Consider the following 230686-nt stretch of genomic DNA (forward strand, 5'->3'; position numbering starts at 1 on the left):
CGACCATGACTGACACCTTTCGCCGCACGGGATCCCGCGAAACGACCCCGGACCGACCGGGCGACCGGCGGGACGAAGTGTCCCGTCCGCAGAACCCTGCCGCAGCAATCTTCCCGATGCGGCAGGACGACAAGCACTCTCCTCCGATGGAATGCCACAGCGCGCCCTCGACCATGCGTGTCCCGACGGGTCGATCCGCCGACCGGCGCCGGGGCCGCCCCGGGCACGTGCCTAGCCCTCCCGCTCCGGCCCCGCCCACAGGTTGCGGACGTGGCCGATGTGCCGGGCCATCACCTGCTCGGCCGCGGCCGGGTCGCCGCTGTCGAGCGCGTCGAGCAGTTCGAGGTGTTCGGCGGCGGACGCGGCGAGTCGGCCACCGCGCGCGAGCCGGGACAGCCCGTACAGGCGCGAGCGTTTGCGCAGATCGCCGACCACCCGGACCAGGTGTTCGTTGCCCGCCAGCGCGAGCAGCGACAGATGGAAGCGGCGGTCCGCCTCCACGTACCTGATCAGGTCGCCCGCCTCCGCCGCCGCGACGATCTCCTCGGCGACCGGGCGCAGCGCGGCGGTCTGGGCCGGGGTGACCACGCCCGCGAGGCGGGCCACCACCGGAACCTCGATCAGCGCACGCACCTCGGTGAACTCGTCCAACTCGCGGTCGGACAGCTCGGTGACGCGAAACCCCTTGTTGCGGACGGCTTCGACCAGTCCCTCGTTGGCGAGGTCGAGCATCGCCTCGCGCACGGGCGTCGGCGATACGCCGAACTGAGCGGCCAACGCGGGCGCGGAATAGACCACACCCGGCCGCATCTCACCCGCGATCAACGCCGCGCGCAACTCTCGTGCCACCCGATCCCGCAGGATCGGTCGATCGTCGAAGGACGGCAGCGCAAGCGCTCCGTGTCCCGTGTCCATGGTGCCTCCTCCCGCCATGTTACTGACGGTCAGTCACCGCTGGGGCGGGATCGCGACTGCGCGTGTGGCAGATCACCGAGGGTGAGCGAGGAACCGGCCGGAACCGATCGGCCACCCGCCCCCTCAGAGCCGAAACCCCGCCGGGAACGGGTCCTCCGGGTCGAGCAGATACTGCGCGGTCGCGGTGATCCACGCCCGCCCGGTGATCTCCGGCACCACCGCCGGCCGCCCGGCGACCTCCGTCTCGGCCACGATCCGACCGCGGAAGCGGGTCCCGATGAACGACTCGTTGACGAACGTCTGCCCCGCCGTCAACTCGCCCCGTGCCGCCAACTGCGCGATCCGCGCGCTGGTTCCGGTGCCGCACGGCGAACGGTCGAACCAACCGGGGTGGATCGCCATCGCGTTGCGCGACAGCGCCGCGTCCGAGCCCGGGGCGAGGAACTGCACGTGGTGGCAGCCCGCGAACTCCGGCTGCTCCGGGTGCACCGGCCTGGCCTGCTCGTTGATCGCCGCCATGATCGCGAGACCGGTCTCCAGGATGCGGGGGCCCTCGGCCCGGTCGAACGGCAGGCCGACCTTCTCGATCGGCAGGATCGCGTAGAAGTTGCCGCCGTACGCCATGTCGTAGGTGACCGCGCCGAGCCCCGGCACGTCCACGGTCGCGTCCAACTCGTGGGCGTACGCGGGGACATTGCGCAAGGTCACCGAGCGGGCCGCGCCGTCGCGGACCTCGACGTGGGCGACCACGAGCCCAGCCGGGGTGTCCAGGCGGACCGTGGTCACCGGCTCGACCACCTCGACCATGCCGGTCTCGACCAGGACGGTGGCCACCCCGATGGTGCCGTGCCCACACATCGGCAGACAGCCCGATACCTCGATGAACAACACGCCGTAGTCGGCGTCCGGCCGGGTCGGCGGTTGCAGGATCGCCCCGCTCATCGCCCCGTGCCCCCGCGGCTCGTACATCAACAGCGTGCGGATGTGGTCCAGTTCGGCCATGAAGTGGCCGCGCCGCTCGGCCATCGTTGCACCGGGGATCACCCCGATGCCGCCGGTGATCACCCGGGTGGGCATGCCCTCCGTGTGCGAGTCGACCGCGTGGTAGACGTGTCGGGAACGCATCAGTTCAATCCCTCCGCGAGCGCCTTCTCGGTGGATTCCCGGACGAAGGCTTCCTGTTCGGGCGTCAGCGGCAGCCTCGGCGCGCGGCACGGGCCGCCGCGCAGGCCCGCCAGATCCATCGACAACTTGATCGACTGCACGAACTCGGTGCGCGCGTCCAGCCGCAGCAGCGGGTGCAACAGGCGGTACAGCGGCAACGCCGCACGCGGGTCGCCGTGCACGGCCGCGCGGTACAACTCCACGCTCGCCCGCGGAAAGACGTTGGCGTAGCCCGCGATCCAGCCCACCGCGCCGGCCAGCCCGAACTCCAGGGCGACATCGTCGCTGCCGATCAACACGTCGAGTCCCGGCGCCAGTTCGGCCACCTCGTAGGCCCGGCGCACGTCGCCGGTGAACTCCTTGACGCCGACCACGAGACCTTCCTCGTACAGGTCCGCGAGCAGCCGGGGGGTCAGGTCGACCTTCGTGTCGAACGGGTTGTTGTAGGCCACGATCGGCAGCCCGGCCCGGGCCACCGTGCGGTAGTGGTCCATCACCGCACGGGCGTCCGCGCGATAGGAGTTCGGCGGAAGCAGCATCACCGCACGGGCGCCTGCCTCGGCCGCCTGCTCGGTCCAGCGCAGCGACTCGGCCGCGCCGTACGCCGCCACGCCCGGGAGCACCCGGTCGCCGCCCACCGCGTCGACCGCGACCCGCACCACGCGGGCGCGCTCCTCCGGGGTGAGCGATTGGTACTCGCCCAGCGATCCGTTCGGACACACCCCGTCGCAGCCCGAGTCCACGAGCCACCGGACGTGTTCGGCGTACGCGTCGAAGTCCACCGACAGGTCCTCGCGCAGCGGCAGGGCGGTGGCCACCACGACGCCGTGCCACGGCTTGCGGTCGGCGCCGTCCCGCGGGGCGGAGGTCTCCGGGGCGGGAAGGTGCGGGCTTGTGCTCATGAGGCTCCTTGGGCGAGATCTCCGAGACGGATGGGGACAGCGATCGCACGGGTGGGTGCGGGCGCGGCGATCGGCCGGCCCAACACGTCGGAGAGCACGCACGCGGTGGCCTCGGCGCACATGCGGCCCTGACACCAGCCCATGCCCGCGCGGGTGAGCAGCTTGATCGAGCGTACGTCGTCCGCGCCGTGCCGCGCCGCGTCCGCGATCCGGCCGCGCGGCACCTCCTCGCAGCGGCAGATCGGGGTGTCCTCGTCGGACCAGGACGACCAGCCCGACCGGATCGGGTAGAGCGCGCGCAGCCCGGCGGCGAAGCGGGTGAGCCGGGCCCGCCGGCGCAGCAGCGCCTTCGGCGGCGTTCGGCCCGCGACGGCATACGCGGCCAACTCGCCCTCTACCTGCGAGAGTTGCGCGCCGCCGATGCCGGTGCTCTCGCCGGCGGCGTACAGCCCGGGCAAATCGGTGGCCTGGCGCGTGTCGACCGCGACGAAGCCGTCGGGGGTGCTCGCGCAGCCGAGTTGGCCGGCGAGTTCGAGCTGCGGGGTGAAGCCGTAGCCGACCGCGAGGGTGTCGCAGGCCAGTTCGCGCTCCGTCCCGGGCCGCACCCGCCAGTCGGCGTCGAGCCGGGCCACGGTGACCGAGCCCAGTGCGCCCCCGTCGCCGTGCGCGGCGATCACCGCCCGGCCGGTGCGGTACGGGATGCGCCGCCGCGCCAACGCGGCGGCATATCCCGCGGCCTCGACCACCCGCGCGGGGCTGTGCGGCGCGAGTGCGGCGGCCCGCGGCGTGGGGCGCGACGCCTCGACGACCGCGAGCACCCGCACACCCGCGTCGGCGAGCCCGACGGCGACCGGCAGCAGGAACGGACCGGTACCGGCCACCACCGCCCGCCGCCCGGGCGCGACGCCGTTGCCCTTGAGCAGGGCCTGCGCGCCGCCGGCGGTGAACACGCCGGGCAGATCCCAGCCGGGGAAGGGCAGTTGCCGGTCGTAGGCACCGGTGGCCAGGAGCAGCCGGCGGCCGCGCACGGTCACCGCGACGCCGTCGCGCTCGCCCGCCACGGCGTGCGCGGTGAAGTGGTCGTCGCCGCGTTCGACCGCCCAGACCCGGTGTTCGGCCAGGTGCTCGACGGTGTGCAGGCGCGCGAGCGGCGCCCAGGCGGGCGGTCGGCCCGCGCGGTGCCGGTGATACTGGCCGCCCGCCCGGGCGTTCGTGTCCAGGACGGCGACCCGCAGGCCGAAGCCGGCCGCGGTGACGGCGGCGGCGAGACCGGCCGGCCCGGCGCCGACGACGACGAGGTCGTGGAGGACGTCGCGGCCGCCCATCTCGTGGCTCATGACGTGGTCACCTCGTCGTCGGGGCGGGCGGTCACCAGGCAGGCGCGCAGCGACGGCGTGCCGTCCACCGTGACCAGGCAGTCGAAGCACACCCCGATGCCGCAGAACAGGCCGCGCGGCCTGCCCGCGAACCGGGTGGTGCGCCAGGACCGGATTCCGGCGGCGAGCATCGCGGCGCCGACCGTCTGGCCGGGCTCGACCGGGATGCGGCGGCCGTCCACGGTCAGGTGGAAGCCGGCGTCGCCGGTTCGGTCGAGGGGGGCGGGGCCGGTTTCGTCGGTCACGCGGCTACCTCCGCGAAGCGGGTCGGGGCGAACGGGGCGAGGTCGAGGTCGGGGCGCTCCCCGGTGAGCGTGCGGGCGATCAGCAGGCCGGTGGCGGGTGCCAGACCCACGCCGGCGCCCTCGTGGCCACACGCGTGCAGCAGGCCGGGCGCGCGCGGATCCGGGCCCACGACCGGCAGGTGGTCCGGACAGTACGGCCGAAAGCCCCGATAGGCGCGCAGCACCGAGGCATCGGCCAGGACCGGGAACAACTCGATCGCCTGGGCGGCCAGTCGGCGCAACACCGGCACCGGGAACGAGGGGTCGAAGCCCACCCGCTCCCGACTGGCGCCGATCAGGACCGTCCCGGACGGGGTCCCCTCCACCACCGCCGACGAGGCCAGGTCCGCCTCCCCGCTCGCCACGTCCCCGGCATAGGCCGCCGCGTACACCTTGTGCCGCACGATCGGCGGCAGCGGTTCGGTGACCAGCACGAAGCCCCGGCGCGGCAGGATCGGCAGGGTGATCCCGGCGAGCGCGGCCACCTCGCCGGACCAGGTGCCGGCCGCGTTGACCACCGCCCCGGCGGACAGATCGCCCCGCGAGGTCCGCACGCCCACCACCCGCCCGTCGGGCCCGCGCAGGAAGCCGGTGACGCCGACCCCGGTGTGCAGCCGGATGCCGTCGGCGCGCAACATCGAGGCGGCGGCCAGGGCCGGTTGTACCTGGGCGTCCTGCGGATAGTGGGTGCCGGCCACGACGGCGCGGGACAGGTGCGGCTCGTAGTCGGGCAGGCGCGCGGCGTCGACCGCGTGCGCGGTGACCTCGCAGGCGCGCTGGGCCGCCGCGGTCGCCGCCATCGCGGCGGCCTCGGCCTCGGTCCGGGCGACGATCAGGCCGCCCTTGGGCTCGTATTCGAAGTCGTCGCGGCGTTCCGCGAGTTCGGCCCACAGGCGGAGCGAGAGCAGGGCCAGCGCGAGTTCCGGGCCGGGCTCCTTGTCCGAGACGAGGAGGTTTCCCTCACCCGCGCCGGTGGTCCCGCCCGCGACCGGGCCCCGGTCGAGCACGGTGACCGACAGGCCCGCGCGGGCGGCGAAGTGGGCGCACGCGGCACCCACCACGCCCGCGCCGATGACGACGACATCACTGGGACGGAGTTGGCTCACGTCAGTAAAATGTCACATTGCCCTTACAAGGTAAAGGGTTTGTCGACGCGGTTCCGTGGACAGCACGGCCCGCGACCCGTCCGGAAGCGGGTTCCGGGTCGGTCGCGGGCCGTTCACGGGCCGTTGCGTCGGCTCGGCTCAGCTGCGGGCGCCCTTCCCCGGGGCGTGCTGCCGGTTCCACGCGACCAGGTCGGCGCTGCGGTTGGTGATGATCCCGTCCACCCCCGCCTCGTTCAGCTTCGACCATTCGTTCGGGTCGTCGGGGGTCCACGCGAACACCGCGACGCCGGCCGCGTGCAGTCGGCGGACCAGGTCGGGATGTTTGGCGACCAGATAGTAGGAGGGGTTGTACGAGGTCAGCCGCAACTCCCGGGCCACCGCCACCGGATCGCCCTCGTCCTCGTCGCCCAGCAGCCCGAGCGGCAGTTCGGGGGCGAGATCGCGGGTGATCCGCAACGACTCCCGATCGAAACTCTGTACGAACACCCGGTTCGACATGCCGCTTTGACGAACCTCCTCGACGATGCGGGCGATCTCCTCGCGGGTCTGCGGATTCTTGATCTCCAAAAGCAGCCGCCCGCCCCGGGAGCGCAGATCGGCGAGTTGCCCGCGCAGGGTCATCACCTTCGTGCCGGAGAACTCCGGCCGAAACCACTTCCCGGCATCCAGGGCGGCCAGCTGGGCCGAGGTCAGATCGCGAATGCGCCCGTGTCCGTCGGTGGTTCGATCCACCGTCTCGTCGTGCATGATGTGCGGCACGCCGTCCCGGCTCGGCTGCACGTCGTTCTCGATCCAGTCCGCACCCGAGCGACGGGCCGCCTCGTCGGAGGGCAGCGTGTTCTCCGGGGCCAGCGTGGGCGCGCCGCGGTGCGCGAACACGGTCATCCCGGCGCCGGGGGAGCGCACGTACCGGCGACCGTCGATCACCGAGGAGCCGTTCGGTTCGGCGGTGTTCGAGGGCGGGCGCATCGCGGCCGGCTGGGACGGTTCGGTGGTCGCCGACACGCCGCCGGCGGACGCCGTCCTGCCGCCCCTGTGCATCCAGGCGGGCTCGGCGCACCGGACGGTGCCGAAGGCGATGCCGACTATGGCGAGCGCGACGCCGATCCGCCGCATGGGGTATCCCCGGCGGCGGTGCCGGCGCTCGGGTGGATCGAGGAGCATCCAGGCATCGTAGAAGGTGATTCGAGCTGTCATTCGACTCCCCCGATGACCGCCTGTGATGCTCGACGTGCGTACCGTCACGAACGGTGTGAGAGTGGTCGATGACCGCCCAATGGCTCTCTTCAGGAGGAAACGGTCATGGCCAAGCAGAAGCAGAAACCGCATCTGAAGAACAAGAACCCGTTGCTCGCCGACACCGAGCGCACGGAGTCCGCCCCGGCGCAGCCGAGCGAGGCGATCGACACGCTCGAAGCCCCCAAGGCCGCCCGGCGCGGCAAGAGCGACCGACCCAAGGGCCGTCGTCGCTGACCGACCGGCCGCTCCGGGGCGACGATCCCGGGGCGTCGCCCCGAGAACTTCGTGGATACCCGGGGGAGGGGCGTGACGGACACACCGCCCCGCCCGGACGCACCCGAGGACCCCGCCGACCACCCGTCGGCGGGGTCTTCGGCGTCCTGCCCGAAGCGCGGGCGACGCGGCCCCGGGCAGGTGACTAACCGCGCGTGGGCCCGTACACCCGACCGGTTCGCGTGGACACGTTGCCGAACAGGGCGCGCGGGGTGAGCCGGGCCAGGGCGACCACCGCCTTGTAGCGCAGATCCGGCACGCTGACCGACTTGCCCACGGCCAGGTCGCGGATCGCCGCGGCGACCACCCGATCGGCGTCCAGCCACATCCAGTTGGGGATGTTGGACGTGCCCATCCCGGCCCGCAGATGGAACTCGGTCCGCACGAAGCCCGGGCACAGCGCCATCAACCGCACGCCGCTGCCCGCGAGTTCCCTGGCCGTGCCCTCGGTGAAATTGACCACCCACGCCTTGCTCGCACCGTACGTGCCGCGCGGCAGGAAGGCCGCGACGGAGGCCACGTTCACCACCCAGCCGCGCCCGCGCTCACGCATCGCCGCACACGCGGCGGCGGTCAGCCGCAGCACCGCCTCGCAGTGCACCTTGAGCATGCGCAACTCCTCCGCGGTGGAGACGGCGAGGAAGCCGCCCCTGCTGCCGAACCCGGCGTTGTTGACCAGTACGTCCACCGGCGCCTCGCGGTCGGCCAGGCGGGCCTCGACGGCGGCGATCCCCTCGTCGAGCGACAGGTCGGCGGCCAGCACCTGCACCGACACGCCGTGCTCCTCCCGCAGTTCGCGGGCGCATTCGGTCAACCGTTCCCGGTCGCGCGCGACCAGGACGAGGTCGTGCCCCTCGTGGGCGAGCCGCCGGGCGAACGCGGCACCGAGCCCTGAACTGGCACCGGTGATCAGTGAGGTCGTCATACCGACGCAGCCTAGGTGTACTTCCCCGTGGGATCGGTCATCGCGGACCGGCTGCCCGGGCCATTCCATCGGGACGGGGCCGGTTGGGCGCGTGGCCGCCGCGGGCGGCGGCCGGCTGGAACAATGGCGCGCGGGGGCGGATCCCGGAGGGAAGTACGCGATGGCGGCTGCGGTGCGCAAGGTCGGCGGACTCGTGCCGCCCGCCCGGGGGACCCGACCGCGCAATCGACGCGAACTGATCCTGGCCGCGGCGGCCGACCTGTTCTACCGCCGGGGCTACGCCGACGTGGCGATGAGCGACATCGCCGAGGCGGTGGGCATGGGCCCCTCCGCCCTGTACCGGCACTTCCGCAGCAAACAGCGCCTGCTCCTGCAGGTCGTGCTCGACGGGATCGCGCCGGTGCGCGACGCGCTGGCCCGCAGCGCCGTGGACGACCCGGACACCGTGCTGCGCGCGGTGGTCGCGGCCACGCTCGACCACCGCGAGGTGGGCGTGTTGTGGCAGCGCGAGGGCCGGTTGTTGCCGCCGGAGGAACGCGCCGAGGTACACCGCGAGGTGCGCGCGGTCACCGCCGTGGTCACCGCGCTGATTCGCAAGGCCCGCCCGCAACTGTCCGCCGGGCAGGGCGAGGTGCTGGCCCGCAGCGGCCTCGGGGTGCTGCTCAGTCCGTCCTTCCACCGGGTCGACCTGCCGCGTCCGGAGTACGTCCGGCTCCTGGTGGACCTGTGTCGGGCGGCGGTCACCGCGCATCCGGCGGCGCTGGGGCCGATCGCCGAGGCCCCGGCGCCGGCCGGGATCGCGCTGCGCTCGCGGCGCGAGGCGCTGCTCGGCGCGGCGGTGCGGATGTTCGCCGAGCAGGGCTACGCCGGAGTGGCCATCGAGGACATCGGCGCCGCCGCCGGGATCGCCGGCCCCAGTGTGTACAACCACTTCGAGAGCAAGGCCGACCTGCTGTGCGCCGCGGTGACCCGGGGCCTGGAGTGGCTGGCGATGGACATGACGCGCGCGCTCGCGGGCGCCGACGACGCCGAGACGGCGCTGCGCGTACTGCTGGGGTCGTATGTGCGCTTCTCCGTCGACCGCAGCGACCTGGTGCAGTTGTTGGTCGCGGAGGTTTCGCACCTGCCGACCCAGGCGCGGCATCGGGCCCGGCAGGCGAGGGCGGACTACCTCATGGAGTGGACCCGACTGCTGTGCGCGGTCCGGCCGGAGTACGGCGCCGCCGAGGCGCGGATCCGGGTGCACGCGGCGTTGAGCGCGATCAACGACGTGGCCCGGATGCGGCATCTGCGCGACACCGACGGCGTGGCGCCGACCCTGGCGGTGGTGGCCGGCGCCGTGCTCGGCCTGACGCCGGCCTGACTTCTCGGCGGCTGGGCTCAGTCGGCGGCCGGGGGCTCCGGGAGCGGGTCGGTGCCGCCGAGGCGTCGGCCCAGGCGCACGGCGATCTCCTGCATGCGGCCGGTCATCCAGCCCTCCTCCATCGCCCGGATGCGCGCCTCGGGGCCGGAGATGGACAGCGCGGTCGCGGTCGGCGCGCCCGGCACCACCACCGCCACGCAGCGCACGCCGAGTTCCTGCTCCTGGTCGTCGATCGCGTAGCCCCGGGCCCGGATCGTCGGGAACTGGGCCAGCAGTTCGGCGGGATCGGTGACCGTGTGCTCGGTGTGCGAGGCCAGCGGGCGACCGCCGAGCACCCGTGCCGCGTCGGCCTCGGGCAATTGGGCCAGCAGCGCCTTGCCCACCGCGGTGCAGTGCGGTTGCACCCGGCGGCCGACCTCGGTGAACATCCGCATCGAGTGCCGGCTGGGCACCTGGCCGACGTAGACCACCTCGCCCGCCTCCAGGACCGCGAGGTTGGCGGTCTCGCCGGTGGTCTCCATCAGCTCGGCCAGGTACGGACGGGCCCAGCTGCCGAGCAGGCGGCCCGCCGTCTCGCCCAGCCGGATCAGCCGCGGACCCAGGGTGTAGCGGCGCGACGCGTCCTGGCGCAGATAACCCAGCGACACGAGGGTGCGTACCAGGCGGTGGATCGTGGGCATGGGCAGTCCCGAACGCGCGGCGAGTTCGCTGAGCGTCAGCACCCCGCCGGCGTCGGCGAGCAGTTCGAGGAGGTCGAACGCGCGTTCCAGGGACTGGACGCCGCCGCCCGTGCCGTTGCTGCCTGCGTTGACCGCGACCACCGACGATCCTCCACACCACTCGGTTCGACACCACTCGGTTCGACGAGATTCGCCGACACTGATTTCAACATGTTGTTGAACTTCCGTTTCCCGGAAACTAATGTCCACTCTACAAAAGAACGTCGACGGCGAAGGAGAGCCACCCATGAGTGCACCGACCATCGTGGTCAAGCACGGCGGCGCGACCGGCGGCTTCGTGCCGCGGGCGGACGAAGTGCTCGACCCCGAGGCGCTGCGCTTCGTGGCAGCGCTGCAGCGCCGGTTCGGCGGTCGCCGCCTCGAACTGCTCGAGCGGCGACGGGCCCGGCGCGCGGAGATCGCCCGCACCGGGCGGCTCGACTTCCTCCCGGAGACCGCCGACGTGCGCGCCGCCGACTGGCGGGTCGCCGAGGCGCCACCCGCGCTGCGCGACCGCCGGGTCGAGATCACCGGACCGGCCGACCGCAAGATGACGATCAACGCGCTCAACTCCGGGGCCCGGATCTGGCTCGCCGACTTCGAGGACGCCTCCGCGCCCACCTGGCACAACGTGGTGGCGCACCAACTCAACCTGATCGACGCCTACGACCGGCGGATCGACTTCGCCACCGCCGAGGGCAAGAGCTACCGGCTGCGCCCGGACGACGAACTGGCCACCGTGGTGATGCGCCCGCGCGGATGGCACCTGGACGAGCGACACATCCTGGTCGACGGCGCGCCCGCGTCCGGCGCGCTGGTCGACTTCGGGCTGTACTTCTTCCACAACGCGGCCCGGCTGCTCGACCGGGGTCTGGGACCGTACTTCTACCTGCCCAAGATCGAGAGCCACCTCGAAGCCCGGTTGTGGAACGACGTGTTCCTGCACGCGCAGGACCTGCTCGACATCCCGCGCGGCACGATCCGGGCCACCGTGCTGATCGAGACGGTCACCGCCGCGTTCGAGATGGACGAGATCCTGTACGAACTGCGCGAGCACGCCTCGGGGTTGAACGCCGGCCGGTGGGACTACCTGTTCAGCATCGTGAAGAACTTCCGGGACGCGGGCGACGCGTTCGTGCTGCCCGACCGCAACGCGGTGACCATGACCGCGCCGTTCATGCGCGCGTACACCGAACTCCTGGTGCGCACCTGCCACCGGCGCGGCGCGCACGCCATCGGCGGGATGGCGGCGGTGATCCCCTCCCGTCGGGACGCGGCGGCCAACGCCGCGGCGTTGGCGAAGGTGCGCGACGACAAGGATCGTGAGGCCGGAGACGGCTTCGACGGGTCGTGGGTGGCCCACCCCGACCTGGTCCCGGTGTGCCGCGAGGCGTTCGACGCGGTGCTCGGCGATCGGCCGAACCAGCTCGAACGCACCCGCGACGAGGTCGAGGTGACGGCGGATCAACTGCTCGACGTGGCCTCCGCCCAGGGCTCGCCGACCGGTGCCGGGCTGCACGGCGCGGTCGGTGTGGGCCTGCGCTACCTGGAGGCGTGGCTGCGCGGCTACGGCGCGGTCGCCGTGTTCGGCCTGATGGAGGACGTCGCCACCGCGGAGATCTCCCGCTCCCAGGTGTGGCAGTGGATCAACAACGGCGTGGTGCTCTCGGACACCGGCGAGAAGGTGACCGCGGACCTGGTCCGGCGCCTGGTCGTCGAGGAACTGGGCGCGCTGCGCGAGGACTTGGGCGACCGGACCTTCGACGCGGGCCGCTGGACGGACGCGCGCGAGCTGTTCCTGCGGGTCGCCCTCGCCGAGGAGTTCGTCGACTTCCTCACCCTGCCGGGATGCGAACTCCTCGACTGAGTCGAGCCGTTCGTCCATCCCCCGGAAACGCGGAACGGCCGGGTCCATCCCGGCGGTCGTGGGGCGCGTCCGATCGGACGGGCCCGGCCGTTTCGCCCCCTCTCCCCGCACCCCAGCCGATTTCCGAACAGGAGACAGCCGATGGCACGCATGTTCCTCAACGGTCAGGCGATGGAGGGTGGACCGTTCCACCACCACCTGGAGGGCGCGCCGCTGGTCGCCCGGACCCGCACCGCTCCCGGATACCGCTTCTTCTCGATCGGCGACCGCTGTCCGGGACTGCTGCCCGACCCGACGAGCGAGGCGCGGATCGCGGGTGAGGTGTACGAGGTTCCCGACGCGGTGTTGCGGGACAACCTGCTGCCGACCGAACCGCCGGAGTTGGAGTTCGGGATCATCGAGCTGGAGGACGGCTCGGCCTGCTTCTCGATGATCCTGCGCCGCGGCGAGTCGCAGTCCGGCCGGCACAAGGAGATCACCGAGTTCGGCGGATGGCGGGCCTACCTGCGCACACTCGGGCGCGAGGCGTAGGGTCCGACCGGCGGTCCGGGCGCGGGCGCGACGCGTGGGCGAAACGCCTCGGCGGCGCCCATATGATCACGGTATGACTGCCGAGAACGCCGCCCTGGCCGCCGTCCTGGAGGACACCGACGGGGACATCGACCCCGCCGACCTGCTCGCCGCGATCGTGGCCGGCGGGGTGGTGGTGGCGATCGACGACACCGAGTCGGTGGTCTTCATCCATGGGCAGGACGGGAAGCCGTGGTTGCCCGCCTTCGTCGACGCGGCCACCTGCGCCCGGGACGTCCCGCACGCCCGGCCCCACGTGTGCGACGCGGCCCGCCTGGTGGACATCGCCGGGCGGACCGGGGTGCGGACCATGACGGTGGCCTCCGCGACGCAGTGCGCGACGGTACCGCTGGCGCTGGTGGCCAAGGCGTCAGTGGCCCGGGACTGACCTTCCGCCCGCCGAGGGGCGCTGCTTCGCGCGCAGTCGGGCCGCCGCCCGGCCCACGTTGCGGGCTATCTCCTCCTCGTCCACCCGGGACAGCCGGCCCTGCTCGACCACCTCGCGGCCGTTCACGAGCAGCAGGGTCAGCGGGGCGGCGGCGCCCAGAACCAGCGCGGCCACCGGGTCGGCGATGCCCGAGTGCAGCACGTCGTCCACCCGCCACATGGCCAGGTCGGCGAGCTTGCCCGCTTCCAGGGAGCCGATCTCGTGCTCGCGGCCGAGTACCTTCGCGCCGCCCGCGGTCCCCAGGCGCAACGCCTGACGGGCCGTCAACGCGCCCGGGCCGCCGCGCAGTCGGGCGATCAGCAGCGCGTTGCGCAGTTCGGTACCCAGTTCCCCCGACTCGTTGGAGGCGGCGCCGTCCACTCCGAGGCCCACCGGGACGCCGGCGGCCAGCATGTCCGGTATCCGGGCGACGCCCGCCGCGAGCCGGGCGTTGGAGGAGGGGCAGTGCGCCACACCGGTGCCGGTGGCGGCGAACTTGGCGATGTCCGAGTCGTCCATGTGGACGCAGTGCGCCATCCACACGTCCTCGCCCAACCAGCCCAGGCTCTCCAGGTAGTCGGTCGGCCCCATGCCGAATCGTTCCCGGCAGAACGCCTCCTCCTGCACCGTCTCGGCGCCGTGGGTGTGCAGCCGCACCCCCTTGGCGCGGGCCAACTCGGCTGCTCCACGCAGAAGTTCGGGGGTCACCGAGAACGGCGAGCAGGGGGCGGCGGTGACCCGGACCATCGCGTCGAAGGACGGGTCGTGCCAGCGGTCGATCGCCTCGGCGGTCGCGGCGAGCGCCGCGTCGGTGTCCTCGACGCACGCGTCCGGCGGCAGTCCCCCCTGCGAAGTGCCCAGGTCCATCGACCCCCGGGCGGGTTGAAACCGCATGCCCAACTCGGCCAGCGCGCGGATCTCCGCGCCCAGGATGTCGCCGCCGCCCTTGGGGAAGACGTAGGCGTGGTCGGTGGAGGTGGTGCAGCCCGAACGCAGCAGCGCGGCGGCCGAACCCTGCGCCGCGGCGTAGCACATCTCGTCGTCGATCCCCGCCCAGACGGGGTAGAGCGTGACGAGCCAGTCGAAGAGGTTGCACTCCTGTGCGAGGCCGCGCGTGATCCATTGGTAGAAGTGGTGGTGGGTGTTGACCAGGCCCGGGGTGACCAGGTGCCCGGTCCCGTCTATTCGGCGCACGACCCGTTCCGTGCCCGCGGGGGCGGGCCCGGCGCCGACCGCCTCGATGCGATTGCCGGCGACCACGACGTGGCCGCGGTCGTACTCGGTGTCCCGGGCGTCGACGGTGGCGATCGCGCAGTTCTCGATCACGATGCGCCCGGGCGCGGTGGTGTCGATGGCGCCGGCGGAGCGGGTGGAACTGTCGACAGACATGGGGCGGTTCCTTCGCGGCAGCGGTCCGGACGGCGACGTACCGCCGTCTGGTGCTGCGCGAGGGCCCCGGAGGCGGGACGGCGGACGAAGAATCCTCCGGGGAAGTGACGCGCCGCTCGTGCCGTGCGCGCTCGACCGGTCGGGAGTTCGATCGGTCGGCGGGTCGGCGGGTTCAGTCCACCGGGATCAGTGGAGTGACACCCTCGCGGTGCACCGTGCCCTCGATCAGACCGTAGGGCCGATCGGCGGCGTAGTACACCTCCTTGTCGTTGTTGATGCCCAACTGCTCCATGTCGACGAGGAAGTGGTGCTTGTTCGGCAGCGACAGGCGGACCTCGTCCACCTCGTGCCGGTGGGTCAACACCCGGTCGGCCATCGCGTACAGGCTCTGCTGGAGCGAGTGGGAGTAGGTCTCGGCGAACGCTTCCAGCAGGTGCCGGCGCGCCTGCGTGTACGAGCGTTCCCAGTCCGGTTCGCTCGCGCCGGCGCAGGCGTCGAAGGAGAACCGCCAGCGGGCGCTGACCCGGGTGGCCAGGATGCGGTCGTACGCCTCTTGCAGGGTGGTGTAACGATCCTTGAGGTAGCCCCGGAATTCGGAGGCGGTCGTGTTCATCACGACCAGGTCCTGCAGCCCGGAGATCACCCGCGCCCGTCCGTGTTCCCAGACGATCTCGGTGGTGCGGGTCTCGCTCCCGTCGCGCACGAACGAGTGGCGGATCTCGTCCGCGCCGACGAAGCGATCGCGCCCCGGGGCCGAGGTGATCCGGTTCCACGGGTATTCCTCGATCCGGATCCGGGCCCGGGTGATCGACGGCTGCGATTCGACGAAGTGCCGGGCCAGGCGTATCCCGTAGGCCTCGGCGGAGTCGATGCCGTGTTCGCGGGCGAAGGCGAACACGGTGTTCTTCATGGTGTCCGTCGGCAGCACCTTGTCGTTGCCGCCGGTGAGGTGGGTGTCGGACAGGTCGCCCGAGAGCGCGACTCCGACGTTGAGGTCCTTGACCTCGTGCCGTTCGGTGTCGCGGCGGACCCGGACGACGCGGGTCTCCGCCTTTCCGTACTGGTTCTGGCCGAGCACCATCGGCATGTTGTCAGCTCCCTCGATAGACGGAGTATCCGTACGGGTTGAGCAAGAGCGGTACGTGGTAGGGCGTTTCGGGGTCGGCGGTGAAGACGACCCGCACCTCGGGGAAGAACGGCGTCTCGCCGCGGGCGCGGCGGTAGGCGCCGACGTCGAAGACCAGGCGTACGTCGACGGGGCCGGCGGCCGGGTCGACGCCGAGCGCCGGCAGGTCCGGGCAGCGGCCGTCGGCGTTCGTCGCGGACGTGCCGAGCACGATCCAGGTGCCGTCGGCGGCGCGTCGGGACAACTCGACGGGGACGCCGGGGGCCGGGCGCCCCTCGCTGGTGTCGAGGATGTGGGTGGAGATCACGCGGAGATCAGCCCTTCCAGGCGCAGGCGGTTGATCTTCCGCAACTCCTCGCGGGTGACCTCCCACTCGGATGCCGGGTCGTTGTCGAGTCGGTGGCGCAGTTCGGCCAGGATCTCCGCGCCGCCGCGTCCGCTCGCGCAGGTCAGGAAGACCCGACCGAACCGGTCCCGGTACGCGCTGTTCCCGGCCCGCAGGTCGGCCGACAGTGTGTCGTCCGCCTGCCGTACGCCCGCCTGTTCGCGGGCGGACCGCGGATCGTCGTGCCGGGGGCGCCCGATCACGGCGTGTCCGTCGATCGCCTCCCGCAGATCGTCGGTGGTGAGCCCGGCGGTCGCCGCGTCGGAGCCGGCGAACAGCGCTTCCGGATCCGCGTAGGGGCGCCCGGCCAGCACCGCCGCGATCCAGGCCCGACTGGCGCATACCTCGCCGAGCAGTCGGATCCCCTCGTCGGTGGACGCGTCGTCGAGCCGTTTCAGGCCCGGGGTCGATGGCATGTCGAGACCTCCTCGCTTCGCGGGTACTCCCGTCCAGAGGTGAGCACCACGCCCGAGCGACTACCCGGCGTCGGCACTGGCCGGAACGCTAGGCGCTGCCAATCCCGATCGTCAACAGTTTGTTGAAGTGGATCACCGGGGAGGTCGTGAGGTCTCGGGTCAGGGGCGCGCGTCGCGGTTCAGGTAGTTGTAGACGGTGAAGCGGCTCACTCCCAGGGCCGCGGCCACCGTCTCGACGCCGTGGCGGATGGTGAACGCGCCGCGTTGTTCGAGGGTGCGGACCACGCGCTGCTTGTCCTTGCGGTCGAGGTCGGCCAGCGGGCCGTACTGGCGTTCGGCGTCGCCGAGGAGGCGGTCCAGGGCGCTGCCGAGGCCGGGCAGGCGTACGGCGACGGCGGGGCGGCCCTCCCAGTCGAGCACGACGTCCTCGGGGCCGGCGTCGCCGACCGGGACGAACTCGGCGCCGATCGCGGTCACCAGGGGCTTGATCGCGGCGGACAGGGGGTGTTCGGCGGTGCTCACGTCCGGCCTCCCGATGTCTGCGGCACGGTCGTCACCTGGACCGAGACGCGGGACGCGCCGACCCCGAACGCGCCTCGGCACACCCGGTCCAACGCGGCGAGCACCACCTCGGCCTCGCCCTCGGCGGTCGTGCCGAACGGGCCGACCTCCACGTCGAGACCCGCTTCGTCGAGGACGCGTCGGGCCTCCAGGGCATGGGCCGGCACGCCGTCCAGATCGAACGGCTCGGTCGAGAACTCCATCCGCAATCGCACGCCCGAACCCTAGCCGGCCGATCCCGGGCAGGCCAGACTGCCGCGCACCCACCCTTGACAAAGTGTTGAATCCGCATGGCATGCTTCCGGTGAGCAGAATATTACTTCCGCATGATGGAATCGACGTGGAAGAGGTGATCCCGTGAGCGCTCGCGAACCGCGCTTCGACATCAATCTCTCGATCCTCTTCACCGAACTCCCGCTCCTCGAAAGGCCCGCAGCCGCCGCCGAGGCCGGCTTCACCGAGATCGAGCTGTGGTGGCCCTTCGCCGGGCCGACTCCCGCCGACGCCGAGCTGGACGCGCTGGCCCGGGCCGTCCGCGACGCCGGCGTCGCCCTGGTCGGGCTGAACTTCGACGCCGGGGACATGCCCGCCGGGGATCGCGGCCTGCTGTCCCGGCCCGCCGAGGCGGCACGATTTCGGGCCAACATCGACGTGGCGACCGGCTTCGCCGGGAGTCTGGGGTGCCGTGCGCTGAACGCGCTGTACGGCAACCGGGAGGACGGCGTGGATCCGCGGGCCCAGGACGAACTCGCCCTGGAGAACCTGGTGTCGGCGGCCGCGGCCGCCGAGCGGGTCGGGGCGACCGTGCTGATCGAGGCACTGAACACCCCGGAGAACCCGCGCTACCCGCTCGTCACCGCGGCCGACGCGCTCGCCGTGGTGGACAAGGTGAACGCCGAGACCGGCCTGGGCAACACGGCCTTCCTGGCCGACTTCTACCACCTCGCCCGCAACGGCGAGGAGCCGGCGGAAGTGATCGACGCGCACGCCGACCGCTTCGGCCACGTGCAGATCGCCGACACCCCCGGACGGGGGCAACCCGGCACCGGCGAGCTGGACTTCGACGACCTGTTCCGCCGACTCGTCGCCGCCGGGTACACCGGGCGCGTCGGCCTCGAATACAAGCCGGTCGGCGCCACCGCGGACAGCTTCGGCTGGCTCACGCGCGAGGTGCGCGGCAGCGGAGGAGGGGCCGGATGACCGGCGCGGGGGACACCAAGCGGATCGGGTTCATCGGTCTGGGCATCATGGGCGGCCCGATGGCGGCCCATCTGGTCCGGGCCGGCCACCGGGTCACCGGATACGACCTGGAGCGGGCCGCGATCGACCGGCTGGTCGCGGCCGGCGGCGAGGGCGCGGCGGACATCGCCGACGCGGTGCGCCACGCGGACGTGGTGATCACCATGGTCCCGGCCGACCCGCAGGTCGAGCGGGTGATGTTCGGCGCGGGCGGCGTGCTGGAGACGGTCGCGCCCGGCACCCTCGTGATCGACATGAGCTCGATCAAGCCCGGCACCTCGATCGCGGTGGCCGAGGCCGGCGCCGAGCGCGAACTGCGCGTGTTGGACGCGCCGGTCAGCGGCGGCGAGGCGGGGGCGATCGAGGCGGTGCTCTCGATCATGGTCGGCGGCACCGAACAGGACTTCGCCGCCGCACTGCCGCTGTTCGAGGTGCTCGGCCGGACGATCGTGCACGTCGGTCCGCACGGCGCGGGTCAGACGGTCAAGGCCGCGAACCAACTGATCGTCGCGGGCAACATCCAACTCGTCGCCGAGGCACTGCTGTTCCTGGAGCGCGCGGGAGTGGACACCGAGGCCGGGCTGAAGGTGCTCGCCGGCGGGCTGGCCGGCAGTGCGGTCCTGGACCGCAAGGGGCGGGTGATGCGCGACCGCGACTTCACGCCGGGCTTCCGGATCGACCTGCACCACAAGGACATGGGCATCGTCACCGAGTCGGCCCGCGAGTTCGACCTCGTGCTGCCGCTCGCCGGACTCACCGCGCAACTCGTCGCGTCGCTGCGCGCCCAAGGCGGCGGCGGCCTGGACCACTGCGGTCTGCTGCTCGGCCTGGAACGGCTCAACGGCCATGCCCGCCAGGGCGGTTCGGCGGCCGTGGGCACCGAGGACAGCGTTTCGAAGCAGGGAGACAACTGATGGCACCCCGTCGTGTTCCGGTCATGAACGTCGTGGTGGAGGTGCTGAAGTCGGAGGGCGTGGGCACCGTGTTCGGCTGCCCCGGCGCGGCCATCCTGCCGCTCTACGCGGCCCTGGAGGCGGTCGGCGGGGTCGAGCACCTGATCGTCCGGCACGAAGAGGGCGCGACCCACATGGCCGACGGCTGGGCCCGGACCAACGGCGGTGTCGGCGTCGCGATCGGCACGTCCGGTCCGGCCGGCACCAATATGATCACCGGCCTGTACACCGCGCTCGCCGACTCCATCCCGATCGTGTGCGTCACCGGTCAGGCGGTCTCCGACAAGCTGCATCAGGAGGCCTTCCAGGCGGTCGACATCGTGGCGATCGCCAAACCGGTGACCAAGTGGTCGGTGCAGGTCAAGGAGGCCGCGCAGGCTCCGTGGATCTTCCGAGAGGCGTTTCGGCTGGCCCGCTCGGGCCGCCCGGGTCCGGTGCTGATCGACCTGCCGCTCGACGTGCAGCGGCAGGAGATCTGGTGGGACCCGGAGGTGGACGCGCCACTGCCGGTGAACGAGGTGCACCCGCACCCGCCGCGGGTGGAGGCCGCGTTGGACCTGCTGCTTGCCGCCGAACGCCCGCTGCTGCTCTCCGGCGGCGGGGTGATCATCGGCGAGGCGCACGAAGAACTGGTCGAACTCGCCGAACTGCTCCAGGTCCCGGTGCAGGTCACCCTGATGGGCAAGGGGTCGATCGACGAGAACCACGCGCTCTACAGCGGGATGACCGGCGTGCAGACCTCGCAGCGCTACGGCAACGCCTCGTTCCTGGAGTCGGACCTGGTGCTCGCGCTCGGCGCCCGCTTCGGCGACCGGCACACGGGCACGCTCGATGTGTACCGGGGCGAGCGGACGTTCATTCACGTCGACATCGAACCCACCCAGATCGGGAAGGTGTTCGAGCCGGACCTGGGCATCGTCTCGGACACCCGGCTGTTCCTTCAGGCGATCCTGGCCGCCGCCAAGGAGCGCGGCATCCGCCGCGAGGCGGGCACCTGGGTCGCGCGGATCCAGGAGCTGCGCGCGTCGTTGACCCGGCGCGAGGACTTCGACACCGTGCCGATCAAGGCGCCGCGCGTGTATAAGGAGATCAACGAGATCTTCGACGCGAACACCTACTTCGTCACCGCGATCGGGCTCTACCAGATCTGGGGCGGCCAGCACCAGAAGGCGTACAAGCCGCGCCACTACCAGGTCTGCGGCCAGGCCGGGCCGCTCGGCTGGGAGATCCCGGCGGCGATCGGGGTCAAGAAGGCGCTCGAGCACAGCGACCCGGACGCCGAAGTGGTCGGGATCGTCGGCGACTACGGCTTCCAATACCTGGTCGAGGAACTGGCCGTGGCGGCGCAGTACAACGTGCCGTTCGTGATCATCATGATCAACAACGAGTATCTGGGCCTGATCCGGCAGGCGTCGATCCCCTATGAGATGAACTACCAGGTCGACATCCACTACGACGAGGTCGGCACCGACAACGTCAAGTTGATGGAGGCCTACGGCTGTTCGGGCAAGCGGGTGATCGAGCCGGGCGACATCCGCCCGACCATCGAGTGGGCCCGCAAGGAGGCGCAGCGCACCTCGCGGCCGGTCCTGGTGGAGATCATGATCGAGCGTGAGGCGAACACGCCGCACGGGCCGGCGATCGACGCGGTCAGGGAGTTCGAGCCGGTGCCGTAGCGGGCCCTGGCTCCCCTCGATTCCGCCCGGTGACGTCGATCCCGTTCCAGGTGTCGTGCCCGCGTCACCGGGCGGCCCCGTCGGGCCTGCCCGAAACGGCGGCCGCGTAGTTGACTGTGCCCTCTGCACGGCCCACCTCCCGCACAGCCCGCCCTCCCGCACAGCCACCCTCCGCACAGCCCACCCGAAGGAGTAGCGCATGGGCCCGGTCGTCGTGCTGGCCCCCGACAAGTTCAAGGGGACCCTGACCGCGGTGGAGGCCGCGGCCCGGATCGGCGCCGGGATTCGCCGGGTACGGCCGGACGCGGAGATCCGCGTGTTGCCCGTCGCCGACGGGGGTGAGGGCACGGTCGACGCGGCGGTGGCGGCCGGCTTCGTCCGGATCCCGGCGCGGGTGAGCGGACCCACGGGGCGGCCCGTCGACGCGGCGTTCGCGGTGCTCGGCGCCACCGCCGTGGTCGAACTGGCCGAGGCCTCGGGGGCGGCCCGGCTCCCCGCCGGACCCGAGCCGCTGACCGCCGACACCACCGGCGTGGGCGAGTTGATCGCCCGCGCGCTCGAACTGGGCTGCACCCGGATCGTGCTCGGCCTGGGCGGCGCCGCCGGCACCGACGGTGGTTCGGGCCTGGTCCGGGCGCTGGGGGTGCGCCTCCTCGACGCGGCCGGCGCGGACCTGCCCCGGGGCGGGGCCGCGCTGCGCGAGTTGCACCGGATCGACGGCGCCCCGGCCCTGGCCGCGCGGCTGGCCGGCGTCGAGGTGGTGATCGCCTCGGACGTGGACAATCCGCTGCTCGGCCCCCTGGGCGCGGCGGCGGTGTACGGGCCGCAGAAGGGCGCCACACCCGACGACGTGGCCGTGCTCGACGCGGCCCTCGCGCGCTGGGCGGAGGTGGTCGCCCCGGCCTTGGCCGACGCCCCCGGCGCGGGGGCGGCCGGCGGCGCCGGATTCGGCGCGCTGGCGCTGCTCGGCGCGACCGTGCGTCCCGGCATCGGCCTGCTGCTCGACCTCCTGGGCTTCGCGGAACTGCTCGACGGGGCCCGACTCGTGGTCACCGGCGAGGGCAGCCTGGACGCACAGACCCTGCACGGCAAGGCCCCGGCCGGGGTGGCCGCCGCCGCTCGGGCCCGGGGGTGCCCGTGGCGGTGGTGTGCGGCCGCGTCGAGCTGAGCCGGGACCGACTCGACGCGGCCGGCATCGCCGCCGCCTACGCGCTGACCGAACTGGGCCCCGACAGCCTGACCCGCGCCGGCGCCCTCGCCGAGATCGCGGGCGAGCGGTTGGCCCGCGACCTGCTCACCGCATCGGAGGACGCGTCGTGACCCACACCTCCACCCTCGTGCTGCGCTCGCGCCGAGTGTTCACCCCGGACGGGGAGCGGCCCGCCGACGTGGTCGTGGCCGGCGACCGGATCGCCGAGGTGCTGCCCCACGGCACCGCCGCCGGCGGCGCGCCGATCGAGGACCTGGGCGATGTCGCCCTGCTGCCGGGCCTGGTGGACACCCACGTACACATCAACGAGCCCGGCCGCACCGCGTGGGAGGGCTTCACCAGCGCCACCCGGGCCGCGGCCGCCGGCGGGGTGACCACGCTGATCGACATGCCCCTCAACTCGATACCGGCCACCGTCACGGTCGACGCGCTGCGGGTCAAACGGGACGCGGCACGCGGGCGGGTGTACGTGGACGTGGGCTTCTGGGGTGGGGCGATACCGGGCAATACGGGTGAGTTGGCCGCGCTGCATCGGGCCGGCGTGTACGGCTTCAAGAGTTTTCTGGCGCCCTCCGGCGTGGACGAGTTCCCGCACCTGGACGCCGCCGAGCTGGCCGAGGCGCTGACCGAACAGGCCCGACTGGGCGCCCTCGCGATCATCCACGCCGAGGCGCCGCGGATCCTGGACGCCGCGCCGCAGGTACCCGGTCGGGCCTACGCCGACTTTCTCGCCTCCCGACCGGACGCGGCGGAGACGGTCGCCGTCGGGCACCTGTTGGACACCGCCGAGCGCACCGGCGCACGGGTGCACGTGCTGCACGTGTCCTCGGCGGACGTACTGCCGCTGCTCGCCGCCGCCCGCGCGGACGGGATCGCGGTCACCGCCGAGACCTGTCCGCACTATCTGACGCTGATCGCCGAGGGGGTGCCGGCCGGCGACACCACGTTCAAGTGTTGCCCGCCGATCCGCTCCGAGGACAACCGCGAGCGGCTGTGGCACGGGATCGAGGCGGGCGCGTTCGCCGCGGTGGTCTCCGACCACTCGCCGTGCACCAGCGATCTCAAGCGGCTCGACGTCGGCGACTTCGCCACCGCGTGGGGCGGCATCGCCTCCCTGCAACTGGGCCTGCCCGCGGTGTGGACCGAGGCCCGGGCGCGCGGCCTGGCGCTGGCGGAGGTGGTCGCGCTGATGTCGACCGGGCCGGCGCGCCTGGTCGGCCTCGCCCGCAAGGGCACGATCGCGCCCGGATACGACGCGGACCTGATCGCGTTCGACGCGGACGCGGTGTTCACGGTGGACCCGGGCAGACTGCACCACCGCAATCCGGCCACCCCCTACGCCGGTCGCACGCTCACCGGCGTGGTCCGCACCACGTGGCTCGCGGGCGCGCCCGTGAACGTACACGGCACCCCGCGCGGGCGCCTCCTGGACCGCGTGGGGACGGCCGCGTGATCACCCCCGCCATGCGCCGCCTGCGCGGCCACGGCCCGCCTCGTCCGAGTGGCCTCCACCAGCCGCGAGCGTTCGCCCGCGGTTGTCGACTCCGGTTACGACGAGGAGATTCGCCATGACCACCGACTTCACCGCCTACATCGATCTGGCCTCGCGCGCGCTCGGCGCCGGCGTGGTCGCCGCCAACGACGAGTGGTTCGCCGAGAAGGAGAACCTGCTCCGGGCCGAGCCGCCGGTTTTCGCGCCGCACACGTTCGGCCCCAGAGGGCAGATCATGGACGGCTGGGAGACCCGCCGCCGGCGCGGGCCCTCGGCCGCACACCCGCACCCCGAACCGGACGCGCACGACTGGGCGATCGTGCGCCTGGGCGTGCCCGGCATCGTGCGCGGGGTCGTGATCGACACGGCGTTCTTCACCGGGAACCATCCGCCGCGCGCCTCGGTCGAGGCCGCCTCCGTGCCCGGCACACCCTCGGTCGAGGAACTGCTCGACCCGGCGGTGGCATGGACCACGATCGTCGCCCGCACGGAACTGAAGGGCGACACCGCGCATCCCTTCGAGGTCGCCGTGGCACGGCGGTTCACCCATGTACGACTGAACATCTTCCCCGACGGCGGGGTGGCCCGACTGCGGGTGCACGGCGAGGCGATACCGGATCCGGCCTGGCTCGACGGGCTTACCGTGGACCTCGCGGCGCAGGAGTACGGCGGGGTCGCCGAGGCGGCCAGCGACCGCTACTTCTCCTCACCGCACAACCTCAACGCGCCCGGCCGCTCGCGCGTGATGGGCGAGGGCTGGGAGACCCGCAGGCGGCGCGACGACGGCCACGACTGGGTGCGGGTGCGCCTGGTCGGCCGGGCCGAACTCCTGGGCGCCGAAATCGATATCGACAACTACCTCGGAAACGCGCCGGGTTGGGTGGCGCTGGCCGGCAGCGACGCGGGAGTGGATCCCGACGCGTGGTTCGAACTGCTGCCGCGCACCCGGGTCCAGCCGGACACCCGGCACCGATTCCGCTTCACCGACGCGCCCCCGGTCACGCACGTGCGCATCGAGGTCTTCCCGGACGGCGGGGTGGCCCGACTGCGGCTGCCGGGCCGACTGACCCGAACGGCCCTGACCGCGCTGCGCGACCGCACGGCCCGATAACCCTCTGTCAGAGCTATTTAGCCAATTCCCGCCCCCACCAGTCTCACTCGTTCGGGTAATGGCCGGCCGCCGGCGCAGCGGCAACGATTGACCGCGCAAAGGGTTCATCCAGGGGAGGCGGAATCGTTGTCGATCGATGCTGGGGCGCACACCGAAGGTGACGCCCAGGACACGCAGGCCCGTTCGAGTCTCGCGACGGAGGCGGCGCGGAATCTCGCGACGACCACCAAGACCGTCCCGCAGATGCAGGACATCACGTCGCGATGGCTGCTGAAGATGCTGCCGTGGGTCCAGGTATCGGGTGGTACGTACCGGGTCAACCGACGGCTGAGCTACCGGGTGGGGGACGGCCGGGTCCAGTTCGTCCAGACCGGTTCCGATGTGCGGGTGATCCCGGCGGAGTTGGGCGAGTTGGCGCCGCTGCGCGGGTTCGAGGACGAGGAGGTGCTGCGCGCCCTGGCGGACCGGTTCGTGCGGCGGGAGTTTGCCGCTGGGGAGACGCTGGCGACCCTGGGGGAGCCGACCGACCGGGTCTTCCTGGTCGTGCACGGCAAGATCAACCGCTTCGGCGAGGGCCCCTACGGGGACCGCACCGTGCTCGGACTGCACGGCGACGGCGACCACTTCGGCGAGCGCATGCTCGTCGACCGGGACGCCACGTGGGGGTACACGGCGACCGCGGCCACCTCGGTCATCGTCCTCGAGATGACCCGGGAAGCGTTCGACGCGGTGCAGGCCGACGCGTTGCGCACACACCTGATCGAATACGCCGAGGACACCAGTCGGCCGCAGAACGCCAAGGGCGAGGCGGAGATTCCGATGTCCGCCGGCCACCACGGCGAGGCGCTGCTGCCGGGCAGCTTCGTGGACTACGAACTCAACCCGCGCGAATACGAGTTGAGCGCCGCCCAGACCGTGCTCAAGGTGCACAGCCGGGTCGCGGATCTGTACAACCACCCGATGGATCAGATCGAGCAGCAGTTGCGGCTGACCATCGAGGCGTTGCGCGAGCGCCAGGAACACGAGCTGATCAACAACCGGGAATTCGGGCTGCTGCACAACGCCGACTACGACCAGCGCATCCAGGCCCAGTCCGGCCCGCCCACCCCCGACGACATGGACGAACTGCTCAGCCGGCGACGCGGCTCCAGGTTCTTCCTGGCCCACCCGCGCACGATCGCCGCGTTCGGCCGCGAGTGCAGCCGGCTCGGCCTGTACCCGACCACGGTCGACGTGGGCGGCAACCAGATCCCGGCCTGGCGCGGCGTGCCGATCTTCCCGTGCAACAAGATCCCGATCTCGCCGGAGCGCACCAGTTCGATCCTGGTGATGCGTACCGGCGAGGACGACCAGGGTGTGGTGGGTCTGCACCAGACCGGTCTGCCCGACGAGTACCAGCCGGGCCTGTCGGTGCGCTTCATGGGCATCAACGAGCAGGCGCTGATCTCCTACCTGGTCACCGCCTACTACTCGGCGGCGGTACTGGTCCCTGACGCCCTGGGGGTCCTGGAGAACGTCGAGATCTCGCGGGCCCGATGAGCGGGAGAGCACCCGTGTGCGGCACGGGTGATCCGATGAGAAAGATCACGAAGGCCGTGTGTGGGTGTCAAACCGGTCGTTTCCGGTTATAGGTCGGGCCGGACGTCGCGCGATCAACGGACGCGCGCGGTCTACCGCGACAGGAGACCCGAGACATGGGCATCGACGACAACATCCGCAACAAGGCCCAGGACGCAGCCGGACAGGCCAAGGAGAAGGTCGGCGAGGCGACCGGCAACGAGGACCTGCGGGACGAGGGGCAGCAGGACCAGGGCTCGGCCAAGGCCAAGCAGGCCGTCGAGGGCGCCAAGGACAAGGCCAACGAGGCGATCAACAAGATCAAGGGCTCCCTCAAGCGGGACTGATCGCCGGGCTCGCCCGGTCGCCGCGTGCGACAGGTGTCGAGCCACCGCGAGGCCCCCGGCGCGCCGGGGGCCTCGCGGCGCGAGCAAGCGGGTCAGCCCGACCGGCCGAACGGGCGGTGGTCGGCCCGCAGCAGGACCAGTACGGCGATCGAGAGCGCGGCGGCCCAGGCGAGGTGGATGCCGGTCCAGTCGGTCGCACCCGCTTCCGGCCAGGGCGGGGTGGGCAGCGCAAGGGTCGCGGCGACCAGGGTCAGCACGGAGCCGATCGCGGTGGGCGCGGCGATCTTGCCGGGCACGCGGTGGACGGCGCACGCGGCGGCGGCCAGGGTCGCGGTGGCCAGTACGGCGGCCTCCAGGGTCAGGCCGACCCAGGGCAGCGCGGCGGGCGAGCGCCGGATGACCACGACGGCCGCCACGCTCCAGACGAGGGCGATCGGGAGCAGCGCGACGACGGCACGCAGACCCTGGCGCAGCGCGCGGGGGACCGGGAGGGCGGCGGTGCTCGACTCCATCGGGTCGACCGGCGCGACGGCCGAGGCGGCGCCGAGCAGGACGGCCGCGACCCGTAGACACGTCACCGCCTCGTCGGGCCTCGGCGCGCCCACCGCGGCCACCCAGACGGCGATCGGAGCGACGGCGAGGAACGGGACCCAGTCGATCGCTCGGATCACGGCGGGCAGCAGGGCGCGGGCGGTGCGCAGAGCGCGGGCGGTGCGCAGGGCGCGGCCGGCACGCGGGCCGCGGGAGGTGGTGCCCGGGGTGGGGTGTACCGCCCGGTTGGGGATCAGGCGCACGGTTGCTCCCCGGCGGCCGGGATCGGGATGTCGGCGGTGAGGCCGAGCAGCGGCAGAGCCTCGGCGAGCGGTGCCGTCATGAGGGCGTCCCAGTGCGCTCCGATCCGCTCCCGCGCGCCCGGATCGGCGAGCAGTCGCCGGGCGTAGGTCACCTCGGCCTGCCCGTAGCCGCGACCGAGCGGGTTCGAGCGGCCCACCGTCCAGCCGGGAATCAGGTCCATCCGCACCGGCCTGGGGTCGATGGGATATCCGGCCCGGCCGAGCAACCACAGCGCGATTACCGTGCGCGCCTGTCCCCGGGCGTCGCAGCCCTCGGTGCCGAGACCGGTCGCCTCGGCGGCGAATCCGCCCGCGAGCATCGTCCGGTAGGCGGGGGAGCGGACCCAGACCAGGCCGGTCCGTACCGAGTGCGGCGGCCAGTCGACGAACCACGACCACGTTCCGGTCACCTGGCGCACCACCGGCAGCCGATCGCGCGCAGCGGCGGGCAGGCCGGCGGCGACTGGGCCGACCGCGTGCGCCCACAGCGGGATCCACGCCGTGTAGTCGCGGAACGCGCAATAGGTGACCCCGTCGCGGACCTCGCAGCGTTGGGCGTCGGGGCCGAACCAGTGCGCCCTGACCCGATGGTCGACGGCCGTCACACCGGGTCGGGGGCCGCGGCCGGGCGGAATCGTGGACGGATCCTCGGCGCGCGCCGTGGCCACCGCGCCGGCGGTCACCGCGACCGCGAGGGCGACGCCGAACACCGCCGACCGCCCCGGCCGCCTTCCGTGCCGGAGCAGGGCCAACGCACCGCACGCCACCGCCGCCGCGACCAGGTACAACAGGTGCAGCGCACTGGGCCGACTCGGCCAGTCGGGTCGTTGGCGCAGTACGATCGGCAGGAACCAGGCGCCGAATCCGCCGAAGCCCAGCTCGGGCCGATTGCGGTTGAGCAGCGTCGCCAGGGCGATCACGACCACCACGATCGGCGCGGCGATCACCGACGGCAGCCATCGGGCCAACACCACGCCCAGGACGGCGGCCAACGCCGTCGCCGCGACCAGCGCGAGCGGTTCGAACGGGTCGAGCCGCCCGGCGACGTTGCCCTGCGCGTGGCGCACGACCAGGTACACCCCGCACGCCGCCGCCGCGAGCAGAGCCCCGACCACCATCCCCGCCAGCGCCACCGCGCGGCTACGGGCCTCGGGCCGGCAGGGCAGCGCGTCGAACGCCTCGGTGGTCCCGTGGCGTCGGTCGCGCGCGGCGGCCGTGTTGGTCGCGAACAACACGCAGGCCGCGATCAGCAGCCCGTACCCGGCCAGTTGCACCGACTCCACGGTCAGGTCCGGTGCCCGATCGTGCACGTCGTTCAGCTGGAGGGCCGGCGCCGCGATCGCCGACAACCACGGCAGCGGGTGGGCCGCGAGTCGGCGAACCTCCAGCCGAAACAGCGTCATCGGATGACCGCCGGGTCGACCGCGTCCAGGCACAGCAGGTAGCCGTCCTCCACCGTCGGCTCATCGGGCACCCCACCCGGCGGCGGATCGCCCAGCACCCGGTAACTCCCGTCCGCCGCTCGCCAGTAGCGCCCCTTTGCCGGCCGCCCCCCGGTGCGCCAGACCCGATCCGCCGCACTTGCCGCGAGTGTGGCCGGGGTGCCCGTGAACGCCACGCGGCCGGCGGCCAACACGATCACCCGCTCGCACAGCGCGGCGACGTCCTCGGTCTGATGCGTGGACAACACCACGGTCAGCCGCTCGCCGAGCCGGGAGACAAGCGAGCGAAACCGCATGCGCTGGTCCGGGTCGAGGCCGACCGTCGGCTCGTCGAGGACCACCAACTCGGGTGCGCCGAGCAATGCCTGGGCCAGGGCGAGGCGCTGCTTCATGCCACCGGAGAGCCTGCGCACCTTCGTGTCGGCCCGATCGCCCAGGTCCACTTCGTCGAGTACCCGACGGACCTCGCGGTGCCGTTCCCGACGATTGGTCAGGTCCTTGAGCACGGCGACGTAGTCGACCAGGTCGAACGCGGTGAAATGCGGGTAGAAGCCGGGTGATTGCGGCAAGTAGCCCAGTCGACGCCGGAGTTCGGTGCGCTCGTCGGCGACGGCCGGGTTCAGGCCGAGCGCCTCGATCCAGCCGTCGTCCGGGGCGAGCGTGGTGGCCAGGCAGCGGATCAGCGTGGTCTTGCCCGCGCCGTTGGGCCCGAGCAGTCCGGTCACCCCGACGCCCAGGCTCAGGTCGAGCCCGTCCAGCACCGCTCGGGATCCGTATCGTTTGCGCAGCGCGCTCACGCGCACGGTCGTGGCCGTAGTGGTCATCGCATGCTCCGAAAGCGCGGTGTGGCGGACGGGGAGCCGGGATCGAACCGGCGGCGGCGGGCGTACACGACGAGCGCCAACAGCGGCACCGCGCAGGCCCACCCGGCCTGGGCGCCGGGGGCGAACAGCAGGTATCGATCGACCCGTTGGGTGCCGAGCACCACCACGACCCAGCCGAGAGTCAGGCCGCCCGCCGCGAGCGGCAGCGGCAGGCGGGTGCCGATCGCGAGGCAGGCCAGGGTCAGGGCGAGTGCGGGCAGCAGCCATGCGGCGCCCAGGCCGGCGGGTCCCGGCAGGAAGGGCGCGGCGAGGCCGGTGAGCGCGGCGGCGGTGACCAGGACGGCACCCCCGCGCAGAAGCAGCAGGCGGGATCCGGCGAGCGGGGTGGCCGCCTGCACCTCGTATGCCCGGTCCACGCCCGGGCCGTAGGCCAGCGCCACCCCGGCGAGCGGCAACACCGGCGCACCGACCAGGAATGCGAGCAGGACCCCCGGGGTGTCGCCGGCCAGGTGCGCGGCGGCGGTGCCGAAGGCCAGTACCGCGATCACCGCGAGCAGCCAGGCCCGGCTGAGCGCGGGCGTCGCGGTCAACAGGCGTGCCACGTGCGGGCGTACGCCGAGGCGGGCCAACGCCCGTTCCGGCCACGGGGGTCGGTCGATCGCGGCGTCGATGCCGGCCCAGGAGTGGGCCAGCCAGTCCGGGTCGACCGGGACGTCTGCGCGACAACTCGGGCAGGCGGCCAGGTGTGCCTCGATCGACATCACGTGCGGAACGGGCAGCCCACCGGTCAGGTAGCGGGCGAGCAGCGGTTCGGGGATGTGCCAGGTGCTCATGTCAGCAACTCCCTCAGCCGGGCCCGGGCGCGCATCGCCCTGGTCTTGACGGTGCCCTGGGGGATCCCGAGGAGCCGGGCGGCCTCGCCGGTGCTGAGTCCGTCCAGCACGGTGGCCTCGATCACCGCGCGCAACTCGGGGGAGAGCCGGGCGATCGCGTCGCCGACGTCGGTGTGTTCGACGCCGAGCAGGACCAGGTCCTCGGCGGAGGCGGTGGTGGCGTGGTCGGCGTGGAGTTCGATCGCGGGTATGCGCCGGACCCGCAGCAGGGAGACGAGCCGACGGATGCCGATGGTCCAGATCCAGGCGGCCGGTTCGCCGCCTGCCGGATCGAAGCGCCCCGCTCCGCGCCACACCGCGACGAAGGTGTCCTGGATCGCGTCGTCGACGAGGTCGGCGTCGGCACAGCGCCGGGCCAGTCGGGCGCGCAGCCAGGGGGCGTGGCGGGTGTGCAGGATGCGCAGCGCCTCCTGGCGGCCGGCGGCGACGGCGGCAAGCAGGTCGGTGTCGGTGGAATCCTCGGTGATGGGCGGCGGGTCGGGGCGGTTTGCGAAAAACAGGCGCACACCCTGGACTATCGCCGTTGGCCGCGCCGCGGTTCACGCGTTGGGCGCGGCTCGGGACCGGGAGTCGTGCGAGGGGCAGGGTCACGCCGCGTGGTGGATGGGCCCCGTGGCGGTGCGTAGGGGGCGGGCCGTGGCGCCGGTGCGGGTGGCCACCACCTCGGCGAAGACGGACAGGGCCGTCTCGTCGGGGGTGCGGGCGCCGAGGTCCAGGCCGATGGGGGAGTGCAGCGCGGCCAACTCCTGCTCGGTGAGCCCGATGTCGCGCAGCCGGGTCAGGCGCGCCTCGTGGGTGCGGCGCGAGCCCATGGCGCCGACGTAGGCCAGGTCCAGGCGCAGCGCCAGGTCCAGGAGGGGGACGTCGAACTTCGGGTCGTGGGTCAGGACGGTGATCACCGTGCGGGCGTCGAGGGTGTCCGCGACCGAGGCCAAGTGGCGGTGCGGCCAGTCCACGATCACCTCGTCCGCGTCGGGGAACCGCCGCCGCGTGGCGAACACCTCCCTCGCGTCGCACACCGTCACCCGGTAGCCGAGCAGGTTGCCCATCCGGGTCACCGCCGCCGCGAAGTCGATCGCGCCGTAGACGAGCAGGCGCGGGGGCGGGGTGCGGGTCTCCACGAAGACGGTGATGTCGTCGGGGGCCGACTCCGGGCACGGGCGGCCGTCCGGGCGCAGCGTGACCAGGCCGGTGCGGCCCGGGCCGAGCATGGCCCGGGCCTGCGCCACCACGGATGCGTCCAGCGCGGGATCGGCGCCGAACGTGCCGGTCACCGCCGACTCCGGGGCGCCGGAGCCGCCGCCTGCTCCGCGCGCCGCGTCCACGACCGTGATCGCCCGCCCCACCAGCGCCGCCGGACCCGCCACGACGCGGGCCGCGGCCACGGGGATGTCCCGTTCGGCCGCGGCCAGGGCCGCCTCCACCGTCGCGTCGCCGGCGCGTTGCACGAAGACGTCGATTACTCCGCCGCAGGTCAGCCCTACCGCGAAGGCGTCCTCGTCGCTGTAGCCGAAGCGTTGGAGCACCGGGGTGCCGCTCGCCAGCGCCTCGCGGCACAACTCGTACACCGCAGCCTCCACACACCCGCCGGAGACGCTGCCGACGACCGTGCCGTCGGCGCCCACGGCGAGCGCCGCGCCCGGGGGCGGGGGGCGCTCCCGTCGACGCCGACGACGGTGGCCAGGGCGTATGGCGTTCCCGCCCGGCGCCATGCCGCGAGTTCGGTCCCGAGGTCGAGCATCGACGTCTCCTGGGGGTGTGGGTGGTGCGGTGTGCGGGCGTCAGCTGACGCCCAACCACTCCTTGATCGGATGCAGGGCGAAGAACACGAGGAAGGCCAGGGTGAGGATCCACATCAGCGGGCCGATGTCGCGGAACCTGCCCTGGGCGGCCCTGATCAGCGTGTAGGCGATCACGCCGGCGGCGACGCCCGCGGTGATCGAGTACGTGAACGGCATCAGCACGATGGTCAGGAACGCGGGGATCGCCGCGGCCTTGTCGTCCCAGTCGATGTGCTTGACCTGGGTGATCATCATCGAGCCGATCACCACGAGCGCGGCGGCGGCGACCTGGTCGGGGACCACGCCGGCGATCGGGGTGAAGAACAACATCAGGCCGAAGATCGCGCCGGTGACCACACTGGACAGCCCGGTGCGGGCGCCGTCGCCGACGCCGGTCGCCGATTCGATGAAGACGGTCTGACCGGACGAGCTGGTCACCCCACCGACGATGCCCCCCGCACCGTCGATGGCCAGGGCCTTGGACAGCCCGGGCATCCGGCCCTCGTCGTCCACGAGCTCGGCCTCGGTGCCGATGCCGATGATGGTGGCCATCGCGTCGAAGAAGCCCGCGAAGACGAGGGTGAACACCAGGACGGAAGCGGTGATGCCGCCGGCCTCGGCGAAGCCGCCGAACACGCTCACCTCGCCGAACAGCCCGAAGTCCGGCGCGTCGACCACCTTGTCCGGCAGGTTCGGCACGCCGCCGCCCCAGGTCTTGTCGGATATGTCGACGATGGCGTTGACCACCATCGCCAACACGGTGCCGAAGACCAGGCCGATCAGGATCGCGCCGCGGATGTCGCGGGCCATCAGCATGAAGATGACGAGCACCGTGACCGCGAAGACCAGCACCGGCCAGCCGGCCAGTTCACCGGCCGGGCCGAGCGTCACCGGCGGTCCCCCCGGCGCGGCGTTCTCGGTCACCACGCCCGCCTTGTTCAGTCCGATCATCGCGATGAACAGGCCGATACCGATGGTGATCGCGTGCTTGAGCGCCATCGGGATGGCGTTCATGATCCGCTCGCGCAGCCCCGAGACGACCATCAGCATGATGATCAGGCCGTAGATCACGCACAGGCCCATCGCCTGCGGCCAGGTCATCTCGGCCGCGACCTGGTTGCCCACCACGCCGGCCACCGACAGGCCCGCGGCCAGTGCCAGCGGCACGTTGCCGATCAGGCCCATGGCCACCGTGGTGATGAACGCGGCCAGTGCGGTCATCGTGGTGATCTGCGCGGGGTCGAGCTGATGCCCCTTGACGTCCTTGCCGCCCAGCAGGATCGGATTGAGCAGCAGGATGTACGCCATCGCCATGAACGTGGTGAGGCCGCCGCGCAGTTCGCGGCCCACCGAGCTGCCGCGCGCGCTGATCCGGAAGTACGTGTCCAACGCGCCCGAACCGGACGAGCCGGCCGGCGGCGGATCGCCGGCCCTGCTCGCCCCGGATCCGCGTGGCGGATTCGGGGGATTCTCGCCGGGCTCCGTCGGAACCGATGTCTGAGCCACTTTCCCACTCCCAAGTGTCTAGGTGTTGTTGGGGTGGAGCGAGTCGGCGCGGCGCGACCGCCCGGAGCCTGCTCCGGGCAGGCGGGCGCGACGACCTTCCTGCGTGGGGGCGCGTCCGCTCGACGGCACGGCGATCGGCCGTGCGGGGTCGGGCCGGTCCGGCCCCGGGGAGGCGTCTGCGCCGCCGCCGGGACCGTACTACGGTGGGGAAACCGGAACTGACGGTGTCTCAGGTCCCGGTGAGGTGTTCCGGCCGGATCGGCACCCGGTTCAGGGCCAGACCGGTCGCCGCGCGAATCGCCGCGACGATCGCGGGCGTCGCGGACAACGTGGGTGCCTCGCCGGCTCCGCGCAGCCCGTACGGGGCGTGCGGGTCGGCCAGTTCGAGTACGTCCACCGGCATCGGCGGGGTGTCGAGGATGGTGGGGATCAGGTAGTCCGTGAAGGACGGATTGCCCACCCGTCCCTCGGTGACCACGATCTCCTCCATCACCGCCAGACCCAGCCCCTGGGTGGTGCCGCCGTGGATCTGGCCGAGCACCGCGAGCGGGTTCATCGCCTTGCCGACGTCCTGCGCGGCGGCCAGTTCGACCACCTTGACCAGGCCCAGCTCCACGTCCACGTCCACCACCGCGCGATGTGCGCAGAAGGTGTACTGCACGTGCCCGAAGCCCTGTCCGGTGGTCCGGTCGAACGCCTGGGTGGGGCGGTGCCGGAACTCGACCGTCTCGTCCACGGGTTCGTCGCCGAGCAGGTCGACCAGGTCGGCGACGACCGCGTCGGCGCGATCGACCACCTTGCCGCCGACCAGGCGCAGGCCCGCCACGAGATCGGGCGGCCAGCCGCGGCGAAGCCGGCCGCGCTCGAACACCGCGCCGCGCACGGCCTCGGCGGCCGACTTGACCGCGCCGCCCGTCATGTACGTCTGCCGCGACGCGGAGGTCGACCCGGCCGAGCCCACCCGCGTATCGGCCGGCGCGATGGTCACCAGGTCCACGCCCAACTCGGTGCGCACGATCTGCGCGTGCACCGTGACGCCGCCCTGGCCCACCTCGGCCATCGCGGTGTGCACCAGCGCGACCGGCGCGCCGCCCACCACCTCGAGCCGGACCCGCGCGGTGGAGTAGTCGTCGAAACCCTCGGAGAAGCCGACGTTCTTGATCCCGACGCCGTAGCCGATCCCGCGTACGACGCCCTCGCCGTGCGTGCTGTTGGACACCCCGCCCGGCAACTCGCGGACGTCCACACCGTCGCCGGTGTGCCGGTGCTCCGCCGCCGGCAGCGGCATCGCCTCGACCCGGCGCAGCAGTTCGGCCACCGGCGCGGGGGCGTCCACGACCTGCCCGGTGGGCAGCACCGAGCCCTGCTCCATCGCGTTCAGCCGCCGCAACTCCACCGGATCCAGGCCGAGTTCGGCGGCCAGCCGGTCCATCTGGGACTCGTAGCCGAAGCACATCTGGACCGCGCCGAAGCCGCGCATCGCACCGCACGGCGGGTTGTTCGTGTACACGGCGGTCGCGTCGATCAAGGCATTCGGGACCACGTACGGACCGATCCCGAGCGAGGCCGCGTTGCCGACCACGGCGGGGGACGAGGACGCGTACGCGCCGCCGTCCAGCACGATCTCCGCCCGGACGAACACCAGTCGGCCGTCCCGCGTGGCGCCGTGCTCGAAGACCATCGTCGCCGGGTGGCGGTGCACGTGGCCGAAGAACGACTCCTCGCGGTTGTAGACGATCTTCACCGGCTTGCCGGTGTACTGCGCGAGCAGACACGCGTGCACCTGCATCGAGATGTCCTCGCGCCCGCCGAACGCGCCGCCGACGCCGGCCAGGGTCAGCCGTACCTTCTCCGGCGGCAGGCCGAGCACCGGGCACATCTGCTGCCGGTCCACGTGCAGCCACTGGGTGGCGATGTACAGATCGATCCCGCCGTCCTCGGCGGGCACCGCGAGCCCCGACTCCGGGCCCAGGAACGCCTGGTCCTGCATGCCGACCTCGTACTCGCCGCGCACGATCACCTCGGCCCGCGCGCGCACCTGCGCCGAGTCCCCGTCGCCGTGGCGGATGTGCTGGCTGTGCACGACGTTTCCCGAGGCGTGCGCCTTGTAGTCGGCCGGCGCGTGCACGTAGCCGTAGCGCTCCGGGTCCAGCGCCTGGGCCGGTCCGATCGCCGGCAGCACGTCGTAGTCGACCACGATCCGGTCCACCGCGCGCCGCGCCGTCTCGGGGTGGTCGGCGGCCACGATCGCGACCGGTTCGCCGTGGAAGCGCACCTCGTCGATGGCCAGCACCGGCTGATCGGCGATCTCCAGGCCGTAGAACTTGCTGCCGGGGATGTCCTCGTGGGTGAGCACCGCGTACACCCCCGGCAGGGCCAGCGCCGCGGACACGTCCACGGACCGGATCCGGGCCCGGGCGTGCGGGCTGCGCAGCGTGGTGCCCCACAACATGTCCTCGTGCCACAGGTCCGAGGCGTAGGCGAAGTCGCCCCTGACCTTGAGGATCCCGTCGGGACGCAGGGGCGACGCGCCGATGCCGTCCCGACCGGGCGCACAGACGTCCAGGAGGTTCTTCGGCATGGTGGGACCGGCCATGGCGTCAGCCCTCCGAACCGGCCGGGGCCGTACCGCGGGCGTCGGCCTTGCGCGCGGCCGCCAACCGGACCGCGTCCATGATCTTCTCGTAGCCCGTGCAGCGACACAGGTTGCCGGACAGCGCCTCGCGGATCTCCGCGTCGGAGGGGTGGTGCGCCCGGTTCAGCAGATCGTGCGTCTGGACCAGCAGGCCCGGCGTACAGAACCCGCACTGCACCGCGCCCGCGTCCACGAACGCCTGCTGGACCGGATCCAGCGTGTCCCCGTCGGCCAGCCCCTCGACCGTGCCGACCGCACGATCCTGCACCTGTCCGGCGGCGACCAGACACGCGCACACCGGGGCGCCGTCGAGATAGACCGTGCACGAGCCGCACTCGCCCTGCTCGCACGCGTTCTTGGAACCGGGCAGCCCGACCCGCTCGCGCAGGACGTAGAGCAGGCTCTCGCCCTCCCACACGTCGTCCGCCTCGGTCGGGCGGCCGTTCACGGTGAATGTGACCCTCATGCGGCGGCCCTCCCGGCGGTGCGGTGGTCGTTCCAGGTCCAGAGCAGGGTGCGGCGCGCCAGCACGGCCAGCGCGTGGCGCCGGTACGCGGCCGACCCGCGCACGTCGTCGATCGGCGCGGCGGCCGCCGCCACCAGTTCGCCGAAACGCCGCGCGGTGGCCTGCGGCAATTCGCCGCCAGAGGTCCACAGGCCGCTCTCGTCGAGCTCGGCCCGGATGAACTTCTCCGCCTCGTGCGCCCGCCGCGGGGTGGGCGCGGCGGAGCCGATCCCGGTGCGCACGTCCCGCGTGCGCGGGTGCAGCGCGATCGCGAACGAGCAGACGGCGATCACCATCGCGTTGCGGGTGCCGATCTTGGCGAACTGCTGCGGCCCGGTCGCCGACGGGATGTGGATCGCCCGGATCAGCTCGTCCGGCTCCAGCGCGTTGCGCTTGACGCCGAGATAGAAGTCGTCGATCGGGATCAGCCGGGTGCCGCGCACCGATGCCGCCTCCACCGTCGCGCCCGAGGCGAGCAGCGGCGGGTGCGCGTCGCCCGCCGGCGAGGCGCCGCCGAGGTTGCCGCCGACCGAACCCCGGTTGCGGATCTGCGGCGAGCCGACCGTGCGCGCGCCGAGGGACAACCCCGGCAGGCGGTCGTGCAGCGCCTCGATGATCCGCGCGTACGGTACGGAGGCGCCCAGGCGCACCGTGTCGTCGTCCTCGATCCGCCATTCGTGCAACTCGCGAATACGGTTGAGATCCACCAGGGCATCGGGGCGATGCCGGTCGAAGTTCAACTCGACCATCACGTCGGTGCCACCGGCGATCGGGACCGCGGACGGGTGCTGCGCCTTGACGGCGAGCGCCTCCTCCCACGTCGCGGGCCGCAGGAATTCCATGTCGGGTCTCTCCTTCTGCCTTGCGTATGGCCCTGCCGTCCCTGTACCCGTCGCGGGGGCGCGTCGCTCGGGGCGTGGTGACCGGTCGTTGTGTGGCCGGTCGTTTCGTGGACGGGAGGGTGCGCACCAGTACACCGAGACGCAGGTCACTGTGAGTACCCACCAAAGACATGACCCAGGCGTGTCACACGGGGGGTGTTCCCGTACTTTTCTCCAAGTGTTCGTCCGGTCGTCGAACCGGTATGACGGATCCGCCGCGCGGCCGACGCCGTGGCCGGCTCGATCGAGAGGGGGCCGTCGATGCGATTGCGCGCGCTTCTCGGCGATGGCACGACCGGCGTCGGCATAGCCGGCATCCGTCTGCTGGTGGGCGAGGGGGAGTTGGATCGCACGGTGCGGGCGGTGATGACCACCGACCTGCACGACCCCAGCCGCTACCTGACCGCCGGGGCCCTGGTGCTGACCGGGATGGGCTGGCGCTCGGGTTCGGCCGACTCGGACCGGTTCGTCCGGGTGCTGACCCGGGGCGGAGCCACCGCGCTGGCCGCGGGGGAGGCCGAGATCGGGGCCATCCCGGCCGATCTGGTGGACGCCTGCGAGCGGCACCACCTGCCGCTGTTCGCGGTCGAGGAGGAGTTGTCCTTCGCCCACCTGACCGAATTCGTGGTCCGGCGGATATCCGCCGAGCGGGCCGACGACCTGACCGCGGTGGTCGACCGGCACCGGCGCCTGGTCCAGGCGGCGGCCGGCGGGGCCGGGCTCGACGGGGTGCTCGGATTGGTCGCGGCCGACATCGACATCCACTGCTGGGTGCTTTCGCTGATCGGGCGGCAGGCCGCCGCCGGCGGGCCGGACCTGGCGCCGGGGTTGCGGGTCAAACTGGCCCGCGCGCACTTCGCCGCCCGCGAGCGCCGGGCCAGGGTGCCGTTCCGCCACCGGGTCGACGGGCGCTCGTTCTCGCTGCTGCCGGTGCCCGAGGCGGGCGGCGCGGCCGACCCGGACGCCTGGGGCGACTGGTTCCTGGCGGTCGAGGACGACGTGACCGACTGGCCCGACCGGCACCAGGCGCTGCTCGGCGAACTGGTCCGGCTGGTCTCGGTGGGCCGGGAACGGGTCGAGGACGGGCGCCGGCACACCCGCCGCCTGGCCGAGGACGTGCTGAACCTGCTCGCGACCGGCGCCGACGCGATGGAGGTGGCGACGCGCCTGCGGGTGGCCGACCCGGACGAGGGCGACACGTGGCGCCGGCAGTTCGTCACCCTCACGCTGCCCGACGTGCCCGTGCGCGACGCACCCCGACTGGCCCGGGTGCTTCTGGAGGAGGCGCTGGCGGATCGACCGACGCCCGCCCTGGTGTCGGCGGCCGGCACCGGCGCGGTGGCGCTGATCTCGTGCGAGAGCCGGGACGACCGGGACGGCGCCGAGCCGGATCCCACCACGGGTCTGGTGCGCGAGCGGCTGGCCGCGCTGGACGGGCCCGCGACGGACGACCTGCGGGCGCACATCGGCGTGAGCGCCCGGGTGGCCCGCGTCGACGCGCTGCGCGGCGCCCTGGAGGAGGCCTGGCACGCCGGCCGGATCGCCGGCACCAGGCCGGGCCGGATCGAGGTGGTCGGGCACGCGGAACTCGCCTCGCACGTGGCGCTGTTGGCCGCGGTGCCCGAGGATGTGCGCCGGGCCTTTCGGGGCCGGCTCCTGGACCCGTTGCGCGCGTACGACGCGAGCCATCAGGCGGACCTGATCGGCACGCTGGAGGTGTTCCTGGACTGCGACGGGTCGTGGACCAGGTGCGCCGCGCGGTTGCACGTACACGTGAACACGCTGCGCTACCGGATCGGCCGGATCGAGGAGCTGACCGGGCGTCAGTTGGCCCGCCTGGAGGACAAGGTGGACTTCTTCCTGGCGCTGCGGCTGCGCTGAGCGGGCGCGAACGGGCGCGTCGGCGGGCCGAGTTCCGCGCCGATGGGTCGAAATCGGGTCGGCGTGCGGATCCCGGGTCGGCCGATGGGTCGAAGTTCGTGCCGGCCGGATCAGCCGAAGGAGACCCCCGACGTGACCGGGACGACCGTGCCGGTGATCGCCCGGGCCCGGTCGGAGGCCAGGAAGGCGACCGCGTCGGCGATGTCCTCGGGCCGGGTGATCCGACGCAGCGCAGAGGACCGGGTCAGCTCGGCCCGCACCTCGCTCTCCGGTACCTCGCGGCGCGCGGCGATGTCGGCGATGTATCCGGCGAGTTTGGCGTTCTCGGTGTAGCCCGCGACGACCACGTTGACCCGGATGCCGTCCGGCCCGACCTCCTTGGCCAACACCCCGGAGGCCACCTCCATCGCGGCCTTGGTCGACGCGTACGCGCCCAGTCCGACCGGCTTCGCGCGCGGCGCCTCCGAGGAGATCTGCACGATCGAGCCGCCGCCGACCGCACGCAGATGGGGCAACGCCGCCCGGGAGACGGCCAGTACGCCGAGCACGTTGATCTCGAACGCGCGCCGGAACTCGTCGGGGTCCAACTCCTCCAGGCGTCCCGACGGGTTGTATGTCGCCACGTTCACCACCACGTCCACCCGGCCCAACTCCCGGGCCGAGGTGTCCACGAGTGCGCGGCAGGCGTCCTGGTCGGCCAGGTCGGTCGGCACCGCGAGGACCCGACGGCCCGTCAGGTCCCGAATGTCGTCCGCGAGTTCGCCCAGCGGTTCGGGGCGGCGGGCGGCCAGCACCAGATCCGCGCCGTCGCGGGCCAGCGCCAGCGCCGACGCGCGCCCGATGCCCGCGCCGGCTCCCGCGACGATTGCGACCCGTGCGTCCGGTTCCTCCGCCATCGACACCCCTTTCCCGCGCGGGAAATCCGCGACTCGCCCCCCGTCCTATCGCACGGTGCTTTGCATTGCCATGATCATCCGGTTGGGTTACTGTGCGCGGCCGTTCGCCGCCGAAGCGTCAACCCGGCAAGCCGTACCGACACCACCGGAGGCACCGATGCCCACCGTCGTACTGATCGGAACGCTGGACACCAAGGGGTCCGAATACGCGTGGCTGGCCTACCGGCTGCGGGCCAGAGGCGCCGAGGTCGTGCTGATGAACGTCGGCGTCCTCGGCGACTCGCTGGCCCAGGCCGATGTACAGGCGGGCGAGGTCGCCGCCGCGGCGGGCACCGATCTGGAGGACCTGCGCACCCGCGCCGACCGGGGCGCGGCGACCACCGCGATGGCCGAGGGCGCGGCCTCGATCCTGCGCGAACTCTACGAGCGGGGGCGGGTGGACGGGGTGCTCGCGATGGGCGGCTCGGGCGGCTCGGCGATCGCCTCCCACGCGATGCGCGCGCTGCCCGTGGGCGTGCCCAAGCTGCTGGTGTCCACGATGGCGGCGGGCGACGTGTCGCCGTACGTCGGCGCGGTGGACGTGACGATGATGTACAGCGTCGTGGACATCGCCGGCATCAACCGGCTCTCCGAACGCATCCTGGGCAACGCGGCGGACGCGATCGCGGGCATGGCCGGCGGCTACGCCGAGGACCGCGCGGCGGTCGCCGGGGTGACCGGCGAGGGCCGGCCGCTGGTGGCCGCGAGCCAGTTCGGGGTGACCACGCCGGCCGTGGACGCGGCGCGCGAGCGGCTCAACGAACTCGGCTACGAGGTACTGGTGTTCCACGCCACCGGGGCCGGCGGCCGGGCCATGGAGAACCTGGCCGCGGGGGGCTTCCTGGCCGGGGTGCTGGACCTGACCACCACCGAGTTGGCCGACGACCTGGTCGGCGGGGTGCTCAGCGCGGGCCCGGAGCGGCTGACCGCCGCCGGACGCGTGGGGTTGCCGCAGGTGGTCGGCGTGGGGGCGCTCGACATGGTCAACTTCGGCCCCCGCGACACCGTTCCGCCGCGTTTCGAGGACCGGCTGTTGTACGTGCACAACCCGACCGTGACGCTGATGCGCACCACACCGGCCGAAAACGCCGAACTCGGACGGCGGATCGCCGCCAAACTGAGGGACGCGACCGGGCCCACCGCGCTGTACCTGCCCCTGCGCGGGATTTCGGCGATCGACGTCGAGGGCGGACCCTTCTACGATTCCGACGCCGATACGGCGTTGTTCGACGCGCTGCGCGCCGGCCTCGACGGGACCGCCGTCGAGCTGTACGAGGCCGCGACGGACATCAACGATCCGGCGTTCGCCAAGGCGGCGGCGGATCGATTGCACGAATTGATCACGAAGGGACATGTGGACTGAGATGAACGGACGCGAGGCGCGGGGCCGACTGCGCACGACGATCGAGCAGGGCGGCGTCGTGATCGGCGCGGGCGCGGGCACCGGATTGTCCGCCAAGTGCGCCGAGGCCGGGGGTGTGGACCTGATCATCATCTACAACTCGGGCCGCTATCGCATGGCCGGCCGGGGTTCGTTGGCGGGACTGCTGCCGTACGGCGACGCCAACGCGATCGTGGTGGAGATGGCGGGCGAGGTGCTGCCGGTGGTGCGCAGTACTCCGGTCCTCGCGGGGGTGTGCGGCACCGATCCGTTCCGGGTCATGCCGCACTTCCTGGACCAACTCGCGGCCATGGGCTTCGCGGGAGTGCAGAACTTCCCGACGGTCGGCCTGTTCGACGGTGTCTTCCGGCAGAACCTGGAGGAGACCGGGATGGGCTACGACCTGGAGGTGGAGATGATCCGGCTGGCGGCGGAGCGCGGCCTGCTCACGGCGCCGTACGTCTTCGACCCCGAGCAGGCCCGCGCGATGGCGGCGGCCGGCGCCGACGTGCTGGTCCCGCACCTGGGCCTGACCACCAAGGGCAGCATCGGCGCGACCACCGCGGTCACCCTCGACCAGGCGGTGGAGCGCGTGCAGGAGATGCGCGACGCGGCGGCGGAGGTCAACCCCGACGTGCTGGTGCTGTGCCACGGCGGCCCGATCGCCGAACCCGGGGACGCGGCGTACGTCCTGGCCCACACCACCGGCGTGGTCGGCTTCTTCGGCGCCTCCAGCATGGAACGCCTGCCGACCGAGGTGGCCATCACCGAACAGGCGCGGGCGTTCAAGAGCATCACCCCGGGTGGGGGCGTCGCCACGGCGGGCGACACTCCGGCACACCCGTAGCCGACGCGCCCGGCACACGCGTGGCGCGAAACGTACGTCCGTCCGACCACTCCGAGCGTGAGGATTCGGCATGTACAAGTTGACCGTGCTCTACGGCCACCCCGAAGACCCGGCGGCGTTCGACTCCTATTACTGGGAGAAGCACGTCCCGCTGGCCCGCACCATGCCGGGACTCACCGGCTGGACCATCGGCAAGTGCGAGCCGGATCCCTCCGGCGCGAGGCCGCCCTATTACCTGGTGGTCGCGCTGTACGCGCCCTCACGCGCGGAGCTCCAGGCGGTGCTGGACTCGCCCGAGGGCCGCGCCACGGTGGCCGACGTGCCCCATTTCGCGACCGGCGGGGCGACGTTCCTCTGGGACGAGGAGCGGGTAGTGGTTCCGGTGGAGCTGCCCGCGACGGAATAGTCCGTCGTCGACGCACGCGTGACCGCGCGGCCGCGCACCGTGTACGCCGGAGCCGTGACCTGCAAGGACGGCGACAAATAGGGCAAATAGGTGTTATTCCCCCCTATGGGGGACCTCACAAACAGCCCGAAATGTTTGCCAACCCGGCGAACCGGTGCGTAGCTTCGTGGTTGTTCGCACAAGCGGACTCCCCGGGCGGTACGCCGAATCCTGCCGCCGCCCGAGGGAAGCAGTCGATATCGACTGGCGGCAGGAGCGGGGGAACCAAGTGAGCCGACATCGGCACTGCCGATGCCTGGGGTGAAGCCATGCCTGTGACAGGCGAGGCCGGGCCAATCGTCCGAACCCGACAGCTAACTTCGTAGGCGCCCGACGAGGTAATCAATGACCTTCCGTGCCATCACCGCTCCGGTTCGTTCGCTCTCTCGTGGCCGTCGCGCCGGCATCGCCGTCGCCGCCGGCGCGGGTCTCGTCCTTCCCCTCGTGGGCATGGCGGGCAGCGCGAACGCCGCGACTTCGTCCACCTGGGACGCGGTCGCCCAGTGCGAGAGCACCGGCAACTGGAGCATCAACACGGGCAACGGCTTCTCCGGCGGTCTGCAGTTCACCCCGAGCACCTGGAACGCGTTCGGCGGCAGCCAGTACGCGGCCAGTGCCGCGCAGGCCTCCGAGGCGCAGCAGATCGCCGTGGCGGAGCGGGTCCTGGCGAGCCAGGGCCCCGGCGCCTGGCCGGTCTGCTCCGTGAAGGCCGGTCTGGGCAAGGGCGGCAACGCCAACGCCACGGCCGAGTCCTCGGCCACCGGCAAGACCAAGTCCTCGGTCGAGCCGAAGGCCGCGCCCAAGTCCGAGGCCAAGCCCGCGACCGGCAACGCGCCGAAGCTCAACGTGCAGCCCAAGCAGGACGTCGCCAAGCAGGACGCGCCGAAGTCGGCCGCGACCGGGCGGGCGTCGGGCTCCGGCACCTACACCGTCAAGTCCGGTGACACGCTGTCCGCGATCGCGGCCAAGTTCGGTGTCAAGGGCGGCTACAAGGCCCTGCACGCGGCCAACGCCGGCGTCATCGGCGACAACCCGAACGTGATCGGCGTGGGCACCAAGCTCGCCGTCTGATCCACCCGCACCACCACGTGGGCCCCGTCGAATACCTCGGCGGGGCCCACGTGCGTTCGGTGGGGCCGAAGCGGGGCGGTCGGGCGCGTTCCCCGGCCGATGGTTCGGCTGCGGACTTCGCGGGAACGAGATGATCGCATTCCCAACTTATTCGGGCAAAACGTACTGGGGACGATAAGATTGCGTTTGAATCCGCCTTGCCACGTGAAATTCTTTTGACATAGGTTCATCTGGCCGTGGTTCCTGCGTTTCCCTTGAGGGGGTTTCATGTCCGACATGACCCGCGTAGCCGTCCGTACCGCCGTCGACCACCCGCAGTGGCCGGTGCTCAAGGAAGCCGTTGCCGACCTGCGTCCGCTTCAGGCCAAGGACGGTTCGATCGAGCCGTCCGGGCATGCCGCCGCCCGCGTCCTGGTCGCCGACATCACCGCCGCCATCGCGGCACTGGCCCCGCTGTTCCCGTACGACGAGGCCTACCTCGACGCCGTCGTGGCCGATTTCCACCGCTGGGCCGAGGCCGACTTCGCCCGCCCCGACTTCCTGGACTCGCTGGTCGCCTTCCGCCCCGAGCAGAACCGGCGGGACGGCCTGGAGCACCTGGTCGTCTTCCCGATGACCACCCAGAACGGCAACCCGAACCGCAACGTCGAGGCGGTGCTGCTGCGGGTGGTGTGGCCGCAGTGGCTGGCCGACCTGGAGGCGACGCGCTACGACAACGCGATGTTCGTGCCGCTCGCGTTCGTCGACTTCACCGACGGATACGACACCGACTCGGCGGTGCTCTTCCCCGAGACCGTGGCCGTCCGCGAAGTGCCCAGGTTCACCTGGGGCGGCATCTTCTGCGACCGCGAGGCGGCCCGCTTCCGTCGGGTCGGGACCGCCGCGGCGGACACCCTCGGGCTGGAACTGCCGCCGGAGGCACAGGCGTTGGTCGAGAGCCAGCAGCTCGCCCAGAACGCGTTCGTGTTGTGGGACCTGATCCACGACCGCAGCCACATGCGCGGGCACATGCCTTTCGACCCGTTCATGATCAAGCAGCGCATGCCGTTCTGGATGTACGCCCTGGAGGAGCTGCGCTGCGACCTGACCGCGTTCCGCGAGGCGGTCGCGCTGTCCGCGGAGGGCGAGCCGACCGCGCCGCTGGTGCGCTACGCGGTGATCTTCGACCGGCTGTTCCGCTTCCCGGTCACCGGTGGACGGGTGCGCAACTACGACGGGCTCGGCGGGCAGTTGCTGTTCGCCTACCTGCATCGCGCGGGTGTGCTCGACTGGTCGGACAACCGCCTCACCATCGACTGGGACCGGATCACCGACGCGGTCCTCGGACTGTTCGACGAGGTGGACCGGCTCTACCGCGAGGGTGTCGACCGTTCGAAGGTCGGCCACTGGCTGGCCGGCTACCGACTGGTCGCCGAATACGTGCCGTCGCACCCCGGTTCGGTGTGGGCCAAGGGGACCGCCGCGCTGCCGATGGACGGGCCGCCGAAGGCGCTCGTGGACGCGGTACTGCCCGACGAGTTCCCGCTGAGCATGTTCTACGAGGCGCTGAACCGGCGGCTGCGCGACGTGATCGCGTCCACGCGCGGGATCACCGCCGACGCCCCGCAGGCGGGCCCGGGCGAGGCGCGCGAGCGGGACGCCGCGGCGTCGTGACCGTGCGGGTGCGGGTGCGGCGTGCGAGGGGTGCGATGGGTGCGCCGGATGCCCGCCGGGGTACGGGCCAGGACGAACGGCACGTGAACGAGGAGTCGCAGTGATGAACGGTCTCGAAGGCGCGGTGATCGCGGTCGCGGGCGCGGGTGGCCCCACCGGCCGGGCGGTGCTCGAACGGCTGGTCGGCGCCGGCGCCCGGGTGTACGGCGCGGACGCGAACGCCGAACGATTGCGGGCGAGCGTGGACGCCGCGCCCGGAGCGCGCGGCGCGGTGGTGGACCTGCTCGACCCGGACGCCACCCGCCGCTGGGCGGAGGAGGTCGAGCGCGAGCACGGCCGGGTGGACGGGCTGGTGCACCTGGTCGGCGGCTGGCGCGGCGGCAAGAGGTTCGGCGACAACTCGCTCGACGACTGGGCCCTGCTGCACAACCTGCTCGTGCGTACCCTCCAGCACACCACGCTGGCCTTCCACGAAGCGCTCGCGCGCAGCCCGCGCGGCCGATTCGTACTGATCTCCGCCGCCGCGGCCGGACAACCGACCCAGGGCAACGCGGGCTACGCCGCCGCCAAGGCCGCCGCGGAGACCTGGACCCTGGCGCTGGCCGACGCGTTCACCGACACCGAGGCGGCGGCCACGATCCTGGTGGTCAAGGCACTCGTCAACGACGAGATGCGCGAGGCCCGACCCAACGCAAAGTTCGCCGGATTCACCGACGTCGCCGATCTCGCCGCCGAGATCGCGGGTCTGTGGAACACTCCGGCCATCGACCTGAACGGGAAACGACTGTGCCTGAACGTCCCCTGACCCCGCGTCACGACCCCGACGCGCGCGGTTTCGCCAGCGACAACTACGCGGGCATACATCCCGAGGTGTTGGCCGCGATCGGCACGGCCAACGGCGGACACCAGATCTCCTACGGCGAGGACGTCTACACCGAGCACCTGACCGAGGTCTTTCGCACCCACTTCGGCGAACGCGCCGAGGTGTTCCCGGTGTTCAACGGCACCGGGGCCAACGTGGTCGGCCTGCAGTCGATGACCGACCGCTGGGAATCGGTGATCTGCGCGGCCACCGCGCACATCAACGTGGACGAGTGCGGGGCCCCGGAGAAGGTGGCGGGCCTGAAGCTGCTCACCGTGGCCACCCCCGACGGCAAGCTCACCCCCGAACTCGTGGACACGCACGCGTGGGGCTGGGGCGACGAACACCGGGCCCAGCCGAGGGTGGTCTCGTTCGCGGAGAGCACCGAACTGGGCACGGTCTACACGGTGGACGAGATCGCCGCGTTGGTCGCGCACGCGCACGACCACGGCATGCTCGCCCACCTGGACGGCTCGCGCCTGGCCAACGCCGCCGCCGCGCTGGACGTGCCGCTGCGCGCGCTGAGCACGGACGTGGGCGTGGACGTATTGTCCTTCGGCGGCACCAAGAGCGGCCTGATGTTCGGCGAGGCCGTGGTCGTGCTCAACCCGGACGCGGCGCGCGGCATCAAGTATCTGCGCAAGGCGGCGATGCAACTCGCGTCCAAGATGCGGTTCGTGTCGGTGCAGTTCGAGGCGCTGCTCTCCGGCGACCTGTGGCTGCGCAACGCGCGGCACGCGAACGCGATGGCGGCGCTGCTCGCCGAGAAGGTCGCCGACCTGGACGGGGTGACGCTGTCCCGGATGCCGCAGGCCAACGCGGTGTTCGCGGTGCTGCCGGTGGATGTGACCGAGCGGATGCAGAAGCGGTTCCGGTTCTACACGTGGGACGAGTCGATCGGCGAGGTGCGCTGGATGACGGCGTTCGATACCACCGAGGCGGACATCGACGCCTTCGCGACCGCGCTCGCCGAGGAGTTGGGCGCGCGCTAGCCGAACGGGCGCGCGGCGGTGGGCGGGTCGGGGCGGACGCCCCGGCCCGCCTTCGCGTCGGGTGCCGGATCGGCGGGAACAGGTGTTACAGTCACCGACCCGGGTGATCGGAGCGCGCCGTCGTGGACCTGCGAAAGCCCTATCTCGCCGAGCACTTCGCGCCCGTCGCCGACGAGATCGACCGGCGCGACCTGAAGGTTTCGGGCAGGCTTCCGCCGGAGCTGAACGGTCGCTACATCCGCAACGGCCACAACCCGCGACCCGGTGACGTGCCGTCGCACTGGTTCCGGGGCAGCGGCATGCTGCACGGCATCCGGCTGCGGGCCGGCCGGGCCGAGTGGTATCGCAACCGGTGGGTGCGTACCCCGGCGTGGAACGGCGCGCCGTACGTGCGCGCGGACGGCAGTGTGGACCTGACCGCGAGCGTCGCCGGCACGCACATCGTCGAACACGCCGGTCGGCTGCTCGCGCTCCAGGAGGCCAACCTCCCGTTCGAGGTGACCCGCGAGTTGGACACGGTCGGCCCGTACGACTTCGCCGGCGGGCTGACCACCGCGATGACGGCGCACCCCAAAACCGATCCGGGCACCGGCGAACTGCACTTCTTCGGCTGCTCGCCGACTCCGCCGTATCTCACGTACCACGTGGCGTCGCCCCGGGGCCGGATCATCCGCAGCGAGGTGATCTGCGGCGCGGGGCCCTCGCTGATGCACGACTTCGGGCTGACGCGGCGTCATGTGGTCTGGCTCGACCTGCCCGTGGTGTTCAACCCGGCCGAGTCCTCCGGCGTGCCCTACCGCTGGAGCGAGTCCTACGCGCCCCGGATCGGCGTGATGCCGCGCACCGGCCCGGCCGTGCCGACCTGGTTCGAGGTGTCGCCGGGGATGGTGCTGCACGTGGCCAACGCGTACGAGGACGTGCGCGGGCGGATCGTGCTGGAGGCGCCGAGGTTCGATCGGGCCGCGTGGGAGACGAGTTGGCGGTGGTGGGTGGGCGCGCCCGGCTATCCCGAATTCCCCGTGGTGGGCGCGATCTCGCACCGATGGATCCTCGATCCGATCTCGGGTGTCGCGGGGGAGCAGGAACTGGACTCGCTGGTCGTGGAGTTCCCCACGATCGACGCCCGCGCGGTGGGCCGGCCACACCGGTTCGGCTACGCGTCGGCCTTTCCCGGGGCGGGGCTGCGCGAGTACGCGATCGTCAAGTACGACCGGGTGAGCGGGGAGCGATGGATCGCCGGGCAGGGGCGCGACCGCATGCCCGGCGAGGCGGTGTTCGTGCCGGCCGAGGGCGGCACCGCCGAGGACGACGGCTACCTGCTCACCGTGGTCGGCGATCCGGCCCGGAACGCCTCGGAGTTGCTGGTGCTGGACGCGCGGCGGATCACCGCACCGCCGATCGCGGCCGTGGAACTGCCGCGCCGGGTCCCGGCGGGGATGCACGGCTCGTGGATTCCCGACCCCGACGGATCGGTTGCCGACGACTGAACCCGATTCCGGTGATCCGCGTGCCCTACAGTCCGGGCAGGGTGCTCGGGTGGGCCGATCACCGGGGTGGGGAGTGGAGTTCGGGTGAGCGCGGCCAAAGGGCTGGGAGTTCTGCTGTTCGTCGGCACGACCGTGTTGGGCATCGTGCTGTATTTCGTCGAGGACACGTCGTTGGCGGACCTGCTCTCGCTGGGGGCGGGGGCGCTGTGTCTGTTCTGGCTGATCATGGTGCTGACCGTGCCGTGGAATTTGTACTTCCGGGCCCGACAGCTGATCACGGAGATCGCGATCAGTCGGGAGCGGGGCCTGGCGGTACCGGAGGGGCGTGACGTCGAGGCCCGGCGGATCGCCCGCCGGCTGCTCGTCGGCGCGATCGGCGCCCACATGCTCTCCGCCGGGGTGATCGCGCTGATCACCTGGATCTCCGGCGGCGTCGTGGGCTACTGGTTCGCCGGGTTCTACCTGCTCAGCACCCTGTTTCGACCCGGTGGGGCGTATGCGGAGCACCTGGCTCAGCGGCTGCGCACGATGTTGCGGGAGGTGACCCACCCCCGCGAGGACGTGCTCGCGCTGATCGAGCGGGTCAGGGTGCTGGAAACCAGGGTCGAGGCGCTGGAGACCCGGACCGAGGACCTGCGCGTGAGCGTCACGCAACTTCGGGAAACGGCGGTCTCCGAGACCGCCCACACCACGACCCGCTTCCACGAGGCGGACCGCAAGGTGGACGCCCTCGGCCGCCGCTTCGAGGACACCATCAGCCAATTGACGGACAACCAGGAGGTCATCTCCGGCATCAAGGCGTTCCTGCGTCTTCTGCGCACCGAGCAGAGCTGACCAGAGCTGATCTCGCCGTTCGGCCTACTCCCCTGCGGCGCCGGCGACCGCCCGCAACACGGCGGAGTCGATGGCGGCGGCCGGCCGGGCCGAGGGGGGCCCGGTGGCCGCTTTGTTTCGATGGTGGTCAGGGGAGGAGGAGGTCCAGGAACGGGTTGGTGAAGACGCGGGTCGGGTCGTACTTGTTCAAGGTGGCGCGGGCCGTGTCGAAGTTGGCCGTGGTGGGCAGGCCGGTGCGGAAGGCGTTGGGGATGCGGCCGGTCACGGCGGCCGTGTCGGTCCAGGCGCCGCCGAGGCCGTACGCCCAGCCCTTGGACCACTCCGGACGGACACAGGCGTAGTCGCCGGTGTAGTTGGCCCAGATCCAGGAGTCCATCTCCCGGTAGAAGTCGTGGTTGGCGGGGGTGCCGGGCAGGGTGGCGACGTCGAGCCAGACCACGGTGTCCCATTCGGGGTGATCGGGGCGCGGACGGGCGGCGGACAGGGTCGGCTCGACCGCGTTCGGGACCACGACCTCGCTCGCCCGGTCCACGCCGGTCACCCGCAACTCGATCGGACTGTTGCACGGGTACCGGCCGTTGGCCTTGTACGCGCTCAACAGGCCCGTGTAGCGCACGAAGAACTCGTTGAGGACCCGCTGTACGTTCGCCCGCGCGGTCGACACCGCCCAGCCGCCCTCGTGGATGCGCAGCGTGGTCGGTTCGACGAAGAGTTGGGTGTTCTTCGCCCAGCCCCAGATGTCCCACGTCCAGGTCGCGATCAGGCCCGAACCGACCACCGCCATCTCGGCGTTGGTGAACACCTCGGTGCCGCCGACGTTGCCGGTGGCGATGTCGGCGAGGAACTTCGCCTGGTCCTCCGTGACGAAGTTGGCGAACGTGTACGGGTACGGTGCGTTGACCTGGGTGGACACCCACGGCTTGCTCGGCGCGACGCTCCACACCTTGAGCCACGGCACCGTGGTGAACGGGAACCAGATCACCTCGACCCGGCCGGAGTCGCGCAGGTAGTCGGCGAGCTTCTTGCCGGATCCGCCGGGCGGGCCGAGCAGGGTGCCGATCCGGTCGTGGTAGAAGTTCTGGCAGCGCAGCCGTTGGTTCGCATTGGTCTGGAGGGTGACCTCGATGACGAACGCCCGGCCCAGGTGCACCAGGAAGGGGCCGATCTCGGGGTTGTCGCGCCGGAAGGTCTTCAGGACGTACGCGCCGGCCGCCGCATCCCACACCACCGCGGTCAGTGCCACCACCAGGTTGCTCAGCGTGCCGTAAGTGCCGCCCTGGGGCAGGGTTTCGCCGGGTGTCGGGATGCCGCTGCCGTGTGCTCCGATGGCCAGCACGCCACCTACGCTCAACTTGCCCGGCGCGGTGGTGGCGATCATTCCGCGACCGGCCTCCTCCAGTTTGGTCAGCAGGCGCTCGATGCTGCATCCGGTCTCGACGGTCACCGTGGTCGGCGAACCGGGATCGACCACCAGCGAGGTCAGGTTCCGTGTGGTGTCCACCATCAGGGTGCGCGAGGTGTCCGCGCCGGGCGGGATCAGGACGGGCGACCAGTTGTGGCTCATGCCGCGTGGGCGGAGCCGATAGCCCTTGGCACGCGCCCAGTTCGCCAGCGTCACCACGTCGGAGGGGTGTGCGGGTACCGCCGTCCAGACGTCGTCGGCGCGCATTTCGCCGGACCAGTTCCGGTATTGCTGCACGCCCAGCGGGATGCCGGCCGGGAAGTCGGGCGGGGCCGGCGGAGCGGCGGCCCCGGCGGCGGGGATCAGACCGGCGGGGGTCCACTGGGCCGCGACGAGCGCGGCGCCGGCGAGGCCGCCGAGCACCGTACGGCGGGAGGGACCCGAGACGGGAACGGGGTCGGGATTCGGGTTCGGGTTCGGGTGGTTCGGTCGGGGCATCAGGATGCCTTTCGGGGCGTCCCGAGGGCCGGCAGCCCGGGGGAGTTCGACATGCGGAACCGGTGGCTCCGGTTCCGGAAGATCGATCTGCTGCGTACCGAGGTGCGGGGCGGAGCGGGTGATGTCGAGGCCACGGCGCGAAGGCGGAGAAACGGAGCCGGGCGCCGTGCGGTGTCGTGCCGGTGCGGGCCGTGCCGGGCGTGCCGGGGCGGCGGGTCCGGGGCGGTTCCGGAACCCGGGGCCGGTCGGGCGAACGGTGCGGCGCGGCTGGCCCGAGGGTCCATCCGGGGGCTGCGCAAGTCAACACCGAAAGGTGGGTGACACGTGTCGAGGATCGAGAAGTCGGTGCGGCCGGATCCTCCGGGTATCAACCGGTTTCGGGGCGTGATCCCGTCAGTACTCCCGGTGTCGACACCACCGCGTCGTTCGGGCGCTCCGCGTGCTCCGGATCGGGGCGGCCCGCCGCCGACCGACCCCGGGCCGCCCGGTCCCGAGCCGGCCGTACCGGACGCGCTCGCAGCGGCCATCCGATCCCGCTGGGCGACTCGGCGGGCGCTGCTCCGGGGGCGATCTCGCCCTGCGGCGGCTCGATCGGCCCGTCCATCCCGGCCGCCGGAACCGCCACCTCCGACGCCACCGACAACCGCGCGTCCAGCTCGAAGCCCCCATCCGAGCAAGGCCCCGCCCGGAACGTGCCCCCCGTCAGCTCGATCCGTCGATGCAGCCCGACCAGACCCGTTCCACCCGCGCCCAGTTCGATCTCGGGCGGCCGGGTGGGCGCGGTGTTCGTCACGGTGATCCGCAACTCGCCGTCGGTGTGCCGCACCAGCACCTGGACGAAGGCGCCGGGCGCGTGCTTGTGCACATTCGTCAACGCCTCCTGGACCACCCGATACGCGGTGCGGACCACCACCGGCGAGGCCGGCCGGGGCGTGCCCTCCACGTCCAGGCGGACATCGACGCCCGCCGCCGCCGATTCCTCCACCAGTGCCGACGCGTCCAGCACCGCCGGCTCCACCGGGGCGCTTGCGTCGCGCTCCTGGGCGGTACGCAACACCGCGACGAGGTCCCGCAGTTCGGCCAGCGCCTGGCAGCCGGTCGAGCGCAGGTCCTCGGCCGCCGTCCGGCTCGCGTCGTCGACCGCCCGCGCCCGCATCGCGCCCGCCTGGAGGACCATCAGGCTGACCCGGTGCGTGACGATGTCGTGCATGTCCCCGGCGAGCCGGTTGCGTTCCTCCTCCCGCGCTTGTTCGGCGCGCAACTCCTGTTCGCGCTCCGCCCGTTCGGCGCGCTCTCCGAGCGCGGCGATGAGTCGGCGGCGGGAGGCGATGTACAGACCGAAGCACGCGGGGGTGAGAGTTCCGAACACGTTCGCGGTGTTGTTGCCGAAATCCCGCCAATCCCACGGTTGCCACGTGGCCAGGCACAGGACGCCGATCAACAGCCACATCCGCCGACGGTCGGCCACGTAGACCGCGACGGCGTAGGCCGCGAGCAGGGCGCCGATGCTTTGCGTCTGCACCATGGTCGGCGCGGCGATCACGACGCACACCTGCGGCCGCCGGCGCCGAACGACCAGGATCGCCCCGGCGATCGCCTGCGCCACGAACGTCAGCCACGCGTCCGCGACGTCGACACCCGGCTCGTTCAGGTGCAACACCAAGGCGAGCGCGGGGATCAGCGGCCCGGCCACGATCGCCACCGCGACGTCGAAGGCGAACGAGCGTCGGGCCTGCGGCCAGGACGGGAAGGGGCGGCGGATCGACTCGGCGGCGGAGCGAAAAGTCACGGATGCCACGGTAGCCGGCCGCCCCCGACGCGCCGTCAGCCCAGCGGAGGAGAGCGCGCGTGGTACCTGGGGCGCGATCCACCCGCCGCACGGGCCGCCGCACGGCGCGCCCCCCGCAGTGCGGGCGGCCCCGGCACCGTCCCCGCCGACTCTCGACCACGCGTGTGGCCCGGGTAGTCCCCGAGAGCTACCCGCAGGGTCCACTCCCTGGCGCGACGCAGGCTACGGACGCCGATTCCTAGCTTCGAGTCCGGAACCTCGAGGACGGGAGCGGGAGATGCGTGGTCGGCTGCGAATGGGCCTGGTCTCGGTGCTGGTGGCGGCCGGTCTGGCCGGGCCGGGCGTGGGCGTGGCGGAGGCCGCGGCGGCGGCCCCGCCGACACTGCCGGCGATGTCCGCGACCACCCTGGGCGAGCGCTACACCGCCAACCAACGGGCCATCGCCGACGCGGCCGGGTCGGCCCGGGAGACCGGACACACCGGTCGGGCGGACAAACTGGCGCGGATGGCCGACCCGGGCCGGACCTTCCTGTCCTTCGACGGCCGCGCGGGCCGGGTACGGGCGGTCGAGGTGGTCGGCGACCTGGCCGCCGCGGACCGGATCGCCGTCCTGGTCCCGGGCGCCGACACCGACCTGGACCACTTCGACACGCGCGGCGACAAGCCGTACTCGGCCCCCGGCGGCGGCGCGCGCGCCCTGTACGCGGAGATCCACACCCAGGACCCGACCGCGCGCGTCGCGGTGATCGCCTGGCTCGGCTACTCGCCGCCGCACACGATCAGCCTCGACGTGCTGACCACCGGCCGGGCCGACGACGGCGCGCGCGAACTGCGCCGCTTCGTGGCCGGGCTGTACGCCGTCGCGCCCGCCGCGCAGGTGTCGCTGCTGTGCCACTCCTACGGCTCGGTGGTGTGCGGGCGGGCGGTCGCCACGATCGACGTGGCCGACCTCGCCGTGTTCGGCAGCCCCGGCGTGGGCGTCGACGACCGGGACGACCTGGGCACCGGAGCCCGCGTGTGGGCCGGTCGCGGCGGCTCGGACCGGATCGACCTGGTGCCGCACGTGAGCATCCCGTTCTTCGACACCACCATCGGCTTCGGCGCGGACCCGACCTCGCGCGGCTTCGGCGCCCGCGACTTCGCGGCCGGCGGCGGTGGCCACTCGGACTACCTGCGACCCGGCGGGCGGGCCCTGTACAACCTCGCGCTGATCGTGCGAGGCCGCGCGACGGAGGTGACCCATGGCTGAACAAGGCGTGCTGGTGCGCCGGATCGAGCAGGCGACCCCCGCCGACCGGGAGCGGGAGGTGGACGGTCTGCGGGCGTTCGCCATCCTCGGCGTGGTCCTCGGCCACTGGATCGTCACGGGCGTGTCCGCCGGCGCCGACCACTGGCAGACCGACAGCCCGCTGCGCCGGCTGCCGGACTTCGCCCCGGTCACCTGGCTGCTCCAGCCGCTGGCGGTGTTCTTCCTGGTCGGCGGGTATGTGGGAGCACGCTCGTACGCCCACGCGACGCACTACCGCTCGTGGGCCCGGCGGCGGATGATCCGACTCGGCCGGCCGATCGCCGCGCTGCTCGCGGTGTGGACCGTACTCATGGCGCTGCTCGCCGACTTCGTACCCGGCGGCACCCTCCACACGCTCGGCAAGCTCGTGCTCTCCCCGCTGTGGTTCGTGCTCGTCTACGCGGGCCTGACCCTGCTCACCCCGCCGGTGGTCCGCCTCGGCCGGGCCGGGCCGCCGCTCGCGCTCGCCGTGGTCGCCGCGGTGGACCTGACCAGGTTCGCCGCCGACGGGCCGGCCGCGCTCGGCTGGGTCGACGTGCTCGCCGGCTGGCTGGTCCCGTACAGCCTCGGGGTGCTCTGGGCCGGTCCGCATCGGGCCCGGATCGAGCGCCTGGGCGGTCCGCTCCTGGTGGTGGGCGCGCTCGGCTGCGCCGCGCTGATCCGCTGGTGCGGCTATCCGGTCAGCATGGTCGGCGTCCCGGGCCAGGCGATCTCCAACCTCAACCCGCCCACCCTCGCGGCGGTCGCCTTCGGCCTCGCCCAGTGCGGCCTCGCGCTGCTGGTCCGGGCCCCGCTGCGCCGGGCGCTGAGCCGGCATCCGCGCACCTGGGCGGCGGTGGCACTGGTCAATCTGTCCGCGATGACGGTGTTCCTGTGGCATCAGAGCGCGATGCTCGCGACCACCTCGATCGGCATCGGCCTCGGCGGGCTGCCCGGCCTGGGTACCGCGCCCGACGGACTGCCGTGGGTGGCCGCGCGGATCGGCTGGATGCCGGTGTTCGCCGCCGTGCTGCTCGCGTTGTGGACGGTTTTCCATCGATGGGAGGCCGGCGGCGGGCGATCACGTGGCTCCTCGACCGCCGGGCGTAGCTCCCGAGAGTGACATCCCGGATCACCCGGGCCGGGGACGCCGTGCCCCGACCGGGGCCCTAGCCTGCTGTGGATGAGCACAAAGGCAGGCGGATCGGGCGGGCGGGACATCGACGTCGCGCATGCGGCGGGCCGCGCCGAGACCTCGACCGGCGGCCGAGCCGGTGCGGCCGGCCGGGTGCGGCAGGGGCTGACCACACTGCGCGGCGATTTGTTCGACGTCCGGGTCCGGACGCAGCGCCCGCCCGCCCCGTTCAGCAGCCGCGCGGTCGCCCTGGCCCTGCACTACCTCACCGTGGTGTTCGTCGTGGGCATCCAGGGGGCGGTGTTCGCCGGCTATCCCGGGGTGTCCGGCGGGACGGCCTTCGCCATGGGCCTCGCCACCGGTGTACCGATCCTGCTCGCGCCGCAACGACCGATCGTGGCCTGGTGGATGTCACTCGGCTCGACCGTGATCTGCGCGCTGGCCGCCACGCCGGGCGGGCCCGGGTCCGGCACGGCCGCCGGCATGCAGTGGCCGTGGAGCGCCGTCGGCGTGGTCGCCCAGGTGGTGGTGATGGCGCACGTCGCCTTCCACACCCCGGTGCGGACCGTAGTGGAGACGTGGGTGTGCACCACGCTGCTCGGCGTGGTGCTGGTGCGCAACGCGCAGGACGACCCGTCGCGCTGGGGCACGATGCCCGCCGTGGCGCTGCTGACCGCGACCGTGATGATCGTCGTGGTCGCCTTCCGGAGCCGCGGCGACGCGCGCCGCGAACTCGCCGTACAGTCCGACCTGACCGCCACCGAGCGGGAGCGCAGCGCGCTCCTGGAGGAACGCGCCCGGATCGCCCGCGAGTTGCACGACGTGGTCGCCCACCACATGTCGGTGATCGCGATCCAGGCCGAGGCGGCCCCGTACCGAGTCGCCGACCCACCACCGGAGTTGGTGCGGAGCTTCGTCACGATCCGGGCCAACGCGGTCGACGCGCTGGCCGAACTCCGCCGCGTGCTCGGCCTGTTGCGCACCGAGAGCGACGGCGGGAGTGACGGTGCGGCGGCTGCGGCAGTGGACCGGAACGGCCGCCCCGCCCCGCTGCCGACGCTGGACCGACTGCCCGAACTGATCGACAACGTGCGCGCGGCCGGGATGACGGTGGACTGCGTCACCGTCGGCGCCGCGCGCCCGCTGCCCCAGGGCGTCGACCTGTCCGCCTACCGGATCGCCCAGGAGGCACTGAGCAACGCGCTGCGCCACGCGTCCGGCGCGCGCGTGCGGGTCGAGGTCGCGTACGTGCCGACCGGACTCGGGCTGCGCGTGCACAACGAACCGCCCCCGCACCCGACGCCGCCCGCACGCGACGGCTCCGGACACGGCGTGATGGGCATGCGCGAGCGGGCCGCGATGATCGGCGGCACCCTGAAGGCCGGGCATACTCCCGAGGGCGGCTACCACGTCGAGGTCTTCCTGCCGACGGACGGGCAATGACGCTCTCCGGCGAACGCGGAGCCGGGACACCACCCGCCGACCGCGACCGAACCGACCGAGTACACCGAGCAGTAGGGACCTCCATGGCCATCCGCGTGCTGATCGCCGACGACCAGATGATGGTGCGCGAGGGCTTTTCGGTCCTGCTCGGCGCGCAGCCCGGGATCGAGGTCGCGGGCGAGGCGGTCGACGGGCGCGACGCGGTCGAACGGGTCGCGGCGCTGCGCCCGGACGTGGTGCTGATGGACGTACGGATGCCCGTCCTGGACGGCCTGGCCGCCACCCGCGAGATCACCGCCGACCCCGACTGCGCGACCCGGGTCCTGGTGCTGACCACGTTCGATCTGGACGAGTACGTCTACGAGGCGCTGCGCGCGGGGGCGAGCGGGTTCTTGCTCAAGGACGCCTCGGCGCGGCAACTCGCGGACGCGGTACGCGTGGTGGCGGCCGGTGAGGCGCTGCTCGCGCCGACCGTGACCCGGCGGTTGATCGCCGAGTTCGCCCGGCTCGGCGGTCCGAGCGCCGGCCCGCGGGCCCGGGTCGAACAGCTCACCGAACGGGAGACCGAGGTGTTGTCGCTGATCGCCCACGGGTTGTCCAACGCGGAGATCTCCGCGCGGTTGGTGGTCAGCGAGCAGACGGTCAAGACGCACGTCAGCCGGTTGCTGGCCAAGCTGAATCTGCGCGACCGCACGCAGGCGGCGGTGTTCGCGTACGAGAACGGCGTGGTGCGCGCGGGCGAGCGCCGCTGACGCGAGGGCTCAGCCCGCGTCGGCGCCGCGCGGGTAGGTGTCGATCAGCCGGGTCAGGTGGGCGCCGGCGAGCAGCAGCGGTTCCTCGCTGCGGGTCACCTGGGCGGCCAGTTCGGCGCCCTCCAGCGTGCTGATCACGGTGTGCGCGAGTTCGCGCGCGTCGGTCTCGGTCAGGCCCGCCTCGATCAGCTTGGCGCGGACCGCCTCCCGCCAGTGCGCGAACGCCTCGGCCGCGGCGGCCTGGATGTCCGGCAGGCCGGCGGCGGTGCCGAGCGCGGTCGCGGTGACCGGGCAGCCGTCGGCCCAGTCGGAGGCGCGCAGCCCCTCGGCCAGACTCCGGGTGAGCGCGCGGATGGCCGCGCCCGGGTCCGGCTCGGCGGCCAGTACGGCGCCCAGGATGTCGATGAACTCCGCGTCCCCGTGTCGGATCGCGGCGACCGCCAACTCCTGCTTGCCGCCCGGGAAGAAGTGGTACATCGAGCCCAGCGTGGCGCCGGCCTCGGTGGAGATCTGCTTGATCCCGGTGCCGTCGTAGCCCTGCCGCTGCATCAGCCGCGACGCCGTGCGCACGATGCGCTCGCGGGTACCGAGCGGAGACGCCTCGGCGGCGGGCTCGGACTGACCGGGTCGGCTCTGCTGCGTCTTCGTCTGCACGGGCCGAGTCTACCGAATAGAGCGTTCACTCCAGAGGCGTGCTACGTTTCTCTCGCTGGATAGAGCGTTCGTTCTAGTCAGGCATCCCCTCACTCATATCTCGAAACGGGAGTACTCATGGGCGACAAGCAGGCGGTCACGGTCATCGGACTCGGCCCGATGGGGCAGGCGATGACCCGCGCGTTCCTGGCCGCCGGCCACCCGGTGACGGTGTGGAACCGGACCGCGAGCCGGGCCGACGAAGTGGTGGCCGAAGGGGCGGTACGGGCCGACACGATCGAGGCGGCGCTGGCCGCGAACGAGCTGGTGGTGCTGAGCCTGACCGACTACGCGGCGATGTACGCGCTGCTCGAACCGGTTGCCGCGGCGCTGGCCGGGCGGGTGGTGGTCAATCTGAGCTCGGACACCCCGGAGCGGGCCCGCAAGGCGGCCGAGTGGGTGGGTCGGCACGGCGGCCGGCAGCTGACCGGCGGGGTGCAGTCGCCGCCCTCGGGCATCGGGTCGCCGCAGATGTCGACCTTCTACAGCGGCCCCGCCGACGTCTTCGAGGCGCATCGGGACACGCTGGCCGTACTGACCGGCACCGACTACCGGGGCGCCGACCCGGGTTTGGCCGCGCTGCTCTACCAGCTCCAGATGGACATCTTCTGGACCTCGATGCTCAGCGCCCTGCACTCCCTTGCGGTGGCCCGGGCGAACGGCATCTCGGCCCGGGAGTTCCTGCCGTACGCGTCCTCGACGGCCGCGTCCGTGCCGGACTTCCTCGCCTTCTACGCACCCCGCCTGGACGCGGACGACCACAGCGGGGACGTGGACAACCTGGCGATGGGCGTGGCGAGCGTCGAGCACGTGCTGCATACGACGCGCGACTCGGGCGTGGACACGGCACTGCCGGCGGCGGTCCTGGAGATCTTCCGTCGGGGGATCGCGGCCGGGCACGGCAGGGACAGCTTCACCGGTCTGAGCGAGGTCTTCCGGTCGAGCCGGGGGTGATCCGGGATGCCGGCAGGCCCCGGCGCAGCGGCAGGACGCAGCGCGGATCCGGGATGCGCAGCGCCGCGCCGAGGGGGCGCAGCGTGCCGGTGCCCGGGGTCCAGGCGAACGCGGTGACCGCGTCGGCGTCGGGGACGGCCGCGTACAGGACCCGGCCGACGAAGGCCAGGTCCTGCGGGGCGGCGCCGCCGGCGGGGAGGTCGGACATCGGATGCGGGGCGCCGGCGGCCAGGGTGGTGATGGTGCCGGGGCCGCGGTTGGCCGCGTACACGTGGGCCCCGTCGGGCGCGGTGACGATCGCGGACGGCAGGCCCGGTGCGGCCAGCGGATGGCGGGTGAGGGCGGGCAACGCCAGGATGACCGGGTCGAGTTCGCCCAGCAGCCAGCGACCGGCCAGGTGCCGGGGGCCGGTTCCGGGCGGAACGGGGCGGGTGGCGAGCAACCGCGGCCGGCCCTCGGCCAGTCGGTAGGTCAGCAGCGCGTCGCCGCCGAGGTCGACCACGGTGAACGTGTCGGTGTCCGCGAACACGATCTGATGGGGGTGTGGGGCGGATTGCCGGTCCGCGACCGCGCCGGAGCCCGGCCCGGGCAGCGGGACGCGGGCGGTCACACCCGCGAGCGCGCCGTCCGGGGCGAGCCGGTGCACGATCAGGTCGCCGCTGCCGTAGTTGGCGGTGATCAGCCGGTGGCCGTCGGGGGAGACCGCGAGATGGCAGGGGATCGCGCCGTGCGAGGGGGCCTGTTGTCGGATCCGGGCGCCGCCGGTCGTCTCGATCACGGTGATCGTGCCGACCGGCGCCTCGTCCACGCCGTAGGCCAGGCCGAGGCGCGGATGGGCGGCGGCATACGCGGTGCGGACCGGAGCCGGCGGGCCGACCGGGGTCAGGACACCCGTGTCCTGGTCGGCGGCGCAGATCAGCGTGCGGGCACCGCCGACCAGGACCGGCACCCGACTCGGCGGCACGGGGTGATTCCACACCGAGCCGGGTGGTATCGCGGCGTCCTGTCGGTCCATCAGAACGCGTCCGCCGGCCAGTGGATCGCGCCGGGGGCGGTGATGGTGGCGCGCACCCGGGCCCGGTCGCTCTGGATCGGGCGGGCCAGACCGAACGTGGTGTGCCCGGTGCTCAGGTCGGCGAGTACCGCGCCGACCGCCCGGGTCAGCGCCGCGTCGATCGGCACGTGCGATGTGACCACCGTGCCGGGGCCGCCCAGTTCGCGCGTCGCCGCCCGCAACAGCGCGGGCAGCGCGTACGGGCGGCCCGGGCCGAGCGCGAGTTCGAGCACCTCGCCGGTGTCCGGCCGGACCACCGCGTAGTCGCCCTCCTCCGTGACCAGCACCCGGGTCGGCGGCGCGTACCAGTGCGGGAAGCGGTGCGCCCAGTCGGCGGCGGAACGCACCGTGGTCAGCGGTCGGTTCGCATTCCACGCGGCGTGCGTGGCGACCATGCGGGGCAGGTCGGCGGGGGCGGCCGGGCGCACCCGCCGATCGCCCCACGCGGCCTCGGGGCCGGCCACGCCGCGCAGATACGGGGCCGCGAAGGTCTCCCAGCCGGATCCGGTGTAGACCCCCGGCGTACCGCTGAACATCAACGACCACGCACAACCGTGGCGCGTCATGTCGTCGACGGCCAGGGCGAGCAGCCGCCGGATCAACCCCCGGCCGCGGGCCCTTGGCGCACTGGCCACGCTGCCGACGCAGCCGACCGTGTCCGCCCCGCCCGCCGCGTTGCGGATCGGGCGGGGCTGCCAGTGCACGACGGCGTCGATCGTGCCGTCGTCGTCGGCCACCAGGGTGCGCGGATGCCGGCCCGCGTCGCGCGCGTACAGCGCGGGCAGGTCGGGCGCGTCCGGGAAGGCCACCGCCCACAGGGCGCGCAGCGCGGGTTCGTCGGCCGTGGTGGTCGGGCGCAGCCGCATCTCAGATCGCCAGGTTCCCGCTCGTGACCACCCGCGGGCCGTCCGCCGGCATCGCGCTGCGGGTCACCCCGTCCTCGACACAACCGGTGTGCAGCGCCGAGGACGCGCCGCCGAACGCCTCCGGGCGCAGCTCCAACCGGCCGCCGGTGAACCGGGTCTGGCCGGCCATCCAGTGGTTGACCCCGCCCGCCAGGCGCACATGCGCACCGTCGGTGGCCAGCGCGGCGCCGGCCAGGTGCCAGCGCAGCACACCCGCCCCGGCGCCTCGGGACAGCAGCGCGCCCGCGCCGTTGCCGCCGGTCAGCCGGGTGCCGGCGCTCGCGTGCAGGCTCTGGTCGCGGACGGCCGACAGCAGGATGCCGGTGTCGGTCAGGGTGCTCGCGGTCAGGCGCAGTACGGCCGAGCCGGCCTCCAGCGGCGCGGCGGCCGGTCCCGCGCCGACGAGGGTGCAGGAGTCGAAGTCGACCTCGCCCGAGCCGCGCAGGATCGCGCCGTCGACACCGGTGAACAGGCAGTCCCGGAAGTGCACGGTGTTGCTCACCGGGGTCTGGACCAGCACCTGCTTCGCGGGCAGGTCGAACGTGCAACCCTCGACGATGTTCGGCCGGGTCGAGCGGTTCGAGCGCTGGCCGATCGCGAACGTACGGGCCGCACAGCCGCGCATCTGCACGCCGTCGGCGTTGACCTGTAGCGTGCCGCCCGGGTCGAAGGTCGGACGCGGGATCACCCGGACATTCTCCAGGGTCAGATCGGTGATCTTGGTGCCCGCCACGAACCACGAGCAGGTGTGGTCGCGCACGGTGATGCGCTTGGCCGAAGTGCCCCAGAGCACACCGGAGTTGGCGATGTCCATCAGTCCGGAGTTGCCCTCGAAGAGCAGGTCGTGCTCGTACTGGCCGTGCGTGGTGAAGGGGTTTCCGCCCTGGTCGTCGCCGTCGCCGTGACAGTTGACGACGTGACAGTAGGCGGACGCGGTCAGGTCGTTCAGGTGTCGGGCGTTGCTGGAGACGCAGTCCTCGACCCGGCCGTAGAGGCAGTAGATCTGCTGGGTCAGATACCCCGCGCCGCCGTACATCACCGTCGGCGGGTTCTTCAACGACGAGCGCGCGGTGACGAAGTGGGTGCACCAACGGCGCATGACCACCGGCCAGAACGAGCCGGTCGCCTCGATCCCGGTGACATCGCAGCGCACCGCGTACTCGTACGCGATCGGATGCGAGCCGGTGTACTCGTCGTCGGCGGCACCCGCCCCGAAGAACACCATGTTCCGGACGTCGGCGCGCTGTACGGGTTCCACCCGGGTCCAGGTGATGCCGCGCCCGGCGGCGAGTTCCCACCCGTTGAGGTAGTCGACCCGGATGTGCCTGCCGTCGACGACCTGGGTGATCTCGACCAGCTTCTGCAGTTCTCGCTCGTAGGTGCCGCCCCCGGCGATCGGATCGATCTCGACCGTCCACCACTCGCCGACCTTGAACGCGCCGGCGTCGGGAACCGGGAAGACGTCGGTGAGTTCGATGACGGTCTCGGGGAGGGCATATGTCACGACCGCGCCGGTGACCTTGCCCCGGAAGTACAGGACGGCGCCGAACGGGTTGTCGTGGGTGTTCTTCTCGATGCCGGTGGTGCGCACGGTGTGGCCGCCGAAGTCGAGCACGATGCGGGAGCGGGCGAAGGTGTGGCGTTTGACGAAGAGCAGGTCGCTGTGGGCTTCGACGCGGTGGATGTACGGGTCGTTCACCATCGCGTCGAGCGCGGCGTCGGCGGGGACCTTGTCGTCGAGGATGCCGAACCGGCGGAAGTCCATCACCCCGTCGTGCACCTGGATCCACCGCCCGTCCCGACGCGGTGACGGATCGGCCAACACGGTGCCGCCGTTGACCGGAAGCCGCGAGCGCGGGTCCCAGCGCACCACCATCGCGCCGCCGTCGCCCGCCGCGTGGTAGCCGGCCACCAGGACCACACCGTCCGTCGGGGTGCGGCGCGGGTCCAGGCGCAGCAGTGCGGCGACGTTCGGCACGCTCGTGGACACCTCGCGCGCTCCGCCGACGCGGTCGTCGTCGGGGGCGGCCGAGGCGGTCCCCGCGGCGGCCGAGCCGGCGAGCAACAACCCGCCCAGTCCGCCCGCGGCCAGCAGTCGGCGGCGGGACGACGAAGGGGAAGAACCGAGTGAGGACATGGGGGTCCCGCTCACTTTCTCGATCCGTGCACGAAGTGGGGTCGGGTGTGTGCCCGTCGACCCTTTCGGGCCGACGGGCACACACCGGTGATCAGAGCGAGGTGCGGTACGGCGGCATGTGGCGCATGCGCGGCATCTGGTCCGCGAGCACGCCGCCGTCGACGACGATGCGGGTGCCGGTCACGTAGGACGCGGCGGGCGCGGCCAGGAAGACCACCGCGCCGGCGCACTCGTCGGGGGCGGCGTAGCGGCCGAGCGGGATGCGTTCGCGGTAGGCGGCCTCGAACGGCTCGCGGTCCAGCGGGAATTCGCCGTCGATGGGGGTCTCGACCATGCCGGGCGCCACGGCGTTGACGGTGATCCCGTGCGGGGCGAGTTCGACCGCCAGGCTCTGCACGAGCAGGTCCACACCCGCCTTGGACGCGTTGTAGTGGGCCAACCCCGCCTCGGCGACGTGGGCGTTCTTCGAGGTCACCGCGATGATCCGGCCGGCGACCCGGTCCGCGATCTGGTGCTCGGCGACCCGCTGGGACAGGAAGAACACCGCGTCCAGGTTCACCGTGAGCACCCGCCGCCAACTCGCCACGGAGATCTCGTTGAACCGTTCCAGGGCGGCCGTGCCCGCGTTGTTGACCAGGATGTGCAGCGGCCCGGCCGCGGCCCGCACCTCGTCCACGAAGCCGGCCAGACCGGCGGTGTCGGCCAGGTCGAACGGCATCGCCCGGGCGGTGCGGCCGGTCGCCTCGACGGCCGTGCGGGTCGGCTCCAGGTCGACGCCCGGCAGGTCGGTGAGCACGATGTCGGCGCCCGCCCCGGCCAGCGCGACCGCGAACGCCCGACCCAGGCCGCCGGCCGCACCGGTGACCAGCGCGGTGCGGCCGGTCAACGCGAAGTCGACCGCGCGCCCCGCCTCGCCGCCGGTCACGACAACCCCAGCAGGGGCAGTGCGTTCCGGAAGATGATCGCCTCCACCGCGTCCCGGTCCAGCGGCGGCAGACCCGGGATCCCGGGCACGGCGGCCACCTCGCGCAGCCCGGTCACCGACGCGTCCACCGTGGTGAACGGGTAGTCGCTGCCGAACAGCAGCTTGTGCAGCACCCCGTAGTCCTGAGCGAGCCGCAGGCTGTGCCACAGCTGGAACGGCCGGTAGTGCAGCGCGCTGAGGTCGGCGTACAGGTGCGGGTGCTTGCGGATCACCGCGATGCACTCGCCCTCGAACGGATGGCCCAGATGCGCGAGCACCATGCGCAGTTCCGGATGCCGGATCGCCACCGGGTCCAGCAACCTCGGCTGCGCGTAGGCGATCGGCGCCGCCGAGACGAACGTGGTCCCGGTGTGCACCAGGATCGGCAGGCCGTTGTCCTCGGCGTACGCGAACAGCGGGTCGTATTGGGGATCACCCGGATCGAAACCCGCGTACATCGGCATCAGCTTGATCCCGCGCAACCCCAACTCCTGGTGTCCGAACCGCAGTTCGTCCTGCCAGCCGGGTTGGGTCGGGTCGATGGACAGGTAGCCGATCAGCCGCTCCGGCCGCGCGCCGACATATTCGGCGACGGCCTTGTCCTCGACCCAGAGACCGCTGCGCCGGGCCTTGCCGCCGACCACGATGGTGCGGGTGTCCGCCGGGCTGCTCGCCGCGTAGTCGGCCCAGCGCACGGTCAGGTCCACCTCGCCCGCGTGCGCGCGGGCCGACTCGGCCTTGAACGCGTCGTCGAAGTCGCAACACTGCCGGAACAGATGGGAGTGCACGTCGACGATGCCGGGGTTTGCCGGCGCGGAGGTCATGTGCGGTTCCTCTTCTCCCAGCCGGCCGAGAACATGTTCCAGAACCGGTGCGTCGGCGGATGTTCGGCGAACACGTCGTCGTCGAGTTCGACACCGAAGCCGGGCGCGGTGGGGATCTCCACATGGCCGTCGGCGGTCACCGGCAGCGCGCCGCGCACCGCGTCGAAGACGTACGGCTCCAGCAGACCGTCGAAGGTCTCCAGGATCTTGAAGTTGGGAATCCCGAGCGCGGCGTGCACCGAAACCGTGGTGCACAGCGGGGAGTTGGAGTTGTGCGGGGCGACCATCACGCCGTGCGTGTCGGCGATCGCGGCCAGCTTGCGCACCTCGGTCAGGCCGCCGGCCATGGACAGGTCAGGCTGGATGATGTCCACGGCGTTGGTCGCGAACAACTGCTTGTACTCGTAGCGGTTGTGGAAGTGTTCGCCGCCGGAGATGGGGAACGGCGCACGGGCGCGCAGTTCCGCGTAGCGCTCGATGTGCGTCCAGGGCATCGGCTCCTCCAACCAGCCGATGTCGAACGGCTCCAACGCCCGCAGCAGTGCGGAGGCGGTGGTCATCGCGAAGCGGGCGTGCCCCTCGACGAACAGGTCCACGTCCGGCCCGATCGCCTCGCGGACCGCGCCGACCAGTTCGACCGACTGGCGCAGTTCGGCCCGGGACAACTCGTGCAGCCCGGCCCCGAACGGGTCGAACTTGAGCGCCGAATACCCCTTGGCCACGGTCTCCCGGGCCTTGGCCGCGAATACCGCCGGGTCGCGCTCGCCGTTGTACCAGCCGTTGGCGTACACCCGGACCCGGTTCCGGCAGGCGCCGCCGGTGAGCCGGTACACCGGCACGCCCAACGCCTTGCCCATCAGGTCGTGCATGGCCTGGTCGAAGCCGGAGAGCACGATGCCGCCGACGTCGCCGCCGCGCAGGAAGTCGCCCTGGTACAGGCGCAGCCAGATCTCCTCGGTGTCGAACGGGTCGGCGCCGATCAGGTGCCGCCGCGCCATCGCCTCGGCCAGTGCCGCGGTCTCGGCGACCCGGTAGGGGTGGGTGATCTCGCCGACGCCGGACAGGCCCTGGTCGGTGTGCACGCGGACATAGCCGAAGTCGCGCCACGCGGTGCCCAGGAGCAGGGTCTCGACGTGGGTGATCCGGCCGGCGGGTCCGGTGGGTCGGGTGCGGTCGACGACGAGCATCAGCGGGCCGTCCCCTCGGTCGCGCCGCCCATGGTGGAGGTGCCGGCGAGTTCGTCGATGCCGCCGTCCTTGATCGCGTCCTGCACGGCCAGTTCGGTGGCGGCGATCAGGTGGTCCACGTCGGCGTCGGTGTGCGCGTACGAGATGTGGCTGCGCTTGAGGTTCAACGGCAGTTCGAACACGCCGTGTTCGAGTAGTCGTCGGCGGTAGCCGATGAACAGGTTCGCGTCGTTGGCGAGCAGGTCGTCGTAGCCGCGCGGCATCCCGCCGGCCATGAAGTAGGTGACGAACACCGAGCCGTAGCCGGTGACCACGGCCGGGACGCCGAGCCGGGTGTACATCTCGGCCAGGCCGGTGCGCACCCGCTCGCCGAGGCGGAACACGTGCTCGTGGACCGGCTCCTCGCGCAGCTTGCGCAGCGTCTCCAGGGCGGCGGCGACCACCCACGGGTGGCCGTTGTAGGTGCCTGCGAAGAACGCGGGCGCGCCGGGGCGGGTGCTGAACTGCTCCATCAGGTCGGCCCGGCCGCCGAGCGCGCCGACCGGGGCGCCGTTGGCGATGGCCTTGCCGAAGGTGGTCAGGTCGGGGGTGATCCCGGCGATCTTCTGGTAGCCGCCGAGGTCGTGCCGAAAGCCGGTGATCACCTCGTCGAAGACCAGCACCGAGCCGTGCGCGGTGCACTGTTCGCGCAGCGTGGTGAGGAACTCGGCGTCGGGCAGCAGGCAGCCGACGTTGTGCGGGATCGGCTCCAGGATCACCGCGGCGATGTCCGCGCCGTGCTCGGCGAACGCGGCGCGCACCGCGGCCGGGTCGTTGAACGGCAGGACCAGGGTGGCGGCCAGCACCTCGGGCAGGATCCCGGTGGAGATCGGGTCGGGCGCGCCGACCGCCTCGGGGGAGGAGATCACGTTCAGGCTGACCGCGTCGTGCCAACCGTGGTAGCAGCCCTGGAACTTGACGATCAGTCGCCGACCGGTCACCGCGCGGGCGACCCGCAGCGCGTGGAACGTGGCCTCGCTGCCGGTGCTGGTGAGCAGCACCTTCTCGACCGAGGGGACCAATTCGACCAGGGTCTCGGCGAGGATGACCTCGCCCTCGGTGACGGCGACGCCGGTCAGGTCCAACCGGGTCGCGGCCTCGGCCACCGCGCGCTGGACGTCGGGGTCGTTGTGGCCGAGCAGCGGCGGGCCGAACGCGGAGTGGTAGTCGGTGTAGACGCGACCCTCGGCGTCGGTGAAGTTCGCCCCGCTCGTGCCGGTGACGATCAGGTCGGTCAGGCCCGGGATCCGGCGCTGACCGCTGTTCACCCCGCCCGGAATGACCCGAAGGGCTCGGGCGGGAAGGGAGTCGGTGGCGGCTGTGCCGACACTCATCGGTGGGCTCCTTGCGTCGTTCGTGACCGTTCGGATCCGCGGCCCTGCCAGGCCGTGGACCTCCGGCGCCATCCGCCTTCGGCACGCGTCGCAGGTGATGCATTTTGGTTTTCTGAACACTGTTCGACAGGACCGAACAGTGCAGGACTCTACATTTGGATGTACAAAGCAGTCAAGGGGTCTGGACCGGTAAAGTGTTCTGCTATGTCGAACAGCGTTAACGAGAATGTCGAGGAGTCGAAGTACTGGGTGAAGTCCGTCGCCCGGGCCGCGGACATCCTCGAGGTGCTCTCCGCACGTGGTCCGGGGGACGGCATGAGCGTCACGGAGGTCGGTCAGGCCTGCGGGATCTCGAAGAGCGCGACCTTCGGACTGCTCCAGACCCTGCGCGGCTACGGCCTCGTATCCGACGACGGCGAGGGGATGAATCGGCGCTACCGGCTCGGCATGGGCCTGGCCCGACTCGGCGACCGGGCCCAGGCCCAGGTGTCGCTGCGCGACGTGGCCCGCCCGGTGCTGGCCGAGCTGACCCGGCAGACCGGCATGGCGGCCCGCTTCGCGGTGCCCGAGGGCGGGCTCGCGGTGGTGGTCGACCAGGTCGGCGTGGAGCAGCGGGTCCGCCTGGATCTGCGCATGGGGGTGCGGGAGCTGCCGCACTGCACCGGCCTGGGCAAGGCGATCCTGTCCGCGTTGCCCGAGAACGAGGCGCGCGAGGTGATCCACCGCTCCGGCCTGCCCCGGCGCACCTCGCACACGATCACCGACACCGAGACCCTGATCGCCCACCTGCGCGACGTCCGGGTGACCGGCTACGCGCTCGACGACGAGGAGGACGCGGACGGGATCTTCTGCATCGGCAGCCCGGTCCGCGACCACCGCGACCAGTGCGTGGGCGCGATCAGCATCACCGGCCTCAAGCTCGACCTGCCCGGCTGGCGATTCCAGGAACTGGGCCGCCAGGTACGGGCCGGCGCGCTGCGGGTCAGCCGCGAACTGGGCAGCACGGAGAGTGGCGAAGGCGACATCGACGCCGGCTGAAACCGGTGGGTGAACAACCGGGCGAAGGGGTCGTGGTGGAACAATCCGTCGCGACCCCTTCGTGTTCCCGCGATTACGGACGATGAAAGTCGGCCAGGGGGGCTTGACCAGGGTCGATGTCCGGGCCTACGTTCCTGGACTCATCAGGGCCCGCACGTTCGCTGCCACGAATCGTGCCCGATCACCGGCCCTGGGTTGACGGTCCGTCACCACGGCCGCGCAGCCCACCCCATGCCATCCGCCGCGCGTTTCCCTCCCCGGTCGGGAAACGACGTCATCGGCACGTGCCACGGGAAGCATCCTCCGTCGAAGGCCGAGGTTCCCCGATGAGCACGTCCCCCACTCCTTCCACCTCCGCCGCCACGCCGTCGGCCCCCGCTCCCGGGTCCTCGCGCCGACGGCTGCTCGCCGCCGGCGGTCTCGGCGGATTGTTGCTCGCCGGCACGGCCGCGGCGGGTACGGCCTCGGCCTCGCCCGACGACGACCGGCACGGCGCCGGCTCGCGCGACGTGTCGATGAGCGTGCCGAACGTGGCCGCGTTGTTGCGGATGAACGTCAGGCCCCTCGAGGCCGACGCGGTGGTGTTGGTCGCCGGCTACCACGCGGCGGGCGACGGCGGCGCGATGGTGGTGCGCTGGGACCCCCGCTCGAAGCTGGCGATCAACGGCGGCACCGTGCTCGCCGACCCCGCCGCCCGTCGAGACGGGCGGTGGATCCAGGTGCACGACGGGGTGATGGACTTCCGCCGGTTCGGCATCCTCGACGACAAGGTCCCCGCCGACGCCGCGCTCGACGCGATGGTCAACGACCCGTACATCCACCGCGTCGAAGCCCACAGCGACCTGCTCTTCGTCAAACGCCACACCTTCGCCCGCTCCCGCATCGTGCTCGACTTCGGCGGCCACACCGTGCGCACCACCGGCATCGAGAAGAACACCCACGACAACCCGTTCGGCGCCGTCCTGTACTTCCGGGGCAAGGTCACCGACACCGTGGTCAAGGCCAAGCTGTCCCAGCCGATGCCGGACCTCGCGGACGTGTTCGAGGTGCCGGACAGCGCGGCGTTCAAGGTCGGCGACTGGTGGGCGGTCACCATCGATCCCGAGCCCGGCAAGGGCAAGTACGAGCAGGAGGTGCAGCGCCTGGTCGAGATCACCGGGCGCGTCGACGCCACGCACATCCGGGTCGGCTACAAGATCGGATGGGACCTCGCCGCCGGCCGTACCTTCACCTGGACCCGGATCGAACCGGTGGACCGGGCGCACGTGCGCAACATGGTCTTCCAGGGCATCGCCGACGGCGACCAGTACACCGGATCGCACCCGATCGCCTACGAGTACACGACCAACTGCGATGTCGAACACGTCGACGCGGTGGGCACGTTCTGGCCGGTGATCATGCGGCGCTGGTGCACCCACTACCGCACCCGTGCCTGCTCGCTGCGCAACCCGGCGAGCGTGACCTGGGGCGGCGCCGGCTATCTCACCCAGCAGATCTACTGCCTGTACGGCCACGTCGAGGACTGCCACGTGGCGAACAGTCGGCACCTCAACGACCTGACCGCCTCCGCCTACTGCCACGTGACGAACTGTCACGGCGACGGCGACGACCAGGGCCCGTTCGTGACACACGGTCAGTTCGAGCACGACCTCGTCTACACCGGCAACTCCGGCCTGATGACGTTCGCCAACTCCGGCGCCGCGTGGGGGTCGGTGGCCAAGCGCATCACCGTCCGCAAGCATGTGTGCTCGTGGTTCGTGGCCCGGGTGAAGATCACCGATCTGACCCTGGAGGACATGCAGGTGATCGGCAGACCCGCGCTGTCCGGCTCCGGGATGCTCTGGGTCAACGCGGACGGCGTACAGATCCGCGGCTGCACCGCGTCGGGCCCGCTGGTCGTGTCGCAGGCCTCCAACCGGTCGCAACGCGCCAACGTGATCGCCGACTCGACGTTCACCCTGGCCAAGGACGCCGAGATCACCCAGGCGAGCGTGACCGGCGACCTGCACCTGGAACGGGTCACCCTCAAGGGACTGGACAACGCGGCGCTGCGCAACACCGGTCGACTCGTACTCACCGAGTGCACCCTGATCGGCGCGCCGAACGCCGCACCGGTCGCCGTCACCGGCGCCGCGCTGGCCGTGTCCGGCGGCGAACTGCGGGACACCGGGCTGCGGTTGGCGGGCACCGGTGAGCAGGGCGTGGCCCTGTCGCGCACCCGGCTCGGCGGTACCAACGCCGCCCGGGCACTGCTCTCGCGCACCGGCGGCGCCCGCACGGTCCGCTGGCAGTTGGACGGCTGCGTGTCCACCGCCGCCGACGCGGCCACCGCACACGTGCTGATCGGCGAGGGCACCAACCGCTACCGCGCGGCGGGCAACACCTTCGCCGGCGGCCGACTCGAACTGGCCGGGGCGGCCTTCGGCGGGACCGGCGCGCTGTTGCACAGCGGCTGCGTCGAGGACGGCGTCACCCGTACCGCGATGCCCGACGAGGGCCCGCGCGTCGCGCACACCGCCGGCAACCAACTGATCTGACCCGCCCGCACCCGGGCCCGCCGCCCCCTCGAATCCGCACCGCCCTCGCACCACGGGAAGTCCCATGACCGCCACCGGTTCGACCACGAACACCGCCATGCCGGCCCGCACCGACCGACCGGCCATCACCGACCGACCCGTACGGTTCGCGCTGGTCGGCGCGGGCAACCGGGGCCTGACCTACACCGATTGGATCCGCCGGCACCCCGACCGCGCCGAACTGGTCGCGGTGGCCGACCCGCGAGCTTCGGCCCGGACCGCGTCCGGGGCGAGCGTGCAGTTCGAGGACTGGCGACCGCTGCTCGACGAGCGCATCGCGGACGCGGTGATCGTGGCCACCCAGGACCGCGAACACGTCGAGCCGATCCTGGCGTTGGCCGAGGCCGGCTACGCGATCCTCACCGAGAAGCCGATGGCCGCCACCGAGGCCGACTGCCGGCGCATCCTCGACGGCGTGACCTCGGCCGGCGTGCCGTTCGCGGTGTGTCACGTGCTCCGGTACACCCCCTACACCGACCTGGTGAAGGGCGTCCTGGACTCCGGCGTGCTCGGTTCGATCGTCAGCCTGGACCTGCTGGAGCCGGTCGGCTGGTGGCACTACGCGCACAGCTACGTGCGCGGCCCCTGGAGCCGCGAGGCCGACTCGTCGCCGATGATCCTGGCCAAGTCCTCGCACGACCTGGACTGGATCGGCTACGTCACCGGTGCCCGGATCGAGACGGTGGCAAGCTTCGGCGGGCTCGCCCACTTCAAGCCGGAGAACGCGCCGGCGGGCTCGGCCCGCAACTGCCTGGACTGCGCGGTGGAGCCGGACTGCCCCTACTCGGGACCGAAGTTGTACTTCCCGGCGCTGCGCGAGACCGGCGACGCGTGGCCGATCAACCACGTCACCGACGCCGCACACGGCCCGGACGATCGGGCCGAGTTGGTCCGGGCGCTGCGCGAAGGGCCGTACGGGCGCTGCGTCTACCACTGCGACAACGACGTGGTGGACCACCAGGTGGTGGCGATGCGGCTGTCCGGCGGGATCACCGCGACCTTCACGATGACCGCGTTCACCGAGCAGACGCACCGTCAGGTACGGATCTTCGGCAGCCACGGCTGGTTGCGCGGCGACGGCGAGAAGGTCACCGTGCACACCTTCGCGGACGACCGGGTGGTCACGCACGACGCGGGCGCGTCCGGATCGAACGCGGCGGACGGACACGGCGGCGGGGACACCGCGCTGATCGACGCGTTCGTCACCGCGCTCGCCACCGGCGATGCCGCGCACATCCGCTCCAACGGCACCGACTCGCTCGGCAGCCACCTCGCCGCCTTCGCCGTCGAACGCTCCCGACTCGGCGGCAACACCGTGACCGTGCCGCGACGTTGAGCGCCCGCGCGGGGCGAAGGGCCTCCGCTGCCCCGACCTCGCCGCCTCGGTCCCCAGAACTGACACCCCGTCAAATCTCGCTGTCAGGAGACGCGATCCCCATGAGCAGAACCATCCGCCCGCGCACCGCCCGCATGATCGCCCTCCCGGTGCTGGCCACCGCCCTCATCGCAAGCCTGGCCGCCTGCGGCGGCTCGTCCGGTCCGGGCTCGGGCGGCAAGACCGTCACCACCTGGATGTACCCGGTGATCGCCGACGAGGCGAAGAACAAGGAGTACTGGGCCGGCCTGAGCGACGCGTTCGGCAAGGCCAACCCGGGCTACAAGGTCAAGGTCGAGACCTACCCGTGGGCCAACCGCGACACCGCGCTCGCCACCGCCATCGCGGCGAACAAGGGCCCGGACGTGGTCTACCTGGTGCCGGACCAGCTGCCCAAGTACGCGCGCAGCCTGGTGCCCGCCGACGACTACATGCCGCCCGCCGACAAGGCCGACTTCCGCAAGGCCGCGCTGGACTCGGTGAGTGTGGACGGCAAGCCGATGGCCACCCCGCTGCTGATGAGCGCCAATCCGCTGATCTGCGACAAGCGGGTGTTCGCCGCGATCGGCGAGACGAACTACCCGAGCACGTGGGACGACCTGCTCAACCTGGCGCCGAGGTTGAAGGAGAAGGGCTACCAGGCGACCAGCTACAGCGGCGACACCCAGCAGACGCTGAACCTGACCTGGTACCCGATGCTCTGGCAGGCGGGCGGGGACGTGTTCGCCGCCGACGGCAAGTCGGTCGCGTTCAACTCCGAGGCCGGGGTCAAGGCGCTGACCTACCTCAAAACCCTGGTGGAGAAGGGCTATACGGACAAGGACCAGGTCACCACCACGCCCAAGCTGGAGCAGACCCCGGTGGCCAAGGGCAAGGTCGCCTGCACCTGGCAGAACACCCCGGCCGACGTGGAGAAGTTCTGGGGCAAGGACAACATCGTGGTCAAGCCCCCGCTCAAGGACGCCAGGTCGGCGGGCTACGGCACGGTCGGCTCGTTCGCGATGCTCAAGGGCGCCAACAAGGACGCCGCGGGCAAGTGGATCTCGTTCGTGTCCAAGCCGGAGAACAGCCTGGCCCTGGTCAAGTCCAACGGCTACTTCCCGGCCCGCACCTCGGCCGCCGACCCGTACCCGGGCGACGCGCTCCAGGCGGACGTGGCCAAGACGCTCGACGTGATGAGCTCCGGCCCGCTCAAGGAGAAGTCGCGGGACGTGATGGGCGTGCTCGCGCCGGAGATCCAGGCCGCGCTGATCGGCAACAAGAGCCCCAAGGACGCGCTGAACGACGCGGCCAAGGCGGCGAACGCGCTGCTCGCGCGCTGACCCCGACCGGGCGGCCCGACCCCCGTGCGGGCCGCCCCCCTCCCGTTCCGTTCCATCCGCCTTCCCAGCCCCAGGAGGTCCCCGTGGCCGCAGTCGCGGAACAACCCCGCAGGCTCCGCCGACGCGGGCCGCACGCACGCCGCGAGGCCCGGATCGGGCTGCTGTTCGTCCTGCCCGCCTTCGTGCTGTTCGTGCTGTTCCGCTTCGGCCCGAGCATCGCCGGCGTGCTGCTCGGCTTCACCGACTACTCGCTGATGGACTCGCCGACGTTCACCGGCCTCGACAACTTCACCCGGCTGTGGGACGACCCGGTCTTCTGGTCCTCGCTCAAGGTCACCGTGCTCTACACGGTGATCACCGTGCCCGGCACGATCGTCGCCGCGATGGGTCTGGCCCTGCTGACCCGGCGCGCGTTTCGCGGATCCAAGCTGTTCCGCTCGATCTTCTTCCTGCCGGTGGTCACCAGCCTGGTGCTCGCCTCCACGGTGTTCATCTGGATCTTCTCCACCGACGGCCCGTGGTCGACGGTGATGGGATGGGTCGGCGGACACACCGGATCCTGGCTGGCCGACGATGTGTTCGTGGTGCCGGCGCTGGCCATCGTGGGCATCTGGTCGCGGTTCGGCTACGGCATGCTGATCCTGCTGGCCAGTCTGCAGAACGTGCCGCGCGAGTTGGAGGAGGCCGCGCTCACCGACGGCGCCGGCCCCTGGCAGCGCTTCCGCCACATCATCCTGCCGAGCCTGAAGCCCGCGCTGTTCTTCCTGGCCGTGATCGAGACCACGGCCAGCTTCCAGGTGTTCGACGCGGTGTACGTGATGACCGGCGGCGGCCCGGCGAACGCCAGTTACACGCTGGTCTTCCAGCTCTACGACGCCGGCTTCAAGTACTTCGATCTCGGCTACGCCAGCGCGATCGGCCTGGCCCTGTTCGTGCTGACGCTCATCGTCGCGGTCATCCAACGCCTGGTGATCGGGAAGGAGAAGTGACCATGTCCCTGGATACACACGGCACCCACGGCACCGACGAGGCCCGCGAGGTCGCGGTGATGGAGTCGCCGTCGGTGGTGGCGGCGAAGGGCGAACCCCGGCGCTTCCGGCCAGGGTCGCGCCGGCGCGACGGCTCCGGCGCGGGACGCGAACAGGACACCGTTCCGTACGCGCTGCGCGGCACCCGGCGGGGCAAGGTGCTGCGCGGCGTGCTGCTCGGCGTGGTGGCGCTGGCCACGATCTTCCCGTTCTACGCGATGGTCGTGTTGTCCCTGAAGCCGTCCGGCGCGGTCGAGTTCCCGGGCAGCCTGCTGCCGTGGAACCTGACCACGAGCGCGTACAGCGACGTGCTCGGCTCGCAGGACGTGCCCCAGTGGTTGATCAACACGCTCATCTACTCGATCGTCGGCGTGCTCGGCACGCTGCTGCTGTCCGCGCTGGCCGGCTACGCGTTCGCCAAGAAGCGTTTTCCCGGCCGCGAGGCGATGTTCTGGTCGTTCCTGTCGATGGTCATGGTTCCGTACCACGTGACGATGATCCCGACGTTCGTCCTGATCGCGAAGATGAACGGCGTCGACACCTACTGGGGCCTGATCCTGCCGTCGCTGGCCAACGCGCAGGCGGTGTTCCTGATGCGGCAGTTCATCCAGGGCCTGCCGGACGAGCTGTTCGAGGCGGCGAAGATCGACGGCGCCTCCGAGTTCCAGATCTTCGTCCGGATCGTGCTGCCGCTGATCAAGCCGATCATGGCCACGCTCGGCACGTTCGTCTTCCTGTGGCACTGGAACGACTTCCTGTGGCCGCTGATCGTCGGGCAGAGCACGGACATGCGCACGCTGACCGTCGGCATCGCCTCGCTGCAACAACAGAACGTGCCGCTCAACGTGGTCCTCGCGGGCTCGGTGGTCGCGTTCGTCCCCATCTTCATGGCCTACCTGGTGGGCCAGCGCTACGTCACCGAGGGCGTGGCGGCAACCGGAATCAAGGGCTGAGAGCTGATCACGCGTCATGAATGTTGCAGGAATAGCGGAATCGGTGCCGGTCCGGCCGACCGGATCGGTGTTTCCGGACGGTGAGGCCGCGCTGGAGGAACTGCTCGCGACACCGTCGGCCGGGCTGATCGCGGACCTGGCCGGGATCGAGGGCGACCTGGTCGTGCTCGGCGCCGGCGGCAAGATGGGCCCGAGCCTGTGCCGGCTGGCCCGGCGGGCGCTGGACGCGGGCGGTCGCGGTGACGTGAGCGTGTACGCGGTCTCGCGCTGGTCGGACCCGGCGGCGGCCCGCTCGTTGGCGGCGGACGGCGTACGCACCGTCGCGTTCGACCTGATGGACGGCGACCCGGCCGAACTGCCGGACGCGGGCAACGTGGTGTTCATGGTCGGCGCCAAGTTCGGCTCGGCCGGCGCGCCGGAGCACGCGTGGGCGGTGAACGCGGCGCTGCCGGACCGGATCGCGCGCCGCTACCCGGACGCGCGGATCGCCGCGTTCTCGACCGGCAATGTGTATCCGCTGGTCGCGGCCGGCTCCGGGGGCAGCGTGGAGACCGACCCGGTGGGGCCGGTCGGTGAGTACGCGATGTCGTGCCTGGGCCGGGAGCGGGTGTTCGCACACGCGGCGAGCACGCGGGGCACCCGGGTGGCGCTGATCCGACTGAACTACGCGGTGGATCTGCGGTACGGGGTACTCGCCGACATCGCGGCGGCGGTGTACGCGGGCGAGGCGGTGGATGTGACGACGGGTCAGGCCAACGTCGTGTGGCAGGGATACGCGAACGAGGTCGCGCTGCGCAGCCTCGGGCACGCGGCGGCGGTACCGTTCACGATCAACCTCACCGGCCCGGAGACCGCGTCGGTGCGACGCCTCGCGGCCCGGTTCGGTGCGGAGTTCGGGCGGGAGGCGGCGGTGGCGGGCGTCGAGTCGGGCAGCGCGCTGCTGTCGGACGCGAGCCGCTGTCACGAGCTGTTCGGCTATCCCGACGTTCCCCTGCGCACACTCGTGGCCTGGCAGGCGGAGTGGATCCGGCGCGGTCATCCGCTGTCCGGGAAGGCCACCAAGTTCCAGGTCCGCGACGGAAAGTTCTGAGGCACAACGTGATCAACTCCGATACGGCCGCGTCGAGTACTCCCGACTCGCCGATCGAACTGCTGCTTTCGGGCACGGTGATTCCCGCGCATCCACTCGCGTTGGACGCCGAGGGACGATTCGACGAGCGGCGGCAGCGGGCGCTGACCCGCTACTACCTCGCGTCCGGCGCGGGCGGCGTCGCGGTCGGCGTGCACACCACGCAGTTCGAGATCCGCAAACCCGAGGTCGGGCTGTTGCGGCCGGTGCTCGAACTGGCCGCCGAGACCGTGGCGCGCGAGGCGGGGCGGCCGGTGGTGCGGGTGGCCGGCGCATGCGGCTACACCGCGCAGGTGGTGGCCGAGGCCGAACTCGCCGCCTCGCTCGGTTATGACGCGGTGTTGCTGAGCCCGGCGGTGCCGGGCGCGGACGAGCAGGGGCTGCTGGATCGGGCCCGCGCGGTCGGCGAGGTGTTGCCGGTGATCGGCTTCTACCTCCAGGACGCGGTGGGCGGGCGGTTCCTGACCCCGGGGTTCTGGCGCGCGTTCGCCGACATCCCGTCGGTGGCGGCGATCAAGATAGCGCCGTTCGACCGCTACCGGACCGCCGACGTGCTCGGCGCGATCGCTTCGGCGGACCGGGCGGGCGAGGTCGCGCTGTACACCGGCAACGACGACGCGATCATCACCGACCTGTTGACCCCGTATCGGGCCGGCGACCGGCCCCGCTGGTTCGCGGGCGGGCTGCTCGGTCAGTGGGCGGTGTGGACGTCGACGGCGGTCACCCTGCTGGAGCGGGTCCGCCGGGCGCGGGCGGGCGATCACCCGACGATGATCGAACTGCTGCGGCAGGCGCCGGAGTTGACCGACGCGAACTCGGCCGTCTTCGACGTGCGCGGCGGGTTCCGCGGCTGCATCGCCGGTGTGCACGAAGTGCTGCGGCGACAGGGGTTGTTGGCGGGGACCCGGTGCCTGGACCCGGCCGAGACGATGTCGCCGGGGCAGGCCGAGGAGATCGACCGGGTGACCTCGGCGTACCCGTGGCTGACCGACGACACCTTTGTCCGGGAGCACCTCGATGCCTGGCTCGGGTGAGGCGCGATTCGACCGGCCCGGGGCGGACGGGGGACCGGCCGTGGTGGCGGTCGCCGTACCGCCGGGACTGCGGACGGAGTTCTTCGGCGAGACGGCGGACGCGGCTGCGGGTGAGCCCGAGGTCGGCGTACTGACGGAGCGGCTGCGGGGTCTCGGGCGAATCGTGGTCGTGGACGATCCCCGGGATCTCCCGGCCCTGCGCGCGGCGTTCGCGCGGGCGGACGTGGTGGTGTCCTCCTGGGGCATGCCGCGGTTGACCGGCGAACTGCTCGCGGCGGCACCCCGGGTGGGGCTGCTCGCGCACACCGGCGCCGCGATCGCCCCGTACGTCGGCGCCGACGCCTTCGCGCGCGGCGTGCGGGTGACCCAGGCCGGCCAGGGGATGGCGCGGTCGGTGGCCGAGGTCGCACTGGCCTTCACGCTCGCGCTGCTGCACCGGACCCATCGCTACGACCACGCGCTGCGCGGCGGACGGGAATGGGCCGCGGCCTCGGTGGCACCGCCCCGGCACGAGGTGTTCGGCGCCCGGATCGGTGTGGTCGGCGCGTCCCGCACCGGTCGGGCGTACATCGAGGTGGTGCGCGCTCTCGGTGCTCGGGTGCAGGTCGCCGACCCCACCCTGACCGCGCCGGAAGCGGCCCGGATCGGCGCCGAACTCGTGCCGCTTGACCGTTTGTTGTCCACGAGTCGGATCGTCGCGCTGCACGCGCCGTCGTTGCCGGAGACACGACACCTGATCGGCGCCCGGGAGTTGGCCCTGCTGGCGGACGGCGCCGGCCTGGTGAATACGGCACGGTCGTGGCTGGTCGACGAGGACGCACTGCTGGCCGCGTTGCGTACCGGGCGAATCGATGCCGCGCTGGACGTGTACGACGCCGAGCCGTTGCCCCTCGGGCATGGGTTTCGGGCATTGCCCAACGTGCTGCTGACTCCGCATCAGGCCGCCGGTACGGTCGAGTGTCGCCGCCGACAAGGCGACATCGTCGTCGACGAGGTGGAGCGCTATCTGACGGGTCGTTCACTCGACCACGAGGTCGGCCCGGAGGCGCTGATCCGCGTCGGCTGAAGCAGGCCGTTCGGTGCTGTGTGCTGTGTGCTGTGTGCTGTGCGCTGAGTGCCGTGTGCTGTGCGCTGTGCGCCATCACGCCGCGTGCGGCGTGCGGTCCGCCTTTGGTCGGCATCCCCATATCCCTACCCATACCTACCTGGAGAGTTCACCGTGCGCCTGATGCGCGTAGGCGAGCCCGGCAACGAACGCCCCGTGCTGTTCGCCGCCGACGGCAGCCACTTCGACCTGAGCCGGCTCACCGCCGACATCGACGGCGCGTTCTTCGCCTCCGACGGCGTCGAGCGGGTCCGCGAGGCCGCGACGGCGGGTACGCTGCCGGAGCTGGACGTCGCGGGCCTGCGCGTCGGCGCCCCGGTGGCCCGGCCCGGCGCGGTCCTGTGCATCGGTCAGAACTACGCGGCGCACGCGGCCGAATCCGGCGCCGAGCCGCCGACCACGCCGATCCTGTTCTACAAGACGCCGCACACCGTGGTCGGCCCGTACGACGACGTGTTGATCCCGCGCGGCGCGGTCAAGACCGACTGGGAGGTCGAACTCGCCGTCGTGATCGGCCGCCGGGCCCGCTACCTCGACTCGCCGAAGGAGGCCCTGGCACACGTCGCGGGGTACACGATCAGCAACGACGTCTCCGAACGCGCCTTCCAGCTGGAGCAGTCGGGTGGGCAGTGGTCCAAGGGCAAGAACTGCGAGACGTTCAACCCGCTCGGCCCGTGGCTGGTGACCGCCGACGAGGTTCCCGATCCGCAGACGCTCGGGCTGCGTTCGTGGGTCGGCGGGGATGTCCGGCAGGACTCCTCCACGGCCGACATGATCTTCGGCGTGGGGTACCTGATCCACCACCTGTCGCACTATCTGGTGCTGGAGCCGGGCGACATCGTCAACACCGGTACGCCGCAGGGCGTCGCGCTGTCCGGCCGATTCCCCTACCTGGTCGAGGGCGACGTGATGGAACTGGAGATCGACCGACTGGGTCGGCAGCGGTCGCATCTGGTCCAGGCCTGACGAACGTCGTTCGCCGCGCGGGCGCCGGTCGGGGGAGAACCCGACCGGCGCCTCGTGCGTGCGTGGGGTAGTCGTAGGATCGGCCGGCGTGTCGGGCCGGTTTGTGGGGGGATTCGGGTGACTGAGGCGGTGGGGGAGCGGCGGGCCACCTGGTTCGAGCTGTTCTGTGACCTGGTGTTCGTGGCCGCCGTCGGGCAGGTCGTGCACCGGGTGGGGGAGCAGCCCACGGGCGGGTCGGTGGCGGGAGCCGCGGCACTGTTCGTGCCGGTGTGGTGGACCTGGGTGCTGTACACGGTGCGGGCCAATCGATTCGATCCGGACGACTCCGCGCATCGGTTGATCACCGTGGTGGGGATGGCGGCCGTGGCCGCGATGGCGGTGTTCGTCGGCGGGGTCGGACACGGAACCGGGGCGAATGTCGGCTTCGTGGCGGGCTACCTCGGCGCGCGCGGGGTGATCGTGTTCTCGTACGCCTGGGGTGCTCGATCCGACCCGAGCTTCCGGCCGATCCTGCGCTCGTTCGGCACGATGTCGACGCTGACCGGTTCGGTGTGGGTCCTCGGTCTGCTGGTGCCCGGGGACTCGGTCCGCTACGGGCTCTGGGCGGTCGCGATGGCCGGCGAGTTGTCGCTGCCGTTCCTGGCCCGCCGCCGGATCGCCGCCGCCTCGCACGACGCGGAGCATCTGCGCGAGCGTTTCGGGCTGTTCACGATCATCGTGATCGGCGAGGCGGTGCTGGGCTGCACCGGCGGTCTCGCCGACGGCGGGCGCGACGCGGTGTCGACGGGGCTGATCGGGCTCAGCGCGTTCGCGCTGTGCGCGTGTGTCTGGTGGATGTACTTCAACGCGAGCGCGACCCGGGTGGGCGGTCACGAGGAGATCGCCACCAGCGCGGTCCTGCGCGACGTGTACGTCTTCGGCCATCTGCCCACCCAGTTGGGCATCGCGGTGACCGGGGCGGCGATCGGTACGGTCGTCGGCGGCGACGACCGGCACGTGTCCAGGGCGACCGCCGCGTGCCTGCTCGGCGGGATCGTGCTGTTCCTGGTCGCCGGGGCGGGGGTACGCGCGGCGTTCGCGGGCTCGCGCGATGCGACGGTGTGGATCAGGGTCGGCGCCGCGGCGATGGTGTCGGCGCTGCTGCCCGCCGCCGGGGTGCTGCCGGTGGCGGGTCTGATCGGCGCGACCGCCACGATCCTCGTCGTGACGGCGGCGGCCGAGGGACCGGCGACCCGCCGACGACTGGCGGAGTCGGCCGCGCGGGGGTGACGCGGGATCGGGTCGCGCCGCTCAGGGACCAACGGATCCCGCCCCGGCCTGGGCGGTGAGGGCCGCGCCGAGGGCCGCGGCGGCCTCGTCCGACAGGGGGCGATGGGCCAGCAGGAAGCGGTACCAGAACAGTCCGTAGAACTGGTCCACGATCAGATCGAGGTCGGCATCGGGCGCGAGTTCGTCGGGGTGCCCGGCCAGCAGCGCGCGCAGCGCGTCCCGGCGGGACTCGGTGAACGTGCGGACCAGGTCGGCGGCATGCGGATCGCGCGCCGCCTCGCGGACCAGCGAGCGCAGGACGGCGGCCGTCGACTCGGCCCGGGCGCCGCGGAATGTGGCGGTGACGAAGGACGTCAGATCGGCGCGCAGCGTCTCGCCCCGAGGCGGTGACACGACGTCACCGGCCAGGTCGGTCAGAGCCTCCAGCAGGACCGCGCCCTTCGACGGCCACCAGCGGTAGATGGTCTGTTTCCCGACGCCGGCCGCGCGCGCGATGGTGTCGATCGTCACGGGCGCGCCGCCCGACTCGGCGAGCAGGACGAGTACGGCGTCCAGGATCGCGCGGCGGGCGTCCTCGTTGCGGCGTCGACCGGTGTGCGCGCGGCGGGGGGTGTCGTCGTCGGGGTTCGTCATGGAATCAGCATAGCCGCTTGACGAGACTGCCGGTCTCGGTAATGCTTTGTCGAGACGGAAGGTCTCGGTAAAACTCCCGAGCCCTTCCGGCACCTGCATCGGGTCGTACGAAGAGAAGGCAAGGCACCGTCATGGCTCTGTCCCGTTCCCTGCAAGGTCAGCACGTCGTCGTCATGGGCGGCACCTCCGGAATCGGCGAGGCGACCGCCGGCCTGCTGGCCGCCGACGGCGCGGAGGTCGTGGTCACCGGCCGCGACCGGGCACGGCTCGACGCCGCCGTCGAGCGCATCGGCGGCAAGACCACCGGATACCGGCTCGACGGCGCGAATCAGGCCGAGGTGGCCGAGTTCTTCGCGGCGTCGGTCGAGCCGATCGACCACCTGGTCCTGGCGCTGAGCGGCGCCGCCGGCAGCGGCCCGATCGCGGGCCTGGACCTGGAGCAACTGGCGGCCGGCTTCGCGGGCAAGTTCTGGCCGTTCGTGCGGATCGTCCAGGCGGCGCTGCCCAGGCTGGCCGCGCACGCCTCGGTGACGTTCGTGACCGCGGCCTCCGCTCGGGCGGCCTTCCCCGGTACCGCCGGACTGGCCGCGATCAACGGCGCGTTGGAGGCGATGGTGCCGCCGCTGGCGGTCGAACTCGCGCCGATCCGGGTCAACGCGGTCTCCCCGGGCGTGATCGACACCCCGTGGTGGGACACGATCCCGAGCGAGGCCCGCGCCGAACTCTTCACCGGGATCAGCGCCGCGACCCCGGTCGGCCGGGTCGGCCACGCCGACGAAGTGGCCGATGTGATCCGGATGTTCGTGGGCAACGGCTTCGTGACGGGGACGGTGATCGACTGCACCGGGGGTGCGAACCTGGCCACCGGCCGCTGAGTGTCGGTGCGTCGGTGGCCGGTGGCCGGTGGCGGGTGGCCGGGTGGGCGCACCGTCACACGGCCCGGTGCCGGACCCGCGGCCCGGGTCCGGCGCCGAGCGGACGGCGTGTCTACGATCTCGACCGTGACTACCGCGCTGATTCTCATCGATCTCATGCCCCGCATCGTCGCGTTGCCGGTGGCACCGCACTCGGGCGAGGACGTGCTCGCCCGCTGCCGCCGGTTGGCCGACGTCTTCCGGGCCGACGGAAACCCGGTGGTCCTGGTACGGGCGGACCGCCCCGGCGTCGCGGAGCAGCCGCCCGGGAGCGACTTCGCGGAGGGGCTGGTCCGGCCCGGCGACGTGACGATCGTGAAGCACACCGTCGGCGCGTTCCACGGGACCGACCTGGACGCGCAGTTGCGGGCGAGGGGCGTGGAACGGCTGGTGCTGGCGGGCCTGGTCACCACCATGGGTGTGGAGTCCACGGCCCGGGCCGCCGACGACCACGGCTACGAGGTCGAGTTCGTGGCCGACGCGATGTCCGGGTTCGCGGCGGACGAGCACGACTTCACCGTGGAGCGCATCTTTCCGCGCTTCGGAACGGTGCGAACCGCGGCTTCCTACGGCTGATTCCGAATGCCGCGCGCGCGGCATGACCGAGGCACTGCGCAACGGTGGCCGAAATCTTCCGGGTTCCTGCCCGATCGGGTGTGCGGAAGGTGATCGGGACGTCGCTCGGGTTCGCGGAAGTCGCAAGGCGCGCGCATGCCGACCGTGTGCGGCCCGCGTACCACCCACGAACCCTCCGGACCCGATCGATCCTCGACCGATCCGGACCGGATGGCCGGTCGGTCCCGCTCGCCGTCGGTGCCGATCCGCCCCGGCACCCGGACGTCGGCTCAAAGTCGCGGTCCGGACTTTCTATGCTTGCCGCGTGACCGACCCCAATGACCTCGATGTCCCACCGGCTTTCTCGCCGTCCGCAGCCGCCTCCGCACGGGGGGTGATGGCGCTAACCTGCGAGCGTGTGGCCGCGACATTGGCTTCGTACGAGCTGCGGGTGATGCCGTCGACCGTGGCCCAGTGGGAAGCCGGTACGGAACGCCCGAACGAAGCCGAACTGCTCGCCCTCGCCAAATCCTTGGTCGTGCCCGTGAGCCGACTGATGGGCGGCCGGCCGACCAACCTCCAGGACCACCGGATCGCGGCCGGCCTCACCCGTGCCGAACTGGCCAAGCGGGTGCGGATGCGGGAGGTGGGCTACACCCGGCTCGAACGGGCGAACAAGTGGCGGGCCGACGAGGAGCGGACCGGATTCCTGGTCCGCGCGCTCGGCCTTTCCATGCAGGACCTGGCCGAAGTGTCGGGTGTCGGCCCGGAGTTGGAGAATCTGCTGGCCGAGGCCGTGGTGGGCCGCTGGAAGACGCAACTGCCCGACATCACCCGGCTGATCGGGATGCGCCGCAAGCGCATCGGCGAGGTGCTCGAGGTGCTCAGTTCGGTCTTCCCCGAGGGCATGGACGTGGCCGACGTGCCGCGGGCCGCCGTGGTCGAGCGATTCTGGGGCCTGCTCGGCGACCCGGTCGCCGACCCGGGCGCGCCCGGGGTCTGGTTGCTCCAGGGCCGCTTCGCCTAGAACCCGTTCGGTGTGCCGGTGCCTCGGAACACCCGTTCCGAGGCACCGGCACCGGTACCGGCACCGCCCGCGGTTACACCGGCACGCTGACCAGCGTGCCCCCGTCGGACGTGCGTACGTCGAAGCGGGCCAGATCGCCCTTCGGGGTCCAGGTCCCGGTCTGCAGCACCAGCGGGGCCTCCGAGCCCGGGACGCCGTAGCCCTTCGGCGGCACCATCCAGGAGGAGATCTGCTGCTCCTTCCCCGCCCTGTCGACCGCGACCAGTGAACACTTCAACGGGCCGCGGACGTTGCGCAGTTCGAGCGCCAGGTTGGTACCCCACGCCTTGTTCTCCAGGGCGATCCGCGCGACGGCGCCGCCGTTCGGCCCGGTCGCGGCCACCACCTGCCCGTTCGCGGCGATCACGGCCATCGGGTCGCCCGGCACCACCCGGGTCGCGGTGGACGACTCGTCCTTGAACCAGGTCCGCCCGGTCAGTACGCCGGCACCCAGGCCGATCACCAGAAGTGCCACGCACGCGGCGATCAGCAACGAGCGCCGCGGCACGCGGCGGGCCACCCGGCGCGCGGCGAGTTCGTCCACGGGAGCAGCCGCCGCCGGCGGAGCTACGGCCGGCCCGGTCGGCGCGGGTTCACCCCTGGTCTCCGGCAGCTCGTACACCCCCTCGTCGCGCAGCTCGGTCAGCAGCGTGGCCATGCCGGAGAAGTCCGCCAGCTCGTCCAGGCAGCGCTCGCACGTGGCCAAATGCTCCTCGAACGCCTCCCGGTCGGCCGGTTCCAGCAGTCCGAGGGCATACGCGCCGACATCCGCGTGTTCGGGTTGGACGCTCATGACGACACCCCCCTCTCCTCCAGGACGACCCGCAGGGCGCGCAGCGCGTAGTACACGCGCGACTTCGCCGTACCGGCCGGGATGCCGAGTACGTCGGCCGCCTGATTGACAGTACGGTCACGGAAGAAGGTTTCGATCAAAATTTCCCGGTGCGATGCGGAAAGCGCGTCCAGCGCGTCGCCGACCACGACCGAGCGCAGCAGGCGGTCGACCTCGTCGCCGGTGGGCAGCGTGGCCAGCCGCTCGTCGCCGATCTCCGGCGGGCGGGCCGAGCGGGCCCGTTGTTCGTCGATGACCAGGCGGCGGGCCACGGTGACCAGCCACGGCAGCAGCGGGGCGGCGGGATCCAGCTTCTCCCGGTTGCGCCAGGCGCGGACCAGCACCTCCTGCACGCTGTCCTCGGCCCGCTGGCGGTCGCCGCCGTTCAACCGCGAGACGACCGCGAGCAGCGGTCGGGAATACTCGCGGTAGAGCATCGCGACGAACCTGGTCTCATCGTCGCCACCCGGCGGGTCGTCGGTACCCGGCGGGCCCGACCCCGGCGTGTCCACATCGGACATCCGCGACGGCCTCCTCACCCCGTAGTCGGGATCCGAGTCCCCGGAACCGCACACACCGTCCCCGGAACTGGCAATACCCTAGGGGAACCGGAATCGCGCCTCGGCCGGGCCGGCCCGCCGCCGTCGATGGGGCCGGGGCGGCGTCGCGGTGTCGGCGGTGGCCGCGACGGTGCCGGCGCGAGGCCGGGGGCCGTCCCGTCGACGGGATCCGGGCATTTCGGGCGACCCGGCCGGCACCGTTTCGGCGACCGGTCGGTCAGCGCCGCAGCTCCAGCGTGCAGCACTTGGTGTTGCCGCCGGCCTTCAGCAGCTCGGTCAGGTCGATGCCCTGGGGGACGTAGCCGCGCTCGCGCAACTGCGGGCCGAGGAGCGGAACGGCGCGCTCCGGGAGCAGTACGTGCCGGCCGTCGGAGAGCGCGTTGAGCCCGAACGTGGCGGCGGCGGCCTCGTCGGCCAGGATCGCGTCCGGGAAGCGCTCGGCCAGGACGCGGCGGCCGGCCTCGTCGAACGCCTCCGGGTAGTACATGATCTCGTCGGGACCGAGCACGGACAGCGCGGTGTCCAGGTGGTAGAACCGCGGGTCGACCAGGGTCAGGCCGAGTACGGGCAGGCCGAAGAACTCGCGGGCCTCGTCGTGCGCCCGCGGATCGCTGCGGAAGCCGCTGCCGGCCAGCAGTTGGCCGCCGACCAGGAGGAAGTCCCCCTCGCCCTCGTTGACGTACTCGGCCTGGTGGACCTCGGCCCAGCCGTCGGCGCGGAACCAGTCGAGGTAGGCGGCGGACTCGTCGACGCGCTGTCGGTGGCGGAAACGGGCCACCAGCACCCGGCCGTCCACGACGGTGGCGCCGTTCGCCGAGAACACCATGTCGGGCAGTCCGGGCACCGGTTCGATCAGCGCCACGTCGTGCCCGAGCGCGACGTAGGCGTCGTGCAGGCGTTTCCACTGGGCCAGACCGGTGTCCGCCGACGTGGGCACGCTCGGGTCCATCCACGGATTGATCGAATAGGTGACGTCGAAGTAGGTCGGCCGGCACATCAGATAGCGGCGCGGTCGAACCGTTCGGTTGTCGTGCGGAGTTCGTTCGGTACCTGTCTGGGGCACGTTGATTCCCTTGTTCTCCGTGATTGTGTCCGGGGGATGAAATCAATGCCGAATTCGGCGGTGTGCGACACCGGAGGAAAACACGGTGTGCGCCCGATGGCGCGGGCATACCGGAAAAGAGCGGGATTGCCGCCGATCGAAACTAGCACGAGGTTCGACCGGATATCCGTCCCGTTGACAGGACAGCCGTCGATTCGGTCGACGCGGTGCCGTGAAAGCGGTTCGCGACGGGTCGCGGCGGAGATCGCCAATCGCGCTTTCCGGCGGACCTGCGGCCGTATTTCCCACCGACGCGGGCGTCGCCGCCCGAGCCGGCGAGGTCGGGGTCCGACCCGGCGGAGCGAACCCGGGACGACCGAGGCGAACGCCCACGCGACCGAGCGGGCGCTCACGCCCGCACTCGGGTCCGCATCCACATCGACGCTCGCATCGGCACCCACATCGCACCCGTATCGACGCCCGCATCGACACCCGGATCGGCCTCCCCGATCACCCCCACGACCCCCGTGTCCGATCGCGCGCGCGACACGCCGCGCACCCCGACAGCTCCCCCGAGACCGTTCCGGCACTTCTTCCCGTCCGGTCGCACCCCGCCGTGGCGCCGACACACGGCGTGTTCGCCGGCCGGATCGCGTCGCCGACGCGACGTCCATCGAGACGTCGACCCGGTATTCGAAACAACCATCCGGATGGTGATCGGAGGTTCCCCGTCACGCCTTGCCGTGAATATCCGAGGGCGGTGCGTTAGGAAGGCGTCAATACGCATGAGTAGCCGAGTGGGGAGCGGTCCGCTTCGTCTATAGTGACCGCCCCGCAAGAGCGGTCGAAGTGTAACGCCGAGTGTGCCGGGTCCGGGCCTGCGGCCAACCGATTGCCTTTCCTGCGGGTTGGCTTGTGGGACGATCCGGTTGGTCGATTCATTCCCGCCGTCGGCGAAATGCCGATGAACACCAACCCAACAGTTGCGTAGGCAATCGGTCGCGAACTGTCAGTGGTTGGTTCCTTGATTTCCGGGAGTTGCTGAGATCTACTCGGGTAGGCCCGAAGAGCACCACTTCGAATGTGGATCTTCGGGAGTCGGCGGGGGTGTGCCGCCGACAGCCGCAACGCCAACGGGGATCTGTAAAGAGGCGAACGGGGCAAACCGCTGATGCACGCATTCGTACACATATCGACCATGTTCGGCCCTGGCACCATGCCCTGGGCATGGTGTAGCCACATGCCTCCGGAAGCCGTGTCGCCGATCACCCGGGTGGGGGTGATCCGTAGGCGACCGGTGACACCGGAGCCCGCGGCGGGGCCGTTGGTCCACTGAATGCGGATCGGTTTATCGGGCACACCCCATAGCAGAACTCCCTGGGGCAGCGCACTGCGCAAACAGCGGTTATGACCTGCGCACTATTTGCTTGTTCGAGCATGCACGCACATGGAGGCATGGTGGCGAACCAGACGAGAGTTCACGATCGTGAGAGAGAGGCGCAGCTGCACTCGGGACCGGGAGTGGTCGCCCGCCCGCGAAGAGCTGTCAGGGAAAGTCCGCATTGCGGGCGATTGCTCACCACAAAGGTGGGTCTGCAAATCCCGGCCGACATGACCTTCGAGGATTGGGAGCAAGCCGGGCGTAAACTCTCGGGAATCTTGGATTCCTCGTCGTGGTGGCTCGGCGACTGGTTGGTATACGGAAAAGATCACTATACCGACCTGTATCAGCGAGGGATACGCGCAGCGGGGTTAAGCTACCAGACGCTCCGGAATTATGCGTGGGTCTCCAGGAGGTTCGACTTCGATCGTCGGCGGTCCGCGCTCAGTTTCCAGCATCATGCCGAGCTGGCCTCGTTGCCGATCGGTGAACAGGAACTGTGGCTCGACCGCGCGGAACAGATGAAGTGGACCACCAAGCAGCTGCGCAACGCTATCCGCGATGCGCGAGCGGACGAAGGGCGCGACGGCCGGCAGATCGAGGCGACCCGTCGTCTCGCCGTGCCCGGTGATCGAATCCAGTGGTGGCACAAGGCCGCCGAACATTCCGGAATCGACTTCGAGCAATGGGTGCTCGCGACCCTCGACAACGCCGCCGAGCGGGTGCTCGAGGACGCCATCGAGGTCGCGCTGGAGGAGGTACAGGAGGGCGTGCCGCAGGAGGCCGGCGTCGGCGTCTGACCGATCCGGCCGCGGAGTGGCGCGCGGGAACGGACCGGCACGGGCGCTGACGGCCCGGAAGTCCGGTACGCCCCGCCCGACTTCCCGCACCGGTGGGCCGAGGGGCCCGCGCTCCGGGTCGAGCGCGGGTCCTTCGGCAGGCCGGGCCGCGGTCAGGGCAGGCGGCTCATCAACTCGGCCGTGGCGCGATGCCGCGTGCACCCGCGCTCGTCGAACGAGCGCCGCACCCGGTCCCGCACCTCGCCGGGTTGTTCCTGGCTGAGCTTGAACATGCCGTCGGCCCTGGTCACTCGGATCCGGAAGGCGCCCACGCCGCCCACGATGCTGCGGAAGTACTCGACCGATTCGGTCATGTCCCATCCCGTCCCGTGCTCGCTTTCGAAGGCTCGGACGGTGGACCTCACCACGCCCAGCGTCTCGTCCGCCGAATCGATCTTCTCCACCGTGCCGCGCAGGTGTACCGAGGTGAAGTTCCAGGTCGGCGCGGCCGGCGTGATCTCGTACACGGTCGGCGAGACGTACGCGTGCGGTCCGGTGAAGGTGAGCAGCACGGTGCAGCCGTCGGTCAGTGCCCGCCAATGCGGATTCGCCCGGTTCATGTGTCCGAGCAACGTGACACCGACCAGGTCGTCGCTCCATTCGGTGTGCCGCTCGGGGTCGAGGATCACCGGCAGGTGTGTGGCGAAGGGCCCGTCCTCGGGGCTGCCGTTCAGTGCCACGAGCGCCAACGGATTTCTACGGATCAACTCGACCATCCACGAACCGTCCGGTTCGCGGTACTCCCGGGGAACGAACATCCGGAACTCACCCTTTCGGTGACCTGGTGCAGGGCGCGGCTCCACGACGACGGAGCCGGAGTCCTTGGTATGGATACGAGCGGGGTGCCGCCGCGGCGGGTGTGTTGTCCCGTCGGCAGGACGGCGTACTCCGCTGCATTGCGACCGAGCCCTTGAAAGGTGTGCCCGGCCCCTCTAAGTTGAAGCTGCGGTGCTTCCCGGCGCAATACCGAATGCGTTTCTCCCGGATCTCCGGTCGAGAGATGCGAGAACCGCCGACAAGGCTCGACGATGATTTCCGCTGAATTCCAGGACGCCCGACCAGGGCCCCTTCCCGGTTTCCGTGACCGACCCGTCGAGATACCGAAGTCCCTGTCGCCGCCACGCTAGCGAGAGAGTATTCTATGGGTACTTTTGCACATGAAATCTACGACGTGGCGGGCATCGGATTCGGGCCCTCCAATCTGTCCCTGGCCATCGCCCTGGAGGAGTACGGGGACGCCGGTCGCAACGGATCCCCGGACGGACCCGGGGCGATATTCTTCGAGCGGCAGCCCGCGTTCGGCTGGCATCGCAATATGTTGCTGCCGACCGCGACCATGCAGATCTCGTTCATGAAGGACCTGGCCACGTTCCGGAACCCGGTGTCGCGGTTCAGCTTCGTGTCGTATCTGCACGAGGCGGGCCGGCTCGCGCAGTTCGTCAACAACCAGGACTTCTTCCCGACCCGCCAGGAGTTCCACCAGTACCTGGAGTGGGCCCAGGCGAGCTTCACCGACCGGGTGCACTACGGCTCGGAGGTGGCCGCGATCCGGCTGCCGGCGGGCGTCGACCCGGCCTCGGCAGAGCATCTGCGCCTGGAGATCCGCGACGGCTCCGGCACCCGCACGGTCGACGCGCGCAACGTGGCCATCTCCACCGGCCTGGTGCCGCGCCTGCCCGACGGCATCCAGGCCGACGAACGGGTCTGGCACAGCTCGGAGTTCCTGGACAAGTACAGCCGGACCGACCCGACCGGGCTGCGCACCGTGGCGGTGGTCGGCGCGGGCCAGAGCGCGGCCGAGATCACCCGGTTCCTCTACGACGAACTCCCGCACGCCCGGGTCTACTCGATCATCCCGTCGTACGGATACTGCGTGGCCGACGACACCCCGTTCGCGAACCAGGTGTTCGACCCGAGCGCGGTGGACGCGTACTACTTCGGGACCGACCGCACGCGCGAGGCGTTCTGGCAGTACCACCGGAACACCAATTATTCGGTGGTCGACGACGAGGTGATCCGCGACCTCTACCGGCGCTCGTACGACGAGGAGGTGCGCGGGGTCGAGCGGTTGCACTTCCTCAACCTGACCCGGGTCGACGAGGTCAAGCGGGCGGGTGACGAGACGCGCGTGTCACTGCTGTCGCTGCTCGACGACGAATCGCCCGAACTGGACGTGGACGCGATCGTGTTCGCCACCGGCTACGAGGCGATGGAACCCAGCCGCCTGCTGGGCGAGTTGGACCGGTACTGCCTGCGCGACGAGGCCGGCCGGCATCGGGTGGACCGGGACTACCGACTGGTCACCTCTCCCGAACTGCGCTGCGGCATCTATCTCCAGGGCGGTACGGAGCACACCCACGGGCTGACCTCCTCGCTCCTGTCCAATCTCGCCATCCGCAGCGGTGAGATCGCCGAGTCGATCCTCGGCCGCCGGCCGGCGGAGGCCCTGCACGGCTGACGTCACCGATACGAGCCGCTACTTCCCCGCGGGCAGGCGATCCACCACCTCGCCCGCGGGGGGTGCGACGGGCACGCACGAGCGTTCGCTGCGGGTGATCCTCGCGTTCTGCGGACGGGTGCCCTCGGAGCGGATGACGACGGGATACGGCTTGCCGTACGCCCGCACGTAGACCGTGCGCGACCGCCGCCGACCCTGCGCGTCCCCCTCCCCGTCGACCCGGGTGAGGGGGATCAGCGTACGGCCGTCGATGGTGACCGGTTCGCCCTTGGTGTAGCCGTCGGCACCGGGTCCGAAGACCACGCCGACCGTGTCCAGGGGATCGGCCGGGTCGTACGCGAGCATCGCGTAACGATCGGCGTACGTCCGCCTGTTCGCGGCGGTGTCGGGCAGGCTCGGACCGGCCCACTCCCAGAACTCGGCGCCGGCTTTGAGATAGGACTTCCCGCCGACCACGATCGCCTCGCCCGGGTGCCCGTTCATCTCGAACGTGCCCCGGTAGTCCCGGCCCTCGCGCACGCACAGATCGAAGTCGACGCGCCTGGTGGAGGTGAGCACCTGGTCGCCGACGATGCGGATGTCGTCGGCGCCGCGGAGCAGGCTCGCCGACTCGCGGACCAGGTCCCGTGCGTCCCGGTCGACGTTGGACTCCAGCGCGTCACCGACACCGGCGCAGCCGGCGAGCGCGGCGCAGCAGAGGACGACCGCCGTGGCGGTCACGGCCATTCGGGATGTGTACACGACGTTCCTCGCCTGCGAGCCCGGGAAACCGACGGGGGTACGGCCGGTCAGGGTTTGATGCCGACGGCGCCGTAGCCCCAGACGTTCTCGACCTCGTCCAACGGGTGTTCGGGTTCGCCGTCCGGGTTCCAGTGGGTGCGCAAGCCGGGTTCGACCAGGTCGAACCCGGTGAACATGGTGCGGATCTCGTCGTAGGGGCGCATGGTCATCTCGGCCGAGGCGTTCTTCCAGCCCTCGGCGCCCTTGCGGCCCTGGTGCGGGTTGGCGTCGAAGGACGCGTGCGAGAGCAGCAGCATGCTTTTGGCGGGCAGCGCGTCGCGGAGCCGGGCGACGATGTCGTGCGGTTTCTCGTCGTCGCGGATGAAGTGCAGGATCGCGACCAGCATCAGCGCCACAGGCTGATCGAAGTCGATGACCTCCAGCACCTCCGGCGCGGACAGGATGTCCTCGGGCGCGCGCAGATCGGCCTGGGTGAACGTGGTCCGGCCCGGACCCGCGTCGGTCATCAGCGCCCGCCCGTGCACGAGCACGATCGGGTCGTTGTCCACGTAGGCCACCCGGGCGTCGGGGGCGATCTCGTGGGCCACTTCGTGGGTGTTGCCCGAGGTGGGGATCCCGGTGCCGATGTCCAGGAACTGGCGGATGCCCCGGCGGGCCGCGTAGCGCACGGCGCGGCGCAGGAAGAGCCGATTGAGCCGGAGGGAGACCGCAAGGTCCGGGATCGTCGCGACGATGGCGTCGGCGGCGGCCCGATCGACCGCGAAATTGTTCTTGCCGCCGAGAAGGTAGTCGTAGATCCGGGCGGTATGCGGAACGGTCGTCACGATCCGGGTGGGCAGCTTGGTCTCGACCTCGTCGAGTCGCGGCAACCGCCAAGCGTTCTCGGTGCCTTCGCCCGCGTCCCCCGCCGGTATGGATGTCACGCCGCCTGCCTCCGCACCACGGATTCCGTACGTGCGCCGAGCGTACCGGGGACGTTCGCGGTTCGGGGCGGCGGGCAACCGCTGTCGAGGAATCGGGACATGCCCGAGGCCGGTCGGCAACCGACCGGCGTGCCCGTGGGCACGACCGGTGCCGGCGGTCGGCCCCCGTGGCGCGGACCGCCGGCACCGGCGCGGGCTACGCCGGGGCGCCCTCGTCGACCCAGCGGGCGAAGACGTCCACCCGGTCGGCGGGCCAGGCGCCGTCGCAGGGCATGCTGCCCTGGCGCAGCCGGGCCAGGATCGCCCGCGCGTGCGCGCTGACGTCGTCGTGCGACCACAGGTCGAACATGAAGCTCATCGACTTGCGGTCCATCTCCCGGAACAGCGGCCTGATGTGCTCGGCGAAGCCGATCGGTTGGTCCTCGGTCGGCAGCGGCGTCTCGCGCGTCTCCTCGGTCGCGGCGGGGGCCAGTGCGGAGACCCGGGCGCCGGGGGTGGCGCCGCAGACCCACCACCAGCGGGGTACGGGCATGTGGGCCGGCGGCCGGGCACCGGGCTGGGAGTTCTCCACCGCGATGCGCGAGCCCCACTCGACATAGGCGACGAACGCGGCGCGGAACTCGGCGTCGGTGGGCAGGCCCGCGTCGTCGGCGGCCCGGCCGATCAACTGCGTCCAGCGGGTACGCCATTCCTCGGTCAGGGCCTTGCCGGCGTGCTCGCTCACCATGTGGTCGTAGCCGCCGTACTGCTCGGTGTACAGCTTGGGGCCGCCGAAGGTCTCGACCAGCCAGGCCGCCACCCGCTCGGGGTGGTCGGGGGCCATCCGGGCGAACAGCGGGCCGAGCAGCGGGTCTTGCGGGACGTACTTGTCGTAGAAGATGTGCGTCATGCGGGTCAGCGCGGGCAGTCCGCCGGCCCATTCGTAGAGCGTGGGCTCCTCGGAGCGCGGCGGGTCGGCGAAGTTCACGTACCAGTGCATGCCGCTGCAGAACGGCTTGTTCTGCGAATGGCCGCACCGGCACAGGCTGTAGTGCTCGGTCGGGGCGCCGGGACCGCGCGGCTCGGGCTCGCCGTCGGCGCCGACCAGGGGGATCGAGCCGGTCACCCGGTACGGGCCGTCCTGGGAGACCTCGATCGCGGGGTCGCGCGGCTGCGGCGGCGGGGACCGGCCGTCGATCAGGTAGTCGAGCGCGCCGGACGGGCAGGCCCGCACGGTGCGCACGATCTCGTCCATGCGGTCGCCGGAGGGCGCCACGAACGGCTCCTCCTTCTGCCGGAAGACCGTGGAGAGTCGATCGGTACACAGGCCCGAGTGCGCGCAGATGCCGCGGTTGTCGGTGACCGCGACGGGAGCGCCGGGGTACGTGCGCCGCTCGTCGGGCACCCGGCCGGGGTCCTTGGCGCCGGTGAACCCGTTTTGGGCGTGGCTGCCGTCGCACAGCGGTTTGGTGGTCGACTCGCCGCACCGGCACAGCGCGGTCTGCGGCAGCACCGGGATCGGCTCACCGAGCCGGTCGGTGACGCGCGGGGCGTTGGTGACCAGGTACGGCCCGTTCGGCGCGATGCGGATCCGGGTCGGCAGACCGGCCTGGAGCGCGGCGAACTCCGCGACCAGCGCGGCCCGGTCGTCCTCGTCGGTGAAGAGCCAGGCCAGGTGTTGCAGCGCGGCGGCGGCCTCCTGGACGCCGAGCGGCGGCGCGGGGTCGACCTCGGCGCGCAGCCGGGTGACGTCCGCGGCGAGGGTGCGCACGAGGCCGGCCGGATCCGCGTCGGCGGCCGTCGGCTCGACCGGCTCCGGCTCGACGGCGCTCCCGCCGACCTCGGCCAGTGCCTCGGCGAGCGGTCGGATCACCGTGTCCCGCAGCGGCTCGCCCGCGTCGGCGTCGGTCATCCGACGGGTGAGCCCGTGGTCGAGGGCGTGCGCCCGGGTCAGCAGCGACCGCAGGCGGCTCGGGATCGACGCGCCGGTCACGGGGTTCCGCCGGTGCATCGGCCCGACGGGATGATGGGACGGTTGAACACGATGATCACGCTCGCTACCCCTGTTTCTCGGTGCGTTGGCGATCAATACAATACAGGAGTGTATTGAAATGGAAAGTGCCAGCCGCGGTGCCGGTCGGGCGCGGGACGGCGCGATCGACGCCCGCATCCTGGCCGTCGCGGGACAACATCTGGCCCGGGACGGATACGCCGCGATGTCGCTCGCGGCGGTCGCCCAGGAGGCCGGCACGACCCGTCAGGCGCTGTATCGACGCTGGCCCGGCAAGGCCGAGTTGGCCGCGGCGGTGGTGACCGCGCTCGCCGAGGAGGAGCACGACGTCCGCGCCGCCGACCCGTTCGGCACGCTGGTGGCCGAACTCGCCGACTTCCAGCGCGGCGTCGGCAAACCCGGCCGGATGTCCCTGGTCGGCACGATGCTCCAGGACACGACCGACCCCGAGCTGCGGGCGCGCTACCGCTCCCGGGTGATCGCCCCCCGTCGTGCGCGCCTGCTGGACGCGCTGGAATCGGCCCGCCGCCAGGGCCAACTCGCGCCCGACGCCGACTTGGAGGTCGCCCTCACGATGTGCACCGGCTCCTGGTACGGCCGCGAACTGGCCGGTGCGCCGGTTCCGACGAACTGGCCGTATCGCACCGCGGCGTTGGTCTGGCGCTCCCTCGGCGGCACGGTCCCGACGGCGGACCCCGACGCCACGTAGCGGTGGGCCCCGCTCATGTCGATCTCGGGAGTCGCGGTCACCGACCGAGCGTGCCGGGCGCGCGCACCTTCGGGCAAGCCGATTCGCGCGGCCCGGACCGGGCCCGCCGCCGGCGCGGTCAGGCGTGCGGGGCCTCCATCGCCGGGCGCAGTCGGCCCAGCAGCCCGTACAGCGCGGCGCGCTCGTCGGGGGTGAGTGCGTCGAGCGCGGCGCGCGTGGTGTGCATCTCGGCCCGGATCCGGTGGATCGTGTCGTGCCCCTCCTCGGTGGCCACCACGTTCTTGACCCGCCGGTCGGCGGGGTCGGCCTCGCGGCGGACCAGGCCGCGCGATTCGAGCCGATCCACGATGCCGGTGACGTTGGAGGCGTCGCACACCAGCCGATCGGCCAGTCCGCGCATCGGCAGCGGGCGGCGCAACAGGGACAGCGTCTTGGCCTGCACGGAGGTCAGCCCGTGCCGGCTGACCACGGCGGCGAAGTCGTGGAAGTACGCGGTACCCACGGCGGCCATGGCGTCCATGATCTCGGCGGTGCTCGGCTCGGGACTGCTCATGACCCCAAGGTAGTGCAAAAAGGTTGAGGACTTCAACCATTGAACTTGACGGAGCAATTTCCCGGTGTCTACGGTCGATCCCGTCCCATTGCTTGAAGACTTCAACCATCGAGGCCGACAAGCTTCTCGCTCGTAGAAAGAACACCCGTGACCCCCACCCCGCCCGACACGCGACGATCCGGTGGACCGCTGATCCTCGCCCTCGGCCTGGCCGCCATGGTCGTCGCGATGGCGCAGACCCAGGTCATCCCGATCCTGGGGCTGCTCCAGCGGGAACTGGACACCACGCCCGCCGGAGTCGGCTGGGTGACCACCGCGACGCTGCTGTCGGCGGCGGTGTTCACGCCGCTGCTCGGCCGGTTCGGCGACCAGCACGGCAAGCGGCCGACCCTGATCGGCGTACTGGTCGTGATGATCGCGGGCTCGGTGCTCGCGGCCGTGACGTCCTCGCTGCCGCTGCTGATCGTCGGCCGGGTGCTCCAGGGCGCGGCGACCGCGATCTTCCCGCTCGCGTTGTCGATCATCCGCGAGGAGGTGCCCGTCGAGAAGCTGCCCGGCGCGATGGCGCTGATCAGCGGCACCCTCGCGTTCGGCAGCGGCCTGTCCCTGGTGGCCACCGGGCTGCTCACGCGCGGCGACGACCCGAACTACCACCTGGTGTTCTGGTTCTCCGGGATCCTGTCCGTCGTGGCCCTGGTCGCGGTGCTGATCCGGGTGCCGGCGAGCCGGGTCAAGGCCGGCGGCCGGATCGACCTGCTCGGCGCGGCCACCCTCGGCCTGTTCCTGGTCCTGCTGCTCCTGGGCATCTCGCAGGGCCACGAGTGGGGCTGGGCGTCCGGCCGGACCATCGGCTCCTTCGTCGGCGCGGTGGTGATGGCCTTCGTCTGGGTCCGGGTGGAGCGCCGGGTCGCCGATCCGCTGGTGGACCTGCGAATGTTCGTGCACCGCCCCGTCCTGCTGACCAACGTGGCCGGTCTGTTCGTCGGCTTCGCCGCGTTCAGCCAGTTCATCGGCATCTCCTACCTGGTCCAGATGCCCGAGCGGGTGGCCGGATACGGCTTCGGCGCCTCGGTGTTGCGGGCCTCGGTGGAGTATCTGCTCCCGGGCGCGCTGATCTCGCTGCTCGCGGCGCCGCTGGGCGGTCTGCTCGTGGGCCGGATCGGTGCCCGGGCCACGCTCGCGATCGGCGCGGGCGTCGGGGTGGCCGGCTTCGCCTGGCTCGCCTTCGGACACGGCGCGTCGGCGTCGGTGATCCTCGCGGGCATGCTCACCGGTATCGCCATCTCGTTCGGCTACGCGGCGATGCCCGCACTGATCGTGGCCGGCGTACCGCACCATCAGACCGGCATCGCGAACGGGATCAACTCCATCTCGCGCAGCGTCGGCAGCTCGATCGCCAGCGCGGTGATCACCTCGCTGCTCGCGTCCAAGTCGGTCGAGGGCCTGCCCCCCGGTCTCCCGCCGATCCCGGCGGAGGGCCGATTCACGCTCAGCTTCGTGATCGCCGGCGCGATGTTGGTCCTGGTCGTCGCGGTGGCGTTGCTCGGCCTGCAGCGGGTACCCGCCAGGGCCGAACCCGTCGCCGTGTCCCAGCCGCGGGTCCAGGAGTCCGCGGACGTCTGATCGACCGCGCCCGTCCCCTCCGTCCAGTCCGTTCCGCACGTCAGAGAGGCCACCCGAGATGACCCCCACCACCAGCCGCGAATGGCACATCCTGGCCCGCCCGAAGGGCTGGCCGAAGGAGGAGGACTTCGCGCTGCGCGAGGTCGAGATCCCGGAGCTCGCGGACGGACAGATCCTGGTCCGCAACCTGTTCCTGTCCGTCGACCCGGCCATGCGCGGCCGGATGAACGACGTCGAGTCGTACACCCCGCCCTTCGCGCTGAACGAGCCCATGCACGGCGGCGCGGTGGGCCGGGTCGTCGCGTCCCGGTCGGACGCCTTCGCGGTCGGGGACAACGTGCAGCACTGGCTCGGGTGGCGCGAGTACTCGGTGGTCGAGGGCCGCGGGGCCGGGGCGGTCAAGGTCGACGCCGACCTCGCCCCGCTGTCCGCCTACCTCGGCGTGCTGGGCATGCCCGGCCTGACCGCCTGGGCGGGCCTGCTCGACATCGCCTCCTTCCGCGAGGGCGACGCGGTGTTCGTCTCCGGCGCGGCCGGCGCGGTGGGCAGCCAGGTCGGCCAGATCGCCCGGCTCAAGGGCGCGTCGCGGGTGATCGGCAGCGCGGGCTCGGCGGACAAGGTCGCCCTGCTCGTGGACGAGTACGGCTTCGACGCGGCGTTCAACTACAAGGACGGGCCGGTCGCCGAGCAGTTGGCGAAGGCCGCGCCCGAGGGCATCGACGTCTACTTCGACAACGTCGGGGGCGAGCACCTCGAGGCCGCGATCGGCGCGCTGCACACGCACGGCCGGGTGGCGATGTGCGGCGCGATCGCGCAGTACAACGCCACCGAGCCGACGCCCGCCCCGCGCAACCTCGCGCTGTCGATCGGCAAGCGGCTGCGGTTGCAGGGATTCATCGTGATCGACTCCTTCGGCCGGCGCGACGAGTTCCTGACCGAGGTCGGCGGCTGGTTGCGCACTGGCGAACTCAAGTATCGCGAGACGGTGGTCGAGGGGATCGAGAACAACCTGTCCGCGCTGCTCGGCATGCTGCGCGGCGAGAACACCGGGAAGATGGTCGTCGCACTGCCGGAGTGAGCGGGCGGAGCCGGCGGCCGGAGTGGGCAGCCGGGGCGAGCAGCCGGGGTGCCCGGCCGCGGTGCTCGGGTGGAGACGTGCCGAAGGGCCGCGCGTGGGGATCGACGCGCGGCCCTTCGGGGTGATGCGGGCCGGGAACTTCCCTTTGGTGCAGGGAAGTTCGGCTCAGCCCAGGAACAGGTAGTCCGCCTGGTACGGCACTTCCGCCGTCGGCCGGGTGGCCGGGTCGCACGAGCCCGTCGGTGCCACACCGCCCCGGGTGTTCAGCCGCAGTACCTGCGTGGTCGCGGACAGCAGCGCGTCCGGCGTGCCGGTCCGGGTCGCGTTCAGCACCAGTTCGGGGATGTTGCCGTCGCCGTTGGGCAGTTTGCTCGCCACCGCGCCGGTGACCGCGCTGCCGTCGGGGGCGACCCACTGCGGCGGGCCCGCCGTCGGGGTCACGAACGTGTGCTCGAGGTCGCCCTGGAGCTTGGCGGCGACGTCGAGCTGGGTGAACGCGGTGCCGCCGTCCTTGGCCGTGCACCGGTAGATCTGCTTGCCCGCGACCACCGACAGGTTCAGCGCCGGCGACTTCGGGGCGACCTTTCGGGACAGCTGCCCGCGCACCGCGCCGCCCGGGAACTCGCCCGTGTGCAGGTTGGTGTAGTAGTTCGCCGGCGTCGCGTTGATCCGCTCCACCAGGGCCGGGTCGATGCCCTCGACGGTGCCGGCCAGTCCCGTCACCGACCGGGGCAGCCCGGCCTTCGCGTCGAAGAGCGGTGCGACCACGTCGCCGTTGGCCCCGGCCGCCGCCCGGTGCAGGTGGCCGAGCGTGGGCGGGGCGATGCCGGTCCAGCCGAACGACCAGTCGATGCAGGTGCCCCACGGGCGGATCGAGGTATCCGCGCGACCGTCCGGGTCGGCGGTCTTCTTGCCCTCGGCGTTCGGCACCTCCTGCTTGCCGGTCGCCTCGGCGGGCAGCGTGCCGGCTTTGAGAACACTGTTCACGTCGGCCGGTCGGGCGAGCCTGACCAACTGCCCCCGCACCGCGCCGCCGGGGAACTCGCCGGTGTGCACGTTGAAGTACACGCTCGCCGAGTCGTTCTGGATGCGGTCGAGCAGCGCCGTGTCGGCGACCTTGACGGCGCCGGTGACGGCGGTCGCCGAGTCGGGCAGCGGCGAGGTGAAGAAGGGCACCTTGACCTCGCCGTTCTGCCCCTTGCCGCCCAGGTGCAGGTGGGCCGCGGTGGGCGCGCCGATCCCCTCCCACCGGATGCCGAAGGTCACCTGGTCGCCCTTGATCCGGACCAGCGCGGTGCCCTTGCCGTCGGGGTCGCCGACCCGCGCGTTGCCGCCGGGGACCTCGTTGGCCCCGGTCAGACCCGCGGCGAAGAACGTCTCCTCGCCCGTCGCGGGCTCGGCGGCGCCGGTCGTGGTCGCGTCGGAAGCCGGCACGGCGCCGCCGTGTTCGGCGCCGTGGACCGTACCGGGATCGTTGGCGCCCTTGGCCGCGGCGGCCGGTTCGGAGCGCGTGGCACCGGACTTGGTGTCCGAGGACGAGCAGCCGGCGACGGCGAACACGAGACCGGCGGCGAGGGCGAGTGCGGGCAGCGGATATCTGCGTGCGGACATGACGAGTCTCCCCGAAGACTGGGTGGGATGGATGCGTGCCGGGTGAGCGGTGCCGACGGGCGTGGGTCCGCGCCGCTCGGGTCGGTCAGTAGCTGTAGCCGCCACCGCTTGTGGTCGGCGCGTTGCTCGTCTGCGGTGCGCCGGTCGCGGCCGCGCCCGCCTTCTTGCCGTCGGGGGTCACCGCGAACCAAGTCCCCTTCACGCCCTGGCCCTTGGTGTCGCCGGGCCGGGTGTCGGGCGCGAAGCGGTACACCGGCCAACCCGCGATGGTGACCTGGGTGCTGCCGTCGCCGCGGGTGACGCTGCCGACGGCGGACCGGTCGACACCGGTCACGGTGACGCCGTCGGTGGTGGTCACCGGGGGCCACTGGGTGGCGCAGGCACCGTCGCAGTTCGACGCGGACGGCTTGGCGGTGTCCTTGTCGAAGCGATACAGGGTGAATCCGTTGCCGTCGGTCACGATCGGGCCGAGCTTGGCGTCGGTGCCCGCCTTCAGGACGGCCTTGCCCACCCCGCCGTTCGCGACCCCACCGGGAGTGCCGGGCGCGGTCGGTGCGGACTGCGCCGGCTGCGTGGCGGCCGGCTGCGTGGCGCCGGTGGACGTGTTGCTCTTCGAGTCGTCGCCACAGGCGGACAGACCGAGCCCGAGCGCACCGGCGATGGCGACCGCGGCGAGGCCGCGCGTGCTGAGGACAGACATGGTGAACCCCCGGAAAGGATCGATGAAGGAGCCGAACTGCCGTACGGGGAACGGAATTCGGATCCGTCCCCGGGCGATCGACCGGTGCGCTGCCGGTCGGTGGTGCGTCGACATCCAGCAGTACGGGGGAGGGGTCGAAGAGGGTTCAACGGTCGGGAAAGTTTTTTCGGCGGACCCCGACCGGACCCGAAACGGCCCCGGCGGGAATCCTCGCCGGGGCCGAAAAGCGCAGCTCGGCGGCCTACCAGGCGGCCGGCGCGTAGTCCTTGAGGAAGCACCCGTACAGGTCCTCGCCGGCCTCGCCGCGCACGATCGGGTCGTAGACCCGGGCCGCGCCGTCGACCAGGTCGAGCGGCGCGTGGAAGCCCTCGTCGGCCAGGCGCATCTTCTGCGGGTGCGGGCGCTCGTCGGTGATCCAGCCGGTGTCCACGGCGGTCATCAGGATGCCGTCGGACAACATCTCCTCGGCGCTGGTGCGGGTCAGCATGTTCAACGCGGCCTTGGCCATGTTGGTGTGCGGGTGGCCGGGGCCCTTGTAGCCGCGGCTGAACTGGCCCTCCATCGCGGACACGTTGACCACGTACTTCCGACGCGCCTTCGCCGCCGCCATCGCCGGCCGCAGCCGACTGACCAGGACGAACGGCGCGGTCACGTTGCACAGTTGCACCTCGAGCAGTTCGACCGGGTCCACCTCGTGCACGCGCTGCACCCAGCTGTTGACCGGATCCAGGTCGGGGACCAGGCCGCCCGCGTCGATCGCCGTGCCGGTCTCGATCCGGGCGGGCGAGGCCGAGCCGCTGGTCAGCGCGAGCGCGGTGAGCGCCTGCGGGGTCAGCGCCTGGCCCTCGCCGCGGGACTGGCCGGGCAGCAGCACGTGGCCGCTGCCGCCGACGTGCCCGAACGACACCATCTCCGGCAACTCGCCGGCGGGCAGCGGCGCGGCCTCGGCGGCGGCCAGGGCCGCGTACGCCTGCGGGGTCCGGCGTACCGTCTGCGCGGCGTTGTTGATCAGGATGTCCAGTGGCCCCGCCTCGGCCACCGAATCGGCCAGCGCGACCACCTGGGCCGGGTCGCGCAGGTCTATCCCGGCGATCTTGAGCCGGTGCAGCCAGTCGGCGCTGTCCGGCATCGCGGCGAAGCGGCGGATCGCGTCGTTGGGGAAGCGGGTGGTGATCGTGGTGTGCGCGCCGTCGCGCAACAGGCGCAGCGCGATGTACATGCCGATCTTGGCCCGGCCGCCGGTCAGCAGCGCACGGCGGCCGGTCAGGTCGGTGCGCTGGTCGCGGCGGGCCCGGTTGAAGGCGGCGCACTCCGGACACAGCTGGTGATAGAACGCGTCCACCTCGCGGTAGCGCTGCTTGCAGATGTAGCAGGCCCGCGCGCGTTCCAGGACACCGGCGATCTCGGTGGTGGTGACCGTGGTCAGCGCGATCCCCAGCGTCTCGTCGTCGATCCGCCCCGGCGCGCCGGTCGCGGTCGCGGCGGTGACCGCCTCGTCGTTGGCGAGCACCCGGTCCCGGCGCTCCTTGCGGCGGCGCTCCTTGACGCTCTTGTAGATCGCGGCCGTGGCCCGACGGATCCGCACCGCGTCCGGGTGCTCGACGTCGAGGTCCTCCACCTCGGCGAGCACGCTCAGGCACAACTCCATACGGGCGGGGTCGATCCCCTCCGCCACGCCCGTGTCCGCCTGAATCTCGCTACTCGCTGTCATCGCCGTTGCCGTTTCCTGTGCTCGCCGGTGCCACAAAACCCCGGCGGAACTCTACGTCGTGCCGACACGTGGGCCAATTTTCGTGTGGCCCGGCGGTCGTGGCTCCGTACGGAAACGGCGGTCGGCGGTCGATGCGGTCGGACCCGGTTCGTCGCCCTTGCGCGTTCGCCTCGGCGTCAGGCGCCCTGCGCGTAGCCCTGGGCGACGTGCTCCAGCCACCACTGCGGTGCGGCGTTCATGAGCGTCCCGAAGTCCCAGTAGTCGTGCCAGCGCACGATCAGCCCGTCGCGGAACTCGTGCACCGACACGAACGGCAACACCACCTGCTCCCCGGTCTCCCAGTGCCATTCCTCGGCGTGCTCGGTCACCACGAGGTCGCCCTCGGCGACGGTGCTCTTGTGGTGGTGGATGTAGCCGGCGAGCATGTCCAGACCGAGCCGCAGTCGGGCCTCGATCGCCACCGGACCGGTCGCGCCGGGCCCGGGCGCGGCGACGTCCGTGTAGTGGCCGTCGGCGGCGAAGCAGGCCGCGACCTTGGCGAAGTCGCGGGCGTACAGGTCCTGCCAGAACTGTTCGATCAGCCGCTTGTTCGCGGTCGCGTCACTCATGGCGGGCACCTTATGCACGGGCGCCGAAACTGAACAGAGGCAAGGTTTCGGCTGCCCGGTGGGTGCCTACGCGCGGTCGAGCAGCATCACGGTCAGCAGCGGCGCGTTCGGCCAGGCCGGGCGCAGGTCGCAGAGCACGCGATAGCCCCAGCGCTCGTACAGGGCCAACACCCTGGGATGGGTCGGGTCGACCAGCAGCGTCACCCGCTGCTCGGTGCGGGCGGCGAGCAGCCGGTCGTGGATCACCCGTGCCGCGCCCGAGCCCCGCCACGGTTCGCGCACCATCAACTCGTTGAGCGCGAAGGTGCGTCGTCCGTCCTCCTCGATGTCCACCGCCGGCACCGGCTCGGTCAGCCCGATCCACCAGCGCGCGCCGGGCTGGAGGGTGTAGCCGAACGCGTAGCCGACCGGGATGTCGCGACTCCACCCGACCACACACTCGAATCCCGGCGAGGCGGCGTACGCGGCCAGGCGTTCGGCGAAGGTGTCCACCGACTGGAACGGCTGCTCCGACTCGGCCGCGTACACCTCGGCGTAGACGTCGAGCAGCACCTGCCGGATCTCGTCGAGGTCGCCGCCGCGATGGTGGGTCAGCTCGATCTCGGTCGCCACGCTTCCTCCCGGTCGGGGGAATCCGTCCCCGAGAGGGGACTTTCCCCGGGCCGCCCCGCACCACGCCCGCGCGGTGCTCCTGATGGGCCGTCAAAAGTCGTTCCGGGTCGAGAAATACTCGACGCGGATGGGCCGGTCGTGATCCCCTGCTCGGATGGCTGACCCCCTCCACGAACGTGATCTCGCCCGACCCGCCCTCGACCTGGTGGCCAGGGCCGCCGGGCGCTACCTGGAGGCGCTGCCCGACCTGCCGGTCCGCGATCCGGCCGCCGACGTGGTGTTCGACCGGTTGGGCGGCCCGCTGCCCGAGCGCGGTGACGGCACCCTGGCCAGTATCGAGGAACTGCTCGACATCGGTACGCGCGGTGCGATCCAGTCCTCGGGACCCCGGTTCTTCCACCTCGTCGTGGGCGGGGCCACCCCCGCCGCGCAGGCCGGTGACTGGGTCACCGGGCTGCTCGACCAGCCCGCGGGCCTGTGGATCGGGTCGCCGCTGGCGACCGAGGCCGAAACGGTGGTGCTCGGTTGGCTCAAGGACCTGTTCGGGCTGCCCGACACGTACGGCGGGGTGCTCACGCCCAGCGCCACCTTCGCCAACCTCACCGCGCTCGCCTGCGCTCGCCACTGGTGGGCCGCGCGACACGGCGTGGACGTCAGCGCCGACGGGCTGGCCGGGCTGCCGACCATGCCGGTGCTGGCGAGCGGCTACGTACATCCCAGCAACCGCAAGGCGCTGCAGATCCTGGGCTGCGGGCGGGACACGATCCGGATCTGCGCGCGCGACGACGCCGGTCGGGTGGACATCGACGCGATGGAGCGGGCGCTGATCGAGATCGACGGGCCCGCGGTGCTGATCGCCTCGGCGGGCGAGGTGAACACCGGCGACTTCGACCCGATCGACGCGCTCGCCGACCTGGCCCGACGGTACGGCGCCTGGCTGCATGTGGACGGCGCCTTCGGGCTGTTCGCCGGCGTCTCGCCCCGGCTCGCCCACCTGGTGCGCGGCGTCGAGCGGGCGCACTCGGTGGCCGCCGACGGGCACAAGTGGCTGAACGTGCCCTACGAGAGCGGATTCGTGTTCGTGCGCGACGCCGACATGCTGGGCCGGGCGTTCGGGTCCTGGAACGCCCCGTACCTGCCGGAGGCCGGGGACACGCATCTCGACTACAACCGGCTCGGGCCCGAATCCTCGCGCCGCGCCCGGGCGTTGCCGATCTGGGCCACGCTGCGCGCCTACGGCCGGTCCGGCTACCGGGAGATGATCGAACGCCACCACGACCTCGCCTGCCGGCTCGGCGAACTGGTCGAGGAGGCACCCGAGTTGGAACCGCTCGCGCCGGTGCGGCTGTGCGTGGTGTGCTTCCGCTACCGACCGGTCGAGTCGGGCCCGGATGCGCGCACCGAGGCCGAACTGGACGAGTTGAACCGGCGTCTGGGGGCCGAGTTGAACGCGGACGGCCGGGTCTACGTGGGCACCACCGTGTACCGGGGACGGGTGGCGCTGCGCCCCGCGATCGTGAACTGGCGTACGTCGGCGGCCGACATCGATCTGTTCGCGGCGGTGGTGCGGGAGATCGGCGCGCGGGTGGCGGCCGAGCCGCGTGGTGGGACGCCCACGACCGGCGACGCGTAGCGCCGCGCGGGTCGGTCGCGGCGATCGGGACGCGACGTCGAAACGATTCCGCGTAGGGGTCCGGGTGGGCGAACGGGGGGAGTACTTTGAGGAGACCGAGGGCACCTCGTATGCCGTTTGTCCGTGCCGGCGTCGTCAGCGGCGACGCGGACATTCGAGCACCAGGCCGACCGGAGGATTCGAACGCATGTACTCGCAGCACTCGATCGCTGGACACCGCCGAAGCCCCCGCCCCACCGCCGAGATGACCTACGGCCTGGCCTGCACGATGTGCGGGCGTGATCTGCGTGCCCCCGCCGACAAGCCGGCGCCCGACGCGGTGCCGGTCGGCCACGTCGAGGAGCGGCAGACCTTCGCCTGTCGGGGGGTGTGCGCGCGGCTGGCGAGCGGTTCGGCCGACGGCATCGCCGAGGAGCCGGTGTCCCTGGAGGAGCGGATCGCGGCGTTCCCCAAGGCCTGAGCGCACCGCCGGCGCTGCGGCTCGCCGGGCCGGGTGCGGGGGTGTCGCGACCGGCCGGGTGCCGCCGCCGGCCGGGTCCCGGTCAGGCGCTGGTGCGTTTGCGGGTCGTCTTCTTGGCGGCGGCCTTCTTCGCGGTCGCCGCCGACTTGCCCTTCCCCGACGAGCCCCCCGCCGACGTCTTCTTCGCGGCCGACTTGCGGGGCGTGCCCTTCTTCGCGGGTGCGGCCCGGCCGTGACTGCGATTGGCCGCCTCGACGCTCGCGGTGAGCGCCGCCATCAGGTCGACCACGTTGTCCGGCGTCGCGGCGCCCTCCTCGCCCGCCTCGACCGGCTCGGCGCCCTCCAGACGGGCGACCACCAGCGAGTCGAGGGCCTCCTTGTAGTCGTCGTGCAGGGACTGGATGTCGAAGTCCTCGCTGAGCGTGTCCATCAGCGAGGTGGCCATCTTCAACTCCTGCGGCCGGATGTCGAAGGTGCCCTCGGGGGCCAGCCCGTCCGCCGCGCGCACCTCGTCCGGCCACAACATGGTCTGCAGGATCAGGATGTCGTCGTGCACCCGCAGCAGCGCCAGGCTCTCCCGGGTACGCAGGGTGATCTTGGTGACGGCGGACTTGCCGGCCCTGGTCAGCGCCTCGCGCAGCAGGACGTACGGCTTGGCCGCGGCCGGGGTCGCGGTCTGGAGGTAGTACGCCTTGGAGAGCATCAACGGATCGATCTCGTCGTCGCCCACGAACGCGAGCACGTCGATGACCTTCTTGCTGGGCAGCGGCAACTCCGCCATGTCGGCGTCGGTGAGCACCGCCTGCCGGCCGTCGGGCGCCTGATAGGCCTTGGCGATCTCCTTGTACGGCACCTCGCGCTCCTCCAACTCGCAGTAGCGCTTGAGCCGGATCCGGCCGCCGTCCGTCTCGTGCACCTGGTGCAGGGACACGTTGTGTTCCTCGGTGGCGGGGAAGAGTTGGACCGGGATGCTCACCAGTCCGAACGTGATCGCGCCTTTCCAGCTGCTGCGCATCGGCTCTCCAGAATCGCGGGGCGGGCATGGTCCGCTGTGGTGCGTCTTTGCTTCGATGTGCCACAAAATGCATTGAAAACGGGCACAGGGGGACCTTTACCGTATGCCGGACCGCATCGCCACGACAGTCGACGGACGCACCGTGACCCTCTCCCACCTGGACAAGGTCTGGTGGCCCGAGACCGGGTACACCAAGGGCCAGGCGCTGGACTACTACGCCAAGGTGGCCCCCGTGCTGCTTCCGCACGTCGCCGGACGCGCCGCCTCGTTCATCCGCCTCCCCGACGGCGTCGAGGGCGGGACCCGGTTCTACGCGAAGCACGTGCCGCCCGGTGCGCCCGAGTGGGTGAGCACGATCGAGGTGGTCGGGCACGAGGAAACCAGGCGGCAGGTCGACGTCGACTCCCTGGCCACGCTCATGTGGGCGGCCAACCTGGCGGCGATCGAGATCCACGTGCCGCAGTGGGGCACCGACCCGGACGCCCACGACCGGCTGGTCCTGGACCTGGACCCCGGCCCCGGCGCGGGGATGGCCGAGTGTCGCGAGGTCGCGCTGCTGGCCCGGGACGTGCTCGCCGAGGACGGGCTGACCTGCGTGGTCAAGACGTCCGGGAGCAAGGGCCTGCACCTGTACGCGGCCCTCGAACCGACTCCGGAGGCGGCCACGAGCGCCTACGCGAAGGCGCTCGCACAACGCCTGGAACGGGAGCGGCCCGAACTGGTCGTGCACCGGATGGCCAAGAACCTGCGGGCCGGCCGGGTCTTCGTGGACTGGAGCCAGAACGCCTCCGCCAAGACCACCGCCGCGCCGTACACCCTGCGGGCGGGCCCGGAACCGACCGTGTCCGCCCCGGTGACCTGGGCCGAGATCGACTCGGCCGCGGAACTGACCTTCGGGCCCGCCGAGGTGCTGGAACGCGTGGCCCGGGACGGCGACGGCTTCGCGCCACTGCTGGCGGCGCGGACCACGGGGCGGCTGCCCTAACGGCGCCGGGGCCGCGTCGCGTGCTCAGTCCTCGGCCAGGTCCGGGCGTAGGCGGTGCCAGACCGGGTGGCGCAGGAGACCGGCACGGGTGCGGGTGGCGTAGCGGACCTCGCCGACCAGACGCGGCAGCACCCAGTGGGCGTCGACGAGGGCCGGCTCCGGGGTGAACGGGCACGCGTCGATCGCGGACACCCGCAACAACTCGCCGAGCATGGTCCGCTCCCGATCGGCGAAGCCGGACCCGACCGCGCCGACGAAGCGCAGCAGGCCGGCCTCGCGTACCCCCACGAGCAGCGCGCCGGGCAGGTGCGACAACCGGCCGCGACCGGGCAGCCAGCCGCCCACGACCACGTCCAGGGTCTGTGCGTGCCGGATCTTCACCCAGTCCGCCGAGCGCGCCCCGGGCGTGTACACCGAATCCAGCCGCTTGCAGACCAGCCCCTCCAGGCCCGCCTCCCGGGTGGCCGCGAGGGCGGTCTCGCCGTGTCCGATCAGCGCGGTCGGCGTCGACCAGTGCGATCCGTGCAGGCCGAGTCCCTCCAGCAGGCGGCGTCGCTCCAGGTACGGGCGGTCCACCGTGGTCCGCCGATCCAGGAACAGCACGTCGAAGAGCAACAGCCGGACGGGCACCACGTCGCGCATCCGGGCCGCCTCGGCGGGGTGGTCGACCAGGCCCATCCGGGACTGCAACCGCTCGAAGTCGCTGTGCCCGTGCCGGTCCGGCGCGACCACCTCGCCGTCCAGGATCGCCGGCCGCGCGCCCAGGACGTCGCGCAACTCCCGCAACTCCGGGTAGGCCCCGGTGATCTCCGCGCCCGAACGGGCCCGGAAGGTCACCGTCCCGTCGCCCGGGAGGTAGGTGAGACAGCGTTGACCGTCGAGTTTGGTCTCGTACGCCCAGCGCTCGTCCTCGGCCGCGGGCGGCAGCGTGCCCGGGGTGGCCAGCATCGGCGGGTAGAAGGGCAGTTCGGGCATGGGGTGAGCGTGGTCGCACCGCCGCCGATGTACACCCGGCGTCGCCCGGACGGCGCAGCGGCCGACGACCGGGCCCTGTCCCGCGGACTCGGGCGGATTCGCGCGGATCCGCGCGGAGCCTCAGACGAGCAGGCCGCGCCGGTAGGCCTCGGCCACCGCGGCGGCGCGGTCGCGGACGCCGAGCTTGCCGTACAGGTGCAGCAAGTGGGTCTTGACCGTGGCCTCGCTCACGAACAGGGCCGCCGCGGCCTCGCGGTTGGTGGCGCCGCCGGCGACCAGGCGCAGCACCTCCGACTCGCGCGGACTGAGCACCCCCGGGGCCGGCTCGGGAGCGCGGACCCGGCCCATCACCAGGCCCGCCACCGACGGCGAGAGCACCGCCTGCCCCGCGTGCGCGGCCCGCACCCCGCGTACCAGGTCGTCGCGCGGCGCATCCTTGAGCAGGTAGCCGGTCGCCCCCGCCTCCACCGCCGGCAGTACGTCGCGGTCGGTGTCGTACGTCGTCAGCACCAACACGCGGACCTCCGGGGCTACCTCGCGCAGGGCCCGGATCGCCTCGACGCCGCCCATCCGGGGCATCCGCAGGTCCATCAGCACCACGTCCACCCCGCCCACCCGGACCCGGTCGACCGCCGCCGCGCCGTCGCCCGCCTCGCCGACCACGTCGAAGTCGGGGTCGCCGGCGAAGATGCCGCGCAGGCCGTCCCGGACCACCGGGTGATCGTCGACGATCAGCAGGCGGATCGGGGCCTCGCCGGGGGCGGGGTGGGCGGCGCTCATGCGGGCGTCTCCTTCGGGGTGGAGCGGAGGATGTCGGCGGGCATGCCGGTCGGGACGGACACGTTGACCGCGGTGCCCTCGCCGGGGGCGCCCTCGATGGTGACGGTGCCGCCGACTCCGGCCACCCGGTGGCGCATCGCGTGCAGGCCGTAGCCGCCGTGCCGGTCGGGGCGGGCGTCGTCGGATCCGGCCGGGCCGACGCCGTCGTCGCGGACGTCGAGCAGGACCACGTCGTCCAGGTAGGTCAACGAGACCCCGACGCGGGTGGCGTGGGCGTGCTTCGCGACGTTGGCCAGCGCCTCCTGCGCGGCCCGGAACAGGGCCACCTCGCAGTCCACCGCAAGCGCCCGCACGACGCCGTCGGTCCCGGCGGCGGCCGGCGTGCCGGTGCTCTCGGACCAGCGCGCGACCAACTCGCCGATCGCCTCCGGCAGATGTACCCGCTCCGCGAGCAGCGCGGGCCGCAGCGCCTCGACCGAGCGGCGCGCCTCGCTCAGGCCGTCCCGGGCCAGATCGCGGGCCTGGTCGAGATGCCGCTGCCAGTCGGCCGGTACGCCGCCGTGCCGGCGGGCCTGCTCGTGCGCCGCGCCCAGTTGGGTGACGATGCCCGCCAGGCCCTGCGCGATCGTGTCGTGGATCTCGCCGGCCAGCCGCTGTCGCTCGGCCAGGACACCCGCCTCCCGGGCCTGGTTGAGCAGTTGCGCGTGCAGGCCGGTGTTCTCCCGCAGCGCGGTCTCCAGGCGTGCGTTGGCGTCGGCGAGCGCGTCGATGACCTGCTTGCGCTCCTCGTTCTGCACCTGCACGGCGTGGCCGACCAGGACGATCGCGGACGCGATGATCGCGTTGATCGCGGTGAGCGAGAGATAGAGCGGGAGGTTGCCGACGGTGAACTCGGCACGTCCGCCCATCTGGGCCAGGGTGATCACCGCGGCGGTGGCGACGGTGGCGGTCGTGCCGAGCCGGCCGAAACCGAAGCGGCGGGCGTCCACGTAGCCGAGGAAGGCGAACACCGCGAACCAGGGGTTGAGCGCGACCAGGACCGCGCTCAACCCCCACCGGACCCAGAAATAGAGGTGGAACAGGCGCGGCCGCTCCGGGCCGATCGGGCGACGGCCGTCCATCCACCACGACCAGGCGCCGGCCACGACGGTCAGGAGCAGGGCGGCCCGGTACTCGCCGGCGGAGCCGTAGCCGTGCGCGACGCTGAGGGTGGCGAGCACGGCCGAGGCGGTGAGAAGGAAGAACGGGGCGAATCTGCGGTAGCGGGCGATCCGCGCGTCGTCGCGCTCGGTGCGGTCCCGGAGGGCGGAGTGCCCGGGGCCGACCCGGCCGGGGGTGTCGTCCGCCGTCGCCACGTCGATCGGCCCTTCCTCCCTGGGGCAAGTGCTCGGGGGTATGTACTCGGGGGTATGTACGTATGTACCACCGGGATCCTCTCACCGGGCCCGGGCGGTTCGCCCGAGCCGGGTCACTCCCAGCGGAACCAGCGGGCCGAGGCGATGCCGAAGACCAGGGCGTAGCCGGCCAGGACCGGCAACGCGGAACCGTGCGGCCAATGACCGGCGGTCGCGTCGCCCAGGGCCCGGACGCCTGCGCCGAGCGGTGTGCAGTCGCCGATCGTGCGCAGGGTGTCCGGCATCTTGGCACGGGGCAGCCACAGGCCGGCGAAGAACATCGACACGAAGAACAACACCGCGCCCGCGCCGTTGGCGACCTTGGTGTCGGCGGCGACGGCGGAGACGAACAGCCCGATCGCGAACAGCGCGAGAGCGGTCAGGGCGATGGTGACCACGTACGCGAACGGCGCTCGCGGCAGGTGCACGCCGAACGCGAAGCGGGCGACCAGGGTGATCACGGCGGTGGCCAGCGTGGCGACCGCGCCGTGGATCAGGATCTGCGCGCCCAGCACCCGGCTCGGCGGCAGCGGCGTGGTGGACAACCGACGCAGCACACCCTTCTCCCGGTAGCCGGCCAGCACCGGCGGCATCGCGTTCAGCGCGAGCATCGCGAAGGTGAACGCGGTCAGGATCGGGACATACGCCTCGACCACGCTCTGCCCGTCGAGGTCGTCGCCGTGCTTGCGGGTGCCCGGGATCGAGCCGAGCACGACGAGCAGCACCACGGGAAAGAGCAGGCCCCACAGCAGGCCGACCGGTTCGCGCAGGAACAGGCGCAGTTCGGTACGGGTGACCCGGGCCAGGAGGCCGCGCGCGGGGCGGCGGCGGGTGAGGGTGATGGGTGCGGGGGTGGTCGCGGTGGACATGAGGGCTCCAGGGAGGAGGCGGGTGGGGGGCTGGTGCTCAGCGCCGGTCGACGGTGCGGGCATCTGCGCCCGCGTTGGGGTCGGTATCGGTCAGCGCCAGGTAGGCGTCGTCCAGGTCGGGGCTGTCCACGCGCAGGTTCTCGGCGATCACGCCGGCGCGGGCGAGCAGCGCGGTGACGCCGGTGAGTACGTCCGGGGCGCCGGTGATCACGATCCGGTCGTCGATCTCGGTCAGCTCCCGGACCTGGGGGAGCGCGGCCAGGTCGGCGCGCAACTCCGGGGTGAGCGGGGTCCGGGGGCGAAAGCGCACGATCTGGTGGCGGACGACCCGTTCGATCAGCGCCTGCGGGGTGTCGAGGGCGACGATCCGGCCGCCGTCGAGCACCGCGACGCGGTCGCAGAGCCGTTCGGCCTCCTCCATGAAGTGGGTGACCAGGAGCACCGTGACCCCCGCGTCGCGGATCTCCTCCACCAGCGACCAGGTGTCCCGGCGGGCCTGCGGGTCGAGTCCGGTGGTGAGCTCGTCCAGGATCACCACGCGCGGCGCGCCGATCAGCGCGAGGGCGATGGACAGCCGCTGCTGGAGGCCGCCGGAGAGTTTGGCGTACGGGGTGCGCAGATGCGCGTCGAGGCCGAGCCGGGTGAGCAGCGGGCCCGGGTCGATCGGGGCGCGGTGGCAGGCGGCGTACAGCTCGATCGCCTCGGCCACCCGCAACTTGTCCGGCAGCGCGCTCTGTTGCAGTTGCACGCCGAGCACGTGCCGCACCTCGTTGCGCTGCGTCCGCGGGTCGAGCCCGAGCACGCGCGCCGTGCCGCCGTCGGGCCGGCGCAGCCCGGTCACGCACTCGACGGTGGTCGTCTTGCCGGCTCCGTTGGGACCGACCAGGCCGAAGATCTCGCCGACGTCGACGCCGAAGGAGACGTCCCGCAGAACGGACTTGCCGGGGTAGGACTTGCTCAACCCCTCGACGCGTACCGCTTCGACATTCACCATGGTGGGTGACCACTCCCCGCACTCCGGGCCGACCTCGTGCCGACCCCTACGAGGATGCGATCGGACCCGGCGCCCCCGAATCCACCGACGAGCCCCACTCACCACGAGCCCCGGTGGACCCCCATCCACCGATCGGTGGATGACCGGACGGCGCAAACAGGCCGGCGCTTCTCATCGCGGGGGACGGAGGGCGACGCGGCGGCGGCCCATCACCGACTCGGACTGACCATGGACCGGGCACCGGGCACCGGCAGCCCAAGGCGCAACGGGCGCCGGGAACGCCCGGCCCACCGGGGGAGGCACGCCCGGCAGACTCGACCCGAGCCCCCTCCCTGCCCGGCGCTGCCGGCCGGGTTTCGCCGAGCAACGCGCCCGTCTCGTATCCCGGCCGGTCCGGGAAGGCTCCTGGCGGGCCGAATCCGGCTGCCATCCCGCGCCGTGCCGCGCCGTGCCGTGCCGCGCTCTCCGCCTCCGCTACGGGGTGCGGGTGAGCAGGTTGTGGATGGTTGAGGTCGGGGACTCCGGGTGCCATGTGGGGTCTTGGGCTGTCAGGGCCGCGTAGACGTGGGGCCAGTGGGGCTTGGTGGTCGTCAGGATGGATTCGATTTCGGTTCGGGCTTCGTGGCCGGTCGCTCGGATTCGGGTGGGAACTTCGAGGCGGTGGGTGGACTCGGCTATCCAGCGGAGGATCGTGGCGGCGCCTCTGGCCTTGTGGACCAGGTCCCTTCCGGTGAGGTGTCCCCTCGTGACCAGGTCGTCCAGGTGGGTGTACCACGTGGCGTCGCCGAGGGCGGATCGGCCGGTGGCGATCGAGGCGCGTGCGTGTGCGGGGTCGAGGAGGGCGGAGCGGCGGGCGGCGTAGAAGTCGACCGGGCCGAGTTCGAGGAGCCTCGCGGGGGAGTCGCGCTGGAGGACGAGGCGGCTCAGGACCTCCCGGGGGAAGGGCTCTCGTTCGTGTTCGGCCAGGATCAGGTCCCAGTCCTGGATGTACGGCAGGTCCATTGCCTCGTCGGTGTCGGCAACACCGGTGCAGCGGCGCAGCTTCGCGACCAACTTGTCGCCGCTCCGCTCGCGGTCGATGCGGGCGGTGAGTGTCGCGTCGGGGTCGGCCTCGGTGAGTGCCTTGGCCACCAACCGGCCGGCCGTGGCGCCGAGCACGCCCTCCTCGACCAATGCCCCGATCCGGTCCGCGCCGCCGTGCCGCAGCAGACCGCGTGCGCCGATGAGCCGGTCCGACAACGAGACCTTCCGGCCGAGTTGCCGCAGCGCGTGCTCGACGATCTCCGGGTCGGCCGCCTCCACCTTCAGGCGCAGCGCGGACAGGAGCGAGGCGGTGGGCCGGTGGGACATCAGCAACTGCGCGCGCAGATCCGGGTCGAGCGCGAGCAGATCGTCGGGGCCGGTCGTGGGCCGACCCTGCGGCACCCGGGAGAGCACCACGCGTCGGATCGAGGCGCCCTCGTCCTCCAGGGGTGAGCCGTACAGGTCGCGGTTCAGTTCGGGGTCGTCGAGACCCAACAGCCGCTTCAGGAGCAGCGGGCTCTCGGTGTGGGTCGCGACGATCCGCAGCGCGGCGTGGTCGTTCGCGAGGAACGGGTACTCGTCCAGCGCCCGGGACGAGTACTCGATGTGCCGCGAGTACGCCCACAGCGAGGGATAGGCGTGCGGGCCGAGTCGCGGCAGGATCGCCACCAGCGCCTCGGCCGAGGCGTGCAGCAGGAGGTCGCCGGCCGGCCACAGCCAGGCGCGCGGGACCCGCCACTCGGCCTCCCACACCACCGCGGCCTCGACCGTGTGCGGGGATTCGAGGCGCTGCCAGGCGGCCTCCCGATCCGCCTCGGCGACGGGCTCGGACTCCACCGCCGTCTCCAGGAGTTCCGTGATCGGCCGATCCCCCGCCGTCCCCATCGCCGTCAGCGCCCGCAACCACCGGTCCGGGTCCACGCCCAGTCGGTCGGCCACCAGCGTGCCGACCGCCCGGTCGATCGGGGCCGCCACGATTCGGGACCGCCACTTTCGGGGCAGCGGGGTCAGCGCCCGTGTCGGGAGGATGCCGAGGATGTCGGTCGGCCCGACGATGCCGTGCCGGTAGGCGCCCTCGGCGAGGTATTCGCCGCCACCGCCGCGGCCCTCCACGAAGTAGTCCCGGATCCAGCGCAAAAACGCGGCCGGTGCGGCCGAACCCGGCCAGGTGTCCCGAGACGGGTATTGCGCGGGGCGCCCGGTCGGCCTGCCCGCCAGGATCGCGGCGACCCGGTCCGCCGTCGGCTTCTCCAGGCCCTTGTTCTCGCCGAGCGCGGCCAGCACCTCCGGCTCGCCGAGATCGATCAGGTCGTTGGCGACCGACTCGTCGAACACCCGGCGCCCCAGGGCCACTCGCGGCTCGACCGACTCGCTCGCGAAGCACGCCTCGTAGAGCCAGCCCGGGTACTCGTAGCCGGGCGCGTCGAATGTCGACAACGAGGCCAGCGCGGCGAGCACGGCCGGATCGTCGGGTACCGGTGCGGCCTCGGGATCGCCGCCGGCCGCGCCGGCCAGCGTGCGCAGCAGGTCCACCGCGACCAGGCGCGAGGTGCGGTCCGGCTCGGCCTCGCGCTCCCGGCTCCGCCGGGCGTTCGCCGCCGGCGTCGCCGGACTCGCGGTCGCCGGCACCGATGCGGTCAGCGCGGACTCGGCCGCCTCGCGCCGGGCCTGTACGAGCGCGGCGGCGTCGGCCCGGGCCACCTCCTCGGCGTCCGGCCGGGGGCCCGCCGCCTGCCCGGCCAGCGTGACCAGTTCGGCGAGCGAGCCGTTGAACTCCTCGACCAGTCCCACCGCGATCGCCAACGCCTCGGTGTGGCCCGCGAGGTGATCCCGAGTCAGTTCGGTGAGCCGATCCCGCATCGGACCCACGACCAAGGTCGGGCTCATCCGCTTGATGCTCGCGACCACCGCGTGCGCGGGATAGGCGACGTCCACCAGGTCCACGGGGTCGAGCAGGCCGTGCTCGACCGCCGCGTTGGCCCAGTCCTCGTCCCGGTTGAACGCCTTGGTGCGCAACCACTCCCGCGGCGCGAAGTCGACCGCGCGACGCCCGTAATCGCGCAGGAAGTTGACCAACTCCAGTTGCAGCGAGGCCCGATCCGCGTCGGTGGCGTCCTCGTGCCGGATCAGGTCGTCGAGCGCCTCGTACGCGAACGGCTCCACACGGTTGGCCGCCATCAGCAGCGGGAAGTCGTGCGCGTACGGCTCGTGGACCAGGTCGCGCACGGCGGTTCGACTGGTCCGGGTCTGGAAGCGGTTCGGCAGCGTGGCCGGATCGTCGTACGGCTCACCGCTCGCGCGCAGGTCGGCCAAGCCGTCCTCGGCCTTGAGCGCGGCCTCCACCCGCTTGCGGACCTGTGCGGCCGTGCTCGTGCCGGTGGCGTCCAGCAACTCGCGGACGCCCTCCGGGCCGTGCCGCTCCCAGACCCGGATGTACGCGTACTGCTGGGCGATCTTGCGGCAGCCGAACCCCAGGGCCAGAGCCGCCAGTTCGGGCTCGCCGCAGACCACGAGCGGAAGCAGCGTGCGGCGGTCGCCGCCGGCGAGGAGTTCCTTGCGCAGACCCGGGTCCAGCGGCGCGCGGCGGGCGATGGTGCGGCGCAGCGACGGGGTCGAGCGCATACTCATGTACGCGGCGGCGTCCACCGCCGGGACCCGCTTGTCGACCAGGCGGGCCAATTCGCGGACGTCCAGGCCGATGTTGCGCGCCAACGCCTCCCACGCGCGCGGGTCGGTGGAGGCGATAGCCGCCTCGTGTACGCGCCGCGGCAGCGAGCCGCTGGAGAGCAGGTCGCGGACCAGCGCGTCGGGCAGCGCGGGCAACACCTCGCGCAGGTCGTCGGGGTCGGCCGAGGTGAGCAGGTAGCGGTAGGGCTTGGTCAGGGTCGGCGGCGGACCGCCGACCGGTTCCGCCGGCGCGGTGATGGTGCCGGCCGCGATCTCGGCCAACAACGCGGGCAGCGTCGCACGGTGCCGGGGCAGCACGGCGCGCAGCGTGTGCCAGCGGTCGCCGTGCGCGCCCAGCCGGCGGTGCAGCAGCTCGCGCAGCTCGGCGTGGTCCGGGAGTTCGAGCAGGGTGGCCACGGCGGTACGGGCGGGGGTCACCTCGTGGATGATCCGCGCCACGTCGCCGGGCTCGGCCGAATCGCGGGTGAGCACGGCGATTCGGGCCAGTGCCGGGTGTTTGGGCAGATCGATCGCCGCGCGCAGTACGGCCGGCGTCGGCCGGGCCACCGGGCCGACCGCCGTCGGATAGGCCGTGTAGAGCGCGACGAGCAGCTCCTCCGGACACTCGTCGTCGGCGGCCAGCACCACGGCGATCGCCTCCGGCAGCGGTTCGTCCCGATGCGCCACGGTCACCGCGGCCCAATCGACCCCGCGCCGCCAGGTCGCCGGCCGGATCCCGGCCCGCAACTCGGCGATCAGCCCCACGGCCCCCTCGGCCTCGGCGACGGCGGCCGCCAGATGCGCGCCGCCCGACTCCTGCGCACCACCCGGCCCGTCCGCGAGCGCGGCGACCTCGGGCCGTACATGTCGCACCGCCTCCGCCAACAGCCCATCTCCGCCGAACCGTTGCAGCGACAGCAGCCCCCTCAGCTCCTCCGCGACGGTCAACGCCCCGGCGCACACCCGCAACGCGTGCACGACCAACTCCGGCCGATCGGCCACCACCGCCGCGCCCAACCGGCGCGGCAGCGCGGTTTCGGCGGGCAGCGCGAGCAGTTCCGCGTGCAACGCGGCCAACGGATGCGGCTCGTCGGGATACCGGCCCGGCGCGAGCACCACCCGGCGCATCCACGCGGCCGCTTCGGGGTGCGCGTACACGATGCGATCGACGACGGGGTCGGGCTGCTCCAACAGCGCGCCCAGATCGGCCGAGGTCAGCGCCGACGAGTTGGTTGCCACGGCCCGCCGGACCCACGGATCGGGGTCGAGCGCGGCCAACGAGCGCAGGCGCGGGGTGAGTCCCTTGTCGGCGAGCAGTGCGGCGATCACCTCGTCGCCGAGGCGATGACGGACCCGGCCGAGGTCGCCCACCGCGGCCCCTTCGAACAAGAGTCCGACCAGCAAGGCCTTGTTCGCGACCTGAACCCCAGACACCACACGCCCCCCACACTCACCTGTTCGGTTACCGGGATCCACCCCATCACAACGGCCGGACATCGGGCGTGTCGACCCCGCGGCAAACGGCCCCGAACCTGCCCCGAGCAGCGCCCCGCAGCGCCCCCGCCCTCGCCCCCGCCCCGGTCCAGACCCCGTCCGGACGTGTCGACCTGTGGTGGTTACGGGTACAACCGATCGAGTCCTCCCAAGTAATACGACCTGTCCGGATCTTGGTCGAGCACGTCGTGGGTCGCGATGCCGCACCGTGTGGGGTTCGGGGACATTCCCGAGGGCTGCGGGGTACCGGGGCACGGGTCGTGGCGCGTAGCGGCCGCCGGTGGGTCAGGTCCTGGTGGAGGCCCTGCCCGGCGGGTCTTGGCCCGCTCGAAAGGACGGTTCGGTGATGACCACCCTGGGTGTCGAGGAGGAGTACCTGCTCGTGGACCCGGTCAGCGGCCTACCGGCACCGGCGGCGGAACGGGTCCGCGCGGAGGCGTGCCTGCGGCCCGGTCTCGGTGTCGGCGATGTACAACCCGAGCTGCTCAAGGCGCAGTTGGAGGTGGCGACCCCCGTCTGCAACTCGCTCGACGAGATCGGCGGACACCTGCATCGCATGCGCGGCGAGTTGTCGGCGGCGGCCGAACGCAGCGGTTGCCGGATGATCGCCTGCGGGACCGCGCCCGTGGGCAACGGGAAGATGATGGAGATCAGCGAACACCCGCGCTATCTGGCGATCCGGGCGAACGCCCGCCGGTTGGCCGACGTGCAGCTGATCCACGGGATGCACGTACATGTCGCCGTGCCGGATCGGGAGACCGGCGTGCAAGTGGTCAACCGGATCCGGCCCTGGTTGCCCGTGTTGGTCGCGATGGGCGCCAACTCGCCGATCTGGCAGGGCATGGACACCGGGTTCGCCAGCTGGCGAACGATCCATTACGCGCGCTGGCCGGTGGAGGGGCAACCTCCGGTGTTCCTGGACCTGGAGGAGTACGAGCGGCGGGTGGACGCGCTGCTCGCGGTGGGGGTGATGCTGGATCGGGGTCAGGTGTACTGGCAGGTGCGGCTGTCCGAGCGGTTCCCGACCATCGAGATCCGCTGCCCCGACGTGCAACTGCGGGCGGACGACGCGGTGATGCTGGCCGGCCTGGTGCGGGCCCTGGTGGTGACCGCGTTGCAACAACACGACAAGAAGGCGCCGTACGCCGCGCCCGACCAGGAACTGCTGCGCGCCGCCTGCTGGATGGCCGCCCGCGACGGACTGGAAGCGGAACTGTTCGGACCGGTGGGGCCGGCGGGCGTTGCCCGGCGGATCGACGCGGGGACCTGGTCGGCGAGCTGCTGCGGCACGTGGCCCCGGTGCTGGAGCAATTCGGGGACACCGCGCAGGTGTTCGCGCTGGTGGACCGGATGATCCTGGAGGGGACCGGGGCCGATCGCCAGCGGGCGGCGTTCGCCGCCGGGGGAATGCAGAGCGTCATGGACCTGCTGATCTCGGACACCGCGCCGAGGTAGGAGCAGCGCCGACGCCGGGGGCAGGGGGATCGGTCGGGGGTTCGGGGGATACGGCCGGGAAGAAAGGGGCTGACGGGGGACGGCCCGGCGGGCAGGGTGGGGGTGTGTCGACTCCTTCGCACCACCCGACTCCCGCGCCTCGGACCGGACACCTGGTGGTGTGCGGCGACGACGCGCTCGCGCAGCGACTCTCCTACGAACTGGCGCGCGTCTACGGGGAACACGTGACCGTGCTGCTGCCCTCGGTGCACCGCAATCACGGGCCCCAGATCGACGATCTCGCCCGGGCCGGCGGTGTGGCGGTGGTCGAGGCCGCCGAGGCGGACGACGACGCGCTGCGCTCGGCGGGCGTCCCGGGCGCGGCGGCCCTGGCGTTGGTGTACCGCGACGACCGGGCCAACATCCACGCGGCGCTGCGGGCGCGCCGACTGGATCCGCGGATCCGCCTGGTGGTGCGGCTGTACAACCGCAAACTGGGCCGGCATCTGGAGGACCTGCTGGATCGGGCGGTCGCGTCCCGGGCCGACGACGGGTCGGCCCGGGACGTGACCACCACCGTGCTCTCCGACGCGGACACCGCCACCCCCGCGCTGGTCGCGGCGGCGATCTCCGGCGCGGACAAGGTGGTCCAGGCCGACGGGCTGCTGCTGCGGGTGGCCGAGCGGCCGGCCGCCGAACCCGATCCGGCGCCGTACCGGTACACCCTCGCACTGGCCGCCGACGGCTCCGGCGGCAGCCCCGACCTGCTGCCGGACGAGGCCGACGTGGTCGCGTCCGGGACGGCCCGGGGGCGGACCGTGCTGGAGACGATCGGCCTCGCCGAGGGCGCCGCGACGCCCGTCAACCGACCCCGGATGCCCCCGGCGCTGCCGGTGGCCACACTCTTCCCGCGCCGGCTGCGCTACGCCGTGGTCGGCCTGGTGGCGCTGTTGTTCGTGTTCGCGGGGTTGACGTGGTGGGTCACCCGGGATCCGCCGATGCGCGCCGCGTACCGCTCGATCCTGGACGTGTTCGGAATGGGCGATCCCGCGATCGGCGAGAACACCGGGCGGCAGATCCTCCAGGTCCTGTCCGGAATGGCCGGAATGGCGCTGCTGCCCCTGCTGTTCGCGGTGGTGCTGGAGAGCCTGGGCACGTTCCGCACCGCGACCATCCAGCGATTGCCACCGCGCGCCATCGCCGATCACGTGGTGCTGCTCGGACTGGGCAAAATCGGTACGCGGGTGCTGGATCGGCTGTGCGACCTGGGCATCCCCGTGGTGTGCGTGGAACGCGACCCGCAGGCACTCGGCATCGCGACCGCACACGCCCGGCGGGTACCGCTGGTGATCGGCGACGTGACCCGCGAAGGCGTCCTGGAGGCCGCGCACATCGGGACGAGCCGGGCCCTGCTGGCGCTCACCAGCGACGACGCGATCAACCTGGAGGCGGTCCTGTACGCCCGCGAGGTGGATCCCGAACTGCGGGTGGTGCTGAGGCTGTTCGACGACGACTTCGCCAAGTCCGTGAACGCGACGCTGCGCCAGTCGTATCCGCTCGCGCGCACCCGCAGCCGCAGTGTGTCGTCGTTGTCCGCACCGGCGTTCGCGGGCGCGCTGATGGGGCGCCAGATCCTCGGCGCGATCTCGGTGGAGCGCGAGGTGCTGCTGTTCGCGGCGGTCGACGTCGCGGGCCACCCGGAACTCCAGGGCCACACCGTCGCGCAATCGTTTCGGGCGGGCCGATGGCGGGTCCTGGCCCTGGACACGACCGAGCGGCCCGCGCCCGGTGCGGCCGCGTCGCCGGGTGCGCGCCGCTCGGTCGTCGTACCCTCCTCGGATCACCGGCTGCTCCCGACGGATCGGGTCGTCCTGGCCGCCACCCGCCAGGGGCTCGCGGAACTCCTGCGTGAGGACGTGAGCCGGGCCGACCGGGGCCCGAGCGAACCGTGAACGACGGCGGTGCGTACGCGGCGGATCGGTCGGGCGATCGCGGTTCGCGCCGCACCGCCGACGTTCGGGCCGCGCCACGCGGGCCGCCCTGCCCGGGCCGGGAATCGTGGCCGGGCAGGGCGTGGGGGCGTCGGATGGACTCCGGCGTCGGTCAGGCGATCGGGATGCCGAGGTCCGGAACGACCTCCGCGCCCGGGAGTTCGGCCAGCAGCCGACCCGGGACCCACAACTTCGAGCCGCGGATCCCGGAGCCGACCACGATTCCCGGATGCGCGGCCACGGCGGCGTCGATCAGGACGGGCCAGTCGGCGGGCAGGCCGATCGGGGTGATGCCGCCGTACTCCATCCCGGTCGCGGCCAACACCACGTCCACCGGCGCGAACGAGGCCTTGCGCGCGTCGAGTCGGCGTCGTACCAGGCCGTTGACGTCCGCGCGGGTGGTGGCGGCGATCAGGCAGGCCGCGTAGCCGACGGTGCCGCCGCGCTTGGCCGCGATCACCACACAGTTCGCGCCGTCGGCCGGGGCCACGTCGTAGCGGTCGCAGAACGCGGCGGTGTCCGCCAGTTCCGGATCGATCGCGGCCACCTTCACCAGCTCGGCGGACGCGGGCGGCCAACCGGCCAGTGCGCGGGCTACGGGCTCCGCGAGCAACTCGGGTCGGGTCAGGGCGGGATGCAGGTCGAGTGCGGTGGTCATGGACCCATCCAAACGCACCCGACGCGGCGATGCGCGCAGCCGGGCCCGGCGGCGGTACCCGGTCCGGAGCCCGGCGGGCGGCGGGCACCGGGTCAGCCTCGGACCCGGCGGACCATGCGGGCGTACATCGGCCGGCCCATCACGTACCAGATCAGCCGGGCCTGGAGCGGGAGCCCGCCCAGCATCTGCGCCCGCTCCCGGTCCGTCGCATCCTCCAGGACGATGCCGAGCAGCAGCAGGATCTGCGGCTTGGGCGTGGACTCGACGAAGTGTTCGCCCAAGGCATGCCACTCCGCCGCGGTGAGCAGGCGCTGGGCCAGCGGCAGCAGTTCGCCCTCCTCGTCGTCCAGGTGTTCGATCAGCGCCGCGCGGTGTTCGACGAGCGCCGCGACCAGCGCGTCGCGTTCGGCGACCCCGGCACCCGCCGCCCAGGCGGTGGCCGATTGCTCGGCCGCGGCCAGCGAACCGGCGACCCGCTCGTGCTGGGCCTCCATCCGCAACACCAGCTCGGCCTCCAGGTCGACGCGGGCCAGCAGCGGCGGCCACAGCAGCTCGTCCTCGCCGGTGTGGTGGCCGTGCAGACCGAGGCGGTACAGGTCGAAGTGCTCGGCGAGCACCTTGGCACGAGCGGTGTCACCCGGCTCGACCGCGCCGATCAGCTCGATCAGCAGCCGCGATTCGCGCCGCAACCCGCGGTGGATGACGGCCATCTCGCGGGTGTCGAAGCCGGCCTGCGCGGGGGTGATGGGGGTGGTGGTCATGGCGATGATCCCTTTCGGCGACCCCCGACCCGTCGTCGTGGGGAGTGGTGCAAGCCTGGTCCCGCCGTCTTGGAACAATCCTGGAAGGCGCCTGGAAGGAACATGGAGCGGCCCGGTCGGGTTGTCCCAGGACCGGTACGGGTGGTCACCGGTGCGGACGTCGACGGATTCGGGTTGGGGTTGGAAAGATGGTGTACCTGCGCGTGCTCGGCCCGTTCGAGGCCGAGGTGGCGGATGTGACCGTGCCTCTGGGCGGTCCCCGGCAGCGTGCGGTACTCGCGCTCCTGGCGGTGGCGCGCGGCCGGGTCGTGTCGATCGACCGCATGGTCGAGGACCTGTGGCGCGGCGAGCCACCGACGCAAGCGGTCACCTCGCTCCAGGCATACGTGTCCAACCTGCGCCGGTTGCTCGAACCCGGTCGGCCGCGCCGGGCACCGGCCACGATCCTGGTCAGCGCGGCGCCCGGCTACGCACTGCGACTGCCGGACGACGCGGTGGACGCGTGGCGCTTCGAACGCCTGCTCCACACCGCGCGCGAGCGGGTCGAGGCCGATCCGGCCGATGCCCGCAAGCTGGTCGAAACGGCGCTGGCGCTGTGGCGCGGACCGGCCTTCGCCGCTGCCTCGGACGAGCCGTGGGCCGTCGCCGAGGCCGCGCGTCTGGACGAGCTGCACGTGAGCGCCCGCGAACTGCACATCGCCGCCGGCCTGCGCTCCGGCGACCCGGCGGACGCGGCGGTCGACGCCGAACGCCTCACCCGCGACGCCCCGCTGCGCGAGGAGGGCTGGCGGCTGCACGCGCTGGCCCTGTGGGCGAGCCACCGCCAGGCCGACGCCCTGGCCACCCTTCGGCGAGCCCGCGCGGTGCTGGCGGACGATGTCGGCCTGGATCCGGGGCCGGCGTTGACGGAGGTCGAGGAGGCGATCCTGGGGCAGCGGATGGAGGTGCTGCGGGCGGCGGTGGGGCCGGGGGTGAGGGCTCCGGCGTTGGTGCACGGGTCGGGGCCGGTCCCGACACCGCGGCCACCCCCATGGCGGTCCGGACTCCGGGGGCGGCGCGGGGCTCGGTACGGAGGTCCGCTCCGGCCACGGCTCCGGCATCGGCCTCGGCCTCGGTTCCGGTCCCGGCGAGCCGTTTGTCGGGCGGGACGAGGAGTTGGCCGCGTTGCTCCGGGTGGCTCGGGAGGCGGCGGCCGGTGGGGTTCGGGCCGCGCTGGTCACCGGTGAGGCCGGACTGGGAAAGTCCGCGCTGTTGGGCCGGCTCGGTGCGGAACTGGAGCGGGACGGCGGGCTCGTGGCCACCGGGCGCTGTCCCGAGGTCGACGGTGCGCCGCCCGCATGGGCCTGGGTCGAGGCCCTGCGCGCGGTCGCCGCGATCGAGCCGCCCCCGGACGAACTCCGCGACGCGCTCGCGCCGTTGCTGGCCGACGACGCGACCGGCGGGCCCGGTCCCGATACCTCGGCCGGGCGATTCCGGCTGCACCGTGCGGTCTGGGCCTGGCTGACGGACGTCGCCCGGCGCCGACCGCTGACCGTCGTGCTCGACGACCTGCACCGGGCCGACGCCGAGACCCTGGCCCTGCTCGCCGCCGGTGTCCGAGCGGATGCCGGGCCCATGGGCCGGGCGGCCGACGGAAAGCAGGCGCCGGTGCGGCTGTTCGTCGTCGCCGCCTATCGGCCCGACGAGGTCGACGGCAGGCTGACCGAGACGTTGGCGGATCTCGCCCGCCGGTCGCCGGTGCGGCTCGCGCTGGGTGGGCTGTCGGCGGAGGCCGCCGCCCGAGTCGTGGCCTCGGTGTCGCAGACCGCCGTCGACGCCGCCACCCTCACCGCGCTGGCCGAGCGCACCGGCGGCAACCCCTTCTATCTCCGGGAGAGCGCACGCCTGTTGGACAGCGAGGGCGCCCTCGTCGCGCTGTCGGACGTCCCCGAGGGGGTGCGCGACGTGCTGCGCCGCCGGCTGGCACGGCTGCCCGATCCCGCCGTCGCCGTCCTGCGCCTGGCCTCGATCGTCGGCCGTGAGGCGGACGTGGACGTCCTGGTCGACGCGGCCGAGGTGGACGAGGGCGGCGTGCTGGACGCGCTCGACGCCGGCCTGATCGCCGGCCTGCTCACCGAACCCGCCCCCGGCCGGGTCCGGTTCGTGCACGCGCTGGTCCGCGACACGATGGCCGCCGACCTCAGCGGCCTGCGCCGGACCCGGATGCACACCCGGATCGCCGCCGCCCTGGAACGCCTCGGCACCCACGACGTGTCGGCCCTCGCCCACCACTACGGCCACGGCGTCGGCGCCGCCACCGCCGCCCGGGCCGTCGAAGTGCACGTCGCCGCAGCCGAGTTGGCCGAACGCCGCTTCGCCCACGACACCGCCGTCGACCTGCTCGCCCGCGCCCTGGAATGCCTGGACCGCGTCCCGGCGACCATCCCCGGTGACCGCGACGCCGAACGGGCCGACCTGTACGGCCGGTTGTTGCGCGCCCGGGTCCGCGCCGGCGACGTCTCGGGAGCCCGGCGGACCCGGCAACTCGCCTTCGCGGCCGCCGAGGCGGCGGGCCGGGACGATCTCGTCGTCGCCGCGTTCACCGCCTGGACCGTGCCGACCCCGTGGCAGCGCCGGCCGTACGGAGTCCTGGACGAGCCCGTCGTGGCGGCGCTGCGCCGGTTGTCGGCCCGTACCGATTCGACCCCGGAGATCCGCTGCCGACTGCTGGAGGCCTACGCGTCCGAGGTGTCCGAGGAACGCATCGTCCCGGACCCGCGCGCGCTCGCGGAGGAGGCCGTGGCGCTCGCCCGCGAACTCGGCGACCCCGGCCTGCGCGCCCTGACCCTGTCCACGCTGGCGGCCAATCTGGGCCGGTTGCCGGAGCAGGCCGCCCGGGACGAGGCGGCAGCCGAACTCCGGGGCCTGGCCGACGAACACGACCTGCCCGCCTACGGCTGGTACGCCCGGTTCAACCTGGCCACGACGGCGGCCGACCGCAACGACCCCGCGACCGCGCGGCGCCTGGTCCAGGAGAGCACGGCGATCGCCGAGGCGTACCGGATGCCCGAGGCGATCGGCGTCGGCGCCCTCGCGGAGGCCACCCTCGCGCACATCGCGGGCCGCTCCGAGGAGGCCGAGGAGCGCTATCACCGGGCCATCGAGCCGATGATCGCCCAGGGTTCGCCGCACGCGTTCGGGTTCCGGTGGCTGGCCGTGGCCACGATCCGGCTCGGCCAGGGCCGGATCGGTGAACTCGCCGACGAGGCACCGCAGATGTCGGCGTTGTTCGGCCCGTTCGCGGCGGACCTGTGCGCGCTCGCGATGGCCGCCGCCGGCCGGATCGACGAGGCCCGCGCGATGCGGGCGCTGAACGAGCCGATCCGCCCCGACTTCTTCCACACCCCGATGTCCGTGTTCCGCGCGATGGCGGCGATCGCCCTCGGCGAACGCGAGGAGGCCGCCGCGCTCTACCCGACCCTGCTCCCACTGGCCGAAGCGCCCCCGGCCTGCGCGGGCCTGTCCATCGCGATCCGCCCCCCGGCCCTGACCCTGGGCGAACTGGCCCGCTTCCTCGGCCGAGACCGGGAAGCCACCGAACACTTCACCCGCGCCGCCGCCATCGCGGACATGTGGGGCGCCAACGCCTGGTCGGTCCAGGCACGTTCGGCCCTTGGCAGCCGTGAAGGCGGGTCGTCCACCGGCTGAACCGCCTCGGCTGCCGGCAGAATCCCAAGTCCTGTCGACGGGGGAGGACGAGGATGTCGGATGCGGAAGGGCTGCCCGCCGAGGACGAGCGTCCGGCGCTCGGGGATGCCGAGACGCGGGTGCTGCTCGAGCGGTGGCGGCGCCGACGACTCCGCAACAACGCCGCAGGGTTGCTCGGCCTTTCGGTGCTCGTGACGCTGACCGTCGTCTTCCACGACTCGTTCGGCGTGTTCATCGCCCTGGCCGGGATTCCGTTATATCTCGCCATCCTGTCGTCCCGACGCCACGCCTCGGTCCGCGCCGCGGAGCGGATACTGCGCGAATACCCGTGGCGCCGCTACGGCTACCGCCTGGAGCGCCAGGGTGAGGGCTTTCGCGCCACGCACCGGCTCGTGCTGCTCGACCCGGTGACCAAGCGCGCGATCGGCTCGTACACCGGGGTCGCGCGGTACCTGTTCGACGCGGCCGGCAACCCCCGTGGCGAACTGGTGTCGTTCGCGGGCAATCCCGTCTACGGCGGCGTACTGCGACTGCCCGACGGCGCGGAGTTCAACGTGTTCAAGCGGGTCCGGATCCCCCGCCACACCGACACCGAGGAGGAGGCGGCCAGGGCCCGCCGCGCCCGCATCGCGCGCAGGTGACCCGAGGTGGGTCCGTACCGGTGCCGTGTCACGCGGATGTGCCCGACAGGGCGCTCGCGATGCGGGCGCGGCCCGGGCCGGTGACGGCTGCCAGTCCCGCCGGGCGGCCCGTGGCCAGGAGGAGGAGTTCGGCGACCGGGCCGCGGACCACATCGGGACCGTTCCCCGCCGACCAGTCCGCGTCGGTGGCCACCAGGCGGGTGCCCCGGCACCGCTTCCGGGCGCCGTAGAACGGACTGGCCAACACGTGGCCGACGGCCGCGACCGCCTGTTCCGTGGGCATTTCGCGGCTTCGGCCCAGCGGCCGCGCCACGTCCTGCCCGTGCACCAGTGCGTCGACGAGCGGGTCGAGCGGGGACGTCAGGGGCGCGCGCCGCGCTGAGCCGGCCGTCTCGCGGAGCCGGCCGATCAGTTCCGCCGGGCTGAACCGGACGGCCAGCGCCCGAGCTTCGTCCGACGTCATCCGGTCGAAGTCGCCCCGGGCCCGGATCGCGCCCCGGATCATGCCCATCGCCGTCGTACGCGTCGACGTGGTGAGATGCGCGGCCAGTTCGTGCATCGTCCAATCGGAACAGAGCGACGTCACGCCCCAGTCGTCCGGCCCCAGGTCGTCGAGGAAGTCGGCGAGACCGAGTCGCTCGTCCCGTACCCACGCGAGAATCCTGTCGCGATCCATCTCCGGCTCTCCTCGGCTCGTGTCGGGTCGTGTCGTGTCGTGTCGTTCGGGGTGTACATCACCACGACGAACGAACGACGCTCGAATCGACAGTCCTCGGAGAATTCTTTTCCGCGGTGTGCGGCCCCGTCCGCCCGAACCGCCGTCAGCCCTTCGTCGGCCCCGGGCCCGAGCGGATCTCCACGATCGGCAGCCGCAGGGCCGCCGGCGCGTCCGCCGGGACCGTCGGGGACACCGGTGCGGTGTACGGGACTCGGCGGTAGGCCGCGCCCAACTCCGGGCGCCGGTCGGGCTCGCCGCGGTTCGGCCACATCGCGGTCGCGCGTTCGGCCTGGGCGGTGATGGTCAGGGACGGGTTCACGCCCAGGTTGGCGCTGACCGCGGAGCCGTCGAGGATGTGCAGGCCCGGATGGCCGTAGACGCGGTGGTACGGGTCCACCACGCCCGTGGCCGGCGAGTCGCCGATGACGCAACCACCCAGGATGTGGGCGGTCATCGGGACGTTGGCCAGGTCGCCCCACGAGCCGCCGGCCACGCCGCCGAGGCGCGTCGCGATGCGGCGGACCGCCTCGTGGCCGGCCGGGATCCAGTTCGGGTTGGGCGCGCCGTGGCCCTGGCGCGTGGTGATCCGGGTTCGGCCGAACAGGCCCCGCTTCCGGTACACCGTCAGCGAGTTGTCGCGAGACTGCATGACCAGGGCGATGACCACGCGTTCGGACCAGTTGCGCACGCTCAGGAATCTCAGCCTGGCCGGGTCGCGCAACACCGTGCCGAGCAACTGCCGCACGCGGGGCCGGTCTCCGTCGGTCAGGAACGTCTGCAACAACCCCATCGCGTTCGAGCCCTTGCCGTAGCGGACCGGTTCGATGTGGGTGTCCGCGTCCGGGTGCCACGAGGACGTGATGGCCACCCCGCGCGTCGCGTCGATCACCCCGGTCGTCGGGGCGACCGCGCCCACCAGGGCCTCGGAGTTGGTTCGGGTCAACCGGCCGAGCGTACGGGACAGGCGCGGGAGCGTACCGTCCGCCGCCATACGGTGCAGCAGCCGCTGGGTGCCCAGCGTGCCGGCGGCGAACACGACCTGTTCGGCGGTCCAGGTGCGCGGCGCGCGGGCGGTCGTCGGCGGACCGCTGCGTATCGTCTCCACCGCGTAGCCGCCGGGCGCTCCGTCCGCACCGGCGGCCAGCGGGCGCACCCGGCGCACGGTGCGCTCCGCGTGTACCTCCGCGCCCGCCCGTTCGGCCAGGTGGAGGTAGTTCTTGAGCAGCGTGTTCTTCGCCCCGACCCGGCACCCCGTCATGCACGAGCCGCACTCCGTGCATGTGGTCCGGCTCGGGCCCGCGCCGCCGAAGTACGGGTCCGGCACCTGCTCGCCGGGTCGCTGCCCCTCCTCGGGGAACAGCACGCCCACCGGCGCGAGATGGAACGAGTCGCCCACGCCCATGTCCTCGGCGACCGCCTTCATGTGCTCGTCGGCGGGTGTCATGTGCGGGTTGCGCACCACGCCGAGCATACGTTCGGCCTGGGCGTAGAACGGCGCGAGTTCGGCGCGCCAGTCGGTGATGTGGCCCCACTGCGGATCGTCGAAGAACGGCTGGGGCGGTTGGTACAGGGTGTTCGCGTAGTTCAGCGAGCCGCCGCCCACGCCCGCCCCCGCCAACACCACCACGTCCTTGAGCACGTGGATGCGCTGGATGCCGGTCAGCCCGATCGCCGGCGCCCACAGGAAGTCGCGGGCCTGCCACGACGTCTTGGGGAAGTCCGCGTCGGCGAACCGTCGGCCGGCTTCGAGTACGCCGACCCGGTAGCCCTTCTCGGTCAGCCGCAGCGCCGCGACCGAGCCGCCGAATCCGGAGCCGATGACCAGAACGTCGTAGTCGAACACGAGGAACCCTTCGCCGGGCGGGCAGTAGGCATGCCGTGAGATCTCGCGATCCCGGCGATCCTACTCCCCGGTAACCCGGCGAAGGCAGTCCCTCGACGAGCCGACGTGTGTGTCGACCCGTATGTCCGGCCGTGTGTCGAGCCCGTGCCCGACGCGGTTCGGGGGTGGGGTCGATTCAGCCGCTCTTGCGCCGGAACGAGCGCTGTTGTGCCGCGGGCCCGTGCGCACCGTGGATCTTCGAACCGTCGCCACCGGGGTTCTCGCCGGCGCCGTCGGTCTTGGTGCCGCGCTTGCGGGCCAGTGCCTCGCGGAACTTGCGCTTGGTCTCGTCCTCGGCGCTCTCGGGCTCGGCGGCTTCGCGGGCCTCGGGGGCCGTCTCCTCGGGTGTCTCGTTCGCGGGTGTCTCGTCAGCCATGGTGCGTTCCTGCTCTCGAACTGGATGCGATCCGTGAACACACCTTTCCATGTCGAGGCCCGCGATGGCACGCCCGGTCGCGGTAACGGCCACAACGGCGGTCGAATCGGACCGCGACGGACCGGTTCAGCCCACCCCGGTCACCCGCGCCGTTCGGATGACCAGGGTGTCGATGAACGTGTCCAGCTCCGGCCACTCGAAGAACGGCGCGGTCATCCGCAGCAGCACCGCGCCGTGCATCGCGGCCCAGACCGCCAGCGCGTCCTGGAACGGGTCGGTGCCGGCCGCCCGGCCGGCCGCCTGGGTGCGGGCGATCGCGTCGATGAGGGTCTGGAAGACGTCCATGCGGCTGGGCAGCCTGGCCGGCGGCGGGGGCGCGTCCGACGTGTCCGGCTCGTTCGGCGTGTCCGACGGGCTCGGTGCGTCCGACGCCTCCGATGCCTTCGCCGCCGGGCGCATCCGGTGGAACAGCGCCCGATAGCGGCCCGGGCGCTCCATCGCGAACCGGGCGTAGGCGCGGCAGCCCGCGAGCAGTGAGCGGTCCTCCGTGTCCTCCGCCTCCGAGGCGGCCAGGATGACGGCGCGCAGGTCGTCGAAGTAGCCGTTGAGGACCGTGTCGAGGATGTCGTCGAGATCGGTGAAGTGCGCGTAGATCGACGGCGCGGTGATCGCGGCCTCCCGGGCGATCCGGCGCAGCGTCACGTCGCCGGAGTGGCCGTCGCGCTCGATCAGGTCGGTCGCCGCGGCGAGGATGTCGTCGCGGAGCAGCGCTCCTTGGCCGCGGCGATTGCGTCGGCGATTCGGCCCGTGGTCGTCGTCCATGGCGCTCAGCGTACGAGGCGTGGGAACGGCGTTGTTCGGCATGGGGCCTTCTCGGGGGTATCGACGGCGTACGGCACGACGCCCGCCACCCGGCGGCCGGCGGGGGCCGGTCGCCGGGTGGCGGGCTGAGGCATCATCAGACGGTTTGTACCGCTTGGGTGTCGACCGGTTCGGCAGGGGCATCCACCGGTTCGGCGGACTCGCCGGCGGGGGAGGTGCCCTGCGCGGCCCGGCGGGGGAGACCGAAGCCGACCAGCAGGACGCCGAGCGCGGCGACCGCGGCGGCGACGAGCGCGCCGTTGTCCATCGCGGTGGTGAAGGCGTGGTCGGCGGCCGAGGTGAGCCGGCCGGCCGCGTCCGGGGACAGGCGCTCGGCCACGACGTGGGCGCTGGGCAGGTCGTGCCCGGCGACGGCGGCGGGGCCGGTGAGGTGTTGATCACCCATCTCGCTCCGGTAGTGCGAGGAGACCAGCGTGCCGACCACGGCGATGCCCAGTACGCCGCCGAGTTCGCGGACCACGCTGTTGAGCGCGCCGGCCATCGCGGAGAAGCGCACCGGTACCGACGCGGTGATCTCCATGCTCGCCGGCGCCATCATCATCCCCATCCCGGCGCCCACCAGCATCATCTCGCCGGCGAGGGCGACGAACGGGGTGTCGGTGGTGGTGGTCAGCCCCATCACGCCCAGGCCGAGCGCGATCGCGCCGAGCCCGGTGGTGAGGGTGCCCCGAATGCCCAGCCGGGCGGTGACGATCGGCGACAGTCCGGACATCGCCGCCATCGCGGCGGCGAACGGCATCGCGCCGAGCCCGGCCTTCAGGGTGCTGTAGCCGTGGACGAGTTGGAAGTACTGGGAGAGCACGAACAGCGTGCCGAACAGGGCGAAGAAGGTGATCGCCAGCGTGCCGGCGGCGAGGACGAAGCCGCGGTTGGCGAACAGGCGTACCTGCACCATGGGTTCGTCCCGACGCAGCTCCCAGCCCACGAACGCCGCGGCGACCACGACGAAGACGGCCAGTTCGACGAGCGTGACGGCGTCGGTCCAGCCGCGTTCGGGCGCCTCGATGATCGCGTCGACCAGGATGCCGAGGCCGATCACGGACAACACGGCGGCGGGCAGGTCGAGTCGGGCGGTGCCCTGGCGCGGGATGGTCGGGACGATCCGCAGGATGCCGACGAGCGCGGCGAGCACGAGCGGGACGTTGATCCAGAACGCGCTGGACCAGGAGAAGTGCATCAGCAGCGCGCCGCCGGTGACCGGACCGATCAGCACCCCCACGCCGGCCGAGGCCGACCAGACGGCGAACGCCTTGGGGCGCTCGACGGGCGGGAACATCCGGATGATGATCGCGAGCGTCGCGGGCATCACGAAGGCCGCGCCCAGGCCCATCACCGCACGCCAGGCGATCAGTTCGCCGGCGGTCGTGGACACCGCGGCGACGGCCGAGCCGCCGCCGAACAGGACCAGGCCGCCGAGGAGGGCGCGACGGGCGCCGAACCGGGCGCCGAGGCTGCCGGCGAGGAGCAGCAGGGCGGCGAAGACGAGGGTGTAGGCGTCGGTGATCCACTGGAGATCAGCGGTCGACGCGTCGAGGCCCTTGGCCAGGGACGGCAGCGCGGTGTTGAGCACCGAGTTGTCCAGCGTCACCGCGACCAGGGTCGAGCACAACACGAGCAGCGCGGCCCACCGCCGGGGATGTCCGGCAGGTTCGGGGACGCCGGTCGGGGTCGAGGCCGCGGCCGCGTCGGGTGTCGGTGTCGAGGATGTGGTGGTTCGGGTCGATGCAGTGCCGGTCACGAGCTGCCCCCATGAATTAACGCCTGTTTCCTTACGTCTGTAAATCTAGGCCTTCGACTTACAGCTGTAAAGCCAAGAGATGGCAAAGCCGGGCGAGTGCAGGTTCTTTCTGTAGCGATCGCTAAGAAATTCGCGCTACGGTGCTGCCACGCAAGATCTGTATCGATTGCTAAAGAAGTGCCGAAGAAACGTACGAAGCGGCACACACGAGAGGAAGGGCACCATCATGCGCACGCTCACCGGCAGGACCGCACTCGTCACCGGGGCGAGCCGGGGGATCGGCCGCGCCATCGCGGAGCGGCTGGCCGCCGACGGGGCACTGGTCGCGGTGCACTACGGCCGGGACGAGGCGGCCGCCAAGGACGTGGTCGCGACGATCGAGGCGGCCGGTGGCCGGGCCTTCGCGGTGCGGGCCGAACTCGGTGTACCGGGCGACGTGGACACCCTCGTCGATGGACTGCGGGCCGGCTGGGCCGAGTTCGGAGCGGACGGACTGGACGTCCTGGTGCACAATGCGGGCATCGGCTCGACCGGGCCGATCGAGGCGGAGACCGAGGCCGGCTACGACCGGGTGTTCGCGGTCAACACGCGGGCCCCGTTCTTCCTGACCCAGCGCGTGCTGCCGCTGCTGCGCGACGGTGGCCGGATCGTGACCGTCACCTCCGGGGCGACCAGGATCGCGTTCCCCGAGTCGATCGCGTACGCGATGAGCAAGGGCGCCCTCGACACGCTCACGCCGGCCCTGGCCAAGCACCTGGGCCCGCGCGGGATCACCGTCAACAACATCGCCCCCGGCATCGTCGACACCGATGTCAACGCGTCCTGGCTGCGCGGGAATCCGCAGGCGCGGGCGCAGGCGGCGAGCCGCGCGGCGCTGGGGCGGGTGGGTCGCCCGGACGACATCGCCGACGCGGTCGCCTTCCTCGCCTCCGACGATGCCCGGTGGGTGACGGGTACGACGCTGGACGCCACGGGCGGATCGGAGTTGTAGCCGCGTGGCGGCGGCGGCCGATCCGGCATGGCGACAACTTCCGCTTGCGGCCCCGACTTCGGGGCCGCGACCGCCGCCGCCGCTACAGGTCCCGCGTCACGCCCAGCGGAGCGCAGTGCAGGCTGCCGCGCGCGGCAGGGGCGGCGATCCAGGAGTCGGCGCTGACGAAGTCCCGCCCGCGCTGGTGTGCTTCGCGGGCCGGAGTCGGGTCGTCCCAGGTCACCGCGAGCGGATTGTGCTCGACGTCCCACGTGGCGCCGCCGAGCGCGCGGTCGTCGGAGGAGGTCGCCTCGACATGGGTGAGCAGGCCGGACTCCGTGGCCAATACGCCCGCGTGCCACAGCGTCACGCCCGCGTCGGTATGCACGATCGCGGGCGGCGTACGCAGGGTGAGCCCGGTGCCGTCGTGGCGTTCCGAGTCGAAGCGCAGCACCAGCCGACGCGGGATGGTCGGCAGCACCACGTCCAACACCAGGTCCCCGTCCGGGACATGGCCGAACAGACACGAGGTGAACCGGATCGACCCCGCGGACAGGGTCGAGGCCAGCGCCGAGTGGGCGAACCGGTCGCCCGATCGGGTCACCGACACCCCGTACCGGCCGAACACCTGCGGCGAGGGCGGGCGCGGGCCGGTCGGGCGGGCCGGAGTCTCCATGCCGATGGTCGTGTACAGGCCGGCCGGCGTACGCAGGATCCCGCCGTGGAAGACCCGGACCTCGTCGTGCGCGAGCAGGATCTCGGGCGGCCTGACCAGCTCGATGTCCACCGGGGCAGTGCTGTCGCTCATGTGGGCGACCCTATCGCCGGGGCACCGCAAGGCCCGGCGCCTCGCGGGCGGCCCCCGAAACCCCGCTTCCCGCCTCGGCGATCCGTTCGGCCTTCCCCCACTCGGCCCAATCGGGGGCCGCCGGGGCGTTGTACGCGCACCATGCCCACGGGTGCCGGCGGGCGGCTACCGCGTGACCTGCGGAAGAGGCTCCGATGCGGCATTTCGGTCCGGTTCGGCGGGCGCATAGGGGATTCGAGCCGCCATATCGTGGGGACACTTTCCGGTTACGGCTTCGCCTATACCGCCCCGGAACGCCCCACGCGTCACCCGACAGGCGCATACTGAGGGAGATGACGACCTCAGCCGTGACCCGGCGCATTCTGCCCACCAGTCCCTTCAATGTCCCGGTCGCTCCCATCATCGAGGATTTCGAACTCGGTGCCCGAGTGACGCATGATCAGTACGGACTCGGTCGGATCGTCGGTGTCGAAGAGGACATCGCGGTCACTGTCGACTTCGGATCGCGCCAGGAACGCATCTGCCGTCCCTACGCGAAGCTGAGCAATCTCTGACCCACGCGACACGGTTTCGCACGTCCCGACACCACGCGAGTCGGTACGAGGAGGCGCCCCCGGACAACCGGGTCGGCGCCTCCGTTGCGTTGGGCGCCGCAGCCTGTTGTTTCGGACCCTGAACGCGCTCCGAGACATCAGGTTGTCAGACAAGTTGTGCTACCGTCCCCGGTATGAAGCTGCGCGTGGTCCTTCTTCTCGGCCGCCGCGGCGGGGCCTGATCCGACCGGCACCCCGCCGCGGGGTTCGGTGTCGCCGGTCGACCCCTCCGAGCGGCAGGACGATCCCCGCACCATGACCGAACACACCATCACCGACCGTGAGCGTGACCGTGGCCACGACCGTGCGGCCGGGCACACCTTCCCCACTCTGCGCACCCCCGCCGGCCCGATCCCCGAGGGCCGCCCGCACTGGAACCGGCAACGTCCCGGCACGATGCCGCACCACCGCTACCGTCCGGCGCACGAGCGGGTCCGCGTCGATGTCGATCCGGCCCGGCGGAGTTGGCCGAACAACCGCATCGAGCAGGCGCCGCTGTGGGTCCCGGTGGACCTGCGCGACGGCAACCAGGCGCTGGCCGAGCCGATGGACCCCGTACGCAAACGCCGGATGTTCGACCTGCTGGTGGCGATGGGCTACAAGGAGATCGAGGTCGGCTACCCCTCGGCGAGCCGCGCCGACTTCGACTTCGTCCGGCATCTGGCGGAGAACGACGCGGTACCCGACGACGTCACCGTCGTGGTGTTCACCGCCGCGCGGACCGACCTGATCGAACGGACGCACCAATCGATCGAGGGCCTGCCGCACGCGGTCGTTCACATGTACACCGCGACCGCGCCGACCTGGCGCGAGGTCGTGCTCGGCCACGACCGGGCCGCGCTGCACGCGCTGATCCTGGCCGGCGCGAAGGACGTGGCGCGCGGCGCCGACGCGCGACCCGGGGCGGACATCCGTTTCCAGTTCTCGCCGGAGGTGTTCAACCTGACCGAGCCCGACTACGTCCTGGAGGTATGCAACAGCCTCACCGAACTGTGGGACGCGAGCCCGGACCGGCCGGTGATCCACAACCTGCCGGCCACGGTCGAGATCGCCACGCCGAACGTGTACGCGGACCAGATCGAGTACATGCACCGCCATCTGGCCCGCCGGGACGCGGTCGTGCTGTCCGTGCATCCGCACAACGACCGGGGGACGGGCGTCGCCTGCGCCGAGTCGGCGCTGCTCGCGGGGGCGCAGCGGATCGAGGGCTGCCTGTTCGGCAACGGCGAGCGGACCGGCAACGTGGACCTGGTCACGCTCGCGCTGAACCTGTACACGCAGGGCGTGGACCCGATGATCGACTTTTCCGACATCGACGAGATCCGGCGCACGGTGGAGTACGCGAACCGGATCGAGGTGCACGCCCGGCATCCGTACGGCGGGGATCTGGTCCACACCGCGTTCTCCGGCACGCATCAGGACGCGATCCGGAAGGGGTTCGCGCACCATACGCGCGAGGCCGAGCGGCTGGGAGTGGCGGCGGACCGCGCGCCGTGGAACGTGCCGTATCTGCCGATCGACCCCGCCGACATCGGGCGCGACTACGAGGCGGTGATCCGGGTCAACAGCCAGTCCGGCAAGGGCGGCATCGCCTACCTGATGCAGAGCGCACACGGCCTGGACCTGCCGCGTCGGCTCCAGATCGAGTTCTCCCGGGTGGTCCAGGAGGCCACCGACGACAGCGGCGAGGAGATCGGTGCGGCCGAGTTGGGGGCGCTGTTCGGGCGGGAGTATCTGGAGCGGCGTACGCCGGTGGAGGTCACGGGGTGGCGCGCCGAGGAGCCGGCGGCGGGGCGGCATCGGTTCAGCGGGATGCTCGTCGGATTGCCTTCGGGGTCGCGGGCGGTGGTCGGGGAAGGCAACGGACCGCTGTCCGCCCTGACGGCGGCGCTGGGTACGGCCGGCATCCGGGTCGAGATCCTGGACTACGTCGAGCACTCGATCGGCGCGGGCGAGGATCGGCAGGCGGCGGCGTATGTGGAGTGCCGGGTGGACGGGGTGACCCGGTGGGGCGTGGGGATCGACACGTCGATTCTGGCGGCCTCGGTGCAGGCGACGTTGTCGGCGGTGAACCGGGCGCGGAGTTGACGCAGGATAAGATTCATCAGACAACCTGAGATGTAACGGACATGACGTAAGGCGACACACGATGACGTTCGGCCCCCTGCGCCGCAACCCGCTGGTCGGCCAGGCGGCCGAACGGCTTCGGGACCAGATCGCCGCCGGGCGCTGGCCGATCGGGACGAAGCTGCCCGGCGAGGTGGCGCTCGGCCGGGAACTCGGCATCGGCCGATCCACGGTGCGGGAGGCGATCCGCGCACTTGCCGGTGCGGGGTTGGTCGAGTCGCGGCAGGGGTCCGGCGTCTTCGTGATCGCGACCGAGCCGACGGAGGACCTGACCGCGCGGCTGCGGCGGGCGTCGGCGGTCGAGGTGTACGAGGTGCGCAACCTGATCGAGGTGCGGGCCGCGATGTTGGCGGCGGAGCGGCGTACGGACGAGGACCTGGCGGTGCTGGACGCCAGGCTGCTCGCGCGGGCGGCGGCGCTCGGCGACGACGAGGCGTACATCGACGCCGACATCGCGTTCCACGCGGCGATCGTGGCGGCGGCGCACAACGAGGTGCTGACGGACCTGTTCGCGGTATTCCAGGTAACCATGCGTCCCGGCCTCCTGGACCTACTGGCGGCAATGGACGCAAAGCACCTGCGAGCCACCGCGGCCGACCCGGGAGCCGACGCCCACGCGGCAATGGTCGCCGCGATCCGAGCGGGCGACGCGGCAACAGCCGGCCGAGTAACCGAAACAGAACTCGCGCTCAGCCTCCAAATCCTCCACGACTAGCCCGGGGCGTGCGCACTCGATGCCCTCACCGCACCCGCCCCGCCCCGACCCGGCCCACCCGGCCGCCCGCCGCATCGCCCGGGTCGCCCGCCGCCCGCAGCCCCGCCCGACCGCCCGGCCGCCCGCCTATCCAGCCGGCCTGCCGCCCGCAGTCCTGCCCAGTCCGCCCGCTCCCTGCAGCCCTGCCCGGCCGTCGGCCGCTTGTCGCCCAGCCCGCCCGCTGCCCCCGCCCAGCCGCCTACTGCTCGCCGCTCTCGGCCTCACTTGCCTACCCGCTCGCCGTTCGCAGCCCCGCCCGGTTGCCCGGCCGACCGCGCCCCGGCCGCTCGTCGCTCGCGGCCCCGGTCACCCACCCGCTCGTCGCTCGCGGCCCCGCCCGGTTGCCCGGCCGACCGCGCCCCGGCCGCCCGTCGCTCGCGGCCCCGGTCACCCACCCGCTCGCCGTTCGCGGCCCCGCCCGGTTGCCCGGCCGACCGCGCCCCGGCCGCTCGTCGCTCGCGGCCTCACTCGCCCACCGGCTCGCCGCTCGTGGCCTCACTCGCCCACCCGCCCGTCGCTCGCCGCCCCACCTCTCGCCGCTCGCGGCTTCGTTCGACGCCTGCGCGCCGCTCGCGGCTCCGGGCGCCGGTTGCTTTCGTTCGGGGCTCGGGCCGGCCGGTTGGCTCGGGGTGTGGGGGCTGGTGGGAATAGTGGGCGTGGGATTCTGCTTGGACGGGGTGATTGAGAGTTCAACTACTGAGAGAGTGGTCATCGTGCAGTTCGGGATCTTCACCGTCGGTGATGTCACCGTCGACCCCACGACCGGTCGGCAGCCGACCGAGCACGAGCGGATCAAGGCGATGGTGGCCATCGCGCTCAAGGCCGAGGAGATCGGCATGGACGTGTTCGCCACCGGTGAGCACCACAATCCGCCGTTCGTGCCGTCCTCGCCGACCACGATGCTCGGCTACATCGCCGCGCGGACCGAGCGGATCATCCTCTCCACCTCCACGACGCTGATCACCACCAACGACCCGGTGAAGATCGCCGAGGACTACGCGATGCTCCAGCACCTGGCCGACGGCCGGGTGGACCTGATGATGGGGCGCGGCAACACCGGGCCGGTGTACCCGTGGTTCGGCCAGGACATCCGCCAGGGCATCCCGCTGGCGATCGAGAACTACGCGCTGCTCCACGAGCTCTGGCGCAAGGAAGTGGTGGACTGGGAGGGTCGCTTCCGTACCCCGCTGCAGAGCTTCACGTCGACGCCGCGCCCGCTGGACGGCGTGCCGCCGTTCGTCTGGCACGGGTCGATCCGCAGCCCGGAGATCGCCGAGCAGGCGGCCTACTACGGCGACGGGTTCTTCGCCAACAACATCTTCTGGCCGCGCGACCACTTCGTGCGCCTGATCAACCTCTACCGGGACCGCTTCGAGCACTACGGGCACGGTACGCGCGAGCAGGCCATCGTCGGCGTCGGCGGACAGATCTTCATGCGGCGCAACTCGCAGGAGGCGGTGCGCGAGTTCCGGCCCTACTTCGACAACGCGCCGGTGTACGGGCACGGTCCGTCGCTGGAGGAGTTCACCGACCAGACGCCGCTGACCGTGGGCAGTCCGCAGGAGGTCATCGACAAGACGCTGACCTTCCGCGACTCGTTCGGCGACTACCAGCGCCAGTTGTTCCTGATGGACCACGCGGGGCTGCCGCTGAAGACCGTGCTCGAACAGCTCGACCTGTTCGGCGAGGAGGTACTGCCGGTGCTGCGCAAGGAGTTCGCCGCCCGGCGGCCGGCCGAGGTGCCGGACGGCCCCACCCACGCGGCACTGGTCGCCCGGCGCGACGCGGCGGCGGTGCCGGCCGACGCCGTCCCGCAGACGTCCTGACGCCACCGAACTCGCCGGCAGGGAAAGGGAGAAGGCAACAGTCATGACAGAAACGCCGAAGCTCGTGGTGGTCTCGGCCGGACTCGGCAAACCGTCGTCCACCCGGCTGCTCGGCGACCGGCTCGCCGAGGCGACCCGCCGGCGCCTGGACGAGCGGGAGATCGCGGTCGAGGCGCACACGATCGAACTGCGCGATCTCGCCGTGGACATCGCGCACAACCTGGTCACCGGCTTCCCACCGCCCGCGTTGCGGGCCGCGATCGACACGGTCGTCTCGGCCGACGCGCTGATCGTGGTCTCGCCGATCTTCAGCGCGTCCTACAGCGGGCTGTTCAAGTCGTTCTTCGACGTCCTGGACAACACCGCGCTGATCGGAAAGCCGGTGCTGATCGCGGCGACCGGCGGCACGGCGCGGCACTCGCTCGCCCTGGAGCACGCGCTGCGCCCGCTGTTCGCCTACCTGCGGGCCACGGTCGTACCGACCTCGGTGTACGTGGCCACCGACGAATGGGGCGCGGCGGCCGGGGAAGGCGTCGAGGGAGTGGGTACGAGGATCGCTCGCGCAGGCGGCGAACTGGCCGACTTGGTGGCCGGGTCGCCGCCACACCCGGCGACCCGGCCGTCGTCGGCGACCACCGCGATCGACGAAGTCGTGCCATTTGCCGAGCAGTTGGCGGCACTCGGACGGGGCTGAGCGGGCCCCGACAGGCGGCCGTCGACGGGGTGGGCCCGTCGACGCCCGCCTGTCGAACTCGGCGCCCCGGCACGGTCGGTCTTCGCCGTGGCGCGCGTCGAACGCTCGCCCGTACGCTCCACGCTGAGCAGGGAACCGGTCTTCGACCCCGGCTGAACGACGTCTCGACGAGCGTTGTACCACCGGCCCACGCCACCGGCCGTCACCGCCGGAAGGCTATGCGCCGAACATGTCCCGGCAGGCGTCCAGGCCCGTGACCTCGACCGGGATGGTGCGATGCGCCGCCCACGCCTCGCGGGTCAGCCGCAGGCGTTGGAAGGAACGGGGCTCACCCTCGTGCGCCAGGACGTCGATGCCGTCGTCGACGTAGCCCAGGCGGCGCGAGACTCCCAGCGACGGGGCGTTGTCGAACAGGGCGGCCGAGATCGCCCATCGTGTGTCCAGGCCGGTGAAGGCCAGTTCCAACAACCCCGCGCGCATCTCGGTGCCGAAGCCCCGCCCCTGGTGGGCGAGGCCCAGCCACGAGCCCGAGCCGATCTCGCGCCGATGGGCGAAGTCCTTGGCCATGCCCTCCTGGGTCCCGATCACCCGGCCCTCGTGCACGACGGCCAGCAGCAGGCGCCAGTCGTCCGGCTGCCAGTTGGCCCAGGTACTCCAGTAGAACCGCAGCGCGTTGCGGGCCTTCGCCGGTTGCGGCTCGCGCGTCCACGGCAGGCTGAACGGCATGTAGTCGGGGGCGTGCACACCCTGCTCGGCCAGTTCCACCAGCGCCACCAGGTCGTCCTGGGTCGCCGGGCGCAGCTCCAGCCTGGGCGTGGTCACGCGGATGCCGAATACCGGCCAATGATCGGTGAGCATGTTCGATTGTGGGCGCTGCCACGACGCCGATGCCACGGATTTTCAGCGCGCCGCCGTCGGCGCCAGCCCGTGCAGCAGCAGGTCGGCGAACACGTCGCCGATCTCGCGCGGCGACATCGGCCCGTCGAACTGGTACCAGCTGTTCAGGTGGTGCACGCCGCCGAAGAAGTTGTGCGTGGCGATGTCGGCCGACACGTCCCGGCGCAACCGGCCCTCGCGCTGGCCCTGTTCGATCAGCGCGCGGAACCGCTCGTGGTAGCGCCGGCGCTCGGCCCGGATCTCGGCGCTCTTGTCGGGCGCGAGCAGGTGCATCGAGCGGAAGTAGACCACCGCGTCGTCGATGTTGTCGAGGGTGGTGACCACCACGTCGGCGGCGGCCTCGCGCAGCCGGTCGAGCACCGGCTCGGGTCCGTCGGCGATGGTGTTCAGCCGCTGGGTCTGCATCGCCAGCATGCGGTGGTAGATCTCGACGAGCAGGTCGTCCTTGGACGCGTAGTAGTGGTACATCGCCCCCTTGGTGACCCCGGCGGCGGCCACGATCTCCTGGACCGAGGTGCTCTCGAAGCCACGCTCGGCGAACATCCGGGAGGCGATGCGCAGCAACCGCTGCGGCAGCGACGCCCCGTCGGCGTCGGATTCGACCGGCGCCGCGTTTCCGCGACCTCTTGCCGCCATGATGTTCAACCTTTCGCGGGAGCGTACGGGCGCCAGTCTAGCCAAGATACCGACCGGTCGGTACCGTGCATCGGAGACGTCGTCTTCCGTGCACGTCTCGGGAACCCGTACCGGGAACCCTACGGACTCGACGCCGTCGACTCGGGAACGACCCAGGAGGAGGTACGCGCCGGTGGACTTCGGCTACGACGCCCGGACCGAGGAACTGCGCGAGCAACTGCTCGCGTTCATGACCGAACACGTCCACCCCGCCGAGGCCGTGTTCGACGAACAGGTGGCCGCTCCGGGCGCCGACCCGTGGGGCCGCCCGCCGGTGCTGGAGGAGTTGAAGGCCGAGGCGCGCAAACGCGGCCTGTGGAACCTGTTCCTGCCGGGCGAGGAGGGCGCGGGACTGACCAACCTGCAATACGCGCCCCTGGCCGAGATCACCGGGCGCAGCCCGCACCTGGCCCCGGAGGCGCTGAACTGCGCCGCGCCGGACACGGGCAACATGGAACTGCTGCACGACTTCGGCACCCCGCGGCAGCGCGAGCGCTGGCTGCGGCCGCTGCTCGACGGCACCATCCGCTCGGCGTTCTGCATGACCGAGCCCGACGTGGCCTCCTCCGACGCCACCAACATCACCACGAGCATCGTGCGCGACGGCGACGACTACGTGATCAACGGCCGCAAGTGGTGGTCCTCCGGGGCGATGGCACCCACCTGCGAGATCCTGGTCGTGATGGGCCGTACCGACCCCGACGCGCCGCGCCACCGCCGGCAGAGCATGATCCTGGTGCCGCGCGACACCCCAGGCGTGCACATCCGTCGCGGGATGCACGTCTTCGGCTACACCGACGGCCCGCACGGCGGACACGCCGAGGTGGTCTTCGAGAACGTACGGGTGCCCGCGACCAACCTGGTCGGCAACGCCGGGGACGGCTTCGCGATCGCCCAGGCCCGGCTGGGCCCCGGGCGGATCCACCACTGCATGCGGCTGATCGGAATGGCCGAGCGCGGCCTGGAGCTGATGTGCCGCCGGGTACTGGCACGCGAGGCGTTCGGCGGACCGCTGGCCGAGCAGGGGGTGATCCAGGAGTGGATCGCCGAATCCCGGGTGCGCATCGAGCAGTTGCGGCTGCTGGTGCTCAAGACCGCGTGGCTGATGGACACCGTCGGCAACCGCGGCGCGCACCGCGAGATCCAGTCGATCAAGATCGCCACCCCGAGCACCGTCGAATGGATCCTGGACAAGGCCATCCAGGCGCACGGCGCCGGCGGCCTGTCCCAGGACTTCGTCCTCGCCTCGCTGTGGACCCACGCCCGCACGCTGCGCCTGGCCGACGGGCCGGACGAGGTACACCGTCGTTCGCTCGCCCACCGCGAACTCAAGCCCTACCGAGACGCGGACCAGTGAACCGCGCACCCCGTTCCGACCGAGAGGCAGCCGCCCAGTGACCGACACCTCCCGCCCCGTAGCCATCGTCACCGGCGCCAGCCGCGGCATCGGCCTGGGCATCGCCCAAGCGCTGGTCGCGCGCGGCGACCGGGTCTGCGTGACCGCACGCGGCGCGGACACCCTGGCCGAGGTGGTCGCCTCGCTCGGCGGCCCCGAGCACGCCATCGGCGTCGCGGGCAAGGCGCACGACCCGGCCCACCAGGACGCCGCCGTGACCGCGACCCTGGAGGCGTTCGGCCGGATCGACATGCTGGTCAACAACGCCGGGATCAACCCCGTCTACGGCCCGCTGGTCGAACTCGACCTCGACGCCGGGCGCAAGATCCTGGAGGTCAACCTGCTCGCCGCGCTGGCCTGGACCCAGCGGGTGTACAAGGCGTGGCTGGGCGAGCACGGCGGCGCCATCGTCAACGTGTCCTCGATGGCCGGCGAGCGGCCCGCGCACGGGATCGGCTTCTACGGCGTGAGCAAGGCCGCGCTGACCCACCTGACCGCGCAACTGGCGAGCGAACTCGGGCCGCGCGTGCGGGTGAACGCGGTCGCGCCGGCCGTGGTCAAGACCGTCTTCGCGACCGCGCTGTACGAGGGCCGCGAGGAGGAGGTCGCGGCGGCGTACCCGATGGGCCGGCTCGGCGTGCCCGAGGACGTGGCCGGCGCGGTGGCGTTCCTGCTGTCCGAGCAGGCGGGGTGGATCACCGGCCAGACGCTGCTCGTGGACGGCGGCGTGAGCCTGTCCGGCGGTGTGGGGTGACGGTGCTCGCGGGGGCGGGCGTGGTGGTCACCGGGGGCGGCGCGGGCATCGGCGCGGCCCTGGCCCGCCGCTTCGCCGCCGCCGGTGCGCGCGTGGTGGTCAACGACCTGGACCCGGACGCGTGCCACGCGGTGGCCGCGGACATCGACGCCGTCGCGCTGCCCGGCGACGCGGCCACGGAGGCGGGCGTCGCGGCGCTGATCTCCGGGGCGCGGGTAGCGCTCGGCGGCGAGATCGACGTCTACTGCGCCAACGCCGGCATCGGCGCGGGCGTCGGCCTGGACGCGCCCGAGGAGGCGTGGGAGCACTCCTGGGACGTCAACGTGATGGCGCACGTACGCGCCGCCCGACTGCTCACCCCGGCCTGGCTGGCGCGCGGTCGCGGCCACCTGGTCACCACGGTCTCCGCCGCCGGGCTGCTCACCATGTTGGACGCGTCGGCGTACGCGGTCACCAAGCACGCGGCGTACGCGTTCGCCGAGTGGATGGCGATCACGTACGGCGCCAAGGGCATCACGGTCCAGGCGGTCTGCCCGCAGGGCGTGCGTACGGCCCTGCTGGAGGCCTCCGGTCCGGCCGCCCGCCTGCTCCTGGACGACGACGCCCTGGAGCCGGAGCAGGTCGCCGACACGGTCGTCGACGCGGTCGCGGCGGGCGGCCCGTTCCTGATCCTGCCCCACCCCGAAGTGGCCCGCATGTACGCGGCCCGCGCCGCCGACCCGGACCGCTGGTTGGCCGGCATGCGCAAACTCCAGGCCGGACTGGAACAGGCGCGGGAGGGCTGAAGCACCCGCCACCCCGTGGTCGATCCGTCGCCTGGAGGGAACGGCCCGGGAATCAAGCGGACTTCGGGCTGTGCCACGCCTTCGGCGCGAGGCTTTTCGGGTCGAGGTCGGGTGCTCCGGTGCGCTCGGTGCCCGAGCGCGGTTTCCCCGGGTCGGCTGTCGCGGGAACGTGCGAGACGATCACCCACCGATCGCGGGAACGGTTCCAGAGCATCCGCTCGTCGACGCGCACCCATGAGGACGTGGCAGCGGCGAATGCCCTGATCTCGACGGCGTACAGGTCGACGGAGACCGGCTGTTCCCATCTGTAGGTGACGTCGCGCCACTGCTGCCGGCCGTGCTCGTTCATCCGCAGCTCGGCGTCCTGTTCGCCCCGGGCGCCGCCGATGTCGAGATGTTCGGCCAACTTCGCTGCGTCGCCCGCGTTGAGCAATGCCACGTAGCGGTCCAGGTACGTCCGCAATCGCCCTTCATCCGGTGTGGAGTCCCGGTCCGCGGAGCTTGATCCCGCGCCGCCGCAACCCGCCGAGACGATCGCGAGCAGCACCCCCGATGCGACAGCCGCCACCTTCCGCCGTACCGGCGTCGCACCACGAACGGCCATCGGTCCCCCTCCCGCTCACCCGGGGTGCCTTTCCACCGAATGCCACCGAGAACCATTTCCCGGGTGCGGCGGTCGTCTTCAGGCCACGAGCAGGCGCAGACCCAGCTCCGCCGCGTCGAGGTCGGTCAGGTCGCCGTTGCGCTCGGACCACCGGCCGGAGGCGAGGTCGTCGCGGAGCCGGTCCACCGCTCGCTGCTCGGCCTCGGGTCCGACCCGGGTCCACAGCGATACCGCGCGGCGCACGTGTTCGTCCAGGTACGCCTCGGGGCGGCGCCAGTACGCCTCGAAGAAGCCGTCGGCGCAATCCCACGGGATGAGCACCGGCTCCAGACGGGCACCGATCGTGCCGGCCAACCGCTGCACCGAGGGCCGGCCGGCGACGAGTCCGGTGACCTCGGGCAGATAGTCGCGGATGAGCCAGAACCGGTCCCGCCACGCGGTGTCGTGGGCGTCGTGCGTGAACACCACCACGCGCCGGGCCACCCGCCGCATCTCGCGCAGCCCCGCGATCGGGTCCCGCCAGTGATGGATGGTGCTGAAGGCCATGGCCGCGTCGAAGGACCGGTCCGCGAACGGGAGGCTTTCCGCTTCGGCCGCCACGCACGGGGCCGCGCCCTCGGGACGCTGCGCCCGCATGACCGCCGACGGCTCCACCGCGGTCACGTCGCGGTCCGGGGGTTCGTACGAACCGGTGCCGGCGCCGACGTTCAGGACGGTGCGGGCGTCGCCGAGCGCTTCCCAGACCCGCGCGGCGATGCGCGGCTCGGTGCGGCGCGTCGCCGGGTAGGCGGATCCGATCGTGTCGTACAACTGCGCGCCGAATACCTTCAGTTGATCCTCCGAGGGGGTCCTGATCCCCATGGCCCGTGCCTCCGGTTCCGTGTCGATGGCCGCCACCGTGGCGACGGCCCGGTCGCGCTGTTCCAGCAGCAGGGCGCGCAGTCGGCGCAGGTGCGCGACCGCGTCGGTGTCGGGGTCGTCGACCAGGTCCGCGATCTCGCGCAGCCCGAAGCCGAGTCGCCGATAGGCGAGCACCTCGCGCAGCCGCTCCACGTCCCCGGCGGCGTACGCCCGGTATCCGGCCACCGTCCGCGCGGACGGCCGCACGAGTCCGATCTCGTCGTAGTGATGCAGCGTCCGCACGCTCACACAGGCCAACTCGGCCACACGCCCCACAGTCAGGTGCTCCTCCACACCCCCGACCATGCGCCATGACGCCACGTGAGGGTCAAGCACTCCGCCGCCCGCCCGAGTCCCGAGCATGCGAGAGAGCATCGGGGACCCGGGTCACGCGAGGTCGAACGTCGAGCCGAGAGCCGGGCGCTCTCACCTCGGGGTGAGGCCCAGTTCGGAGAAGGCGTATGTCGGGTCGGGGCGCGAGCCGTTGCGGAAGATGTCTACCGTGACCTCGTCCGGCCGTTCGGCGCCCAGGGTCCGCAAGGCGGTGACGGCCTTGCGGGACAGCGGACCGGCGCCGGCGTAGACGACCGGCTCGCCGAGCGTCCACTCGGCGAAGTGCGGGGCGGCGATGTCGGGCCGCCAGCCGTTCGCGAACATGCGCCGGGACTGCTCACTGCCCGGGGCGTCCGGGGTCGGCAGGTTCCCGGGGTCGAGCCGCTCGCCGGACGCGGCCGTGCGGATCGTGCCGTCGAGGGTCGTCATGAACTGGACGACGCTGTCCCCCGGGCCGTTCATGACCACGGCCGCGTCGGTCGGCAACGTGCCCAACACCCAGTCCAGTCGGACCTGCAGGTCGTCCCACGCCGTGCACGGCCCGACGGCGCCGCGTGCGCTGGGACGATCGTCGAAACGCTCCAGGCCGTGGACCCTGAACGGGCCGTCGTCGCCCCAGCCCCGCACCGTCACCTGCTCGGCGGGAACCGCGAGCACGTCGCGCAGCGAGGCCACGATCGCTCGGCCGTACTGCGCGCGAAGCGGGGCGTCGGTGTACCAGCGCCACTCCAGACACCAGGTCGGCTGTACCGGCGAGGTGCCCGTCTTTCGGCACTCCCAGCCGAGTTCCGCCAGATCCCGCTCCTGTCCGGCGGTCAGGGGAATCCCGTCCGCGGCGAACACCTGCGCCATCACATGCCGCTCACCGCGCCGGGTCATCGTGACGGAGACGGAGTTCTCCGGCGCCCCGATCCGCACCCGGTTCCAGTCTTCTACGTACTCGCCCCCCAAGAGGTCCGCGACCAAAGGCACTTCACCACGGCCCAACAGGGCGTCCCACACTGTCGACTCCATGCCGCCCAGCATGCCCAACCCCTCCGACGCCACCGGGCCCCGGGGCCGGTGAGCGCACGGCCACCGACATCACGCCGACGCGGGGTCGTCGACTCGCCCGGGGCGGGCCGGAGCCGAGTCACCGGTCGACCAGCCGTGGATGCGGGGCCTCACCCGTGGATTTCGTGTCGGTGTCGTCGGTGCCGGCCGCGCCGCCGGGAAGCATCGAGTCCAGCCACTTCGGCAGCCACCAGTTGCCGCGGCCGAGGAGCGTCATGGTCGCCGGTACCAGCACCATGCGCACGACCGTGGCGTCGATGAAGATCGCGGTGGCCAGGCCGAGCCCGAACATCTTCATGGAGGGGTCGTCGGCGACCGCGAAGGACAGGAAGACCGCCACCATGATGAGAGCGGCCGAGGTGATGATCCGGGCGGTGCCCGAGATGCCCTCGACGATCGCCGTGCGGTTGTCGCCGGTGCGCAGGTACTCCTCGCGTACGCGGGAGAGGAGGAACACCTCGTAGTCCATCGACAGGCCGAACAGGATGGCGAAGAGGAACATCGGGATGAACGACACGATCGGAACCGTCGATTCCAGCCCGATGAGTGCGCCTCCCCAGCCCCACTGGAAGACCGCGACCATGACGCCGTAGGCCGCGCCGATGCTCAGCAGATTCAGCAGTACCGCCTTGAGCGGTACGAGTACCGAGCGGAAGACCGGCATCAGCAGCAGGAACGACAACGCGAGCACGGTGGCCACGAACACCGGCAGGCGTTCGCTGGTGCGTCGGCCCACATCGGACAGGCTCGCGGCGGCGCCGCCGACGTGGGCCCTGGCCGGGCCGGGCCCGATCGCCGTGGGCAGCACGTCGGTGCGCAGCCGGGCGATCGTGTCGGCCGTGGCCTTGTCCTGGGGGCTGGTGGTCGGGAAGACCACGAGGGTCGCGATGCCGGTGGCCGGATCGATGTGCGTCGGCGCGACGGACGCGATGCCCGGATCCGCCGCGACCGCCGCGACGAGTCGGTTCGGCACTCCCGGATCACCGGCGGGGTCCGCGGCGATGACGAGGGGACCGTTGATACCCGGACCGAACCCCTCGGCGACGAGGTCGTAGGCCCGGCGCTCGGTACGGCTGGGGGGCTGTGAGCCGTCGTCGGGCAGACCGACGCGCAGGCCGAGTACGGGCAGCGTCGCGGTCAGCAGCAGCCCCGCCGCGCCGACCGCGTACGGCACCGGGTGCCGGCTGACGTGCCCGATCCAGCGACGCCACCCGGCGGCGTGGACGGCGCCCGACGCCGGGTCCCGCCGCCGTGCGAGTCGGGCCGGCTTCCCGGCCCGCAGAGCCCGGCCGATCAGGCCGGGCCGGGCCAGGCGGGCGCCGGCGGCGCCGAGGAAGGCCGGCAGCAGCGTCACCGACGCGAGCACCATGGTCAGGACGACGATCGAGACGGCGATCCCGCCCACCGTCATGAACGGTACGTCCGCGACCGCCATGCCCAGGATCGATACGACGACGGTGCCGCCGGCGAAGACCACGGGCCTGCCCGCCGTGGCCACCGCTCGCCCCGCCGCCTCGCGGGGATCGAGCCCGCGCGCGAGATATTCCCGGTGCCTGGCGAGCACGAACAGCGCGTAGTCGATGCCCACTCCGAGTCCGACCATGCTGCCCAGGACAGGGGCGAAGGTCGGGACGTCCGTCACCCCCGCCAGTACCGTCATCGCGGCAACCCCGACGGTGAGCCCGAAGACCGCCATGCCGATCGGCAGCGCGGCGGCGACGAGCGAACCGAACGCCAGGAACAGGATCGCGGCCGCGGCGAGGATGCCGATCAGCTCGCTCGTGCCGCCGTCGGGGTCGGAGAAGGCGTAGAAGAGGCTCCCGCCCATCTCGATGCGCAGGGGCAGTTCGGCGCGCAGCCGGTCGCCGAGATCGACGAGGGCGTCGAGGTCTTCGGCCGACAGCCGGCTCTGGTCCGGATACTGCACCCGGACGACCGCGATCCGCCCGTCGGCCGAGACGAGGCCGTCGCGCGCGGTGGTGTCCCCGCCCGCGTCGAGTGCCCCCGCCGGGTCGCTCGTGCCGAGCACGTGCGGCAGCCGCCGCACCTCGGTCTGCAGCCGCGTGAGAGCGGCGCGCGCGCCGCCGTGGTCGAAGAACGTGGCACCGCCCTCGACGGGGGTGACGACCACTTGGGCGGTCATCCCCTCCTGGCCGGTGCCGGCCCGCTCGATCAGTTGCGCGGCCCGTTGGGAGTCCAGTCCCGGAGCGGTCATCGAGTCCGCGGTCCGCCCGCCGACGGCGATCGCGGCGAGGACGGCGAGCGTGGCGGCGATCAGCCATGCCGCGATCACCCGCCAGGGATGACGGGCGGCGCTTGCGCCCAGGCGCAACAGGGCTTTCGAGAGCATCGATTCCTCCAACCACCTCGGCGGCCGTCCTTGTACGGCCGCCGAGGTCGAGGTTCGTCGCCACGGCGCTCTGCGGCATCGGCTCGCGGGCCGCGGATCGGTCGGCCCCAGGGCGGGGTGACGCCCCGTCCTTTCGGCCGATGCGCGACACGGCGCGGTCCCTAGGCTGGGAAGCGTGCTACGAAACGACCTGCGAACCCTGTGGACCGAACCCCGGCCGCCCGACGCACCCGCCCGGGTGTGGCGGGACTGGACGCTGCTCGCCGTGAGCCTGGGCGGTGTGGTGCTGGAGGCCACCCTGCGCGAGAACGTCGTGTGGCGGCCGGTGGCGGTGGTGTTCGCCGTATGGCTGTGCCTGCTGTCCCTGTGGCGCCGGACTCGCCCACTGGCGATGGTCACGCTCGCGTTCGGTTCGGTGATCCTGCTCCAGCTGGCCTCACTGGTCGCAGCATCGCGCGAGCCCGTCGGCCTGGACACCGGCGCGGTCGTGCTCGTGCTGGTGTACGCGCTGCCCCGGTGGGGATCGGGACGGGAGATCGTGCTGGGCGGCGCGGTGATCCTCACCGCCTTCGCGCTGTGTGCCGTCACGGGCCAAATCGCGGCCACCGAACAGGTCGGGGGCTTTGTCTTCCTGTTGCTGCCCGGCCTGATCGGGGCTGCCGTGCGGTTCCGGGTGACCGGTCGCGAGCGGCAGTTGGAGCAGGTGCGCTCCCGCGAGCGTGAGCAGCTCGCCCGGGAACTGCACGACACGGTGGCCCACCACGTTTCGGCCATCGTGATCCGCGCCCAGGCGGGCCGGGTGCTCGCGGGCGCCGACCCGTCCGCCGCCGTCGAGGCGCTGGAGGGCGTCGAGGAGGAAGGGGCGCGCACGCTGGAGGAGATGCGAGCCATGGTCACCGCGCTGCGCGACCGCGGGGCCGGCGCCGAGCTGGCGCCGCTTGCCGGTGTCGCGGACCTGGAGCGCCTGGTGTGCAACCCGGGTGGTCGGCTCAGAGTCGACCTGGGGCTCGCCGGCGAACTGGACACGCTGCCCCCGGCCGTGGACGCGGCCGTCTACCGCATCGTGCAGGAGTCGGTGACCAACGCCATGCGCCATGCGGTCGACGCGACCGAGGTCGCCGTCCGGGTCACCGCGGAACGGCACACGGTACGGGTGAGCGTGCGCGACAACGGCCACCGCACCGGCCGAGGCCGTGCCGGTTACGGACTCGCCGGACTGCGCGAGCGCGCTGCCCTGCTCGGCGGCAAACTGCAAGCCGGCCCCGGCGCCGAACAGGGCTGGCATGTCGAAGCCGAGTTGCCGAGAGGGAGGACCGAGAGCGGTGCCCATCCGCGTCCTCGTCGCTGACGACCAGACCATCATCCGCACCGGGCTGCGGATCATGCTGAACGCCCAGCCCGACATCGAGGTGGTCGGCGAGGCCGCCGACGGAGCGGAAGCGGTACGTCTGGCCCGCGAACTGCGCCCCGACGTCTGCCTGTTCGACATCCGCATGCCCGTGATCGACGGGCTCGAGGCCACCCGGTCGGTCGCCGGCCCGGGCGTCGCCGACCCGTTGGCCGTGGTCGTCATCACCACGTTCGACCTCGACGAGTACGTCTACGGCGCGCTGCGTGCCGGTGCCCGCGGATTCCTCCTCAAGGACACGGGACCGGACCTCCTGGCCCAGGCCGTACGGTCGGCGTCCGGCGGTGAGGCGCTCATCGCGCCCAGCGTCACCGTGCGTCTGCTCCAGACATTCGCGGACCTGCCCGCCTGCCGGCCCGTGGCCCAGCCGGTCTCCCCGGTCACCGCCCGCGAGGAGCAGGTGCTCCTCGCCGTCGCTCGCGGGCTGACCAACACCGAGATCGCCGATGTACTGCACATCAGCCTCAGCACGGTGAAGACCCATCTGGCCAGCCTGATGGCCAAACTCGGCGCCCGTAACCGGGTCGAGATCGCGATGTGGGCCTACGAGACGCGCCGTATCCTTCCCGGAACCTGAGCCGGGTGCCGGGCCGTGTCCCGTGAGTCCCCGCCTTCGCCCCGCCGGCCCCGGCTCCGGACGGGGAGGCGTGGGGCCGGGGCCGGTCGACTTCCGTCTCCCGGCGCTACAGGGTTCGGGTGGGGGGCATTCCGGAGTGGCCTGTGGGCGGGGTCTTGACGGCCAGGATCTGGTTCACGCCGATTCGGTTTTGCTCGAAGGCCAGCGCCGAGGCGGCCATGTAGAGGTGCCACACCCGGACTCGGCCGGGGGTGGTCAGGCGCTCGGCCTGTTCGCGGTCGGATTCCAGGTTGGTTACCCATGCGCGCAGGGTGGTCGCGTAGTGTTCGCGGAGCGCGTGTACGTCGCGGACTTCCAGGCCGGCCTCCTCCAAGACCGACACCGTGGTGCCGATCGGGGCCAGTTCGCCGTCGGGGAAGACGTAGCGGTCGATGAACTCGTCGACCCGGTAGGCCGCTTCGTTCGCCACCGGGCGGCGGGAGATCTGGTGGTTGAGCAACCGGCCGCCGGGGCGCAGGAGTTCGTAGAGGGTGTCGGCGTACGCGCGGAACTGGGTCCGGCCCACATGCTCCGCCATGCCGATCGAGGAGATCGCGTCGTAGGGGCCGTCGGCGTGCTCGCGGTAGTCCTGGATCCTGATCTCCACCTGCCCCGTCAGACCGGCCTCGGAGACGCGTTTGCGGGCCAGGTCTGCCTGTTCGTGCGAGATGGTGATGCCGACGACCTCCACCCCGTAGTGCTCGGCGGCGTGCAGCGCCATCGAGCCCCACCCGCAACCGACGTCGAGCAGCCGCATCCCGGGCCCGAGCGCGAGCTTGCGGCAGATCAGGTCGAGTTTGGCGCGCTGGGCGTCCTCCAACGTCGCGTCGGGGCGGTCCCAATAGGCGCAGGAGTAGACCATGGACGGGCCCAGGACCAGGGCGTAGAAGTCGTTGCCGACGTCGTAGTGGTGCCGGATCGCCTCGCGGTCGCGGCGCAGGCTGTGCAGTATGCCGCGCCGGCGCCGGACCTCCTCCTCGGGCGTCGGCGGCGGCATCGGCAGGCCGGTCAGGGAGAGCATGGTGGCCATCGGGCGGGCCGCGTCGAGTGCGGTGCGGCCGGCCTCGCGCACTCGGGCGACGGGTGCGATCCGGGCCCGCGGGACATCGGCCACCGGCCCCGCCGGTACCGGCTCGTCGCGGTTGAGCGCCAGCCCCGACAGCCGGGTCAGCGCGTCGTAGAGGTCGCCGTCGACATCGAGGTCGCCCGACACCCAGCCGCGGGCGAAGCCGAGTTCGCCCGGCGACCACAACAGTCGGCGCAGCGCGCGGCGATTGCGCACGACCAGCGCCGGACCGTCCGGCGGACCGGCCTCGCTGCCGTCCCAGGCCCGGATCCGGATCGGCGACGGGCGGCCGAGGACCTGCCGGGCCAGTGCGGCGAGGCGGTCGGCGGTGTGCGGCATGACGGATTCCTCCGCGGTGGTGGATCCCCGGACTCCCGAGCCGGGTGACACCGGTGCCCCTACCCCACGCGCGCCACGACTCGAACGGAATTGCTCCGTCCGGGCCGGCGAGCCGCCCCGGACGGAGCAGGGCGGCCGCCGGCCACGCACACCGAGTGCGACGCCGAGGTCACAGCACCTTGGACAGGAACGCCTTCGTGCGCTCGTGCTGCGGGTTGGCCAGCACCTCGCGCGGATGACCCGCCTCGACGACCAGCCCGTCGTCCATGAACACCAACGAGTCGCCCACCTCGCGGGCGAAGCCCATTTCGTGGGTGACCACGATCATCGTCATGCCGTCCTCGGCCAGCCCGCGCATGACCTCCAACACCTCGCCGACCAGTTCGGGGTCGAGCGCCGAGGTGGGCTCGTCGAAGAGCATCAGCTTGGGGTCCATCGCCAGTGCCCGGGCGATGGCCACCCGCTGCTGCTGCCCGCCGGAGAGCTGCGAGGGATAGGCGTCGGCCTTGTCGGCCAGGCCCACCCGGGCCAGCAACTCGTGCGCGCGAGCCCGGGCTTCGGGCTTGCTTATGCCCTTGACCTGGGTGGGCGCCTCCATGATGTTGCCCGCGGCGGTCATGTGCGGGAACAGGTTGAAGCGCTGGAAGACCATGCCGATGTCGCGCCGCTTGAGCGCGACTTCGCTGTCCTTGAGCTCGTAGAGCTTGCCGTCCTTCTCCCGGTAGCCGACGAGGTGGCCGTCCACCCACAACCGCCCGGCGTTGACCTTCTCCAGGTGGTTGATGCAGCGCAGGAAGGTGGACTTGCCGGAGCCGGAGGGGCCGACGATGCACATGACCTCGCCGACGCCGACCTCCAGGTCGATGCCTTTGAGCACTTCGAGCGGGCCGAACGACTTGCAGACGCCCTGGGCCAGGACCATCGACCGACCGGGCTCGGCCGGGCGGGGGGCGGGCTTGTCGAGGTTGGTCGTCATCGGGTCGTGACCCCCGGGCGCCGGGTGATGAACACATTGGCCATGATCCGCTGGAGCGGAGTAGGCGGCAAGGCTCGACTGGATCCACGAGCGAAGTAGCGCTCGAGGTAGTACTGGCCGATGCTGAACACGGTGGTCAGCAGCAGATACCAGAAACAGGCGGCGAAGAGCAGTTCCATCACCGCGAGGTTGTTCGTGTATACGTCCTTCGCCTTCTGCAGCACTTCGGGATAGACCACCGCGCTGGCAAGTGAGGACGTCTTGAGCATGTTGATGAACTCGTTGCCGGTCGGCGGCACGATCACCCGCATCGCCTGCGGCAGCACGATGCGGCGCAGGGTGCGGCCCTTGGACATGCCGAGCGCGTGCGCCGCCTCGGTCTGGCCCTCGTCCACCGACTGGATGCCGGAGCGCACGATCTCCGCCATGTAGGCGCCCTCGTTGATGCCGAGGCCGAGCAGCGCCGCCCTGAACGGGGTGATCAGGTCGTTGGTGTTCTCGCCGAGCATGGTCGGGAAGATCAGCGCGAGGTTGCCCCAGATGAGCAACTGCACCAGGACCGGCGTGCCGCGGAAGAACCAGATGTAGACCGAGGCGACGGTCGAGGTGACCGGGTTGCCGGACAGCCGCATGATCGCCGCCAGCACACCGAGGACGAGTCCGACCGCCATGGCCGCCAGGCTGATCAACAGGGTGTTGCCGGCGCCCTTCATGATCTGGTCGTCGAACAGGTAGTCGCCGGTCACGTCCCAGTGGATCTTGGCGTTCGCGAACGCCGCGATCAACAGCCCGACCAGGGCGAGGACCACGACGGCGGCGACCCAGCGGCCGTAGTGCGGTACGGGGATGGCCTTGATGGGTTCCCGCTTGACCGGCTGTTCGTCGGCAGGGGGTGTTGCGGGCGTGGTCACGGTCGGGTGACCTCCTCTTGGAGCACGAGTACGGACGCGGTCGATACGGACGCGGTCGGGCGGGCACGGATCGGGTCCGGCCCGGCCGTCGGGCGACGGACGCGGGCCGGACCCCGGGATCAGGAGGTGGCGCCGTTGATCGTGACGTCGGTGACCGCCCCGGCCTCGACCTTCCAGTTGGCCAGGATCTTGGCGTACTCGCCGTTCTTGATCAGCGCCTCCAGCGCCGACTTCAGGGCCTGCTGGAGCTGCGTGTTGTCCTTGCCGACGCCGATGCCGTACAGGCCGGCCTCGATCTGGTCGCCGGTGACCTCGAAGTCCTTGCCGTCGCCGGAGGTCTGCGCGTTGTACGCGGCGACGGGGAAGTCGTTGAGGTCGGCCGCGGCGGCGCCGCTCTTGAGCTTCAGCAGGGCCTCGCCGTCGTGCTCGTACTTCTGGATGGTGATCGCGCCCTTGCCCGAGTCCTGACACTTCTTGGACTGGGCGGCGGCGACGTCCTCGTTGGTGGTCGCCTGCTGGAGCGCGACGGTCTTCCCGCACAGGTCGTCGAGCGAGGTGATCTTCTGCGGGTTGCCCTTCTGCACCAGGATCGAGGTGCCCGCGCGGAAGTAGTCGACGAACGACAGGCCCTGGCCCTGGCGCTCCTTCTTGTCCGTCATCGCGGACATCACGATGTCGAAGCGCTTGGACGTGATGCCGGTGATCAGCGAGTCGAACTGCGAGTTCTTGTAGTCGTACTTGACGCCCAGCTGCTTGGCGAGCGCCGCGGCCAGCTCGGGGTCGACGCCGACCGCCTTGCCGTCCTTCATGAACTCGATGGGCGCGTAGGCGACCTCGGAGCCGATCGTGATCTTGCCGGACTTCTGGACGTCGGGCGGCAGCATCTTGAAGAACGGGGCGTTCTCGTCCTTCTTGCCGAGCGCGCTGTCGCCGCCGTCGTCGCCACAGGCGGTCAACAGCATGGATCCCGCGATCAGGGTCGCGGCGGACGCGATCAGACGGCGGTGGGTGAAGCGACCGCTCATGTGCGGGTTCCTCCAGTGTGAGGGGACAGAGGTGCCGGCACGGCACGAGCTGGCTCGGGGCGACCGATCTGCGGGTGGTTTGGACTGATCCTGGATCGAGCTATGGGCATGAATGATTTCCTGCATGCTCTGAGCGGGACAATGGGACAGATTGTTAAATACGAAGATCCAATTTGACAGACCGTCAAGCAGTGATCGCTCTATTTCATCCCATCAGCCCTTTTTCAGGGCATACCGAAACAGCTCTGGCGGGGACGGGTCTACGCGCATTGGCGTGATGATCGTCCGACGACACGTGAACCGGCCCGTGCGATCCCGGTACCCCGGCGGAGCAGCAGCGCAACGTCGATCGCGGCGACCGCCACGGAGGTCGCGAAGGGGATCCGGGGCCGCCGGCCGCCGAGCAGGGCGCCGGCCGCGGCGAGCGCGCCCGCGCCGAGCAGGGCGAGTCGGCCCGCGCGATCCGGCCGGCCGTACGCGAGCAGCGCGGTGGCGGCGAGGAGCGGCAGCGGGGTGAGCGCCCGGATCCCGGTCGGGCCGAGCCGGTGCGGCAGGCCGCGCACCCCCGCCGCCCGATCGTCGGCCAGGTCCGGCAGCGCGTCCGCCAGATGCGCCCCGCAGCCGAGCAGCGCGGCGGCGGTGACGATCCACCAGGTGGGCCCGGGCCGACCCGGCAGCCCGAACGCGACGAACGCCGGCAGGCTGCCGAATCCGATCGCGTAGGGCACCCACGACCCGGCGGTGCCCTTGACCCCGAGGTCGTACGCCCAGGCCGCCCCCACCCCGACCAGATGCGCGGTGCCGGCCGCGGGACCGGACGCGTAGGACAGCGGAACGCACACCACGAGCGCACGGCGGGCGGCGCGCGCCACCCGATCGGCCCCGACCAGGCCGCCCGCCACCGGCTTGCCGCCGCGCCCCGCCGCCCGGTCCCGCTCGGCATCCACCGCGTCGTTGCACCAGCCGACCGACAACTGCCCGGCGAGCACGGCCGCGCCGACCAGTACGCAGCCGCGCGCGTCCCGGCCGGCGGCGCGGGCGAGCCCGGTGGTCAGCGCGGTGACGGCGACGGTGGGACCCGGGTGGCAGGCGAGCAGGAGGCCGACGACGGGGGCCCGTTCGGGGTAATCGGGGGTGCCCGCGGGTCGGCGGGCGCGGAGGCGGGAGAAGGGGCGGGCGAAAGGGTGCGGGGCGGGGCGGCTCGGCGCTGCGGTGTCACTCACGTGGGTGTCCTTCGGGCGAGTCGGAGGGCGGGCCGAGGCGAGTCGGCGGGTGCGTCGAGTACGGGTAGGCAGGTGGGCGGAGGCGGGTGGGCGGGTCGGTCGGCGGGGGGACGGGGCGGGGTACGAGCGCATGCGGGCGGCAACTACGGGCAAACGACGTGGGTTCCGTGTTCCCGCTGGGCACTGTCCCAGCGTTCCCTACCTCTCCCGCCCTCCGATACCTGCCTTCTCACCCGCTATTCCAGTCCCGCCCCCTAATCCAGCAGGGGAATCGCCATGACCCGCATCGCCGCCGTCCGTGGTGCACTGCCGCCGCACCGATACCCGCAGGCCGAGATCACCGACACGTTCGCGGCGCTGTGCCTGCCGACCGGCGCCGATCGGCGCGTACTCGACCGGGTGCACGCCAGTGCCCGGGTGGACACCCGCCATCTGGCGCTGCCGCTCGACCACTACGCCAAGTTGGCGGACTTCGGCGCGGCCAATGACGTCTGGCTGGAGGTCGCGGTCGACCTCGCCGCCGAGGCGACCGAGTCCGCGCTCGGCGCCGCCGGGTTCGGCGCGCGGGACGTGGACCTGATCCTGTTCACCACCGTGACCGGCCTGGCGGTGCCCTCCGTCGACGCGCGTCTGATCGGCCGGCTCGGGCTGCGTGAGGACGTCAAGCGGCTGCCGGTGTTCGGCCTGGGCTGCGTCGCGGGCGCGGCCGGGATCGCCCGGTTGCACGACTACCTGCGCGACCGGCCCGACCAGGTCGCGGTGTTGGTCTCGGTCGAGTTGTGCTCGCTCACCCTTCAGCGCGACGACGCGTCGATGGCCAACGTGGTGGCGAGCGCGCTGTTCGGCGACGGCGCGGCGGCGGTGGTGGTCTGCGGGGACGACCGACGCGGGGCGGGAGCCGAGCCGGGACGCGGCCACCGCGACGAGCCCGGGCGCGGCCCCAGGGTGATCGCCGCCCGCAGTCGGATGTATCCCGATTCGGAGCGGGTGATGGGCTGGGACGTGGGCGGCTCGGGCTTTCGGATCGTGCTCGGCGCCGACGTACCGGAGATGGCGCGCACCCATCTCGGCGGCGATGTCCGGGACTTCCTCGCCGACCACGGTCTGACCACGACCGACGTCACCGCGTGGGTGTGCCACCCCGGCGGCCCCCGGGTGCTGGAGGCGGTCGCCGAGACGCTGGACCTGCCCGCCGGCACCCTCGACGCGACCTGGCGGTCCCTGGCCGCGACCGGGAACCTGTCCTCGACATCGGTGCTGCACGTGTTGCGCGACACGATCGCCGCCCGGCCGGAACCCGGCACTCCCGGTCTGATGATCGCGATGGGGCCGGGCTTTTGCTCCGAACTCGTCCTGGTGGAGTGGTAGGTCGCGATGTATTGGTATTTCGCCCTGGTCGGCCTGGTCGCCCTCGAACGGCTCGCGGAACTCGGAGTCGCCCGGCGCAATCTGGCCTGGAGCCTGGCCCGGGGCGGCGTGGTCAGCGGGCGGGGACACTATCCGCCGATGGTCGTGCTGCATGTCGGTCTGCTGGCCGCGTGCGTACTCGAAGTCGGCCTGGCGGACCGGCCGTTCGTACCCGCGCTCGGGTGGACCATGGTCGTGCTCACGGTGGCCGCGCAGGCGTTGCGCTGGTGGTGCATCACCGCACTCGGGCCGCATTGGAACACCCAGGTCGTGGTCGTGCCCGGGGTGCCGCTGATCAGGCGCGGGCCATATCGGCTGTCCTGGCTGCGCCACCCCAACTACGTCGCGGTGGCGGTCGAGGGCGCGGCGCTGCCGCTGGTGCACGGCGCCTGGATCACCGCGCTCGGCTTCACCGGCCTCAACGCCGCGCTGATGGTGGTGCGGATCCGCTGCGAGTCGGCCGCGTTGTCGGCGGCGACCGCGTGATCGACCTGCTCGTCGCGGGAGGCGGGCCGGCGGGGCTGGCCACCGCGATCCACGGCGCGCTCGCGGGGCTGCGCGTGGTGGTGGTCGAACCGCGCCCGACGCCGGTGGACAAGGCGTGCGGTGAAGGGCTGATGCCGGCCGGGGTGGCCGCGCTCGCCGAGCTCGGAGTGACACCCGCCGGGCGGCCGTTGGCCGGAATCCGGTACGTGGACACCCGGCACGCGGTGGAGGCGCGGTTCCGGGCCGGGCCGGGGCTCGGCGTGCGCCGGACCACGCTGCACGCGGCGCTGTACGAACGGGCTCTGGCCGTCGGCGTGGAGCACCGGACCGGCCGCGTCGCCGAGGTCCGCCAGGACGCGCACACGGTGACCGCGGCCGGGCTGACCGCGCGCTGGCTCGCGGCGGCCGACGGGTTGCACTCGCCCGTGCGGGCCGCGCTCGGCCCGGCGCCGCGCGATCGGCGGGACCGGCGGTACGGGCTGCGCCGGCACTACCCGGTCGCGCCGTGGACCGAGTTCGTCGAGGTGCACTGGTCGCCGCGCGGCGAGGCGTACGTGACCCCGGTCGGCCCGGATCTGGTGGGCGTCGCCATGCTCGGCCCGCGCGGTCGCACCTACGCCGATCACCTCGCCGCGTTCCCGGCCCTGCGCGAACGGCTGGCGGGCGCGGCGGGCGGCGAGGTACGCGGCGCGGGACCGCTGCGACAGCGGGTGCGCAGCCGCGTCGCGGGCCGGGTGCTGCTCGTGGGCGACGCGGCCGGCTACACCGACGCGCTCACCGGCGAGGGCGTCGCCCTGGCCCTGGCCTCGGCCCGCGCCCTGGTCGCCGCCGTGCTGGCGGGCCGCCCCGAGCGCTACGAGACCGACTGGCGCCGCCTCTCCCGCCGCCACCGCGTACTCACCGAAGCCCTCCTCACCGCCCGCGCCCACCCCCGAACCGCCCGCCTGATCGTCCCCGCCGCCCACCGCCTCCCCACCGCCTTCACCACAATCGTGAACGCACTCGCCTGACCACCCACCCACACGTCCGGCAGGCCGAAACCACGAGGTGTCGCCGCCCGGGGGCCGGGCCCGGCGGAGCGCAGGCGGGTGGTTTGCGGGGAGCCGCCCGCCGAACGGGGGGCACGGGGGAGGCGGACGGAGCGGGCTGCCGTTCTCCCGCCCCGGGTTCGGCGTCGTTCGGGGACGTCGTTATCCCGTTGCCGCCGTCAGGGCTCGGCACAGGGCCGTCACGGCTGCCGGGTACGCGTGGTCCGGGGGCGTGGCGTAGCCGACCACCAGGCCGTCGCGGACGGGGGAGTCGGTGTCGGGGTGGCGGAAGACGGACAGGCCGTCCAGGGCCAGGCCTTCGCGTTCGGCGGCGGCGACCGTGGCCGGCTCGCTGCCCGGAGGCAGCCGCAACACCGCGTGCAGGCCGGCGGCGATCCCCGTCGCGCTCACGTGCGGCGCGTGTTCGGCCAGCGCCGCGACCAGGTGGTCCCGGCGGGCCCGATAGCGCTGCCGCATCCGGCGGATGTGCCGGTCGTAGTGGCCCCCCTCGATGAAGTCCGCGAGGGTGAGCTGATCGGTGACCCCGGCCCACGCCTCGCGCTGCCCCTTCACCGCGAGCACGTCCTCGACCAGATGCCCGGGCAACACCATCCAGCCGAGCCGGATCGCGGGGGACAGGCTCTTGCTCACCGAACCGACGTAGATCACCCGATCCGGATCCATGCCCTGGACCGCGCCCACCGGCCGCCGGTCGTAGCGGAACTCCCCGTCGTAGTCGTCCTCCACCACGATCCCGCCGCCCGCCCGCGCCCAGTCGAGCGCGGCGACCCGACGCTCGGGCGGCAGCGGCCCGCCGGTGGGGAACTGGTGGGCCGGCGTGAGCACCGCCACCCGTGCCCCCGTCAGCGCGGTCGACCCGGCCGTGTCGGCGCCGTGCTCGTCGATCGCCAGCGGCACCGTGCGCACCGACGCCGCCGCCAGGATGGAGCGATGGAAGGCCAGCCCGTACGCCTCCACCGCGGCCGGCCCCCGCAACACCCCGCCGAACAACAGCCGCAACGCATGCGCGAACCCGGAGCAGACCACGATCCGGTCCGGATGTGTACGCACTCCCCGCACCCGCGCGAGGTAGTCCGCCAGTGCGGCCCGCAACTCCGGGCGCCCCCGCGGATCCCCGGGCCCGAACGCCTCGCTCGGCGCCGCGTTCAACGCCCGCCGCGCCGACGCCACCCACGCCGTGCGCGGGAAGGACGCCGCGTCGGGCTGCCCCTGGCGCAGGTTGTACGTCGGCCCCGCCGGATTTCCGGCGACCGGCCGCACCCTGGCCCGCCGGCGCGGCGCGGCCAACGGCTCGGCCCGCCGGGCCACCCGCGTCCCGGACCCCTGCCGCGCGGTCAACCAGCCCTCGGCGACCAGTTCCGCGTACGCGTCGGCGACGGTGTTGCGCGCGATGCCCAGATCCGCCGCGAGCGAACGATACGGCGGCAACGGCGTGTCCGGCGCCAGGCGTCCGCTGCGGATCGCCTCGCGGATCGCCCGGATCAACCCGGCCCGCCGCCCGCCCGCCCCGGACACCTCCAGATGCAGGTCCCGCCCGATCCACCGGGCCGGATCGTCCGCGATCGGCGTGCTCATGGCCTCATCGTATGCGTCGTACGAACGACGCCTGCGCGACCCGGCCCCCGCGACCCGCCCCGCTACGGCTTGCGGGCGACGGCGCCGAGGACCAGGCGCTGGGTCACCGTGAGGGCGGCCTCGTCGACGGGCTCCTCCGGGCGCCACAGGTCGACGTACACCAGCCCCGGATCGGCCGGCTCCAGGCCGTCGAGGTAGGCGGCGATCTCCGCGCGCTCGCGGAACCGGCCGCTCTTGTGCGAGCCCTGCATGACCCGCTCCATCTGCTCCGACTCCGGACCGCTGCGCAGGAAGTGGGTCAGGAACAGCCAACTCCCGGACGGCAGCGCGTCGAGGTAGGCGCGCAGCAGGCCGGCCGGGTCCTCGTCGTCGTTGATGTGGTGGATGACGCCCAGCAACATCAGCGCGACCGGCCGGTCGAAGTCGATCAGGCGCAACACCTCGGGGTTCTTCAGGATCGACCCGGGCTCGCGCAGGTCGGCCGTGATCACGGTGGTCCGCTCGTTCTCGGCCAGCAGCGCACGCCCGTGCGCGAGCACGATGGGGTCGTTGTCGACGTAGACCACGGTGCTGTCCGCCGCCACCGCCTGGGCGACCTGATGGGTGTTCTGCGCGGTCGGCAGCCCGGACCCGATGTCGAGGAACTGCCGGACACCCTGCTCGACCAGGAAGCGCACGCCCCGGTGCAGGATGCGCCGATGCGCGCCGGCGTCGCGCGCGAGGTCGGGCGCCACCGCGATCAGCTTTCGGGCCACCTCGCGGTCGGCGGCGTAGTTGTCCTTGCCGCCGATCAGGAAGTCGTAGACGCGGGCGACGCTGGGCACGGTGACGTCGATGCCGGCCGGCGCGGGCGCGCCCTCCGGGTCGGTCGACCACAGTCGGGATTCCGCGTTCTCGGTCATGATCTCAACACCTCGTGGTCGCCGGAGGGGCCGAACGGCTCACCGCCGATGGTAGGCGGCGACCGGTGCGCTCCTGCGGTCGACTCCCTTGTCGCACGTGGCAGTTCGCGATCAGCGGAGGGGACGAGTCGGCCGATGTCCGCACTTTGTGGGCTCGGCCCGGCGTCGAGGGGGTGTGCCGGCGCGGGGGATTGCGCCGGGTACGGACGGAGGGCGCCGCCGTGGCGGTCCGTCCGTACCCGGGGTCCTGCCTCTAGTCCAGGTAGTCGCGCAGCACCTGGGAGCGGGACGGGTGGCGCAGCTTGGACATCGTCTTCGACTCGATCTGCCGGATGCGCTCGCGCGTCACGCCGTAGACCTTGCCGATCTCGTCGAGCGTCTTGGGCTGACCGTCGGTGAGCCCGAAGCGCATCGAGATCACCCCGGCCTCGCGCTCGGCGAGGGTGTCCAGGACCGAGTGCAGTTGCTCCTGGAGCAGGGTGAAGCTGACCGCGTCGGCCGGCCGGATCGCCTCGGTGTCCTCGATCAGGTCGCCGAATTCGCTGTCGCCCTCCTCGCCGAGGGGGGTGTGCAGCGAGATCGGCTCGCGACCGTACTTCTGGACCTCGACGACCTTCTCGGGGGTCATGTCGAGTTCCTTGGCCAGTTCCTCCGGGGTGGGCTCGCGGCCCAGGTCCTGGAGCATCTGGCGCTGCACGCGGGCGAGCTTGTTGATCACCTCGACCATGTGGACCGGGATGCGGATGGTCCGCGCCTGGTCGGCCATGGCCCGGGTGATCGCCTGCCGGATCCACCACGTGGCGTAGGTGGAGAACTTGAAGCCCTTCGTGTAGTCGAACTTCTCGACCGCGCGAATGAGACCGACGTTGCCCTCCTGGATCAGGTCCAGGAAGAGCATGCCGCGGCCGGTGTAGCGCTTGGCCAGCGAGACCACCAGGCGGAGGTTGGCCTCCAAAAGGTGGTTCTTGGCCCGCTTGCCGTCCTCGGCGACGAGTTCGAGCTCGTGCCGGAACTGCGGGGTCAGGCCGGGCTCGGTGTCCAGCTTCTCCAGCGCGAACAGGCCGGCCTCGATGCGCTTGGCGATCGACACCTCCTGCTCGGCGTTGAGCAGCGAGACCTTGCCGATCAGCCGCAGGTAGTCCTTGACCGGGTCCGCGGTGGCACCCGGCGTGGTGACCTGCTGCTGCGGGGCGTCGTCCTCGTCGGTGGTGAGAACGAAACCGCTGGGCCCGACCTCGGGGGCCACGGCGTCGCCGGGCTCGTCGAACAGGTCCTCTTCGACCAACGCCTCGTCGCCGTCCTTGGGGACACTCGGCTCGACGGGGGTCGTCTCGGTGGTGGTGGTGGCGGCGGACGTCGTCTTCTTGGCCGCGGTCTTCTTCTTGGCTGCGGCCTTCTTCGGCTTCGGAGCAGATTCCACGACGGACTCTCCCGATTCCGTTGCCGCGGGCGTGACTTGCGCGGGCAAGGTCTCTGTGTTCTTGACACGGGTTGAGCGCGTGGATAGCGTCTTCTTGACAGATCGCCGAGATGTGGCTACGTCTCTCCGCTGGGTCTCTTTGACCGGGTTGACGGTCAACGTCACACCCGCCTCGTCAAGAACCTCGTTGAGGCTACGGAGGATGCTCTTCCACTGCGTCGCAGGGATGGCATCCGTTTCGAAGGCTCGGCGTATGTCCTCGCCGGTAATCGATCCTTCGGCACGGCCGCGCTCGATGAGCGCCACCAGAGATTCCGATTCGGCGATTCTGTTGGGAAGCGTGCTGGACGAGCTCGGGGTCACAAATAACCTCTCGGTTCACGCGGGCATGCTGCGGCGCCGCAACTACACCGAATCGATGACGGATCCGCGGGACCGGACCCGTCGGCGCTGCCGGCGCCACTCAAGGCATCGCTCCGATCGGTACAAGTGTTACGCCTCCACGAGGGTGACCTGGGTCACGTCGGTCCGCAGCGGCTTCGAGCGGTTGGTCCCCCAGTGTGCGGGACGGTCCGGTGATCCGCGCGATCGTGCCGATCGGCCCGGGTTTTCCGGGCCGGGCGCGGTCGCGCGCGACCTTCGGGCCGGGGATCGACGGCGGCCGGGTGCCGGTGGGACGAGATGGATGTTCGGGAGGCTTGGGGTCGAAGGGACAGGACAGGGACCGGTCGTCGGCGTCGGGGTCGCTCGGACGATCCCGAACCTGTCTTGAGAATGCCCGCCCTCGGGCGCGTTACGCCCGCGAAGTCGGGGGCCATCGCCGGGCGTCGGGCTCCGGCGGGCGTCGGGGCGGGGGTCGGGACGGGGGTCGGGAGCGACGGAAAGCGGCGGGCGGCTTTTCGGGCGCGACGGTGCGGCGGTATTGCGGGCGTGGTGCGGGCCGGCGGGAATCGTGGGTCGCCGGGGTCGATATTCATCGGCTGTTCGAGCGGTTGCGGTTGTGTGCGATGTTCTCGACGGCGGGACGGATATCCGGTGAGCCGCGGTGATGGAAGAGTGAATTCGGGCGAGGAGTTTCCCCGGCCGATACCGAGCGTCGTGCATTCGGATGCGATGTGTGAGCGCGGGAAAATCGCGGGTGGCGTCGGAAATGTGGTCGGGTGATTGCGGGCCGGATTCTTTTGCCTTCTTCGGCGGCTCGGGCGGGACATCCGGCGGGGGCCGTCGGGGAATTCGATCACGGGCACGCGGGTGGGCCCGTCCGCGGGATGTCGGACGGGCCCGGTTGGCGGGTGGTCGCGGGTCAGGGCGTCCAGGCGCCGGTGGGGGCGGCCGAGCGCACGAACTCGGTGAAGTCGCGGGCCGGGCGGCCGAGCGCGCGCGGGACGCCGTCGGAGATCGCGGCCTCCAGGCCGCGGTGGATGCTGCCCAGGGCGGAGGTCCACATGGCCACCTCGACCTCGGGCACACCCTGGGCGATCAGGGCGGCGGCGTACTCGTCCGGGTCGGCGGCCACGTAGTCGGCCCGCCGGCCGCCGGCGGCGGCGATCTCGGCCAACGCGGCGTCGAAGGTCAGCGCCCGGGGGCCGGACAGTTCGTAGGTCTCGCCGTCGTGGCCGGGGTCGAGCAGGGCGGCGGCGGCCACGGCGCCGATGTCCTCGGTGTCGACGAAGGACACCGCCGCGGCGCCGGTCGGCAGGACCAGTTCGCCGGCGCGGATGCCGTCGCGGAACAGGCCCTCGCTGAAGTTCTGCGCGAACCACCCCGGGCGCAGGATGGTCCACGCCGGGCCGGCGCCGCGCACGGCCGCCTCGAGGTCGAGTCGGGCCCGGGTGGCCGGATCGTCCGCGGCGAAGTAGCCGGGGGTGTCGACGCCCCGCGCGGAGAGCAGGACGATGCGCTCGACGCCGGCGGCGACCGCTCGGCGGACGAAGGCGGGACCGGCCTCGGCGCCGTCCAGCGGGACCAGGTAGACGGCTCGGACGCCGTCCAGGACCCGGTCCCAGGTGCTCTCGTCGGACCATTCGAAGGGGATCTCGGTGGATCGGGAGGCGATCCGGATGTCCGCGTCCCGGGCGCGGAGGGCGGCGGCCACGCGGCTGCCGGTCTTGCCGGTGCCGCCCAGGACGAGGATCGGGTGCCGCGATGCGGGTCGGGTCGTGGTTGTCATGCGTCCAGCCTGCTCGGCGCGCCGCCGGGCGACCATGGGCGAGAAGCCGGGGGGCATGTGTGTGCGTCCGGGACCTCGGCCGCGCGGTTTGTCGGCGGGGGATGTGGTGCCGCGCGGCGGGTGGTGTGGTGCTACGCGGCGCGGTGGTGGGCGGTGCGGTGGGCCGAGGGGCTCAGGCCGCGGACACGTTTGAAGGCGGTGCTGAACGCGAACGCGTCCGCGTAGCCGACGCGGCGGGCCACTGCGGCGACCGTGGCGTCGGGTTCGGTGAGCAGTTCGGCGGCCAGGGCCATCCGCCACTCGGTCAGGTACGTGAGCGGCGGTTGGCCGACCCGGGCGGTGAATCGTTCGGCGAGCGCGGTGCGGGACACGCCGGCCTCGGCGGCCAGGGCGGCGATGGTCCAGGGACGGGCCGGGGCGTCGTGTACGGCGCGCAGGGCGGCGCCCACGATCGGATCGGCCAGGGCCAGGTACCACTCCGGGGCATGGGCCTCGGGGAGGTCGAACCAGGCCCGCAGCGTGCAGGCGAGCAACCAGTCGAGCAGGCGGTCCAGCACGACCTGTTGACCCGGCCGGTCGGCGGCGACCTCGGCGGACAGGAAGTCCAGGAGTCGGTGGTCGCCGTCGGGATCCGGCACCACCAGCAGGTCGGGCAGCGCGGTGGGCAGCCGGCGGCCGATGTCGGTGTGCGCGCGGTAGGCGCCGGAGATCAGCTCGGTCGGCGCGTCGGTCGAGGGGTCCACGGACGGGTCGGCGGACGGGTCGGCGACGAAGGTCAACGGGGCCGGGCCGCGGATTACCGCCGTGTCGCCCGGGAGCAGCGCGTGCGACGGGCCGCTCTCGGGCACGATGCGGCCGCCGCCGCGCACGAGGGTGCAGATGGTCAGCGGCGTGCGGGAATCGAGGCGGACGGACCCCGCCGGGGACAGGATCCGCCGGTCGAACAGGGCCTCGTCGGCCCTGATCCCGCGCAGCAGGTCGGCCAGTCCATCCATGGGGGGAGCCTAGCCGGCCCGGCGGGTGGCAAGCGGGGGCGGGCGGTGGACACGGTGGGGATCGGCATCGACATTTGCCGTGAATCGGGATGAATCCGGCTTGGGCGGGGTGCGCGACGTTGCTCATTCGTGCGTGAAACTGCTATCAAATGAATAGTTTCAAGCATGTGAGTGCAGCAGTGCGCAGCACTGCGCATCGTCCGAGCACCCCGGGAGCGCCATGACGGCCGTCAGTCACACCTCCGCCGAGATCGCCACCCAGCCCGCGTTGTGGGCCCGCGCCGCCGCGCTCGCGGGGGAGTGCGCGGGGTTGCCGAAGGGCGGCGAGCGGGTCGCGGTCGTCGGTTGCGGGACGTCGTGGTTCATCGCGCAGGCGTACGCGGTGTTGCGCGAGCGGGCCGGGCTCGGGATCACCGACGCCTTCGCGGCCTCGGAGTTCCCCGGCGTACGGGACTACGACCGGGTGGTGGCGCTGAGCCGCTCCGGCACCACGACCGAGGTGTTGCGGCTGCTCGCGGAGGTGCGCGGCAAGGTCGCCACGACCGCGATCACCGGCGCGCCCGGCACGCCGATCACGACCGCGGCGGACGAGATCGTGATGCTCGACTTCGCCGACGAGCGCTCGGTCGTGCAGACCCGGTTCGCCACCACGGCGCTCGCGTTGTTCCGTGCGCATCTGGGCGAGGACCTGACCGCGGCGGTGCGGGACGCGGAGACCGCCGTCGCCTGGGAGCCGGAGGCGGCGTTCGTGGCCGCCGAGCAGTTCACCTTCCTCGGCTCGTCGTGGTCGGCGGGGTTGGCGGCCGAGGCCGCGCTGAAGATGCGCGAGGCGGCGGGGGCGTGGACCGAGAGCTACCCGGTGATGGAGTACCGGCACGGGCCGATCAGCATCGCCGCGCCCCACCGGGTCACCTGGGTCTTCGGTCCGGTGCCGGAGGGGCTGGCCGAGCAGGTCGCGGTGACCGGCGGCACCTTCGTGGCCGGCGCGCTCGACCCGATGGCCGAGTTGATCCGGGTACAAAAGCTCGCGGTCGCGATCGCGGAGAGCCGCGGGCTGAACCCGGACGAGCCGAGGCACCTCACCCGGTCCGTGGTGCTGGACGCGTCGTGACGGACAGCGGGCGCCGGTCGGCGGGGTGGGCGTCGTGATCGTCACGGTGACGCCGAATCCGGCCTGGGATGTCACCTACCACCTGGAACGACTGGCTCGGCACGGGGCGAACCGGCCGGCGTCGGTCGGCGGGCGGGCCGGCGGCAAGGGGATCAATGTCACGCGGGTACTGCGCTTGCTCGGGGTCGCGGTCGCGGCGGTGGCGCCGCTGGGCGGGCCGACGGGCGAGCGGATACGGGCCGATCTGGCCGCGGCGGACATCGCGTTGACCTCGGTGCCGGTGGTGGGCGAGACGCGGTGCACCACGACGATCGTGGAGACCGCCTCGGGCGGCGCGACGTCGTTGAACGAACTCGGCCCCTCGCGGACCGCCGAGGAGTGGGCGCGGGTGGTCGCCGCCACGGCCGAACTGCTGCCCGCCGCGTCGGTGTTGGTGCTCTCCGGGAGTCTGCCGCCGGGGGTGCCGGAGGGCGGCTACGCGGAACTGGTCGCCCGGGCGCGGGCGGCGGGCGTGCCGGTGTTGCTGGACGCCTCGGGGCCGGCGCTGCTCGCGGGGGTCGCGGCCGGGCCGGATGTGGTCAAGCCGAACGCGGACGAGCTGCTCGCGGCGACCGGGGAGAGCGATCCGCTGCGCGCGGTAGCCCGGTTGGCGGCGCGCACGGGGGCCGGCGGCGCGGTCGTCGCGTCGTTCGGTCCGGGCGGGATGTTGGCCGCCTCCGACGCCGGGTGGTGGCGGGCGGTGCCGCCGGAGTCGGTGCACGGCAACGCCACCGGCGCCGGGGACGCGGCGGTCGCGGCGCTGGCCCGGGGGCTGGCCGAGGGCCTGCCGTGGCCGGAGCGGTTGCGCGACGCGGTGGCCCTGTCGGCGGCGGCGGTGGCCGCGCCGCTGGCCGGGGACGTGGACGGCGACCTGTACCGGGCCTGGCGGCCCCGGGTGCGGGTGGAAGCGGTGGCGCCGCCGCCGCCGTAGGGCGCGGGCGGCGCGGTGGTGATGGTGTTGGTGCCGGGCGGGATCGTTCCAAGGAGTTGTGCGATGGGCTTGACCTCGACGGGGATACTGACCGACGCGGCGCGGGCGGACGGGGTGGGGGTGGCCGCGTTCAACGTGATCACCCTCGAACACGCCGAGGCGGTGGTGACGGCCGCCGAGCAGGCGGGGCTGCCGGTGGTGGTGGCGATCAGCGAGAACGCGGTGAAGTTCCGGGGCGGGCGGCTGGGACCGCTCGCGGCGGCGTGCCGGGTGCTGGCGGAGGAGGCCGAGGTGCCGGTGGCACTGCACCTGGACCACGTCGAGTCGGTCGAACTGCTGGCGGCGGCCGAGGGTACGGGGATCGGTTCGGTGATGTTCGACGCCTCGCGGCTCGGCTACGCGGAGAACGTGGCGGCGACGGCCGACGCGGTGGCCTGGGCGCATGCTCGCGGCATCACCCTGGAGGCCGAACTCGGCGAGGTGGGCGGCAAGCCGGGCCATCCCGCGCTGGACGCACACGCGCCCGGGGCGCGCACGGATCCGGCCGAGGCGGCGGCATACGTGCGGGCGACCGGGGTGGACGCGTTGGCCGTCGCGGTCGGCAGCAGCCACGCGATGCTCGATCGCACCGCCACGCTCGACCACGACCTGATCGCCCGGCTGCGCGAGGCGGTCCGCGTCCCGCTGGTGCTGCACGGCTCTTCGGGCGTGCCGGACGACGAACTGCGGGCGGCGGTGTCGGCCGGGATGACCAAGATCAACGTCGGTACGGCGCTGAACATCGCCTACACCGGCACGCTGCGCGAGCGCCTGGCGGCCACCCCCGGCAAGGCCGACCCGCGACCGGCGCTGTCCGCTTCGCGGGCGGCGATGGTCAACGCGGTCGCAGCCCTGCTGAGGGTGATCACCGCGAAGCGCTGAACCGGGCGGGTGGGGCCCGCGAGGCGATCGAGCGCCGGGGGGCGGCCCGGCGCTCGCCGGGTCAGCCGAAGAGCCACGTGCTCAGCCGTGCCCACCACGTGGTGGGCGGGGGCGGGAGCAGCGGCTCCGGCGGGCGCGTCGCGCGGTCGGCGCGGGCGGGGCGGACCCACTCGGGGGGCTCCACCAGGGGGACCGGGGTGAAAACGACCGGCAGCGAGGTCAGGTAGCGGGCCCAGGTGGCGGCGTGCCAGGCCGGCGGCCGGTCGGGGTGGGCAAGTCGGATGTCGGGCAGTCGGCTGTTGAGGGTGTCGATCGCGGTGTCGGTGATGGCCCGGCCGATGTCCTGTCCCGGGCACAGGTGCGCGCCGCCGCTGAACGCCAGGTGTGCCCGGTTGTGGTGGACGGGCACGGTGAGGTCGGTACGGATCTGCGGGTCGACGTTGCCGGCCATCACGCCGAGCACCAGCAGGTCGCCGGCCCGGATCCGCCGCCCGCCCAACTCGGTGTCGACCAGCGCCCAGCGACCGGGGATGACCCACAACGGCGGTTCGTCCCACAGGACCTGCTCGACCGCGTCGGGCAGGCTCAGCCGGGCGCCGGCCAGCGAGGCGGCGAACCGGTCGTCGGTGAGCACCACCCGCAGGGTGTTCGCGATCAGCGCGATGGTCAGTTCGTTGGCGGCGACCATCACGAGTCTGAGGTGGTGCAGCACCTCGTCCTCGGACAGCTTGTTCGGGTGCTCGATCAGCCAGGACGGGAAGTCGGCGGCCGGCTCGCGGCGTTTGCGGTCGGCCAGATCGCGCAGCGTCCGCAGGATGAACTCGTTGGATTCCAGGGCGCGTTCACTCTGCATCATCAACTCGGCGCTGGCCTGCACCAGTTGCGGACCCATCTCGTCGGGCAGACCGTAGAGCTGCGCGATGACCAGCATCGGCAACTGCTGGGCGAACTGGGCGACCAGGTCGGCATGGCCGTCGGCGGCGATCCGGTCGATCAGGTCGTGCGACAGGCGTTGCACGTGTTTGCGGATGCCGCGCCGGTCGAACCGGTCCAGACTCTCCGTGACCACCGAGCGCAACCGCTGATGTTCGGCGCCGTCGCTGGAGACGCAGTCGGGGCGATACTCCATGATCGGCAGGATCGTCGCATCCGGCGGGATCCGGCCCTCGCGCCAGTCGCGCCAGTTGCGCGCGTCCCGGGAGAACCGGCTCGGCGTGCGCATGACCTCCAGGTTCTCCCGGTAGCCCAGCACCAGCCAGCCGGGGAAATCGCCGTCGACCAGGATCGGGGCGACCGCCCCGTGTTCGGCGCGCAGTCGTTCGTACGCGGCACCCGGATCCGCGATGGTCTCCGGACCGTACAACCGCGTGATGCCCTCGGTGGCCGTCGCGCCCGCGTGCGCGGGGCAACCGGGCGGCGGAACGGGGGGAGGAGCGGTCATGGCGTCTCCCGGTTCGTGGTGAGCGTGTGGAGGTATTGCATGAGCGCCATCAGCACATCCCGGCTGGAACCTCGATTGCGGGCGTCGCAGTCGACCATCGGCACGGTGTCGTCGAGGTCGAGCGCGCCGCGCAGTTCGTCCATGGAATAGACCGGCGACTCGGGAAACGTGTTGACCGCGACCACGAACGGCACACCGCGATCCTCCAGGCGGCCCATCACGTCGAAGCACACCTCCAGGCGCCGGGTGTCCACCAGCACGACGGCGCCGAGCGCGCCGTCGAACAGGCCGTTCCACAGGAACCAGAAGCGCTCCTGCCCGGGGGTGCCGAACAGGTAGAGCACCAGGCGCTCGTTGAGGCTGATCCGGCCGAAGTCCATCGCCACCGTCGTGGTGGTCTTGGCCTCGACGCCCGAGAGGTCGTCGATGCCGACGCCCGCCTGGGTCATCGTCTCCTCCGTGGTGAGGGGACGGATCTCGCTGACCGCGCCGACGAGGGTGGTCTTGCCGACCCCGAATCCGCCGACGATCACGACCTTGACGGCGGCCGCGGCCGTTGCGGGCAGCATGTCCTCGGGGCGCGGCCCGACGAGGGTCTCAGAGCCGTTGTAGTCCATGCATCACCGCCTTGAGGAGATCGATGTCGGGCAACGACGCGGCCGGGATCGGGGCCCGGGCCTCCAACTCGCCCGCGGTCACCATGTCCGCGAGCACCAGCGTCAGGACGCTGGTGGGTAACCGCATGTGGGCGGAGATCTCCGCCATCGACAACGGTTGTTCGCACATCCGCAGGATCGCGGCGGGCTCGGGGCCCATCCCGCGGGTGGATTCGTGCTTGGCGACGAACAGCGTCACGAGGTCCAGCCGGCCGGGATCGTCCGGGTTCTCCCCGACCAGGTACAGCCGTTCGGGGTAGGGAACGCGCCGTGTGCGCCGCCGCGGCACGGTCACGGGAACGCCCCGTCGCGGCGCGGCGGGCTGGTCAGGTGTTCGCCGATCCGGATCACCAGGTCGCGCATGCGGTGGCCGAGCAGGCCGGTGTCCACCTGGCCGTCGGCGAGCACCGCGAGGTAGGCGCCGGCGCCGGCGGCCATCATGTAGAAGTAGCCGCCGTTGACCTCGATCACCACCAGCCGCATCCGCCCGTCCCCCTTGGGGAATTCGGCGGCCACCGCGGCGGCGAGGCTCTGCAGGCCGGCGCACGCGGCGGCGAGCCGGTCGGCGGTGTCGGCGGCGGTGTTGTGCTGGGCCATCCGCAGGCCGTCGGCGGACAGCAGCACGATGTAGCGCGTGAACGGCACGCTCTTCGCGAGATCGGAGAGCATCCAGTCCATGTTGGGTCGGTACGCCGTCATCGGTATCCCCCGTCGTCCCACGAGTTTTCGCCGGTCTCGGATCGTCGTTCCTTGGGCGGCGGTTCGCCGTTGATGCCGCTGAGGAAGGCGTCCAGGCCCAGCCCCGGCGGGGTCTCGTCGACGCTCGGGGCGGCGGTGGGCGTCGGCTTGGGCGCGCGGTGTCCACGCGTGCCACCGGCGCGGGGCACGGTGCCCAGACCGCGTCGGCGGCGTTGCGGCAGACCGTTGGCGCCGAACTCGGTGTGCGCCGGCGTCTCGGTCATCAGGTCGTGCAGGGACGGGAGTTCGTCCAGGTGCGACAGGTGCTCGGGCATCGGGTACATCGGCGGCACGTTCGCGGTGATCTGGTTCTGCGGGATCACCACGACGGCGCGCACGCCGCCGTAGGCCGACGGACGCAGCATCACCTTGAAGTTGTAGGTGTGCGCGAGGCGGGCCACCACCGTCAAACCGAGCCGCGGGGTCTCGCCCAGGTCGCCGAGGTTGAGCGCGTCGCCGTCCAGGGACAGGATGCGCTCGGCGCGGCGGCGGGCCTCCTCGCTCAGCCCGACGCCGGCGTCCTCGATCTCGACCGCGATGCCGCTCTGCACCTCGGCCGTGGTCAGGTGCACGGTGGTCGAGGGCGGCGAGTATCGGGTGGCGTTGTCGAGGAGTTCGGCGATCGCGTGGATCAGCGGTTCGACGTGCTGGGAGATCACCGCGACCTCGACGACCGACGACAGTTTGACCCGGCGGTAGTCGAGGATGCGCGACATCGCGCCGCGCAGCACGCTGTACATGCCGATGTCGGTCTCCCACTGGCGGCCCGGGCGGGCGCCGCCGAGCACCGCGATGCTGTCGGCCATGCGGCCGATCAGCGCGTTGCCGTGGTCGAGGTGGAGCAGATCGCGGAAGACCACCGGGTCGTCGCCGTGCCGGTCCTCCATGTCCCGCATGTCCTGGGCCTGTTGGTGGATGGTGGCCTGGACGCGGCGGGCGATGTTGACGAACGCGCGCTGGGCGGACTCGCGCAGGTCCTCCTCGGCGCTGACGGTGTCGATCACCGAGCGGATCACGTTGCGGTGCGCGATGGCGAACTCGGTCGGCTCCTCGGGGTGCGGCGCGACCTTGCGCATCACCTCGGGCACCGGCTCGCCCATCTGCAGTCGGCCGATCGCCTCGGGCAACATCTCCTCGGAGAGCCGGATCATCTCCGACTCCTGCTCGGCGAGTCGACGGCGCAGGCCGATCTGTTGCTGCTGGAGCCTGGTGTGCAGTTGCGCGATGGTGCGCCCGCGCCTGCCCGCCTCCGCGGCGCACACGGCGACGGCGACGGTCGCGAGTCCACCGCACAGGGCCACCGCGGGGCGGGCCTGGGCGGAGACCGCGGCCACGGCCGCGGCCGCGCACACGGCTGTCACGAGGAAGGGGAGGATCCAGACGAGGGCCGGCCGTCGGCCTCCGGGGGACGATCCAGCGAGAACCATCGGCATCCTCGAAAAAAGTCGGAATCGAATCGTGCGGGTGTCCTGCGGACCGCTCGGCGGATCGGTCCGCCGATGGCATGTTCCGTGCTGTCGCGACCGGTGCCGGGGCCCCGCGGGGCGTTTCGAGCCACCGTCGCGGGCGCCAGGCTACGCGGATGCCCGGGGCGGATCGGTCGTGTGGCCCACAAGCCCCTCGAACGGGTGAATCCGGTCTGAACGGGCCATCGATCATCGCGAACGCGATAAGGAATCGCGGCCGATTCCCGTCGCCCGTCGGCCGGTTCGCGACGGTGGCCGGCAGCAGGTTCGCGACCGCCGGAGGGGGTCGCTTCACGATCGCGCGCGCGAGGGGCAAACATGCCGCAGCCGACCCCGCCCGGGGACACGGGCGGGGTCGGCTGCGGTCGGGAACGGTGCGGCGTGCCGCGCTACTTCAGGGGGGCTGTCAGTGGTGTGCCGTCGGTGCGCTTGAGCAGGCAGGTCAGGTCCCGGTCGTGCTCATTGAGCCAGCTGCCGGACGTGGGCCGGAACGACAGCTTCGACAGCTGGATGGTGCTGTTGCGCCCGGCCGCGCCCGAGGTCAGCTCCGTGCACTTGGCGGTGATCTCGTCCTTGAACTTCATGCTCGTCGGAGGCAGCGAGTCGGGGATGGTGTACTCGCCCACCACCTCGGCGTCGTGTGGTGTGGTGCAGGCGACGGTGAGGACGTCCTCGCCCTTCTGGTTGATGCAGTCGCCCTTGTGCAGCTTGACCATCTTGACCCGGCCGGGGCTGCTGTTCGGGCTCGCGGTGCCGGCGGGCGGCCGGCTCGCCGACGGGTCGGACTTCGCGGGCGGGGTCGGGTCCGTGGGCATCGTCGGCACCGCGGGTTTCGACGCGGTCGCGGAGGGGGCGCTCTTGTGGTCCTTCTTGTCGTCGCTCTTGCCCAGGCAGCCGGACAGCAGCGTGGTGGCGACCAGGACGGCGGCCGCGGCGCCCGCGGAGCGCGTGTGGAGCAGGGACGGAACGCGCATGGAAGATGTGAGCCTCTCGCTGGGGATTCGCCCAGAGTCTTGCGGAGGCCGGCACTCCGGTCTTCAGGGGAGTCCCTTGTCTCCTGCGTCTCCGTATCTCCTGGGGACGTGGTCAGCCGTCGGCGGATGGGTTCTTGCTGCGCCGGTAGTGCCGGGCCACGCGGGCGCGGTTGCCGCATCCCGCCGAGCACCATTCGCGGCGCGGGTTGTTCCGGACGAAGTGCAGGATGCAGCCCGGGCCGTGACAGGCCCGCAACTCGGTGCGGTCCGGGCCGGTGAGCAGGTCGACGGTGGCGCCGGCCAGTTCGGCCAGGACCGCGGTGATCGGGTCGGCCTCGGTGCGCGTGACGGCGGTCGGCCAGGTGAGCTCGCGCCACCGCGGGGCGGCCCGGGTGTAGGTGTTCAGCCGCTCGACGGTGTCGGCGGCCGGCACGGTGTCGGTCAGCGCGGCGGTGAGCAGGGCGCCGACGCAGTCGCGCAGGTCGAGGGCGCGGGCCAGGTCGTGCGCGTCCACGGCGAGCAGCGCGGCCTCGGACGGCGGGTTGCCCAGGCGCGGCGCGATGTCGCGGAGCCAGGCGGCCAGGTGCGCGGGCTCGGCCAGCCCCTCGTGCGGCGTGCCCCGTACCGCGTAGCGCGTATTGGCCAGCTCCACCGGCAGCGGTTCGCCGAGCAGGGGGGCGCCGCCGGGATCGAGGTCCGCGATTCGTGTGCTCACGAAACTAATGCTACCGGGTTGCGGTACCCATGTGGATGGTCATGGGGGTTGGATGCGGAGGCGGCTGTGGATCCGGGGGGTGTGACGAGGGAGACATTTGCCGGGAACGAGTTGCGGGCCGGGTTGGTTCCCCGGTCCGGGGATGGATCCGAGGGTGGGTTTTTGTTGTGCTTTGCGCGGTTTTGTACGGCGTATTTCGCGCTCGCGAACGACGGAATCGGCCCCTGGCGGGCCTCCCCGCGGGGGTGGGGCCAGCCCTACCCACAGAGGGAAGTGAGCACCATGGGGAATGTGTTGCCGAATCCCTAGGTTGGACCTGTCGGACCGAGGGGGTCCGCAGGGGGCCGAGGAGAGTCACGTGAACAACCGCAGCCGGGTCGCAGGACAGGACACCACCAACTCGACGGCCCCCGGCACGGTCGCCTCCTTCGTTCGCTTCGTGGCCTTCGGCGGGGGTACGGGACTGGCCTCCAGCGCCGCGCTCGTCGCGCTGAACGGGACCCTGCCGCTCGTCGTCACCAACGCCGTGGTCACCGCGGCCGGCACCGTGCTCGCCACCGAACTGCACAGCCGGTTCTCCTTCCGGGCGGGCCGCGCCAATCTCAAGGCCCATGTCCAGGCGGGCGGTTCGGCGCTGGTGGCCTACCTGTTCACCACCGCCGCGATGCTCGGACTGCACGCGGTCCAGGCGGCGCCGAGCATCATGGTCGAGCAGGCCACCTACCTCACCGCCTCCGGTGTGGCGGGTCTGGCCCGGTTCGTGTTCCTGCGGCTCGCGGTCTTCGCCCGCCCCAAGGCCGCGTCGACCGTCACCGCCACCACCCGCACCCGTGTGCTGGGCCGCGACGCGCTCGTCGCCGCCGCCTGACCCGGCCGGTACATCTCGGGCCCGCCCCGACCCCCGCTTCACCGGGGGTCGGGGCGGGCCCTTGGTCGTGCGCCTACTCGGCGGGCAGTCCGGACTCGCGCAGTCGGCGTCGATGCGGCGGGAGCAGCAGTACCTCCAGGGCGTCGGCGCACGCCTGTGCCCGGTCGCGGAACCACGGGATGCGCTCGTCGGTCATCACGGCGGGGGTGGAGCGCACCGCGAGTGCGGCGTGCGCGTGCCCGGCGCGGTTCAGGATCGGTACGGCCAGGGTGCGTACCCCGGGTACCGACTCGCCGTCGTTGAGCGCGTAGCCGATCGCCCGCGCGGCGTCCAACTGGGCCTGCAACGCGACCGGGTCCACGATCGTGCGGTCGGTCTGCGGGGCGAGCGGGAGCAGGGGGACCAGGCCGCCGTCGGCCGGGTCGGCCCAGGCGAGCAGGACCTTGCCCAGCGCCGTCGAGTGCAGCGGTCGGCGCAGGCCCAGTCCGGTACCGGGCTGGACCGAGCTGCCGACCAGGACCAGCGCGTGCCGGCCGCTGCGGATGGCCAGGTCGGACGTCGCCGACGTGCGTCGGGACAGCTGTTCCAACTCCGGGGCGGCGTGGTGCAGGCCGCGCTGGTGGTAGGCCAACAGGCCCAACTCGGCGACCACGGGACCCAGGCGGTAGCGGCTGGTGCGGTCGTCCTGGTCCAGGAAGCCGGCGCCGACCAGGGTCCGGGCGAGCCGATGCGCGGTGGACACCGACAGGCCCAGGCGGCGCGCGATGTCCGACGCGCTCAGGTCGGTGCCGCCGGCCCGGAAGCAGTGGAGGATGCCCAGCGCGCGCTGCACGGCCTGGGCGCCGGAGGGGGCGGTCGCCGGGCGGGGCGGGTCGGTGGTGTGCGGAGCGTCCGGTACGGGAGTCGGCTCGGGTGCGGCGGCCGGTTCGCGCGTACCGGTCGGCTCGTGTGCGCCGGCGGGCTCGTGTGCCGGGATGTTCGAAGTCTTCACTGGCTTCCCCAACTCGCCGTTCGACAGGCGGTTTTCACCATACGGCAAGGCTGCGGGCCACTCCGCGCCACGGAGCGCGTCGGAGAGCGACCGGATATCCCACATCGTGGGAAGGTTTGATCGAGTGGCGCGGATCGTGCCAGGATCCACCCGATGCGCCATTCGGGCGCGCCCATGCCGGACGAATGCCGTGAGGAGGCCCGCGTGTCCGCAGTCGCGTCGTACACCGCGCCGCTCGCCGGCGTCCGGGCGCTGCTCACGAGCCGCCGGCACATCGATCTCGCGCGCGTTTCCAGCGCCGGCTGTCGCTGACCCGACCCGCACGGGTCGTGTGGTTTCTCCCGGGCTTCGCTCCGTCGTCGTGACGGGTCCCCACCCGGCCGGGTGACGCCTTCGGTCCGCCCCGGTTCCGCACCGCGTGTCGTGTAGGTCTCACCCCCTCTTCGTTCCACCCCTCTCCTCTCCTTTCGGCGCCCGGACCGGTTCGGTCCCGGGTCGATCCGCGCCGTGTCGAACCGGTCGCGGGTCCGTCGACGCTTCGAACGCGAACGGAAGTACTCCCATGACCGCCGTGACCGGCGCACGCCCCGACGAACTGTGGTTCACCCGTTGTCCCGTCCCCACCGCCACCGGCATCGCGGCCGATCTGGGCCTGCTCGACGCCGAGTTCGCGGCCGAGGGGATCACCGTGCGTTCGCTTCAGGACGTCTCGGCCGACATCGCCGCCGACCACCACTACACGCACGCGCTGCCCGGACTGTTCCGCGAGGGCGGCAACGTGCCCGCGCTGTGGGCGCGTTCGCGTGGTGAGGAGACCCGGTTGGTCGGGCTCACCTGGATCGAGGAGCGCCAGGCGATCCTGGTCCGGGCGGAGAGCGGGATCGCTTCGCCCGAACAGCTGCGCGGACTGCGGCTGGCCGTGCCCCGGCACGACATCGCCATCGACTTCTGGCGGGCGATGGCCCTGCACGGCTTCGCCGGCGCGTTGTCGCTGGCCGGCGCGACCCTGGCCGACGCGCGCCCGGTCGAGGTGCCGGCGGCGCGCGCCGGCGGGCAGTGGGAGGCCGAGTTGGCCGCGCTGAGCCGGGGCGTGGTGGACGCCGTCTACGTCAAGGGCGCGTTGGCCGTGGAGGCGGCCGTCCGGTACGGCGCGGTGGTCGCGGTGGACCTGGACGCGGTGCCGGACCGGGCGGTGCGGATCAACAACGGGACACCACGACCGATCACCGTGCACCGCGAACTGCTGGACAACAACCCGGACCTGGTCTCCCGCTTCCTGGCGGTCCTGGTCGAGGCGGCCGACTGGGCGCCGGAGCATCCCGCCGAGGTGGCGCGGATCCTGGGCGCCGAGACCGGCGCGGGCGCGTTCGGGGTGGCCGGCGCCTACCGCGAACTCGGCCCGGACACGCTCCGGATCGACCTGTCCGCCGAACGCCTGGACCTGCTCGCCCGACAGGAGCGGTTCCTGTTCGAACAGGGCTTTTTGGCCGGGCCGGTGGACGTGCCGGCCTGGGCGGATCCCGAACCGCTGCGGCAGGCCCGCGAACTCGCCGATGCCCGTGCCCGCGCCCGCGCCACGCACCCGAACGACCCCGCACCGTCTCGCATATCCCCGCTGGAGGTTCCCCATGAGTAGCCGGCCCCCTCGCCGCACCCGACTGCTGTCCGCCGTCGCGCTCGCGACCGCGACGCTGATCGCGCTGACCGGTTGCGGCTCCTCCTCGAAGGACACCAAGGCGTCGGCGGCGAGCGGCGGCGGCAAGAGCGGGATCACGTTGCGGATTCCCGACCCGGGCAACAACGGGGTGCTGGCCCGGGGCAAGAAGGACGGCTCACTGGACGCGGCCCTGGCCAAGGTCGGCGCCAAGGTCTCCTGGACCGGCAGCGCGGGCCCGTTCGCGCCGGCCGCGCAGGCGATCAACGCGGGGCAACTCGACGTGGCGCTGGGCTCGATCACCTCGGCCGTGGCCGCGCTCGGACAGAAGCCGAGCTTCAAGCTGTTCGGCGCCACCGCCCCCGACCTGGCCGGCGAGGGCATCCTGGTGAAGAGCGACTCGAAGATCCACTCGATCCAGGACCTGGTCGGCAAGAAGGTGGCCTGCTCGCAGGGCGGCACCAGCGAATACCTGCTGCTCGCCGCGCTCGAACAGGCGAAGATCCCGGCCGACAAGGTCGAGCGGGTGTATCTGCGGGCCGACCAGACCGCGCCGGTGTTCGCGGCCGGCCAGGTGGACGCCTGGGCGACCTGGGCCACCTACTCGGTACCGGCCCTGGCCTCGGGCAACGCGCGTTTCCTGGCGGACGGGCGGGCGCTCGGCTCGGACAACTACTCGGTCTGGGCGGTGCGCAACGCGTTCGCGGACAAGCACCCCGACGTGGTCAAGGCGTTCTACGCCTACCTGCACGACGCCGGCACCAAGGAGATCGCCGACCCCGCCGCGTACATCAACGTCTTCACCGACTCCGGACCCACCGCCTACGGCGCCGAACCCAAGCGCATCCAGACCGACTTCACCCGGCAGGGTGCGACGGTGGAGCCGATCCGGCCCGCCGACGTGGAGCGTTTCGGCAAGGTGGCCCGGTTCTTCCAGGACCAGAAGGTCACCCAAACCCTCGTCGACGTCAAGCCGCACCTGCTCGACGTCGAGGCCCTCGCGGGCGCGGCCGGATGAGCGCGCCCACGGTGACCGAGGCGCAACCCCGGGCGATCGAGGCCGAGTCCCCGGAGCGCGAGTATCCCGGCCTGGTGACCCCGCGTCCGCGCATCCCGCGACCCCGGCCGCGTTTTCTCAGCCCCGCGCTGCGCGCGATCGGCCCGCTCGCGCTGATCGGCGGCTGGGCCTGGGCCTCGCACAGCGGGGCGCTCAGCCCCGACCTGCTCGGCTCGCCCGCCGACGTCGTGCGCGCCGCGCGCGAGATGTGGGACAACGGCCAACTCCCGGACGCGCTGCGGGTGTCGCTGGGCCGGGCCGGTCTGGGCCTGGTGTTCGGGCTGACCATCGGCCTGGCCCTGGGCGTGCTCACCGGCTTCTCCCGGCTCGGTGAGGAACTGCTGGACTCCTCCGTGCAGTTGTTGCGCACCGTGCCGTTCCTCGCACTGGTCCCGCTGTTCATGGTCTGGTTCGGGATCGGCGAGTCGGCCAGGGTGATCCTGATCGCGGTGGCCACGGCGTTTCCGATGTACGTCTCCGCGTCCGGCGGGGTGCGCAACGTGGACCGCAAACTGGTCGAGGCGATGCGCAGCTTCGGCGTCGGCCGGCTCGCGCTGGTCCGCGAGGTGGTGCTGCCGGGCGCGCTGCCCGCGCTGCTCTCGGGGCTGCGCCTGTCCATGACGCTGAGCGTGATCGCGCTGATCGCGGCCGAGGAGATCAACTCCACGGCGGGGATCGGATATCTGATGAGCCAGGCGCAGAGCTTCTCCCGCACCGACATCCTCACCGTCTGCATCCTCGTCTACGCGATCCTGGGCCTGCTCGCCGACGTGATCGTGCGGATCCTGGAGCGGGTGCTGATGCCGTGGCGCGGCCAGGGTCAGGGGGCGGGCCGATGAGCACCGAGACCGCGGTGCATCTGTCGGGTCTGCGCCGGGTGTTCGGCACCCGGGCCGTGCTCGACGGCGTCGATCTGGACATCGCACGGGGCGAGTTCGTCGCCCTGCTCGGCGCCAGCGGCACCGGCAAGACCACGCTGCTGCGCATCCTGGGCGCACTCGATCCGCACGACGGCGGCACCGTGCTGGTTCCCGAGGCGCGCACGATCGTCTTCCAGGAGCCGCGCCTGGTGCCCTCCAAGCGGGTGCTGGCCAACGTGGTGGTCGGGCTGCCGAGAGGGCGGGCCACCCGGGAGATCGGCCTGCGCGCGCTGACCGAGGTGGGCCTGGAAGGGCACGCCTCGGCCTGGCCCGCGACGTTGTCCGGCGGCGAGGCACAACGTGTGGCGCTCGCCCGGGCGCTGGTGCGTGAGCCGGAACTGCTGCTGCTCGACGAGCCGTTCGCGGCGCTGGACGCGCTGACCCGGATGCGCATGCAGGACCTGGTGGGCGAGCTGTGCCGGGTGCACCGGCCCGCCGTACTGCTGGTCACGCACGACGTCGAGGAGGCGATTCGGCTCGCCGACCGGGTCGCGGTGCTGCGCGACGGCCAGTTGATCACCGACGAGATAGTCACCGTGGATCGACCGCGCGACCCGACGGACCCGGCCTTCGCCGCGCTGCGGAGGCGGCTCCTGGCGGACCTGGGGGTCCGGGTCGCGGACGGGGCTGCCGAGGTTTCGGCTTCCCCGACGGTCCCCGCGGCTGCCCGCACCGCCCCTACGGCTGCTCCCACCGCCGGCTCCACCGCTTCCCCCACGACTTCCGTCACCGTCCCGTCCACGTCCGGAGTGATCTGAATGACCGTCACCATCGGTGTCCACGGCAGCAATCCGTCGTTGTACCTGCTCGCCCGCCTGGGCATCCTCGAACGTGCCCTCGAACCGCTCGGCGAGACGGTGACCTGGTTGCCCGTGGAGGGCACCCGGGTGGGCGAACTGCTCGGCACCGGCACGATCGACTTCGGCGGCACGGGCTCGACCCCGCCGATCGTCGGCCAGGCGCAGGGCCACGACATCGTCTATGTCGCGGTGTCCGCGCCGCGGCCCGCACACGGCGCGCTGTTGGTCGCGGACGAGGGCCCGGTGCGCACCGCCGTGGACCTCAAGGGCGGCACGGTCGTGCTGAGCATCGGGTCGTGGCAGACCCACTTCGTCGCCAAGGCGTTGAACGACGTCGGCCTGTCCTACCGGGACGACATCACCCCGGTGCGCCCGGCGGCGGGCCAGGACCAGGCGGCGCGGCTGCGCGCCGGCGAGATCGCCGGGTGGGTCGCGCAGGGCCCCGAACTGGCGGCCGCACGCCGCGAGTCGGGTCTTCGGGTGCTGCACCGCGTCGGCGACGTGATCACCGACCGCTCGGTGTTCTTCGCCCGCCGCGCGTTCGCCGAGGAGCGCTCGGAGGTGGTCGCGACGGTGGTGGCCGCGCTGCGCGAGGCCGACGCCTGGGCAGTGGCACATCCGGAGGAGGCGGCCGAGCTGCACGCGGCCGAACTGCCCGGTACCCGGGCCGATTGGGCCGAGGCGCTGGCGGCGCTGCCGTGGCGGCTGGAGCCGGTGCCGGCGTCGTTCATCGCCGAACAGCAGGAGGCCGCCGACATCTTCGTGGCCAACGGGTTCATCGACCGCCCGATCACGGTGGCCGACGCGCAGGCGGCGGCGTTGTCCGCGCCGGTGGCCCGGGTGCTCGCGGCGGCGGAGGGTGCGGGCCGATGAGTCCCGAGGTGTTGTGGTACGTGATCCCGCGCGAGGGACCGTATCCGTGGGAGCCCGCCGGGCGGCGGCCGGTGGATCTGGCCTACCTCCAGCAACTGGGCGGCGCGGTCGATCGGTTGGGCTTCACCGGCGCGCTGCTCGCGACGGATCTGTACGACGTGTGGTCGCTGGGCAGTGTGCTGGCCGCGGCGGCGCCGACGTTTCGGCCGCTGCTCGCGGTGCATCCCGGATTGATCGCGCCGACGTTGCTGGCGAAGATGGCGCTGAGCTTCGAGGCGCTGTTCGGCCCGGGCCGGTTGCGGTTCAACGTGGTCAACGGCTCGACCGAGGGGCTGCGCGAGTACGGGCTGCATCTCGAGCACGACGAGCGGTACGCACTCAGCGCCGAATACTGGGACATCGTCAAGCGGCTCACCGCGGGCGAGGTCTTCGACCACAAGGGCACCTTCTACGACCTCAAGCAGGCCGGCGCCGGGCTGCGCGAGCTGCATCGGGACGGCGGGCACGTACCGCTGTGGTTCGGTGGCTCGTCGCCGGCCGGGATCGAGATGGCCGCCGAGCACGTCGACGTGTATCTGACCTGGGGCGAACCGCCGCACGAACTCGAGGAGAAGTTGGCGAAGGTACGCGAGCGGGCGGCGGCGCACGGGCGTTCGTTGCGGATCGGCCTGCGGCTGCACCTGATCGTGCGGGAGAGCGAGGACGAGGCCTGGGCGGCGGCGGATCGACTGCTGGAGGTGACCAGCCACGCGACGTACGCCCGGCAGCTGGGTCAGGCGGCCGACGCCGACGGGGTGGGCTGGGAACGGCAGTTCCGCCGGCACGGGGGCCGGGTTCCGGCGCGGGCCCGCGAGTTGGAGGTGTCGCCGAACCTGTGGCCCGGGATGGGCCTGTTCCGGCCGGGGCCCGGCACGGCCGTGGTCGGCAGTACCGCGCAGGTGATCGAGCGGTTGCAGGAGTTCGAGGCACTGGGCGTGGATACGTTCATCCTCTCCGGCAATCCGCTGCTGGAGGAGGCGTATCGAATCGGCGAGACGGTGCTGCCCGCCCTGGGGGTGCGGCCCCGGGTGGGGTGAGCGCCGGCGTCGATCGGCCGGGCCGGTGCGGTTGATCGCACCGGCCCGGCCCCGGCTGGCGGTTCAGGCCGCCTTGAGCGCGCCCCCGTCGACGAGGTGGTCCGTGCCGGTGACGCTGCCGGCGAGCGGGGAGGCCAGGTAGGCGACCGCGGTGGCCACCTCGGCCGGATCGACGAAGCGGCCGGTGACCATGCCCGACGCGCCGGGCAGGGCGTCGAGCAACTGCTCGTGGGACAGGCCCATGGACGCGGCCAGTTGGGCGCCGTAGCCGTCCGGCGCCTCCCACATCGCGGTGCGCACCGGGCCGGGGGAGACCGTGTTGACCCGGACGCCGCGCGGGCCGAACTCCTCCGCGACGGCCTTGCCGAACGCGGTCAGCGCGGCCTTGGCGGTCGTGTACGGCACCGGCCCGCTGTGCGGAACCCGGCCGCCGAGCGAGGAGATGTTCACGATCGCGCCGCGCGTGTCGACCAGCGCGGGCAGCGCGGCCCGCGTGGTGCGTACGCCGGCGAGGAAGTTCAGCTCGAACGAGGCGAGCCACTGCTCGTCGGTGAAACTCAGGAAGCCGCCGGTCTGCGACTCGCCGCCGGCGTCGCCCCCGCCGACGTTGTTGACCAGGACGTCGAGCCGGCCGAACTCGGCGACGGCCCGATCGACCAGGCGGCTCGGGGCGTCGGGTCGGGTCAGGTCCACGGCCATGGTCGCGGCGCCGGTCGCGGCCAGCTCCGGGGTGATCGTGCGGGACGCGGCCAGGACCCGGGCCCCTTCGGCGACGAGCGTGGACACGATGGCGAGCCCGATGCCCCGGCTCGCGCCGGTCACGAGGGCGGCCTTGTCGGTGAGGCGCAGATCCATGAGAACTCCTTGGTGGGCAGCCGACGCCGATGGTTGTCGGCCGTCGAACCGGTGCTTCGGTGATGCATTGAACCTAGAACATGCGTCATCGATGTTGCAAGTATGAGCTGACCGGCGTCGTTGCCGTACAGTTCGAAGGTGACTTCCCCAACAGACGAAACCGGTGGCCGGGCGCGACCGCTGCGCGCGGACGCGGAGCGGACCGTGCGCGCGATCCTGGAGGCCGCCGAGCGGGTCCTGAGCGCCAACCCCTCGGCCACGATGGAGCAGATCGCCGAGGCCGCCGGCGTGGCGCGGACCACCGTGCACCGGCGCTTCGCCACCCGCGACGCGCTGATCGTGGCGATGACCCGGTGGGCCACGCGGCAGTTCCACGACGCGGTGACGGCGGCGCGGCCGGACGCCACACCGCCGGCGGTGGCGCTGTACCAGGTGACCGCGAACGTGCTGCGGGTCAAGATCGCGTGGGGCTTCGCGATGAACGCGCTGCGCACCGACGACCCCGAGGTCGCACACCTGCACACCGACGTGCTCGATCGTTGCGATCGGCTCTTCCGCCGGGCCCGCGAGAGCGGGCTGCTGCGCCCGGAGGTGGACCTCGACTGGGCCCGGCGCGTGTACTACGCGCTGATCCACGAGTCGGCGCAGGACGACCGGGGCGAGGACGCGGATGTGCTCGCGACCCGGATCGTGGACACCCTGCTGCGCGGATTCGGCGCCTCCGGCGGGCCCTCGACGCGATGAACCCGGGGCGGGCGCGGCGCGTGTACGGTGTGCCCGCCGGTCCCCGATCGAGAGGTTTGTCGTGACCCTGGCCGTGGCCCACCGAGGCGATCCCCGGCGTTACCGGGAGAACACCCTGCCGTCGTTGTCGAGCGCGCTGGAGCGAGGGGCCGACCTGGTCGAGATCGACCTGGAGGTGACCCGGGACGGACACCTCGTATTGCTGCACGACGCGACGCTGCGCCGGTTGTGGTGGCGCAACGCGCGGGTGCGCGAGTTGACCCTGGCCGAGGTCCGGGAGATCGGCAGGCGCGGGAAGTACCGGGTGCCGAGCTTCGACGAGGCGTTGGACCTGATCAAGGGCGGCCCCGGCGGGCTGATGGTCGACTTCGGCGAGATCGAACTGGCCGGTCCCGCGACCGAGGCGGTCGCCCGGCACGGGCTGAACGAGCAGATCCTCTACGTCGGTGGACCGGTCGCGATGGGCATGGTCCGCGAGCACGCGCCCGAGGCGCACATCGGGCTCAGCGGCGACTCGTTCGCGCGGGTGCCGGGCGAGGACGTGCTGCGTACGCTCCGGCCGGAGTACATCAACCTGCGCTGGCGGGCGTACGACGCGGAGTCGGTGGCCCGCTGCCATGCGGACGGATACGGGGTCAGTGCCTGGACGGTGGACTCGCCCCGGGTGATGCGCAGGCTGTTGGACATGGGCGTGGACATGATCATCAGCAACCGCATCGGTCGGCTGCTCGACGTGGTGGCGGCGCGGCGCGACTGAGCGGTCACGGCGGCGGGCGCTTCGGCTCCACCACCGGCCGAACGGGGGTCCGGGCGTGGGTGGTCGCCTCTCGCGTGTCGAGGCAGACCGGGTGGGTGGTCCGCCTCGGGCGCACCCGCCCGGCGCGGCCGGTACCGCGGCGGTGGCCCTCGCCTCGCGGTCGGCCCGGTTCGGCGGGGTCGCGCCCGAGGACGGGGGCGGTGTCGACTACCGGGCGGCGCGGCAACGTGGGGAATCCGGATCGGTTTCGGCAGCACGCGCCCGCCGACACGTTGTTCGTGACCGGGACGGCGGGGTGGACGCGGGCCGAGCGGCCGGCAGTCGGCTCCCTGGTTTCGGCGTCGGGTCGGCGAGTATCGGGCTTTCGGCCTTCCCGGCCTCGGCGAGGGATCTGCCCACGATGCGGCCGGCGGTAGCCGTTGTGGGAGTCCTGATTTGTAGGGTGTGCGGCATGACCCCGGGTGCACCTGGCAGACGCGTGATCGACGGCCGCTTCGAGTTGCTGGAGCGGCTCGGTGGTGGCGGCATGGGCCTGGTCTGGCGGGCGCGCGACCTGGCGCTCGAGCGCGAGGTCGCGCTCAAGGAGGTCCGGCCGCCCGACCCGGCACTCCTGGAGGACGATCCGACCGCCGCCCGGATGTTGCGCGAGCGGGTGTTGCGCGAGGCCAGGTCGCTGGCCCGGCTGAACCACCCGCACGTGGTGACGATCCATCACATCGTGGACGCCGCCGAGGTTCCGCACCCGTGGCTGGTGATGGAACTGGTCCCCGGCGGATCCCTGCACGACCGGCTGGCCCACGGGCCGATCGCTCCCGCCGAGGCCGCCGCGATCGGTCGGGGCGTACTGTCCGCGCTGAGCGCCGCGCACGCGGCCGGGATCCACCACCGCGACGTGAAGCCGGGCAACGTACTGCTGCGCGCCGACGGCAGCCCGGTCCTGACCGACTTCGGCATCGCCGCGCTGCGCGAGTCGACCAGCCTGACCGCGACCGGGGACCTGATCGGCTCGCCCGAATACATCGCGCCGGAGCGCATCCGCGGCGAGGAGGACAACGCCGCGTCGGACCTGTGGTCGCTCGGGATGATGTTGTACGTGGCGGTGGAGGGGGAGCACCCGCTGCGCCGGGCGACCAGCCTGGCCACGCTCGCCGCGGTGCTGACCGAGACGGTGCCGGCGCCCGCCCGCGCGGGGGCGTTGCGGCCGGTGCTGGAAGCGCTGCTGGTTCGGGACCCGGCGGCGCGGCCGGACGCGGCGCGGTTGGACGCGCTGCTCGCGGCGGCCGCGGGCGAGCCGGGCGCGCGGCCCTCGTCGCAGCACACGACCTCGGCGCTGCCGGTGGCGGACGCCCTGGCCTGGCAGCCGGGCGACCTCGGCGCCGGCCGGGCGGTCGACTCGGGGCCGGACTCCGGTTCCCGCCCCGGCTTCGATGCCGCGTTCGGGGCCGACACGGGTTCGCGTTCCGGGTCCGGGCCCGCCTGGGCGGGGGCGGATCGGGTCGCCGGAGGGCCGAACTCCGGTTCGTGGCGGGGGACTTCGGCCGACTCTTCGGCCGGCTCTTCGGACGAGGCGCCGGCCGGGTCGCCCGGAGCGGGTTCGCCGTACGGTTCGGTGTTCACCCCGGCAACGCCCGAGTCGGCGGCCCGACAGCGGGCGCGGCGCACCCGGATCATCGGCGGATCAGTGGTCGCCACGGCCCTGGTCGGGACGCTGGTCGCGGTGCTTCTGGCATCGCAGTTCCGCGACTCGGAATCGGACGCGGGGGCGAAGGCGGCCGGTGCCAAGCCGACGGCGACGGGCCCGACCACGTCGCCCGACGCGCGGGGGAGTTCGGCGGAGCACGAGCCGACCGAGCCGGCCGAGCAACCCTCGCCGACCCGGACGCCGTCCAAGCCCGCCGCGGACAAGGGGAACCTGATGACGCCGGCCGGGATCCGCGGCGCGATCGAGTCGATGAAGCCGGTCATCGGCGGCACGAAGGTCAAGTCCTTCAGCGTCCATGACACCTTCGCCTCGGTCGACGCACCGGTGCCCGGCAATGCCCGCCTTCAGGACCGCTATTCCTATCGCGACGGGAAGACCACGAAGGACGCCGGTTTCGGCCGAACCGGTGAGGACGAGAAGACCATCGACCTCACCAAGGTCAATTGGGACGCGTTGCCCGCGCTGTTCGCCAAGGCCGACAAGGAACTCGGCATCACCACGCCGAAGACCCGCTACGTGATCGTGGACCTCGGGTTGATCGACCGGGTGCCGTCGCTGAAGGTGTATGTCGGCGACGACTACGGCTCCGGCTATCTGCGGGCCGACCTGGACGGCAAGGTGGTCAAGATGTATCCGCGCTGAGCCCGGTGCCGGCGCGACGCGGCGTCACGAAGCCAACGACGTCGGCAGATCCGCGACCTCCAACGCGATCAACTGGGCCGCGTCCGGGTGTTCGAGTTCGGCTACCCGGCCGGCCTGGCGCTCGGTCATCTCCTGGAACGCCTGGCGGGCCGAACGCCCGTTGCCGAAGCCGCCGCCCCGGGACATGCCGGCGAACAGCGCGAGCAGTTCGGTGCGTGCGGCGGGGGTGAGTTCGTAGCGGTGCCGCTCGGCCTGGTGCTCGACGATGGCCACCAACTGCTCGGCGTCGTAGTCCTCGAAGAGCAGCGTGCGGGTGAACCTCGACGCCAGGCCCGGGTTGGAGGACACGAAGCGGTCCATGTCGTCGGGATAGCCCGCCGCGATCACCACCACGTCGTCCCGGTGATCCTCCATCAGCTTCACCAGCGTGGCGATCGCCTCGGAGCCGAAGTCGTTGCCGCCCGCGAGCGGGGAGAGCGAGTACGCCTCGTCGATGAACAACACGCCGCCGATCGCCCGGTTGAACGCGGCGGCCGTCTTGGGCCCGGTGTGGCCCACGTACTCGCCGACCAGCGCGCTGCGGTCGACCTCGACCAGGTGCCCGTGGCCGAGCAGTCCGAGCGCCTTGAGCAGGCGGCCGTACAGCCGGGCCACCGTGGTCTTGCCGGTGCCCGGGTTGCCCGCGAAGACCAGGTGCCGGCTCAGCGGCGGCGCCGGCAACCCGGCCTCGACCCGCAGCCGGACCGTCTGCATCAGCTTGGCCATCGACGCGACGTCGCGCTTGACCCCGTCCAGGCCGACCAGTTCGCCGAGTTCGGCCAGCAGGTCGGTCAGCTTCTCCTCGACCACCTCGGGCCGATCCGGCACCGGAGACGCGGCGGCCGGGTCCGGCCCGGCGCCCGCGGTCGCCACGGGGGCCGGCCGCGCGCCGGGCACCGCGCCGCCGAGCGCCGGATCGCAGTCCTCGAACACCGGCGCGGCCTCCGGGTCCGTGCTCAGGTCGTCCGTGCAGTCGCGCAGCCGACAACGCCGGAACAGCGGATCCGCGCCGCCGCCCACGTGCAGCGCGGCGTAGCCCGCGCCGACCACATCGCAGCCGGTGTAGGTGCCGCCGGCCTGCTCGGCCACGAACAGCCCGTTCTTGCCGGGCCGTTCGATCCGCACCCCGTGCACCGTCGGCCGGGCACCGGTCCACACCACCAGCCCCGACCCGGTGCAGTCCTCGATCGAACCGCCCGCCAACTCGGCCCGCGAGCCCGCGTCGAAGACGATGCCCGCCGCACCCGCGCCGGTGACCCGGTTGCCGGTCAACTCGGCGACGCCCTCGCCGCTCACCTCGATCCCGGTGCGCCCGGCGGCGCGCACCGTACATCCCGACACCCGCGACCCGGCGGGCGATGCGATGCCGATCCCGGTCGTGGTGTCCGCGACCAGGCAGCCCGAGAGCGCGGCCGAGGAGCGGCCGGTGACCGCGATCCCGCTCATCGCGGCGGCGGAGACCGTGCAGTCGGTCAACTCGACCCGAGCGGTGTCCGCGGTGTGCACGCCGTGTTCGGGCGTGCCCGCCACCCGGCAGTCGGCCAGTTTGAGCACGGCGGTACCGGCCGCGTGGACCGAGCCGAAACCGGAGTCGAGGATGCGGCAGTCGGTCAACTCGGCCGCCGCGCCCTCGGTGAGCAGCACCCCGTTGGTCGCCGAGCGGCGCACCGCGCACCCCTGCGCGAGCACCCGTGCGCTGCCGTCGAGCACGATGCCGGCCGCGGCGGCGTCCAGGATCCGACAGTCGGTCAGTTCGGCCCGCGCGCTGCCGCCGAGCCGGATCCCGGCCGCGCCCGGCGCGCTGATCCGGCTCTCGCCGGCGGCCGCCGAGGAGGCGTCCTCCAGAAGCAGGCCCACCCGCCCACAGCCGTGCAACACCGAGTCGACCAGGCGCAGTACGGCCCGACCACGCAGTCGGATCCCGGAGCCGGAGGTGGCGTCCAGGCGCAGCCGGGCGATGCCGACCCGGGCGCTGCCGGAGACCACGATCCCGGTGCCCTCGATCGTGCCCACCTCGACGTCCTCCACCCGGGCCCGCGCGTCGCCGGACACGTGCAGTCCCGCGAGCCGCGCGCCGGTCACGCGCGTGCCGGTGAGCAGCAGCGCCGAGGTGGTGCCGCCGGCGGTCGGGGGCGCGTCCAAGTCCGGGTCGGCGCCGTCGGGTTCGTCCCGATCGGGCCCGCCGCGCACCTCGATCCGGCCGCCCCGGACCGCGCAGTCGGCCACGATCAGGCCGGCGCCCGGACCCACGCTGACCGCCGGCGCGTCGCCGCCCGCGCCCTGCACGGTCAGCCCGCGCACCGCGCAGTCCGCCGCGTCGACCGTGATCGCCGGCCCCTCGGCGCCGGCGGTCAGCACCACCTCGCCCCCACCGGGCTCCGGACACAGCGTCACCGACCGGGCCAGCACCAGGGATTCGGTGTAGTGGCCGGCCTCGATCACGACGGTCGCCCCCGGCGCGGCGGCCCGTACCGCGTCCGCGATCCGGCGGTGGGCGCCGCGGCCCTTGGCGGCCACCCGGACGGGTGCCGGGCCGGCGCCGCCGGTGTGCCGCTCGACGCTCGACATCTGTGCGCTACGCACCTTCGCTACGCATCCTTCTGCTGATACCAGGCCGGGTCGATCCCCGCGCGCACCTTGGGCAGCAACCACCCGTTGAACATCTTCTCGCCGATCTTGAACCCGATGTTGAGCAGGAACTCGCTGACGCCCTGGCGGTGGAAGAAGCGACCGCCCGCGGCGTTGAGGAAGCCGATTCGGGCGAGCGAGACACTGCCGGTGCTGACCACGCCGGACAGCGAGGCGATTCCGCCGTCACCCAGCGCCTCCCACCCGAAGACCTTGTGGGTGAGGCCGTCTGCGCCCTTGACGCCGAACACGCTCGCGTTGATGCTGCCGTTGATCAACCCGGCCAGCATGCCGACGCCGGCGCTGTAGCCGAAGTCGTAGGTGCCGCTGCGCCAGCGCACCGCGGTCTCGTTGCCCGCCCACTCGTTGGCCCACGTCTTGTCGTGGTTGCCCGGCCGGCGGTTCCAGTGCTTGCCGCCGTCGATGTTGCCGTAGCCGCTCTTGAGGTCGCCGAGCTTGCGGAAGCCGTCCCACTTGTTCTCGTGCACGAAGGCGCCCACACCGCCCTTGACCACGCCGCCGACCGCCGCGTTCAGCGCCGCCTTCTGCCAGTCGGTCTCGGTCAGGCTCTTGCCCTGCGCCCTGGCGTTGATGTCGGCGACGATGATGTTCGCGGCGAACTCGATGGCGAACTCCTGGGCGAACTCCAGCGCGAGCTTCTTGCCCAGCACCGACCCGCCGCTCTGGTAGGCGGCTTCGGCCAGGTGGATCGAGCCCGTCGTCGGGATGTCCGGGATGCCGGCGAGCGCGCTGCGGAATCGCGTCGCGTCGATGCGGCCCATGTCGCCCTTCCACGGCATGCGTTGACCCTCGCGGACGCGCCGCACCCAGCCGCGCACCTCGGTCACCTGGCCGCGGAAGTCGTACTCGCTGCCGACCACGCGCCACCTGCCCAGCGAGTCGGTGGTGATCACCGCGCCGCCGTCGGTGCGCCGGGCCAGCAGGTTGCCGTCCGCGTCGTAGCGCCGCCACTGGCCGCGCCACGCGTCCCGCTCCAGGAACTGCCCGTCGGGCAGCGCCGATCGGGTGCGCACCGCGCTGCTGTGGTCGAACTCCTTCCAGGTAGCGGTGTTCGGCGACGTGGCGCCGCCCGGCCCGTACTCGCGCACCCGCGCCGGCGCGTCGGTGATGTGCGGCGGGGTCTCGCGGATCACCAGCGTCTCGCCCGTGGTGGGTACGAACCGGTCGCGGAAGAGCAGGTTTTTGCCGTCGAGCGGGGTCGCCTGCCAGCCGCCGGCGCCGTCGGCCGCCTTCGGGTTCCACCACACCCGCTCGTGGGTGCCCGTGCCCGGCTGGGGCATGACCGTGCCCGCCCGGTCGAACTTCTGCCAGGTCCAGGTCCGGGTGCCCGGTGCCTGCCACGCGTCGACGTAGCGACCGTCGTCGAGCATGCGTCGTTCGCGAACCAGGTTGTCGTGCGCGTCGAAGTCCCGGAAGGAGTCGTCGAACGGCAGCTTGGGGTCGTCGGAGCTGCGGAACAACACCCGCTTGCCGGACTCCTGAACCCGGCCGGCGGCATCGAGCCGTTCCCACTGCCAGGTCTTCGCGGTCGACGAACCGCGCGCGACGATCGTGATCTCGTTGCCTGCGGCGAGCGTCCAGGTGTCCCGCCGGCCGGCCACGTAGCCGTGGGCGTCGTACTCGACCCAATTGCTGCGCGGGTTGGGCGCGACCGGGGCCTGGGGGGCCGGCGTCGCCGCGCCGGCGGTCCCGTGTACGGGCGAATCCGGCGTGGTGTAGTGCCGGATGTTGCCGTTCTCGAAGCCCTCGCGAACCATCTCCCAATGGGTGACGACGCCGTCCGCGTTCGAGACCGGCCGGAAGTCCTGCCAACCGTGCCCACCGGGCCCGGGGGTGTCCAGGCGGTAGCCGGTGACGTCGCCCTTGCTCCACGGGATCGTTCCGGCGGGGGCGTCCGCGTGCGGCCGTACCGTGTCGCCGGCCTTGAGGGTCGAACCGTCGGCCAACTTGGTCTGCGAGCGGGCGAAGGTGCCGTCGGCGAGGATGTCGAAGGAACTGCCGTCGTCGCCGACGAAGCGGGTGCCGTTGCCGCGCGTCAGGCTGCCGTCCGTGCCGACGACCGACTTCTCCCAGGTGAACACCTGGTAGCGGGTGTCGGCGGCGAGGAAGGCGTGGTTGCCGGCCGGATCGGTCCGGTTGTCCGTCAGCCACTTGCGGGCCCAACTCGGCGGGCGCTGCTCGGAGACCCGGGTCGTGGTGAACGTCGAACCGTCCGCCTCGACCACGTGCTTCCCGGCCTCCTTGCCCTGCGGCGACAACTCGTCCCAGGACGCCTTGCGGAAACCGTCGGCGCCCAGCGGGTGTTCGAGGTAGTGCCGGGCGTGGTCGGTCCGGTGCAGTTCGCCCCACTGCTTCTGGACCAGTTCGCCCGCGTGGGTGCCGGCCCCCGGGCCGTGTCGGTCGCTCCAGCCGCCGTCCCAGTGCGCAGTACGCGGTCCGCTCGCCAACTCGTTGCCGGCGCCGTCGAAGCGGTGCCAGGTCCAGCCGTCGGTGCCCTTGACGCCGAGAGTGTGCCCGGCCCGGCCGTCGAACTTCTGGATCGTGTCCCGGAATTCGCGCACCGTGACGAAGTGCTGGTCGACGTCGGTGTAGCCGAAGCCGGACGTGTCGAACCTGCGCGAACCCTGGGCCAGGGGTGTGCCGTCGGCGCCCCACTCGATCCACTTGGTGCGGTGGCCGAAGGTGCCGAAGCCGCTGAGGTCGGTACGCCGGAACGCGTCGAGCGTGGTTCCGCCCGGCAACATCCGGCGCTCGAAGATCGCCACCTGGTCGGGCGAACTCGACTTCAGCCGCAGCCCGCCGTTGGCCGCGCCGCTCGTATCCACCGTGCCGCGCTGGAACTCGTTGCGGGTGAACGGGTCGCCGGGGGAGTCGGGGTGGAACTCCTGGCGCCAGGTCGGGGTCGGGGTGCTGTGGTCGACGACGTACTGATGCCTGGTCATCCGACCGTCGTCCAGCACGTTGAAGGCCTCGCGGGTGACCGTGCCGTTCGTGCCGAACTCGTGGAACTCGCCGTGGCGCGGGGAGTTCGGGTGCACGACGTCGATCCGGTAGCCGGTGTGCGTGCCGTCGGCGGCGGTGAGGCGGGTGAGCCGCTGCTCCGCCGGGAGCGGGTTGCCGTGCAGGTCGGTCAGGGTGTCGCCGACCGCGAACGGGCCCTGGCCCGCTCGACCCAGTTTGGTGCCGTGCTCGAAGGTGTTGGTGACGGTGTCGTGGCGGAACGAGTGGCCGGTGGCCGGGTCGGTGACGCGGTAGCCGTTGTCGACGACGGTGACGGCGCGGTCGGTGACGCGGACGCCGTTCGCGTCGGTGAGCACCCGGCCGGCGCCCTCGCCGACCACGAAGCGGGCCTCGCCGGGGCCGCCGACGGCGATGCCGCGTTCGATCAACGCGCCGTCGGCGCCGTGCAGGGTGGACACGCTCGTGCGGGTGTCGACGATCCGGAAGCCCTGGTCGGTGACCGTGGCGGTGTGGTGCGGCATCGGGGTGCCGAGCATGTCGGTGACGTGGCGGTTCGTGCCCTCGCCCACCACGAAGCGGGGTTCGGCGCCGCCGCCGAGGGCGATGCCGTGTTCGCCGACCCAGCCGTTGGCGGTGTAACGGGTGCTGTGGCCGCCGGCCGTCTCGGTGACCCGGTAGCCGCCGCCGATCGGGGTGACGTCGACGCCGGCGACGGGGGTGCCGCGTACGTCGGTGAGCACGGGGCCGGCGCCGCGGTCGACGATGAAGTGCGGCTCGCCGAGTTCGGTCAGGCCGAGTTCCCGCTCGATCGCGGTGCCGGTGCCGTCGTAGCGCACGGAGCGGCCGGTGGCCGGGTCGGTGACGTGGTAGCCGTTGTCGAACTCGGTCAGCCTGCGGTCGGTGATCGGCTTGCCGTGTACGTCGGTGAGGACCGAGGGTCGACCCTCGCGGAACAGTACGAAGTGCGGATCGCCCGAGAATCCGGTGAGCACGAGGCCGTGTTCGGCCACGCTGCCGTCGCCTCGATAGCGGGTGCTCTGTCCGCTCAGCGGTTCGGTGACGCGGTAGCCGCCGCCGTTCACCGGGGTGACGTCGACGCCGGTGATCGGGTTGCCGTGGAGGTCGGTGAGTACGGGGCCGTGTTCGCCGGGGACGACGAAGTGCGCGTCGCCGGGGGCGCCTTGGAGGGCGACGCCGTTGTCGGCGATGGTGCCGTTGCCGTGGTAGCGGGTGGTCTGTCCGCTCAGCGGTTCGGTGACGCGGTAGCCGCCGCCGTTCACCGGGGTGACGTCGACGCCGGTGATCGGGTTGCCGTGCAGGTCGGTGAGTACCGGGCCGTGTTCGCCGGGGACGACGAAGTGCGCGTCGCCGCCGCCCTGGAGGGCGATGCCTTCGTCGGCCGCGGTGCCGTTGCCGTGGTAGCGGGTGCTCTGTCCGCTGGTCGGTTCGGTGATGCGGTAGCCGCCGCCGTCGGTCGCGGTGACGTGCACGTCGTCGATGCGGGTGCCGTGGATGTCGGTGAGTACGGGGCCGTGTTCGCCGGGGACGACGAAGTGCGCCTCGTCGAGACCGCCGAGCGCGATGCCGTGTTCGACGACGCGGCCGTTCGTGCCGTATCGGACCGAGCCGCCGGTGGCGGGATCGGTCACTCGGTAGCCGTTGTCGAACGGGGTGAAGACGCGGTCGGTGATCGGCTTGCCGTGCGCGTTGGTCAGCATCGGAGGCCGGGCGTCGTTGCCGTGCACCACGAAGCGCGGCGCGCCGGTCCCGCCCAGCGCGATGCCCTGCTCGGCGACGGCCCCGTTGGTGCGGTAGCGGACGGTCTGCCCGCCGGCGGTGTCGGTGACCCGGTAGCCGCCGCGCACCACGGTGACGTCGAAGCCGAGGACCGGGTCCCCGTGCGCGTTGGTGAGGAACGGCCGGCCTTCGCCGTCGTCCACGATGAACCGGGGCTCGCCCGGCGAGTGCAGCGCCAAGCCCTCGTCGACGAGGCGACCGTCGTCGCCGTACCGGACGGAGTGGCCGCTCGCGGGGTCGGTGACGCGGTAGCCGTCGCGCACCGGTGTGCGTACGGTCGCGCCGTCGAGGTCGGTCGCACCGGCGCCGACGTGCGAGGTGATGGTCGTGTTCGGCGGCGGCACCGCTCCGGCGGCCGGCGGCGTCGGCAGCGTGGTGCCGACGCCGAGGTCGTGGTGGGTGCCGCCGACCGGTCGCGGACGCTCCAGCAGGCTCTGCGCCTGGATCTGGGCCATGCCCTGGTCGATCCGGGCCGGGTTCACGCCCAGTGCGTCCAGCCGGGCGGTCGCGGTCTCCACCTTCGCCGAGGCGGTCTGCACCGCGATCCCGGCGTCGCGCTCGTACACCGACGACGTGGACGACCCGCCGGGGCGGACCTCCAGGTCGTGCAACACCTGCTGGGCCCGGCCCAGTTCGTTGCGCGCCGAGGTGAGGTCGCGCCAGGCCTCGATCCGCTCGGCCCGCAGCGGGTCGTCGGCCTTGCCGAACAGTGCGCCGATCCGGTCCGCGTCGCGCTGCCACAGCTGTTCCAACTGGGCGCCCGTGAGCCGGTTGGGCGGGCCGGCCAAGTGGCCGCCGGGCGGCGGGGTCGGCGCGACGGCGACCTGGTTCGCGGTCGGCGTGCCGGGCCGCAACTCGCCGCCGCCGCCCGGGCCGTGCGGCTGCGGCGCGGTCGGCAGCGCGCCGGCATGGGCGGGCCCGTCCGGGCGCGGCATCGTCTTCGGGCCGTGGTCGAGCAGGTCGAGCGCGTTCCCGGCGTGGTCCGGGACCAGCGCCGTCGGCGGCGGGCCGCCCGCGAGCGCCGTCGGGCTCGGCGCGGACGGGTTCACCGTCGAGCCGAACCCGGTCGACTGGAGCTCCACGTGTGGGGCGGGGACGCCGTGGCCGGGCAGGCCCGGGCCGGACAGGCCGTGGCCGGCCAGGTTCGGCGCCGGCAGGCTCGGCGCCGGCAGGCCGTGGTTCAGCCCGGCCGCGGGCAGGCTCGGCGCGGTCACCTGGCCGGCAGGGGCGGGCAGGTGGGCGATACCGGCACCGGCGCCCGGGGTGTTGCCGGTGACCAGGGACGGCACGCTCGGCCGGTGGCCGGCCCCGGTCTGGACCAGGTCGAGCGCGGACAACGAGGACAGCGACGGGGCGTGCGTGACACCCGGGAGCGTGGACGGGCTGGGCAGCGCGTGTACCGCGCCGGCCGCGCCCGTGGTCGGGAGCTGTCCGATCGAGTGGAGCGCGTTGAGCTCCATCCGGCCGCTGTTCGCCGGCGTCGGCAGTTTTGCCCAGTCGCCGATCTGCACCATCTTCATGTCGCGCGCGCCGATGTCCAGGAGCGCGTCCATGCGGCGCACCGCGTCCGGCGCGAACTGCATCACCTCGCCGAGGGTGGTGGGGATGTGCAGCCCCGCAGGGGAGGTGACGGTCAGGTTCGTCGTCGGCAGGTCCAGGGCCTTCATCCGCAGCTCGTTCGCGCCGAACCCGGACCAGTCGCCGGCCCGGATCCGGGCCAGGTCGTGCACCGGCATCTCGGGCAGCGCGCCCAGGTGCGGCATCGTCGGGATCTGGCTCAGCCCGCGCCCGCCCGCGCCGAGCAGCGGCGAGGCGTAGCGGAACTTGCCGAGCACGCCGCGCTCGTAGAAGCCGATCTGCAACGCGCGCTTGAGCCCGAACCGGCTGATCTCGGCCGCGTCCACCGGCAGGATCAGCCGCAGCCACTTGGTGCCGCCGAGTTCGGACCTGAGGAACTTCCAGGTGCTGCCCGCGGCGCCCTTGACCATGCTCGGGATGGCGCGGAAGAGGGCCGGCATCGCCTTGAAGCCCTTGACCACCAAAAGGCCGCCCTTGAGCAGCGTGCCGCCGACCCAGGACGGCATCTTCAACGCCGCCGCGCCCACCCACAACGCGCCCGTCTTGATCCAGCCGCCCGCGAGCCGGGCGAAGTCCTTCAGGCCCGGGATGAACGCGAACGAGCGGAACGCGCCCGCGTTGAACGCGCCCTTGAGCGCGCCCCACGCGCCCTGCGCGAAGGGCTTGATGCCCTTGGTCCAGAGGAACTTCGCGCCGTCCTTGAACAGCTTGAACAGGTTCAGGCCCTTGGTGGTCGGCGCGATCATGCCCAGACCCGCCAGGAACAGGTCGAGCAACCCGGCCTTGCCGTTGGCGACGTCCACCGCGGTCTTGACGAACAGGACCAGGTTGATCCCGATCGCCAGCAGCGCGAGCGGACCGCCCAGGAGCAGCGCGGGCAGGATCAGGATGATCGCCAGCCAGTTGAACGCCTCCCAGAACAGGTCGCAGTTCGACACCGGCTGCTTGATCCCGGTCGCCGCGCTGTTGAGCGCCTTCGCGGCGGTCTCGGCCTGGGTGCGCTGGGCGGTGCCCGCGTTGCGCGCGGTCGTGCCGTACGTGGCGCGCTGCGGATCCTCCAGGGGCAGGTCCCGACCGTTCGCCAACGCGGTGTCGGCGACCCGCTGCTGGGTCTCCATCACGTCGACGTAGGTGTGCAGCGCCTTGGCCGAGTGCTCGAACGCGTCCGCGATGCTGGTCACGAACTCCCGGAGCGGACCGCTGATCTTCTCCCGCAGCGCGTCGGCGGTCTGCCCGACGAACGCGCCGTTGCCCGTCTTGTCCAGGACCGAGTTCAACGCGTCGTCGATCTCGCGGGCGACCTTGCCCAGACTCTCCATCGAGGTGATCAACGTGCGCAGCCGAACGGGGTCGCCCGGGGTGGGATCGGTGCTCAGGCCGATCGCGTTCCAGTCGGTGGGGCGATTGCCCATGACCCGTCGTCTCCTCGCCGTGCTCGCCGGACCTCGCCGTGACCACGCCGGGGCCCACCGGACGGTTCATCGGATGACGCGTCGGGATCACGATGAACCGGACGGTGGGCCCCGGCGTGGTCACGGCGACGGATCCGGCCGAGGGATCCGCGATGCCCGACGGGAGCGGACGTGGTCGACTTCGCGCTGGACTACAGCACGCTGGCCGAGGCCAAGAAGGACATGTACGACCTGGCCGACCGCATCTCGCCCACGCTCAAGTCGAGCGACTTCGCGACCCTGGGCAAGGGCGGTTACACCGACGCCCAGGCGGTGTTCGGCGACCCCACGCTGACCGCCGCCTTCCGCAGCCTGTACCGGCTGTCCGCGGGCCCGATGACCCGCGCCGAGGACCTGCTGAAGAAGCTCGGCGACTGCTTCGGCAAGGTCGGCGACGCCTACTTCAACGCCGACGCGCAGATCACCGAGGGCCTGGGCGTGATGGGCGCCACGATGGGCCTGGCGGAGTGGCGCAACAAGGTCGCCGCCTGGAAGTACAAGCAGGACCACCTGGACGAGTGCGCCAAGCCCGGACCCGACGGCACACTCCCGGAGTTCTGCAAGGCCACCGACCCCGGCGACAAACCGCCGCTGGACAAGGTGATCACCACGCCCAACGGCGGCCGGATCGAGACCCACCTGACCCTGGACGCGGACGGCAACGTGATCAAGGAGGAGACCAAGGTCGTCAGCAACGGCCAGACGTACACCTCGGTCACCACCTACGACTCGAGTCGGCTGAACTACACCACCGTGTCCACCGCGCCGGACGGCGGCGTGACCACCACCGAGACGCACCTGAACGCCAACGGGGGCGGCACGCAGAAGGTGGTCGACTCCGAAGGAAAGACGCATACCTACGCGCGCGCCGACGGCAAGCACGAATGGGTGGACACCACCCCCAAGCCGCCGGAGAAGCCCGTCCCGCCGGGCGGTGGCGGTGGCGGTGGCGGGCGCATCCCGCGCCGCGACTGAGCCGCCGCCGTATACCCCATCGCCCGGCAGTCCCCCGTAGCTCCCCGTAGTCCCCGTTCGTCGTACCCCCACGACGAGCCGATCTTCCCTGGAGGAACCATGCCCGATATCGCACTCGACTTCGGCCGCATCGACGAGGTCGCCGGCAAGCTGACCAAGGCGAAGGAGACCATCACGCCGATGATCAACACGCTGCTGTCCGACGTGAACGGGCTGCTGGACAACGGCATGGTCTTCAAGGAGTCGAGCCCGGCCATGCGCGAGGCCTACTCGAAGTTCAACACCAGCCTGACCGCCGCCGTCGACGGCATCCTGATCTTCTCCGAGATGTTCGCCAAGATCCGCACCCAGATGCACGAGATGGACGTGGAGATGGCGAAGAACCTGAAGAAGAGCTGAGCCGTCGCCACACCGATTCGGGCCGCTTCCCCCTGGTGGGAAGCGGCCCGAACTCGTATGCCCTGCACGCAGGTTCGCCCGACTACTCGGCCGAACGCAACACCGTCAGCGGCACCTGTACCGCCATCGGCGCGCCGTTGGGTCCGGCGGTCCACGCCCGCCCGGGGACGGGCGGCGCCGAGCGCACCACGTTCGTCGGCAGTCGTACGCCGATCATGTCGCCCTCCTGCATGTTCTTGGGCGCGAGCAGGACGCCGCTGCGGCTGCCGCGTCGGGCCGCGGTGAGCCAACTGCCCATCGCCACCTGGAGGGCGTCGTAGGACCCCGCGTACAGCAGCCCCTGCCCCCGGTCGCGGCCCGCGACCGCCAGGTCGCGCAGGACCCGGTCGGCGGCGGGCATCCCGAGCAGTTCGGCGTCGTCCACGACCACCACGCGCGGACCGGACAACTCCGCCAGGGCCCGCTCGACCGCCTCGGCGGCGGGATCCTCCTCGGTCAGCAGCCGCACCTGGGGATGCTGCGCCAGCCCGCGCAGCGGCGACTCGCGCGGGGTGAGCACCACCAGCGACGTGCCGCCCGCGAGCAACGACACCGACAACGACGCGAGCGCGGTGCTGCGCCCGGTCCCGGCGGGCCCGATCACGCAGAACACCGACCTGGCCGCGAAGTCCGCCCCGATCGGCTCCGCACTGTCGCCGCCGATGCCGAGCAGCCCCCACATCGGGCGGCGTACCTCGGCCGGCACCCGCTCGTACGCGGCGGCGAACTCGACCACGCGCGGCAGCGTCGGGATCGGCACCGGCATCCGCCCGCGCGGCACCGAGGCATCGCGCCGCGCCGCCGCCGCACCGATCCGGCGCAGCGCCTCGGCCTGCTCCTGTCCGCTCGGATCGGGCGCGAGCAGCGCGACCTGACTCTCCGTCTGGGACAACACGTGCCAGCCGCGACCGGGCGAGATCACCGCCGGCACCTTGCGGATCGGCATGCCGGCCATCTGGTAGTCGCTGCGATCCGCCTGGCGCAGCAACAGCTTGTGGTCGTTGTGCGCGGACAACCGCCCGCTCAGCAGCGCCCGTTCGGACGTCGCCACGATGTGGATCCCGGCCGCCGCGCCCTCGCGCAGCAGGCGCATCGTGTCGTCCACGAGCCGGCCGCCGTCGTGGTCGTCGAGCAGCGCGACCAGGGAGTCCCAGCCGTCGAGCAGGATCACGATGTGCGCGGGCCGCTCGGCCGCCGGCAGGATCCGGCGCAACTCCACCAAGCCGGCGGCGTTGTGCGTGCTGCACCGTTCCTGACGCTCGGTCAACTCGCGGACCAGGTAGCCCAACAGCCGCCCCATCCGCTCCATGTCGTGCCGCGAGACCACCGCGCCGCAGTGCGGCAGGGTCTCCAACGCGGCCAGTCCGCCGCCGCCCGCGTCGATCCCGTACAGGTGCACGTCGGCGCAACTCGCCGTGGCCGCCGCGGAACCCGCGAGGGTGCGCAACACCTGGGTACGGCCCGAGCGCGGCGAGCCGATCACGTACAGGTGGCCGAACGTGGCCAGGTCCATCGTGGTCACCCGCTGCTCCTGGAGTTGCGGAACGTCCTCCAGGGCGTAGGGGATCGGCGGCGGGCAGGGGTCGGACGCGTCGACGTCGGCCCGCTCCACCGGCGGCAGGTCGTCCACCAGCACCCGCTCCGCCAGGGGCGGCAACCACGGGCTGGGCAGCGGGCGGTAGTCGGGCAGCGTCTCGGCGGCCTCGCGCAGCGCCAGGACCAGGGCGTTGAGGTCGGTCGGGTGGGGCGTGTCCGCGGTGTCCGGGCCCTCGTCGACCGTCGGCAGCGACGCGGGCCGGCCCAGGCCGGCCAGGGTCAGTTCGGTGGCGCGCACCGCGCGGGTCGGACCGGTCTTCTCGGCGCCGCCGGGGACGGGCCGCTCGGCGCCCACCCACGCGGCCTGGAACGGCACGGCGGCGTTCGGCCCGGTGCGGATCAGCGCCCGGCCGGGCGTGCCGGCCGAGATGTGCACGGCCTCCATGGTGTCGATGATGTCCTGGCTCTCGCCCGCGTCGGTCACCCGCAGGGCGATCCGCAGGTTGGTGTTGGCGCGGATGTCGCCGGTGACCACGCCGGCCGGACGCTGGGTGGCCAGCACGAGGTGGATCCCGAGCGAACGGCCGCGCTGGGCGATGTTGATCAACCCCGTGACGAAGTCGGGCACCTCGCGCACGAGGGTGGCGAACTCGTCGATCACCAGGATCAGTCGGGGCAGCGGCGCAAGCGTGGGGTCGCCGGCGCGCTTGCCCCGGTACTCCGGGTGGTCCTTGGCGCCGACGTCGGCCAACAGCTGTTCGCGGCGCCGCAGTTCCGCGGCCAGCGACTCCAGCGCCCGGGTGGCCAGGTGTTCGTCCAGGTCGGTGACCATGCCGAGGGTGTGCGGGAGTTCGGCGCACTCGCTGAACGCGCTGCCGCCCTTGTAGTCGACGAGTACGAAGGTCAGTTCGTCCGGGCGGTTGGCCACCGCGAGCGCGGAGACGAAGCTCTGCAACAACTCGGACTTGCCGGACCCGGTGGTGCCCGCGATCAGGCCGTGCGGACCGTCGCGCACCAGGTCGATGCGCAGCGGACCGTCGTAGCCGGCGCCCAGGGTGAAGGTGGTCGAGGCCGGGCGGCGAGCCCAACGGGCCAGGAAGTCGGCCGCCTTCGGCGGTTCGGCGTCGACCAGGTCGAGCAGCTTGACGGTCTGCGGCAGGCCGCTGTCGTGTTCGGGGCTGACGTCGCGCAACGGGGCAAGCGCGCGGGCCAGTTGTTCGCACCACGCGGCGTCCACGTGGTCGGCGCGCACGTCCGTCACGTCGGGCAGTCCGGTCTGGCGCACGGTGAGGTGTCGGCCGGCGGCCAGCACGACGGCGGTGCACTCCTCCGGCAGCAGCCGCTCGCGTTCGTCCAGGCAGACGCTGAACACCCGGGCCGCCGGGCCCTCGGTGAGCACCTGGACCATGCCGGGCACCTCCCGCAACTGCCGGGCGCCGTCGGCGATCACCAGGATGTCGGGGCCGCTGAACATGGCCTGGCCCATCGACGAGCCCATGCTGCGCTGTCGGCTCTGGATCTGCGCGACCAGTTCGGAGATGCGGTTGGCGGTGGACTCCGGGTCGGTGCCGAGCAGGGCGACCGGCGCGGCGGAGCGGGACTGCGGCCGCAGATGCGGCAACCACCGCACCCAGGCCCAGTCGCCGGCCCGCTCGGGAACGGTCAGCACCACCACGCGCAGATCGCGCGGGCTGTGCAGGACGGCGGACTGGATCACCAGCCAGCGGGCCAGCGCCTGGATCGGCTCGGTCGGGCCGGCCACGCCGAGCACCCCGTGGTCGGGGATCTCCACGCCGATGGGCGTATCGGGCAACGTCCAGCTCGCGGTGCGGTGGTGCTCGTCCCGGGCCGGGTCCTCGACCTCCTTGACCGACGGTTGGTCGACCGTACCGATTCGCAGCACCAGGTGGTCGGCGTCGCGGCGGCGCCGCTCCCACAGCCGACTGCCCGGTCCGGTCGCGATCAGCGCGACGGCGGCCGGGTCGGGGCCGACCTCGGCGCGGACGATGCGCTCGCGGCGCACGGCGGTACGGATGTCGTCGTGCAACACACGCAACCGGCGCCGGTACTGCACCCCGTCGAGCTGATGCTTGACCCGATTGCTGCGGCGGCCCGACACCCAGTTCGCGATCGCCATGAACGGGCTCATGATGCAGAAGATCAGATAGAAGTACGAGTGAAAGAACCCGACCATGGCCAGGCCCATCACCAGCGGCGCGATCATCACGAGCAGCGGGAACGGCACCCGGTTCGGCTCCAGCGGCGGCGAGGGCAGCCGGATCTTCTCCGCGTCCAGGTGCGGGGCGATCCGGGGCGGCCGGTTGTAGTCCAGGCCGATGCCGTCGTCGGAGGGCGTCACGTCGGCGTCCGCCTCGACCGGTCCGCACAGGCGCAGCAGCGACGGGCCGACGACCAGATCGGACGCGTGCGGCCAGGGGGTCCCGGGTGGCGCCTGGGGGCGGATCACCGGCTCCTTCGGCGGGGCGATCCGAGCGCTCTCCCGCTCGACCCTGCGGTCGGCCTCGCGCTCGTCCTCCAGGATGCGTTCCTCGTGCTTGCGGGGCAGCGCCGCGGCGGCGGTGATCGCGTCGGTGGGCGGCGGCGCCACCTCGCGGCCGTGCACCGCGCCGTCGTCGGGCCCGGTGCGATGCCAGTACGCCGAGCCGTCCGGGCACACCGTCACCCACAGGCCCCGGGTCGGTACGCCGGACACCGGCAGCCGGATCGCGCACCCCTCGTCGGCGCCGATCTCGTGACTGCCCGGGCCCAGCGGCCAGACCCGGCCGGTGTACGGGCCGGACACCGCGTGCACCTGGACCAGGGTCTGCGGATCGAAGGGATGCCGGGGGGCATGCACGCGGTCGGGTTCGGCGGGCGGGGCGCCCAGGCCCAGGACGGTGGCCTCGCGGATCCCGGAGACGGTCAGCGGGGCCTGCGGGTCGAGCACGGTGTCGCCGAGGTAGAGCGACTGTCCGGCCGCCGGCGCCTCGCCGTCCAGGAACGCGCCCAGGTCGGCGGCGCCGGACCCGGGGGCGGTATCGGCGGGTGCGGCCGGGCGGTGCACGGCGGTTGCGAGGTCCGCCACGATGCTCCCGGGCGGGAGGTCCAGGAGATGGTCGCGGCGCAGGCCGTCCGCGGCGTCCACGGTGGTGACGGTGAGTCTCACGTTGGTCGTGCTCCTGGGGGGTGGGGGACGGGTCGGGTCCGGCCGACCGGGGGTGTCGGCGAGGAGAGGGCGGTGTGGGCCGGGATGCCGGCCCACGGCCGGGCGGGCCGCGTCGGGGTGTCGGCGCACGCCGGACGGGTGGCCGCCGGCGTGTCCCGGCTCCCGCGTGGTGAGGCTCGGCGGGAGGCCGCGGACACGCCCCTGGGCCGCCCGTCCGGCGTGCGGGGACGCGGGTCACGCGTCGATGGAGACGCCGCTCGGCTTGTCGGTGTCGGCGGGCTCGGTGAGGTCGTCGTGTGTGGGGGGCGGGGCCTGCGCCGGGACCTGCGCCCGCGTCGTGGGGGGCGGCGCGGCCGGAGTCGGGTCGGAGTCGAGGTCCGGGTCGATCCCGACCGGGGCCGGGTGTACCGCGTCCTCCGTGGACCAGGGCGGCAGGCGCCACACCGTCGCGGCCACCGCGCGCGGCAGTGGGCGCGCGTCCACCCGCAGCGGCGTGCCGTGCACGAGCAGCGCGCCGTTCGGCGCGATCGCCAACAACCGGGCGTGGCCCCGGGGCCGGCCCGTGGTCAGCACCGACACGGGCGAGGCGGCGGGCAGTTCGGGGGTCTCGGCGCAGGCCACCACCTGCGGGTAGCGGCGGGTCGCGGCGACCGTCGTGGCGTGCGCGAACGCGTCCGCGGTGGTCGGGCCCGCGTAGCGCGGATGCACCCCGGCGGCGACGGTGACCGCGCCGGCCGGCAACCTGGCGTCGAGTTGGGCGGCCAGCGACTGTACGGTCGCCCGCGCGCCGCGCCGCTCGCCGGAGACCGCCAGCACGCGCGGTCCGGTCAGCAGGTCCAGGAAGACCACCGCCTCGTGCCGGGTGCCGATCGCGACCAGCAGCGGCGCGGGCCCGGATCCGGGCTCCAGGTCGGCGCGGGCGATCCACCACAGGCGGGGGTCGAGTTCGTCCACCGCCCACGGCTCGGCGGGCACGGGCAGGTCCGCACCGCAGCCGACCCACACCCCCACCACGTCGCGCTCGACCACGACGGCGTACGGGCGGGCGCTCGCGCTCACCTCGGCCGCCAGCATCGCCGCGTGCTCCGCGTCCGTCCAGGTGCCGGGCGCGCGCAGCGTGCGGACCAGGAGCCGGCGGCGCCGGCGGAACCGCACGAGCGCGGCGATCGGCTCGGCGAACGCGGCCACGGTGAGCGCGATCTCGCGGCGCAGCCGACGCCGGACGAAGCGCCAGCCGCCGCGCCGCATGGCGGCCCAGTGGGCCAGGGCGAACACGAGGACCAGGATCCCCGTCCAGCCGAGCAGGGTCATCACATCGTGTCCGGCGACCCGCATGGCGAGGTCCTCGGAGCCGGTCATCCGCTCTCCTCGATCGCGGCCGGCTCGCGCCGGATCGCCGCGATCCCGTGGTAGGTACGGGACTTGACCGTCCCGTGCGGTATCCCCAGGGCGCGCGCGACGTCGGCGCCGCTGCGGTCGAGCAGGTGTACGTGCGCGACCGCCTCCCGGTGCGGCGGCGCCAGTTGGCGCAACGCCCCCACCAGCACACAACGATCGACCACCGAGACCGCCGGATCGGGCACCGTGGGCAGCCCGGTGAACTCGCTCGGATCGATGCCCACCGGCAGTGAACGATTGCGCCGCCGGGCGTCCACGGCCAGATTCCGGGCCACCCGGAAGAGCCACATGCGGATCGGGCGACCGTCCCAGTCCAGGCGGTCCGCGGCCTCCCAGGCCCGTAACAGCGTTTCCTGGACGACGTCTTCGACCGTGTGCAGATCCGCCCCCAGGATCCCGCTCACGTATCTGCGCAACGGCGTGCTCTCCGCCATCAGCAGGTCGATCCGCCGCTCGCGCTCGTAGGTCTCCCGGCCAGGCGACACGAAACTGGGCTCCTCGGAGGCTCGGCCGGCGTCCGTTCCGCCGGTCAAGATCACGATATGGAGCGGGAATTCCCCCCGGCGGACCGGGAAATGAACAGCGGGCGATCTTCTGGCAGCCCCTCGGTGTCCCGGGTCGGTGCTATCCGAATTCCGGACGGTTCGGGGGCATTTGCGCGGCGTCGTAGCGCTCGCGGGCCCGGTCGACTTCGGGGATGTGCTCCTCCGCCCAGGTCTTGACCGCCTGCATGAGCGGCAGCAGGCTCGCGCCGAGCGGGGTCAGCGCGTAGTCGACGCGGACCGGCACGGACGGGGTGACGGTGCGCTCGACCAGTCCGTCGCGCTCCAGGTTGCGCAGGGTCTGGGTGAGCATCTTCTGGCTGACCCCGGCCACCCGCCGGGACAGGTCGCTGTAGCGCCGCGGGCCGTCGGCGAGCGCGTTGACGAGCAGGCTCACCCACTTGTCGCTGATCCCGTCCAGGAGCCGGCGGGCCGGGCAACTCGCCATGTACGCGTCGAACTCCGTACGGGCCTCGGCGCGGCGTTCGGCGGCGGTGCGGGTGGCCATGGCTCTCCTTCGGGTGGGATACGCACTTCGGGGTGTGTACTTCCTTCCGGAGAGTAGCTCTTCGTAGGTTGGCGGTCGAGGGGGCCGGGAGTTCGGCCCGTGGTCGCGGAGAGTGTGGGAGTGGTGGGTCATGCGTGCGGTGGTCGCCCGGGCCGGTGCGTCGGTGGTCGAGGTCGTGGACGGGCCGGTATGCGAGCCGGGGCCCGGTCGGGTGCGGATCCGGGTCGCGGCGGCGACGGTGAATCCGGTGGACGTGATGGTGGTGGACGGCGCGCCGGTGCGGTTCGGCCTGGTGCGCGAGCGTGCGGTGTTCGGGCTCGGGTGGGACGTCGCGGGCGAGGTGGACGCGGTCGGGGCGGGCGTGTCCGGGTTCGCGGTCGGCGACGCGGTGCTCGGGTTGCGCGACCGGTTGGACGTACGGACCGGCGCGCTGGCCGAGTTCGTGGTGCTGGACGCCGACGCGGTGGCGCCGCGGCCGGTCGACCTGGACCCGGTGGCGGCGGCGACGATCCCGCTGAACGGCTCGACCGCGCGGCAGGGGCTCGACCTGCTCGGCTCGGCGGCGGGGGACACCCTGCTGGTGACCGGGGCGGCGGGTGGGGTCGGCGCGTTCGCGGTCGAACTGGCGGCGGCGCGCGGGGTACGGGTGGTCGCGGTCGCGGGGGCCGCCGACGAGGCGTCGGTGCGCGACCTCGGCGCGAGGTGGTTCGTCCCGCGCGGCGCCGATCTGGCGGACCGGATTCGGGCGCTGCTGCCCGGTGGGGTGGACGCCGCGCTCGACGCGGCGATGCTCGGCCCGGACGCGCTGGACGCGGTGCGCGGCGGCGGGGCGTTCGTGGCGGTCAACGCGGGCGCGGCGCCGCCCGGGCTGCGCGGGATCCGGGTGCACCAGGTGTGGGTCCGCGCGGACGCCGCACAGTTGGCCGAACTCGCGACGGCGGCCGGAAAGGGCGAGTTGACGCTGCGCGTGGCCCGAACCTTCCCCTTCGCGGAGGCCGCCCGCGCCTTCGCCACGGTGGCGGAGGGCGGCCTCCGAGGACGGGTGGTCCTGGTGCCGTAGGCCCGGACGACGCGGCTTCGGCGCCGGCCGCGGGGTTGGGCACGGAACGGGGCGTGGTTCGGGTGGGGCGCCTGCGTGTCGGGCTCGGTTACCGGGTTGGCACGGCACCGGGCGAGGTGCGGGCGAGGTGTCTGCGCGTCGGGCCCGGGCTTGGGCTTGGGTGCGGCGCCGGGTGCGGGTCGGGCGAGGTGTCCGCGTCGGGCCCGGGTTCGGGCTTGGGCGCGGCACCGGGTGCGGGTCGGGCGAGGTGTCTGCGCGTCGGGCCCGGGTTCGGGCTTGGGTGCGGCGCCGGGCGCTGGTCGGGCGAGGTGCGGGCGCGTCGCGCCCGACTGCCGGGTCGGGCACGGAATGGGGTGTGAGCCGGGCAAGGTGCCGCCCCCGAGTGAGATGCCTGCCCTGGCGAGGTGCCCGGCTCGGGCGAGGTGCCCGGCCCCCGCGTGGAGTGATTGGGCGTCCCGGGTGGACGGGCGGGCTGCCCCGGCCGGGGCGCCCGGGGTCTACGAGGTACGGGCGGGCGGCGGCTTGGTTGCGTGTACCTGCTCCTCCCACGGCTGTCGGGGCGGCCCGGGGTGGATCGCCTCCTCGATCTCCAGGAGCGATTCGCTGTGCCATTCGCGCTCGAACGCCTCGGCCCCGCCGCGCACCCCGAACAGCCGCTTGGCGACGATGATGTAGACCACCGCGAGGATGTTCAGCACCAGCGTGCAGACCTTGAACCAGCTCACGTGCTCGCGCATCTCGTAGCCCTCCAGCGGCAGGAACGCCGCCGTGGCGACCACCGTGAGGTATTCCGCCCAGCGCTTGAGGTACCACAACCCGACCGCCTCGACGATCTCGATGACCGCGTAGACGACCATCCCGATCGCCACCCAGATCAGGGTCGAGCGTTTGTAGTCGAACGTCTTGCGGATCGTGTCGACGATCGGCGAGTGGTCCAGGTCGTAGTGGAAGTGCTCGGCCACGGGCCGGAACGCGGTCAGGTCGTCCTCGAACAACCGGCGCACCGAGTCCTGCGAGTTGCTGAACCGCCAGACCGCGTAGGCCGCGAGCAGGATCAGTACGCCGCGCGCGGCCCGCTCGACGGACAGGAAGCGCAGGATCAACACGTCGCGCAGCGCCCGGCCGCGCATCACCACCGGCGCGTCGCCGGCGGGACCGCGGCCCTTGACCTCGCCGAGCACGTAGTCGCCGCAGCGCAGGCAACGCCACGCCTCGCCGACCGGCGTGGTCGCGTGCAGCCGGGCACGCAGCGCCGGTTCGTCGGGGGCGTACGTCTCATGGCCGCGCCGTGCGCAGGCCCGTCGATTCCAGTCCACGCGGTGAAGTTACGGTCTTGCGGACCGGCCACGTTCACGATTCGACCGGGTTCGTACCAAGGATTGGTCATCGAAGCGTGAAATGAGGTTGTCCGTTCCGGATCAGGGCGCGCCGTTCCCGGCGAGAACGTGGTCCAGGCTCGCCGCCCACTGCCGTACGACCGCCCGCCGACGCTCGTCGTAATCGATGACCAGGGCGCTGATGCCGAGCCCGCGGGCCACGTCGAGGGCGGCCTCCACGGCCGCGGACACCCCGGGCAGCGAGACGTCGGCGTCGAGCAGCTCGACGGCCATGTCGTATATCGCCGCGGTCAGTCGCAGATCCAGCGGGATCACCCGCGCGCGCAGCACGGGATCGTTGACCGCCGCCGTCCACAGGTTGAGCGCGGCCCGGTACAGGGTGCCCCGGAACATCGACGCCAGTGCCTCGACCACCGCCTCGGTGTGCGCGGGGCCGGGCGGGATCCGGGCGCCGTCCAGGCGGGTACGGGCGACCAGGTCACCGGCGATGTGGTCGATCGCGGCGGTGAACAGGTCCTCGCGGGTGGGGAAATGATGCTGCACGGCGCCTCGTGAGACGCCCGCGCGCTCGGCGACCACGGTGACGGTGCCGCCGAGCCAGCCCAGCTCGGCCAGCACGTCGACGGCGGTGTCCAGGAGTCGGGCACGGGTGACTCGACTGCGGTGTTGACGTGGTTCGCGTACGGGTGCGCTGGTCACGTAGGTCAGCCTAACCCCCGAAACGGGGGTCGATGCCGGTTTTGTCGGTTGGAGTGCGCGGTACGGCGTAGTCCGCACGAAGGCGTCGCCGCCCGGGTCGATGCTTGACAGGGTTTGCGCGGGCGGGTCGAATGTCTTTAGCGAACGTTCAGTAACCTTGCCGGCAGGACCCTGCGGGAATCCGGGAGCGGCCGGTTTCACCAGTCGTGAAGGAGACGCAACGCCAATGACCACAGCCGTCGTCGTCGACGCCGTACGCACCGCCTCCGGCAAGGGCAAGCCCGGCGGCGCCCTGTCCGGCACCCACCCCGTCGACCTGCTCGCGCACACGCTGCGGGCCCTGGTCGAGCGCAACGGTCTGGACCCGGCCCTGGTCGAGGACGTGATCGCGGGCTGCGTCACCCAGGGCGGCGACCAGTCGCTGAACATCGCCCGCAACGCGGTCCTGGCCGCCGGATTCCCCGAGGGCGTCCCCGCCACCACGGTGGACCGGCAGTGCGGATCCAGCCAGCAGGCCGCGCACTTCGCCGCGCAGGGCGTGATCGCCGGCGCGTACGACATCGTGATCGCGGCCGGTGTCGAGTCGATGAGCCGGGTGCCGATGGGCCTGGCCTCGCACGGCGGCAACCCGTTCGGCGGTGGACTGCTCGCCGGGCGCTACCCCGAGGGTCTGATCCCGCAGGGCTACTCGGCCGAGTTGATCTCCGCCCGGTGGAACCTGGACCGGGAGACGCTGGACCGGTTCTCCGCCCGCTCGCACCGCCTCGCCGCGCAGGCCGCCGCGGAGGGTGCGTTCGACCGCGAGATCGTGCCGATCACCGTGGCCGGCGGCGAGCACCGGGTGGACGAGACGGTACGTCCGAGCACCTCGGAGGAGGGACTGGCCGGTCTCAAGCCGGCGTTCGTGGACGAGGGCATGGCCGCGCGGTTCCCGGAGATCGACTGGCGGATCACCCCGGGCAACTCCTCGCCGCTGACCGACGGTGCGTCCGCCGCGCTGATCATGAGCGAGGAACGGGCGAACGCGCTCGGCCTGACGCCGCGTGCCCGCTTCCACGCGTTCGCGGTCACCGGCGACGACCCGCTGCTGATGCTGATGGGCGTCGTTCCGGCCACCCGCAAGGTGCTGGAGCGGGCCGGCCTGGGGATCGACGACATCGACGCGTTCGAGGTCAACGAGGCGTTCGCGCCGGTGCCGTTGGCGTGGGCGGCGGAGGTGGGGGCCGACCCGGAGAAGGTGAACCGGCGCGGGGGCGCGATCGCGATCGGGCACCCGCTCGGCGCCTCCGGCGGGCGGCTGCTGAGCACGCTGCTGGGTGTGCTGGAGGCCACGGGTGGGCGGTACGGGTTGCAGACGATGTGCGAGGGCGGCGGGATGGCCAACGCGATGATCATCGAACGGCTCTGAGGTCGGGTCGTTTTCGTCGGCCGGTTTTTGTCAGTGAGTAGCGAGTTACGGAGACATACGTATGCGCATCGAAGGCACCACCGCCCTGATCACCGGCGGCGCCTCGGGGCTCGGCCTGGCCACCGCCGAACTGCTCGTCGCGAAGGGCGCGTCGGTCGTGCTCCTCGACCTGCCCTCGTCACAGGGCAAGGAGGTGGCCGAACGGCTGGGCGAGCGGGCCCGGTTCGTCGCCGGCGACGTCACCCGTGAGGACGAGGTGCGGGCCGCGGTGGAGGCGGCCGACGCGGACGGCACCCTGGCCGTCACGGTCAACTGCGCGGGCATCGCGAACGCGGCCCGCACCGTGGGCAAGAAGGGCGCCTTCCCGCTGGACGTGTTCGCCCGCGTGGTCAACGTCAACCTGATCGGCACGTTCAATGTGCTGCGGTTGGCCGCGGAGCGGATGAGCACACACGAGCCGGTGGACGGCGAGCGCGGCGTGGTGGTCAACACGGCGTCGGTCGCCGCGTTCGACGGGCAGATCGGGCAGGCCGCCTACAGCGCGTCCAAGGGCGGCATCGCGGCGATGACGCTGCCGGTCGCGCGGGACCTGTCGGGGTTGGCGGTGCGGGTGATGACGATCGCGCCCGGGTTGTTCGAGACGCCGCTGCTCGGGTCGCTGCCGGAGGCCGCGCGGGAATCGCTGGGTGCGCAGGTGCCGCACCCGAGTCGGTTGGGGCGGCCGGCGGAGTATGCGGCGCTGGTCGCGCACATCGTGGAGAACCAGATGCTCAACGGGGAGGTCATCCGGCTGGACGGGGCGATCCGGATGGCCCCGCGGTGACCCTCGGCACCGGGCCGCGTAGGGCGTGGCCTGTGACCCGGGTGTTTTGGCCTCAAACGCCGGCCGGGCTGGAGGGGTTGGCGCCGCCGCCGAGTCGGCCGAGGCGCGGGCCCGATGGGCCTGCCGCGTCGCGTGGTGAGTCCGGGGTCGCTTGCCGTCCTCAGACGCCGGACGGGCTGGGTTTGGTGGCGTTGGCGGGGTGGTTGCGGTGTGGGGCTGGATGGGTTTGCCGCGTCGCGTGGTGAGTCCGGGGTCGCTTGCCGTCCTCGGACGCCGGACGGGCTGGGTTTGGTGGCGTTGGCGGGGTGGTTGCGGTGCCGGGCCCGATGGGTCTGCCGCGTCGCGTGGTGAGCCTGGGGCCGCTTGTCGTCCTTGGACGCTGGACGGGCTGGGTTTGGTGGCCTGCCGTTCTTACATGTCGGACGGGGTGGGTTTGGTTGTGTGGCCGACTGTGGACAGGCTGATTTGTACGTAGCGGTCGGCGATTTGTTGGGGGGTCAAGGGGCCCGTGGGGCGGTACCAGTTGGCTACTGCCTGGCAGCAGGTGATGACCGCTCGGCCGGCGTCGATCGGGTATGGGGTGGTGAACTCGCCCAAGGCCACGCCGTCGCGGACGGCGGCGTGCATGAGGGATTCGAGTTCGTCGCGCATCGCCACGTAGCGGGCCCGATTGGCCGGTTCCAGGCTGCGCATCTCGGTGTCCAGGAACGCCAGCGGTGCGCGGTTGGCCATGTACAGGACGATGCACTCGACCAGTGCGGCGAATCGTGCGGCCGGTGTTTCCTCGGCCTCTTCGAGTGCGGCCCGGCAGCGGCCCAGGGCCGCGTTCATCGAACCGATCAGCAACTCGACCAGCAGGGCCTGCTTGTTCCGGTAGTGGTAGTACAGCGCCGGCACCGTCACGCCGACCCGGCGGGCGATGTCGCGCACCGTCGTGCCGTGATAGCCGTGCTCGTCGAACGCGGCGAGCGACGCGGCCAGGATCGGCGGCAGCAGCAGTGGTCGGTATGCGCGCCAGTCGGTGTGACCGTCGGCGCGCAGATCCGCCGCCAAGGGCTCCGCCATGGGTCCGCCTCCTGATTTTGCGGACTTGCTCCGGCCGTTCCGGGACGCATCGTCTTGGTTGCCCGGCATTCTAACGATCGCTCGCTCGGTACCCGTACCCGCGCGCCGACCGCGCGACCCGGACCGCGGCCCGGGTCGCGCCGGGGTCAGCCGCCGATCTCCTGCAGGGTCTTGACCAGTTCGGCGAAGCCGATGCCCACCTCGTCCAGCACCCGGAGCAGGGCCGGCGGCGGGTCGCCGATCTGCCGGTTGAGCGGGCCGACCCGGCCCGGGACGCTCGCCAGGTCGCCGCCGCGGAAGCGCGACTCGGGGTCGGCCGGCGGGCGTATCTGGTAGCTGCGCCAGTTCCGGGCGGGCCAGTTCAGCAGGGTCAGGTCGGGCGCGTGCCAGGCCATGAAGGCCCAGCGGCGCTCGTTGCCGGCCTGGATCAGCACCGGTTCGCCGTACTGCGCGAGCCGGGTCGCGGCCACCGCCGCGATCGGGACCGGGTTGCCGAACGAGCCGGTGATCCGCCAGATCCCGTCCTCGATGCCGGCCACCCAGCCGTGCGCGGCGAATTCCTCGATGGCCTCGGCGTAGGGGCTGTCCTCGGCAGGCGCGGGGGCGAACGTGGTGGTGCCGGCCGCATCGAACTCGGTCCCGGAGGCGACGTAGAGCGGCGGCGGGGTCACCACCGGGGCGACCGCGGGAGTCGGAGCGGGCGCGGCGACCTCGACCGGACGCGGCGGCGGGTTCACGGGTGCCGCCGGCGCCCGGGGCGGCTCGGGGGCCCCGGGCGCGGCGGGAACGGGAGCCGGCGTCGTCGCGGCCGGCGTCGGCTCGGCTCGCGGCGTTACCCGCTGCTCGCTCGGCCGTGCGGCCGTGGCCGGGCTGTACGCGAAGACCACGCCGGAGTGCGTCACACCGCCGTCGGCGCGCGGGAGGCTGCCCCGCACCGCCGGGCCCTGACCGGCCGCCGGCGGGAAGGTCGCACTCGTCGCACCGGCCGGGACGGCACCCAACTCCCGCCAGGAGCCCGCCGATCCGTCGACGGACGTGGCGATCGTGACCGGCTCGCGGGCCGGCCCGGCGAGCACCACGTGCAGCCCCGCGCCGTCCGCTCGGGCGCCGAGCAGGACCAGTTCGGGCGTGGCCGCCACTCCGCGCAGCGCGTCCAGGTCGGTGGGCGCGACGGTGCGGCCCTCGCCGAGCGCCAGGACCGGGCCGCCGACGGTGTGAACCGCGAGGTCGAGACCGCCGCCGGCCGCCGCGGTGGTGCCGAGGCCGGCCCGGCTCAGGTCCGCGTTGCCGGTCAGCGCGGACCACTGCTCGCCGATCCGCCACTGTACGAACCGGCCGTGCGTCAACCGCTGTTCGGGCAGCACCCGCACCTCGGCCGGCCGCCCGGCGAGGGCCGAGCGCAGCACCGCGCCGGAGTGGCCGGACCAGTTCTCGTGTACGCCCAGCACCACCCGCGCGGGAGCCAGTCGGGCGATCAGCTCGCGCAGCGTCTCACCGGCCGGGTCCACGACGGGGGCGTACAGGTGCAGCTCGTCCACCGGACCGCTCGGGAGTCGGTCGAGCAGCGGGCGGTCGAGGTTGTCCAGGAGCCGGGCCTCGGGACCCGGGGTCTCGTCCGCCAGGATGTGCCGCTCGGTCAGCAGCCCGGCGATCTCCCGCAGGTGCTCGGCGGCCCACGGCGCCATCGCCACCGCGTCCAGGTCCGGCAGCTTGTCCAGCCAGTCCGCGACGTCGGCCAGCAGTGCGTTGGAGGCGTCGTCCTCGGTCTCGACCACCGTCCACAGGCGGTCGTCGCCGGCCCAGCCGGGCAGTGCGGGCGAGCCGCCGCCGATCGCGATCCGGCACGCGTGTTCGCCGATGAGTACGACCAGCTTGGCGCGCAGCGCGCCGGGACACACGGTGGGTGCGTAGAGGTAGTCCCGACCGGCGCCGCGCACCTGGCTCGGGTCGTGCGTCTCCTGGGCGGCGTCGCCGAGGATGGCGACGCGGGCGGACAGGTCCCGGGCGAGCGGTACGGCGACCCGCTCCAGGAAGGGCAGGTCGACGCCGAGGCCGAGGAACAGCGCCTCGTGCAGGGCGGCCCCGTCGGTGCGCTCGCGCCATTCGCGCAAAAGCGTGATGGGGGATGCGGATCGGGTGTGCTGCGACACGGTCATATGTCGATGTCCAAGGTCGTTCGTCCCGAGGGGGTGGCGTGCGGCTGCGGCTCGCGGATGCGGTCGGTGGAGCCTTCGACACGGTTTCGATGGTAGGCCCGGTCGCGCCGTGGACGAGGGGGATCGGCGGGCGGAGGTACCCCCGGCCGGACGCCGAGCGGCGTACGGGCCGCGCAGGTCACGCCGGCGAGCATCCGAAACCACCTTCCTCGTCGCGAGGATCATCGCAGGAGCCGGCCCCGGGAGGGCGAAGGCCCCATCGGCCGGGCACCACGACGGGCCATGTCCGGGGGCGACGCGCCCCCGCGTCCATGTCGCCGATCCTGCTGCCTGAGATATTAGGCGCATCGGTGCGGGAAGACGCCGGCCGCCTCGGGATCGTCCGCCGGCGGCGCCCGGCCGAGCCCGTCCGGGCACCGATCGGGCTTGCCGGTCTTCGCCGATTCGCGTGTGCGGACCCGACCGCGGCCGGGATCCGGAGAGAATCCGGGCATGACATCGAGCTCGCCGGCGCGCCCGAAGAGCCGGACCGCCGTTGCCCGCGAGGTGATCCGGCGGCGCATCCTGCGCCTGGAGATGCCGCCCGGGACGGTCTTCAGCGAGGGTGACCTGGCCGCCGCCCTGGACCTGGGCAAGACGCCGGTGCGCGAGGCGCTGAACCTGCTCACCCACGAGAACCTGGTGGCGGTCGCGCCGCACTCGGGCTATCTGGTCATGCCGGTCACCCTGCGCGACGTCCGGGAACTGCTCGAACTGCGAGTGACGGTCGAGACGTTGCCGGCCCGTCTGGTGGCCGCGCGGGCCGAGGGCACCGCCGGTCTGGACGCGGCGGCGCTCGCATGGTGGCAGGCGACCAGCGGCGAGCGCGCGGACGCGGTGCCGACGCCGGTCCAGGGCCTGGCCTACGCCGCCGCGCTGGCCGAACGGGCCGGCAACGCGCGGGCGGCCGAGGTCGAGGGGTACGTGCTGCGCCACCAGCTGCGGCACCTGTACCTGGCCACCGCGCTCGGCGACCCGCACTGGCCCAGGCCCGACCGCTCCGCGCTGCCGATCGCGCTGGTCGCGGGCGACCCGGACGGCGCGGCGGCCGTGGTCGAGGACGGGATCCGGGCCCTGGGCGCGGCGCTGTTCGCGACGCTGGTGCCGGTCGTCGCCGCGTACCTGTCCCGGCCCGCGGACGGCGGGCCCGGGGGCCCGCCGCCCGACGCGGTGCTCGACCTGGACCTGGGCACGCTGCTTCGCGACGGCGTCGGCGCCGGTCGCGCGCGGCCGAGCCGGGTGGTCACCGCCGAGGCGACGGCCCGGTGATATTCACGTCGAGCAGCGCGTCGTTGGCGAGCAATGTGTCGAGCACCCGCTGCCGACAGCCGGTCAGCCGGGTGTGCGCGGCCCGCCCGGCCGCCTCCGCGTCGCCGTCCGCCAGCGCGTCGAGGAGCGGACCGTCGTCCCCCGCGATCACCCGCAGGTGCGGCCCGTCGGCGGTGACACACAACCGCAGCAGCCGGTGGTGGGCGTACAGCGTGCCGGCCAGCGCGCGCCGCAGATGCCGATTGCCCGCCAGGTCGGCGATCACCAGATGCAGCCGGGTGTACCGCTCCAGCCAGGCGTCCGGCCCGGCCACCGGCGTCGGCGTACGCACCCACGCGCCCTCGCGCGCCGGCGCCGTGCCCACCTCCGCCGCCCGCCGGGCCACCGCCGCCGAGGCGTCCCGGGCGAGCACCCGGTGCAGGTCGAACAACTCGCGCGCGGAGCGCAGCGTGACCCGGGTGACCCGGTAGCCGCTGCGCGGGATCACGTCGACGAACCCGTCCTCGGCCAGCAGCGCCAGCGCCTCGTGTACGGGCGTCTTGCTCATGCCCAGTTCCTCGGCCACCGCCTTCTCGGTGAACCGCGCGCCCGGGGCCAGCTCCAGGTACAACACCCGGCGTCGGATCTCCCGATACGCCGAGCCGGTCAGCGACCCCGGTCGCCCTTCGCCACCGGTGCGGTACCCGGGCGGACTCGCCTGCGCCATGACACTCCTCGGGACTCGGTACGACTCGTACGACTCGGTCGGGTGCGATGTGGTGCGGTGGGACGCGTTGCGGTGGGACTCGGTGCCGTGCGGGCGGGCTCGATGCGCGGCGTTCGGTGCTTGGTGCTCGGTGCCTGGTGCTCGGTGCTCAGTAGAAGTGCCGCAGGTCGGGCCAGATGCGGGACCAGGGCTTCGTGGTGCCGGCGCACAGCTCGACCACCGCGTGCTGCTCCTCGTTGTCGACCCCCTTGCCGTTGTCCACCCGGGTGACCAGCCGGCAGTCGACGAAGTCGCGGAATCGCGCGGTGACTTCCCCCTCGCGGACGACCACGACGGGCCCGTCCGCGCGGTCCGGCGGCGGGCCCCAGTCCGCGAAGGACATGTGGCCCGAGTACGGCCTCGGCAACCCCCGGGCCGGGCCGTACCGGTCCAGCGCGCCGGCCTCGCCGTAGTTGCCCGCGAACAACACCGCCCGGCCGCGCTGGTCCGGCGGGATCCGCCCCCAGGCCACCGCCGCCGCGTCGGCCAGTTCCGGCCAGCCGATCTGCTCGCCCTGTTCGGGGTTGATCCCGATCACCGCGTTGACCCGTCCGGCCGGCAGCAGCGGCAGCGAGATGACCGCGCTGGTGACGGTGGCGACCAGGAGCATCGAACCCACCGGCACCCGCCGCCCGGGCCGACTCGCGGCCCACCGCACGGTCGGCTCGCACCCCGCCGCGACCAGTACCAGGAGCAGTGGCAGCGCGTAGTACGACTTGCCGCCGGAGGCGATCACCAGCACGCACAGGATCGCGTAGCCCGGCACTATCGAGTGCGCCCACCGGATCTGCGGCGCCCGCAGCAGCCGTCGCGCGCCGGCCACCCAGATCGGCACGAACAGCGGCGACAGGTAGGCGATTTGCAGCGGGACGAACATGATCCGGTTCTTGATGCCGTCGTCCGTGCTGATTCCGCCGGCCACGGTGAACTGCGGCCATCCGTGAGTGGCCTGCCACCACAGACCCGGCGCGCTCAGCCCGATCGCGATCGCCGCGCCGCCGACCAGCCACCGGCTGCGCAGCACCTCGCGGGGGCCGACCGCGAACAGGCTCACGAGCAGGGCGACCACGAGATAGCCGACCAGGTACTTGTTCAGCATCGCGAAGCCGACGGCGGTACCCACCGCGAGCCACCAGCGCCCGTCGCCGGTGCGCAACAGCCGCAGGACGAACCACGCGATCAGCAGCCAGGCGACGATGTCCAGGGTCGCGGTGGACCACAGGTGACCGATGCCGAGCACGATCCCGGAGGTGGCCGCGCAGGCCGCCGCGAGCAGCTGGCCCGCCCGTCCGCTGCCGAACTCCCGGGCGATCAGGGCGACCAGGAGCACCGTCCCCGCGCACGCGAGGGCGGCGAATATCCGCAGGTCCTGCGGATCGTCCCCGAACAGTTCGCCGGACGCCCGGGCGAGCAGCGGGGTCAGTGGAGGCTGGTCCACGTAGCCCCAGGCGAGATGTCGACCGGCCACGACGAAATAGAGCTCGTCGCGGTGGAATCCGTAGCGCGCGGACACCGCCGCCTGCAGTGCGAATACCGCGACCATGATCAGCACGATCGGTCGCTTGGCGAGCGGAGGCAGGGCGGGCGGGGCCGGGGCAGGCGGCAACGGTTCGGTCGACGTGCCCTTCTCCACACGGCTCATTAGGTCATGGTGCCGGATCGACGAGCGGTAGGGCAGAGACTCGCGCGCAGGTCCGGACAACAAGTCGGGTCGGTCGAACGGACGGCCTAACGTCGCCGGGGCGGAATCCGGACGGAGCCGGGGATGACCGTTTTCCGGCGAGATGACCGGACCCCGGCGCACGCGCGACGTCGAAACCCGCCAACGTGCCGTTCGCGCCGACCGCGCGGATCGCCCCGGCCGATTTCGGGACCGCGGTGCACGAGGACGACGTGGGGCCGATCGCGTCCGGGGTGATCGGGACGACGGCGTCCATCGTGCGGGTCACGGCCACCGACCGCGCGCTGCCGGGGGTTCGGGCCGGTCGTACCCGCCGTGGGAGTCGTATCGCCCGACGCATGACGGCCGGTGGCGGGCCGTCGCACCGAGGCAACTCCCGTGCGTCGGGAGGCAGACCGGGACCGCGCTCGGGGCGGCGGCTGCTACCGTGGCTCGTCCCGACCGTCCGGACGGTCCGGAGGGTTCGAGTGGGCTTTCACACGGGGACGGGGGCGTGCCGATGCGTGATCGGCTGTTGGACGCGGTGGAGCGGCTACTGGTTCGGGACGGCGTGGAGTCGGTTCGGCTGGACGCGGTGGCCCGCGAGGCCGGGGTCAGCAAGGGCGGGTTGCTGCACCACTTCCCGAGCAAGCAGGACCTGGTGCGCGGGGTCGTCGAGCGGCTGGCCGATCGGTTCGAGGCCGCGCTGCCGGAACCCGACGCGCCGCCGGGGGCGTTCGCGCTGGCCTGGTTGCAGGCGAGCATCCCGGCCGAGTCGCCGACCGGCGATCGCAGCGGCGCCGACCGGGTCCCGCTCGCGCTGCTCGCCGCGGCGGGCGGGCCGGACGTCCTGGCCGCGCTGCGGGCCCGCTACGCCCGCTGGCAACTCCGGCTCGCCGACGACGGCCTGGAGCCGGCCGTGGCCGATCTGGTCCGGATGGCCGTGGACGGCTGGTGGACCGCGCGGCTGCTGGGCCTGGGCGTGCCGCACGACGACGCGCACATCGAACTACGGGCGCTGCTGGTCGAGTTGATCCGTACCCGAGGCGGCGCGGGGTGAGCGCGGGCGTGGGTGCGTGTGTGCGCGAGCTGCTTCCGAGCGGCGTGAGCCGGGTTGTGTCCCGGGCGCGGACCGTCGACGTGATGTGCTTCACCCGCGTTTCGATGGCCGTCGCCGACGTGGGTTTCCTGCTCTACTGGACGGTCACCCTCCTCGCGCTGCTCCCGGCCGAGTACGCGTACAAGGACTACGCCGATCCGGTGATCAGCGACTGGAACCACTCGTTCGTGCCGCTCGATCTCGCCGCCGCGGCGACCGGGCTCGCGGCGCTGCGCCTCGGGCGGCGGATCGCACCGGAGCGGATACATCCGCTGCTCCCGATCTCGCTGGTGCTGACCGCCGTCGCCGGCCTCCAGGCGGTGGCGTTCTGGACCCCGCGCGGCGACTTCGCGATCGAGTGGTGGTTGCCCAACCTCTTCCTGCTGCTGTTCCCGCTGCCCGCGCTCGCCGTGCTCGTGCGGCGTACGACGATCGCCCGGCCCTGATCGGGGCGGGTAACGTCACCACCCGGAACGCTTCGTGTTCCGCGCCCGCGGGCGGCTCTCCGGCCCGGACGTCCGACCCCTGCGAGGAAGCCTCCACGTGTCCAAGACCCCCGACATCGGCGCCCCGGCACCGGACTTCACCCTCGACGCGGTACGCCTGAGCGAGGGCACGGCGATCCGCGAACCGCTCACCCTGTCGGCGCAGCGCGGCCGCCCGGTCGTGTTGGCCTTCTACCCCGGCGACGACACCGCGGTGTGTACGAAGCAACTGTGCTCGTACTCCTCGGGCTTCGAACAGTTCACCGATCTCGACGCGGTGGTCTGGGGGATCAGCCCGCAGGGACTCGACAGCCACGAGCGCTTCGCCCGCAAACACGGCCTGCGCATGCCGCTGCTCGCCGACACGGAGCACCGGGCCGTCGATTCCTACGGCATCGGCATGGGCGGCAAGGCGCTGCGCCGGGCGGTGTTCATCGTGGACGCCGAGGGTGTGCTGCGCTGGAAGCATGTGGCGCTGGTCGGGCTCACCTACCGGGGCGTCGACACGCTGACGGCCCAACTGAGGTTGCTCGGCGCCTGAGTCGGGCGCGGGCGTGGTGCTCGCGTTCAGAAGTTCAGCGGCTGCACGAAGGTCGGCGCCCCCTCGGTCGGCCCTCCGCTGATCAAGGCCACCCCCGTGGAGCCGGTGTGGACCGGGCCGCCGGAGTCGCCGGCGGCACCGGATTGGGTGCTGCGGGCCAGGCCGGTGACCGGGCCCTCGGGATAGTTGACGGTGACGTCGACGGCGTCGATGGTGCCGCAGCGGGTCCCGCTGGAGGCACCGGTGCCGCAGACCCGGTCGTTCAGGCGGGGGCGGCCGAAGGCGGTGATGGTGGTGGTGGCGTTGCCGTCGAGGATGTCGGGGGCCAGGGTGACGCCGTCCGCGCCGGGGATGATCGCCCAGTCGGCGCCGGGGAAGCGGGAGTCGCCGACGGTGCCGATCCGGGTGCCGGTGCCGTCGTACCAGGTGGACGCGTCGTGGGCGCAATGGCCCGCCGTCGTGGTGGTGTGCGGGCGATACCCGTTGAAGCCCGCGGTGCAGATGAAGACCGTACCGGTGAGGCCGCTGTACAGGGTGCTGCCGCCGTGGAAGCCGGCGGCCGGCCGCGGCGCGGCCTCGCTCGCCGGTGCCCGGGCCACGCGCGGGCGCATCGGGGTGTCCACCTCGGTGATCTCGACCAGGGCGGGTACCAGGCGGGCGGCCGCCAGGAAGGCCGTGGTGAGCGGGTCGGCGGCGCCGCGCAGGGTGGCCAGGGTCACCGTGCAGCGGCGGTGGTCGACGTACCAGTACTGGCCGGCGCCCGCCCGGCCGTCGAGCGCGAGCGCGTCGAGGCGGCCGTGCAGCGCGCGCAGCCGATCGAGGCGGTCGGTCAGGCAGCGGGGGCCGGACGGGTCGGCGCCGGCCGGGATGGTGAGCGAGGTGAGCACGAGGACGGCCGCCGCGACCATCGCCCCCGTCGACCGCGTCACCGTGCTCCGCGTCGTCCGCGTGGTCCGCTTCATGCGCAAGACCGTACGGATCACGCCCGGTTCGGGCCGGCGAAACCGCGCCGAGGTCACCCGATCGGGCGCCCCATGCCCGCATCGGAGCGTGGGCATGGGGCCGTTCCGCATTCCGGTGGCGCGTCGATCCGCGCGGACGGATGTGTTCGCCGGCCCGGACCACCTTGCGCCGAATGCGCAAGGTAAGGCTAACCTAAGTGACGTCCTGGGGGTGATGCCGTGTTCACCCCCGCCCTTTCTCGCGCCCGGAGCCCCACATGCCCACTTCTCTTCGCCCGCTCGTGACCGCTCGGCGGCGCGCGGTTCGGTTGCTCGCCGTGGCGGGGGCGGCCGGTCTGCTGCTCACCGGATGCGGATCCGACTCCGACTCCAAGTCCGATGCGAAGCCCGCCGCGAGCCAGGGCGGCAGCGGGGGCGGCGACTCGGCCGGCGGCACCCGGACGGTCAAGGACGCCACCGGTACCACCGTCCAGGTGCCGGCCAACCCCAAGCGCGTCGTGGTGCTCACCCAGGAGGACCTGGACGCGGTGCTCGCGCTCGGCGTCAAGCCGGTCGGCATCACCAACGGCCAGGGCCTGGACAAGCCGCCCGCCTACCTGGCCGACAAGGTCAAGGGCATAGAGGTGATCGGCAACCTGCTCCAGCCGGTGATGGACAAGGTGATCGCGGCCAAGCCCGACCTGATCCTGGCCGGCGACATGCAGGACACCCAGATGCTCGGCCAGCTGCGCAAGATCACCCCCGCGACGCTGGTGACCATGGCGCCCACCGACGACTGGAAGTTGTCCTTCCGCGGTGTCGGCAACGCGGTGAACAAGCTGGAGCAGGCGAACAAGGTGATCACCGACTACGAGGCCAAGGCCAAGAAGACCGGCGAGGACCTGACCGCGAACAAGGGCGCCGCGGTGAGCATCGTGCGCTGGAACCCGAACGGCCCGAGCTGGATGGAGAAGCGCCAGTTCGCCAGTGGGGTGGCGTTGGACATGGGCCTGACCCGGCCGAAGGCGCAGGACAAGGACGGCAACGCGCACACGCCCGCGCTGAGCCTGGAGAAGATCTCCGAGATCGACGGCGACTGGCTCTTCCTCGGCACGCTCACCGCGGACGGCGCGAGCGCGCTCAAGGAGGTGCAGAGCAAGCCGGCCTACAAGGAGTTGAACGCCGTGCAGAAGAACCACGTGGTCACCGTGGACGGTTCGGTGTGGTCCACGCGCGGCGGGCCGCTGGCGGCCGACGTGGTGCTCGGCGACATCGCGAAGGCGTTGTCGGCGACTTCCTGAGCACGGTGGGGGAGCCCTCGACTCGGTGATCCCGAGACCCGAGGGCTCCGGGCCCGACCGGCTTCGGGCCGACTGTTCGCGCATCGACTGTTCTCGACCTGCGGAAGGTGACCGGCATCATGGACACCCCGATACTGCACGCGCTGAGCCGGGCGGTCGACGCCGGACGCGCCGACGCCTGCGCCGAGTTCTGGGCCCGGGTCGAGGCGGTCGGCGCCCCGCTGGTCGAGCCGGATCCGGACGATCCCGGGCAGCGGCTGGTCACGTTCGTATGGCGGGACGACCCGGCCGGGCCCGCCGGCGACGTGCTGGCGCTGCTGCACACCTTCACCGATCGGGACCGGCACGCGGGCGATCTGACGCCGCATCTGCTGCGCCGGGTGCCGGGGACGGACGTACGGGCGATCACCCACCGGCTGCCGGCCGGGCTGCGCGCGTCGTACCAGTTCTTCGTCGGCACCGGCTCGCGGGCCGAGACGCTGCGGACCGATCGGGCCGCCTGGCTGGGTGTGCTGGACGCCGCGGTGCCCGATCCGTACAACTCCGCACCCACCCTGGCCGCCCGGGACGGCCGCAACCCGTCCTCGGTCCTGGCGCTGCCGGACGCCCCCGCGCAGCCGTGGGCGCGGCGCCGGCCCGGGATCCCGCGCGGCCCGCGCGAGGACACCACGGTCGACGGCCGGCGGGTGAGCGTGCTGCTCCCGCCCGCCATGGGACAACAACCCTGCCGGGTCGTGGTCTTGCTGGACGGGGAGGTCTGGGGGTCGGTGCTCGCGGTCGGCGACACGTTCGACAACCTGCATGCCGACGGCCGCATCCCGCCGACCGTCGCGCTGCTCGTGGACACGATGGGCCGGGAACGGCGGATGGCCGATCTCACCTGTAGCGAACCGTTCGTGGACTGGCTCGCCGACGTGTTGTTGCCGTGGGCGGGCGAGCGGTACGGCGTGAGCACGGACCCGGCGCATACCGTACTTGCCGGGCAGAGCGCGGGCGGGCTGACCGCCGCGTTCGGGGCGTTCCATCGGCCGGATCGCTTCGGCAACGCGCTGTCCCAGTCCGGGTCGTTCTGGTGGCCCGACCCGGACGAGAGCAACGACGGGCCGGAGTGGCTGACCCGGCGGTTCGCCGCGACCGAGCGGCTGCCGATCCGGTTCCACCTCGAGGTGGGCCTGCTCGAATGGATGCTCGTGGCCGAGAACCGGCGGCTGCGCGACGTGCTGCGGAAGCGCGGATACCCGCTCACCTACACCGAGTTCGACGGCGGCCACGACTACGCCTGCTGGCGCGGCGGGCTCGCCGTCGGACTCGTCGGACTGCTGTCAGCCGGAGGCTGACGCGCCGGTGGGCGCGGCCGACTCGCCTCGGCCCGCGGCCTCGCCCTCGGCGGTGACCCGGCTGCCGTCGGTGGTGACCCGGCTGCCCTCGGCGGTGACCTCGCTCCCGCCCTCGATCCGGTCCTCGCTCGGCTCCGCGCCGTCCGGCCCGTCGTCGTCGAACGGCGGCGGTGCCGGCGCCTCGCGCGGCAGTCGCAGGGCGAACAGCGCGCCGAGGGCGACCAGTCCGGCCGTGACCCAGATCGCGGCCCGATACGGCCCCGGCGCGCTCGCGTCGTGTCCGTCCGCGCCGCCGGCCTCGATCACCGCCGCGCCGGCCGCGATGCCCAGCGAGCCGCCGAGCGTGCGCACGATGGTGAACAGCGCCATCGCGTGCCCCATGTCCGGCGGTTCGATCTCGCCGAACCCGGCGATCTGCACGGTCAGCACCGCCGTACCCAGCACCAGTCCGACGCAGAACATCAACACCCGCACCGCCCACGCGGAATCGGCCACCCCCGGCAGCGCGAGCGCGCCGAACACCAGGGCGGCCAGGACCAGCGCGGGAGTGGTCAGCCGGCGCGGGCCGAGTCGGGGCAGCAGGCGGTCCACCACCTGCGAGGCGAACATCAGCCCGACCGCCTCCGGGAACACCCCCAGCCCGGCGTCCAACGCCGAGGCGCCCAGCGCCGCCTGATAGAGCAGCGGGAAGACGAACAGCACGCCCATCAGACCCGCCGAGGTGACCAGCGCGAGTGCGGTGGCCGCGCCGAACGCCCGGTCGGAGACCAGGCGGAGCCGCAACAGCGGCTCCTCCGTGCGCAGTTGGTGGGCGATCGCGACCGCGAGCAGGATCAGGCCGAGCAGGCCGGAGACGGCGATGGCGGGCGTGGTCCACCCCTGCGACGGGCCGAAGCCGAGCGCGTAGGTGAGCAGACCGAGGGTGGGCGTGGTGAGCCAGAACCCGGTGCGGTCGAACGGGCCGACCACACCCGCCCGATGCTCGCGCAGCCCGTACAGGCCGAGCAGCACCGCGGCCGTGCCGATCGGCACATTGACCAGGAACAGCCAGTGCCAGGAGAGGTGTTCGGTGAGGAATCCGCCCAGCGGCGGGCCGAGGGCCGGCATCAGCGCGGTCGGCACGATCAGCCACTTCGCCAGCCGCATCCGCTCGTGCGGCGCGAACGCCGTGAACAGGATGGTCATCCCGACCGGCGTGAGCAGCCCGCCCGCCAGGCCCTGGACCACCCGGGCCAGGACCAGCGAGACCAGGTTCTGCGACAACCCGCACGCGGCCGAGGCGGCGGTGAACACCGCGAGCGAGCCGAGGAAGACCCGCTTGGTGCCGTGGCGGTCGCTCAGCCGCCCGGCCACCGGCAGCGCGGCCACCAACGCGACCAGGAACGCGATCTCGACCGTATTGGCCGCCACCGCCGGGCGATCGAAGTCCTCCGCGATGGTGAGCAGCGCCGGGTTGACGATGGTCGAGTCCAGGCCGTTCATGCACATCGCGGCCGTGTAGACGAGCACCACGATCCAGGCGGAACCCCGCGGCGTGGCGGTTCGGGTCGCGCCCTGTTCGGTGGGTTCCGGGCTCACCGCGCGACCGGGCCGAGGTCGGTCCAGTGCGCGGTGATCCAGTCCAGCGCCGCCGGGCGCGGGCACGGCCCGTGCGCGACGGCCCAACCGTCCGGCACGGCGGCGAAGTCCGGCCACAGGGAGTGCTGACCGACGTCGTTCACCAGCACCAGGAACTCGCCGTCCTCGTCGTCGAACGGGTTCGTCGGAGTCTCGCGATCACGGCTGCTCATCGGTCTTGCTCTCCAATGCGCTCAGGCGGTCGGCGACCACGCGGGCGATGCGCGCGATCGGGCCGGGCAGGGTCATGTCCTTGTGCGAGCAGGCCACGTCGGTGTTGTCGATCCGACCGCTCACGTACGGGGTCCAGGTGTCGGGGGTCAGCGTGTCGTCGATGGTGTCGACGGTGGCCCGGAAGAAGAGCACGTCGCCCCGGAAGACCCGGTGGTCGAAGGCGCGG

200 protein-coding genes, 2 pseudogenes and 1 riboswitch (2 of these 203 running past the window's edge) are annotated in these 230686 nt (G+C 72.4%); of the genes and pseudogenes, 95 read left to right on the forward strand and 107 right to left on the reverse strand.

Annotation, left to right across the window (positions count from 1 at the left end; all coding sequences use genetic code 11):
- From B4N89_RS25000 to B4N89_RS25035, 8 genes are all read right to left on the reverse strand, one after another.
- Positions 1 to 7, reverse strand: the 5' portion of a protein-coding gene (locus B4N89_RS25000; RefSeq protein WP_078978056.1) for a lactate 2-monooxygenase. Its footprint begins 1247 nt before the window's first position; only the first 7 of its 1254 coding nucleotides appear in the window; the start codon lies at positions 5 to 7; its stop codon lies off the left edge, out of view.
- A gap of 224 nt (positions 8 to 231) precedes the next feature.
- On the reverse strand, positions 232 to 915 hold the full coding sequence (locus tag B4N89_RS25005; RefSeq protein WP_078978057.1) for a GntR family transcriptional regulator: 684 nt from the start codon (positions 913 to 915) through the stop codon (positions 232 to 234).
- 123 nt (positions 916 to 1038) lie between these two features.
- Positions 1039 to 2040 carry a proline racemase family protein gene (locus B4N89_RS25010; protein WP_078978058.1) on the reverse strand — a complete coding sequence of 334 codons (1002 nt, stop codon included), beginning with the start codon at positions 2038 to 2040 and terminating at the stop codon, positions 1039 to 1041.
- Positions 2040 to 2981, reverse strand: a complete 942-nt coding sequence (locus B4N89_RS25015; protein WP_078978059.1) for a dihydrodipicolinate synthase family protein — start codon at positions 2979 to 2981, stop codon at positions 2040 to 2042. Before B4N89_RS25015 ends, B4N89_RS25010 begins: the two co-directional genes overlap by 1 nt.
- On the reverse strand, positions 2978 to 4318 hold the full coding sequence (locus B4N89_RS25020) for an NAD(P)/FAD-dependent oxidoreductase (protein ID WP_235618771.1): 1341 nt from the start codon (positions 4316 to 4318) through the stop codon (positions 2978 to 2980). Before B4N89_RS25020 ends, B4N89_RS25015 begins: the two co-directional genes overlap by 4 nt.
- Complete coding sequence (locus tag B4N89_RS25025) at positions 4315 to 4602, reverse strand: (2Fe-2S)-binding protein (protein WP_078978060.1); 288 nt, start codon at positions 4600 to 4602, stop codon at positions 4315 to 4317. Before B4N89_RS25025 ends, B4N89_RS25020 begins: the two co-directional genes overlap by 4 nt.
- Positions 4599 to 5747 carry an NAD(P)/FAD-dependent oxidoreductase gene (locus B4N89_RS25030; RefSeq protein ID WP_078978061.1) on the reverse strand — a complete coding sequence of 383 codons (1149 nt, stop codon included), beginning with the start codon at positions 5745 to 5747 and terminating at the stop codon, positions 4599 to 4601. The genes B4N89_RS25025 and B4N89_RS25030 overlap by 4 nt, the downstream gene beginning before the upstream one ends.
- Before the next feature lie 138 nt (positions 5748 to 5885).
- On the reverse strand, positions 5886 to 6944 hold the full coding sequence (locus tag B4N89_RS25035) for a glycerophosphodiester phosphodiesterase (RefSeq protein ID WP_235618772.1): 1059 nt from the start codon (positions 6942 to 6944) through the stop codon (positions 5886 to 5888).
- A gap of 105 nt (positions 6945 to 7049) precedes the next feature.
- Here B4N89_RS25035 and B4N89_RS49940 point away from each other — a divergent pair, with 105 nt between their 5' ends.
- The gene (locus tag B4N89_RS49940; RefSeq protein ID WP_161500809.1) at positions 7050 to 7220 is read left to right on the forward strand and encodes a hypothetical protein; all 171 of its coding nucleotides are present in this window, start codon (positions 7050 to 7052) and stop codon (positions 7218 to 7220) included.
- Positions 7221 to 7404: 184 nt separating this feature from the next.
- Here the strand turns inward: B4N89_RS49940 and B4N89_RS25040 are convergent, their stop codons facing one another.
- Positions 7405 to 8184: an SDR family NAD(P)-dependent oxidoreductase gene (locus B4N89_RS25040; protein WP_078978063.1), complete on the reverse strand. Its 780-nt coding sequence runs from the start codon at positions 8182 to 8184 to the stop codon at positions 7405 to 7407.
- Positions 8185 to 8275: 91 nt separating this feature from the next.
- Between B4N89_RS25040 and B4N89_RS25045 the strand changes: the two genes are divergently transcribed.
- On the forward strand, positions 8276 to 9547 hold the full coding sequence (locus B4N89_RS25045; RefSeq protein WP_201260902.1) for a TetR/AcrR family transcriptional regulator: 1272 nt from the start codon (positions 8276 to 8278) through the stop codon (positions 9545 to 9547).
- 17 nt (positions 9548 to 9564) lie between these two features.
- On the opposite strand, the gene B4N89_RS25050 is transcribed toward B4N89_RS25045, so the two are convergent.
- The gene (locus tag B4N89_RS25050) at positions 9565 to 10368 is read right to left on the reverse strand and encodes an IclR family transcriptional regulator (RefSeq protein WP_078978064.1); all 804 of its coding nucleotides are present in this window, start codon (positions 10366 to 10368) and stop codon (positions 9565 to 9567) included.
- A gap of 145 nt (positions 10369 to 10513) precedes the next feature.
- On the opposite strand from B4N89_RS25050, the gene aceB reads away from it, so the two are divergent.
- The 3 genes from aceB to B4N89_RS25065 all read left to right on the forward strand — a co-directional run bounded on the left by aceB (position 10514) and on the right by B4N89_RS25065 (position 13091).
- Entirely contained in the window at positions 10514 to 12133 is a 1620-nt protein-coding gene (gene aceB, locus B4N89_RS25055; RefSeq protein WP_078978065.1) for a malate synthase A, read from the forward strand.
- Positions 12134 to 12274: 141 nt separating this feature from the next.
- Positions 12275 to 12664 (forward strand): allophanate hydrolase-related protein, encoded by a 390-nt coding sequence (locus B4N89_RS25060; protein ID WP_078978066.1) that lies wholly within the window; start codon positions 12275 to 12277, stop codon positions 12662 to 12664.
- A gap of 73 nt (positions 12665 to 12737) precedes the next feature.
- Positions 12738 to 13091, forward strand: a complete 354-nt coding sequence (locus B4N89_RS25065; protein WP_078978067.1) for an SseB family protein — start codon at positions 12738 to 12740, stop codon at positions 13089 to 13091.
- On the opposite strand, the gene B4N89_RS25070 is transcribed toward B4N89_RS25065, so the two are convergent.
- The 6 genes from B4N89_RS25070 to B4N89_RS25095 all read right to left on the reverse strand — a co-directional run bounded on the left by B4N89_RS25070 (position 13074) and on the right by B4N89_RS25095 (position 17222).
- Positions 13074 to 14519: an 8-oxoguanine deaminase gene (locus B4N89_RS25070; RefSeq protein WP_078978068.1), complete on the reverse strand. Its 1446-nt coding sequence runs from the start codon at positions 14517 to 14519 to the stop codon at positions 13074 to 13076. The genes B4N89_RS25065 and B4N89_RS25070 overlap by 18 nt on opposite strands.
- A 172-nt stretch (positions 14520 to 14691) precedes the next feature.
- Positions 14692 to 15606 carry a factor-independent urate hydroxylase gene (gene pucL, locus B4N89_RS25075; RefSeq protein ID WP_078978069.1) on the reverse strand — a complete coding sequence of 305 codons (915 nt, stop codon included), beginning with the start codon at positions 15604 to 15606 and terminating at the stop codon, positions 14692 to 14694.
- 4 nt (positions 15607 to 15610) lie between these two features.
- Positions 15611 to 15952, reverse strand: a complete 342-nt coding sequence (uraH, locus tag B4N89_RS25080; RefSeq protein ID WP_078978070.1) for a hydroxyisourate hydrolase — start codon at positions 15950 to 15952, stop codon at positions 15611 to 15613.
- On the reverse strand, positions 15949 to 16446 hold the full coding sequence (gene uraD, locus B4N89_RS25085) for a 2-oxo-4-hydroxy-4-carboxy-5-ureidoimidazoline decarboxylase (protein ID WP_078978071.1): 498 nt from the start codon (positions 16444 to 16446) through the stop codon (positions 15949 to 15951). Before uraD ends, uraH begins: the two co-directional genes overlap by 4 nt.
- Positions 16447 to 16605: 159 nt before the next feature.
- Positions 16606 to 16968: a helix-turn-helix domain-containing protein gene (locus B4N89_RS25090; RefSeq protein WP_078978072.1), complete on the reverse strand. Its 363-nt coding sequence runs from the start codon at positions 16966 to 16968 to the stop codon at positions 16606 to 16608.
- Entirely contained in the window at positions 16965 to 17222 is a 258-nt protein-coding gene (locus B4N89_RS25095) for a thiamine-binding protein (RefSeq protein WP_078978073.1), read from the reverse strand. The genes B4N89_RS25090 and B4N89_RS25095 overlap by 4 nt, the downstream gene beginning before the upstream one ends.
- Before the next feature lie 142 nt (positions 17223 to 17364).
- On the opposite strand from B4N89_RS25095, the gene B4N89_RS25100 reads away from it, so the two are divergent.
- The 8 genes and pseudogenes from B4N89_RS25100 (at position 17365) to B4N89_RS25135 (ending at position 26592) form a co-directional block, all read left to right on the forward strand.
- Positions 17365 to 18207, forward strand: coding sequence for a hydroxypyruvate isomerase family protein (locus tag B4N89_RS25100; protein ID WP_078978074.1), 843 nt, complete (start codon positions 17365 to 17367; stop codon positions 18205 to 18207).
- A complete protein-coding gene (locus B4N89_RS25105; protein WP_078978075.1) occupies positions 18204 to 19160 on the forward strand; it encodes a 2-hydroxy-3-oxopropionate reductase in 957 nt (318 codons plus the stop codon). The genes B4N89_RS25100 and B4N89_RS25105 overlap by 4 nt, the downstream gene beginning before the upstream one ends.
- Positions 19160 to 20875 carry a glyoxylate carboligase gene (gene gcl, locus B4N89_RS25110; protein ID WP_078978076.1) on the forward strand — a complete coding sequence of 572 codons (1716 nt, stop codon included), beginning with the start codon at positions 19160 to 19162 and terminating at the stop codon, positions 20873 to 20875. The genes B4N89_RS25105 and gcl overlap by 1 nt, the downstream gene beginning before the upstream one ends.
- 199 nt (positions 20876 to 21074) lie before the next feature.
- A pseudogene (locus B4N89_RS25115) lies at positions 21075 to 22195 on the forward strand (glycerate kinase).
- Positions 22192 to 23538, forward strand: a complete 1347-nt coding sequence (gene allB, locus B4N89_RS25120; protein WP_078978077.1) for an allantoinase AllB — start codon at positions 22192 to 22194, stop codon at positions 23536 to 23538. Before B4N89_RS25115 ends, allB begins: the two are co-directional and overlap by 4 nt.
- Before the next feature lie 115 nt (positions 23539 to 23653).
- Positions 23654 to 24688 (forward strand): allantoicase, encoded by a 1035-nt coding sequence (gene alc, locus B4N89_RS25125; protein ID WP_078978078.1) that lies wholly within the window; start codon positions 23654 to 23656, stop codon positions 24686 to 24688.
- A gap of 132 nt (positions 24689 to 24820) precedes the next feature.
- The gene (locus B4N89_RS25130) at positions 24821 to 26227 is read left to right on the forward strand and encodes a family 2B encapsulin nanocompartment shell protein (RefSeq protein ID WP_414646429.1); all 1407 of its coding nucleotides are present in this window, start codon (positions 24821 to 24823) and stop codon (positions 26225 to 26227) included.
- Positions 26228 to 26382: 155 nt separating this feature from the next.
- Positions 26383 to 26592, forward strand: coding sequence for a CsbD family protein (locus tag B4N89_RS25135; RefSeq protein ID WP_078978080.1), 210 nt, complete (start codon positions 26383 to 26385; stop codon positions 26590 to 26592).
- 92 nt (positions 26593 to 26684) lie between these two features.
- On the opposite strand, the gene B4N89_RS25140 is transcribed toward B4N89_RS25135, so the two are convergent.
- The 10 genes and pseudogenes from B4N89_RS25140 to B4N89_RS25185 all read right to left on the reverse strand — a co-directional run bounded on the left by B4N89_RS25140 (position 26685) and on the right by B4N89_RS25185 (position 37853).
- On the reverse strand, positions 26685 to 27386 hold the full coding sequence (locus tag B4N89_RS25140) for a hypothetical protein (RefSeq protein ID WP_078978081.1): 702 nt from the start codon (positions 27384 to 27386) through the stop codon (positions 26685 to 26687).
- A complete protein-coding gene (locus tag B4N89_RS25145; protein WP_078978082.1) occupies positions 27377 to 28828 on the reverse strand; it encodes a hypothetical protein in 1452 nt (483 codons plus the stop codon). The genes B4N89_RS25140 and B4N89_RS25145 overlap by 10 nt, the downstream gene beginning before the upstream one ends.
- Entirely contained in the window at positions 28825 to 29691 is an 867-nt protein-coding gene (locus tag B4N89_RS25150) for an ATP-binding cassette domain-containing protein (RefSeq protein ID WP_078978083.1), read from the reverse strand. The genes B4N89_RS25145 and B4N89_RS25150 overlap by 4 nt, the downstream gene beginning before the upstream one ends.
- Complete coding sequence (locus B4N89_RS25155) at positions 29688 to 30524, reverse strand: zf-HC2 domain-containing protein (protein ID WP_078978084.1); 837 nt, start codon at positions 30522 to 30524, stop codon at positions 29688 to 29690. Before B4N89_RS25155 ends, B4N89_RS25150 begins: the two co-directional genes overlap by 4 nt.
- The gene (locus B4N89_RS25160; protein ID WP_078979610.1) at positions 30521 to 31051 is read right to left on the reverse strand and encodes an RNA polymerase sigma factor; all 531 of its coding nucleotides are present in this window, start codon (positions 31049 to 31051) and stop codon (positions 30521 to 30523) included. The genes B4N89_RS25155 and B4N89_RS25160 overlap by 4 nt, the downstream gene beginning before the upstream one ends.
- Positions 31052 to 31171: 120 nt before the next feature.
- Positions 31172 to 32325 (reverse strand): annotated as a pseudogene (locus B4N89_RS25165) (XdhC family protein).
- A gap of 40 nt (positions 32326 to 32365) precedes the next feature.
- Positions 32366 to 33871 (reverse strand): NCS2 family permease, encoded by a 1506-nt coding sequence (locus B4N89_RS25170; RefSeq protein ID WP_078978085.1) that lies wholly within the window; start codon positions 33869 to 33871, stop codon positions 32366 to 32368.
- 229 nt (positions 33872 to 34100) lie between these two features.
- A complete protein-coding gene (gene pucD / locus B4N89_RS25175) occupies positions 34101 to 36467 on the reverse strand; it encodes a xanthine dehydrogenase subunit D (RefSeq protein WP_078978086.1) in 2367 nt (788 codons plus the stop codon).
- A gap of 4 nt (positions 36468 to 36471) precedes the next feature.
- Positions 36472 to 36972 (reverse strand): (2Fe-2S)-binding protein, encoded by a 501-nt coding sequence (locus B4N89_RS25180; protein WP_078978087.1) that lies wholly within the window; start codon positions 36970 to 36972, stop codon positions 36472 to 36474.
- A complete protein-coding gene (locus tag B4N89_RS25185; protein WP_078978088.1) occupies positions 36969 to 37853 on the reverse strand; it encodes an FAD binding domain-containing protein in 885 nt (294 codons plus the stop codon). Before B4N89_RS25185 ends, B4N89_RS25180 begins: the two co-directional genes overlap by 4 nt.
- A gap of 300 nt (positions 37854 to 38153) precedes the next feature.
- Between B4N89_RS25185 and B4N89_RS25190 the strand changes: the two genes are divergently transcribed.
- The gene (locus tag B4N89_RS25190) at positions 38154 to 39773 is read left to right on the forward strand and encodes a PucR family transcriptional regulator (protein WP_078979611.1); all 1620 of its coding nucleotides are present in this window, start codon (positions 38154 to 38156) and stop codon (positions 39771 to 39773) included.
- 110 nt (positions 39774 to 39883) lie between these two features.
- On the opposite strand, the gene B4N89_RS25195 is transcribed toward B4N89_RS25190, so the two are convergent.
- Positions 39884 to 40669 carry an SDR family NAD(P)-dependent oxidoreductase gene (locus B4N89_RS25195; protein ID WP_078978089.1) on the reverse strand — a complete coding sequence of 262 codons (786 nt, stop codon included), beginning with the start codon at positions 40667 to 40669 and terminating at the stop codon, positions 39884 to 39886.
- Between the two features lie 157 nt (positions 40670 to 40826).
- On the opposite strand from B4N89_RS25195, the gene B4N89_RS25200 reads away from it, so the two are divergent.
- From B4N89_RS25200 to B4N89_RS25240, 9 genes are all read left to right on the forward strand, one after another.
- Positions 40827 to 42071 carry a Tm-1-like ATP-binding domain-containing protein gene (locus B4N89_RS25200; RefSeq protein WP_078978090.1) on the forward strand — a complete coding sequence of 415 codons (1245 nt, stop codon included), beginning with the start codon at positions 40827 to 40829 and terminating at the stop codon, positions 42069 to 42071.
- Position 42072: 1 nt separating this feature from the next.
- The gene (locus B4N89_RS25205; RefSeq protein ID WP_078978091.1) at positions 42073 to 42936 is read left to right on the forward strand and encodes a phosphoenolpyruvate hydrolase family protein; all 864 of its coding nucleotides are present in this window, start codon (positions 42073 to 42075) and stop codon (positions 42934 to 42936) included.
- A 70-nt stretch (positions 42937 to 43006) separates the two neighbouring features.
- On the forward strand, positions 43007 to 43342 hold the full coding sequence (locus B4N89_RS25210; RefSeq protein ID WP_078978092.1) for an EthD family reductase: 336 nt from the start codon (positions 43007 to 43009) through the stop codon (positions 43340 to 43342).
- Between the two features lie 221 nt (positions 43343 to 43563).
- A riboswitch (cyclic di-AMP (ydaO/yuaA leader) is annotated at positions 43564 to 43726 on the forward strand.
- Positions 43727 to 44452, forward strand: a complete 726-nt coding sequence (locus B4N89_RS53070; RefSeq protein ID WP_078978093.1) for a transglycosylase family protein — start codon at positions 43727 to 43729, stop codon at positions 44450 to 44452.
- Positions 44453 to 44719: 267 nt separating this feature from the next.
- Positions 44720 to 46105 (forward strand): DUF6421 family protein, encoded by a 1386-nt coding sequence (locus B4N89_RS25220; RefSeq protein ID WP_078978094.1) that lies wholly within the window; start codon positions 44720 to 44722, stop codon positions 46103 to 46105.
- A gap of 103 nt (positions 46106 to 46208) precedes the next feature.
- Entirely contained in the window at positions 46209 to 46910 is a 702-nt protein-coding gene (locus B4N89_RS25225) for an SDR family NAD(P)-dependent oxidoreductase (RefSeq protein WP_201260903.1), read from the forward strand.
- Complete coding sequence (locus B4N89_RS25230; protein ID WP_078978096.1) at positions 46892 to 47959, forward strand: threonine aldolase family protein; 1068 nt, start codon at positions 46892 to 46894, stop codon at positions 47957 to 47959. The genes B4N89_RS25225 and B4N89_RS25230 overlap by 19 nt, the downstream gene beginning before the upstream one ends.
- A 122-nt stretch (positions 47960 to 48081) precedes the next feature.
- Entirely contained in the window at positions 48082 to 49446 is a 1365-nt protein-coding gene (locus tag B4N89_RS25235; RefSeq protein ID WP_101897169.1) for a carotenoid oxygenase family protein, read from the forward strand.
- Positions 49447 to 49530: 84 nt separating this feature from the next.
- Positions 49531 to 50280 (forward strand): hypothetical protein, encoded by a 750-nt coding sequence (locus B4N89_RS25240; RefSeq protein WP_078978097.1) that lies wholly within the window; start codon positions 49531 to 49533, stop codon positions 50278 to 50280.
- A 127-nt stretch (positions 50281 to 50407) separates the two neighbouring features.
- On the opposite strand, the gene B4N89_RS25245 is transcribed toward B4N89_RS25240, so the two are convergent.
- Together B4N89_RS25245 and B4N89_RS25250 are read right to left on the reverse strand one after the other, a co-directional pair.
- Complete coding sequence (locus B4N89_RS25245) at positions 50408 to 52180, reverse strand: cholesterol oxidase substrate-binding domain-containing protein (protein ID WP_078978098.1); 1773 nt, start codon at positions 52178 to 52180, stop codon at positions 50408 to 50410.
- Positions 52181 to 52547: 367 nt separating this feature from the next.
- Positions 52548 to 53969, reverse strand: a complete 1422-nt coding sequence (locus B4N89_RS25250; protein WP_235618773.1) for a sensor histidine kinase — start codon at positions 53967 to 53969, stop codon at positions 52548 to 52550.
- 277 nt (positions 53970 to 54246) lie between these two features.
- Here B4N89_RS25250 and B4N89_RS25255 point away from each other — a divergent pair, with 277 nt between their 5' ends.
- The 4 genes from B4N89_RS25255 to B4N89_RS25270 all read left to right on the forward strand — a co-directional run bounded on the left by B4N89_RS25255 (position 54247) and on the right by B4N89_RS25270 (position 58566).
- The gene (locus tag B4N89_RS25255; RefSeq protein ID WP_078978099.1) at positions 54247 to 55218 is read left to right on the forward strand and encodes an alpha/beta hydrolase; all 972 of its coding nucleotides are present in this window, start codon (positions 54247 to 54249) and stop codon (positions 55216 to 55218) included.
- Positions 55211 to 56359, forward strand: coding sequence for an acyltransferase family protein (locus B4N89_RS25260; protein ID WP_078978100.1), 1149 nt, complete (start codon positions 55211 to 55213; stop codon positions 56357 to 56359). The genes B4N89_RS25255 and B4N89_RS25260 overlap by 8 nt, the downstream gene beginning before the upstream one ends.
- Positions 56360 to 56419: 60 nt before the next feature.
- Positions 56420 to 57814, forward strand: coding sequence for a sensor histidine kinase (locus B4N89_RS25265; RefSeq protein WP_078978101.1), 1395 nt, complete (start codon positions 56420 to 56422; stop codon positions 57812 to 57814).
- Between the two features lie 83 nt (positions 57815 to 57897).
- A complete protein-coding gene (locus B4N89_RS25270; RefSeq protein WP_078978102.1) occupies positions 57898 to 58566 on the forward strand; it encodes a response regulator in 669 nt (222 codons plus the stop codon).
- 9 nt (positions 58567 to 58575) lie between these two features.
- On the opposite strand, the gene B4N89_RS25275 is transcribed toward B4N89_RS25270, so the two are convergent.
- Positions 58576 to 59220 carry a TetR/AcrR family transcriptional regulator gene (locus B4N89_RS25275; protein WP_078978103.1) on the reverse strand — a complete coding sequence of 215 codons (645 nt, stop codon included), beginning with the start codon at positions 59218 to 59220 and terminating at the stop codon, positions 58576 to 58578.
- A gap of 117 nt (positions 59221 to 59337) precedes the next feature.
- Between B4N89_RS25275 and B4N89_RS25280 the strand changes: the two genes are divergently transcribed.
- Positions 59338 to 60213, forward strand: a complete 876-nt coding sequence (locus B4N89_RS25280) for an NAD(P)-dependent oxidoreductase (RefSeq protein ID WP_078978104.1) — start codon at positions 59338 to 59340, stop codon at positions 60211 to 60213.
- On the opposite strand, the gene B4N89_RS25285 is transcribed toward B4N89_RS25280, so the two are convergent.
- From B4N89_RS25285 to B4N89_RS25315, 7 genes are all read right to left on the reverse strand, one after another.
- The gene (locus B4N89_RS25285) at positions 60173 to 61228 is read right to left on the reverse strand and encodes a lactonase family protein (RefSeq protein WP_078978105.1); all 1056 of its coding nucleotides are present in this window, start codon (positions 61226 to 61228) and stop codon (positions 60173 to 60175) included. The genes B4N89_RS25280 and B4N89_RS25285 overlap by 41 nt on opposite strands.
- A complete protein-coding gene (locus B4N89_RS25290; protein ID WP_078978106.1) occupies positions 61228 to 62133 on the reverse strand; it encodes a GNAT family N-acetyltransferase in 906 nt (301 codons plus the stop codon). Before B4N89_RS25290 ends, B4N89_RS25285 begins: the two co-directional genes overlap by 1 nt.
- A 1-nt stretch (position 62134) precedes the next feature.
- Positions 62135 to 64324, reverse strand: a complete 2190-nt coding sequence (locus B4N89_RS25295; protein ID WP_235618774.1) for a peptidase C14 — start codon at positions 64322 to 64324, stop codon at positions 62135 to 62137.
- 76 nt (positions 64325 to 64400) lie between these two features.
- Positions 64401 to 65234, reverse strand: coding sequence for an SDR family NAD(P)-dependent oxidoreductase (locus tag B4N89_RS25300; protein WP_078978108.1), 834 nt, complete (start codon positions 65232 to 65234; stop codon positions 64401 to 64403).
- A complete protein-coding gene (locus B4N89_RS25305) occupies positions 65231 to 66097 on the reverse strand; it encodes an amidohydrolase family protein (RefSeq protein ID WP_078978109.1) in 867 nt (288 codons plus the stop codon). Before B4N89_RS25305 ends, B4N89_RS25300 begins: the two co-directional genes overlap by 4 nt.
- Positions 66094 to 67284, reverse strand: coding sequence for a mandelate racemase/muconate lactonizing enzyme family protein (locus B4N89_RS25310; RefSeq protein WP_078978110.1), 1191 nt, complete (start codon positions 67282 to 67284; stop codon positions 66094 to 66096). The genes B4N89_RS25305 and B4N89_RS25310 overlap by 4 nt, the downstream gene beginning before the upstream one ends.
- Positions 67284 to 68657: an aspartate aminotransferase family protein gene (locus B4N89_RS25315; RefSeq protein WP_078978111.1), complete on the reverse strand. Its 1374-nt coding sequence runs from the start codon at positions 68655 to 68657 to the stop codon at positions 67284 to 67286. The genes B4N89_RS25310 and B4N89_RS25315 overlap by 1 nt, the downstream gene beginning before the upstream one ends.
- Before the next feature lie 204 nt (positions 68658 to 68861).
- Between B4N89_RS25315 and B4N89_RS25320 the strand changes: the two genes are divergently transcribed.
- The 11 genes from B4N89_RS25320 (at position 68862) to B4N89_RS25370 (ending at position 82452) form a co-directional block, all read left to right on the forward strand.
- On the forward strand, positions 68862 to 69695 hold the full coding sequence (locus B4N89_RS25320) for an IclR family transcriptional regulator (RefSeq protein WP_078978112.1): 834 nt from the start codon (positions 68862 to 68864) through the stop codon (positions 69693 to 69695).
- Positions 69696 to 70021: 326 nt separating this feature from the next.
- A complete protein-coding gene (locus B4N89_RS25325; protein WP_414646390.1) occupies positions 70022 to 72232 on the forward strand; it encodes a peptidase C14 in 2211 nt (736 codons plus the stop codon).
- Between the two features lie 64 nt (positions 72233 to 72296).
- Positions 72297 to 73607 (forward strand): Gfo/Idh/MocA family protein, encoded by a 1311-nt coding sequence (locus B4N89_RS25330; protein ID WP_235618775.1) that lies wholly within the window; start codon positions 72297 to 72299, stop codon positions 73605 to 73607.
- 101 nt (positions 73608 to 73708) lie between these two features.
- On the forward strand, positions 73709 to 74968 hold the full coding sequence (locus B4N89_RS25335) for an ABC transporter substrate-binding protein (RefSeq protein ID WP_078978113.1): 1260 nt from the start codon (positions 73709 to 73711) through the stop codon (positions 74966 to 74968).
- Between the two features lie 83 nt (positions 74969 to 75051).
- Positions 75052 to 75957, forward strand: a complete 906-nt coding sequence (locus B4N89_RS25340; protein WP_078978114.1) for a carbohydrate ABC transporter permease — start codon at positions 75052 to 75054, stop codon at positions 75955 to 75957.
- Positions 75958 to 75959: 2 nt separating this feature from the next.
- Positions 75960 to 76949, forward strand: coding sequence for a carbohydrate ABC transporter permease (locus B4N89_RS25345; protein ID WP_235618776.1), 990 nt, complete (start codon positions 75960 to 75962; stop codon positions 76947 to 76949).
- A 16-nt stretch (positions 76950 to 76965) separates the two neighbouring features.
- On the forward strand, positions 76966 to 78039 hold the full coding sequence (locus B4N89_RS25350; RefSeq protein ID WP_414646391.1) for an NAD-dependent epimerase/dehydratase family protein: 1074 nt from the start codon (positions 76966 to 76968) through the stop codon (positions 78037 to 78039).
- A gap of 8 nt (positions 78040 to 78047) precedes the next feature.
- Positions 78048 to 79112, forward strand: coding sequence for a dihydrodipicolinate synthase family protein (locus tag B4N89_RS25355; RefSeq protein ID WP_235618777.1), 1065 nt, complete (start codon positions 78048 to 78050; stop codon positions 79110 to 79112).
- Positions 79096 to 80178 (forward strand): hydroxyacid dehydrogenase, encoded by a 1083-nt coding sequence (locus B4N89_RS25360; protein WP_078978116.1) that lies wholly within the window; start codon positions 79096 to 79098, stop codon positions 80176 to 80178. Before B4N89_RS25355 ends, B4N89_RS25360 begins: the two co-directional genes overlap by 17 nt.
- A 153-nt stretch (positions 80179 to 80331) precedes the next feature.
- Positions 80332 to 81183 carry a fumarylacetoacetate hydrolase family protein gene (locus B4N89_RS25365; RefSeq protein WP_078978117.1) on the forward strand — a complete coding sequence of 284 codons (852 nt, stop codon included), beginning with the start codon at positions 80332 to 80334 and terminating at the stop codon, positions 81181 to 81183.
- A gap of 117 nt (positions 81184 to 81300) precedes the next feature.
- Positions 81301 to 82452: a low temperature requirement protein A gene (locus B4N89_RS25370; RefSeq protein ID WP_161500810.1), complete on the forward strand. Its 1152-nt coding sequence runs from the start codon at positions 81301 to 81303 to the stop codon at positions 82450 to 82452.
- Between the two features lie 21 nt (positions 82453 to 82473).
- Here B4N89_RS25370 and B4N89_RS25375 read toward each other — a convergent pair whose 3' ends face one another.
- Positions 82474 to 83085 carry a TetR/AcrR family transcriptional regulator gene (locus tag B4N89_RS25375; RefSeq protein WP_078978119.1) on the reverse strand — a complete coding sequence of 204 codons (612 nt, stop codon included), beginning with the start codon at positions 83083 to 83085 and terminating at the stop codon, positions 82474 to 82476.
- Positions 83086 to 83216: 131 nt separating this feature from the next.
- Between B4N89_RS25375 and B4N89_RS25380 the strand changes: the two genes are divergently transcribed.
- The 3 genes from B4N89_RS25380 (at position 83217) to B4N89_RS25390 (ending at position 85581) form a co-directional block, all read left to right on the forward strand.
- Positions 83217 to 83960, forward strand: a complete 744-nt coding sequence (locus tag B4N89_RS25380) for an SDR family oxidoreductase (RefSeq protein ID WP_078978120.1) — start codon at positions 83217 to 83219, stop codon at positions 83958 to 83960.
- 126 nt (positions 83961 to 84086) lie between these two features.
- Entirely contained in the window at positions 84087 to 84575 is a 489-nt protein-coding gene (locus B4N89_RS25385) for an isochorismatase family protein (RefSeq protein ID WP_078978121.1), read from the forward strand.
- Positions 84576 to 84972: 397 nt separating this feature from the next.
- Positions 84973 to 85581: a helix-turn-helix domain-containing protein gene (locus B4N89_RS25390; protein WP_143658078.1), complete on the forward strand. Its 609-nt coding sequence runs from the start codon at positions 84973 to 84975 to the stop codon at positions 85579 to 85581.
- A gap of 73 nt (positions 85582 to 85654) precedes the next feature.
- Here the strand turns inward: B4N89_RS25390 and B4N89_RS25395 are convergent, their stop codons facing one another.
- The 3 genes from B4N89_RS25395 to ddaH all read right to left on the reverse strand — a co-directional run bounded on the left by B4N89_RS25395 (position 85655) and on the right by ddaH (position 88075).
- A complete protein-coding gene (locus B4N89_RS25395; protein WP_078978123.1) occupies positions 85655 to 86413 on the reverse strand; it encodes an anti-sigma factor family protein in 759 nt (252 codons plus the stop codon).
- Positions 86410 to 86973, reverse strand: a complete 564-nt coding sequence (locus tag B4N89_RS25400; protein WP_078978124.1) for a sigma-70 family RNA polymerase sigma factor — start codon at positions 86971 to 86973, stop codon at positions 86410 to 86412. Before B4N89_RS25400 ends, B4N89_RS25395 begins: the two co-directional genes overlap by 4 nt.
- A gap of 256 nt (positions 86974 to 87229) precedes the next feature.
- Positions 87230 to 88075 (reverse strand): dimethylargininase, encoded by an 846-nt coding sequence (gene ddaH, locus B4N89_RS25405; RefSeq protein WP_349679005.1) that lies wholly within the window; start codon positions 88073 to 88075, stop codon positions 87230 to 87232.
- Positions 88076 to 89665: 1590 nt separating this feature from the next.
- Here ddaH and B4N89_RS25410 point away from each other — a divergent pair.
- Positions 89666 to 90235, forward strand: coding sequence for an LmbU family transcriptional regulator (locus B4N89_RS25410; protein ID WP_235618778.1), 570 nt, complete (start codon positions 89666 to 89668; stop codon positions 90233 to 90235).
- A gap of 152 nt (positions 90236 to 90387) precedes the next feature.
- Here the strand turns inward: B4N89_RS25410 and B4N89_RS25415 are convergent, their stop codons facing one another.
- A complete protein-coding gene (locus B4N89_RS25415) occupies positions 90388 to 91032 on the reverse strand; it encodes an FMN-binding negative transcriptional regulator (RefSeq protein WP_078978126.1) in 645 nt (214 codons plus the stop codon).
- A 383-nt stretch (positions 91033 to 91415) separates the two neighbouring features.
- Here B4N89_RS25415 and B4N89_RS25420 point away from each other — a divergent pair, with 383 nt between their 5' ends.
- Complete coding sequence (locus tag B4N89_RS25420; protein WP_078978127.1) at positions 91416 to 92732, forward strand: lysine N(6)-hydroxylase/L-ornithine N(5)-oxygenase family protein; 1317 nt, start codon at positions 91416 to 91418, stop codon at positions 92730 to 92732.
- A gap of 18 nt (positions 92733 to 92750) precedes the next feature.
- Here the strand turns inward: B4N89_RS25420 and B4N89_RS25425 are convergent, their stop codons facing one another.
- The 3 genes from B4N89_RS25425 to B4N89_RS25435 form a co-directional block, all read right to left on the reverse strand.
- Entirely contained in the window at positions 92751 to 93458 is a 708-nt protein-coding gene (locus B4N89_RS25425; protein ID WP_078978128.1) for a hypothetical protein, read from the reverse strand.
- A 62-nt stretch (positions 93459 to 93520) separates the two neighbouring features.
- Positions 93521 to 94396 carry an SAM-dependent methyltransferase gene (locus B4N89_RS25430; protein WP_078978129.1) on the reverse strand — a complete coding sequence of 292 codons (876 nt, stop codon included), beginning with the start codon at positions 94394 to 94396 and terminating at the stop codon, positions 93521 to 93523.
- 196 nt (positions 94397 to 94592) lie between these two features.
- Entirely contained in the window at positions 94593 to 96386 is a 1794-nt protein-coding gene (locus tag B4N89_RS25435) for a CDGSH iron-sulfur domain-containing protein (protein WP_235618779.1), read from the reverse strand.
- Positions 96387 to 96486: 100 nt separating this feature from the next.
- On the opposite strand from B4N89_RS25435, the gene B4N89_RS25440 reads away from it, so the two are divergent.
- Positions 96487 to 97095, forward strand: a complete 609-nt coding sequence (locus B4N89_RS25440; RefSeq protein ID WP_078978130.1) for a TetR/AcrR family transcriptional regulator — start codon at positions 96487 to 96489, stop codon at positions 97093 to 97095.
- A 118-nt stretch (positions 97096 to 97213) separates the two neighbouring features.
- Here the strand turns inward: B4N89_RS25440 and B4N89_RS25445 are convergent, their stop codons facing one another.
- On the reverse strand, positions 97214 to 97648 hold the full coding sequence (locus B4N89_RS25445) for a MarR family winged helix-turn-helix transcriptional regulator (RefSeq protein ID WP_078978131.1): 435 nt from the start codon (positions 97646 to 97648) through the stop codon (positions 97214 to 97216).
- A 147-nt stretch (positions 97649 to 97795) separates the two neighbouring features.
- Between B4N89_RS25445 and B4N89_RS25450 the strand changes: the two genes are divergently transcribed.
- Together B4N89_RS25450 and B4N89_RS25455 are read left to right on the forward strand one after the other, a co-directional pair.
- Positions 97796 to 99271, forward strand: coding sequence for an MFS transporter (locus B4N89_RS25450; RefSeq protein ID WP_078978132.1), 1476 nt, complete (start codon positions 97796 to 97798; stop codon positions 99269 to 99271).
- Positions 99272 to 99329: 58 nt separating this feature from the next.
- Positions 99330 to 100349, forward strand: a complete 1020-nt coding sequence (locus B4N89_RS25455) for an NADP-dependent oxidoreductase (RefSeq protein ID WP_078978133.1) — start codon at positions 99330 to 99332, stop codon at positions 100347 to 100349.
- A 165-nt stretch (positions 100350 to 100514) separates the two neighbouring features.
- Here B4N89_RS25455 and B4N89_RS25460 read toward each other — a convergent pair whose 3' ends face one another.
- From B4N89_RS25460 to B4N89_RS25480, 5 genes are all read right to left on the reverse strand, one after another.
- A complete protein-coding gene (locus tag B4N89_RS25460; RefSeq protein WP_078978134.1) occupies positions 100515 to 101960 on the reverse strand; it encodes a CHRD domain-containing protein in 1446 nt (481 codons plus the stop codon).
- 85 nt (positions 101961 to 102045) lie between these two features.
- Positions 102046 to 102660 carry a hypothetical protein gene (locus tag B4N89_RS25465; RefSeq protein WP_078979619.1) on the reverse strand — a complete coding sequence of 205 codons (615 nt, stop codon included), beginning with the start codon at positions 102658 to 102660 and terminating at the stop codon, positions 102046 to 102048.
- A 241-nt stretch (positions 102661 to 102901) separates the two neighbouring features.
- Positions 102902 to 104371 (reverse strand): SDR family NAD(P)-dependent oxidoreductase, encoded by a 1470-nt coding sequence (locus tag B4N89_RS25470; protein WP_078978135.1) that lies wholly within the window; start codon positions 104369 to 104371, stop codon positions 102902 to 102904.
- A gap of 176 nt (positions 104372 to 104547) precedes the next feature.
- On the reverse strand, positions 104548 to 104979 hold the full coding sequence (locus tag B4N89_RS25475) for a nuclear transport factor 2 family protein (RefSeq protein WP_078978136.1): 432 nt from the start codon (positions 104977 to 104979) through the stop codon (positions 104548 to 104550).
- A gap of 66 nt (positions 104980 to 105045) precedes the next feature.
- A complete protein-coding gene (locus B4N89_RS25480; protein ID WP_235618780.1) occupies positions 105046 to 105591 on the reverse strand; it encodes a GNAT family N-acetyltransferase in 546 nt (181 codons plus the stop codon).
- A 154-nt stretch (positions 105592 to 105745) separates the two neighbouring features.
- Between B4N89_RS25480 and B4N89_RS25485 the strand changes: the two genes are divergently transcribed.
- Positions 105746 to 107224 carry a pyridoxal phosphate-dependent decarboxylase family protein gene (locus B4N89_RS25485; RefSeq protein WP_078978137.1) on the forward strand — a complete coding sequence of 493 codons (1479 nt, stop codon included), beginning with the start codon at positions 105746 to 105748 and terminating at the stop codon, positions 107222 to 107224.
- A 187-nt stretch (positions 107225 to 107411) separates the two neighbouring features.
- Positions 107412 to 107684 carry a hypothetical protein gene (locus B4N89_RS25490; protein ID WP_078978138.1) on the forward strand — a complete coding sequence of 91 codons (273 nt, stop codon included), beginning with the start codon at positions 107412 to 107414 and terminating at the stop codon, positions 107682 to 107684.
- A gap of 82 nt (positions 107685 to 107766) precedes the next feature.
- Here B4N89_RS25490 and B4N89_RS25495 read toward each other — a convergent pair whose 3' ends face one another.
- Positions 107767 to 108699 (reverse strand): Ku protein, encoded by a 933-nt coding sequence (locus tag B4N89_RS25495; protein WP_078978139.1) that lies wholly within the window; start codon positions 108697 to 108699, stop codon positions 107767 to 107769.
- A 103-nt stretch (positions 108700 to 108802) separates the two neighbouring features.
- Here B4N89_RS25495 and ligD point away from each other — a divergent pair, with 103 nt between their 5' ends.
- The gene (ligD, locus tag B4N89_RS25500) at positions 108803 to 109684 is read left to right on the forward strand and encodes a non-homologous end-joining DNA ligase (protein ID WP_078978140.1); all 882 of its coding nucleotides are present in this window, start codon (positions 108803 to 108805) and stop codon (positions 109682 to 109684) included.
- Between the two features lie 24 nt (positions 109685 to 109708).
- Here the strand turns inward: ligD and B4N89_RS25505 are convergent, their stop codons facing one another.
- The 6 genes from B4N89_RS25505 to B4N89_RS25530 all read right to left on the reverse strand — a co-directional run bounded on the left by B4N89_RS25505 (position 109709) and on the right by B4N89_RS25530 (position 119757).
- Positions 109709 to 110659: an RNA ligase family protein gene (locus B4N89_RS25505; protein WP_078978141.1), complete on the reverse strand. Its 951-nt coding sequence runs from the start codon at positions 110657 to 110659 to the stop codon at positions 109709 to 109711.
- A 120-nt stretch (positions 110660 to 110779) separates the two neighbouring features.
- A complete protein-coding gene (locus B4N89_RS25510) occupies positions 110780 to 111439 on the reverse strand; it encodes a response regulator (RefSeq protein WP_078978142.1) in 660 nt (219 codons plus the stop codon).
- Positions 111436 to 112794: a sensor histidine kinase gene (locus tag B4N89_RS25515; protein ID WP_078978143.1), complete on the reverse strand. Its 1359-nt coding sequence runs from the start codon at positions 112792 to 112794 to the stop codon at positions 111436 to 111438. The genes B4N89_RS25510 and B4N89_RS25515 overlap by 4 nt, the downstream gene beginning before the upstream one ends.
- Before the next feature lie 113 nt (positions 112795 to 112907).
- Entirely contained in the window at positions 112908 to 113702 is a 795-nt protein-coding gene (locus tag B4N89_RS25520) for an ABC transporter permease (protein ID WP_078978144.1), read from the reverse strand.
- 37 nt (positions 113703 to 113739) lie between these two features.
- The gene (locus B4N89_RS25525) at positions 113740 to 114696 is read right to left on the reverse strand and encodes an ABC transporter ATP-binding protein (protein ID WP_078978145.1); all 957 of its coding nucleotides are present in this window, start codon (positions 114694 to 114696) and stop codon (positions 113740 to 113742) included.
- Between the two features lie 474 nt (positions 114697 to 115170).
- Positions 115171 to 119757, reverse strand: coding sequence for a hypothetical protein (locus tag B4N89_RS25530; protein WP_143658079.1), 4587 nt, complete (start codon positions 119755 to 119757; stop codon positions 115171 to 115173).
- A 469-nt stretch (positions 119758 to 120226) separates the two neighbouring features.
- Between B4N89_RS25530 and B4N89_RS25535 the strand changes: the two genes are divergently transcribed.
- The 3 genes from B4N89_RS25535 to B4N89_RS25540 all read left to right on the forward strand — a co-directional run bounded on the left by B4N89_RS25535 (position 120227) and on the right by B4N89_RS25540 (position 123266).
- A complete protein-coding gene (locus B4N89_RS25535) occupies positions 120227 to 121234 on the forward strand; it encodes a glutamate--cysteine ligase (RefSeq protein WP_321170710.1) in 1008 nt (335 codons plus the stop codon).
- Positions 121210 to 121335 carry a hypothetical protein gene (locus tag B4N89_RS53075; protein WP_321170711.1) on the forward strand — a complete coding sequence of 42 codons (126 nt, stop codon included), beginning with the start codon at positions 121210 to 121212 and terminating at the stop codon, positions 121333 to 121335. The genes B4N89_RS25535 and B4N89_RS53075 overlap by 25 nt, the downstream gene beginning before the upstream one ends.
- Positions 121336 to 121439: 104 nt before the next feature.
- Positions 121440 to 123266 (forward strand): NAD-binding protein, encoded by a 1827-nt coding sequence (locus B4N89_RS25540; protein ID WP_235618781.1) that lies wholly within the window; start codon positions 121440 to 121442, stop codon positions 123264 to 123266.
- A gap of 151 nt (positions 123267 to 123417) precedes the next feature.
- On the opposite strand, the gene B4N89_RS25545 is transcribed toward B4N89_RS25540, so the two are convergent.
- Both B4N89_RS25545 and B4N89_RS25550 read right to left on the reverse strand, forming a co-directional pair.
- On the reverse strand, positions 123418 to 123963 hold the full coding sequence (locus B4N89_RS25545) for a YbaK/EbsC family protein (RefSeq protein ID WP_078978147.1): 546 nt from the start codon (positions 123961 to 123963) through the stop codon (positions 123418 to 123420).
- Positions 123964 to 124055: 92 nt separating this feature from the next.
- On the reverse strand, positions 124056 to 124724 hold the full coding sequence (locus B4N89_RS25550) for a hemerythrin domain-containing protein (RefSeq protein ID WP_235618782.1): 669 nt from the start codon (positions 124722 to 124724) through the stop codon (positions 124056 to 124058).
- 188 nt (positions 124725 to 124912) lie between these two features.
- Between B4N89_RS25550 and B4N89_RS47920 the strand changes: the two genes are divergently transcribed.
- From B4N89_RS47920 to B4N89_RS25560, 3 genes are read left to right on the forward strand one after another with little or no spacing between them, the layout of a single operon-like run.
- On the forward strand, positions 124913 to 125950 hold the full coding sequence (locus tag B4N89_RS47920; RefSeq protein ID WP_101897170.1) for an AfsR/SARP family transcriptional regulator: 1038 nt from the start codon (positions 124913 to 124915) through the stop codon (positions 125948 to 125950).
- On the forward strand, positions 125880 to 128411 hold the full coding sequence (locus B4N89_RS25555; RefSeq protein ID WP_101897171.1) for an ATP-binding protein: 2532 nt from the start codon (positions 125880 to 125882) through the stop codon (positions 128409 to 128411). Before B4N89_RS47920 ends, B4N89_RS25555 begins: the two co-directional genes overlap by 71 nt.
- Before the next feature lie 53 nt (positions 128412 to 128464).
- Positions 128465 to 129052 carry a hypothetical protein gene (locus tag B4N89_RS25560; protein ID WP_078978148.1) on the forward strand — a complete coding sequence of 196 codons (588 nt, stop codon included), beginning with the start codon at positions 128465 to 128467 and terminating at the stop codon, positions 129050 to 129052.
- A gap of 28 nt (positions 129053 to 129080) precedes the next feature.
- On the opposite strand, the gene B4N89_RS25565 is transcribed toward B4N89_RS25560, so the two are convergent.
- The 5 genes from B4N89_RS25565 to B4N89_RS25585 all read right to left on the reverse strand — a co-directional run bounded on the left by B4N89_RS25565 (position 129081) and on the right by B4N89_RS25585 (position 134648).
- A complete protein-coding gene (locus tag B4N89_RS25565; RefSeq protein WP_078978149.1) occupies positions 129081 to 129728 on the reverse strand; it encodes a maleylpyruvate isomerase family mycothiol-dependent enzyme in 648 nt (215 codons plus the stop codon).
- Positions 129729 to 129873: 145 nt separating this feature from the next.
- Positions 129874 to 131613, reverse strand: a complete 1740-nt coding sequence (locus B4N89_RS25570; protein WP_078978150.1) for a GMC oxidoreductase — start codon at positions 131611 to 131613, stop codon at positions 129874 to 129876.
- Positions 131614 to 131788: 175 nt separating this feature from the next.
- Positions 131789 to 132028, reverse strand: coding sequence for a DUF5302 domain-containing protein (locus tag B4N89_RS25575; protein WP_078978151.1), 240 nt, complete (start codon positions 132026 to 132028; stop codon positions 131789 to 131791).
- Between the two features lie 126 nt (positions 132029 to 132154).
- Positions 132155 to 132850 (reverse strand): TetR/AcrR family transcriptional regulator, encoded by a 696-nt coding sequence (locus tag B4N89_RS25580; protein ID WP_161500811.1) that lies wholly within the window; start codon positions 132848 to 132850, stop codon positions 132155 to 132157.
- Between the two features lie 136 nt (positions 132851 to 132986).
- Positions 132987 to 134648, reverse strand: coding sequence for an MFS transporter (locus tag B4N89_RS25585; RefSeq protein WP_078978153.1), 1662 nt, complete (start codon positions 134646 to 134648; stop codon positions 132987 to 132989).
- Between the two features lie 226 nt (positions 134649 to 134874).
- On the opposite strand from B4N89_RS25585, the gene B4N89_RS25590 reads away from it, so the two are divergent.
- A complete protein-coding gene (locus B4N89_RS25590; RefSeq protein WP_078978154.1) occupies positions 134875 to 135639 on the forward strand; it encodes an SDR family NAD(P)-dependent oxidoreductase in 765 nt (254 codons plus the stop codon).
- Between the two features lie 82 nt (positions 135640 to 135721).
- Here the strand turns inward: B4N89_RS25590 and B4N89_RS25595 are convergent, their stop codons facing one another.
- Entirely contained in the window at positions 135722 to 136426 is a 705-nt protein-coding gene (locus B4N89_RS25595; RefSeq protein WP_143658080.1) for a hypothetical protein, read from the reverse strand.
- 332 nt (positions 136427 to 136758) lie between these two features.
- Between B4N89_RS25595 and B4N89_RS25600 the strand changes: the two genes are divergently transcribed.
- The 5 genes from B4N89_RS25600 to B4N89_RS25620 all read left to right on the forward strand — a co-directional run bounded on the left by B4N89_RS25600 (position 136759) and on the right by B4N89_RS25620 (position 142420).
- Entirely contained in the window at positions 136759 to 136980 is a 222-nt protein-coding gene (locus tag B4N89_RS25600; RefSeq protein WP_026218929.1) for a hypothetical protein, read from the forward strand.
- Between the two features lie 294 nt (positions 136981 to 137274).
- Positions 137275 to 139107 carry a 2-isopropylmalate synthase gene (leuA, locus tag B4N89_RS25605; RefSeq protein WP_078979623.1) on the forward strand — a complete coding sequence of 611 codons (1833 nt, stop codon included), beginning with the start codon at positions 137275 to 137277 and terminating at the stop codon, positions 139105 to 139107.
- 61 nt (positions 139108 to 139168) lie between these two features.
- Complete coding sequence (locus B4N89_RS25610; RefSeq protein WP_078978156.1) at positions 139169 to 139861, forward strand: FadR/GntR family transcriptional regulator; 693 nt, start codon at positions 139169 to 139171, stop codon at positions 139859 to 139861.
- 752 nt (positions 139862 to 140613) lie between these two features.
- Positions 140614 to 141726, forward strand: coding sequence for an LLM class flavin-dependent oxidoreductase (locus B4N89_RS25615; RefSeq protein WP_078979624.1), 1113 nt, complete (start codon positions 140614 to 140616; stop codon positions 141724 to 141726).
- A 43-nt stretch (positions 141727 to 141769) separates the two neighbouring features.
- Positions 141770 to 142420, forward strand: coding sequence for an FMN reductase (locus B4N89_RS25620; protein WP_078978157.1), 651 nt, complete (start codon positions 141770 to 141772; stop codon positions 142418 to 142420).
- Positions 142421 to 142636: 216 nt separating this feature from the next.
- Here the strand turns inward: B4N89_RS25620 and B4N89_RS25625 are convergent, their stop codons facing one another.
- Entirely contained in the window at positions 142637 to 143278 is a 642-nt protein-coding gene (locus B4N89_RS25625; protein WP_078978158.1) for a GNAT family N-acetyltransferase, read from the reverse strand.
- 42 nt (positions 143279 to 143320) lie between these two features.
- On the reverse strand, positions 143321 to 143953 hold the full coding sequence (locus B4N89_RS25630) for a TetR/AcrR family transcriptional regulator (RefSeq protein ID WP_078978159.1): 633 nt from the start codon (positions 143951 to 143953) through the stop codon (positions 143321 to 143323).
- A 172-nt stretch (positions 143954 to 144125) separates the two neighbouring features.
- Here B4N89_RS25630 and B4N89_RS25635 point away from each other — a divergent pair, with 172 nt between their 5' ends.
- The 3 genes from B4N89_RS25635 to B4N89_RS25645 are packed head-to-tail and all read left to right on the forward strand — an operon-like array spanning position 144126 to position 146927.
- Complete coding sequence (locus B4N89_RS25635) at positions 144126 to 145349, forward strand: acyl-CoA dehydrogenase family protein (RefSeq protein WP_078978160.1); 1224 nt, start codon at positions 144126 to 144128, stop codon at positions 145347 to 145349.
- A 37-nt stretch (positions 145350 to 145386) separates the two neighbouring features.
- Positions 145387 to 146142 carry an SDR family oxidoreductase gene (locus B4N89_RS25640; protein ID WP_078978161.1) on the forward strand — a complete coding sequence of 252 codons (756 nt, stop codon included), beginning with the start codon at positions 145387 to 145389 and terminating at the stop codon, positions 146140 to 146142.
- Complete coding sequence (locus B4N89_RS25645; protein WP_078978162.1) at positions 146139 to 146927, forward strand: SDR family oxidoreductase; 789 nt, start codon at positions 146139 to 146141, stop codon at positions 146925 to 146927. Before B4N89_RS25640 ends, B4N89_RS25645 begins: the two co-directional genes overlap by 4 nt.
- Before the next feature lie 52 nt (positions 146928 to 146979).
- On the opposite strand, the gene B4N89_RS25650 is transcribed toward B4N89_RS25645, so the two are convergent.
- The 4 genes from B4N89_RS25650 to B4N89_RS25665 form a co-directional block, all read right to left on the reverse strand.
- A complete protein-coding gene (locus B4N89_RS25650) occupies positions 146980 to 147531 on the reverse strand; it encodes a hypothetical protein (RefSeq protein WP_143658081.1) in 552 nt (183 codons plus the stop codon).
- A 78-nt stretch (positions 147532 to 147609) separates the two neighbouring features.
- Entirely contained in the window at positions 147610 to 148737 is a 1128-nt protein-coding gene (locus B4N89_RS25655; protein ID WP_201260905.1) for a MerR family transcriptional regulator, read from the reverse strand.
- 120 nt (positions 148738 to 148857) lie between these two features.
- On the reverse strand, positions 148858 to 149778 hold the full coding sequence (locus B4N89_RS25660) for a TY-Chap domain-containing protein (RefSeq protein ID WP_143658082.1): 921 nt from the start codon (positions 149776 to 149778) through the stop codon (positions 148858 to 148860).
- A gap of 118 nt (positions 149779 to 149896) precedes the next feature.
- Positions 149897 to 152167, reverse strand: a complete 2271-nt coding sequence (locus B4N89_RS25665; protein ID WP_078979625.1) for an MMPL family transporter — start codon at positions 152165 to 152167, stop codon at positions 149897 to 149899.
- A 175-nt stretch (positions 152168 to 152342) separates the two neighbouring features.
- On the opposite strand from B4N89_RS25665, the gene B4N89_RS25670 reads away from it, so the two are divergent.
- Both B4N89_RS25670 and B4N89_RS25675 read left to right on the forward strand, forming a co-directional pair.
- Positions 152343 to 153515, forward strand: coding sequence for a sensor histidine kinase (locus tag B4N89_RS25670; protein ID WP_078978166.1), 1173 nt, complete (start codon positions 152343 to 152345; stop codon positions 153513 to 153515).
- A complete protein-coding gene (locus B4N89_RS25675; protein ID WP_078978167.1) occupies positions 153490 to 154152 on the forward strand; it encodes a response regulator in 663 nt (220 codons plus the stop codon). Before B4N89_RS25670 ends, B4N89_RS25675 begins: the two co-directional genes overlap by 26 nt.
- A 106-nt stretch (positions 154153 to 154258) precedes the next feature.
- Here the strand turns inward: B4N89_RS25675 and B4N89_RS25680 are convergent, their stop codons facing one another.
- From B4N89_RS25680 to B4N89_RS25700, 5 genes are all read right to left on the reverse strand, one after another.
- Positions 154259 to 155596 (reverse strand): class I SAM-dependent methyltransferase, encoded by a 1338-nt coding sequence (locus B4N89_RS25680; RefSeq protein ID WP_078979626.1) that lies wholly within the window; start codon positions 155594 to 155596, stop codon positions 154259 to 154261.
- Positions 155597 to 155765: 169 nt separating this feature from the next.
- Positions 155766 to 156572 (reverse strand): amino acid ABC transporter ATP-binding protein, encoded by an 807-nt coding sequence (locus B4N89_RS25685; protein ID WP_078978168.1) that lies wholly within the window; start codon positions 156570 to 156572, stop codon positions 155766 to 155768.
- Positions 156569 to 157483, reverse strand: a complete 915-nt coding sequence (locus B4N89_RS25690; protein WP_078978169.1) for an amino acid ABC transporter permease — start codon at positions 157481 to 157483, stop codon at positions 156569 to 156571. The genes B4N89_RS25685 and B4N89_RS25690 overlap by 4 nt, the downstream gene beginning before the upstream one ends.
- Before the next feature lie 119 nt (positions 157484 to 157602).
- Positions 157603 to 158508, reverse strand: a complete 906-nt coding sequence (locus B4N89_RS25695; RefSeq protein WP_235618783.1) for an ABC transporter substrate-binding protein — start codon at positions 158506 to 158508, stop codon at positions 157603 to 157605.
- A gap of 260 nt (positions 158509 to 158768) precedes the next feature.
- On the reverse strand, positions 158769 to 159731 hold the full coding sequence (locus B4N89_RS25700; protein WP_078978170.1) for a UbiA family prenyltransferase: 963 nt from the start codon (positions 159729 to 159731) through the stop codon (positions 158769 to 158771).
- 276 nt (positions 159732 to 160007) lie between these two features.
- Here B4N89_RS25700 and B4N89_RS25705 point away from each other — a divergent pair, with 276 nt between their 5' ends.
- Genes B4N89_RS25705 through B4N89_RS25715 form a run of 3 tightly spaced genes read left to right on the forward strand, consistent with a single transcriptional unit; the run spans position 160008 to position 162634 of the window.
- Entirely contained in the window at positions 160008 to 161099 is a 1092-nt protein-coding gene (locus B4N89_RS25705) for a type III polyketide synthase (protein WP_078978171.1), read from the forward strand.
- 6 nt (positions 161100 to 161105) lie between these two features.
- Positions 161106 to 161624, forward strand: a complete 519-nt coding sequence (locus B4N89_RS25710; protein ID WP_078978172.1) for an isoprenylcysteine carboxyl methyltransferase family protein — start codon at positions 161106 to 161108, stop codon at positions 161622 to 161624.
- The gene (locus tag B4N89_RS25715) at positions 161621 to 162634 is read left to right on the forward strand and encodes an NAD(P)/FAD-dependent oxidoreductase (protein ID WP_078978173.1); all 1014 of its coding nucleotides are present in this window, start codon (positions 161621 to 161623) and stop codon (positions 162632 to 162634) included. Before B4N89_RS25710 ends, B4N89_RS25715 begins: the two co-directional genes overlap by 4 nt.
- Before the next feature lie 180 nt (positions 162635 to 162814).
- Here B4N89_RS25715 and B4N89_RS25720 read toward each other — a convergent pair whose 3' ends face one another.
- The 5 genes from B4N89_RS25720 to B4N89_RS25740 form a co-directional block, all read right to left on the reverse strand.
- On the reverse strand, positions 162815 to 164248 hold the full coding sequence (locus B4N89_RS25720; protein WP_078978174.1) for a PLP-dependent aminotransferase family protein: 1434 nt from the start codon (positions 164246 to 164248) through the stop codon (positions 162815 to 162817).
- Positions 164249 to 164310: 62 nt separating this feature from the next.
- Entirely contained in the window at positions 164311 to 165150 is an 840-nt protein-coding gene (locus B4N89_RS25725) for an SAM-dependent methyltransferase (protein ID WP_078978175.1), read from the reverse strand.
- 253 nt (positions 165151 to 165403) lie between these two features.
- Complete coding sequence (locus B4N89_RS25730; RefSeq protein WP_078978176.1) at positions 165404 to 166933, reverse strand: RNA polymerase sigma factor; 1530 nt, start codon at positions 166931 to 166933, stop codon at positions 165404 to 165406.
- Positions 166934 to 167873: 940 nt separating this feature from the next.
- Positions 167874 to 168740, reverse strand: a complete 867-nt coding sequence (locus B4N89_RS25735) for an NAD(P)H-binding protein (RefSeq protein WP_078978177.1) — start codon at positions 168738 to 168740, stop codon at positions 167874 to 167876.
- Between the two features lie 131 nt (positions 168741 to 168871).
- Entirely contained in the window at positions 168872 to 169735 is an 864-nt protein-coding gene (locus B4N89_RS25740) for an AraC family transcriptional regulator (RefSeq protein ID WP_078978178.1), read from the reverse strand.
- A gap of 220 nt (positions 169736 to 169955) precedes the next feature.
- On the opposite strand from B4N89_RS25740, the gene B4N89_RS25745 reads away from it, so the two are divergent.
- The 3 genes from B4N89_RS25745 to B4N89_RS25755 all read left to right on the forward strand — a co-directional run bounded on the left by B4N89_RS25745 (position 169956) and on the right by B4N89_RS25755 (position 172737).
- Positions 169956 to 170846: an SIS domain-containing protein gene (locus tag B4N89_RS25745; protein ID WP_078978179.1), complete on the forward strand. Its 891-nt coding sequence runs from the start codon at positions 169956 to 169958 to the stop codon at positions 170844 to 170846.
- Positions 170847 to 170880: 34 nt separating this feature from the next.
- Positions 170881 to 171816, forward strand: a complete 936-nt coding sequence (locus B4N89_RS25750) for a 1-phosphofructokinase family hexose kinase (RefSeq protein ID WP_078979628.1) — start codon at positions 170881 to 170883, stop codon at positions 171814 to 171816.
- Between the two features lie 63 nt (positions 171817 to 171879).
- Positions 171880 to 172737 (forward strand): class II fructose-bisphosphate aldolase, encoded by an 858-nt coding sequence (locus B4N89_RS25755; protein ID WP_078978180.1) that lies wholly within the window; start codon positions 171880 to 171882, stop codon positions 172735 to 172737.
- A 61-nt stretch (positions 172738 to 172798) separates the two neighbouring features.
- Here the strand turns inward: B4N89_RS25755 and B4N89_RS25760 are convergent, their stop codons facing one another.
- From B4N89_RS25760 to B4N89_RS25790, 7 genes are all read right to left on the reverse strand, one after another.
- The gene (locus tag B4N89_RS25760; protein ID WP_078978181.1) at positions 172799 to 174178 is read right to left on the reverse strand and encodes a cytochrome P450; all 1380 of its coding nucleotides are present in this window, start codon (positions 174176 to 174178) and stop codon (positions 172799 to 172801) included.
- Positions 174175 to 174795, reverse strand: coding sequence for a GTP-binding protein (locus tag B4N89_RS25765; protein ID WP_078978182.1), 621 nt, complete (start codon positions 174793 to 174795; stop codon positions 174175 to 174177). The genes B4N89_RS25760 and B4N89_RS25765 overlap by 4 nt, the downstream gene beginning before the upstream one ends.
- Entirely contained in the window at positions 174776 to 175129 is a 354-nt protein-coding gene (locus B4N89_RS25770) for a DUF742 domain-containing protein (RefSeq protein ID WP_078978183.1), read from the reverse strand. Before B4N89_RS25770 ends, B4N89_RS25765 begins: the two co-directional genes overlap by 20 nt.
- Complete coding sequence (locus tag B4N89_RS25775) at positions 175126 to 175533, reverse strand: roadblock/LC7 domain-containing protein (protein ID WP_078978184.1); 408 nt, start codon at positions 175531 to 175533, stop codon at positions 175126 to 175128. The genes B4N89_RS25770 and B4N89_RS25775 overlap by 4 nt, the downstream gene beginning before the upstream one ends.
- On the reverse strand, positions 175530 to 176933 hold the full coding sequence (locus B4N89_RS25780) for a sensor histidine kinase (protein WP_078979629.1): 1404 nt from the start codon (positions 176931 to 176933) through the stop codon (positions 175530 to 175532). The genes B4N89_RS25775 and B4N89_RS25780 overlap by 4 nt, the downstream gene beginning before the upstream one ends.
- Positions 176934 to 177427: 494 nt before the next feature.
- The gene (locus B4N89_RS25785; RefSeq protein ID WP_078978185.1) at positions 177428 to 178012 is read right to left on the reverse strand and encodes a septum formation family protein; all 585 of its coding nucleotides are present in this window, start codon (positions 178010 to 178012) and stop codon (positions 177428 to 177430) included.
- A gap of 112 nt (positions 178013 to 178124) precedes the next feature.
- Complete coding sequence (locus B4N89_RS25790) at positions 178125 to 178727, reverse strand: CGNR zinc finger domain-containing protein (RefSeq protein WP_078978186.1); 603 nt, start codon at positions 178725 to 178727, stop codon at positions 178125 to 178127.
- A gap of 358 nt (positions 178728 to 179085) precedes the next feature.
- Here B4N89_RS25790 and B4N89_RS25795 point away from each other — a divergent pair, with 358 nt between their 5' ends.
- Positions 179086 to 179595, forward strand: a complete 510-nt coding sequence (locus B4N89_RS25795; RefSeq protein WP_078978187.1) for a hypothetical protein — start codon at positions 179086 to 179088, stop codon at positions 179593 to 179595.
- A gap of 73 nt (positions 179596 to 179668) precedes the next feature.
- Here the strand turns inward: B4N89_RS25795 and B4N89_RS25800 are convergent, their stop codons facing one another.
- Positions 179669 to 180427: an IclR family transcriptional regulator gene (locus B4N89_RS25800; RefSeq protein WP_078979630.1), complete on the reverse strand. Its 759-nt coding sequence runs from the start codon at positions 180425 to 180427 to the stop codon at positions 179669 to 179671.
- A gap of 363 nt (positions 180428 to 180790) precedes the next feature.
- Here B4N89_RS25800 and B4N89_RS53080 point away from each other — a divergent pair, with 363 nt between their 5' ends.
- The 7 genes from B4N89_RS53080 to B4N89_RS25830 all read left to right on the forward strand — a co-directional run bounded on the left by B4N89_RS53080 (position 180791) and on the right by B4N89_RS25830 (position 186966).
- Positions 180791 to 180898: a putative leader peptide gene (locus B4N89_RS53080; protein WP_321170712.1), complete on the forward strand. Its 108-nt coding sequence runs from the start codon at positions 180791 to 180793 to the stop codon at positions 180896 to 180898.
- A gap of 250 nt (positions 180899 to 181148) precedes the next feature.
- On the forward strand, positions 181149 to 182222 hold the full coding sequence (locus B4N89_RS25805; protein WP_078978188.1) for an ABC transporter substrate-binding protein: 1074 nt from the start codon (positions 181149 to 181151) through the stop codon (positions 182220 to 182222).
- Positions 182215 to 183258, forward strand: coding sequence for an ABC transporter substrate-binding protein (locus B4N89_RS25810; RefSeq protein ID WP_078978189.1), 1044 nt, complete (start codon positions 182215 to 182217; stop codon positions 183256 to 183258). Before B4N89_RS25805 ends, B4N89_RS25810 begins: the two co-directional genes overlap by 8 nt.
- Complete coding sequence (locus B4N89_RS25815) at positions 183255 to 184136, forward strand: ABC transporter permease (protein WP_078978190.1); 882 nt, start codon at positions 183255 to 183257, stop codon at positions 184134 to 184136. Before B4N89_RS25810 ends, B4N89_RS25815 begins: the two co-directional genes overlap by 4 nt.
- On the forward strand, positions 184133 to 184975 hold the full coding sequence (locus B4N89_RS25820) for an ABC transporter ATP-binding protein (RefSeq protein WP_078978191.1): 843 nt from the start codon (positions 184133 to 184135) through the stop codon (positions 184973 to 184975). The genes B4N89_RS25815 and B4N89_RS25820 overlap by 4 nt, the downstream gene beginning before the upstream one ends.
- Entirely contained in the window at positions 184976 to 185890 is a 915-nt protein-coding gene (locus B4N89_RS25825; protein ID WP_078978192.1) for an ABC transporter substrate-binding protein, read from the forward strand.
- Positions 185887 to 186966 (forward strand): LLM class flavin-dependent oxidoreductase, encoded by a 1080-nt coding sequence (locus B4N89_RS25830; RefSeq protein WP_078978193.1) that lies wholly within the window; start codon positions 185887 to 185889, stop codon positions 186964 to 186966. The genes B4N89_RS25825 and B4N89_RS25830 overlap by 4 nt, the downstream gene beginning before the upstream one ends.
- Positions 186967 to 187029: 63 nt before the next feature.
- Here B4N89_RS25830 and B4N89_RS25835 read toward each other — a convergent pair whose 3' ends face one another.
- Positions 187030 to 187821: an SDR family NAD(P)-dependent oxidoreductase gene (locus tag B4N89_RS25835; RefSeq protein ID WP_078978194.1), complete on the reverse strand. Its 792-nt coding sequence runs from the start codon at positions 187819 to 187821 to the stop codon at positions 187030 to 187032.
- Between the two features lie 138 nt (positions 187822 to 187959).
- Here B4N89_RS25835 and B4N89_RS25840 point away from each other — a divergent pair, with 138 nt between their 5' ends.
- The 3 genes from B4N89_RS25840 to B4N89_RS25855 all read left to right on the forward strand — a co-directional run bounded on the left by B4N89_RS25840 (position 187960) and on the right by B4N89_RS25855 (position 191666).
- On the forward strand, positions 187960 to 188565 hold the full coding sequence (locus B4N89_RS25840) for a TetR/AcrR family transcriptional regulator (protein WP_078979631.1): 606 nt from the start codon (positions 187960 to 187962) through the stop codon (positions 188563 to 188565).
- A 61-nt stretch (positions 188566 to 188626) separates the two neighbouring features.
- Positions 188627 to 189322: a glycerophosphodiester phosphodiesterase gene (locus B4N89_RS25845; RefSeq protein WP_235618784.1), complete on the forward strand. Its 696-nt coding sequence runs from the start codon at positions 188627 to 188629 to the stop codon at positions 189320 to 189322.
- Positions 189323 to 189773: 451 nt separating this feature from the next.
- On the forward strand, positions 189774 to 191666 hold the full coding sequence (locus B4N89_RS25855) for a serine/threonine-protein kinase (protein WP_235618785.1): 1893 nt from the start codon (positions 189774 to 189776) through the stop codon (positions 191664 to 191666).
- 24 nt (positions 191667 to 191690) lie between these two features.
- Here B4N89_RS25855 and B4N89_RS25860 read toward each other — a convergent pair whose 3' ends face one another.
- Both B4N89_RS25860 and B4N89_RS25865 read right to left on the reverse strand, forming a co-directional pair.
- The gene (locus tag B4N89_RS25860; RefSeq protein ID WP_235618786.1) at positions 191691 to 194288 is read right to left on the reverse strand and encodes a right-handed parallel beta-helix repeat-containing protein; all 2598 of its coding nucleotides are present in this window, start codon (positions 194286 to 194288) and stop codon (positions 191691 to 191693) included.
- Positions 194289 to 194293: 5 nt separating this feature from the next.
- Positions 194294 to 202102, reverse strand: a complete 7809-nt coding sequence (locus B4N89_RS25865; protein ID WP_078978199.1) for a hypothetical protein — start codon at positions 202100 to 202102, stop codon at positions 194294 to 194296.
- Positions 202103 to 202273: 171 nt separating this feature from the next.
- On the opposite strand from B4N89_RS25865, the gene B4N89_RS25870 reads away from it, so the two are divergent.
- Both B4N89_RS25870 and B4N89_RS25875 read left to right on the forward strand, forming a co-directional pair.
- The gene (locus B4N89_RS25870; protein WP_078978200.1) at positions 202274 to 203116 is read left to right on the forward strand and encodes a hypothetical protein; all 843 of its coding nucleotides are present in this window, start codon (positions 202274 to 202276) and stop codon (positions 203114 to 203116) included.
- Between the two features lie 99 nt (positions 203117 to 203215).
- Positions 203216 to 203515, forward strand: coding sequence for a hypothetical protein (locus B4N89_RS25875; protein ID WP_078978201.1), 300 nt, complete (start codon positions 203216 to 203218; stop codon positions 203513 to 203515).
- 82 nt (positions 203516 to 203597) lie between these two features.
- Here the strand turns inward: B4N89_RS25875 and B4N89_RS25880 are convergent, their stop codons facing one another.
- The 4 genes from B4N89_RS25880 to B4N89_RS25895 all read right to left on the reverse strand — a co-directional run bounded on the left by B4N89_RS25880 (position 203598) and on the right by B4N89_RS25895 (position 210704).
- On the reverse strand, positions 203598 to 208256 hold the full coding sequence (locus B4N89_RS25880) for an FtsK/SpoIIIE domain-containing protein (protein ID WP_078978202.1): 4659 nt from the start codon (positions 208254 to 208256) through the stop codon (positions 203598 to 203600).
- A gap of 234 nt (positions 208257 to 208490) precedes the next feature.
- Positions 208491 to 209615 (reverse strand): hypothetical protein, encoded by a 1125-nt coding sequence (locus B4N89_RS25885; protein ID WP_078978203.1) that lies wholly within the window; start codon positions 209613 to 209615, stop codon positions 208491 to 208493.
- A complete protein-coding gene (locus tag B4N89_RS25890; protein WP_078979632.1) occupies positions 209612 to 210139 on the reverse strand; it encodes a sigma-70 family RNA polymerase sigma factor in 528 nt (175 codons plus the stop codon). Before B4N89_RS25890 ends, B4N89_RS25885 begins: the two co-directional genes overlap by 4 nt.
- Positions 210140 to 210278: 139 nt before the next feature.
- Positions 210279 to 210704 (reverse strand): winged helix-turn-helix transcriptional regulator, encoded by a 426-nt coding sequence (locus tag B4N89_RS25895; RefSeq protein WP_078978204.1) that lies wholly within the window; start codon positions 210702 to 210704, stop codon positions 210279 to 210281.
- Positions 210705 to 210834: 130 nt separating this feature from the next.
- Between B4N89_RS25895 and B4N89_RS25900 the strand changes: the two genes are divergently transcribed.
- A complete protein-coding gene (locus B4N89_RS25900) occupies positions 210835 to 211764 on the forward strand; it encodes an NADP-dependent oxidoreductase (protein ID WP_078978205.1) in 930 nt (309 codons plus the stop codon).
- A gap of 497 nt (positions 211765 to 212261) precedes the next feature.
- Here B4N89_RS25900 and B4N89_RS25905 read toward each other — a convergent pair whose 3' ends face one another.
- Positions 212262 to 213080: a DUF2127 domain-containing protein gene (locus B4N89_RS25905; RefSeq protein WP_078978206.1), complete on the reverse strand. Its 819-nt coding sequence runs from the start codon at positions 213078 to 213080 to the stop codon at positions 212262 to 212264.
- A gap of 102 nt (positions 213081 to 213182) precedes the next feature.
- Positions 213183 to 213800, reverse strand: a complete 618-nt coding sequence (locus tag B4N89_RS25910) for a TetR/AcrR family transcriptional regulator (RefSeq protein ID WP_078978207.1) — start codon at positions 213798 to 213800, stop codon at positions 213183 to 213185.
- 226 nt (positions 213801 to 214026) lie between these two features.
- Here B4N89_RS25910 and B4N89_RS25915 point away from each other — a divergent pair, with 226 nt between their 5' ends.
- Both B4N89_RS25915 and B4N89_RS25920 read left to right on the forward strand, forming a co-directional pair.
- Positions 214027 to 215208 (forward strand): thiolase family protein, encoded by a 1182-nt coding sequence (locus B4N89_RS25915; protein WP_078978208.1) that lies wholly within the window; start codon positions 214027 to 214029, stop codon positions 215206 to 215208.
- Between the two features lie 61 nt (positions 215209 to 215269).
- A complete protein-coding gene (locus tag B4N89_RS25920) occupies positions 215270 to 216031 on the forward strand; it encodes a 3-hydroxyacyl-CoA dehydrogenase (RefSeq protein WP_078978209.1) in 762 nt (253 codons plus the stop codon).
- A 411-nt stretch (positions 216032 to 216442) separates the two neighbouring features.
- Here the strand turns inward: B4N89_RS25920 and B4N89_RS25925 are convergent, their stop codons facing one another.
- Both B4N89_RS25925 and B4N89_RS47925 read right to left on the reverse strand, forming a co-directional pair.
- Positions 216443 to 217096: a TetR/AcrR family transcriptional regulator gene (locus tag B4N89_RS25925; protein WP_078978210.1), complete on the reverse strand. Its 654-nt coding sequence runs from the start codon at positions 217094 to 217096 to the stop codon at positions 216443 to 216445.
- 146 nt (positions 217097 to 217242) lie between these two features.
- Positions 217243 to 219252, reverse strand: coding sequence for a hypothetical protein (locus B4N89_RS47925; RefSeq protein WP_101897174.1), 2010 nt, complete (start codon positions 219250 to 219252; stop codon positions 217243 to 217245).
- Between the two features lie 492 nt (positions 219253 to 219744).
- Between B4N89_RS47925 and B4N89_RS47930 the strand changes: the two genes are divergently transcribed.
- Positions 219745 to 220560: a GntR family transcriptional regulator gene (locus B4N89_RS47930; RefSeq protein WP_101897175.1), complete on the forward strand. Its 816-nt coding sequence runs from the start codon at positions 219745 to 219747 to the stop codon at positions 220558 to 220560.
- Here B4N89_RS47930 and B4N89_RS25935 read toward each other — a convergent pair.
- Together B4N89_RS25935 and B4N89_RS25940 are read right to left on the reverse strand one after the other, a co-directional pair.
- Positions 220535 to 221266 carry a GntR family transcriptional regulator gene (locus B4N89_RS25935; protein WP_078978211.1) on the reverse strand — a complete coding sequence of 244 codons (732 nt, stop codon included), beginning with the start codon at positions 221264 to 221266 and terminating at the stop codon, positions 220535 to 220537. The two genes, B4N89_RS47930 and B4N89_RS25935, sit on opposite strands and share 26 nt — an antisense overlap.
- A gap of 148 nt (positions 221267 to 221414) precedes the next feature.
- Positions 221415 to 222947, reverse strand: a complete 1533-nt coding sequence (locus B4N89_RS25940) for an ArnT family glycosyltransferase (RefSeq protein WP_235618787.1) — start codon at positions 222945 to 222947, stop codon at positions 221415 to 221417.
- 538 nt (positions 222948 to 223485) lie between these two features.
- Here B4N89_RS25940 and B4N89_RS25945 point away from each other — a divergent pair.
- From B4N89_RS25945 to B4N89_RS25955, 3 genes are all read left to right on the forward strand, one after another.
- Positions 223486 to 224025: a TetR/AcrR family transcriptional regulator gene (locus B4N89_RS25945; protein WP_078978212.1), complete on the forward strand. Its 540-nt coding sequence runs from the start codon at positions 223486 to 223488 to the stop codon at positions 224023 to 224025.
- A 20-nt stretch (positions 224026 to 224045) separates the two neighbouring features.
- Positions 224046 to 224510 carry a DUF5360 family protein gene (locus B4N89_RS25950; RefSeq protein WP_235618788.1) on the forward strand — a complete coding sequence of 155 codons (465 nt, stop codon included), beginning with the start codon at positions 224046 to 224048 and terminating at the stop codon, positions 224508 to 224510.
- A gap of 97 nt (positions 224511 to 224607) precedes the next feature.
- Positions 224608 to 225090, forward strand: a complete 483-nt coding sequence (locus tag B4N89_RS25955; RefSeq protein ID WP_078978213.1) for a peroxiredoxin — start codon at positions 224608 to 224610, stop codon at positions 225088 to 225090.
- 26 nt (positions 225091 to 225116) lie between these two features.
- On the opposite strand, the gene B4N89_RS25960 is transcribed toward B4N89_RS25955, so the two are convergent.
- Positions 225117 to 226052, reverse strand: a complete 936-nt coding sequence (locus tag B4N89_RS25960) for a S1 family peptidase (protein WP_143658083.1) — start codon at positions 226050 to 226052, stop codon at positions 225117 to 225119.
- Between the two features lie 257 nt (positions 226053 to 226309).
- Here B4N89_RS25960 and B4N89_RS25965 point away from each other — a divergent pair, with 257 nt between their 5' ends.
- Both B4N89_RS25965 and fes read left to right on the forward strand, forming a co-directional pair.
- Entirely contained in the window at positions 226310 to 227332 is a 1023-nt protein-coding gene (locus B4N89_RS25965) for an ABC transporter substrate-binding protein (RefSeq protein WP_078978215.1), read from the forward strand.
- Positions 227333 to 227451: 119 nt separating this feature from the next.
- Complete coding sequence (gene fes / locus B4N89_RS25970) at positions 227452 to 228669, forward strand: enterochelin esterase (RefSeq protein ID WP_078979635.1); 1218 nt, start codon at positions 227452 to 227454, stop codon at positions 228667 to 228669.
- Here the strand turns inward: fes and B4N89_RS25975 are convergent.
- From B4N89_RS25975 to B4N89_RS25985, 3 genes are all read right to left on the reverse strand, one after another.
- Positions 228655 to 230157, reverse strand: coding sequence for a DHA2 family efflux MFS transporter permease subunit (locus tag B4N89_RS25975; protein ID WP_235618982.1), 1503 nt, complete (start codon positions 230155 to 230157; stop codon positions 228655 to 228657). The genes fes and B4N89_RS25975 overlap by 15 nt on opposite strands.
- A gap of 86 nt (positions 230158 to 230243) precedes the next feature.
- Positions 230244 to 230459: an MbtH family protein gene (locus tag B4N89_RS25980; protein ID WP_078978216.1), complete on the reverse strand. Its 216-nt coding sequence runs from the start codon at positions 230457 to 230459 to the stop codon at positions 230244 to 230246.
- Positions 230446 to 230686, reverse strand: the 3' portion of a protein-coding gene (locus B4N89_RS25985) for an amino acid adenylation domain-containing protein (protein ID WP_078979636.1). The gene runs 7112 nt beyond the window's last position; 241 of the gene's 7353 nt are visible here — the last part of the coding sequence; its start codon lies off the right edge, out of view — the gene reads right to left on this strand; its stop codon occupies positions 230446 to 230448. Before B4N89_RS25985 ends, B4N89_RS25980 begins: the two co-directional genes overlap by 14 nt.

It is taken from the genome of Embleya scabrispora (genome assembly GCF_002024165.1).
GTDB lineage: Bacteria > Actinomycetota > Actinomycetes > Streptomycetales > Streptomycetaceae > Embleya > Embleya scabrispora_A.

Bases quoted from the DNA above. Each gene is read 5' to 3' on its own strand.
- B4N89_RS25005 (WP_078978057.1), bottom strand. From the start codon at position 915: ATGGACACGGGACACGGAGCGCTTGCGCTGCCGTCCTTCGACGATCGA.
- B4N89_RS25010 (WP_078978058.1), bottom strand. From the start codon at position 2,040: ATGCGTTCCCGACACGTCTACCACGCGGTCGACTCGCACACGGAGGGC.
- B4N89_RS25015 (WP_078978059.1), bottom strand. From the start codon at position 2,981: ATGAGCACAAGCCCGCACCTTCCCGCCCCGGAGACCTCCGCCCCGCGG.
- B4N89_RS25020 (WP_235618771.1), bottom strand. From the start codon at position 4,318: ATGAGCCACGAGATGGGCGGCCGCGACGTCCTCCACGACCTCGTCGTC.
- B4N89_RS25035 (WP_235618772.1), bottom strand. From the start codon at position 6,944: ATGACAGCTCGAATCACCTTCTACGATGCCTGGATGCTCCTCGATCCA.
- B4N89_RS49940 (WP_161500809.1), top strand. From the start codon at position 7,050: ATGGCCAAGCAGAAGCAGAAACCGCATCTGAAGAACAAGAACCCGTTG.
- B4N89_RS25040 (WP_078978063.1), bottom strand. From the start codon at position 8,184: ATGACGACCTCACTGATCACCGGTGCCAGTTCAGGGCTCGGTGCCGCG.
- aceB (WP_078978065.1), top strand. From the start codon at position 10,514: ATGAGTGCACCGACCATCGTGGTCAAGCACGGCGGCGCGACCGGCGGC.
- B4N89_RS25060 (WP_078978066.1), top strand. From the start codon at position 12,275: ATGGCACGCATGTTCCTCAACGGTCAGGCGATGGAGGGTGGACCGTTC.
- B4N89_RS25065 (WP_078978067.1), top strand. From the start codon at position 12,738: ATGACTGCCGAGAACGCCGCCCTGGCCGCCGTCCTGGAGGACACCGAC.
- B4N89_RS25070 (WP_078978068.1), bottom strand. From the start codon at position 14,519: ATGTCTGTCGACAGTTCCACCCGCTCCGCCGGCGCCATCGACACCACC.
- pucL (WP_078978069.1), bottom strand. From the start codon at position 15,606: ATGCCGATGGTGCTCGGCCAGAACCAGTACGGAAAGGCGGAGACCCGC.
- uraD (WP_078978071.1), bottom strand. From the start codon at position 16,446: ATGCCATCGACCCCGGGCCTGAAACGGCTCGACGACGCGTCCACCGAC.
- B4N89_RS25105 (WP_078978075.1), top strand. From the start codon at position 18,204: ATGACCGGCGCGGGGGACACCAAGCGGATCGGGTTCATCGGTCTGGGC.
- gcl (WP_078978076.1), top strand. From the start codon at position 19,160: ATGGCACCCCGTCGTGTTCCGGTCATGAACGTCGTGGTGGAGGTGCTG.
- alc (WP_078978078.1), top strand. From the start codon at position 23,654: ATGACCACCGACTTCACCGCCTACATCGATCTGGCCTCGCGCGCGCTC.
- B4N89_RS25135 (WP_078978080.1), top strand. From the start codon at position 26,383: ATGGGCATCGACGACAACATCCGCAACAAGGCCCAGGACGCAGCCGGA.
- B4N89_RS25145 (WP_078978082.1), bottom strand. From the start codon at position 28,828: ATGACGCTGTTTCGGCTGGAGGTTCGCCGACTCGCGGCCCACCCGCTG.
- B4N89_RS25150 (WP_078978083.1), bottom strand. From the start codon at position 29,691: ATGACCACTACGGCCACGACCGTGCGCGTGAGCGCGCTGCGCAAACGA.
- B4N89_RS25155 (WP_078978084.1), bottom strand. From the start codon at position 30,524: ATGAGCACCTGGCACATCCCCGAACCGCTGCTCGCCCGCTACCTGACC.
- pucD (WP_078978086.1), bottom strand. From the start codon at position 36,467: ATGGCCGGTCCCACCATGCCGAAGAACCTCCTGGACGTCTGTGCGCCC.
- B4N89_RS25180 (WP_078978087.1), bottom strand. From the start codon at position 36,972: ATGAGGGTCACATTCACCGTGAACGGCCGCCCGACCGAGGCGGACGAC.
- B4N89_RS25185 (WP_078978088.1), bottom strand. From the start codon at position 37,853: ATGGAATTCCTGCGGCCCGCGACGTGGGAGGAGGCGCTCGCCGTCAAG.
- B4N89_RS25190 (WP_078979611.1), top strand. From the start codon at position 38,154: ATGCGATTGCGCGCGCTTCTCGGCGATGGCACGACCGGCGTCGGCATA.
- B4N89_RS25195 (WP_078978089.1), bottom strand. From the start codon at position 40,669: ATGGCGGAGGAACCGGACGCACGGGTCGCAATCGTCGCGGGAGCCGGC.
- B4N89_RS25200 (WP_078978090.1), top strand. From the start codon at position 40,827: ATGCCCACCGTCGTACTGATCGGAACGCTGGACACCAAGGGGTCCGAA.
- B4N89_RS25205 (WP_078978091.1), top strand. From the start codon at position 42,073: ATGAACGGACGCGAGGCGCGGGGCCGACTGCGCACGACGATCGAGCAG.
- B4N89_RS25210 (WP_078978092.1), top strand. From the start codon at position 43,007: ATGTACAAGTTGACCGTGCTCTACGGCCACCCCGAAGACCCGGCGGCG.
- B4N89_RS53070 (WP_078978093.1), top strand. From the start codon at position 43,727: ATGACCTTCCGTGCCATCACCGCTCCGGTTCGTTCGCTCTCTCGTGGC.
- B4N89_RS25220 (WP_078978094.1), top strand. From the start codon at position 44,720: ATGTCCGACATGACCCGCGTAGCCGTCCGTACCGCCGTCGACCACCCG.
- B4N89_RS25225 (WP_201260903.1), top strand. From the start codon at position 46,209: ATGAACGGTCTCGAAGGCGCGGTGATCGCGGTCGCGGGCGCGGGTGGC.
- B4N89_RS25245 (WP_078978098.1), bottom strand. From the start codon at position 52,180: ATGCCCCGACCGAACCACCCGAACCCGAACCCGAATCCCGACCCCGTT.
- B4N89_RS25255 (WP_078978099.1), top strand. From the start codon at position 54,247: ATGCGTGGTCGGCTGCGAATGGGCCTGGTCTCGGTGCTGGTGGCGGCC.
- B4N89_RS25260 (WP_078978100.1), top strand. From the start codon at position 55,211: ATGGCTGAACAAGGCGTGCTGGTGCGCCGGATCGAGCAGGCGACCCCC.
- B4N89_RS25265 (WP_078978101.1), top strand. From the start codon at position 56,420: ATGAGCACAAAGGCAGGCGGATCGGGCGGGCGGGACATCGACGTCGCG.
- B4N89_RS25270 (WP_078978102.1), top strand. From the start codon at position 57,898: ATGGCCATCCGCGTGCTGATCGCCGACGACCAGATGATGGTGCGCGAG.
- B4N89_RS25280 (WP_078978104.1), top strand. From the start codon at position 59,338: ATGGGCGACAAGCAGGCGGTCACGGTCATCGGACTCGGCCCGATGGGG.
- B4N89_RS25285 (WP_078978105.1), bottom strand. From the start codon at position 61,228: ATGGACCGACAGGACGCCGCGATACCACCCGGCTCGGTGTGGAATCAC.
- B4N89_RS25290 (WP_078978106.1), bottom strand. From the start codon at position 62,133: ATGCGGCTGCGCCCGACCACCACGGCCGACGAACCCGCGCTGCGCGCC.
- B4N89_RS25305 (WP_078978109.1), bottom strand. From the start codon at position 66,097: ATGACCTCCGCGCCGGCAAACCCCGGCATCGTCGACGTGCACTCCCAT.
- B4N89_RS25310 (WP_078978110.1), bottom strand. From the start codon at position 67,284: ATGCTCGTCGTCGACCGCACCCGACCCACCGGACCCGCCGGCCGGATC.
- B4N89_RS25315 (WP_078978111.1), bottom strand. From the start codon at position 68,657: ATGAGTGTCGGCACAGCCGCCACCGACTCCCTTCCCGCCCGAGCCCTT.
- B4N89_RS25320 (WP_078978112.1), top strand. From the start codon at position 68,862: ATGTCGAACAGCGTTAACGAGAATGTCGAGGAGTCGAAGTACTGGGTG.
- B4N89_RS25325 (WP_414646390.1), top strand. From the start codon at position 70,022: ATGAGCACGTCCCCCACTCCTTCCACCTCCGCCGCCACGCCGTCGGCC.
- B4N89_RS25330 (WP_235618775.1), top strand. From the start codon at position 72,297: ATGACCGCCACCGGTTCGACCACGAACACCGCCATGCCGGCCCGCACC.
- B4N89_RS25335 (WP_078978113.1), top strand. From the start codon at position 73,709: ATGAGCAGAACCATCCGCCCGCGCACCGCCCGCATGATCGCCCTCCCG.
- B4N89_RS25345 (WP_235618776.1), top strand. From the start codon at position 75,960: ATGTCCCTGGATACACACGGCACCCACGGCACCGACGAGGCCCGCGAG.
- B4N89_RS25350 (WP_414646391.1), top strand. From the start codon at position 76,966: ATGAATGTTGCAGGAATAGCGGAATCGGTGCCGGTCCGGCCGACCGGA.
- B4N89_RS25360 (WP_078978116.1), top strand. From the start codon at position 79,096: ATGCCTGGCTCGGGTGAGGCGCGATTCGACCGGCCCGGGGCGGACGGG.
- B4N89_RS25375 (WP_078978119.1), bottom strand. From the start codon at position 83,085: ATGACGAACCCCGACGACGACACCCCCCGCCGCGCGCACACCGGTCGA.
- B4N89_RS25380 (WP_078978120.1), top strand. From the start codon at position 83,217: ATGGCTCTGTCCCGTTCCCTGCAAGGTCAGCACGTCGTCGTCATGGGC.
- B4N89_RS25395 (WP_078978123.1), bottom strand. From the start codon at position 86,413: ATGAGCGTCCAACCCGAACACGCGGATGTCGGCGCGTATGCCCTCGGA.
- B4N89_RS25400 (WP_078978124.1), bottom strand. From the start codon at position 86,973: ATGTCCGATGTGGACACGCCGGGGTCGGGCCCGCCGGGTACCGACGAC.
- B4N89_RS25410 (WP_235618778.1), top strand. From the start codon at position 89,666: ATGACCTTCGAGGATTGGGAGCAAGCCGGGCGTAAACTCTCGGGAATC.
- B4N89_RS25415 (WP_078978126.1), bottom strand. From the start codon at position 91,032: ATGTTCGTTCCCCGGGAGTACCGCGAACCGGACGGTTCGTGGATGGTC.
- B4N89_RS25420 (WP_078978127.1), top strand. From the start codon at position 91,416: ATGGGTACTTTTGCACATGAAATCTACGACGTGGCGGGCATCGGATTC.
- B4N89_RS25425 (WP_078978128.1), bottom strand. From the start codon at position 93,458: ATGGCCGTGACCGCCACGGCGGTCGTCCTCTGCTGCGCCGCGCTCGCC.
- B4N89_RS25435 (WP_235618779.1), bottom strand. From the start codon at position 96,386: ATGCACCGGCGGAACCCCGTGACCGGCGCGTCGATCCCGAGCCGCCTG.
- B4N89_RS25440 (WP_078978130.1), top strand. From the start codon at position 96,487: ATGGAAAGTGCCAGCCGCGGTGCCGGTCGGGCGCGGGACGGCGCGATC.
- B4N89_RS25445 (WP_078978131.1), bottom strand. From the start codon at position 97,648: ATGAGCAGTCCCGAGCCGAGCACCGCCGAGATCATGGACGCCATGGCC.
- B4N89_RS25455 (WP_078978133.1), top strand. From the start codon at position 99,330: ATGACCCCCACCACCAGCCGCGAATGGCACATCCTGGCCCGCCCGAAG.
- B4N89_RS25460 (WP_078978134.1), bottom strand. From the start codon at position 101,960: ATGTCCGCACGCAGATATCCGCTGCCCGCACTCGCCCTCGCCGCCGGT.
- B4N89_RS25465 (WP_078979619.1), bottom strand. From the start codon at position 102,660: ATGTCTGTCCTCAGCACGCGCGGCCTCGCCGCGGTCGCCATCGCCGGT.
- B4N89_RS25470 (WP_078978135.1), bottom strand. From the start codon at position 104,371: ATGACAGCGAGTAGCGAGATTCAGGCGGACACGGGCGTGGCGGAGGGG.
- B4N89_RS25475 (WP_078978136.1), bottom strand. From the start codon at position 104,979: ATGAGTGACGCGACCGCGAACAAGCGGCTGATCGAACAGTTCTGGCAG.
- B4N89_RS25485 (WP_078978137.1), top strand. From the start codon at position 105,746: ATGGCTGACCCCCTCCACGAACGTGATCTCGCCCGACCCGCCCTCGAC.
- B4N89_RS25490 (WP_078978138.1), top strand. From the start codon at position 107,412: ATGTACTCGCAGCACTCGATCGCTGGACACCGCCGAAGCCCCCGCCCC.
- B4N89_RS25495 (WP_078978139.1), bottom strand. From the start codon at position 108,699: ATGCGCAGCAGCTGGAAAGGCGCGATCACGTTCGGACTGGTGAGCATC.
- ligD (WP_078978140.1), top strand. From the start codon at position 108,803: ATGCCGGACCGCATCGCCACGACAGTCGACGGACGCACCGTGACCCTC.
- B4N89_RS25505 (WP_078978141.1), bottom strand. From the start codon at position 110,659: ATGCCCGAACTGCCCTTCTACCCGCCGATGCTGGCCACCCCGGGCACG.
- B4N89_RS25510 (WP_078978142.1), bottom strand. From the start codon at position 111,439: ATGAGCGCCGCCCACCCCGCCCCCGGCGAGGCCCCGATCCGCCTGCTG.
- B4N89_RS25520 (WP_078978144.1), bottom strand. From the start codon at position 113,702: ATGTCCACCGCGACCACCCCCGCACCCATCACCCTCACCCGCCGCCGC.
- B4N89_RS25525 (WP_078978145.1), bottom strand. From the start codon at position 114,696: ATGGTGAATGTCGAAGCGGTACGCGTCGAGGGGTTGAGCAAGTCCTAC.
- B4N89_RS25535 (WP_321170710.1), top strand. From the start codon at position 120,227: ATGACCACCCTGGGTGTCGAGGAGGAGTACCTGCTCGTGGACCCGGTC.
- B4N89_RS25545 (WP_078978147.1), bottom strand. From the start codon at position 123,963: ATGACCACCGCACTCGACCTGCATCCCGCCCTGACCCGACCCGAGTTG.
- B4N89_RS25550 (WP_235618782.1), bottom strand. From the start codon at position 124,724: ATGACCACCACCCCCATCACCCCCGCGCAGGCCGGCTTCGACACCCGC.
- B4N89_RS47920 (WP_101897170.1), top strand. From the start codon at position 124,913: ATGGTGTACCTGCGCGTGCTCGGCCCGTTCGAGGCCGAGGTGGCGGAT.
- B4N89_RS25560 (WP_078978148.1), top strand. From the start codon at position 128,465: ATGTCGGATGCGGAAGGGCTGCCCGCCGAGGACGAGCGTCCGGCGCTC.
- B4N89_RS25565 (WP_078978149.1), bottom strand. From the start codon at position 129,728: ATGGATCGCGACAGGATTCTCGCGTGGGTACGGGACGAGCGACTCGGT.
- B4N89_RS25575 (WP_078978151.1), bottom strand. From the start codon at position 132,028: ATGGCTGACGAGACACCCGCGAACGAGACACCCGAGGAGACGGCCCCC.
- B4N89_RS25580 (WP_161500811.1), bottom strand. From the start codon at position 132,850: ATGGACGACGACCACGGGCCGAATCGCCGACGCAATCGCCGCGGCCAA.
- B4N89_RS25590 (WP_078978154.1), top strand. From the start codon at position 134,875: ATGCGCACGCTCACCGGCAGGACCGCACTCGTCACCGGGGCGAGCCGG.
- B4N89_RS25595 (WP_143658080.1), bottom strand. From the start codon at position 136,426: ATGAGCGACAGCACTGCCCCGGTGGACATCGAGCTGGTCAGGCCGCCC.
- B4N89_RS25600 (WP_026218929.1), top strand. From the start codon at position 136,759: ATGACGACCTCAGCCGTGACCCGGCGCATTCTGCCCACCAGTCCCTTC.
- leuA (WP_078979623.1), top strand. From the start codon at position 137,275: ATGACCGAACACACCATCACCGACCGTGAGCGTGACCGTGGCCACGAC.
- B4N89_RS25610 (WP_078978156.1), top strand. From the start codon at position 139,169: ATGACGTTCGGCCCCCTGCGCCGCAACCCGCTGGTCGGCCAGGCGGCC.
- B4N89_RS25620 (WP_078978157.1), top strand. From the start codon at position 141,770: ATGACAGAAACGCCGAAGCTCGTGGTGGTCTCGGCCGGACTCGGCAAA.
- B4N89_RS25625 (WP_078978158.1), bottom strand. From the start codon at position 143,278: ATGCTCACCGATCATTGGCCGGTATTCGGCATCCGCGTGACCACGCCC.
- B4N89_RS25630 (WP_078978159.1), bottom strand. From the start codon at position 143,953: ATGGCGGCAAGAGGTCGCGGAAACGCGGCGCCGGTCGAATCCGACGCC.
- B4N89_RS25650 (WP_143658081.1), bottom strand. From the start codon at position 147,531: ATGGCCGTTCGTGGTGCGACGCCGGTACGGCGGAAGGTGGCGGCTGTC.
- B4N89_RS25655 (WP_201260905.1), bottom strand. From the start codon at position 148,737: ATGGTCGGGGGTGTGGAGGAGCACCTGACTGTGGGGCGTGTGGCCGAG.
- B4N89_RS25660 (WP_143658082.1), bottom strand. From the start codon at position 149,778: ATGGAGTCGACAGTGTGGGACGCCCTGTTGGGCCGTGGTGAAGTGCCT.
- B4N89_RS25665 (WP_078979625.1), bottom strand. From the start codon at position 152,167: ATGCTCTCGAAAGCCCTGTTGCGCCTGGGCGCAAGCGCCGCCCGTCAT.
- B4N89_RS25680 (WP_078979626.1), bottom strand. From the start codon at position 155,596: ATGCCGCACACCGCCGACCGCCTCGCCGCACTGGCCCGGCAGGTCCTC.
- B4N89_RS25685 (WP_078978168.1), bottom strand. From the start codon at position 156,572: ATGACGACCAACCTCGACAAGCCCGCCCCCCGCCCGGCCGAGCCCGGT.
- B4N89_RS25695 (WP_235618783.1), bottom strand. From the start codon at position 158,508: ATGAGCGGTCGCTTCACCCACCGCCGTCTGATCGCGTCCGCCGCGACC.
- B4N89_RS25705 (WP_078978171.1), top strand. From the start codon at position 160,008: ATGACCCGCATCGCCGCCGTCCGTGGTGCACTGCCGCCGCACCGATAC.
- B4N89_RS25710 (WP_078978172.1), top strand. From the start codon at position 161,106: ATGTATTGGTATTTCGCCCTGGTCGGCCTGGTCGCCCTCGAACGGCTC.
- B4N89_RS25720 (WP_078978174.1), bottom strand. From the start codon at position 164,248: ATGAGCACGCCGATCGCGGACGATCCGGCCCGGTGGATCGGGCGGGAC.
- B4N89_RS25725 (WP_078978175.1), bottom strand. From the start codon at position 165,150: ATGACCGAGAACGCGGAATCCCGACTGTGGTCGACCGACCCGGAGGGC.
- B4N89_RS25735 (WP_078978177.1), bottom strand. From the start codon at position 168,740: ATGACAACCACGACCCGACCCGCATCGCGGCACCCGATCCTCGTCCTG.
- B4N89_RS25740 (WP_078978178.1), bottom strand. From the start codon at position 169,735: ATGGATGGACTGGCCGACCTGCTGCGCGGGATCAGGGCCGACGAGGCC.
- B4N89_RS25745 (WP_078978179.1), top strand. From the start codon at position 169,956: ATGACGGCCGTCAGTCACACCTCCGCCGAGATCGCCACCCAGCCCGCG.
- B4N89_RS25755 (WP_078978180.1), top strand. From the start codon at position 171,880: ATGGGCTTGACCTCGACGGGGATACTGACCGACGCGGCGCGGGCGGAC.
- B4N89_RS25760 (WP_078978181.1), bottom strand. From the start codon at position 174,178: ATGACCGCTCCTCCCCCCGTTCCGCCGCCCGGTTGCCCCGCGCACGCG.
- B4N89_RS25765 (WP_078978182.1), bottom strand. From the start codon at position 174,795: ATGGACTACAACGGCTCTGAGACCCTCGTCGGGCCGCGCCCCGAGGAC.
- B4N89_RS25775 (WP_078978184.1), bottom strand. From the start codon at position 175,533: ATGACGGCGTACCGACCCAACATGGACTGGATGCTCTCCGATCTCGCG.
- B4N89_RS25785 (WP_078978185.1), bottom strand. From the start codon at position 178,012: ATGCGCGTTCCGTCCCTGCTCCACACGCGCTCCGCGGGCGCCGCGGCC.
- B4N89_RS25805 (WP_078978188.1), top strand. From the start codon at position 181,149: ATGACCGCCGTGACCGGCGCACGCCCCGACGAACTGTGGTTCACCCGT.
- B4N89_RS25810 (WP_078978189.1), top strand. From the start codon at position 182,215: ATGAGTAGCCGGCCCCCTCGCCGCACCCGACTGCTGTCCGCCGTCGCG.
- B4N89_RS25815 (WP_078978190.1), top strand. From the start codon at position 183,255: ATGAGCGCGCCCACGGTGACCGAGGCGCAACCCCGGGCGATCGAGGCC.
- B4N89_RS25820 (WP_078978191.1), top strand. From the start codon at position 184,133: ATGAGCACCGAGACCGCGGTGCATCTGTCGGGTCTGCGCCGGGTGTTC.
- B4N89_RS25825 (WP_078978192.1), top strand. From the start codon at position 184,976: ATGACCGTCACCATCGGTGTCCACGGCAGCAATCCGTCGTTGTACCTG.
- B4N89_RS25830 (WP_078978193.1), top strand. From the start codon at position 185,887: ATGAGTCCCGAGGTGTTGTGGTACGTGATCCCGCGCGAGGGACCGTAT.
- B4N89_RS25835 (WP_078978194.1), bottom strand. From the start codon at position 187,821: ATGGATCTGCGCCTCACCGACAAGGCCGCCCTCGTGACCGGCGCGAGC.
- B4N89_RS25855 (WP_235618785.1), top strand. From the start codon at position 189,774: ATGACCCCGGGTGCACCTGGCAGACGCGTGATCGACGGCCGCTTCGAG.
- B4N89_RS25865 (WP_078978199.1), bottom strand. From the start codon at position 202,102: ATGGGCAATCGCCCCACCGACTGGAACGCGATCGGCCTGAGCACCGAT.
- B4N89_RS25875 (WP_078978201.1), top strand. From the start codon at position 203,216: ATGCCCGATATCGCACTCGACTTCGGCCGCATCGACGAGGTCGCCGGC.
- B4N89_RS25885 (WP_078978203.1), bottom strand. From the start codon at position 209,615: ATGACCGGCTCCGAGGACCTCGCCATGCGGGTCGCCGGACACGATGTG.
- B4N89_RS25895 (WP_078978204.1), bottom strand. From the start codon at position 210,704: ATGGCCACCCGCACCGCCGCCGAACGCCGCGCCGAGGCCCGTACGGAG.
- B4N89_RS25900 (WP_078978205.1), top strand. From the start codon at position 210,835: ATGCGTGCGGTGGTCGCCCGGGCCGGTGCGTCGGTGGTCGAGGTCGTG.
- B4N89_RS25915 (WP_078978208.1), top strand. From the start codon at position 214,027: ATGACCACAGCCGTCGTCGTCGACGCCGTACGCACCGCCTCCGGCAAG.
- B4N89_RS25920 (WP_078978209.1), top strand. From the start codon at position 215,270: ATGCGCATCGAAGGCACCACCGCCCTGATCACCGGCGGCGCCTCGGGG.
- B4N89_RS25925 (WP_078978210.1), bottom strand. From the start codon at position 217,096: ATGGCGGAGCCCTTGGCGGCGGATCTGCGCGCCGACGGTCACACCGAC.
- B4N89_RS47925 (WP_101897174.1), bottom strand. From the start codon at position 219,252: ATGACCGTGTCGCAGCACACCCGATCCGCATCCCCCATCACGCTTTTG.
- B4N89_RS47930 (WP_101897175.1), top strand. From the start codon at position 219,745: ATGACATCGAGCTCGCCGGCGCGCCCGAAGAGCCGGACCGCCGTTGCC.
- B4N89_RS25935 (WP_078978211.1), bottom strand. From the start codon at position 221,266: ATGGCGCAGGCGAGTCCGCCCGGGTACCGCACCGGTGGCGAAGGGCGA.
- B4N89_RS25940 (WP_235618787.1), bottom strand. From the start codon at position 222,947: ATGAGCCGTGTGGAGAAGGGCACGTCGACCGAACCGTTGCCGCCTGCC.
- B4N89_RS25945 (WP_078978212.1), top strand. From the start codon at position 223,486: ATGCGTGATCGGCTGTTGGACGCGGTGGAGCGGCTACTGGTTCGGGAC.
- B4N89_RS25960 (WP_143658083.1), bottom strand. From the start codon at position 226,052: ATGAAGCGGACCACGCGGACGACGCGGAGCACGGTGACGCGGTCGACG.
- B4N89_RS25965 (WP_078978215.1), top strand. From the start codon at position 226,310: ATGCCCACTTCTCTTCGCCCGCTCGTGACCGCTCGGCGGCGCGCGGTT.
- fes (WP_078979635.1), top strand. From the start codon at position 227,452: ATGGACACCCCGATACTGCACGCGCTGAGCCGGGCGGTCGACGCCGGA.
- B4N89_RS25975 (WP_235618982.1), bottom strand. From the start codon at position 230,157: ATGTGCATGAACGGCCTGGACTCGACCATCGTCAACCCGGCGCTGCTC.
- B4N89_RS25980 (WP_078978216.1), bottom strand. From the start codon at position 230,459: ATGAGCAGCCGTGATCGCGAGACTCCGACGAACCCGTTCGACGACGAG.